Origin of the sequence: Lacrimispora sinapis, assembly GCF_043633585.1 — a bacterium.
GTDB classification, from domain to species: Bacteria; Bacillota; Clostridia; order Lachnospirales; family Lachnospiraceae; genus Lacrimispora; species Lacrimispora sinapis.
Window position 1 is genome coordinate 1,728,184 of sequence record NZ_CP141832.1, and the last position, 230,686, is coordinate 1,958,869.

Consider the following 230,686-nt stretch of genomic DNA (forward strand, 5'->3'; position numbering starts at 1 on the left):
GAAGAGATTGTATCTATAAGCGGATTGTCTGTCAGTGAATGTATGAGTGCACTTTTAGAATTGGAATTTAAAGGTCTCATTTTGCAGACATCCCATCAATATTATGGTAAGAAACTATAGGCGAGGAGTTTGGTATGGCGAACTGTTTAGTAATTGTAGAGTCACCGGCAAAGGTAAAGACGATAAAAAAGTTTTTGGGGACGAACTATGAAGTAGATGCCTCTAACGGTCATGTAAGGGATCTTCCTAAGAGCCAGATGGGGATCGATGTAGAGAATGATTTTGAACCTAAATATATAACGATCAGGGGAAAGGGGGATATTCTTGCCAAACTTAGAAAAGAAGTAAAAAAGGCAGACAAAATTTACCTTGCAACGGACCCTGACCGCGAAGGAGAAGCTATTTCCTGGCATCTTATGAAGGCTCTGAAGCTGGATGAATTAAAAGAAAAACAGGTATTTCGGATCAGTTTTAATGAGATTACAAAGAATGCTGTAAAAACTTCTTTAAAGACTCCAAGAGCGATTGATATGAATCTTGTGGATGCCCAGCAGGCAAGAAGAGTTCTGGACCGCATGGTTGGATATATGATCAGTCCTCTACTTTGGGCAAAAGTCAAGAGAGGTCTGAGTGCAGGCCGTGTTCAGTCTGTGGCACTGAGGCTTATTTGCGACAGGGAAGAAGAAATAAATGCTTTTATACCGGAAGAATACTGGAATCTGGAGGCTGATTTAAAGCAGGAAGGAAGCAAAAAGATTCTTAAGGCAAAATTTTATGGTGATAAGAACGGCAAGAGGGCGATTCATGCCAAAGAGGAACTGGATCAGATTCTCAGCGGACTTGAGAATCAAACCTATCAGGTAGAGGAGGTAAAAAATGGAGAAAGAGTAAAAAAAGCTCCCATCCCATTTACAACCAGTACTCTTCAGCAGGAAGCCTCCAAAGTACTTAACTATTCCACCCAGAAAACTATGCGTCTGGCCCAGCAGCTTTATGAAGGTGTGGAGATTACGGGACATGGAACAGTAGGTCTTATTACTTATCTGCGTACAGATTCTACCAGGATCGCAGAAGAAGCAGATACAGCAGCAAGAGAATATATTGAAAAACAATATGGCAGTCAATATGTGGCAAAGGGCGAGCAAAACAAAAAAAGCAATGTAAAGATTCAGGATGCCCACGAGGCAATCCGTCCTACTGATATTACCTTAACACCGGTAAAGGTAAAAGAATCTTTGCAGAGAGATTTATTCAGACTCTACCAGCTGATCTGGAAGCGGTTTACCGCCAGCCGTATGCAGCCGGCAGTCTATCAAACCACCTCTGTGAAAGTTAGGGCCGGTGAATATACATTTTCTCTTTCTGCATCAAAACTGTCATTTGATGGCTTTATGTCTGTTTATGTGCAGGATGATGAAAAGGAAGAAGCAAACGTTTTATTGGGAAATTTGGAAAAAGGAAGCGTATTGAAACTGGAGAAGCTTGAAAGCAGCCAGCATTTCACTCAGCCTCCGCCCCATTTTACGGAAGCATCCTTGGTAAAGGGAATGGAAGAACAGGGCATTGGACGCCCCAGTACTTACGCTCCTACGATTACCACCATCATTGCCAGGCGGTACGTAGCTAAGGAAAATAAAAATCTCTATGTAACAGAACTTGGAGAAGTTGTCAACCGCATGATGAAAAAAAGCTTTCCAAGCATAGTAGATATTACCTTTACCGCGAATTTGGAATATCTTCTCGATAAAGTAGGTGACGGCTCAGTCCAGTGGAAGACTGTGGTAAAGAACTTTTACCCGGATTTAAAAGATGCGGTCGATAAGGCGCTTGTGGAGTTGGAATCCGTAACCATCGCCGATGAAGTGACGGAAGAAATCTGTGAGCTTTGCGGCAGAAACATGGTTATAAAGTATGGCCCTCATGGCAAATTCCTGGCTTGCCCGGGATTTCCTGATTGTAAAAACACCAAACCATATTTGGAGAAGATCGGAGTGCCTTGTCCAAAGTGCGGAAAAGAAGTTGTCATAAAGAAAACCAAAAAAGGCAGAATTTATTACGGCTGTGAAGACAATCCGGAATGTGACTTTATGTCATGGCAAAAGCCATCTACCCAGAAGTGTCCGAAATGTGGTTCTTATATGATTGAAAAAGGAAACAAATTGCTTTGCTCAAATGAACAGTGCGGATACAGTGCAGATAAGTAGGAAAAAAGAATAATTATTAAGAAAATCGAAAATCTTCAAAAAACTATTGTTATTTGAAAATAATAATGTTAATATTTATATATTAAAGATTTATTTTGGATTTTCAAACAAATTCATAAGGAGGTTTTCGGCTATGAGCGTACAGTTGTTGGACAAAACTAGAAAAATTAATAAATTATTGCATAATAATAATTCGCATAAGGTAGTGTTTAACGATATCTGTGAAGTGCTGACCGAGATCCTGAATTCCAATATTCTTGTGATCAGCAAGAAGGGAAAGGTGCTTGGTGTAGGCCTGACACCTGATATTGACGAAATTCAGGAGTTGATCGCAGATCAGGTTGGTGGATATGTAGATATAATGCTGAATGAGCGGCTGCTTAGTATTTTATCAACTAAAGAAAATGTCAATCTGGAGACCCTGGGCTTTACCGGTGATGATATCAGAAGATACCAGGCAATTATTACGCCGATTGATATTGCAGGAGAAAGGCTTGGTACTTTGTTTATTTACAAGTCAGATTCCCAGTATGATATTGATGATATTATCTTAAGCGAGTATGGAACCACGGTTGTTGGACTTGAGATGATGCGTTCTGTGAATGAAGAGAATGCAGAAGAGACCAGAAAAGTGCAGATCGTTAAATCTGCCATCAGCACCCTGTCATTTTCTGAATTGGAAGCAATTACCCATATATTTGAAGAGCTGGACGGCAATGAAGGGATTCTGGTGGCAAGTAAGATTGCAGACCGTGTAGGGATTACCCGTTCTGTAATTGTCAATGCTCTCCGCAAATTTGAAAGTGCAGGAGTAATCGAATCCAGATCTTCCGGTATGAAGGGTACTTACATCAAAGTTTTAAATGATGTGGTATTTGATGAACTAAAAGCAATTAAGGCCGGAACAGTTAAGAGCATTCCGGAACGCAGGGATATTAAGGATATTTAAAATTTAAATTATAATTTTAAGGAGCAGGTAAACATCTGCTCCTTTTTCATCAAAATTCTGGAAAGTATGCGTTTTTCAAACGTTAAATACAAAAAAATACTTGCATCGTGTAGAAAATTATGCTATACTAGCTAGGCTTATTAAAAAACACGTTTGCGGATTTCTGAGGAAGGTGCCAATATCGGTCTCCCGGGAAGCATGAGAAGCAGACGGAAGTAAAAACCAATGGAGGTAATAACATGAGTGTTATTTCAATGAAGCAGCTTTTGGAAGCTGGCGTACATTTTGGTCACCAGACCAGAAGATGGAACCCTAAGATGGCTACCTATATTTACACAGAGAGAAATGGTATTTACATCATTGACTTACAGAAATCTGTTGTAAAGGTAGACGAAGCTTATAAAGCAATTTCTGACATTGCTGCAGACGGCGGAAAAATTCTTTTTGTAGGTACAAAGAAGCAGGCTCAGGATGCGATTAAATCGGAAGCAGAGCGCTGCGGTATGTATTTTGTAAATGAAAGATGGCTCGGCGGTATGCTGACAAACTTCAAGACAATTCAGTCCAGAGTTGCCAGATTAAAACAGATTGAAGCTATGTCTCAGGACGGTACATTTGATGTGCTTCCTAAGAAAGAAGTTATCGCTCTTAAGAAAGAGTGGGAGAAATTAGAGAAAAACTTAGGCGGAATTAAAGAAATGAAAAAGATTCCGGATGCAATTTTTGTTGTTGATCCTAAGAAGGAAAGAATCTGCGTTCAGGAAGCTCATACTCTGGGTATTCCGTTAATCGGTATTGCTGATACAAACTGTGATCCTGAGGAACTTGATTATGTGATCCCAGGTAACGATGATGCGATCAGAGCCGTTAAGTTGATTGTATCCAAGATGGCAGACGCAGTAATCGAAGCAAACCAGGGCGAAGCAGTAGCTGAGGAAGCAGAAGCAGCTCAGGAAACAGAAGAGACTGTAGAAGCTTAATAATTCAGGCGATTGAATGCTTCGACCTGCTTTGATAAGCGGGTTGAGGCATTCTTTTTTACTGGGAAAAAGTTCCTGTGATATGACAGAATATAAACCGTGAAATGATATAGATGGAGGGAAAATAAATGGCGGCAGTAACAGCTGGAATGGTAAAAGAATTAAGGGAAATGACCGGTGCAGGTATGATGGATTGCAAAAAAGCTCTTGCACAGACAGATGGTGATATGGACAAGGCAGTAGAGTTTTTAAGAGAAAAAGGACTTGCAGCCGCATCCAAAAAGGCAGGAAGAATTGCAGCAGAAGGAATCGTTGCTACAATTATTAGTGAAGATGGTAAAACCGGAGCAATTGTTGAAGTAAACAGTGAAACTGATTTCGTTGCAAAGAATGCTCAGTTCCAGGCATACGTGGCAGATGTAGCTTCCCAGGTACTTGCTTCTAAATCAGAAGATATGGATGCATTCCTTGCTGAAAAGTGGGCAAAGGATGACTCCTTAACAGTTGCACAGGTATTATCCAGCCAGATTTCTGTAATCGGTGAGAATATGAGCATCAGAAGATTTGAGAAAATTGCTGCAGATGGTGTTGTTGTTGATTATATCCATGGCGGCGGAAGAATTGGTGTTCTTATTGAAGCAAGTGCAGAAGTGGTAAACGATACTGTAAAAGAAGCGTTAAAAAATGTGGCAATGCAGATTGCGGCTTTAGCACCGAAGTATGTTAAGAGAGATGAGATCCCACAGGAGTTCATTGATCATGAAACTGAAATTTTAAAGACTCAGGCTAAGAATGAAAATCCAGATAAGCCAGACAACATTGTTGAAAAGATGATCGTTGGTCGTTTAAACAAAGAATTAAAAGAATTCTGTCTGGTGGATCAGGCATATGTAAAAGATGGCGATTTAACAGTTGGCAAATATTTGGAGCAGGTCTCCAAAGAAGTTGGCGGCAAGGTAGAAGTGAAGAAGTTTGTACGGTTTGAAACTGGTGAGGGTCTTGAAAAGAAGGAAGAGAACTTTGCAGACGAAGTAGCAAGACAGATGCAGTAGTCTTAACAGGATTCTGGGGGGAATCCCATGGGTATCCATGGGATTTTTCTATTAAAATAGTGTCCGTTCACCAGTAACAAATGTTTCCATATTGTACGGACATCACAATACCAAAGGAGTTGACGAAAGTGGCTAAGTATATAATTAAGCGAATCGCTATGGCGGTTATAACAATTTTCGCTGTTGCAACGGTTACGTTCTTTGTCATGAACATGGTGCCAGGAGGTCCTTTCATGTCAGAAAAAGCGATCAGCCCACAGGCACAGGCCGCATTGAATGAAAAGTACGGACTGGATAAACCGTTGGGAGAACAGTATGTAACTTACATGAAGGATTTGCTTCATGGAGATTTGGGATTAAGCGTAAAGCAGCGCGGACGTACAGTTAATATGATTATTGGAGCTAAGTTTCCGGTTTCTGCAAGAATTGGCGGAATTGCAATTTTGACAGCTGTCTGTATCGGTGTTCCTTTAGGAAGCATCGCAGCTTTTAAAAGAGGAACTGTTATTGATAATATTATTATCGTATTCAGCACATGTGGAATTGCGGTGCCAAGTTTTGTGGTTTGTACCATCCTGATGTATGTCTTGAGTTTAAAACTGGGACTGCTGCCTACGTATGGTCTGGCTTCATGGAAAAACTACATTATGCCTGTTATGGCACTTTCCCTATATCCTTCTTCCTATATTGCACGCTTGATGCGTTCATCCATGCTTGACGTTATGGGACAGGATTATATGAGGACTGCCCGTGCAAAAGGCCTTTCTCAGATGGTGAGTATTTTTAAACATGCACTTCGTAATGCGATTCTTCCGGTAGTTACATACTTGGGACCGCTTTTGGCCTACACTGTAACAGGAAGCTTTATCGTTGAAAAAATATTTACAATTCCTGGATTAGGGTCAGAATTTATTGGATCAATTACAGGCCGTGATTATCCTCTTATAATGGGTACCACTATTTTCCTTGCTACTTTGATGGTTATCATGAATGTGCTGGTCGACGTTGCGTACAAGTTTATTGACCCGCGTATTAATCTGAAATAAGAGAAAGGAGAAAGAGGATGCCAAAGAATAAATTATCATTACAGGTTAATGTGGAAGACTTTCTCCCGGCAAGTGATGCCGAAAAAGAAAGCTTAACTGTCATGCGGCAAAGCGTCGGATTCTGGAAGGATGGAATCAGACGTCTTAAAAGGAACAAGATTGCTATGGTCAGCATCGTTGTAATCCTTTTGGTTTTTGTTTTTTCGTTTATTGTACCTCAGGTATATCCATATAGCTATGAACAGCAGATCAGAGGAAGTGAAAATCTTGCTCCTATGCAGTATTCTGAAAAAGAGCTGCAGGCCATAGAGGCAGGAGAGAGCGTGTTTCCTCATGTGCTCGGAACCGATAACTTAGGCCGTGATTATGCAGTCCGGGTTATGATGGGAAGCCGTGTGTCACTTATCGTAGGTTTGGTTGCTTCGGCCATCATTCTTATCATTGGTTCCATTTACGGCTCTGTCGCCGGATTCTTCGGCGGGTGGCTCGATATGATCATGATGCGTATTGTTGATATGATCTATACGGTACCCGATATTCTGATTATCGTATTGCTGTCGGTTGCCTTTGATCAACCGTTGAAAGCATTGGCCCAAAAACCCGGGTTTGAGTGGATTCAGGTGATCGGTGTAAACTTAATCAGTATTTTCGTCGTTTTCGCACTGCTTTATTGGGTAGGTATGGCGCGTATCGTTCGAAGCCAGATCCTTATTTTAAAAGAGCAGGAATATGTTACTGCGGCAAGAGCTCTTGGAGCCTCCAGCGGACATATTATTAAGAAGCATCTGCTTACAAACTGTATCGGTACGTTGATCGTAACAACAACATTACAGATCCCTTCTTCTATTTTTACTGAAAGCTTTTTAAGCTTCCTTGGCCTTGGTGTTGCGGCACCTATGCCTTCCCTGGGAAGTCTTGCAAGTGCTGCGTTAAATGGTCTCCAGAGTTATCCTCACCGCCTGTTTGCACCTGCTCTTACGATTTCTGTAATTATTCTGAGCTTCAACCTGTTGGGCGATGGTCTTCGTGATGCATTTGACCCGAAACTGAAAGATTAAAGGAGGAGAGAATTAATGAGTGAATATTTAGTTGATATTGAGAATGAACGTCTTTCTTTCTTTACTCCGGCAGGGGAAGTTAAGGCTTTAAATAATGTGTCTCTTCATCTGAAAGAGGGAGAGGTTTTAGGAATTGTTGGTGAATCTGGCTCTGGTAAATCGGTAACAGCGTATAGTCTTATGGGGCTTACCGCTTATCCGGGCCGGTTAATCGGCGGATCTTTAAAGTTTAACGGACATCAGATTGATAAAATGACGGAAAAGGAAATGAGAAAAATCCGTGGAAATGAAGTTTCTATCATTTTCCAGGACCCGATGACCAGCTTAAATCCTGTTTATACCATAGGGAATCAGATATGTGAAGTTATCATGCTTCATACGAATAAAGATAAAAATCAAGCCAATGAGAGGGCAAAGGAACTTCTTACTCTGGTTGGAATCAATGAACCGGAAAAGCGCCTGAAGCAGTATCCTCATGAACTTTCCGGTGGTATGCGCCAGCGTGTGATGATTGCCATTGCTTTGGCTTGTGAGCCAAAACTTTTGATTGCAGATGAACCTACCACAGCTTTGGATGTTACCATTCAGGCACAGATCCTGGAATTGATGATGGAACTGAAAGATAAACTGGGCATGGCAATCATTATGATCACCCATGATTTAGGTGTGGTTGCTAATATGTGTGACCGGATTGCGGTTATGTATGCAGGCAAAGTTATTGAATACGGCGATACGGATGATATTTTCTATAATCCAAGCCACGAATATACCAAAGGCCTGCTTCGGAGCATCCCGAAACTTACGGAAAAAGAACACAGCAAACTGGTGCCTATCGAAGGCAGCCCTGTGGATATGTTAAATCCGCCGGCAGGTTGTCCTTTTGCACCCAGATGCAGAGCCTGTATGAAAATATGCCTGCGAGAAATGCCGCCGTATACTGATGTATCGGAGATTCATTACAGTGCTTGCTGGCTGCTTCAAAAGAAAGAGTTTGAAAAACAACAGGCACAGAAGGGAGATGCATGATGGACAATAAATATCTTGTAGAAGTGCAGAATTTACAGCAGTATTTCCCTGTTTCCGGCAGTAAATTATTTGAGAAAAAGGTTGTAAAAGCTGTAGATAACGTATCTTTTGGAATTAAAAAAGGGGAAACGCTGGGTCTGGTAGGAGAATCCGGTTGTGGAAAAACCACCACAGGCCGTACGCTGCTTCGCCTTTATGAACCTACTTCAGGAAAGATTTTTTTTGAAGGAAAAGACATTACAAAAGTAAATATGCTTCCTTATCGTCAGAAGATGCAGATCGTTTTCCAGGATCCTTATGCAAGTCTGGACCCCAGAATGACGGTTGGCGATATCATTGGGGAAGCTATTGATATTCACCGATTGGCTGCCAACAAAAAGGAACGTCAGGAGCAGATCATCTCAGTTCTTTCTACTGTAGGTCTGAACTCAGAGCATGCAAACCGTTATCCTCACGAATTCTCAGGCGGACAGCGCCAGCGTGTCGGCATTGCCCGCGCATTGGCAGTAGACCCTCAGTTTATTGTCTGCGACGAGCCGGTTTCTGCACTGGATGTTTCCATTCAGGCTCAGGTTGTCAATATGTTTGAGCAGCTTCAGGAAGAACGTGGCCTTACCTATTTATTTATTGCACATGATCTTTCTATTGTAAAACACATTTCAAAAAGGATCGGTGTTATGTATCTTGGTAAAATGGTGGAGCTTGCAGACAGCTATGAATTGGCTTTTCATAGTCTCCATCCATATACCAAGAGCCTGATTTCAGCAATTCCCATTGCAGACCCTAAGTTAAGCCGTGAATCCAAACGAATCGTTTTAGAGGGAGATGTGCCAAGCCCTGTAAATCCGCCTTCCGGATGCCGTTTCCGTACACGCTGTCCATATGCAGATGAGCTTTGCGCGGCTCAGGAACCGGAATGGAAAGAGGTTGCCAGCGGCCATTATGCAGCATGCCACCATCTGGATAAAGTGAACTAAAAACTCATTGCTATTTTTCCGTTTTTATGATATGCTAGAACACAAATCAGCGCAGTAGCCGAGTAAAGTGCTACTGCGCTGATAAAAATATATTTATAGGAGGAAAAATTATGAAAAAAGTATCACTTTTATTAGCGGCTGTAATGGCTTCCGGTATGATTCTTTCTGCCTGTGGTGGAAGTAAGACTGCCGATCCATCAACTGGTGCTACCACAGCTGCTGCAAATGGAGAAACAACAGCTCCTGCAGAAGGGGCAGCTAATGGACTTGATCTTGCAGTTAGGATTGGCCCTGATCCGGAGACAATCGACCCTGCTTTAAATAGTGCAGTTGACGGCGGTAATATGATCGTTCAGGCTTTTGAAACCTTATTGATCGTAGATTCTGAGAATAAAATTGTACCAGGACAAGCGGAATCCTTTGAAGTATCGGAAGATGGTTTGACCTATACCTTTAAACTCCGCAAGAATTTAAAGTGGAGTGATGGTACCCCTTTAACGGCTAATGATTTCGTGTATTCATGGAAGAGACTGGCTGATCCTAATACAGCAGCACCTTATGCAGCCGATATGCTTGGATATGTTAAGGGATATGAAGAGGCAGCAAAAGGGAATATAGACGCTCTCGGAGTTTCTGCACCAGATGACAATACATTTGTTGTTGAATTATCTGTTCCTTGTGTATATTTCTCTAAGCTGGTTACCCATGCATCCATGGTACCGGTTGAAAAGGCAACGATTGATGCGAATGGTGACCAGTGGACATTGAAACCGGAAACATATGTTTCCAACGGTCCGTTAAAGATGATTGAGTGGGTACCAGGCTCTCATATTACATTTGCTAAGAACGAAAACTACTGGAATGCAGATAAAGTTACATTGAATACATTGAAGTTTGTATTAATGGAAGATACCAATGCAGCTTACAGTGCTTACCAGACTGGTGAAGTTTCTATGATTAAAGAGCCTCCGACAGAAGAAGTTCCAAGTCTGAAAGGAACCGAAGATTTTCATGTAGAGCCAATCATGGGTACTTACTATTTAGACTTCCAGAATCAAAAAGAACCATTTAATAATCCTGATGTTCGTAAGGCATTAAGCCTTGTAATTGACCGTGATTATGTAGCGAATACAGTTATGCAGGGTACTTATACTCCAGCAACCAATTTTGTTGGACCTGGTGTCTCAGATGCTGAGCCAGGAACCTTTTTCCAGGATGTTACTAAGGAAAGAAACGGTAAGAATTACTTTGACCCTGACAATTATGAAGCAGATGTTGCAAAAGCAAAAGAGCTTCTTGCAAAAGCAGGATATCCCAACGGAGAAGGTTTCCCAACCATAGAATATATGATTAACGATGCAGGTTACCATAAACCGGTTGCTGAATATTTACAGAACTGCTGGAAAGAGAAACTTGGTATTAATGTTGACATAAAAGTTGTTGAGTGGGCTACCTTTACCCCAACCCGCCGTGCAGGAGATTATCAGGCTGCTCGTGATGGCTGGGTGTATGATTATGATGATCCCTCCAATATGTTAAATTTAATGATGTCAACAAGCGGTAATAACAACGCAAAATACAGCAATCCAGAACTTGATAAGCTGCTTAACGAGGCAAACTCAACTGCAGATGTAGCTGAGCATTATGAAAAACTTCATGAAGCAGAGAATATGATCCTTGAAGATGCTGCCATTGCGCCAATTGCATATTACAATGACTTCTGGCTGCAGGATCCAAAGTTAAAAGGAACATGGCATTCTCCATATGGATATTGGTTCTTCCAGTATGCTACGATGGAATAATAGATAAATCTTGATGGAAACACCCGGGATGTAGTTCCCGGGTGTTTTTGTGTCCCTCTATAAACTCCTCACTTCATTATTCCGGGATATAATTCTATAATCTTCCTCTATAACAAACGTAGGTTTACAAGGGATAATTAAAATAGTAAAGGTGACTGAAACATAAGAATCTTTTAGCACATACAGCTTTGAACTGTAATGGACATATAATATTTGCAGAAAATTTGTTACTAAAAATTATAAGAATATAGTGAAAGAAGTTTAAGGCAGTATAAATAATATTAAATCTATCGAATTAAGAGAGAAATGACATTTATTTTACATGTAAAACTATTTTCTTCAGAAACACAAGTTCAGTTTAAATAACGTTGATATTTATATTTACTTGTGATATGCTGAAAAAATCAATCAACGAAGTGGTTAAGTAACGTTTGACTTTGGTGATGAAATTATTTTAATGGAGGAGACAGTATGAAAAAGAAGTTGCTTGTATTAGCAGCCGTTATGGCATTTAGTTCTATTCTTGCTGCATGCGGCGGGAGCAAGAAGTCAGAGCCATCCACAGAGACGAAAACAACGGTTGCGGAAGACGGAAAAGCTCAATCTTCAAAAGGTGGAGCGGCAGGTCTCGATCTTGCGGTACAGGTGGGCCCAGATCCAGAAACCATTGATCCTGCTTTAAATAGTGCAGCCGATGCTGCGAACATTATAATGCATGCATTTGAAACCTTACTGATCGTTGACCAGAATAATAAGATCGTTCCTGGACAGGCAGAATCTTATAATGTATCTGAAGACGGGCTTACGTACACATTCCATTTGCGTGATGGGTTAAAGTGGAGTGACTCCTCTCCGTTGACAGCAAACGATTTTGTTTATTCATGGAAAAGGCTTGCAGATCCTAAGGTTGCTGCTCCATATGCAGGAGATATGCTGGCATATGTAAAGGGGTATGAGGAGGCTGCCGCAGGAAACATTGATGCTCTTGGTGTTTCGGCTCCCGACGATAAAACCTTCGTGGTGGAATTATCTTCCCCATGTGTCTATTTTTCCAAGCTTGTAACTCATGCAACCATGGTTCCTGTACAGAAGGCATCGGTAGAGGCCAATGGAGACCAGTGGAGTTTAAAGCCGGAAACCTATATTTCTAACGGTCCGTTAAAGATGATTGAGTGGGTTCCAGGTTCCCATGTAACATTCGCAAAGAATGAGAATTACTGGAATGCAGATAAAGTTACTTTAAATACTCTTAAATTTGTCCTGATGGAAGATTCTAATGCGGCCTATAGTGCTTATCAGACGGGAGAAGTGTCTATGATTAAGGACGTTCCAACCGAAGAGATTCCGGCTCTTAGAGACAAGGAAGAATTTCATGTAGAACCCAATATGGGAATTTCTTATATAGACTTCCAAAATCAGAAAGAACCGTTTACTAATCCGGATGTGCGCAAAGCATTAAGTCTTGCAATTGACCGGGATTATCTGGCAAATACAGTTATGCAGGGGATCGGTGCTCCTGCTGCCAATTTTGTACCGGCTGGTGTTTCAGATGTAGAAGGGGGAACTTATTTTGAGGATATCACCCGGAAGAATAACGGTGGGGATTTCTTTAATATAAAAGACCATGAAGCCGATGTTGCAAAGGCAAAAGAACTTCTTGCAAAGGCTGGATATCCGGAAGGAAAGGGATTCCCGGTAATTGAGTATATGACAAATGATGCAGGTTATAACAAACCAGTGGCAGAATATTTGCAGAGCTGCTGGAAGGAAACTCTTGGTATTAACATGGACATTAAGATCGTTGAATGGGCAACCTTTACACCAACCAGACGTGCGGGCGACTACCAGATTGCACGTGATGCATGGAGTTTGGATTATGATGACCCATCCAATCTTTTGAATCTGTTAAAGTCAACAAGCGGTAATAATAATGCTTTGTATAAAAATCCAAAACTTGATCAGCTGCTTGACGAGGCAAATTCCACAAATGATGTTGCAGAACATTATAAAAAGCTTCATGAGGCAGAAAATATGATTCTTGAAGATGCTGCCATTGCACCTCTTAATTACCGGAATGAATTCTGGCTGCAGGATCCAAAGCTGAAGGGAACATGGTATTCTCCATATGGTTACTGGTTCTTCCAGTATGCTACCATGGAATAAGAATGTTTAACAATAGATACCCGGGAAAAGGTTCCCGGGTATTTTTTCTGCGTTGCCCTCCGTGGACAAGCAGGCAAACTTCCTCTTTCCAACCATCCAAAAGTATGCTATAATCTTTTCAGACAATACAAGAATACAGGAGAGTTAAGGTTATGAATCCAAGACGTGTATTATTAAAGCTCAGTGGTGAGGCTCTTGCGGGCTGTGGGAAGACGGGCTATGAAGAGGCCACTGTTAAGGAAGTTGCACGGCAGGTTAAGATATCCGTTGATGCAGGTGTTGAAGTAGGCATAGTCATTGGCGGAGGAAACTTCTGGAGAGGAAGAACCAGTAACGCCATTGATCGCACAAAAGCAGATCAGATCGGTATGCTGGCTACCATTATGAACTGCATTTATGTTTCGGAAATTTTTCGGAATGCAGGAATGAAAACGGAGATTCTGACTCCTTTCCCGTGCGGTTCCATGACAGAGCTTTTTTCAAAGGACAAAGCCAATGGGTATTTTGCAGAAGGTAAGGTCGTATTTTTTGCCGGTGGTACAGGACATCCTTATTTTTCAACGGATACGGGTATTGCGCTGCGTGCCATTGAAATGAATGCAGACTGTATTCTTTTGGCAAAGGCCATTGATGGCGTATATGACAGCGATCCCAAGCTCAATCCTGACGCAGTGAAATACGATGAAATTTCCATTCAGGAAGTGATTGATAAGCAGTTGGGAGTGATTGATTTGACCGCTTCCATCATGTGCATGGAGAACAAGATGCCGCTTGCGGTATTCAGCTTGAACGAAGAGAATGGCATTGCCAATGCAATGCAGGGAAAAATAAACGGTACCATCGTTACCGCATAAAACCAGGAGGACGATATGCAGGAGAGTTTACAGGTTTACGAAGGCAAGATGAATAAGACATTAAAAGCACTGGAGAATGATTTGATGACCATTCGGGCTGGACGTGCCAACCCTCATGTATTGGACAAAATCAGAGTGGACTATTATGGAACACCCACACCGCTTCAGCAGGTAGGCAATGTTACAATTCCGGAAGCCCGCATGATAGTGATCCAGCCATGGGAAAAGAGCTTGTTAAAAGCAATTGAAAAGGCCATACTCACCTCTGATCTGGGAATTAATCCTACCAATGACGGGAATGTGATTCGTCTTGTTTTCCCTGAACTGACGGAGGAACGAAGAAAAGAATTGGTTAAGGATGTTAAGAAAAAGGGAGAAGTAGCAAAAGTAGCCATCCGTAATATCCGCCGTGATGCCAATGATACCTTTAAGAAACAGTTGAAAGCAGAGGAAATTTCTGAGGACGAGCAGGCAGCTGCAGAAGATAAGATCCAGAAATTGACAGACAAGATGATCGCCCAGGTAGACAAAGCGATTGAAGAGAAGTCTAAAGATCTTCTTACTGTATAAAATTTTGAACAGGGGGGCAGGCATTTTGCCTGTCCTGTTTTGTGTTTTTTAAGGAGCAGATGAATATGGACGATAAGATACAGAATATGGCCATACCGGAGCATGTTGCAATTATATTGGATGGCAATGGCAGATGGGCCAAAAAAAGAGGACTCCCCAGAAGTTTGGGTCATAAAGAAGGCTGCGTAACCGTTGAAAAGACCGTGGAAGATGCAGCAAGACTGGGGATTAAGTATTTAACGGTTTATGGTTTTTCTACGGAAAACTGGAAACGGTCTGCGGATGAAGTGGGAGCTCTTATGCAGCTGTTCCGCTATTATATGGTCCGGCTGTTGAAGGTGGCGAAAAACAACAACGTAAGAGTTAAGATGATCGGCGACCGGGAACGGTTTGATCAGGATATTATAGAAGGAATCAATAAACTGGAACGGGAGACAAAGGATAATACGGGTCTGACATTTGTGATTGCAGTCAATTATGGCGGACGAGATGAGATCGTACGTGCAGTCAGGCACATTATGAAGGACTCTAAAGAGGGGAAAGTTTCAGCTGAGGATATGAACCAGGAGGTATTCTCCTCCTATCTGGATACTGCAGAAATTCCTGATCCGGACCTTTTGATACGCACCAGCGGGGAACTGAGGCTTTCAAATTACCTGTTATGGCAGCTTGCCTATACAGAACTTTACGTTACCGATTGCTATTGGCCTGATTTTAATATGGATGAATTGAAAAAGGCGGTTGCGGCATACAATAACAGGGATCGCAGATTTGGGGGAGTGAAGTGATTCGGAGGGAGGTAGCTCGATGTTTACAATCAGACTGATAAGCGGAATTATTCTTTTGCTGATTGCGCTTTTGACGGTAGGAAAAGGAGGAACCCTTCTTTTTGTTACTACTATTACAATTTCCATAATCGGTTTGTTTGAGTTGTATCGTGTGATGAAGATACAGGGGAATTTATTGGGGTATTTGGGGTATTTCACTGTTTTTGTTTATTATGGATTATTATGGTTTCACAGAGAGAACTATATGCTTCTCCTGTTCATTGGATTTTTAATGGTTCTTATGAGTGTTTATGTGTTTACGTTTCCCAAGTATCAGCTGGAAGAGGTGTCGGTATCATTTTTTGGTGTGTTTTATGTAGCAGTCATGTTATCATATCTCTATCAGGTAAGGTCCATGACGGATGGAAACTATCTGGTATGGCTGGTATTTTTAAGTTCCTGGGGAAGTGATACCTGTGCGTATTGTGTCGGTATACTTTTTGGAAAACATAAATTGGCTCCGGTCCTAAGTCCCAAGAAGTCCATCGAAGGGGCGATCGGAGGAGTGATTGGAGCATCTTTGCTGGGATTAATATATGCCACGATTTTCGGTTCCTATTTAACGGAAATGCGCAATCCTCAGTTAGTCTGTTCCCTGTCATGTGCCATAGCAGCTATCATATCCCAGATCGGCGACCTGGCTGCTTCCGCCATCAAACGAAATCATCAGGTGAAAGATTATGGAAAACTGATTCCAGGCCACGGCGGGATATTGGATCGATTCGACAGTATGCTTTTTACTGCTCCGGCCATTTATCTGGCTGTGACATTTTTGCGGTAGAACGCAATTCCTGCCTGGGATTTTGGAAAAGAAAAGGAGTTGGCAGCATAAGATGAAGAAAATAGCAATTTTGGGTTCAACAGGCTCGATAGGAACTCAGACCCTGGAGGTGATTGAAAACCAAAGGGATATAGAGGTAACCGCTTTGGCGGCAGGCAGCAATATCCGCCTGCTGGAGGAGCAGATCAGAAAATTTAAACCGAAATTGGCTTGTGTGTGGAAGGCGGAAAAAGCCAGGGAACTGGCAGTATTGGTAAAAGATTTGCCGGTCCGCATCGTTTCCGGAATGGAAGGATTGATTGAAGCAGCGACAGAGGAGTCGGCAGATATCGTAGTAACTGCAGTTGTGGGTATGATAGGAATAAGACCCACCATTGCAGCCATGGAAGCCGGAAAGGATATTGCCTTGGCCAACAAGGAAACGCTGGTTACAGCCGGCCATATTATCATGCCGCTGGCCGAAGAGCGGGGAGTTAAAATTTTGCCGGTAGACAGTGAGCACAGTGCTATATTCCAGTGCTTGAACGGTGAAAATAAAGATACCATACATAAAATTCTTCTGACCGCATCTGGAGGCCCTTTCAGAGGGAAAACCAGAGCAGAGCTTCAGTCGGTACAGGTAGAAGATGCGTTGAAGCATCCCAATTGGTCCATGGGCAGAAAGATCACCATTGATTCTTCGACGATGGTCAATAAGGGGCTTGAAGTGATAGAAGCCAAATGGCTGTTCGGTGTTGAAATGGATCAGGTTGAAGTGGTGGTTCAGCCGAAAAGTGTCATTCATTCCATGGTAGAATTTGAAGATGGTGCAGTCATGGCTCAGTTGGGAACTCCGGATATGAAACTTCCGATTCAGTATGCACTCTATTATCCCGAAAGAAGATTTCTTCCGGGCGGACGTCTGGATTTCTGGACCATTGGGCAGATTGCTTTTGAAAAGCCGGATATGGTCAATTTTCCAGGGCTTTCCCTGGCTTATCGTGCGGGAAATACAGGCGGAACGCTTCCCGCGATCTTCAATGCTGCCAATGAACGGGCAGTTGCGAAATTTTTAAATAGAGAAATCTCATATCTTTCCATAACCGATATGATAGAGGGAGCAATGAACGGGCATACTGTAAAGGAGAATCCGACGGTACAAGAAATTCTTGATGCGGAAGCGGAAGCTTATGAATATATAGAAAGCAGGTGGTAGATTGTCTAGTATAATCGTAGCAATTCTGGTATTCGGACTGATTGTTTTAATTCATGAATTAGGTCACTTTTTATTTGCAAAGAAGAACGGAATCACAGTGGTGGAATTTTCCATAGGAATGGGACCAAGACTGCTCCATTTTAAAAAGGGCGGCACCATTTACTCCATTAAGGCGCTGCCTTTGGGTGGTTCCTGTATGATGTTGGGGGAAGATGAAGAAAATGCGGACCAGGGAGCATTTCAGAATAAATCCATCCCGGCCCGTATGTCTGTCATTGCGGCAGGTCCTGTCTTTAACTTTATATTAGCTTTTTTCCTTGCTGTTATCCTGGTAGGGATGAGCGGATATGATGTGACATATGTGAAAGAAGTAACAAAGGATTCTCCGGCATATGCTGCCGGAATGCAGGCCGGTGACAAGCTTCTAAAAATTAATGGTGAAAGCGTTTCCATGTACCGGGAATACATCCTTTACAAACTCTTAAAGCCAGAGGAAAAGATGAATCAAGTGGAATTTTTAAGAGTTGATCCTTCCACAGGGGCAAGCAGCGTTCGATCGGTGACCGTTACTCCACAGTATTCAAAGGAAAGCGGGAAGTATTTGATCGGTATTACCATTGCACCTGAGAATGCAAAGGTATCGTCTGTTGGGGAACTGATAAAATATGGTTATAAGGAAATGGAGTATGATGTAAAGCTGACCGTGAAAAGTCTTGGAATGCTCTTTTCCGGGAAAGCCAGTGTCAATGATTTGAGTGGTCCGGTGGGAATTGTAGTTATGATTGATGATTCTGTTAAGGCAGGACTTTCGGTTAGTTTCAAAGCGGCCCTTATGAACGTACTCAGTATGTGTATCCTGCTCAGTGCCAACCTGGGTGTTATGAATTTACTTCCAATTCCGGCTCTTGACGGCGGACGTCTCTTGTTCCTCATCATTGAAGCTATTAGAGGCAAGAAGATGGACCCCAATAAAGAAGGCCTGGTGAATATGATCGGCATGGCAGCCCTTATGGCTCTCATGATTTTTGTAGTATTTAATGATATTAACCGGTTTACGTAGGCGGATATGGAGCCGGAATGGAGGAACGTATGAACCGAGAACATACAAGAGTGATTCGGATCGGTGACCGGATGATCGGTGGTGGAAATCCGGTACTGATCCAATCCATGTGTAATACAAAGACTCAGGATATCTCTGCAACGGTCAGCCAGATTGATTCTCTGACAAAGGCTGGCTGTGATATTATCCGGGTTGCTGTTCCTGATATGGAGGCAGCAAAAGCATTAAAAGAGATTAAGAGACAGATCACCATTCCTTTGGTGGCAGACATTCATTTTGATTACCGTCTGGCCATAGCTGCCATTGAATCAGGAGCAGATAAGATCCGTATCAATCCGGGAAATATCGGATCTGCAGAGCGGGTGCGTGCCGTTGTGGAAAAAGCAAAGGAGTATGACGTTCCCATCCGTGTGGGAGTCAACAGTGGTTCACTGGAGAAAAATCTTATCGAAAAGTATGGAGGAGTTACGGCGGAGGGCATTGTAGAAAGTGCTCTGGATAAGGTTCGGATGATCGAAGAGCTGGGGTATGAGAATCTTGTCATCAGCATTAAATCCTCTGATGTACTTATGTGTATCAAGGCACATGAACGGATATCCATGCAGACGGATTACCCTCTGCATGTGGGGATTACGGAATCAGGAACTTTGGCGTCAGGAACCGTAAAATCTTCGGTAGGACTTGGCGTTATTCTGCATGAAGGCATCGGAGATACCATTCGCGTATCTTTGACTGGTGACCCGGTGGAGGAAGTGAAAACAGCAAGGCTGATTTTAAAAACTCTGGGCTTGAGAAGGGGCGGGGTAGAAGTAGTCTCCTGTCCAACCTGCGGAAGAACCCGGATTGATTTGATTTCACTGGCGAATCAGGTTGAAGAAATGGTTTCCAAATTTGATCATCTGGATGTCAAAGTGGCTGTTATGGGCTGTGTGGTAAATGGACCAGGGGAAGCAAAGGAAGCGGATCTGGGAATTGCCGGAGGAATCGGAGAGGGCCTTCTTATTAAAAAAGGAGAGATTATCCGAAAGGTTCCGGAAGACCAGCTGCTACAGGCACTGAAGGAAGAACTTATGAACATGTAATAGGTGATAGAATGACAAAAAAATTTTTGGAAGTATTTCCAAATTTACATATTACAGAAGAATTGCGAGAGCTTTTAAATCTGGTGGAGGTGGAGAAAGTCACTTCCACCAGGGATAGAAGCTCTATTCGTATTTATCTTTTAAGCCCAAGGCTGATACATAAACAGAATATCTATGGACTCGAAAAGGGGATTAAAGAACAGCTTTTTCCCTCTAAGCGGCTTACTGTAAAAATTATTGAACGGTTCCGGCTGTCCGAACAGTATACACCTCAGAAACTTTTAAAGGCATACAGGGACAGCCTGTTAATGGAGCTTAAAAATTACAGCATCATTGAATATAACATGTTCCGAAAAGCTGAGTACCAGTTCCCGGAACGGGATCTTCTTAAGATGACCGTGGAAGATACCATTGTCACCCACGAAAAGGCAGGTGAATTAAAGCGGGTTCTGGAAAAAATCTTTTTTGAACGGTGCGGCCTGCCTTTGGAAGTGCAGTACGAATATGTACCCCCCAAGGTCAATGGACTGGCAAAGCAGAAAGAACTGCAGATGCAGAGGGAGGTGGAGGAAATCGTAAGCCGTACCTCTCTTCGTGTGAGATCATCAAATGGTGAGGAAGTGGCTCCGCCCTCTATGGCAGACACCGGAAATCTGGAAGCCATGGCGGCGGACTACGCGGCGGACGTTCCCTTTGTACAGGATAATCAGTCATCAGGGCTGCGTATGGGAGGCAAAAAAGACAACGGGAAAACAGGTGAGTCTGATTCCGGTAAAAAAGAATTTGCCAAAAAGGAATGGAAGGATTACAAAAAGGGCGGAAACTTTTATACAAAACGTTCGGATAATCCGGATGTATTGTATGGCCGTGATTTTGATGGTGAGATTATTGAAATCGAAAATATTGATGGAGAAATCGGAGAAGTAACCATTCGGGGTAAGATTTTAACGGTTGACAGCCGGGAATTAAGAAGCGGAAAAACCATTATGATTTTTGACGTGACAGATTTTACCGATACCATCACCGTAAAGATATTTGCCAAAGAGGAGCAGCTGGATGATTTAAAGGCTGCGGTTGTACAGGGAAGTTTTATACGGATCAAGGGCGTTACCACCATTGATAAATTTGATGGAGAGCTGACTCTTGGGTCTGTGGTAGGAATTAAAAAATCAGAAGATTTTACTGGTAAAAGGATGGACAACAGTCTGGAGAAAAGAGTGGAGCTTCACTGTCATACGAAGATGAGCGATATGGATGGAGTCTCCGAGGTAAAAGATATTGTGAAGAGGGCAAAAAAGTGGGGAATGCCTGCCATTGCCATTACGGATCATGGATGCGTCCAGTCCTTTCCGGATGCCAACCATGCCCTGGATAAGGGAGATAATTTCAAACTCATTTATGGCGTGGAAGGATATCTGGTGGATGATTTAAAGCAATTGGTAGAAAATTCAAGAAACCAGAAACTATCGGATACCTATGTGGTCTTTGATATTGAGACCACCGGCTTTAGCTCTTCTAAAAACCGGATTATAGAAATAGGTGCAGTAAAAATACAGGACGGGGCAGTGATCGACCGGTACAGTACCTTTGTAAACCCGGATGTGCCCATTCCCTTTGAGATCGAGAAGCTGACCGGAATCAATGACAACATGGTTCTTTCCTATCCCGGAATCCGGGAAATCCTTCCTCAGTTTCTGGAGTTCTGTTCGGATGCGGTTTTAGTTGCCCACAATGCATCTTTTGATGTGAGCTTTATTGCCTATAATGCTTCCCAGCTTGGTTTGGAGTTTGATCCTACGGTGATAGATACGGTTGCACTTGCAAGACTTCTGCTTCCCAATTTAAACCGTTATAAGCTTGATACGGTAGCCAAAGCCTTAAATATTTCTTTGGAAAATCACCATAGAGCAGTTGATGATGCAGGCTGTACGGCACTTATCTTTGCTGCGTTTGTAAAGATGATCCGGGACAGGGGAGTGGAGACCTTAGATGAACTCAATCAGCTGAATACCATGTCGGCAAGTATCATTAAGAAGCTTCCCACCTATCATGTTATTATTTTGGCCGCCAATGATGTGGGAAGAGTAAATCTTTACCGGCTGGTGTCCTATTCTCATATTGATTATTACGCCAGAAGGCCGCGAATTCCCAAAAGTATTTTAAATCAGTACCGGGAAGGGCTTATCATTGGTTCCGCCTGTGAAGCCGGAGAACTGTACCAGGCTCTTCTGCGGGGAGTACCGGATGCGGAAATTGCGAAGCTGGTGAATTTCTATGATTATCTGGAAATACAGCCTCTAGGCAACAATGGGTTTATGCTGCGGGATGAAAAGAGTGTGGTCAAGTCGGAACAGGATTTGATTGACATAAATAAAAAAATCGTGTCATTGGGAGAACAGTTTGGAAAGCCGGTCTGTGCCACCTGTGATGTGCATTTCCTGGACCCGGAGGATGAGGTCTACCGGAGAATCATCATGGCTGGACAAGGCTTTAAGGATTCCGATGATCAGGCACCTTTGTATTTGAGAACCACGGAAGAGATGCTGAAGGAATTTGAATATTTAGGTCCCAATAAAGCGGAAGAGGTCGTTATTAAAAACACCAGAAAGATCGCAGATATGTGCGAGAAGATATCTCCTGTAAGGCCGGATAAATGTCCTCCGGTCATTGAAAATTCCGATGAAGACTTAAGACAGATCTGCTATGATAAGGCTCATGCCATATATGGAGAAAATCTTCCCACCATTGTAACAGAGCGTCTGGAAAGGGAGCTGAACTCCATTATATCCAATGGATTTGCGGTTATGTATATCATTGCCCAGAAGCTGGTTTGGAAATCCAATGAGGATGGCTATCTGGTGGGGTCCCGTGGTTCCGTCGGCTCTTCCTTTGTGGCTTACATGGCGGGTATTACAGAGGTTAATTCCTTAAGTCCTCATTATTATTGTAAGTCCTGCCATTATTACGATTTTGATTCGGAAGAGGTGAAAAAGTTTTCCGGTATGGCAGGGTGTGATATGCCGGATAAAATCTGTCCGGTGTGCGGACATCCCCTGGAAAAGGACGGTTTTGATATCCCGTTTGAGACGTTCCTGGGCTTTAAGGGAGATAAGGAACCGGATATTGACTTAAACTTCTCCGGAGAGTATCAGAGCAAGGCGCATGACTACACGGAGGTCATCTTCGGCAAAGGTCAGACGTTCCGCGCCGGAACAATCGGTACGCTGGCGGATAAGACGGCCTTCGGCTATGTGAAAAATTATTTTGAAGAGCATGGAGTGAGAAAACGGAACTGTGAGATCAACCGGATCGTACAGGGCTGTGTTGGCGTGAGACGGACAACCGGGCAGCATCCGGGTGGTATTATTGTCCTTCCTCATGGGGAGGAGATCTATTCCTTTACACCGGTCCAGCGTCCGGCCAATGATATGACGACCATGACCGTAACCACTCATTTTGATTACCACTCCATTGACCATAACCTGCTGAAGCTTGATATTCTGGGGCACGATGATCCGACCATGATCCGTATGCTTCAGGACTTGATTGGCTTTGATCCGGTTAAGGATATCCCTCTGGACAGCAAGGAGGTCATGTCCTTGTTCCAGGATACTTCTGCACTTGGAATCATGCCGGAGGATATTGGGGGATGCAAATTGGGTGCCCTTGGTGTACCGGAATTCGGTACGGATTTTGCGATGCAGATGTTAATTGATACCCAGCCTAAGTATTTTTCGGATCTGGTGCGCATCGCAGGTCTGGCCCATGGTACGGATGTATGGCTTGGAAATGCCCAGACGCTGATTCAGGAAGGTAAGGCAACCATTCAGACCGCAATCTGTACCCGGGATGATATTATGATATATCTTATTTCTATGGGAATGGAAGAGGGACTGTCCTTTTCCATCATGGAGAGCGTACGAAAAGGAAAAGGGCTAAAAGAAGAATGGGAAAAAGAAATGATCGCTCATGGAGTGCCTGACTGGTATATCTGGTCCTGTAAGAAAATCAAATACATGTTCCCCAAGGCTCATGCCGCAGCTTATGTTATGATGGCATGGCGTATTGCATATTGCAAAGTGTTTTATCCTCTTGCATATTATGCGGCCTTTTTCAGCATCCGGGCAAATGGATTCAGTTATGAATTGATGTGTCAGGGACGAGAAAAGCTGGAGCATTATCTGGCGGATTACCGGAAAAGAATGGATACCCTGTCCAAAAAGGAACTGGATACCCTTCGTGATATGAGGATCGTACAGGAGATGTATGCCAGAGGGTATGACTTTATTCCCATTGACATCTACCGGGCCAAGGCACGGCATTTTCAAATCATTGACGGAAAGCTGATGCCTTCTTTAAGCAGCATTGATGGTTTAGGAGAAAAGGCGGCCGATGCAGTGGTGGATGCGGTCAAAGACGGCCCCTTCTTATCCAGAGAAGATTTTAGAAACCGTACGAAAGTCAGCAAAACGGTATGCGATTTAATGGGAGATTTAGGGCTTCTTGGAGAATTGCCCGAATCCAACCAGCTTTCTCTTTTTGATCTTGGCTAAATTTATATATTTTTCCAGTTATTAATAAAAAATAAAATATTTTGAAAATAAGGTTGACATACGTTGGGATTTATATTATACTACCTAACGTAATCGAGGCGTGGCTCAGTTTGGTAGAGCGCTGCGTTCGGGACGCAGAGGTCGCAAGTTCGAATCTTGTCGCCTCGATTTTGTACGAATTATCATTTGTACTGGCCTATTGGTCAAGCGGTCAAGACGCCGCCCTCTCACGGCGGAAACCCGAGTTCGATTCTCGGATAGGTCATTATTGAAACCTTCAGGATATTGCCTGAAGGTTTTTTGTGCTATTAAATTTTTTGCAGGATTTGTAGATATACGGAAAATAAGTGATAGATATACGGAAAGTGAAATTTATAGTATTTATATAGGAAAATTTGTGCTAAAATAGAAAAGAGAGGCTAAAAAATGCCGAATAGTTGTTGGTTTAAGTGATGATCGTTGAAGCTTTAGGGGGAGAAATGAATAGGATTACTCTTGATGAAATAAATGATAAATTGGACTTTTTTCATAAAATGTATGATGCCGTTCGCCTGATCGATCCGCTCCATAAAAAAGTCATGGATTACCGGAATTCCACTATGGTTCCCTCGGATGAAAAATGTTACTGCTATTGGGGAAACAACAAAATCTGCGATAATTGTATCTCTATCAGGTCGTATAAGGAAGACAGAAGTTTGGTGAAGATGGAAACGAATTCCGATATCGTTCTGCTGGTAACTGCAATCCCGATTACAGCCGCTGGAGGGCCAGCCGTACTGGAGCTGTTTAAAAATGTTACAGATTCTATGTTTATAGGAGAGGGGGATTACAACAAAGGGGAAATGCTTACCCAGTATGTCAGAGAAATTACAGATGCGATCGTGAAAGACCCGCTGACTTCACTTTTTAACCGGAGATATATTGATGAACGCCTTCCGGCTGATATCGTGGAGTCTGTACTTTCTCATACCCCCTTATCTGTCTGCTTTATTGATCTTGATAATTTTAAAGCCATCAACGACTCCTATGGACATGAAGCAGGAGATCTGGCGATTCAGGCCATGGGTGGCATAATCCTTCGGAATATTGGGAATAAGAATGGGTGGGCGGCCAGATATGGGGGAGATGAATTTGTGGTTTGCCTGAATCGTATCAAAGAAGATGAGGCCCGGCTTATTATGGAACAAATTCAAAAAGATGCAGAAACGGTCCCTGTCGGTACGGAAAACCAAAGTATGAAGCTGTCTCTCTCCTTTGGCATCAAAACAATGGATCAGATGCCCATCACTGCAAAAGAGATGATAGGGGAGGCAGATAAAAACATGTACCGGGCAAAGAGACAAAAATTTTAATTTGAAATATGACAGAAGGAGAATAATATAAGAAATAGGCAAATTAGGTCCTGCTGTGAAATTGCTGTTGCTTTTTTAGCCATATCTTATATAATTAAAATATGAAAACATTACGTACTTTAAAAGAGGTTTTTTTATCTTCACTTCCGCTTGTATTTATCATAATTTTTGTTTGTGTCTTTTTGGCACCGATGGAAAAGTCAACAGACTATTTTAAATTGTTTGTAGGCTATGCAAGTGTTGTATTTGGTCAGGCTTTTTTTCTGGTCGGCCTGGATTCCAGTATCCTGCCCATAGGAAAACTTGTAGGAAGCTCCCTGATAAAATTTAATAAAAGCGTATTTATTATCTTGTTCGGAATACTGTTTGGGATACTTGCTACAGTTGCAGAGCCTGCACTTGCAGTGTTGGCCCGTCAGACCCATATGACGATGAATGAGGTCAATGAAACTGTATTTGTCTGGATATTAAGCACTGGGGTAGGTGTATTTGTTGGATTTGCTTTATACCGTGTCATTAAGGATATGAATATCAAGTTTGTTTTTGGGATTCTTTATGCCTTAACATTCTTAATTGTAATGTTTGTTCCGGAGGAGTTTGTAGCGCTTGCTTTTGATGGAAGCGGAGCGACTACCGGTGATATCTCAGTGCCTTTCATTCTTGCATTGGGAATGGGTATATCCGCAACCATGTCAAGGCGTAAGACAAATGATGATATGTTTGGTATTATAGGAATTGCTTCGGTAGGTCCTATCATTGCTGTATTTATCTATGGAATCATCCTGAAGATTATCTATGGGGGAAGCATACCTCCTGCCGGAGTCTATGACCCGGGTGGCTCGGAGCATTTCGTGAACATTGTTCTATCGAATATTACAGGTGTTGCCCTGGCGTTAATTCCGATCATTGCCGTATTTATACCTTTCCAATTTTTCATCATCAAACTGCCGAGAAAGCAGTTTATAAAGACTATGCTTGGTTCGGTAACGGTGTATCTGGGATTGCTTATTTTTTTATCCGGAATTGATTATGGATTTGCATTTGCAGGAAAGTATATCGGGGAGGTGTTTTTAAGCACTGCCCGACCCGTGTGGTTTAAGTGGCTTCTTCTTCCTCTGGGGTTTGTTTTGGGAGCAGCTATAACCTTGTCAGAGCCGGCTGTAACCGTATTAGGAGAGCAGCTGGAGGAGATAACCAATGGTCATATTCAAAAGATGACCATCCGAATCACTCTGGCTATTGGAATCGGTTTTGCATCTCTTTTTGCAATGCTGAAAATTTTGACGCAGATTAACATTCTCTGGTTTTTAGCACCCCTATATGCCTTATCCCTGATTATGATGATCAAAACATCTTCTCTGTTTGTTGGTCTGGCATTTGATTCAGGAGGAGTAACCGGCGGTGCGCTGACCTCCGCTTTTTTAACGCCTCTTACCCTTGGTGCCGCTCAGGCAGTAGCCCTGACAGCCGGAAGCAAAGCCCAATCGGTGCTTACCAATGGGTTTGGTATCATTGCCTTTATTTCGGTGACTCCGTTGATCGCAGTTCAGGCCCTGGGATTGCTCTATGACCGGAAGCTGAGAAAAGCCCGGGAATTAAATGAAAAATACGAAGAAGAAAAATATGAAGAGTTATCCTTCTATGCAGCACAAATGGCTGAGGAAGACGGCGATTCTCTGGAAGAGATGTCTGAAGAAACAGGAAATAAATTGGAACAGAATATTGACTTAGAGGAGGGTGCCAATGGATAGGATAGAATATTTGTTTATTATTACTGGCAGGAAGCAAAAGGAAGCGTTATTAAAACGCATGTGCAGCATTGATAACAGAATCGTCAACACGATCTACGGAAAGGGAACCGTAAATTCCAATTATCTGTTGGATATGCTGGGTTTGGTTCCTGAAGAAAATAAGGTTATTATGACTTCTGTATTACCAAAAGAGAAAACAGAAGTCATCTTTGAAGTGCTGTTAAATGAATTTGACTTTGGAAAGCCAAACACTGGAATCGCCTTTACGATGCCGATATCAGGAATGTCATTTTAATTATTTATATTTAGGAGGAAAACGAATCAAATGGAATGTTCCGACCAAATCAAGGCCCTTTTTATAGTGGTGAATGCCGGATATACAGATACAATCATGGATATTGTAAGGGCAGAGGGGGCAGGCGGTGCTACGGTAATAAACGCACGAGGAGAGGGTGTCAATCACGAATCCTTTATGGGTATAACGATTGATTCTGAAAAAGAAATTATTCTGACTCTTGTAGACTCAGGCACAGCAAAAAGAATCATGAGTCAAATCAAAGAAAAAGCGGGATGGAAATCCCCTCTTCATGGGGTATGTTTTGTAATGCCTGTTAATAAGGCCATTGGTATTAACACGGCCATCAAGGATTACGAAGAAGGCAAAGATACAGAGACTAAATAAGAATAGGTGAATAATTATAAATACAGGCGTCTTAAAACAATGGGAATGTTGTTTAGAGACGCCTTTTCTTGGTTTTCCTCATAATTTTCATAGTCTCTTGACAATAGTGGCTGCATTCTATATAATAGCCTTATTACAGGTGACAAGACAGTTGACATTACATTGGGTTTACTAGATGCTGTCTTAATGATTCAAGAGGGGAGATCAAATGAACAATAAAAATCCAATACAAAAAATGACGATTGCAGCAGCACTGTCGGCAATCGGCATACTGATACCGATGTTTGCACCCAAATTTATTCTGGAACCGGCTTCGTATACGCTGGCGAGTCATGTCCCCATTTTTATCGCTATGTTTTTATCGCCATATATTGCAATATCGGTGGCTCTTATATCGGCTCTGGGATTTTTATTGGCAGGCATATTTCCCATTGCGGTGGTACTCAGAGCCTTATCCCATATTGTGTTTGTTGTCATTGGTTCTTTTATGCTTAAAAAGAATCCCAAAATACTGAGTACGGGAAAGGGAACTGTGATGTTCAGTTTTTTGATGGCCATCATACATGCTGTCAGCGAGGTGACAGTCGTTACCCTGTTCTATTGGGGCAATCATATGTCCAGTGTATATTACGACAAGGGATATTTGTTTTCTGTTCTTCTTTTAGTAGGAGTGGGAACGGTTATTCACAGCATGATTGATTTTTCCATTGCATATGCAATATGGAAGCCCATTCAAAAAGTAGTTCATTTTCCGGTAAGTGTCAGCCGGAGATAAGCAAAGAAATGATGAAGCTGGAAATAAAAAACAAAGACATCTTTAGACAAACGGAATTGTTTAAAGATGTCTTTTTATCTCAATTTAAAGTTCCATTTACGTTCGTTCAAAGGACTGTCTGCGTTACTCCAGATTAAGGTGTTTAGACAGAATACGCTCTGTACCAAAGAAGAATACTGCCAGTTCAATGAAACTGTAGACAATTGATCCCAGAAAGGTCACATTCATGATAAACATAATTGCCTGTGAATTTGACATTGACTCAGTCATATTGCTGAATGAGTCGATACTAATACCGAACAGAATCATCATAAGTCCGCTTAAAAAGCTAAGAAGCATAGAGGTCACAATAAAAGCAACGACAGACATCATAATCCGGTGTTTGTTAGCCAGATGGCCGAGAGCCATAGAAAAGTATAAATGGTAAAGCTGTGAAAGGCCGCTGACAATTGCTAAAACAAGCAGTTCCAATGCCAGAAGAGGCCAGAAGGGAATTTCTGATAATCCACGGTTGACAGCCGCCCATAACTGGGGCGAAGTGATGGCATTGATAAATTCTCCTGGTCCTGCGGCGCCGAGTATTAATAACATAATGGAAATTGCGGCAGTCACACCGCTGGCCAGTGACATTACAAATGCGGTAATGCCTTTTGCGGTAATAAGCATCCATGGTTTTACCGGCAGAGTGAACATCAGATATCCTTCGTCAGAAAGAAGTCCTTTATAAAACCGCTGAATAATTACGATCAGGGTCAGTACGCTAAGTGCAACCATTACGCCGAAATAAGCAAAGAGGGAGACTGTCTCGACCAACTGCAGCAGATTCTTACCAAAGCTGAAGTTATTGAGAAACGTATCATAGTAATCGTTGGTCAGAGAACCTACTCCCACGAACATGTTGATAATGGATACGGCAATGACGGCCAGATAAATCGGACCCAGTGTCCGTACAATGGATTTAAATTCATATTTACAAAGTTTGCGAAACATATTATTTTCCCCCTTTTGTTAGCTGCTGTACGAAAAGATTTCTCGAAAGAGCTGATCTACGGATTTGCCTTCCTGCTCGCGTATGTTGTCTACGGTATCGTGGCGCACAACTTTGCCGTTCTGCAGGAAAATAGCTTCGTCCAACACCCGTTCAATATCGGAAATAAGATGTGTAGACAGCATAACAGTGCCATTTTCATTGTAATTGGTCAGGATCGTATTAAGGATGAAATCCCTGGCTGCCGGGTCCACACCGCCAATTGGTTCATCAAGCAGATAAAGCTGTGCTTTGCGGCTCATAATTAAAGCCAGCTGGACCTTTTCCTTGGTTCCTTTCGACATTGTTTTAAGCCGTTCGTTCTGTCTGATGCTTAAAGCGGAGAACATCTCAAGGGCCTTTTGCCGGTCGAAATCTGAATAAAAGTCAGCAAAAAAATCCGTTAGGTCAGAAGCCTTCATCCAATCTGCAAAATACATACGATCGGGGAGATAAGAAATAATGGCTTTCGTCTCTACCCCCGGTGAATGGCCATCAATCTGTAAGGTACCTGAGGTCGGGTGTAAGAGTCCGCAGAGAAGTTTGATAAAGGTAGTCTTACCGGAGCCATTGGGACCAAGGAGACCGACAATGCGGCCTCTGCCAACGCTTAAATCCATGTGGTCAAGTGCCGGCTTTGCTCCAAAGGTCTTGGTCAGACCCTGCACGTTAATTAGTTCCTGATTCATACTGTTACCTCCTTATTGTCCCAAGCCGCAAGCAGCTCGCGTGTTTGTTCATCTGTGTAGCCAAGTGCATGCATGGAAGCGAAAAATTCGCTCATGCGCTTGCAAGCTAAATCTTTACGAACACTTTGTATCAAGGACAGATCCTCTGTAACGATCCTGCCTGCGGTACGGCGCGTTTCAACCAGGCCTCTGTTCTCCAATTCGGCAAGTGCACGCTGCATGGTATTGGGGTTGACACCCGCTTCGCCGGCAAGTGTGCGAACTGCCGGTATCGCTGCGCCGGACGAATAAATACCGGACACAATAAGCATGGTGAGTTGGTCCACAAGCTGTATCCAGATTGGCCGGTCTTCAGTCAGTTTCCAGTTCATATTGCAGCCTCCTTTTATATTGTTGTATTAGTGATTTAATACAATAATACAGTCTCTTATGCTAAATGTCAATAGAAAATAAAAAATGAGGGGCGGGACAACCAGCAGTAACTAAAGGTTGACCGTCAATTGCATTTGTCATATTCTTGTAGTTTGAATATCATACTTTATGTACAGATGATGATGATTCCTAATTTATAAATATTACAAAATGAACTGGGATAATGGTGAGAAATACGGATTTGATGAATATTCCACCACAGGAGCCAGATATATCAGGCTTTTATAATGGAATTGCAAAGCGGTAAAGAAATGCGAAAAAATAATAATTCATGATACAATTGCTATGTATATGGAGGAAAAAGCCCTTATGACAAGAAATGATTTTGCAATTTTGTTCTGGTATGTTCATAAAAGATGGAGATGGAACTTGCAGCACTAGTACTTGTAAAGTAAAGTTGCTATAACAAAAAAAACCTCGCATACACGAGGTTTTTTATAAGCTCCCGGGGGGACTCGAACCCCCGACCCACGCATTACGAATGCGTTGCGCTACCAACTGCGCTACGGAAGCAATCCGGTTTTTTGGCACGACAGCCAAACCTTTGATATTATAACAACTAATTTATGAAAAATCAACCCTTTTAGAAAAAAAACTTAAATTATGTAGAGATTGCCAAATCTTCCATAAAAAGATATAATGAAACTAAACGATCTTAAAAAGGTATTATTTCTGAGGAGTATGGGTTTTATGCAAATGATGGAAGACGCGAAGATTAAAAAAAGAGATATGCTTATTCCGGTACTTCTCTGCCTGTTATTTATTACCAACTGTTTTGCATTTCTGATATACATGACACAGAAAAATGAACGGGAGAAAGTGACTTATTTTTATAGTGCGGCCCAACAGAATCAGTTGACGTTAAAAAGTCGAATGGAAGATGATTTGCGGATTCTGAAGGAACTTGCAAAGAGTTTCAGCACTGGGAACCTTCAGGATAAAGATTATATTAGAAGTGTTATTAATAAGATAAACAAGGAAAACCAGGGGCTGGAGATCGTTTATAGTGATAAGACTGACCAGAAAGTTCCGGATGACGTTGATACCTATTATAAAGTTGATGTTACAGATGAAGAGGACAAGTCCGTTGGTATGCTTTATGTAAAGAATTCCGGTGAAATCCTTCGTAATATAACTGATACCATGATACTGGCAGGAGAAGGCATTTTTGCCATTTTAGACCGGCAGGGAAAAGTGATTGCTGGTTCCAATAAGGCATTTTATGAAGTATCACGAGAAAACAGGGAACGAAGCCTGGTACTGGATGCAATAAAAAAGAATAAAAAGATTTTTTTTAATATGAAGTCCCGGGGCAGAAAAAGGCAGACCGTGGTCATGATACCATTGGGATTAAATGACTGGTATGTGCTTAATGTTTTTCCGGAGCCAAATCTTCATAGCAGATATATGGAAATGGCTGTAGGGATCGGGATCATGATTTTGTTGTCCTCCGGTCTGTTTCTTTCTTTTTTCCACCGGCAGGTGAAGATCATTAACAGGAACCAGGAAGCACTTCTGGAGCTGGCGTATCGGGATAGCCTTACCGGAAGCAGGAATTTCTTATCATTCAAACGTGAGATGGAACGTTTGCTGCAAACGGAGGAGATTACCACTTATGCGGTCTGGTATTGCGATATTAAAAAGTTCAAGTTTATCAACGATATTTTAGGATATGAGGAAGGGGACCGGGTGCTGAAATCCCTGTCCAGGCTATTTCGTGATTACGGAGGGTCCAATACCCTGTTCTGCCGGATAGCGGGAGACAATTTTGCTGGTCTTTATAAGTATCAGTCAAGAGAAGAGATGGAAGAATGGTTTTATAAACTGGTTGATCTGTTTCAAAACCGGTATTTGCCGCTGAATCAAAAGATACCCATGGAATTATGCATTGGTGTCCATTGTCTTGAAGAAGAGGATTGGAATTTATCCGTGGACCAGATCGTTGACAAAGCCAACATTGCCCAGATGGATGTAAAGAACCGCCCGGGCAATCAATTTGGGTTTTATAACAAAGAGATTCGTAACCGGGTATTGCTTGAATCTGAACTGGAATCAGAAATAGACTGTGCATTGCGAAACCGGGAATTTAAAATATTCCTTCAGCCTAAAATATCCATTCAGGATGGCAACAGAATTGTTGGCGGAGAGGTCCTGGTCAGATGGGAAAACCCAAGGAAAGGGACCATACCGCCAGGACAGTTCGTCCCTTTGATGGAGCGTGATGGCAAGATCATTTTGCTGGACCGGTATATGTTTGAGATGGCATGCCAATGGCTTCAGAACTATTTGAAATCAGGCGGGAAGCCGATCAATCTTGCGATCAATGTTTCAAAAATCGGTATGCTGAGGGAAGATTTTGTAGACTTTTATGCAAAAATCAAAGAAAAATACCAGATCCCCGATGGACTTTTGGAACTGGAATTTACGGAAACGGTTCTGTTAAACGATGATGTAATGTTTAACAGCCTGGTGACCAGTCTTAAAAGCAAAGGATTTATATGTGCCCTTGATGATTTTGGCTCCGGATATTCTTCTTTAAACCTGTTAAAGAACTTAAAAATTGATGTGTTGAAGCTGGATATTATGTTTTTTAGAAAAAGCAGGGATATTACCAGAGACCGAATCGTCATTTCCAATGTAATAAATATGGCAAAAGAGCTACAGATCAAGACCATTGCGGAAGGGGTTGAATACGTGGAAACGGTGGACTTTTTAAAGGCATCCGGCTGTGATATGATTCAGGGATATGTATTTGCAAGACCAATGTCCGCAGAGATGTTTGAGAAAACTCTGTCACGAAAGGATGGGGACCAACTGACCCCTGTCGATATAGGGGAAGAGGGGGTGGAAATATGAATTTGGAAAACGTTCGGAAACACATATTTGTCATCGGCCGGGTACAGGGTGTGGGATTCCGGTTTCGGGTCCAATGCCTTGCTTCGGGATATAAACTCACCGGTTGGGTAAGAAATTTAGACGATGGCCGGGTGGAGATGGAATTACAGGGATCAGAGGATCGGATGAGACAGTTGTTTGATGAATTGAATAACGACCGCTTTATTAGGATAAAAGAAATACAGGCAGAGATAATTCCGGTAGTAGAAGAGAAGGGGTTTCGGGTAAGATAAATGCAATCGTTTTAAAGACGGCACTGTTGTCAATGCCGTCCTACCCTCTCTATATCCACGGTCCTTCTTGGTTTCATTCATTCAAAGATTTAACGCTGCTATCATCTCTGCCGGAAGATTCAGCCATGACCGGTTCGTTCGGGCCAGAGTGCGAATTTTTATAAAATTTAGTTATCAAAATTGCAGCTACAGTGTAACGATACCTGAAGCCTTTATGATCCGAAACCTGTCTGCAAGCGAGTCGTAATTAACTTCCGTTATTTTTATATCGGAGTAGTCAACGAATCTAAAAAATGTATTCAGCAAAGTATTTCAATACGCTGTCTTGAGAAATTATATATTATGGCATGATTACTCCGCCATTTGGTGAAATAACCTGTCCAGTAAGATAAGGAGCATTAATAATATATTCCATACAACCAGAGATATCAGAGATATCACCAATATGGCCCATAGGAATTGTACTGGCAAGTGCTTTTAGTTCATCCTGATTTACGCCACGAAGCATGTCAGTCATAATCATACCTGGGGCAATGGCATTTACTCTGACTTTTCGAGAAGCAAATTCTAATGCAAGTGCTCGGGTTAGTCCAATAACACCTGCTTTTGCAGCACAATAGTCCCCTTGATTCGCAACTCCCATTAGCCCGCCAATAGAAGAGGTATTGATAATGCTAGAACCCTCTTCAAGATCAACCATATAAGGAAGGGCCAAATGACACATGTGCAAGAAACTCATAAGATTGGTATTGATGACATTTGTATAAGCTTCTTCTGTGATATCAAGAAAATTGCAGTTATTTGTGATACCAGCATTGTTAATAAGTACATTTATTTTATTTCCAAACTTGTCAATGGCTGCATTTACAAGCCTCTCGCAATCAGAATACTTGGAAACGTCGGCTCTTACGACAATTGATTCCACCCCATAATCCCTTGCCAATTTTTCCGATAAGTCGTCACTTAGTTTTTTACTTCGTTCACTTCGATAATTAATAACAACATTAAATCCCATTTCCCCAAGTTTAAGAGTCATTGCCTCCCCAATTCCTCTTGACCCACCAGTGATAATCGCTACTTTACTCATAATGAAATTCCTCCTTTAATTAAGATTTTATAACTCTGGTATCATGCTATCATTTCGTAAATGCTATGTCAATAATATATAGAATGCTGTGAAAACAAAGTGATAAAGATAGAAAATTAAATAAGAATGGATATAAGCTGACATATAAAAGGGAACGGCTTTAAAACCTTTGACTCATTTGCCATTGTGACATGATTGCCATTTGATGAGCGTTTGAAACCCTTACGTGCCGGAAGTTTAAGCGGCTAGCTTGCTGGAGTGGGAAGGAATGAATCACTTAAATGTTTGCAGATCCAGTTTTGATTGATATCATCAAAGAGGCAAGAAAAAGCCATATGCGTCCTATTCGTTACGATATTAAGAATTGACTATAACCTTTTTGCACTATTCTTTTAAAAATTGAATAATACAGCATAAGTAGAAATAGTAGGAGACGGTATGTCAATATAAAATGGTTCTTCTGAAAAAGAAAATAATGTAATGCTGGGCCTTATATAACTCTCTAAATCGTGTTGCATGGCATGTTGCATTAGCATACAAAAAACAGTAAAATTAGCCAATACGTTGTAAAAACGTGCGATAGCAAAAATACAAAAACCCTAGTGTTTACAAGGAATTCTCGTAAATGCCAGGGTTCTTCAGACAGCAGATAACGGGAATCGAACCCGCCTCCTCAGCTTGGGAAGCTGATATTCTACCAATGAACTATATCTGCTTAATCATATAAATTACGTGTTTCATTATAACATAGTTCATCCGGAAATTTCAATAGTTATTTATAAAAAATGGAAAAAGTTACTAGTAACTTGCCAAAAATGGAAAAATCATTGTATAATGGAAGTTGACTATACAAGATGTGGAGGAGTATCATGGCGAAAACGCAGTATAATGCGGAGAGTATTACCGTATTGGAAGGCCTTGAGGCTGTACGAAAACGTCCTGGAATGTACATAGGCAGTGTAGGGACAAAGGGATTAAATCATTTAATTTACGAAATAGTAGATAATGCGGTGGACGAGCATCTTGCTGGATACTGTAATCAGATATGGGTGACGCTTGAGGCCGATGGTTCCTGTACCGTAAAGGATTCAGGCCGTGGAATACCGGTAGAGATGCATAAAAAAGGCGTTTCGGCAGAGCGTGTGGTTTTATCGACGCTTCACGCAGGTGGTAAATTTGACAACGATGCCTACAAGACCAGCGGCGGACTTCACGGAGTTGGTTCCTCTGTTGTAAATGCGCTGTCTGCCCACATGAAAATCAAAGTACATAAGAACGGTCTGATTCATTATGACGCATATGAGCGGGGCATACCAACGGTGGAACTGGTGGATGGCCTGCTTCCTACGTTGGGAAAGACGAAAGAGACCGGTACGGAAATAAATTTTCTTCCCGATGTGGAGATATTTGAGAAAATACGTTTTAAAGCGGAATGGCTTAAAAGCCGTCTTCATGAAACGGCATATTTAAATCCGGAGCTGCAGATCACCTATGTAAATAAAAGGCAGGGAGAGCAGGAGACCGTGGTTTATCATGAACCGGACGGAATTGTTGCTTATGTCAGAGAGTTAAACATTGGGAAAGAAGCGGTTCACGATCCGATTTATTTTAAAGGGACAGTGGATAAGGTGGAGGTTGAAGCGGCGCTCCAGTTTGTGGATACCTTTGAGGAGAATATTCTGGGATTTTGCAATAATATATTCACTCAGGAAGGCGGGACCCATCTGGCCGGCTTTAAGACCCGCTTCACTCAAATGATCAACAGCTACGCAAGAGAGCTTGGAATCTTAAAGGAAAAGGACAGTAATTTTACCGGTGCAGATACGAGAAATGGTCTGACAGCGGTTGTGGCAGTTAAGCATCCTGACCCTATTTTTGAAGGTCAGACGAAAACCAAACTGGCAAGTGCGGATGCAACAAAAGCTGTATTTACTGTGGCAGGAGAGGAACTTCAGCGGTATTTTGACCGGAATCTGGAAGTTTTAAAAGCCGTAATCAACTGTGCGGAAAAATCAGCAAAGATCCGGAAAGCCGAAGAAAAAGCAAAGACCAATATGCTGTCTAAATCCAAGTTTTCCTTTGACAGCAACGGGAAGCTGGCCAACTGTGAAAGCCGGGATCCAGAAAAATGTGAGATCTTTATCGTAGAGGGAGATTCTGCGGGAGGTTCGGCAAAAACCGCCCGTAACAGGCAGTTTCAGGCCATTTTACCCATTCGGGGCAAGATTTTAAATGTAGAAAAGGCGTCTATGGATAAAGTATTGGCAAATGCGGAGATCAAGACCATGATCAATACGTTTGGCTGCGGATTTTCCGAAGGATACGGCAATGATTTTGATATTACGAAACTGCGCTATAACAAAATCATATTGATGACGGATGCCGATGTGGATGGAAGTCATATTGACACCTTGCTTCTGACCTTTTTATACCGGTTTATGCCGGAGCTGATATACGATGGACATGTATATATTGCCATGCCGCCGCTGTTTAAGGTCATCCCAAAGCGGGGGGAGGAACAGTATCTTTACGATGAAAAAGAACTGGAACGTTACCGCCGCACCCATAAGGGAGATTTCACGTTACAGCGGTACAAAGGTCTGGGTGAAATGGATGCGGAGCAGCTATGGGAAACAACTCTTGACCCGGAGCGGCGCGTGCTTAAACTGGTGGAGATCGAGGATGCGAGAATGGCTTCCGAGATCACAGAGATGCTTATGGGAAGTGATGTACTGCCCAGGCGGCAGTTTATCTATGAGCATGCGGATGAAGCTGAGATTGATGCATAAGGAGAGGGAGTATGGCAGAGAGAATCATTAGAACAGAGTATTCCGAGGAAATGCAAAAGAGCTACATGAATTATTCCATGAGTGTTATTACAGCCAGAGCAATCCCGGATGCGAGAGACGGATTAAAGCCGGTGCAGCGGCGTGTATTATACGATATGAGTGAGCTTCATTTAAACCACGATAAGCCTCACAGGAAGTCGGCGCGTATCGTGGGTGATACCATGGGTAAATACCACCCCCACGGTGACAGCTCCATTTATGAAACCTTGGTAGTCATGTCCCAGATTTTTAAAAAAGGCATGCCTCTGGTTAATGGTCACGGAAACTTCGGTTCCATTGAAGGTGACGGTGCGGCTGCCATGCGTTATACGGAAGCGAGACTGGAAAAATTTGCGGAAGAAGTCTATTTAAAAGACTTAGACAAGACGGTGGACTTTATTCCAAACTATGATGAGACGGAAAAAGAGCCGGAGGTTCTTCCGGTCAGAGTTCCCAATCTTTTGATTAACGGAGCGGAAGGAATCGCAGTCGGTATGAGCACCAGTATTCCTTCTCATAACTTGGGGGAAGTCATTGATGCGGTCATGGCTTACATTGACAATCCTGACATTACCATTGCGGAACTGATGGAATATTTGCCCGGCCCGGATTTCCCCACCGGAGGGATTATCGCAAATAAAAGCGATTTACCTTCCATATACGAAACAGGCATGGGGAAAATCAAGCTTCGTGGAAAAATCGAGGTAGAGCTTGGAAAGAGGAAGTCTGATAAGGATAAACTGGTGGTTACAGAGATTCCTTATACCATGATCGGAGCCGGAATCAACAAATTTTTGGTGGATGTTGCAAACCTGGTGGAAAGCAAAAAGCTTTCTGATGTGGTAGATATTTCCAACCAGTCCAACAAAGACGGGATCAGGATCGTGCTGGAACTGCGCAAGGATGCGGATGTGGAAAAGATCCGCAACATCCTTTATAAGAAAACAAAGCTGGAAGACACCTACGGAGTCAATATGCTTGCCATCGCAAACGGGCGTCCGGAGACTTTGAATTTAAAAGGAATCCTTAAAAATTACCTGGATTTTCAATATAAAAATGCAACCAGAAAATATCAGGCCCTGTTAGATAAAGAACTGGAAAAGAAGGAAATCAAGGAAGGTCTGATCAAAGCCTGTGATATCATTGATTTGATCATTGCCGTTTTAAGGGGTTCCAAGAATTTAAAGGATGCAAAAAACTGCCTGATGACCGGAGATGTTACAAATATCAAGTTTCGGGTCAGCGGGTTTGAAGAGGAAGCAAAAAAGCTGAACTTTACGGAAAAACAGGCAAGTGCGATTCTGGAAATGAGGCTTTATAAGCTGATTGGATTAGAAATCCTCCAGCTGCAGAAGGAATTCAAGGAGACTCTGGAAAAAATCGCTTTATACGAAAAAATACTTTCCAGCAGAAAAAATATGGATGATGTGATCAAAGAGGATCTGGAATACATAAAGAAAGAATATGCCACGCCCAGAAGAACTTTGATTGAAGACGGTAAGGAAGCCGTTTATGATGAATCTGCGGTAAGCGTCTCAGAAGTGACTTTTGTCATGGACCGGTTTGGATACTGTAAAGTTCTGGACAAGAATACCTATGAGAGGAACAAAGAAACCATTGAAACGGAGAACTTATATGTGGTAAACTGTTTCAATACGGATAAGATCTGCATTTTTACCGATACAGGAAACCTGCATCAGGTAAAAGTACTTGATATACCAGGGGGAAAACTCCGGGACAAAGGAACTCCTGTCGATAATTTAAGCAAGTTTGATGGGACAAAAGAAAAAATCATTTACTTAGGCCATGCAGAAGGATTGAAGGGCCGTAAATTCCTGTTTGCAACAAAGCAGGCATTGGTTAAGCTGGTGCCGGGGGAAGAATTTGAAACCAACAACCGGACAGTGGCCGCCACCAAGCTTCAGGAGGGAGATTCCATTATCAGTATACAGCTTTTAGAAGAACAAACGGATGTTGTGCTTCAGACGTCGGCAGGGGTTTTCCTGCGGTTCCATGTAGAAGAGATTTCTGAAATGAAGAAGAATGCAAGGGGCGTGCGCGGAATGAAATTATCCCAGGGCGAAGAACTGGAAGCGGTTTACTTATTAGGAGATGAGCCTGTGATCCGGTATAAGGAAAAAGAGGTCCATTTGAATCGGCTGAAGGTTGGAAAACGGGATGGAAAAGGCAGTAAGGTTCGCCTTTAGTACGTTACCACAAAATACATTCCAGAGAAATGTCTTTGCAGGACGTACAAATGTATTTTTATGGCGAATAAATATTGATTTTTTCCTCACTTTGTTATAGGATAGTTAAGAATTCAGCGTATGATAGTATTACAGAATAAGAAGAAGTGAGGAGAAAGCGATGGAAAAGAAATTGCAAGTTGGCATCTTGGGAGCAACCGGTATGGTAGGTCAGAGGTTCATTTCTCTGCTGGAACATCATCCCTGGTTTGAGGTAGTAACAGTAGCAGCAAGTCCTCGCTCTGCCGGAAAATCATATGAAGAAGCGGTTGGAAGCCGCTGGAAAATGACAACACCTATGCCGGAGTCGGTTAAAAACTTAACGGTGATGAATGTAAATGAAGTGGAAAAAGTGGCTGCAGGTGTTGATTTTGTTTTCAGTGCGGTGGACATGACAAAAGAGGAAATTAAGGCGATTGAAGAAGCATATGCAAAAGCGGAGATCCCTGTTGTCTCGAATAACAGTGCACATAGATGGACCCCGGATGTACCTATGGTGGTTCCGGAGATTAATCCGGAGCATTTTGAGGTGATCAAGGATCAGAGGAAGCGCCTTGGCACAAAACGGGGATTTATTGCCGTAAAGCCAAACTGTTCCATTCAGAGCTATGCACCGGTGCTTACGGCATGGAGAGAATTTGAACCCTACGAAGTGGTGGCCACTACTTATCAGGCAATTTCCGGAGCAGGAAAGACCTTTAAGGACTGGCCGGAGATGGAAGGAAATGTGATTCCATATATCGGAGGGGAAGAAGAAAAAAGTGAGCAGGAGCCATTGCGTCTCTGGGGGTCCGTTGAGAATGGCAGGATCGTAAAGGCAAGTGAGCCTGTCATTACCTGCCAGTGTATCAGGATTCCCGTTTTAAACGGTCATACTGCGGCTGTATTTGTTAAATTCCGCAAAAAGCCGACCAAAGAGGAGCTGATCCAGCGGATCCGCAGCTTTAAAGGAATTCCCCAGGAGTTAGATCTTCCAAGTGCACCAAAGCAGTTCATTCAGTATATGGAGGAAGACAACCGTCCTCAGATAGCGTTTGATGTGGATTATGAAAATGGAATGGGTATTTCCGTAGGACGTTTGCGGAAAGATACGGTTTATGATTATAAATTTGTGGGAATGTCCCATAATACGGTAAGGGGAGCGGCAGGCGGTGCGGTTCTCTGTGCCGAACTTTTAACGGCAAAGGGGTATATATCTGCCGAAAAATAAAAAGACCATAAGACTCCCTCTTCAATAGGGGGAGTTTTTAGGAAAAGGTATATGGAGGAGGCAATATGGCTTACAAAAAAGAGCTTTGGGGAAACATGCCTGATGGCAGTGAAGTGTATTTGTATACACTGGAAAACGAAAATGGAGTTTCCGCTTCATTTACAGATTTAGGAGCCGTCTGGGTCACTATGGAGGTGCCGGATAAGACTGGGCAAAAGACAGACGTGGTCCTGGGCTATGACAGTGTGTCCGGGTATCTGGACAATCCGCCTCATTTTGGTGCGCCCATCGGACGGAATGCGAACCGCATAGCCAATGCAAGATTTTCAATTAACGGCAGGGAATATACCCTGGAAGCCAATGATGGCGTCAATAATCTTCACAGCGGTCCTGATCTTTACCACAGACGTTTATGGGATGCCCAAATCGAAGAAACCGAACAGGGGACCAGCCTTCATTTTTCCCTTTTCTCTCCGGATGGAGATCAGGGATTTCCTGGTAATGCGGACATCACCGTCACATATACCCTGACGCCGGATGACAGTCTTATGCTTTCTTACCACATGATTTGCGACCAGGATACGGTGGCCAACTTCACGAATCACAGTTATTTCAATCTGGATGGACATGATGGCGGATATGCAATGAAACAGCGGGTATGGATTGACGGGGATACATATACAAGAGCAGATGAAGGCTCCATTCCCACCGGAGAGTTTACTCCTGTTAAAGGAACGCCTATGGATTTTACCGTTATGAAGACCATTGAGCAGGATTTAAGTGAGGACTATGAGGCATTGCTGCTTGGCAAAGGCTATGATCATAACTGGGTACTCAACCACCCGGATGGGGAGATTTCCTTATGTGCGGCGGCCGAATCGGATAAGACAGGCATTCGCATGGAGGTGTATACGGATCTGCCGGGAATGCAGTTTTATACTGCGAATTTCTTGAAGGAAGGCATGAGAGGAAAGAAAAATGCAGTTTATGGGAAACGCTGCTGTTACTGTTTTGAGACTCAGTATTATCCCAATGCAGTGAATATTCCTGAATTTCCTTCTCCGGTTTTAAAAGCGGGAGAAGAATATAATACGGTAACTATTTATAAATTTTCCGTTACAGAATAAATGAAACAGGGATGAAAAAAACAGGGACGCAGCCATATTGCGCCCCTGAACTTATGTGAAAGGAATCAGTTCGTGTACATATGAAAATACAAGAGGGAAACGGAATCAAGGCACTGTCTGTCATAGGACTGATTGTGACGACAATTATTTGGGGCAGCGCTTTTGTGGTGATGAAAAATTCGGTAGATGTGATTTCTCCTACCTATCTGCTGGCATTGCGTTTTACCATTGCTTCCATCGCTTTGGTGGCTATATTCTGGAAACGGGTTCGATCGGTCAGGAAGACGGATCTTATGTGCGGCGGACTTTTGGGCGTGTTTCTGTTCGTGAGCTATCTGCTGCAGACCTATGGCCTAAAATACACCACGGCCAGTAAAAATGCTTTTATCACAACCTTATATGTCATTCTGGTGCCCTTTTTGCACTGGTTTTTCAACGGAAAGAAACCATCGGGAAATAATTTGGCAGCAGCAGTCATTGCCGTTGCCGGCCTTGCCCTTATCTCCCTGGAAGGGGATCTGACTGTTAATATAGGCGATTTGCTGACATTGTTATGCGGCCTTTTCTTTGCGTTCCATATCGTGTTTATTGGACGGTATACAAAGAATCACGATCCCATAGTATTAACGGTGGTTCAGATGGTTGTGGCAGCGGCATTGAGCTGGATGCTGGCTCCGCTGCTGGAAGGAAGTCTGGATTTTAGAGTCATTGACGGCTCCATGGTTACTGGCTTGCTGTATCTGGGTATTTTCAGCACCATGCTCTGTTTTTTGCTGCAGAATGTAGGACAGAAGCATTTAAGCCCCAATACGTCTTCGATTATATTGTCATTCGAGGCAGTCTATGGTCTGGTGTTTTCCGTCCTGTTTCTTGGAGAGACAGTTACGGCAAGACTGATGGCAGGCTGTGTTCTCATGTTTGCGTCCATAATTCTATCCGAATACAGAAAGAAGAGTACCGGCTGATTCTGTGAAATAAAGAATATTATTCTTGTTTTTTACCACTCCTTCTCGTAAAATTGTTTCCTGATGTATCATTGATAATCTATTTTTACAATGCTATAATAAGCTAAAACCATGTTTAAGCAGGTAAATATTTGCTATTCATAAGTTTTAATGGTATAATAGTCGGGTTACTATTATGAAAGCAGTGGGGAGATATATGTCGAAATCGTTATACATTGCAGAAAAACCTAGTGTAGCTCAGGAATTTGCCAATGCTTTGAAAGTGAAAGGAAGACGCAGTGACGGATACATTGAATCGGACCAGGCGATTATAACCTGGTGCGTGGGTCATCTGGTAACTATGAGCTATCCCGAAAGCTACGATCCCAAATTTAAACGATGGAGTTTATCCACCCTTCCGTTTCTTCCCAAAGAATTTAAGTATGAGGTAATACCTGGTGTTGAAAAGCAATTTAAAATTGTAAGCAGTCTGCTGAACCGGCCGGATGTGGATGTCATATATGTCTGCACTGACTCCGGACGGGAAGGAGAATACATATACCGTCTGGTCGCCCAGATGGCAGGAGTGAAGGACAAGCATCAAAAACGTGTATGGATCGACTCCCAGACGGAAGAGGAGATATTAAGAGGAATCCGGGAAGCAAAGGATGAATCCGAATATGACAATCTTTCCGCATCTGCCTATTTACGGGCAAAAGAGGATTATCTTATGGGAATTAATTTTTCCCGATTGCTTACACTAAGATATGGACAGCACATTTCCAATTATTTAAGGACGGGAAAAAATACGGTCATATCCGTAGGGCGGGTCATGACCTGCGTTTTGGGTATGGTGGTCCGCAGAGAGCGGGAGGTACGAGATTTTGTAAAAACTCCTTTCTACCGGGTGATAGGCACATTTATAAAGGATGAGATGGATTTTGAGGGCGAATGGAGAAGTGCGCCCGGCTCTAAGTATTTTGAATCCCCATTTCTTTATAAAGAAAATGGCTTTAAAGAGAGAAAATATGCCGAAGAATTGATCGGGTCCCTGTCAGCTATGGAACCTATGGAAGGAACGGTTGTTTCCATAGAAAAGAAAAAGGAAACGAAAAACCCGCCTCTTCTTTACAATCTGGCAGAGTTACAAAATGATTGCTCCAAGATGTTTAAGATCAGCCCCGATGAAACTCTTAAAGTGGTGCAGGAGCTTTACGAAAAGAAGATGGTCACTTATCCGCGAACCGATGCCAGAGTATTATCTACAGCAGTTGCAAAGGATATCCATAAAAACATCAGCGGATTAAAAGGATTTGAACCGTTATCGGCAGCAGCGGCAGAGGTTTTGGAGAACGGCTCTTACCGTACCATTGAAAAGACCAGATATGTCAATGACAAGCAGATCACGGATCACTATGCCATCATACCCACCGGTCAGGGGCTTGGAGCCGCAAGAGGACTGTCTTCCCTGTCGGCAAAAATTTATGAAGTGATCACAAGAAGGTTTTTAAGCATTTTTTATCCTCCGGCTGTTTATCAGAAATATTCCCTGGAGCTGGCTGCGGAGAAAGAACATTTTTATTCCAGTTTCCGTGTGATGCTGGAGGTCGGCTATTTAAAAATTGCAGACGTCTCCGGTGTTAAGAAAAAAGCTCAGGAAGAAAAGAACAACGCTTCTTCTGAAAGTAATCCGGATGATAATAATGGGGAAGCTCCCCAGAAAAATATGGATAATCCAGCCTTTATAGCCATGCTTGCAACTCTGAAAAAGGGAATGCAGATTCCCATAAAAGGACTTGCAATCAAAGAAGGAGAGACTTCACCTCCCAAACGGTATACGTCCGGTTCCATAATTTTGGCCATGGAAAATGCAGGTCAGCTGATTGAGGATGAGGAATTACGTGCTCAGATTAAAGGAAGCGGGATTGGAACCAGTGCAACCAGGGCTGAGATATTAAAAAAGCTGTTTCATATCAAATACCTTTCACTAAACACTAAAACTCAGGTGATTATTCCCACCTTGCTTGGAGAGATGATTTATGATGTGGTCAATGCCTCCATTAAACAGCTGTTAAACCCGGAGCTTACGGCAAGCTGGGAAAAAGGACTGACTTATGTATCCGAAGGGTCCATTACCGAAGAAGAGTATATGCAGAAATTGGCGAATTTTGTTGCCGGACGCACCGCAGGAGTGTTAAGGCTCAATAATCACTACGATCTTCGTAGCGTATTTGATGCCGCGGCAGCTAATTATAAAAAACAAAAATAGGAGATTATTAACATGAAAAAAGAAGATATGACAAACCAAGATTTATTTGATACGAACCATACGATTGCAAAATTATTATTTGAACAGAACACCTATCCATGGGAGATCCTTCCGAAAATCAGCGAGTTCATTGTTTCCCTGGGACAGCGTCTTCCAAAAGATGAATACGTTCATGTGGGAAAGGCCGTATGGATTCACAAATCAATAAATCTTCCGCCCACAGCATGTATGGGTGAGAATGTAATCATCTGTAAAGGTGCTCAGATCCGCCATTGTGCATTTGTCAGAGGCAATGCAATCATTGGAGAAGGGGCTGTCGTAGGAAACTCTTCTGAAATCAAGAATTCCATCCTTTTTGACGGTGTTCAGGTTCCTCATTTTAATTATGTCGGAGATTCTATTTTAGGATACAAGTCTCATATGGGTGCTTCCTCCATCGCTTCCAACGTAAAAACAGACAAGTCTTTGGTTAAGGTGCATGCAGAAGACGGTGACATCGAAACCGGACTTAAAAAGTTTGGCGCTATCATCGGAGATTTTGCAGAGATCGGCTGCGGTGCGATCTTAAATCCGGGAACCGTTATCGGACCAAAATCCAATATCTATCCTCTCTCTTGCGTGAGAGTCTGTGTTGATGCAAACTCCATCTACAAGAACCAGGGGGAAGTTGTTGAAAAAGCAGTAACAGAGGAATAAGCATCATTCATATCCTTGAATGTATGAAAAGAGCCGCTTCATGATGAAGCAGCTCTTTTTTGATAATTGCCATTGATTTATTTTGTTCCGAAAATACGGTCTCCGGCGTCTCCCAGACCAGGACAGATATAGGCATTTTCATTTAACTCACGGTCTAAATGTCCAACATAGATTTGGATGTCAGGGTGGGCTTCATGAAGTCTCTTTAAGCCTTCCGGAGCAGCAATGATTGCCATAAATTTGATATTCTTGCCGCCATACTGCTTGATGAAATCAACCGCTGCCACAGCAGAACCACCGGTTGCTAACATAGGATCGGTGACAACGATAGTTCTCTGCTCAATAGGGCTTGGCAGCTTGCAGTAGTATTCATGAGGTTCATGAGTTACTTCATCCCGGTACAAGCCAATGTGTCCCACCTTTGCGGAAGGAACCAGAGCCAGAATACCATTTACCATACCCAATCCTGCACGGAGGATCGGTACGACTGCCATCTTCTTGCCGGCGATCATCGGTGTCATACAGGTCTCAATCGGAGTTTCCACTTCAACATCCTGTAATGGAAGATCTCTTAATGCTTCAAAGCCCATCAGCATGGCAATCTCTTCGATCAAAGCCCGGAATTCGTTGGTTCCCGTCTTCTTATCTCTTAAGATAGAAATTTTATGCTGAATCAGCGGGTGGGTAAAAACGGTTACATTGTCCATTGAAAAATCCATAGTGTTATTTGTCCTTTCTTGAATCTCTTGTTGTATCAGGAACCTCCGGCAGAATCAGGTTCATTAAGACCCCGACTACGACTGCAATGAAAAGGCCTGAAATGTTTAATGTAATTGATCCGATCACGACGTTAAGACCGCCGAGCTGTCCGAATCCCAGTCCAAACACCAGAATCAGTCCAACGATGGATAAATTTCTGCTGTGCGTAAAATCTAAATTGGATTCAGCCAGAGAACGGATACCAACAGCTGCGATCATTCCGAAGAGCATGATTTCAACTCCGCCCTTTACAGGACCAGGAATGGTCTGAAGGATTGCCCCCATCTTTCCGAATAAGCCGAGGATAATTGCAAATACAGCGGTAATCCGTAACAGCTTTGGATTATAGTTTTTGGTGGTTGCAAGCACTCCTGTGTTTTCCGCATAAGTCGTATTGGCGGGACCACCTGTAAAACCGGCAAAAAGTGTCGCAATGCCGTCACCCATGAGCGTACGGTGAAGGCCTGGGTCCTTTAAAAAGTCTTTGCCTACAACCGTTCCATTGGTGGTAATGTCACCGATGTGTTCCATAAATGTTACACATGCAATAGGAGCAATGGAAAGAATGGCTCCAAGGCTAAACTTGGGAATGGTCATAAAACCTACTCCGTTAGAATCCTTTGTCACATATGGAATGTTAATCCAGGAAGCGGAGGTAATTGCCGAATAATCCATGTGGAAGATACCAGCAGCTCCTAAAATTACGCACAACAAATAGCCTGCTGCAATTCCGATGAGAATAGGAACAAGCTTAAAGAAACCGCGGGCGAAAATGGAGCAGAGAATCACGATGAGTAAGGTAAAGAGGGCAATTCCCAGATTTAACGCAATGGCCGGAGTCAGTCCGTCAGCAAGGCTTAAATTGCCGGTGGCATCATTAATTGCGGTGCTTGCCAGGTTAATGCCAATCACTACGATGACCGGACCAGTCACTACCGGAGGAAATATCCTCTTAATCTTGTCCGAACCTACGATAAATACGATCAGTGCGAAAAGAAGATAGACCAGACCGGCAAAAATAATTCCACCCTGTGCTAAAGGTACGTTTTCTGGAATCACGGTTCCTTCCGGGCGTGTGATTGAAGTAACCGCAGCCAGAAATGCGAAGGAAGAACCGAGAAACACAGGAACCTTAAATTTAGTACAGCAGTGGAATATTAAAGTACCAACGCCTGCAGAAAAAAGTGCCAGCGATGGGTTGAGACCTGTCAGTAAAGGAACCAGTACGGTTGCACCGAACATGGCGAACAAATGCTGAATACTGAGCAGATAATCTCGGGTTGTGAGTTTTGCATTTTGACTCATTTTTTGACTCCATTTCTATTTATTTTCCGTCCTATTCTATCAGAGAAAGAAGTAAATGGCAACTATTTTTACTATTTTGTCACAGGAGTATATGAAACCAGTGCATAATCTCCCAAAGCGTGAGGGACGGGAATGGAGAAAATGATGGCTCCCTTTTCCTCATAACTAAAGGAATCGGGGAATGCGGGAGTTCCGTCAGGCTGACTAAGCTTAAGCGGAAAATCAGCTTCCTGGAAGATTTTGGTATATGAGTCAAGATCTGTCTGTGTCCGCATTTCCAAAAGTGCTTCGGTGAGTTCGGCAGAAGCATTGTAAAATTTCACCTGATCGGAAAGAACATATTCAGCCAGAGTTTCGGGATTTGCGTAATCGGTAAGACCCAGATCCTTTCCCTGGGTTAAATCAACGGTATTTGTATAGAACATATTCAGAGGATGGGCAGCTCCTTCGGAATAATAGGTCCCGGTATATACTGCCGTAATCCGTTTGGAATCAGCCGAAACGATTCGGGCTTCTATAATAAGCGTATCTTTTAACGGATCTACGGAATTTGCCTGTAATACTTTAAGGGCATTATTTTTTAGGAGAGTATTGATCTCTTCTTCCTTTTTTTCATCATTTAAATGTGAGAGAACCGGGTACTGTATGGAAATATTTTTATCTTTGTGGGTTTTTATGGAAGCTGTGATACCGGACTGGGAAGTGGTTTTTTCGGAATAATCCCTGATTACGATGGTGCTTGCCTGGCTTTGAGTGGATACAGCATCAGCGGAACCAGCTTTTATATAATTTTTCTGGCCGCAGCTGCTTAAAACAAGTGCACAGCCCAGGGGAAAAAGGAGAAACCATTTACGTTCCATAATTACGTTACCGCCTTTCCGGATAAGTATTTATAATCAGTATACCATATTTTGTGAAATTATGATAAAGAAATGGGGATTTAACACGTTTGTATTTTAATTCCTGAGAATAAGTAACATATAAAAAAGGTGGTATAAAGTCAAAACATTTCGCAAAATGTCTTGATTCTATACCACCTTTCCACACAATGCCGATGGCCGGATTCGAACCGGCACGGAGGTTATCCGCTGCATTTTGAGTGCAGTGCGTCTGCCAGTTCCGCCACATCGGCTCTCGTCTGCAACGATGATTATTCTATCACAGGATTTTCCATTTGGCAAGTGTTTTTTTGAGATTATTAAATTGAAAATAGGTTAAATATATTGTATGATAGATAAAAGAAATTGTTAAGGAGGTGTCTGAACGATGACATGCAAAGAAGCCGAGGGTCTCGTCATGCCATACATCAGGGATGAACTTACTGACGATGAATTAAAAGAATTTCTGGAACACATGGAATCCTGTCCCAGCTGCCGTGATGAACTGGAAATTTATTTTACGGTGGAAGTTGGTATCAGACAATTGGACTCCGAAACTGGGAACTATAATATAAAAGGAGCTTTGGAAGCAGCGGTGGAACAATCCAAACAAAGAATCCAGGCTGTAAAGCTTATAAAAATTGCCAGATATGCAGTATCTACGCTGAGTATCATGGCATTAATAATCTCAGTCCTTTTGCAATGCAGAATCTGGATGCAGCAGGGCTTATTATGATGGGAGAACAGATGAACAGGAAACGAATTGTGTTAATAGATGGAAACAGTATGATAGCCAATGCCTTTTATGGCATGCCCTCCAATGCGGCTGATGCCGTGATCCGTCTGATAAAAGGCATTTTGGAACGGAGAGAAGCCGATTATCTTGCCATAACTTTTTCGGCTGAAGACGGCGGCGGCACTCTGACGGAAAAAGCGCTGCTGCAGCAGAAGGAGCGGCTGAAAGAACTGTCGGATTCTCTTAGTATTTCTGTATTATCCGAAAAAGGATATGAGTCTGCGGAGCTTTTGGCATCGCTGGCAAAAAGCTGTGAAACAGAAGGCGGAGATATCCAGATCATATCGGAAGACAAAAGACTTTTACAGCTGGTGAGAGACCATGTAACGGTACACATTCCTTCCATGGGCGAGGAGGGACTCGTTTTAAAATCCTACTCGCCGGCGGATATTGAAGGAGAATTCGGTCTGGAGCCGGTAAAGCTAAAGGGAGTTTTTTCTCTTACAAAGGCAAACGGCATTGGTGAGAAAACAGCCTGTCAGCTGATAAAACAATATGAAAGTATTAAAAATCTTTTTGATCATCTGGAGGAAGTCGAATCTCTCAGAATCAAAGAAATCTTAAAAGCAACTGAGAAAGAAATCAAAGAAGAGGAAAAGCGGAACACTCTCAGGGATGACTGCAGTCTCCGTCTGGACGATTCAAACTCTATCTCAGAAGCGGAAATCCGCCAGATCATGGATATGGACTTTGTTCCGGCAGATTTTCCGGATGAAGAGAACCAGGAGTCTTTGGAAGATTTTCCGGTTCATTTGGTGACCGACTTTTCTGAAGCGGAAACCATATTTTCCAAATGTCTGCCGGATAGCCGTCTGGGACTGCACCTGGTCATTGAAGACAAAGCCATAACAGCCTTATCCTTGTGCCTTGGGCAAGCGCAATGTTACTGTATCATTCCCCAGGGATTTTTAACATCAGAGTATCTGGCCGGAAAAGCGGAGGAAATCTCTAAAAAAGCGGGACATGTAACCGTACTGGATTTAAAGAGCCAGCTTCCTTTCTTAAAGCTGGAAGCCGGAAGCCCGGTATTTGATGCAGGAGTCGCTGCATATCTGCTGAATCCGTTAAAGGATTCCTATGCTTATTACGATCTGGCGGCAGATTATCTGGATATGACCATTCCTTCAAGGGCTGACTTGATTGGAAAAAGTTCCATTGGCCGGGCATTGGAGGAAAAAAGGGACGCTGCAGTTTCCTGTATCGGCTATATGTCTTACGTTGCTTACCGTTGCGGGGAAGTACTTCCTGAGGAACTAAAGAAAAACGGTATGGACACTCTGTTTTATGAGATTGAACTGCCCCTGATCTACAGCCTCTATTCTATGGAATCAGCCGGAATCAAGGTAGAACGTGACCGGTTAAAGGAATACGGGGACAGGCTAAAGGTCCGTATTATGGAACTGGAACAAAAAATATACGAAGAAACAGGAGAAACCTTTAATATCAATTCTCCCAAGCAGCTGGGGGAGATTTTGTTTGACCATATGAAGATTCCCGGAGGAAAGAAGACAAAAACCGGATATTCTACGGCTGCAGATGTTTTGGAAAAACTGGCACCCGATTATCCGGTGGTAAACCTGATTTTGGATTACCGTCAGCTGACTAAATTAAAATCCACATATGCCGATGGCCTGGCAGCGTATATCGGACCGGATGAACGGATTCATGGAACGTTTAACCAGACCATCACTGCCACCGGAAGAATCAGCAGTACAGAACCGAATCTTCAAAACATTCCGGTGCGTATGGAACTGGGACGGGAGATCCGTAAGGTCTTTGTTCCGAAGGAAGGCTGTGTTTTTGTGGATGCCGACTATTCCCAGATCGAGCTGAGGGTTCTGGCTCATATGTCGGGCGACCAGCGGCTTATCAATGCGTATAAACAAGCGGAGGATATCCATGCCATTACTGCGTCGGAGGTGTTCCACGTTCCGCTTAATGAAGTGACCTCTTTGCAGAGAAGAAATGCAAAAGCTGTGAATTTTGGAATCGTATATGGAATCAGTTCCTTTGGTTTAAGCGAAGGATTAAGCATTACCCGGAAGGAAGCATCGGAATACATTGAAAAATATTTTGAGACCTATCCGGGAGTCAAGAAATTTTTAGACGGACTTGTTGCAGAGGCGAAGGAAAAAGGGTATGCGGTCAGCATGTTTGGCAGACGCCGTCCCGTTCCTGAGCTGAAATCTTCAAATTTTATGCAGCGTAATTTTGGTGAGCGTGTGGCCATGAACTCCCCCATCCAGGGAACCGCAGCAGATATTATGAAGATCGCCATGATTCGCGTGGACCAGGCATTGAAGAAGCAGGGATTAAAGTCCCGGATCGTTCTTCAGATACACGATGAACTATTGATAGAAACCTATCGGGATGAGCTGGAACAGGTAAAGGAACTTTTAACAGAAGAGATGAAACATGCGGCAGACCTTTTAGTATCCCTGGAAGTGGAAGCGAATGTGGGAGAATCCTGGTTTGATGCAAAATAAGGAACTGGTGGCAGAATAATGAGAGTAATTGCATTAACAGGAGGGGTAGGCGCAGGTAAGAGTCTGGTTCTTTCTATATTAGAGAATGAATATAAGGCAGAAGTTATCAAAGCAGATGAGGTCGCCCATGAACTTATGAAACCAGGGCGGGAAGGATATGTTAAAATAGTAGAAACTCTGGGAGACCATATTTTAAAGGCAGACGGTACCATTGACCGGAAGATCCTCTCCCAATGTATTTTCCGGGATGACCGCATCAGGAAAGCCGTGAATGAGATTATTCATCCGCTTGTATGGAAAAACATAAAGGGTAAAATTTCTTCTTCCCAAGCAGGCCTTATTGTGGTAGAATTTGCAATTATGGGTGAAAAAGCGGAAGTTGGTTATGACGAGATGTGGTATATTTATGCATCGGAGCCGGTACGAATCCGCAGACTCTTTGAAAACAGGGGTTATGAGAGAGAGCATTCAGAACGAATCATTGCGAGTCAGGCAAAAGAAGCAGATTACCTGGCCCGCTGTGACAGGGTCATCAGAAATGACGGTTCCATCGAAGAGATCAGGGACCAACTTGCGGAAATATTAAATAACAGGGGACAGAACGAAACATGAGACTGGTAAGCATTGCAAGCGGAAGCAGCGGAAACTGCATTTACGTGGGCTCGGATACGACTCACATTCTGGTAGATGCAGGAATAAGCAACAAACGAATCCAGCAGGGGTTAAACGACATTGGAGTAAAGGGAAGTGAACTGACAGGAATCGTGATTACCCATGAGCATTCGGATCATACCAAAGGCCTGGGAGTCTTAGCCAGAAAGTGCGGCGTTCCCATCTATGGGACAAAGGAAACACTGGAAGAGATATCCAAGCAAAAATATCTGGGGGAATATCCCAGGGAACTGTTTTGTCCCATTCGGCCCGATGTGGATTTTTGTATCGGGGATTTGGAAGTCAAGCCTTTTTCCATTGACCACGATGCAGCAAATCCTGTGGCATACCGGGTCCAGCATGGACATAAATCCGTTGCGGTGGCCACAGATATGGGGCATTTCAACCAGTATATCATTGATCATCTTCAGGGTCTTGATGCAGTGCTTCTGGAATCCAACCATGATGTGAATATGCTGCAGGCCGGACCATATCCCTATTATCTGAAACGGCGGATTCTGGGGGATCATGGACATCTTTCCAATGAAAATGCAGGAAGGCTGTTATGCAGCATTCTCCATGAAAACTTAAAGAAGATTCTTCTTGGGCATTTGAGCAAGGAAAATAATTACGAAGAACTTGCTTATGAAACAGTAAGGCTGGAAATCACAGAAGGAGATAATCCATATCTGGCATCCGATTTTTCCATTGAAGTTGCAAAAAGGGATCAGATGTCGGAAATTATAACTATATAACAAAGAGGAGAGCATTATGAATAAGACGATTATTACAGTAGTTGGAAAAGACACCGTAGGGATCATTGCAAAAATCTGTACATATCTGGCCGATAACCGGGTCAATATTCTGGATATTTCCCAGACCATCGTACAGGGATTCTTTAATATGATGATGATTGTTGACATGGATGATTCTGTGAAGCCATTTGGAGAACTGTCTGATGAACTGGAGCAAATTGGTGATGAAATCGGCGTAAAGGTTAAATGCCAGAGAGAAGAGATTTTTACAAAAATGCACCGAATCTGATGATAAAAGCAAGGCTTAAGAAAAGGATGGGTTCCCGATATGTTAAATATGTTTGAAGTAAATGAAACCAATAAGATGATTGAACAGGAACTGCTTGATGTGCGTACCATTACCATGGGCATCAGCCTCCTTGACTGCTGTGACAGTGATTTAAAGGCAGTAAACGAAAAAATCTATCAAAAGATCACGACGGTTGCCAAAGACCTTGTTTCAGTGGGGAAAGAGATTGAAAAGGATTTTGCAATTCCGATCGTAAATAAAAGAATTTCCGTAACGCCTATCGCCATGGTGGGCGGCTCTGCCTGCAAAACTCCGGAAGATTTTGTGACCATCGCTCAAACCCTGGACCGTGCCGCAAAGGAAGTGGGTGTGAATTTTATCGGCGGTTACTCTGCTCTGGTCAGCAAAGGGATGACCACTGCCGATGAGAATCTGATCCGTTCCATACCAAAGGCTCTGGCATGTACAGAACGGGTATGCAGTTCCATCAATGTAGGCTCAACCAAAACCGGAATCAACATGGATGCCGTAGCACTTATGGGTAAAATCGTTCTTGAAACAGCGGAAGAAACCAAGGACAATGATTCTCTTGGCTGTGCAAAGCTGGTTGTATTCTGCAACGCGCCGGATGATAATCCTTTTATGGCCGGAGCGTTCCATGGGGTAACGGAAGCGGATACTATTATTAACGTAGGAGTCAGCGGACCCGGAGTTGTAAAAACTGCAATCGAATCCGCCAGAGGACAGGACTTTGAGGTTCTTTGCGAAACCATCAAAAAGACAGCATTTAAAATCACCCGCGTGGGACAGCTGGTGGCTCAGGAAGCCTCTAAAAGATTGAATGTTCCGTTTGGAATCATTGATTTATCTCTTGCCCCGACTCCTGCAGTGGGTGACAGTGTGGCTGAGATTTTAGAAGAGATTGGTCTTGAAAGAGTCGGTGCACCTGGAACAACAGCGGCTCTTGCCCTTTTAAATGACCAGGTGAAAAAAGGCGGAGTTATGGCTTCCTCTTATGTAGGAGGTTTAAGCGGAGCATTCATTCCGGTCAGTGAAGATCAGGGAATGATCGACGCAGTTGCCATGGGAGCACTTAATTTAGAGAAGCTGGAGGCCATGACCTGTGTGTGTTCGGTCGGTCTTGATATGATTGCAATTCCCGGAGACACTCCCCCTTCAACCATCGCAGGAATCATTGCAGATGAATCCGCTATCGGCATGATCAATCAGAAGACAACGGCGGTCCGCATTATACCGGTCATCGGAAAATCGGTCGGTGATACCGTAGAATTCGGCGGCCTTTTGGGATATGCTCCTGTTATGCCCGTAAGCAAATACTCCTGCGAGAAATTTGTGTCCAGAGGCGGTAGAATTCCAGCTCCGATCCACAGCTTTAAGAACTAACAGATTTCCGGAGGAAAAGAAATGAATCTTTATTTAATCCGTCATGGACGTCAATCCAGCCGGCTTTGCAACGTTAATGTGAGTTTATCGGAAGCAGGTTTTCACCAGGCCAGGCTTGCAGGGGAAAGATTGGCTCATAAAAAAATTGATGCGGTCTATTCCAGCGATCTGATACGTGCAGTAGAAACGGCGAAGGAAGCCAATAAGCTTTGGAAGGTCCCGCATATGATCAGAACGGAATTGCGTGAAATCTCATTCGGAGACATGGAAGGTATGGCGGATGAAGACATTGCGGTGACCTTTCGGGAGTTTAAAAAAGAACAAGCCAGGATGGAGCAGGATTTACCTTATCCTGGTGGAGAATGTGCCGCAGATGTTATAAAAAGGGCAATGCCTGTCTTTGAAGAGATTGCCTCAGGCGGCTTTCAGAATGTTGCAGTAGTGACTCATGGGGGTGTGATCCGCTCCATAGTCGCTGCTTTTCTTCATATGGAACCCAAGGATTACCGTCTGCTGGGAAATTCCCTGGAAAATTGCAGCATTACAGAAGTGCGGTGGCTGGAGACAGATAATCGGTTTACGGTGGAGCGCTTTAATGATTATGCCCATCTGGAGTCTTACCCGGAACTTTTAAGGGCAGGCTGGACGGCTGTGGAAAACTGAAAGCAGAAAGGAATTGCTTGATTCAATGGAACAAAAAGAAAAGGAACAACTGATGCGGATTGCTGAAACATACCTGGATGAGAATCTGCTTCGGATCATAATCAGTAACCCGGTGCCAAAGCAGGAACTTTCAAAGGTCAAAATACGCCCCCTTTTGATGAAAGGAAATCTGATTTTTCAGGCGGAGGAATTGGCAGGAGCCCAGGCTTTCCATAGGAATTTATCGGCGGAAGAATGTGCCGCATATGTGACAGATTTAATGGATGGCAGACTTCGCCAGCTGGAACTGGATTCCAGAAAGGGCCAGGTAAGGGTTTTGGTAAGCAAAAAGGGAACCCTTAGCATCAAGGAAAAACGGCAGCAGCCAAAGATGGAGGCTGCCCCGCTGATATCAGAGCATAACAGGCAGAAAAGCTATATTTTAAAAGAAGGAACTCCCATTCCGTTCCTTGTGGATTTAGGGGTGATGACAGAAGAAGGCAAAATCGTCAAATCCCGGTACGATAAGTTCCGGCAGATCAACCGGTTTTTAGAATTTATGGAAGACATTCTTCCCAGGCTATATACGGACAGGGAAAATGTGATCATTGATTTCGGCTGCGGAAAATCCTATCTGACCTTTGCCATGTATTATTATCTCCATGAGTTAAAAGGCTATGCCATTCGGGTCATCGGACTTGACTTAAAGCAGAAGGTCATTGACGACTGCAACCGTTTAAAGGACAAATACGGATATCATAAGCTGGACTTTTATCATGGAGATATTGCCTCTTTTGAGGGAGTGGATCATGTAGATATGGTGGTGACGCTCCATGCCTGTGATACGGCTACGGATTATGCCCTTGCAAAGGCAGTCCGATGGGGTGCTTCTGTCATTTTATCCGTACCCTGCTGTCAGCATGAGCTGAATAAACAGATGAAAAATGAAGTAATGGCACCGGTATTTCAGTATGGTCTTATTAAGGAACGTCTTGCAGCTCTTTATACCGATGCCCTGAGAGCGGAAATATTGGAGAACAACGGATACCGGACCCAAATTCTGGAATTTATCGATATGGAGCATACTCCAAAAAACATCCTGATCCGGGCGGTGAAACAGGGCGGCAAAAAGGATAACCGAAAAGAAATAGAAGAAATCATGGAATTTCTCCATGGAAAGCTGACCCTTTTTGATTTACTGTCTGATTAGGAAATGTAGTGTATTGAAAGAAGGAAAGTTTCTTAAAGATATGTTTGAAAGAAAAAATGGATAAAATAAATAAATGAGGGAGGAAAATATCATGCCTTTTATTAATTCAAAAGTCAATGTACCGCTGTCCGAAGAAGTAAAAGAGGTTTTAAAGTCAAAGCTGGGCCAGGCAATAAGCCTGATTCCGGGAAAATCAGAAACCTGGCTGATGCTCGGTTTTGAAGACGACTGTTCTCTTTATTTCAAAGGGAAAAATAACACAAAGATTGCCTTTATTGAAGTCAAGATTTTTGGGCATGCTTCAAACCGGGACTATGACCGTTTAACCGCCGAGATCAGCCGTATTTACAGGGAAGTAGTGGGGATTTCACAGGATAAAATTTATATTAAATATGAAGAAGCAGAACACTGGGGCTGGAATGGAACAAATTTTTAACCAGACGTATATAAAATAACGAATCCGCCGTTAGGATATGACGACGGATTGCGTGAATTCATTTTTTATGTTTATACGGTATTTGTCCTGCAGCACGGTCTGATAGATATGGGAACAGTAGAAATCCTGCCGGAGCATAAAACGAACATTTTCGGGAAGAGCCAGTTCAGCACCGGCAGTTTTTGTAATGAGAGGGATGCTCCCTCTCTTTTTTATTTGGCCCATCAGGTCAGCAGAAGCCTTTTTAAAGCCCAATACCCTTGCATAAGGAGCATAACCTGCATTTCTTGCCGATAGGATCTGTTCCGAAGTGATCCCCAAGATAATATGGAGCAGCGCCCGGCTTACACGGGTATAGGTGTATTGCCTGGTTTTCAGACTGTCTATTTTTTCTTCAAAAGGAAGATAGTCAGGAAGCTGGTTAGAAAGTCTTGCAGCAAGTTCTTCAGAAACATCGGCAAACGTATCAAAGGAAGTTCCGCTGTGGGAAAGGCGAAGCAGCGCAGCATTCAAAAGAACGCTGTAATCATCTGGAAATATGGGATAACCGTTTTCTATCATCAGCTTTACCGGTTCCGGGACCTGAAGCAGAGAAAAATCCTTTGGAAGAGCGCTTCTTTCCCTTTCTTTTAGTATATTCCTGATTCCGGTTGCAGAGCTGAATTGATTTTCCGTCACGGCTGGATCGTGATAGCCGCTGCCTTTTCTGGAAATTGTAAGAGGCAAAAGGCTGCTTTTCTGTCTGATCATTGCCTTGCAGTATTCGATCCCCAAAATATTATTGGGAGAAGTCAGGATAGAAGCCTGCTCATCTGTCAGGATTTGGCAGGAAACCAGAGCCTGATATCTTGCCTGAGGAAAGGTTAATCCTTTTTTTAATCCTGCCCGGAGAGCTTGGGTATATGCCTCAGGCTCCTTAGCCAGCACAGAAGCGATGGCGATAAGCGTTTCAATGTCTCCGCATTCGCTTCCAAAACAGATGGAACCCACGACCCCAAGACGGTCAAGCAGGGCCACGCTGCCGGCGGCAAAATCCTCTGCGCTGCTGGTTGCAAAAACAGAGGGCAGCTCCAGCACAAGGTCAGCACCGCAGGAAAGTGCCATAGCGGTCCTGGTATATTTGTCATAGACGGCAGGGGCACCCCTTTGTACGAAGTCGCCGCTCATGACCACAATACAGAAATCTGCCTGCGACAGTTCTTTGGCTTTTTTTATATGATACGCATGTCCATTGTGGAATGGATTATATTCTGCAATAATACCGACTGTACGGAAATGTTTATTGTTTGCCATGTAATAAGTCCTTTTTCGTTAATATATCTCTTATTATGCTATTGTTTCGTAAAAAATGCAAATTATTTTGATGGAATACTTGAAAATTTTGAGGAATCCTCATAGAATAGAGTGAGGGTTAATAAAAAATCTTTGAGGATAAGAACAGGAGATTAGGGAAACATGAATTTTATTGTCGAAACATCAGCTCGTCATGTACATTTATCTCAAGAGCATCTTGAGATTTTATTTGGAAAGGGATATGAACTGACAAAGAAAAAAGAACTTTCACAGCCAGGACAGTTTGCCTGTGAGGAGAGAGTAACCGTTATCGGTTCCAAAAGTGAGTTCAAAGGCGTTTCTATTTTAGGACCAGTGAGAAAATCAACTCAGGTAGAGATTTCCCTGACGGATGCCCGTTCCATTGGCATCGCTGCACCAGTAAGAGAATCTGGAGATATTGCAGGGAGCGGTGCGTGCAAGATTGTTGGACCAGCAGGTGAGATCGATATTACAGAAGGAGTTATCGCTGCAAAGCGTCATATCCATGCAACACCTGCGGATGCAGAAAAGCTTGGCGTTAAAAACGGTGAGATCGTTTCTGTTAAAATTGACACAAACGGCAGAAGCCTTGTTTTCGGAGATGTGGTTGTTCGTGTAAGCGACTCCTACGCTCTTGCTATGCACATTGATACCGATGAATCTAACGCAGCTGGCTGCGGAAGAGAACAGTACGGCGAAATCGTTAAATAATCGAAGGAGATACAAATTTATATGAAAATTTTAGTTATCAACTGCGGAAGTTCTTCTTTAAAATATCAGCTGATCAATATGGAAAATGAAGAAGTTTTAGCAAAAGGTTTATGCGAGAGAATTGGTATTCCAGGGTCAAAATTAATTCATAAGGCAGAAGGAAAAGGTGAAAAGACCATCGAAGAAGATATGCCTAACCACACCTTAGCCATTGAACACGTTATGAAGGCATTGGTTGATCCGGAATTTGGTGTAATTAAAGATACAAGTGAGATCTCCGCAGTAGGCCACAGAGTTCTTCATGCAGGAACCGTTTACAGCGATTCCATCGTAGTCACTGAGGACGTAAAGAAGGTAGTACGTGACTGCTTCGATTTAGGACCTCTTCATAACCCTGCAAACTTGATGGGAATTGAAGCTTGTGAAGCTGCTATGCCAGGGACTCCAAACGTAGCTGTATTTGATACGGCATTTGGTATGGGTATGCCAGAGAAAGCTGCTTTATATGCGATCCCAACAGAATATTATGAGAAATACAGCATCCGCCGTTACGGCTTCCACGGTACAAGCCATAGCTTTGTATCCAAGGAAACTTTAAAGTTCTGTGGTCTTGACGAGAAAAAGGGCAAAGTAATTGTATGCCATTTAGGAAACGGTGCCAGCATCTCTGCCTCCATCGGCGGTAAGTGTGTGGATACCAGTATGGGTCTTACTCCGTTGGAAGGACTTATCATGGGTACCAGAAGTGGTGATATTGATCCTGCTTTTATTCAGTTCATCTGTGACAAAGAAGGAAAAACTGTGAATGAGGTTATTGATATCTTAAACAAAAAGTCTGGTATTCTTGGCATGTCCGGCGGCATCTCCAGTGATTTCCGTGATGTCCAGAAGGCTCAGGCAGAAGGAAACCACCTTGCAGATACAGCCATCAAAGCATATGTTTACCGCGTAGCAAAATACATCGGTGCTTATACTGCATCAATGAACGGTGTTGATGCCATTGCCTTTACTGCTGGCGTTGGTGAAAACGATATGCCGATCAGAGAAGAGATATGTTCCTATTTAGGATACCTTGGTGTTGTTATTGATGCAGAAGCTAACAGCAAGAGAGGTTTTAACAACATGATTTCCGCACCGGAATCCAAGGTTAAGGTATGTGTAATTCCTACCAATGAAGAGTTGGCAATTGCAAGAGAGACCAAAGCCCTGGTATAATCCGGAAGATGATGGTGCATCATAGTATTGCAACATCAAATATGGAAATATTTTGTTGACAAATAGTGCGCGCCTATGTATAATAGCATAGGTGCGTATTAGGAGACTAATATGCTTATTAATTTAACCGAGTTGTTTACCCTGGAGGGGAAAGAGAAAACCTATACACCAGATATTGAGATGAAAGTCTATCATGGGCCATACGGAGATTATGAGGTAGCTGCTGCGAAACCAGTTGTGCTGCGGATTATGAATCTGGGAGGCAAAAAGCTGGAAGTGGAAGGGAAAGCTGGTCTTACCCTTATTGTTCCATGTGACCGGTGTTTAGAGCCGGTGCCTGTGGATTTGGAATTCGATATGATCCGAGCGATTGACTTGAGTGAATCCGAAGGAGAGCGTGTAGAGGAACTCGATGAACAACCATACGTTAATGGTTATAATCTGGATGTAGACCAGTTGGTTTGTGATGAACTCATACTGAACCTGCCTATGAAGGTTCTCTGCAGTGAAAACTGCAAGGGGATTTGTAATAGATGTGGAACAAATCTCAATCATGAGACTTGTGACTGCGATATTAGGCCTACAGACCCTAGAATGGCAGTCATCCAGGATATTTTTAAACAGTTTAAGGAGGTGTAACCATGTCTATCTGTCCAAAGAACAAATCTTCTAAAGCAAGAAGAGACAAACGTAGAGCAAACTGGAAGATGAGTGCTCCAAATTTAGTAAAATGCAGCAAGTGCGGTGAGCTTATGATGCCTCACAGAGTTTGCAAGGCTTGCGGTTCTTACAACAAGAAAGAAATCATCAGCGTTGAAGCTTAATATTTCTTTGAATTCTGTTTTTTCTTTGATTAGAAGAAACTACTTATAAAAAGCTGTTACTCAATTGTTGGGTAGCAGCTTTTTTTGCGCGCGCGGCGGATGTTCCTGCATCTGATTTTAATTTTGCAATAGGTATTTGGAGGTGGATTTTCCGGGGAGAGATGGTATAAAGCGAATGTATTCATTATTAACAGAACAAGTGTTATGTTTTGGGGAGAATATTATATGCTATAATAAGTGCAGTATGCAGGGTGATGAATGGGGGTACATACATGGGTTTGATAATCAAAGGAGATGCCATTAAACGTCTGGCTGTAACACAAGATGGTAACATACTGGAAATAATTTATGGTTGATACAAAAGTTATTGTGGAACAAAAGAATTAAATTTGCGGTCGTCAGAATGAATGAGAGGGAAAGGTGTGGCTGGAATATGATAACAATTACAAATCCCATACAAAAAGGTTTTTACCCGGACCCTTCCATATGCAGGGTAGGTAAAGATTATTATATGGTTCATTCTACATTTGCATATGCACCGGGAATTCCTGTTTTTACCAGCACCAATTTGAGAGACTGGGTACAGATCGGGCATGTTTTGGAGCGGGAGGAACAACTAGGTTTAAAAGGGGCAAAGGTATCCCAGGGAATCTACGCCCCCACCATCCGGTATTTCGATGAAAAATTCTATGTGATTACAACAAATGTATCCGGTGGAGGAAACTTTTATGTGACCTCAGAAAAAGCGGAGGGACCGTGGTCGGACCCTGTTTATTTAAAAGATGCTCCAGGCATGGACCCAAGCCTGTTTTTTGAAAATGAAACCTGTTATTATGTGGGACAGCGGACAAAAGAACCTGCGGCTTATTATGGCGATTGTGAGATATGGATTCAGATGCTTGATCTGAGGGAAGGGAAATTAGTTGGGGAGCCAAAAAGCATATTTGACGGAAGTATGAAACGCACCATCTGGGCAGAAGGTCCTCATATCTATCATAAAGGAGACTATTATTATCTCCTTCTTGCAGAGGGAGGCACAGGTTATAATCACAGCATTGCTGTTGCCAGAAGCCGTTTGCTGGAGGGACCATACGAGTCTTGTCCCCATAATCCTGTTTTGACCCATCGTCATCTGGGCCATCGCTATCCCATCCAAAATATCGGTCACGGAGATTTGATAGAGACTCCTGGCGGGAAGTGGTTTCTTGTGATGCTGGGAACCAGACCGGTAAATGGATGTGCCGAACTGGGCCGGGAAACATTTTTGGCGGAAGTGGAATGGGAAGAGGAATGGCCGGTGGTGAATCCTCAGGTTGGAAAGGTAGCGGGGAAGAAGGAGTCGAAGGTTTTTGAGAAAAAACATGATATTTTCTGGACCCTACCACTGGACATGAGATGCATTGGATTAAGAGAGAATCCATCGAATATCCCATTAAAAGCGGAGGAGGGAAAGCTTTTTCTGCCTTTTCGGCCTGAGACAATGGAGGATTTGGGCACACCCTCCTTTATTGGTACAAGACTTTTGTCCCGGACCTTTGATGCGAAAGTAGAATTAGAAGCGGTATTTTCGGGAGCGGAAGAAGCCGGACTGGTATATTTTTACGATGAGCATCACTATATCAAAGCGGTATTCAGAAATACTGGGGGAAGATGTGAGGCTGTGGTTATAAAAAGAACGGGAGCCGGGGAAACAGAAATGGGAAGAAGTCCAGTGGCCGGAGAAGTACACACCCTGCAGCTGCAAGGAGAAAATCAGATTCTTTGTGTTATGGCGGATGATAGAAAGGTCGCCGATGGAGTGGAGGTCAAAGACCTTTGTTCGGAAAGAGCGGGGGGATTTACCGGATGTACCATAGGGGTATATGCTTCCTCAGTACATACAGACTCAGGGAGATATGCTATTTTTGATACACTATTATTGAAATTCATAGATTAGCGTTGGAGGTACAGGACTTTACAGTTTTCATATACGAATAAAAGCGGATAGGCTTGAAAAGCCGGAACAACGAGCAGCTTCAGGGATAGATATCTGAGGAGGATTTAGAAAAGTTCCGGCATTAGCTATCCGCTTTTTGTTTGCTAATGGTTGGAAGATCAATTATTCCCTGGGGGTATAGTTGATTAGGAGTTTAAGTCAAAATTACAAAAACATTAGAGATATATGCAGTTAAAACAAAAATAATATTGTAAAAATAGTATAAAAACAAGTCTAAAAAACAATAGTTTATGTATATATTATAAAATACAAGACCACGCAGCAATCATATAATAGTAACAATTGGAAACCTGGTGGCACTTATTTAAATGCAGTTGTATCTGGTCTCTATGAAAGGGACAATGTCAAAGGAGAATGAAAAATAATTTATGTATCATAAGGAGGAAGGGTATGATCAGAAGATATATCTCAGGGTTGTTAGCTGCCGGACTGGTAATGGGTTCACTTTCCGGATGTGGGATTTCAACAGATACCGGAGTTACCCAGGCAGAAGGAAGCGGTTCACCGGGAAGTAAGGAAGAAACCGTTAAGGCGTCAGGGACGGAGGAACAAATTACATGGATGTATTGGGATAATTTAGATGCGACGGACGATCTTATAAGCAAAGGATATAAACAGGTCATTGACCGATTCAATCAAACGTACAAGGGAAAGTATTATTGCAACGTCATTACCACCAATTTAGAGGAATATGACACCAAATTAAATGCATTGATTGCGGCAGGCAATACGCCGGATGTTTTTATCTGCAATCCCGGTCCTAATTTGACTCAGTACGTAGATGCAGGGATAGCAGCTGATTTGACGGATCTTTTAAAAAATAAGGAATCTAAATGGTACAAAACATTTACGGATGGAATCTTTGAGCGTATTACCTATGACGGAAAAATCATGGCTGTACCAACAAACTTTGCGGCAGCCTGCGTATTTTACAATACGGAAATATTTAAAAACGTGGGGGCGGAGGTGCCAGAAACCTATGACGAATTGCTTGAAGTATGCAAAAAGATTAAGGAGGCAGGTTATACACCGATTTCCTGTTCCGCAGGGACCTCCTGGTGTTTGTCAATGATTGCAGGATATCTTTGTGACAGAGAGGGCGGTCCTGATCATTTAAAAGGAGTGAATGAGGGTACCCTTGACTGGACGAGTCAGAGTTTTCTGGATGCCGGCTATAAACTGAAAGAATTATCCCAGTATTTCCAGGACACAGCTGCGGGAGATTCCAACGACCAGTCAACGGCAAACTTTTATAATGGAGATGCGGCCATGCTCGTTCAAGGATCCTGGGCAATTGCGCAGATCAATGGCAACAACCCGGAATTTGAAGATAAATGCGGGGTTTTCCAGTTCCCTGGAATTGAAGGTGGAGCAGATCCTAACCGTATGATCGTGAAAACTGACAATCTGGTTATGAGTGCCACTACAAAACACCAGGAAGCAGCCCTTGCACTGATGAAAATATTTACGGATGAAACCGCTCAGAAATATACGGCTGAGGTAGCAGGCAAGATTCCGGTAATCAATGTGGACGTGGATTATGAGAAAGCTCCCAAACAGTTTGCCTACATCGGAGATATTATGAAAAATGTAACCGGTACCCTTGGCTTTTATAATGAATCTCTGGCCAGTGTGGAGGCAGGAGATGTGTTTGATAATGCCATGGTGGATATTTATTTAGGCAATGCCACTCCGGAAGAAGCTTTCCAAAAGCTGCAGGATTTCTATGTCCAAAATGTCTGGAAGAAATAAATCCATAGAAGGGGAGACAAAATGAATAAGCTATTGGAAGATAAAAAAGCGGCTGTGATTTTTGTGGCGCCCGCATTCCTTTTGTTTACACTGATTTTATTTGTTCCGATTATCCAGGTTATCTATTATTCCTTATGCAATTATTCAGGGCTTACCAAACCGGAATTTATTGGAATAAAGAATTACATCAATTTATTTACAAACGATGAGACAATGAAAATTGCTTTGAAAAATTCCGTTTTTTTTATGGTATTTTCTGCAGTGACCCAGCAGCTGATCGGATTATTACTGGCCGTTTTGCTGACCAACATCAGTTGGGGAAGAAATTTATTTAAAAATATTTATTATTTGCCTTGTGTACTGTCTTCAGCGGCACTTGGACTGTTGTGGGCATTTTTATTTAATCCTAAAATTGGTATCAACCAGCTGCTCGGTTATTTTGGGATACAGGGACCGAACTGGCTGTTTTCCACCAAAGGGCTGATTCCGCTTCCCATGTGGGTCATCGGATTCGTAGCACTTTGGCAGTATGCAGGGCAGACCATGATGCTCTATATGGCACAGATCAGCGGAATATCAAGGGATATCTATGAGGCCTCCTATATTGACGGCGCTTCTAAAGCACAATCCTTCCGTTACATAACTTTGCCTTTGATCCGTCCGATGTTAGTTACGACACTTTCCTTAAATTGTATCGGTTCCCTGAAATTTTTTGATTTAATTTATAATATGACTCAGGGAGGGCCGAATCATACCACAGAGGTGCTGGCCTCCCATTTATATATGCAGGGCTTCCAGTATTTTAAATACGGATACGCCAGCGCAATTTCCATTGTTTTGCTGGTTTTATGTCTGATTGTAACAATTTTTATTAACCGGTTTATCAAAATTGAAACGTATGAGGCATAGGAGGTGATCGGATGAAGACAAAACAAATCAAAAATCAAAAAACCATTTCGTTTGCAAGCATACTTCTTTATATGGCACTTGCCGTTCTGGCATTGATTTACCTATTTCCTCTGGTTTGGATGTTAAGTGTTTCCTTTAAGACCAACCGGGAAGTGCTGACTTCTCCGTTTTCCCCTCCTTCCATATTGCAGCTGGGGAATTACATTTTTGCGTGGACCAATGGCAAGCTGGGAGTAGCGACCTTCAATTCGGTGATCGTCTGCGGCAGTGCACTGATCATCAGTCTGCTGATCGGTTCTATGGCGGCCTTTGCCATTGCCAGAATGAGATGGAAGGTGCTCCCGTACCTCATGCAGTACTTTCTGATCGGAATGATGGTGCCGGTCCATTGTGTACTGATTCCTCTCTTTGTCCGTTTTTCCAAGTGGCAGCTGACCAACCAGCTGGCAGGGCTTATTATTCCTTATATTACGTTTTCCCTTCCGATGACGATTTTTCTGATGGTGGGATTTTTCAAAAGTATGCCCAATGAAATGTTTGAAGCGGCCTGTATGGATGGCTGTTCCATCTATGGGTGTTTTGTAAAAATAGCCCTTCCTCTGGCCAGAGTTGGGTTGTTTGTGGCGGGAATCATGACCTTTGTCGGGAATTGGAACGAACTTCTTCTGGCCATGGTATTTATATCAGATTCCTTAAAAAAGACCTTGCCGGTTACGCTGACGTATTTTGCAGGGCCTTATGCAACCAATTATGTTCAAATGTTTGCCGCTATTATCATTGCCATTGCACCTACCATTGCAGTATACAGTATTTTCAGCAATCAGATTGTGGATGGGCTTACAACCGGAGCGGTAAAAGGATAAGATTCCCTCGTTGACAAATGAAAAAGATTCGGGTATGATTGATCTAAACAAATACATGGTATCCGGTTGGACAGATGTTTATTTTATTCTTGATATCTGTTTTCAAGAATTGTAGCTTTTAGGGTGGAGGCTTCGTAAGAAATCCCCACTCTTTTTTTGTTCCTGAAAATACGGACTTGTACCATTGAATAGGAGAGAAAACGAATGTTTTTATTGGAAAGTGTTTCTGTTTCATTATTTTTAATCGCAGTGGTATTTTTTGTTTTACTTTGTCTATATTTATCCATTAAGCTATTTTCTTTTTTATTGGGAAAATTCGGGGAAAAAGAATCTATAAAATGAGAATGAGGAGATAAATTATGTTTGTTCATGCACTACAGGAATTATGGGCATCATCAGGGTTTGCAGCTTTGACGTGGCAGCATGTAATCATGCTTTTGCTGTCTTTTTTCTTGATTTACCTGGCGATCGTCCGTAAATTTGAACCTCTTTTGCTGCTGCCCATTGCTTTTGGCATGCTGCTGGTGAATCTGCCTCTCACAGGTTTAATGTCACCAGCAACTGCTTCAGAAACCGGAGGGCTGCTTTATTATCTGTATCAGGGAGTGAAATTAGGAATCTATCCATCCCTTATTTTTCTGGGGATCGGAGCCATGACAGATTTCGGACCGCTGATCGCTCGTCCCAGCAGCCTGTTTTTGGGAGCAGGCGCTCAGTTTGGAATTTGTGTTGCATTTGTCATTGCCAATGCCCTGGGGTTTTTGCCGGAGGAAGCCGCTTCCATTGCAATCATTGGAGGGGCTGACGGACCTACCGCAATTTTCCTGGCATCTAAGCTGGCACCTTCATTGCTGCCGGCCATTGCTGTTGCGGCTTATTCATATATGGCACTTATTCCAATGATCCAGCCGCCTCTCATGCGCCTTCTGACAACGAAGAAAGAACGGGAGACCGTTATGGAACAGCTTCGCACCGTATCAAAACTGGAGAAAATATGTTTTCCGGTGATCGTTACGATCTTATGTGTCCTGTTACTGCCTTCGGTAGCGCCTCTGATCGGAATGCTGATGCTTGGGAATTTATTTAAGGAATCGGGAGTTGTGGAGCGTTTGTCGGATACCGCACAAAATACACTGATTAATATTGTAACTATCTTTTTAGGTGTTACAGTAGGAGCGACTGCCAATGCGGAAACATTTTTACGCCCTCAGACACTGATGATCGTTGGCCTTGGGTTAATGGCTTTTGTATTCAGCACCATCGGAGGATTGCTTCTTGGAAAATTAATGTATTGGATTACAAAAGGAAAAGTCAATCCTTTGATCGGTTCTGCCGGAGTCTCCGCTGTTCCTATGGCGGCAAGAGTCTCTCATCTGGAGGGGCAGAAAGCCAATCCGGCTAATTTTCTGCTGATGCATGCAATTGGCCCCAATGTGGCTGGAGTAATTGGATCAGCAGTTGCAGCCGGAATCTTACTGTCTTTATTCGGTTAAAACAATATGAAGTCTTTATTCAGAGCTTGCGGAAGAATCACTTTTTTCGTTCAGAGCTTCTTCCAGGGTATGCCAGGCAAGTACGGCACACTTTACCCTTCCAGGCATATGGGAGATTCCCTGAAGGGCAACGATGTCGTCTAAGACCTCCAGCTGTTCTTCCTCTTTTATATCACCTTTGATCATGCCGTAGAAGGTTTGAAGCAGTTGGTTTGCTTCCTCCACAGTCTTTCCCTTGACTAAATCAATCATCATAGAAGCAGAAGCCTGGGAGATGGCACATCCATTTCCGGTAAATCCCGCATCCTGAATGATTCCGCCGCTCACAGAAAGCTCAAGTGTAATGTCATCTCCGCAGCTTGGATTTACACCTTCCAAAACTGCAGTTGCATGATCCACCTTATGGCGGTTGTGGGAAGCGCGGCTGTTTTCCACAATGATTTGATTATAGAGTGCTTTCAGATCCAAAGCCCATCCACCTCCTTACCTGTCGTAAACTGTTTAAGAATGCCTCCACCTCTTCCGCCGTGTTATATACGGCGAAGCTGACACGGACGCAAGCGTTGATTTTTAAATATTCCATCAAAGGCTGGGCACAGTGGTGTCCGGCCCGGACAGTGATGCCATCGGCATCCAGTAACGTGGCAGTATCATGAGGATGAACATCCTCTACATTAAAGGAGATCACGCCATGCCGTTTATCGGGAGAGAGATCTCCATACACGGTTACATGGGGAATTTTTGCAAGTCCTTCTAAGGCACGTGTCATCAGTTCCCGCTCATGGGCCTTGATGTTCTCCCAGCCAATCGACTGGAGATAATCAATCGCAGCAGCCAGACCGACTTCTCCGCCTACATTTCTTGTTCCGGCTTCAAAGCGCCGGGGGACTTCTGCATAGGTGGAGTTTTGTTCATGAACACTTCCAATCATATCTCCACCGGTCAAAAAGGGCGGCATTTTTTCGAGCAGTTCTTTCCTACCGTACAAAACCCCGATGCCCATAGGCCCATAGAGCTTGTGTCCGGAAAATGCGGCAAAGTCCACATCAAGTCTTTTTACATCCACCTGCATATGAGGAGCGCTTTGGGCGCAATCCAAAACCACAACCGCACCGTTTTGGTGGGCCAGACGGACAATGGAGGAAACAGGGATTTCGATTCCAAGAACATTGGACACATGGCCGACTGCAACCAGCCTGGTGCGGGAGGTGATTTTTTGATTTAGTTCTTCCTCTGTCAAATGACCTTTTGAATCGGGATAAAGGTATACCAGTTTGGCTCCGGTTCTCTTGGCGACCCGCTGCCAGGGAACCAGATTGCTGTGGTGCTCTGCCACGGAGAGGACGATTTCATCCCCTTCCCCTAAAAATTCCATGCCATAGCTATAAGCAATCAGATTTAAGCTTTCGGTTGTATTTTGTGTGAAAATGATCTCATCCGGAGAGGCATTTAAAAATTCAGCCACTTTTGTCCGGGAATCTTCGTGGGCCTTTGTTGCCCGGGCGGCAAGTTCATAAACACCCCTGTGAGGATTGGCATTGTCATGGCGGTAATAGGCCTCCACGGCACGAAGCACCTGCAGCGGTTTGGAAGTAGTAGCTGCGTTATCCAGATAAATCAGGGGTTTATCATTTTCAGTAACCGTAAGGATCGGAAAATCATCCCGGATCATTTTCATGGCTGTCCAGCCTCCTTTCGATGCATTCAAGTATTTCTTTTCGTAAGTATTCATCCGGGAGCATATCAAGCACCGGCGCAAAACGTGCTTCCACCATCAGGCGTTTTGCCTGGGTGGGAGTCATACCTCTGGAGCAGAGGTAGTAAAGCTGTTTTTCATCAAACCGGCCAAGGGTGGCAGCGTGCTGGCCCTCCACCTGCTCTTCTCCGCAGAGTATGAGGGGAACCGTACGGTTGCGGGCTTCAGAGCTGAGAAGCAGTACGGTTTCATTTTCGTGGCCCACGGAATGGACCGCTCCGCTGCGAAAATCAATGGTTCCGCGAAGAATCTTGTTGCTTTGGTCAGCCAAAACACCGGAGGTATCCATTTCACAGACCGTCTCTTTGCCGGTGTGCCGGGAAACGTCGTTAAAGTCCAGGTATTGGTCCTTGTGTCCGAAATAAGCGGTATTTAAGTCAAATTCACTCTTTGCTCCCTCCAGACAAGCCAGAGAACCGCAGGCAGCCACATTTCCCCCCAGGACGGCCCGGATAAGCTCCACCCGGGCACCGTCTCCAAGCACAGCGCCCACACCATCCCAGCTTCGGCTCTGACCGCCTAAAAGCTGAATCTGTATCAGACGCACTTTGGAACCGGCTTTTGCATCAATCTGTGTTAGGTTCATTGAAACGCCGTCTTTTGCATCTCCGCGGTTTATCTGTACGACCGTAAGCTCGCTGTTTTCTTTGGCAATGATTCCCCAATGGGTCCTGCTCACCGGACGGGAGGAGTCCAAAAACTCTGTAACAACAAGTGGTTCCTCCGCTTTGCCGTCTGCTGTAATAAAGCAGATCTGATCGGCTCCATTTTTAATATATTCATCAAGGGCTTCCCCCATCCCGCTTTCTATGGCAGCGGTCTCATGAGGCAGTTCTTTCAACGGGGTGATGCCATTTGGGAGACCCCCCGAAAATACTTCTTTTTTTCCTGGGGAAAGTGAGTCCTCAGGCAGATTAGCTTTTGCATCCGCCCAGTTGACTCCTGTGCGGTTCCAGGTGGGAACCGGCAGTATGTTTATTTTTTCGTTCATCATCCAGTTCCTCCTTTCAGCCAATGCTTCCTATCATTTCCAGATGAATCAAATTGTTCATTTCAACCGCATATTCCAAAGGAAGTTCCTTGGCAATTGGCTCGGCAAAGCCCCCCACGATCATGGCGCGGGCATCTTCTTCGGATAAGCCCCGGCTCATTAAGTAAAAGATGGCCGACTCGCTGATACGGCCGATTTTGGCTTCATGACCGATATCCACCTCATCGCACTGGATATCCATAACAGGAATCGTATCCGAACGGGAGATGCTGTCCAGCATCAGGGATTCGCAGGAAACCGCAGATTTGCTGCCTGCCGCCTGAGGCGTTACGGTAATGGAACTGCGGAAGGTAGAAGTTCCCCCGTCTCTGGAAATGGATTTTGTAGTGATATGTGAGGTGGTATTGGGTGCGGAGTGAAGTACCTTGGCTCCGGTATCCAAATTCTGGCCTTTTCCGGCAAAGGTAATTCCGGTAAACTCCATACGGGAATTCTTCCCCTTTAGTATACTCATTGGGTATAGGTAGGAGGTATGGGAACCAAAAGAACCGGATACCCATTCAATGGTGCCGCCTTCTTCCACAGACGCACGCTTGGTGTTCAGGTTATACATATTTTTGGACCAGTTTTCGATGGTGGAATAGCGGAGCCGGGCATTTTTCCCAACATATAGCTCCACACATCCGGCATGAAGGTTCGCCACATTATACTTGGGGGCGGAACAGCCTTCGATAAAGTGCAGATAAGCACCCTCGTCAACGATAATGAGCGTATGCTCAAACTGTCCGGCTCCCGGAGCATTGAGCCGGAAATATGACTGGAGAGGAATCTCTACCGATACTCCCGGGGGAACATAGACAAAAGAACCGCCGGACCAGACGGCTCCGTGAAGAGCAGCAAATTTGTGGTCCGAGGGAGGAACCAGGCGCATGAAGTGTTTGCGTACCATTTCTGCATAAGGCCCCGTCAGAGCACTTTCCATATCCGTATAAACCACACCAAGGGCGGCTACTTCGGCCCTGACGCTGTGGTAAACCACTTCAGAATCGTATTGGGCACCCACCCCGGCAAGAGATTCCCGCTCTGCCTTTGGGATTCCCAGCCGTTCAAAGGTGTTTTTGATATCGTCAGGGACGTCAGACCACTTGGTGCGCATGTCCGTTTTGGGGCGGACATAGGTCACAATATTGGCGATGTCTAATCCATCTAGTGGAGGACCCCAGGAAGGCAGCGGAGTCCTATGATAGGTTTCCAAAGCCTTCAGACGGAAGATGCGCATCCATTCGGGGTCATTCTTTTCTTCCGAGATCTTCTGCACGATAGCAGGAGTCAGGCCGGAATCCACCTCAAAGGAGGCATCAACTTTGTCCCGGATATCATAGATGCTCCGGTCCATCTCGTCAACGTTAGTTTTTTGCTGATGAAAGTCTTTCATGGAACCAACCCTCCTTTTCCAGCACACCAAAGCCGTCATTCGTGATTTTTGAAATCAGTTCCTTTCCTCCGGACCGGATGATCCGTCCGCCCTCCAGAATATGGACCACATCCACATCAAGTCCTTCCAGAATTTTGGCATTATGCGTAATAATAAAAAGACCGTTGCGGCGGTTCAAATAGGAATGGATGCCTTTGGTTACGGTGCGTACCGCATCCACATCCAGACCGGAATCGGTCTCGTCCAGCAAGGCCAGCTTGGGATGGAGCATCAGCATCTGTAAAATCTCCGCTTTTTTCTTTTCCCCACCGGAAAAGCCTACATTTAAATACCGTTCCGAATAAGAGGGGTCCATATCCAATGCCTTCATCTGTTGCAGCAGTTCTTTGCGGAAGGAGAGAATCTTCGGCTGTTTGCCGTCAACGGCTCCCCGCGCAGTACGTAAAAAGTTCTCTAATGTGATGCCGGGGATTTCTTCCGGTGTCTGGAAGGAGAGGAAAATTCCGGCGCGGGCCCGTACATCTGCTTTTTCTTCTGTGATATCCTGGCCTTCAAAGAGGATCTTGCCTCTCCTTATGGTATAGCGGGGATCCCCCATGATTGCAGAGACAAGCGTGGATTTTCCAGTTCCGTTTGGACCCATGAGTACATGAAGTTCTCCGGGATGAACGGTTAAATTTACTCCATCTAAAATCACTTTATCTTCTACAGAAACACTCAAATCTAATATTTCAAGCAATGGACTGCTCATATATATCGACCTCCTTATGCCTGTAACAGGCAATTCTTTCGTTAGAAAATCCTAACTACTCTTACATGTTTTATACTATACCTTTTTAGTAGGAATTACAAGCCTGATTTTTGATTTTATAAAATTTATTTACAAAAAAATTACCGTTTCAATATGCCATTTTAAATTTACCGCAAGGAAACAGAATGTGGTAAACTCAAAATATCTTAAAGAGAAGGAGGTATTGTTATGAAAATCCTGGCGATCACAGCATGTACCGCTGGCATAGCGCATACTTACATTGCGAAGGAAAAGCTGGAAAATGCCGCGAAAGAAATGGGGGATTATATTAAGGTAGAAACTCAGGGTTCCATTGGGGTGGAAAATGAGCTGACACCGGAAGAGATCAAAGACGCAGATGTTATTCTCATCGCAGCAGATATCCGGGTGGGAAAGGAGCGGTTTGCCGGAAAAGCGGTGGTCGATGTACCGATCAGCATGATTATGAAATCGCCCAAAGGGGTGATCTCAAAGATTCACGAAAAATTGGGGAAATAATAAAGGAGAGGAAATTATATAGATAGGGGGTAATACAATGGCAAGGCAAAAGTTTGAAATCAAAAAGCATGTCATGACAGGAATTTCTTATATGATTCCCATCATCGTGTGCGGTGGAATCTTATCCGCATTGGCAAAAGGATTTGGAGGATATGATATTGGAAGCGCTGTGGAGGCGGGGGCGACACCATTTACCAACTTAAATCCTTTTACCTGGATTGGTTTTTGGTGGGGCGTAAATAAACTTGGTTCCATCGCAATGGATTTTGCGGTCGCCGTTATGACGGCTGGCGTGGCTTATTCCATTGCAGGCAGGCCTGGAATCGTTCCTGGCGTTGTTATCGGGTATTGTTCGTCCCAGTCAAAGGCCGGGTTCCTGGGCGGCCTTCTGATGGCATTTATAATCGGATACTTTGTCAACTGGATAAAAACGTGGAAACTGCCTAAGTGGTGTGAAGGTCTAAAGCCGGTTATGTTTATACCGGTCTTATCGACCCTGGTCTGCGGAATGATATTCCTATGTGTCTTTTCCATCCCGCTGGCTTATATTATGAACGTGTTCCAGCAGTGGATCATTTCTTTAAACGGCGGAGCCAAAGCAGTCATCGGAGGGGTCATCGGGGCCTGCATGGGATTTGACCTTGGGGGACCGGTAAATAAAACCGCTTCCATGGCCGCCAATGCACTTGGCGCAGACGGAATCTATGGTCCTATGGCGGCCAAGATCATCGGCGGTATGACACCGCCCATCGGAATCTTTCTTGCAGCATTAATTAAGAAGAAAAAATTTTCCAAAGTGGAACTGGAAACTGCCAAAACAGCATTTCCTATGGGCTTATGCTTTATTACGGAAGGTGTGCTTCCATTTGCAGCTGCAGACCCGGTAAGAGTAATACCAAGCTGTATGATAGGTTCAGCCATTGCCGGAGCCATTGCTGTTGGTATGGGCTGCGAATCCGCAGCCGGACACGGAGGTATCTTCGTAGTGCCGATGATGACACAGCCGATTTGGTTTTTGGTGGCCCTTGCCGTTGGCTCTGCAGTAACCGGCATTATTTATGCAGCCATCAAGAAACCGCCGCAGGAGGAAACAGACGAAAAAGAAGAAGAATTAGACATTGACCTGGATATTCAGATTCAGTAATGGATACCATTGATGAGAGGAAGGGAAATTTATGCTGGTATCAATGAAAGCAATTCTTGATGATGCGAACAGAAGGTATTATGGTGTTATGGCCATGAACAGCATCAATATTGAAATGGCCCGGGCAGGGATTATGGCGGCGGAGGAAGAACATTCCCCCATCATTGTCCAGTTCGGACCCGGTCAGATGAAAAATCATGCACATGCGGAGGAAATGCTTCCGGTCATAAAAGAGCTTGCCAAAAGAGTGCACGTTCCGGTGGCATTAAACCTGGATCACGGAACAGATTTCCATATCATTGCGGATTGCATTAACCGTGGTTTTACCAATGTTATGTTTGACGGTTCTTCTCTTCCTTACGAAGATAATGTGAGCCGGACGTCAATGATCAGCGCACTGGCACATGGAATGGGATGCTCCGTGGAAGGAGAGCTTGGTCATGTAGGACAGGCCGCAAATTCCGATGACATGGACCAGGATCTGTACACAGATCCCGATCAGGCGCTGGACTTTGTACAAAGAACCGGAGTGGATGCGCTGGCAGTTGCGGTAGGTACCGCCCATGGCGCATATCCCAAAGGGAAAATTCCAAAACTGGATTTTGACCGCCTTTGCCAGCTAAAGGAAACGCTTCAAATGCCTCTGGTTCTTCACGGAGGTTCCGGCTCCGGAGAAGAGAATTTAAGAAAGGCAGTTGCGAGCGGAATAAATAAAATTAATGTATGTACCGATGCATTCGCAGCAGGTAAAAAATCCATGCTGAAGGCACTGGAACAGGAACCTGATCTGGATTATATGCATCTTTGTATGGCTGCCGAGGCTGGAATCAAGCAATTTGTGAAAGATTTTATGAAAGTAATCGGTTCCAGCGGACGCTATATTTACGGAGAGACCAGACAGGTTGGATATGAATGATTCAATAAAAACCAAAGGGGCGGCAGGAATGCACTTTAAATGCTGCCCTTATCTTTTCCGAATGGAGTGATTTTTTGAAGCAGGATAAGAACTCATTATATTACAACCGGATCATAACCTGTCTTCTTTCCGGCAGTACTTTTACCATAGGGCAGCTGGCAGAACAAGCGGGGCTATCTGAAAAAACCACACGTACTAAAATCAACCAGCTAAATGACTGGCTGGAAATCAATGCTCTTGGAAGCATAAAGAAGAAACAGGGAACAGGAGTCTGGCTTGACTGTAACGAAAATCAGCAGGAACGAATAAAAGAAACTTTTGGAAATAAGGCAAAAACCGATCTTTCCGCTGATCTGGAGAACCGGAACCGGCAGCTTACAGGGAAACTGCTGAAATTAAAACCGGGAGAAATCATTACGCTGCAGCAGCTGGCAGACAGCCTGTATTTAAGTCCCCCAACAGTTGCCTCTATGATAAAGAAAATCACCCCTTGGTTTGAGACCCACCATCTCCAGATCGCATCAGTCAGAAACAGAGGCCTTTGCATCGCAGGAGATGAATATAATTACAGAATTGCCATTAAAGATTATATCCTCTATATGATGCCGGACATCATGGAGGCCTTGCTTGGTACTTATGCGCCCGGCGTTGATGTGTCCCGTATCAGAAAAATCATCGTAGACGCAGAAAATGCATGGAGAATTGAACTGGCAGACGTATCCTTTAACATGGTCTGGATCATGATCTGCTTATCCCTATCCAGGGGCCGTACCGGTGGGATTAACCAGTTTCAGCAGAGAGAAGAAGATGAAGTACAGCATTACAACGAATATTCCTTTGCCCAATCCATTTATCAGAGAATAGGGGCAGAATACCATGTCACCATCCTGCCTGAAGATATAAGGCTGCTGGCAGTGCTTTTGTTGTCTGCAAGAAAGATGGAAGGATTTTCCATAACAGAACAAGGGGAAACTGCCATTCGATATGACGAAGAACTGGGCTGTTTTGTAAAACTCGTGATAGAAACCATTGATTCTGTTTTGGGGGTAGACCTGTCTTCCGACAAAATACTGTATGAGAGCCTGTTGAGTCATATGCGTTCTGCCATCTTCCGAATGAAATATTCCACCACAGCCTCGGAAGGAATCAGTAAATATGTGAAAAGTGAATACAAACAGACCTTTTTGGCCACTTGGTCGACCAGCCATTTATTTGAAGAGCATTACCGGGTCCAGGTGACAGAAGACGAGCTGGCAGGCATTGCCCTTTACATCCAGGCATCTTTGATCCGGATGAAAAAGGAACGGCCGTTTCGTGCCCTTTTGGTCACCCGGCAGGGACTTGCTTCCGGCCAGCTTATGATGGAAATGATCAAATACAGCATTCCCGAAATCGCCCAAATCCGTGTCGTAAGCAACCATGATTTTAAGCTTTCCCAGTATCAGGATATGGATCTTATCATAACCTCTGTTCCCATAAACAGCAGTGATCCAAGAATCGTTGCCACAGGGGACCGGATGCTGCAGGAAGACATTGAAAAGGTGAGAAAAAAAGTAAAAGAGATGCGTAAAAACAACACCTCTGCCAAATTCCATTTTAATAACTTGTGCCATCTGCTTTTTGACGTGGATCTGATTTTTCTGCATCCTGCGGTATCTGATAAGGATGAGCTGATTCGTCTCATGGCAAACCGTCTGGAGGAAAAAGGAGATGTTACCTCCCGGTATTTGGAAAGCATTTATGACAGGGAAAAGGCAACGACCACAAGCATTGGTCATGGAATCGCCATTCCCCACGGAAATATGATGGAGGTCAATGAATCAAAAATAGCGGTTGCCATTTTAAAAGAACCTTTGGAATGGGCGGGAGATCTGGTGGATATCGTATTTTTGCTGGCGGTGAAAATGACCTCCCAATATGAAATACGAAGGACCAAGCAGTTTTATAAAGACTTTTTGACATTTACGGAACAGGAAGAAAATATGGAAATCATAAAAAGACTCGGTTCCGAATTGGAAATCTATCAATTTTTTATTCGATAAGGGGTGAGCCTATGGCGGTAAGAGAGATTCTGGATCAGAGAGTGATTGATCTGGATATGGAAGCAAAGAGTAAAGCGGAAGTGTTGGAACATTTGGCGCAATTGCTTAAAAATGCCGGGTACATTGATGATTTGTCCGGTTATTTAAAGGATGTTTATATAAGAGAGCAGGAGGGGATCACCGGCATTGGAAATCACGTTGCAATTCCTCATGGAAAATCGGATTCTGTGGAACGGGTGGGAATTGCCATCGGAAGAACCAAAGAGATGATTGAGTGGGAATCCTATGACGGGGAGCCTTCCGACTTATTTTTCCTGTTTGCAGTTCCATCAGACAGTGAGGGTGCCAGGGATCATTTAAAGCTGATATCAGAGCTTGCGGCAAAGCTTGGAAACAACAAAACCATGGAAAAGCTGCAGACAGCCAAAAGCTATGAAGAGCTTTTAGAAGCATTTGCATAATCTTATAAAAAATACAGTCTCACGGCTTAGAATTTCTAGGCCATGAGACTTTTTTTAAAATATTTAAAAATATCGGTGACAAGTAATAGGGAACGTGGTAGAATACGTTTGCACTGCTGTAAAACAGCCTGATATTTAATAAAAAAGGATGAAAAACTATGGAAACAGATATGACGAAAGGCAACCCTCTTCCGATCATTTTAAGATTTACTCTGCCCCTCCTTTTGGGAAATATTTTTCAACAGCTGTACAATATGGTAGATACCATAGTTGTAGGGCGTTTCGTAGGTCCGGGGGCACTGGCAGCGGTTGGCTCCACTGGAACCATTATGTTTTTGGTGATCGGCTTTTCTCAGGGGATGAGCACCGGATTTACCGTACTTACCAGTCAGCGGTTTGGTGCCGGTGACGGAGAGGGAACAAAACGTTCAGTGGCGAACGGCACCATTTTATCCATGTTTGTCATTGTATTTATTACAGCGGTAAGCCTGATGTTTATGAAACCGCTTTTAAGGCTTATGAACACACCGGAAGATATTTTCCAAGATGCATTTACCTATATCTCAGTTATTTGTATAGGGATAGTCGCAAATGTATATTACAATCTGTTTTCCTCCTTTTTGCGCTCGGTAGGAAACAGCAGGGTTCCTCTTTTATTTCTGGTGTTTTCGTCAGGATTAAATCTTGTTTTGGACCTGCTTTTTGTTATCTTGTTCCGGTGGGGAGTTGCAGGGGCTGCCTGGGCAACCAATGTGTCTCAGGGAATATCTGCCATTCTCTGTCTTTATTATATCTATAAAAAAGTTCCGACCCTTGCCCCGGAGCATCATCACTGGAAGTTAAACGGATCCGCTACGAAACATCAGTTATCCGTGGGGATTCCCATGGCGCTGCAGTTCGCAATTACTGCGTCTGGAACGATGATCATGCAGTCTGCCATCAATTTATTTGGTTCTACGGCAGTGGCGGCCTTCACTGCTGCCAGTAAAATCCAGAGTATTGCCATGCAGGGAATGATGGCGATGGGACAAACCATGGCTACATATGCCGGGCAGAATTACGGAAAAGGGGATATAAAAAGAATTCATCAGGGAGTTCGTATGGCTTTGGGGACAGAATTTGTCTATTCGCTTGTTTGCTCTGCCGCAGTAATTTTTGCTTTGCCCCATGCTCTTGGAATATTTTTTTCCGGCGGTGTAGATGTTTCGGCCATGCTTCCTTGGGCGAAAACGTATATCTATTTGTGCGCGGTATTTTATATTCCTCTCAGCACCATCTACATATTCAGAAATACCATGCAGGGCTGCGGGTTTGGTTTGCTTCCCATGCTGGGAGGCGTAGTGGAGCTTATTGCAAGGCTGTGCATGGCAGTAGTTGCTATCCGGCTGGTAAGCTATCCCTTATCCTGTGCCTGTGATCCGGCAGCCTGGGTCAGCGCTGCCATATTTACGGGTCTCTCTTATATCTTTGTAATGAAAAAGGTGGAGAAACGTATCGCAATATAAACAGAGAAAAAAACCGGTTTTAATTTTCTCAATTTATTATTGATTTATAGAATAATATTTAGTATATTATGTAATAGATTATCTTAGGAAGTACTTGAAAGGGGAATCGCGATGATAAAAGTAGCTGTAGATGCCATGGGCGGTGATTATGCACCAACCGAGATGGTTGCCGGTGCCGTGGCGGCTGTGAATGCGAATAAAGAGATCCGGATTCTCTTAGTAGGGCAAGAGTCTGTTGTATCTGAGGAACTGTCCAGACACACGTATCCAAACGATCAGATTCAGGTTGTAAATGCAACAGAGATAATCGAGACTGGGGAATCTCCGGTTCATGCAATACGAAAGAAAAAAGATTCTTCTATTGTTGTGGGAATGAATCTGGTAAAGCAAAAGGAAGCGGATGCATTTGTATCGGCAGGCAGTTCAGGCGCCATACTGGTTGGCGGACAGGTGATTGTCGGCCGGATCAAAGGTGTGGAAAGACCACCGTTAGCCCCGCTTATTCCTACGGAAAAAGGTGTTTCCCTGCTGATTGACTGTGGGGCCAATGTAGATGCAAGACCGTCCCATCTGGTGCAGTTTGCAAGAATGGGCTCTCTTTATATGGAACATGTAATGGGAATTAAGAACCCCAGAGTGGCTATTGTCAATATCGGCGCAGAGGAAGAAAAGGGAAACGCGTTGGTGAAAGAAACCTTTCCACTGTTGAAAGAATGCGAAGACCTCAATTTTACCGGAAGCATTGAAGCAAGGGAAATTCCACATGGCGGAGCAGATGTCATTGTTTGCGAGGCATTTGTGGGGAATGTGATCCTGAAGCTTTATGAAGGGGTGGGAGCCACCTTGATAAGTAAAGTAAAAAGCGGTATGATGGGAAGTTTGAGGAGCAAAATAGGAGCTTTGCTTGTAAAGCCTGCTTTGAAGGAAACATTAAAATCATTTGATGCATCCCAGTACGGCGGAGCGCCGCTTCTGGGGCTTAACGGTCTGGTTGTAAAGACTCATGGGAATTCAAAGGCAGTAGAAGTAAAGAACTCCATACTTCAGTGTGTAACCTTCAAAGAACAGGGAATTAATGATAAGATAAGAGAAAGTCTTAAATCGAAAAATGAAGGAACGCCCTCCGGACATACTACTATGCCAATAAAGAATGGGCAAGAATAAGGAAATCAAGAATAGGAGAGAGGAAGGAAAAGAAATGGAATTTGAAAAGTTACAGAATATTATTGCAGAGGTGTTAAATATCGAGCCGGATGAGGTTACTATGAACTCCACATTTGTGGATGATCTTGGAGCTGACTCCCTTGATGTGTTCCAGATCATCATGGGCATTGAAGAGGAATTTGATATTGAAATTCCAACTGAAGTGGCAGAAAACATTGTAAGTGTCAGCGATGCAGTAGAACAGATCAAGAACGCTTTAAATTAATAGATGTGGGTGCTGCGGGGGCGTTAAGTCTGTCCGCAGCACCTTCTTTCATAATAGGGAAAGAGGGATCATATGAGTAGAAATTTAAGAGAACTGGAGGAACGGATCGGCTATCGTTTTTCGGACAAGCATCTGATGACGCAGGCAATGACCCATAGTTCCTATGCCAATGAACACCGTTTAAACAAGCTGGAATGCAACGAACGGCTGGAGTTTTTAGGAGATTCCGTACTGGAGATATTTTCCAGTGAATGTCTGTATCATAAATATCCCGATAAACCGGAGGGGGATCTGACAAAGATACGTGCCAGCATTGTGTGTGAACCGACACTGGCTTATTGTGCAGAGGAGTTAAAGCTTGGGGAATATCTTCTTTTGGGTAAGGGAGAAGAAGCGACCGGCGGCAGGGGACGTGCCTCCATCGTATCCGACGCAATGGAAGCACTTATTGGAGCCATTTATCTGGACGGTGGTTTTGCTAATGCAAAAGAGTTTATCCTTCGTTTTATTATGAATGATCTGGAACACAAGCAGCTCTTTTATGATAGCAAGACTATCTTGCAGGAGATCGTACAGAGCCAGACAGAAGAACCATTGACCTACAAACTTTTGCGTGAAGAGGGACCGGATCATAATAAGGTGTTTGAAGCACAGGTCCTCATTGGCAGCCGGGCCATCGGAGAGGGAATTGGCAGAACCAAAAAGGCAGCCGAGCAGGTAGCTGCCTATCATGGGATTCTGGCACTAAAGAATAAGTAATGCCCTGCGGGCATCCCTTTATGTCCAAAAAAACGTGGACAAGAATAAGGAACGCCCTGCGGGCATCCCTTTATGTCCAAAAAGCGTGGACAAGAATAAGGAAAAGAAAGGGCATTTATGTATTTAAAAAGTATTGAAGTTCAGGGGTTTAAATCATTTGCCAATAAAATTGTGTTTGATTTTCATAATGGAATCACTGGAATCGTTGGACCCAACGGAAGCGGTAAGAGCAATGTTGCTGATGCCGTCCGCTGGGTTCTTGGCGAACAGAAGGTAAAGCAGCTTAGAAGTTCCAGCATGCAGGATGTGATTTTTTCCGGAACGGAGCAGAGAAAGCCTCAGGGCTTTGCATATGTTGCGATTACTCTTGATAATTCGGATCAGCATCTGGCCATTGATTATGATCAGGTTACGGTTTCCCGAAGAGTATACCGTTCCGGTGAAAGTGAATATATGATCAACGGCAGTGCCTGCCGGTTAAAGGATATTTATGAATTATTCTATGATACGGGAATCGGTAAGGAAGGGTATTCTATTATCGGACAGGGGCAGATTGACAAGATCTTAAGCGGAAAACCGGAGGAGCGCAGGGAGCTGTTTGATGAAGCGGCAGGTATCGTAAAATTCAAACGCCGAAAGGCGATCGCGCAGAAAAAACTTGAGGATGAGAAGCAGAATCTGGTCCGTGTCAATGACATTTTATCCGAACTGGAGAAACAGGTAGGTCCTCTTGCCAGACAATCCGAGACCGCGAAAGAATACCTCCGTCTGAAAGAAGAACTGAAACAATACGATGTGAACCAGTTTTTAATGGAGACAGAGGGGCTGCGTCTCCAGATCAGGGAAAATCAGGATAAGGAAAACATTGTTGCAAAGGATTTGGAGGACGCAAGGCAGACTTCCGAGGGAATCCGTGAAGAATATGACGCGTTAGATACATACTTATCCCAACTGGATGAGATCATCACTGCTCTGCGGAATGAAAAAAATGTTTCCAACATGGAAACAGGTAAACTGGAAGGACGCATCAACGTATTAAAGGAGCAGATCAATACGGAACGCATGAATGCGGAGCATATTGCAGGACGTGTGAAATCCATTCATTCTGAAATCGAATTAAAGCAGGCACAAAAAGTTTCCTATGAAGAAGCGCGGGCAGAAATTGCCAGTCAGGTAACGTCCGCCATGGAAAGACAAAAGAAAGCCGAGGAAATCCTTTTCTCGGAAGATGAAAAGATCCGTCTCTTTGAACAGCAGATCGAAGAAAGAAAAGGACGCATCATTGATCTTCTTAATGAAAAAGCGTCCTTTACTGCAAAACAGCAGCGTTATGAGGCTATGCTGGAACAGGTTCATGTCCGCCGATCGGAAGTATGTCAAAAGCTTTTAAAATTTAAAAGTGATGAGTCTGAACAGGATGAACAGATCATAAAACTTCAAAAAGAAGCAGCTGAAATCGAGGAAGAGATTGCTAAGAGAGAGGAAGCCCAGGCGTTCTGTGAAAACAGGACCGAGGAACTGGAGGACCAGGTCAAACGTCTCCATAAGAATCTGACGAACAGGCAGCAGGACTACCATACCAGCAATACAAAGCTTGAATCCTTAAAAAATATCGCCGAGCGGTATGACGGATATGGGGGCAGTATCAGAAAGGTAATGGAAGTCCGGGACCGGGTACATGGCATTCATGGTGTTGTGGCGGATTTGATTGCTGTTCCAAAAAAATATGAGATCGCAATTGAGACTGCTCTTGGCGGAAGCATCCAAAACATTGTTACGGATTCCGACCAGACGGCCAAGCAGCTGATTGAATATTTAAAAAAGAACCGGTTTGGGCGTGCAACCTTCCTTCCCCTTACCAGCATCGGCAATAGAAACCCGTTCCATCAGGAAAAAGCACTAAAAGAGCCTGGTGTTTTGGGGCTTGCCAATTCACTGGTGGAAGCAGAGAAGCAGTACGAAGGTCTTATGAACTATCTTCTGGGCCGCGTAGTCGTGGTGGATACCATTGACCATGCCATTGCACTGGCTAAAAAATTCCAGTATTCTCTGCGGATTGTCACGTTGGAAGGAGAACTTTTAAGCGCCGGCGGTTCCATGACCGGCGGTGCCTTCAAAAATACCAGCAACCTTTTGGCACGCAAGCGGGAAATCGAAGAGCTGGAAGAACTCTGTAACAAAGCGCTTACAGACGTGGAACGTCTGGAAAAAGAGCTGGTCATGAATGAAGGACTTCTCTCAGAAAGCAGGGAAGAACTGGAAAAGATCCGGGCAGAAAAACAGCATCTTTATTTAAGACAGAATACGGTTAAAATAAACTTGCGCCGGATGGAAGATAAAAAAACGGAAATCCGGGAATCCTACGGAGATCTGGAGAGGGAAAATATTCAGCTGGAAGCCCAAATCCGGGAAATAACCAACAGCCAGCAGGACCTTTTAAATGCGGTAAACAGTCTGGAAAAACAAAACCTGGATACAGGCGGCGACCTGGAATCGTTAAATTCAGAATTGGAAAAAGCCAGAGCAGACAGGGAACAGTTTTTTAAGAACTTATCAGCGATCCAGATGGAAGCTTCCGGTTTAAAGCAAAAGGATGATTTTGAACAGGAAAATCTCCGTCGGATCAAAGAAGAGATTCTACGCCTGGAAGACGAACTTTCCGGACTGTCAGACGGCTCCGATGGCTCTTTGCACATGATTGAGGAGAAGCAAAAAGAAATCGAAGAAATAAAGGAACAGATCGAGAAAGAGAAAGCTCACGCAGAAGAACTGGAGCAGCTCATTCAGGAAAAAGCCGCAAAAAAAGAAGCGAAGACCAGAGAACAAAAGGAATTGTTCCAAAAGAGAGAAGAACTGACCGGCAGGATCAGTCTTCTGGATAAGGAACTGTTCCGCCTCCAAAGTCAGAAGGAAAAGCTGAATGAGAGGTTAGAGGCTCATGTAAATTACATGTGGAATGAGTATGAACTGACTTTTTCCACCGCCGAAGCTTTACGGAATGACGAATGGACTTCCCTTCCCGATATCAAGCGCATGATCGCTTCAATAAAGGAGGAAATCAGGAAACTGGGGAATGTCAATGTCAATGCCATTGAAGACTATAAGGAAGTTTCTGAACGCTATGAATTTATGAAGACCCAGCACGATGACCTGGTAACTGCAGAAGAAACTTTGTTAAAAATCATAGAGGAACTGGATACCGGAATGCGAAAGCAGTTTGAAGAAAAATTCCGGGAAATCCGGGCAGAATTTGATAAGGTATTCAAGGAACTGTTCGGAGGCGGAAGAGGGGCTTTGGAGTTGGTGGAGGATGAGGATATACTGGAGGCAGGAATCCAGATCATTTCCCAGCCGCCGGGAAAAAAACTTCAGAATATGATGCAGCTTTCCGGTGGTGAAAAGGCACTGACTGCCATTGCGCTGTTGTTTGCCATACAAAATTTAAAGCCATCACCATTCTGTCTTCTGGATGAGATCGAGGCGGCACTTGACGATTCCAACGTAGACCGCTTTGCAAAATATCTGCATAAGCTGACAAAGAATACGCAGTTCATTGTAATCACACACAGACGTGGTACTATGGTATCTGCGGACCGCCTGTATGGGATCACCATGCAGGAAAAAGGCGTTTCAACGCTTGTATCTGTAAACCTGATTGAAGAAGATTTAGATCGTTAAGGAGACCGAATATGGGTGAGAAAAAGGGATTTTTTGGGAAGCTGGTAGCTGGACTGCAAAAGACAAGGGACAATATTATTGCCGGCGTAGATTCCATTTTCAGCGGCTTCTCAGCCATTGATGAAGAGTTTTATGAAGAAATTGAAGAAACTCTAATTATGGGGGATCTGGGAATCCAGACCACCATGTCCATTGTAGAGGATTTAAGGAAAAAGGTAAAAGAAAAGGGCATTAAAGATCCTGCGGAATGTAAGCAGCTTCTCATGGACAGTATTATGGAACAGATGGATCTTGGGGAAAATGCCTACGAATTTGAAAACCGCAAGTCTGTCCTGCTTGTAATCGGTGTAAACGGCGTTGGTAAAACAACCTCTGTCGGAAAGCTGGCCGGGCAGATGAAGGATGACGGAAAAAAAGTGATCGTAGCGGCGGCAGATACCTTCCGGGCGGCAGCCATTGAACAGCTGTCGGAATGGGCCAGAAGAGCCGGTGTGGATATCATTGCCCAGCAGGAAGGCTCTGATCCGGCGGCGGTAGTTTACGATGCAGTAGCGGCTGCTAAGTCAAGACATGCCGATATACTGATTTGTGATACGGCAGGACGGCTCCATAACAAAAAGAATCTGATGGAAGAGCTTAAAAAGATCAACCGGATTATTGACAAGGAATATCCCGATGCATACCGTGAGACTCTGGTCGTATTAGACGGAACCACCGGACAGAACGCACTTGTACAGGCTAAACAGTTTATGGAAGTTGCGGATATTACCGGTATCATATTAACGAAGCTGGACGGTACGGCAAAAGGTGGAATTGCGGTTGCCATCCAGTCAGAGCTTTCAATTCCGGTAAAATATATTGGAGTTGGTGAGAAAATTGATGACTTACAGAAATTCAATGCAAATGAATTTGTAAATGCATTGTTCCACGTAGAGGAGAAAGTAGAGGCGTAAAACATGTTGACATTGGAAAAGTTTGAAGAAGCATCAGAAGTCGTAAGTAAAGTCACCCTGGAAACAAAGCTTGTATACAGCGAATATTTCTCAGCCCAGACTGGAAATAAAGTGTATTTTAAGCCGGAAAACATGCAGTATACCGGTGCTTATAAAGTAAGAGGCGCTTATTATAAGATCAGCACTCTTTCAGAAGAGGAAAAGTCCAAGGGACTGATTACCGCTTCTGCCGGTAATCACGCCCAGGGAGTTGCTTATGCAGCCAAGCTTGCCGGAATACCTGCCACGATTGTCATGCCTACTACAACCCCTCTTATGAAGGTAAACCGAACCAAGGGATATGGGGCGGAAGTTATTCTGGAGGGAGATGTCTTTGATGAGGCCTGCAATTATGCCTATAAGCTGGCCGATGAGCGCGGCCTGACATTTGTCCATCCGTTTAATGATCTCGATGTAGCTGCCGGACAGGGAAGCATAGCCATGGAAATCATCAAGGAACTTCCTACCGTGGATTACATTTTGGTACCCATCGGAGGAGGCGGTCTCTGTACAGGAGTCTCCACCCTCGCCAAGATGTTGAATCCCAAGATCAAAGTAATTGGTGTGGAACCGGCCGGTGCAAACTGTATGCAGGAATCCCTTCGCCAGGGAAAGGTAGTTTCGCTTCCAAGTGTCAATACCATTGCAGATGGTACCGCGGTAAAATGTCCGGGAGATAAGCTTTTCTCTTATATTCAGGAAAATGTGGATGAGATCATTTCCATTGAAGACTCCGAGCTGATCGTATCCTTCCTTGATATGGTAGAAAATCATAAAATGATCGTGGAAAACTCGGGACTTTTAACGGTTGCAGCATTAAAACACATGAATGTGGATAACAAGAAGATTGTCTCGATCTTGAGCGGGGGCAATATGGATGTGATCACCATGGCCTCCATTGTCCAGTTGGGTCTGATGCAGAGAGACCGTATCTTTACCGTCTCCATCCTTTTGCCGGACAAGCCAGGGGAACTTGCAAAAGTTTCCTCCCTTCTTGCCAAAGAGCAGGGAAATGTAATCCGGCTGGAGCATAACCAGTTTATCAGCATCAACCGAAATTCCGCTGTGGAGCTGCGCATCACCTTAGAGGCATTTGGAACGGAACATAAAAACTCCATCATGGCAGCACTGACAGCCCAGGGCTATCGTCCGAAACTGGTCAAGTCTAAGGGAACTTATAGCGATGGATGTTAAACGTTTGATATAGAACTTATTAGCAATACAATTGTAAAAGGGATAAACGCTCTGTCTCAGGCGTTTATCCCTTTTGCTGTTTAAATCTGCTTCAGTGCTCTTTGCACTTTCCCCATCATCCGTATGGAAACAGAATAAGTTTCTTTGTTATCCATGGTCAAAAGCGCTTCATCCCTGGAATACTTTAATACATGTTTTAAATTTACAATGGAGGAACGGCTGCACTGACAAAATGTAGAATTTAATGTTGCCTTGAACTCTTTCAATGAACCTGCCATCTGACGGGTGCCGTTTTTTGTGTGAATGATTATTTTGTGATAATCTTCACTTGTCGTAATCGCAATAATGTCATCCTGATCAAGGACCAGATTGGCCTTGTCGATTTTGACAGATAGCAGGCGTTTGGAGGAATCAAGCTGTGCCCGGTAGTTGTTCTCAGCGTTCTTGATGCAGGCACATATCTGTTCCGGCAGAGTTTTGACGTTGTCTTTTATAATAAAATCCATGGCCTCCACTTTGTAACGGAAAGTGAGAACTGCCATTTCGCTGTGGGTCGTGATAAAAACGATATATCCCCGGGGATCGTATTTCCGTATTTCCTGAGCCAGTTCAATTCCGTTTTTCTCAGCCTGCAAGTCGATATCTAAAAAATACAGTCCGGTAATCTCGGACTTCTTTCTCATGGCAAGCAATTCTTCCGGTTTAGAGACGGTACAATAAAGCTGCGATTCGGTAGAATTCATCAATAAGTACTTTTCTATAACCGTTTTCCAACGTGTTAATTGTCTGTTGTCATCCTCGCATAGGTAAATGTGAATCATGGTATGCTCCTCAAGAACCAGGTTTCATCAGGATCAGTTCCTGTGTAAAATATGGCTCTTCATATGTAGTATTCCAAATGGCATTGTCGTAATTTTTTAAGATCATTTCTACGTTATATAAACCGACTCCCCGGTTTTCCCCTTTTGAGGAGACTCCATGGCTCCGAAGCTCGGAGATGGCATGATCCGGCGGGAGCGCGGTGTTCCGTATAATTACAAAAAGCCGGTCATCTTTATAAAACATGCAGAAAATCAGTTCTTTTTCTTTGGTTTCCGCTGCAGCCTCCACCGCATTGTCAAAAAAGATACCGATGATCCGTGACAGCTCCAGGATGTCCATATGGAACGTGTCAATAGGTTCTGTTAATTCGATTTCCGCTTTGATACCAATTTCCATAGAATAAATAAATTTAGAAGAGAGAAGGCTTTTTAAAGCCGTGTTCTTTATATTGGACAGTGCCCCAAGCTTGGTATCCGATTCTGAAAACGCATGACTGATCGGAAGAACCTGGCTGCCGTAATACTCCATCAGACCTGCCATATCATTTTCTTCCATATATCCTGACATGGTACTTAAAATATTCATATAATCATGTTTGAATTTACGCATGGTCCCATAAGAAGTTTCCAGGCGTTCCGTGTACAGCTGAAGGTTTTCAAACTGCGCCATACGGTGCTTATGGGTTTGTTCTCTGATGGTAGCCTTATAAATTGAATACATAAGAAATACCGTGATTGCAAACAGCAAAAGAAATATGATTCCGTTGAGTGCAATCACACCATAGCTGTATCCCAAGTATTCCCCATAAGAAAAATTGAAGATAAAAAAGAACACCAAAACAAACAGGTCAATAAAAATAGCCTTCAACAGGTGCTGATTGGTTAAATATTTGGAAATATCCAGTTTTTTATGAATATACCACCCAATGATTTTTGTAGAGATACCGCAATAAAAGCTGTAGATCGTGGAAAACAGGATACTAAGCACATTATGGGTCAATAAGGCCTGCATGTCCATGTTGAGCATCATACCGGCAATCCACATAAAAAGGTAGTTAAAAGAAACGGTATAAAGGTAACCAAATAGATAGCAGGACATATTTAAAAGAGGATCCTTTGCAAACAGAAAATTCAAAAACAGCAATCCTATGAATGTAATATAGGTGCTGGCCTGTCCGTAAATTCTGTTAAACAAAAACAGACTTCCAAATGCATATAGGAAAAGGATGAGTTTCCGGAGCTTTGTAAGTTGAACGGGAAGCAGATTGACACAAGAAAAATAAGTACAGATTCCTCCGGTCAATGTATAAATAAAATAAGTCATGATATATCACCTCATTAGTAAGTAAATATATTTTACCTTGTTGATAAAGGAAAGTAAAGGAAATTGTTTGTATAGATTACACATCTAACGTTTAAGAAGAAAAATTCAACGAAAATTGCAAAAACATTCATTTGATTGAAGATATGGTAATATAGGTGCAAATGGTGGTGATACTTATGGATATTTCCAGAATTGCTGTCAGATTTTGCAATTGGATGAATAAAATCAATCCAAAAAGCCAAGACGAAAACAAAGTGATTCAATATGGAATGGAATTGTTGCTTGATAATAGCATTAAGCTTGCAATAATTCTGATAATCGGTCTTTTCATTGGAAAAGGGTTTGAAACGTTTATAATCTTATTATCCTTTTGCGGTTTTCGGCTTCAGGCCGGAGGGATTCATGCGAAAACGGGAATGGGCTGTGGATTCAGCATGCTGCTTTTATGGGCAGTGTCACTTTTGGGTGATATTTTTATTCACATGCATATTTCAGTGTTGCCGTTAATCTTTGCAGTATCAATCGTAGTCGTCTGGCTCTGTGCTCCCCGCACTATAAATATAGAATATTTCAGTCCAAAGGATATATTAAATAAGAAGATTGCATCTTCTGTTGTATTATCCATTTTGATGGCGGTTGCTTCCATATTCCCATCATTAAGAGAACTGATTATGATTCCAGTTATTTTGGAAGTAATGACATTGCTTCCCCAAAATAAAAATAATTAAAAGGAGAGAACAAGGGATGAAGAAAACATTTATTGAAAAAGTACAAAAGACATTAGTAAAAATTTCCTTGAATTCCGTAGGAAGAAGTATTCCTGCTGGAATTTATGAAAGAAAAATCCCGGAGGAAGTTTTAAAAGCGAACAATGCAAAATAATCGTAGACCTGTTACTTATGAAAGACAGTTAAAGAAATCTTTAACAAACAAGTCCGGTATGAGTTTGAAAATGATCAAAAGTCATTTGAATTGAAAAAGCGCAATGATATCAGATTCGTTTACATACTGATCCTGATATGAAAATTGATTTACACGGAACAACCAAGGGGGAAATTTTGATTCGTTTGGCAAATAATTTGCATCAAATCTTATCATTATTTTATGAGTTGTTCCGTGCAATTTCAATTAAGAACAGGAGAAAACACGAATGAGAAAAAAATTATTTCAAAAGTTTATCAAATGGGAGGACAAGCTGTTTGCCGGTTCTGCGGAAAAAAGAATGTTATCTACACGCAGAAAACCAAGGATCATTCCAGAAGAGTATTTCATTGAGGTGATAACAACCGTTCCGGAGAGGAAAGCTGTGGTCGAGTATCTCGATAATGAATCAGAGATTTCCCAGATCGGAACGATATAAAGGCAGGTGCAGAGAGAGGATTTTATATTCTTTCCCTGCACCTGTTTCGGTTATACAGGAAAAATTATTACTATATAAAAAGGGAATAATCTTTTCTCCTCCGCATATAGTGTAACAGCACAGAAGGGGGAATCTTTATGGACAATTATAACGTATACAATGATATCAAAGCCCGAACCAACGGTGAAATCTACATCGGAGTGGTGGGACCGGTAAGGACTGGTAAATCAACCTTCATTAAACGTTTCATGGAATTAATGGTTTTACCGGGAATGGAAGATGAACACCAGAAAACTCAGACAAGGGACGAACTGCCCCAAAGTGCGGCAGGCAAAACCATTATGACCACAGAGCCCAAATTTATCCCCAAGGAAGCAGCGACCATTCGCCTGGGAGATGAAATTGAAGCAAAGGTCCGTTTGATTGACTGCGTAGGCTTTATGGTAGACGGAGCCGCCGGTCATATTGAAAATGACGAAGAACGTCTTGTAAAAACTCCCTGGTTTGATTATGAGATCCCATTTACCAAAGCAGCAGAAATAGGAACCAGAAAAGTTATCAATGACCATTCTACCATTGGGGTCGTCATTACTACAGATGGCTCCATCGGTGAACTGAAACGTGCCAACTACATAGCAGCAGAGGAACGCACCGTCCAGGAGTTAAAAAATCTTGGGAAACCGTTTATCATTCTTCTTAATTCTGCAAAACCATTTTCTGATGAAACTTCGGCACTCTCAACGGAAATGAACCAGAAATACGGTGTAACGGTTCTTCCGATTAACTGTGAGCAATTAAAGAAAGAGGATGTCAATAACATTATGGAACGGGTCTTGAAAGAATTTCCTGTGACAGAAATGGATTTCTTCATTCCGAAATGGCTTGAAATTCTTCCTCCCACTCACTGGCTGAAGGCCCAGGTGATTGATGCCGCAAAGAATATGGTGAAGAAAGTGACCCATATGAAGGATGTTGCTTCTGATCTATACGACGGAGCCGTTGAAAGCATTCGTTCCATCAAAGTCCAGAATATGAATATGGCAGACGGCAGTGTGGCAGTAGGAATGGATGTGGATGACAGTTATTATTATCAGATTTTAAGCGATTATGTTGGTCTTCCCATTGAGGGCGAATACCAGCTCATGCAGACATTGAGTGAACTTGCCAAGATGAAAGCGGAGTATGAAAAGGTGAATCAGGCCATGAGCCAGGTACGATTAAAGGGGTATGGTGTTGTGACACCGGAACGGTCTGAGATCATGTTAGACGAACCGGAAGTTATTAAGCATGGAAACAAATACGGTGTAAAAATGCGTGCGGAAGCACCTTCAATCAATTTAATCAAGGCTCATATCCAGACAGAAATCGCTCCGATCGTAGGAAGTGAACAGCAGGCAGAGGATTTGATCGCTTATATTAAAGAAAATGCAAGAGACAGTGAAGAAGGCATCTGGAATACCAATATTTTCGGAAAATCCATTGAGCAGATCGTAGAAGACGGCATACAGGCCAAAGTCTCCCAGCTGACGGAAGACTGTCAGCTAAAGCTCCAGGACACCCTCCAAAAAATTATTAATGATAGTAATGGCGGTATGATTTGCATTATTATCTAAATTAATGGTATAATATGAAAAAATAGATACAAAAGGAGGGCTCATATGAAATTGATGTTCATTGGCGCAGCCCACGAGGTTACCGGAAGCTGTCATTATCTGGACGCAGCAGGTTTAAAAATCCTTGTGGACTGCGGTATGGAGCAGGGGATTGACCGGTTTCAGAATGCGAATCTGCCGGTGAGCTATGCAGAGATTGATTATGTCCTTTTAACCCATGCTCATATCGACCATGCAGGTATGCTCCCCTTTATCTATGCCAGAGGCTTCCGGGGACAGGTGATTTCCACTGTGGCCACCGCGGACTTGTGCGGAATTATGTTAAAAGACAGTGCTCATATCCAGGAGGCTGAAACAGAGTGGAAAAACCGCAAGGCAAGACGGGCAGGGCTGCCGGAAGAAGAGCCCTTATATGGAATCAATGATGTGACAGGAGTGCTTAAACTGTTTCGTTCCTATGCTTACGACGAAAAAGCAGAGCTGGACGATGGTTTGACCATTCGATTTATTGATGTAGGTCACCTCCTTGGTTCCGCTTCTATTGAAATCTGGATTACCGAAGAGGAGTTCACCAGAAAAATCGTTTTTTCCGGTGATATCGGCAATCGGAACAAACCGCTTATCCGGGACCCTCAGTATATAAAAGAAGCTGATTATGTAGTTATGGAGTGTACTTATGGGGACCGCCTGCACGGGGCAATTCCCGATCATGTTTCTGCGCTTTCCAGCATTGTCCAGAAAACGCTGGACAGAGGCGGCAATGTGGTAATTCCTGCATTTGCAGTAGGAAGAACCCAGGAACTGCTCTATATATTCCGCCGCATGAAGACAGAAAACCGGGTCACAGGACATGACGGATTTGAAGTTTACGTAGACAGCCCTCTTGCGGTAGAAGCTACCCAGGTGTTTAAGGATAATCTGGTAGATTGCTACGATCGTGAGACAAAGGAGCTGGTTTTAAGCGGCATAAACCCCATTTCATTTCCGGGGCTTAAGCTTTCTGTTACCAGCGAAGATTCCAGGAACATCAATTTTAACCCAAAGCCGAAGGTAATTATATCCGCGGCCGGGATGTGCGATGCCGGCCGGATCCGGCATCATTTGAAACATAATTTATGGAGGCCTGAGTGTACCGTTGTCTTTACCGGCTACCAATCCGTTGGGACTTTTGGAAGAAGTCTGATAGACGGAGCAGGTGAAGTCAGATTATTTGGTGAAACCATTCAGGTCGAGGCTCACATAGAATCAATGGACGGGATGAGTTCCCACGCAGATATGGAAGGACTGATTGGCTGGTTGAATGCATTTGAAGAAAAGCCGCGGGAAGTATTTTTGGTTCACGGTGACAATCTGGTCTGTGATTCTTTTGAACAGCTTCTTGAAAAAGAATATGGATTTAAAGTTTCGGCTCCATTTTCCGGGTCTATCTATGACCTTTCCAGAGGCAAATGGCTGGAAAAAACGGAAGGGATCGAAGCGGCCAGAGCATTGGAACCCCAAAAGAAACCGGCAGGTGTATATGGACGGCTTTTTGCCGCCGGAGAAAGGCTTTTGCAGGTGATCCGCCACAATGAGGGCGGTGCCAACAAAGATCTTGCCAAATTTGCGGATCAAATAAATTCATTATGTGATAAATGGGATAGATAAGGAGAACAAGAGATCGTGACAAGAGTACAATTATTTACTGACGGAGCTGCAAGAGGAAACCCTGATGGACCGGGTGGATACGGTGCGGTTTTGCAATTTACGGATTCCAAAGGGCAGCTCCATGAAAAAACACTTTCCGCAGGGTATGTAAAGACTACCAACAACCGTATGGAACTCATGGCAGCCATTGCAGGGCTGGAGGCTTTAACAAGGCCATGCCAGGTGGATCTGTATTCTGATTCCAAGTATGTGGTTGATGCGTTTAACCAGCACTGGATTGATAACTGGATCAAAAACAACTGGAAACGGGGAAAAAGCGGTCCGGTGAAGAACATTGATCTATGGGAAAGGCTTTTAAAGGCCAAAAAGCCCCATCAGGTAACTTTCCACTGGGTAAAAGGACATGCTGGTCATCCCCAGAATGAGCGGTGTGATTTGCTGGCAACCACTGCGGCGGATGGAGATAATCTTCTGGTCGATGAGGGACTGTAACATCATTGGCATCGGATGCCAAATACTTACATATCTCTTACGATGTCTTACTAAATGCGAATTTCTATTTTCTTTCTTTTTTATTTGTGATATGGTAACTTCATCAAAACAGATTAGGATGATCGTTCATGAATAGAAACAGAGGAATATGGATTGTCATAGGAATGATACTGGTGATTGGAGTTCTTGTGACTTTAACGACCACCAGTTTTATAAACAGTAAACAGCACACTGCGGATTCTCAAGAGAATCGGACTCTTTCCGGTTCCCAACCGCCTTCTGACCTGGAAGAGAGACATTACAGCAAAGAACAGGAATTGTTTTCAGCAGAAAATAACACATTGGATAAACCGGCCCGGCTACAGGAAGAACCGGTGACGCCAAAGAAAGCGGCAAGAAGTATGCCGGAAGCCGGGAACGCTCTTACACAGCAGCAGACCCCTTCTGCGGCAGACACCCAGATGCCGGAAAAGACTGATGAAAGCCCGGAGCAGACGCAGGCAGCTCCTCAAATCGCTCAGGCGGCTTCTGAAGTTCCGGCAAAAGAATCTGTGCAGGAAACCGTAATGTCTCCCAAAGCACCTGACACCAAATATAAGTTTTCCAATGGTTCTGCTCATTCGGAAGGAACTGTCGACTATGAAAAACATCTGGAGAATCTGGATGAGCAAATCAGAAAGATCCGGGATGAATCAGGAGATTCCAATACCTACTCCATGAAGGCTCTTGCGGATAAAGAGTTAAAACTATGGAATTTGGAACAAAATACGATTTATGAAACCATAGCCCGGAAGCTTTCCGACGAAGAAAGAAAGTCCCTGGAAGCATCCCAGCAGGCCTGGATTAAAAGCAGGGATGCCAAAGCAGAGGAAGCGGCTAAAAAGTACAGCGGAGGAACTCTGGAAGGCCTGGAATATACGGCTTCCCTTGCGGAATCAACGAGAGCGAGAGCGTATGAACTGGTAAAGGAATATACGGATGTTCTTTCTGAGGAGGAGTCCCCATAAAGGGCTAAAAAACCATTTTTTAAAGTCTGAGGCTGATTCCTGTGAATCAGTCTTTTTTGCCGCTTTGTCGGGTTGTCTGCCTGTTTGATTGTGGCTTTTACCCTGCTTTTTTATTTGAATGTAAAAATTTCCATTGGAACATCTTGATAAATAAAATCCCTTATGATAGGATAGTAAGATAATTGCAAGAATGCCGCCAGTGCCGGCACTTTGTCAGAATAGACAATATAACAAACGGAGGACAGTAACGTGAAGAACTATGGTGTGAATGAACTGAGGAGAATGTTCCTTGAATTTTTTGAGAGTAAGGGACATCTGGCGATGAAAAGCTTCTCCCTGGTTCCTCATAATGATAATAGCTTGTTGTTGATTAACTCAGGTATGGCTCCGCTCAAGCCTTATTTTACCGGACAGGAGATCCCTCCCAGAAAAAGAGTGACCACCTGCCAGAAATGCATCCGGACAGGAGATATCGAGAATGTCGGAAAAACAGCACGCCACGGCACATTCTTCGAGATGCTCGGTAATTTTTCTTTTGGTGATTATTTTAAAGATGAAGCGATTCACTGGTCCTGGGAATTTTTAACGGAAGTGGTTGGGCTGGAAGCAGACAGACTGTATCCATCGGTATATTTAGAAGACGATGAAGCATTTGAAATCTGGAATAAGAAGATCGGAATTGCACCGGAACGCATTTTCCGTATGGGCAAGGAGGACAACTTCTGGGAGCATGGTGCAGGCCCATGCGGACCTTGTTCTGAAATATATTATGACCGCGGAGAAAAATACGGCTGCGGCAAGCCTGACTGTACCGTAGGCTGTGAATGTGACCGTTACATGGAAGTATGGAATAACGTCTTCACTCAGTTTGAGAATGACGGTCATGGCAACTATGAGGAATTAAAGCAGAAAAATATTGATACCGGCATGGGTCTGGAACGTCTCGCAGTCGTTGTTCAGGATGTGGATTCCATCTTTGATGTGGACACCATAAAAGCCCTTTTAAACCGTGTGGCAGATCTGGCTCATACTGAATATAAAAAGGATTCTGACGTGGATGTATCTCTTCGTCTGATCACAGACCATGTCCGTTCCTGCACCTTTATGATTTCCGACGGAATTATGCCGTCGAATGAAGGAAGAGGCTATGTGCTCCGCCGTCTGCTCCGCAGAGCAGCACGTCATGGCAGACTCATAGGAATAGAAGGAAAGTTTCTTGCAGACCTGTCCCAGACGGTGATTGACTTATCAAAAGATGGATATCCGGAGCTGGAAGAAAAGAAGGCCATGATTTTAAAGGTCCTCACCCAGGAGGAAGACAAGTTTAATAAGACAATTGATCAGGGACTTGCTATCTTAAATGAATTAGAAGAAGAGATGAGAAAGAAGAAGGAGACCGTTCTTTCCGGAGAAGAAGCATTTAAGCTATATGATACTTATGGTTTCCCTCTTGATTTAACCCTGGAGATCCTTGCGGAAAAGAACTTCAAAGTCGATGAAGAAGGCTTTAAGACTGCCATGCAGGTTCAGCGGGAAACTGCAAGGAATGCCAGAAAGACCACCAATTATATGGGGGCGGATGTTACGGTGTACCAGTCCATAGATCCGGCTATTTCTTCAGAATTCATCGGTTACGATCAATTCGTCTGTGATTCTGTGATTACAGTGCTTACCACTGATACAGAGATCGTGGAGGCCCTTACAGATGGTGAGGTCGGCACCATTATAACCGATCAGACCGTATTTTACGGAACCATGGGCGGTCAGCAGGGAGATGTCGGCACCATATTCAGTGAGAATGGGGAATTCAGAGTAGAGGATACCATTCATTTACAGGGCGGAAAGATTGGTCATGTAGGGAAAATGGTAAAAGGAATGCTTCAGACCGGCGATACAGTTACTTTAAAAGTCTGTGAAGAAAACCGCCAGAACACAGGCAAAAACCACAGCGCCACCCATCTGCTTCAAAAAGCGTTAAGGACCGTTCTGGGCAGCCATGTGGAACAGGCAGGATCTTTCGTCGACGGAGACCGGCTGCGTTTTGACTTTACTCATTTTTCTGCGCTGACACCGGAAGAGATCCGTCAGGTAGAAACACTTGTAAACGATAAAATCAAAGAATCCCTTCCGGTAAACACGGAAGTCATGTCTTTGGAAGAGGCAAAGAAATCCGGTGCTATGGCATTGTTTGGCGAAAAGTACGGAGATACGGTACGCGTTGTAAAGATGGGTGATTTTTCTACGGAGCTTTGCGGAGGAACCCATGTTTCCAATACTGGCGTGATCGGTTTCTTTAAAATCCTTTCCGAGACTGGAATTGCTGCAGGAGTACGCAGAATTGAAGCATTGACCGGTGACGGACTCATGCATTATTATGAAGAGCTGGAAAGAGAATTCCATGAAGCAGCAAAAGCGGCAAAGACAACCCCTTCTTCCTTGACAGCGAAGATTGAGTCCCTTTTAGAAGAAATCAAGGCTCTTCACTCTGAAAATGAGAAATTAAAGAGCAAACTTGCAAAAGATTCTCTTGGCGATGTTATGGATCAGGTGCAGGAGATTAAGGGAGTAAAGGTTCTCGCCACAAAGGTAATGGATGTGGATATGAATGGACTTCGTAATCTTGGCGATCAGTTAAAGGATAAAATCGGAGAAGGTGTTATTGTAATTGCCTCCATTCAGGGTGAAAAAGTCAATCTGATGGCTGCTGTAACAGAGGAAGCCCAGAAAAAAGGTGCTCATGCAGGAAATCTGCTCAAAGCCATTGCATCCCTTGTGGGCGGCGGCGGCGGCGGACGTCCCAATATGGCTCAGGCAGGCGGAAAGAATCCGGCCGGCGTTGATGCATGCCTTTCAAAAGTTGCAGAAGTGGTTGCAGAACAGGTGAAATAATTGCTGTTGAAATACGAAAAATTATGAAAGTTTTTCTTGACGAATGGCAGAATTATGCTATAATCATATCAGTGCTATAAAATACCCAAACAGTTGTATTATGCACAAGTACACAACTGGAGGGAGGTTAGGTGTGAGCTATGTCAAATGTAATCGTTAAAGACAACGAGACCTTAGATAGCGCTTTACGCAGATTCAAAAGAAACTGTGCTAAAGCAGGTATCCAGCAGGAAATTCGTAAGAGAGAACATTACGAAAAGCCAAGCGTAAGACGTAAGAAAAAGTCTGAAGCTGCAAGAAAACGTAAATATAACTAATTGTTAAAAGATAAACCTCTGGTTTGGCTTAGGCATAACCAGGGGTTTTTTCTAGTTTTTGAGTGCTGTAGAATTTTCCATATCCTCTTTGCATATAGTATAAAGTAATAACAGAGAGAAAGGCAGAGAAGATATGTTGGAGGAATCAAAGGAAAAAGCGGCTTCTGCCTTAAAACTTCCCAAAGATGTTGTTTTGGGAGAGGTGCTTGTGTCTTTTCTTGGACGCCACAGTGTTGTGATCGAAAATTACCGGAGTATTATTTTATACACCGATTGCTCCATTAAAATTCAAGCGAAAAATTGCCGGGTTATTATCAGCGGAAGCAGGCTGATGATTGAATATTATACCAATGAGGAGATGAAAATCAACGGATATATCAAATCCCTGGAGTTTGAATAAATAGGGGAGCTGGAGGTGTAAGGAAGTGCTTGAATGGCTGAATCGCCGTTTCTTCGGTTATCTTTTTATAGAAATGTCCGGATTTTCTCCGGAACGGTTTTTAAATATGTGTACGGTTCATGAAATTGAATTATGGAACGTGGTAAATTCGGGCCAGACGTATCAGTTTTTCATGACTGTTTCCGGTTTTCGCAAGATAAAACCCATTGTCCGTAAATCGAAGGTCAGACTTAGGATTTTAAAAAAGTTTGGACTTCCTTTTTTTTTATACCGCAATAAAAACCGAAAGTTTTATGCTGCCGGATTTTTGGGTTTTTTTATGATTCTCTACTCCCTGTCTCTTTTTATATGGGATATCGAGTTTGATGGGAACCAGATGTATACATACGACACTTTGCTGAAGTATTGTGAATCAGAAAAAATCCACTACGGGATGCAGAAGTCGAAAATTGACTGTGACGGACTGGAAGAATCGCTCCGTACTGCATTTCCTGAAATAACCTGGGTATCCGCAAGGGTATCAGGAACCAGGCTTTTGGTTAAAATAAAGGAAAATGAAGTGCTGTCTCAGATTCCTGTAAAAGATGAGACTCCATGTGATCTTGTAGCGGAAAAAGACGGGGTCATCACCTCCATGATCGTGCGGACCGGAGTTCCTATGGTGGCGGTCGGAGATACCGTCACAAAAGGCCAGGTTTTAGTCAGCGGGACGCTTCCTGTCATTGGTGACAGCGAAGAAATCATAAATACCCATTATGTTCATTCCGATGCGGATATTCGTGCCCGTACGGAGCATCATTACACCAAACAGATTCCCATGTACCGTAAAATTGATGTGGAAACGGGAAGGGTGCGGAAGGGCTATTATATTAAGGCGTTTCGGTATTCCTTTTTGCTTATGCGCCCCAGACCCGACGGAACATCCTGGAAGAGGACCATGGAGGAAGAACAGCTTCATTTATTCGAGAATTTTTACCTGCCTATTTATACGGGAAAGATTACGGGAAAAGAGTATATATCCTATGAACGTCCCTATAAGGAGGAAGAGAAAAAGGAACTTGCCCATAAGTTTAACAAAGATTATGAAAAAAAATTATTGGAAAAAGGGGTACAAATTCTAGAAAATCATGTTAAAATACTAGATAATGAATCTTTATGCCAAATTGCCATAGACTTTGTGACCGATGAACCATTGGGAAGGCAGGAAGCGCTGGAGATACAAAGAACAGAGGAACCGGAGGAGACAAATCATTCAGATGAGCGTAATTGAGACAATCATAGATATTCCAGCAGAACACGAGAAAAATGTATGCGGACAGTTTGACAGCTACTTGAAGAAAATTGAACGGACCCTTCATGTCACAATGATCGGAAGAGATGGCGCTCTTAAAATCATTGGACCGGAACCGATGGTCCAGAAGGCAAGAAGCGTATTCAATAACCTGATCGAGCTGTCCAAACGGGGGAATACCATTACCGAACAAAACGTGGATTATGCCCTTTCTCTGTCATTTTCTGAAAACGACAGCCAGATCCTTGAAATTGATAAAGATATAATCTGCCGGACCGTTTCAGGAAAACCGGTAAAGCCTAAGACTCTTGGGCAGAAGCAGTATGTGGACCAGATCCGGAAAAAGATGATTGTCTTTGGAATCGGACCGGCCGGAACAGGAAAAACCTATCTTGCCATGGCTATGGCCATTCAGGCATTTAAAAATGGAGAGGTCAACCGGATCATTCTCACAAGACCAGCCATTGAAGCCGGAGAGAAGCTGGGATTTCTTCCAGGCGATCTCCAAAGCAAGATTGACCCTTATTTAAGACCTTTATACGATGCCTTGTACCAGATTATGGGGGCGGAAAGTTTTCTCCACAATTCAGAAAAAGGTCTGATCGAAGTTGCTCCCCTGGCGTATATGAGAGGACGAACCCTGGACAATGCTTATATCATTCTTGATGAGGCCCAGAATACAACGCCTGCCCAGATGAAGATGTTTTTGACAAGAATCGGTTTTGGTTCCAAAGTGATCGTTACCGGCGACCAGACCCAGAAGGATCTTCCGTCGGGTACGGTATCCGGGCTTGATACGGCAATGAGGATTTTAAAAAAGATCGACGACATCAGTTTCTGTCAGTTGACGAGCAGCGATGTGGTCCGTCATCCTCTTGTGCAAAAAATTGTACAGGCTTATGATGAATTTGAGTCAAAGAAAAAGACCGAAGATCGGAAGACAAAGACCGTCCGAGGCAGAAAGGCGCATTATGACAATTAATATTGAATACGAGGCAGAAAAAAAGCTGGATATTCCATATAAGGAGATTATTAACCATGTGGTGGAGGAATCCATGGACTATGAAAACTGCCCTTATGAAGCAGAGGTCAATGTTCTGATCACCGACAATGAGGATATCCGTCAGATCAATAAAGAGTACCGGAAGATCGACAGCCCTACGGATGTTCTTTCTTTTCCAATGGTGGACTATGAGACTCCTTCCGACTTTGACCGTCTGGAGGAGATGGCAAATGATTATTTTAATCCGGAAACCGGGGAGCTTTTACTTGGAGACATTGTAATATCCGTTGATAAGGTGGAAGAACAGGCAGAAAAATACGGGCACTCTCAGACGAGAGAGATGGCGTTTCTGGTGGCTCACAGTATGCTCCACTTATTTGGCTATGACCATATGGAAGAAGAGGAACGTCTGCTTATGGAAAAGAAGCAGGAGGAAATTTTAAGTCGGAGGGGATATGTGAGATGATGAAAAAGGTATGGTTTGGTCTTGCCGGTGTGATGCTGTCTGGCGCTTTTTTGTTTGGATGCGGGAAACGATATGAATCAGTATCGGTAACGGAACAGGCAACTGAGGATGTGAATGCAGATGATATTAAAATAAACAGCAGTACAGAGGCCGATCATACATCGGATGAGAGTCCGGGAGATTACTATACCTTTTCAGAACGCCAGGAAAAAGACGGAATGATACGCAGTTATCTAACCGGAGAGATGGTGGATGCAGCCATTGGAAACCGGAGACCGGTGGCCGTAATGATGAGCAATGATAAAGCCGCGCTCCCCCAATACGGGATTAACCGGGCAGGCGTTGTTTATGAAGCACCTGCAGAAGGGGGCATAAACCGGTATATGGCCATACTGGAAGACTATGACAGTCTGGAACGTATCGGTTCCGTAAGAAGCTGCCGCACATACTATACATACTTCGCCCGTGAATTTGATGCGATCTATGCCCATTACGGACAAAGTACCTTCGCAAAGCCTTACTTAGCCAATGTGGATAATATCAATGGCGTGGAAGCCATCGGCAATGTGGCATTTTTCCGGTCCAGAGACCGCAAGCCTCCCCACAATGCCTACACCAGCGGCAAGCGCTTGAATAAAGCCATACACCAGCTGGGATATTCCCAGGAATATGATCCATCCTACCAGGGGCATTACCGGTTTGCCAAAACAGGAAAAGAAGTTACTCTTCAAGAGGCTCCCGGTGTTAAGGAGGCGTATAAAGTTTATCCTGGTTATAAGTTGAATAAGCCGTGGTTTGAATACCACGAAGAGGATGGGCTTTATTACCGTTTCCAATTCGGAGCCGCCCATAAAGGAGATGAAGGACAGATTAAAGTGAAAAACATTATTCTGCAGTATTGTCCTGCCGCTCATTATGCAACTACGGATTATCTGAACATAAATGTACAGAGCGATTCTTACGGCATGTTCATTACCGAAGGACGTGCCATCCCCATCAAGTGGTCGAAGGATAATGAATTCGGTCCAACACATTATTACGACATGGAGAATAACGAGATTATCCTGAACCAGGGCAAAACCTGGGTTTGCATTATATCCGCACAGGATTCTCCCAATGTAGAATTATATGGAAAACAATAGGACAAAGAGAACATCAACAAAAAGGGGGGCCACGAATTTCCTGATTCAGGGTACAATTCTTGCGGCTGCCGGAATTATCGTCCGTATCATCGGAATGTTTTACCGTATCCCCCTTGCCAGTATTTTAGGAGATGAAGGAAACGGGTATTATAGTTCGGCTTTTTCGATCTATTCCATTCTATTAATCGTTTCCTCATACAGTCTGCCTACTGCAGTTTCTAAGATGGTTGCCATGAGAGTCGCACGGAAGGAATATGTGAATTCCTTTCGTGTTTTAAAGGTATCCATGCTTTATGGAACGGTGGTTGGCGGAATCGGGGCAGCGGTATTATGGTTTGGAGCAGATGTTTTTGCAAACCAGTTTTTAAAAATGCCTTATACCAGCTACGCTTTGAAGACGCTGGCACCGACCATCTGGATCATTGCGTACCTTGGCGTATTGCGTGGATACTTCCAGGGATTGGGAACTATGCTTCCCACAGCCATATCCCAGGTGTTTGAACAAATAGTCAATGCAGTCATCAGTATTTTTGCAGCGGCAAAGCTTTTTGAAGCAGGACTTAAGTCCAATGCAATTTATGGTGCCAGGGATTATTCTTATGCTTTTGGTGCGGCCGGAGGCACCATTGGTACCGGTGCGGGCGCTTTAGCCGCCCTAATATTCCTTGGCTTCATTTTGTTCAACTACCGGCCGGTGATGAGAAAGCAGGCCAGAAGGGACCGGACAAGACATTGGGAATCGTATCAGGAACTGTCGAAAGTTCTGGTATTAACGGTTTTACCGATCGTACTGAGCAGTGTTGCCTATAACATCAGTACGGTAATAGATAACAGTATTTATGGAAATGGTATGGCTTCCCTTGGAATGGGCGCTTCAGAAATCGCAGCCAACTGGGGCGTTTATTCTGGAAAATACCGCCTGCTGTTTAACATTCCCGTTGCAATTGCAAATTCTTTGGCTTCCGCCCTTATCCCTTCCCTGTCTCAGGCTGTTGCGGAACGAAACAGAGGGCAGATCCTCAGTAAAATTTCCATGGTCATCCGCTTCTCCATGGTCATTTCCATTCCGGCTACAGTGGGACTGACTGTACTGGCAGGCCCCATTTGCAATCTTTTATTCAGAGGCACCGACAATGCATCCCTGATTAACATGATGTTATATGGATCAGTGGCAGTCGTGCTTTTCTCCCTTTCGACAGTTACCAATGCGGTACTGCAGGGAATCAACCATATGCGGACTCCGTTAAAGAATGCGATTATATCCCTGATCCTTCATGTTGGAATTCTCTGCATCCTGTTATTTGTGTTTAAAATGGGAATCTATGGGGTGCTTTATTCCAATATTCTGTTTGCTCTGACCATGTGTATCCTCAACGGCCTGGCAATTGGACGGTTTTTAAATTACAGGCAGGAGGTGAAAAAGACCTTCATCCTGCCGTCACTGGCCTCAGGAGTCATGGGTGCAGCCGCTTACGGAACTTATTTTTTCATTTATGTTATTTTTAAAAGCAATGTTTTGGGTGTATTGGCCGCCATCGTAGTGGCAGCAGGGGTATATGGAGTTCTCCTGCTCAAACTTCATTGTGTGGATGAAAAAGAATTAGTTCGTCTGCCTGGAGGCTCGAAATTAGTATATATTGCAAGAAAATTCCATCTATTATGATTAAGAATGCAAAAAAAGCAGATACTATACTTGATTAAGGAGGTATCATCTCATGAAGAAGTATATGTTCTGCTTTCTTTTGTTTGTTGCGGCGTCTGCGATCTGTCTGGGGGTCGGTTTTATCATTACGAAAGACAGTGTGAGACCGGAGGAAGCTGTTCCGGGGGCGACCCTGGAAACCGAAACGGTGACAGAAGCGCAGATTGTCATAAATCAGGAGGAAGTGCAGCCTGCTAACGCAAAGGGCAAAGAAAAATATTATCTTGTCTCAGAGGACGGATATTTACTCGTCCTCTATCAGGATAAGACCACCATCTGCCTTTATACCCATATGCCGGTCACAGATTTTCCAGAGGAAGAACGCGGAAAGTTAATGGAGGGCATATGGTTTACTTCCATGATAGAGGTATTTAATTATCTGGAATCCTATACGAGTTAAGAACTACTTGAAACAAAAAGACAGGCAGGGTACAATCAGCTTGTCTGAAGATACAGGAGGATTATATGAAACAACAGGTAATAGTTGTAGGAGGAGGCGCTTCCGGTCTTACAGCGGCAATTATGGCTGCCAGATCGGGAGCTTCTGTTACAATTATGGAACATACGTCAAAGCCAGGAAAAAAGCTCCTTTCTACTGGAAACGGCAAATGCAATCTGACCAACTTATCAAGGCCTGACGGCGCTTACCGCAGCAATCACCCTGGATTTGCCGAGCAAGTACTGAACCGTTTTACCGTGGAGCAGACTTTGGAATTCTTTCGGGACCTTGGTATCGTGCTTACGGATAGAAACGGTTATGTTTATCCCAATTCCGGGCAGGCATCTACTGTTTTAGAGGCCCTTCTTTTTGAACTGAAGCATCTGGGAGTTCCCATACTTACTGATTGCAAGGTGGAGAAGATAAAGCCCGGCTTAACCGTGATAACTTCTCAAGGAAAGAAAAAAGCAGATGCTGTGGTTCTGGCAGCCGGTTCCATGGCAGCTCCAAAAACCGGCTCCGATGGAAGCGGTTATGAACTGGCAAAAGCACTGGGGCATCATGTGATCCAGCCCCTGCCGGCCCTGGTGCAGCTTAGGTGCAGGGAAAAATGGTATAAACAGGCAGCCGGTGTCCGGACAGATGCGCTTGTCACCTTGAAAATTGACGGAAAAACAATAGCCAGTGACCAGGGAGAGCTGCAGTTTACGGATTATGGGATTTCAGGTATTCCGGTTTTTCAGATAAGCCGTTTTGCTGTCAAAGGAATTCATGAAAAAAAACAGGTGACGGCAGAACTTGATTTGTTTCCATCCATGGATTTTACGGAAACACAGCAGATGCTGACAGAAAGAAGAAACCGTTTTAATTACAGACCGGCAGCAGAGTTTTTAAATGGTGTTATCAATCAAAAATTGATCCCCATACTTTTGCAGGAGGCCGGGATTCAATCAGGAAATGCAGACAAAATCACTTCGGCCCAGATTAAAAAACTAACGGCCGCCTTAAAAAGATTAAAAACCGTAATCACTGCCTCCAATCCCTATGAACAGGCTCAGGTATGCAGCGGCGGAATTGATACCAGAGAAATAAATGCAAATACCATGGAATCAAAGATCATAAACGGTCTGTATCTGGCCGGTGAAATTCTTGATGTGGACGCAATCTGCGGCGGATATAACTTACAATGGGCATGGACCAGCGGTGTGCTGGCAGGAAAACATGCAGGAAGAGGAAAGAGATGATCAGAATTAATCAGTTAAAGCTTCCGGTGGACCACACGGAAGAAGCACTTTGGGCAAAAGCGGCAAAGACATTAAAGGTACCGGTTAAACAGATTGAACGTCTTCAAATTATAAAACAGTCCGTTGATGCCAGAAAAAAAGACGAAATTCATTTCACTTACTCCATTGATGTGAAGCTTCCAAATGAAGAATCGGTTATACATAGAGCAAAAAATGTAAATGTAGTGTTGGCCGAAAAAAAAGAATATGGTTTTCCCGCCTCCGGGTCTTTAAAGTTGTCCAGCCGTCCCGTTATTATCGGAACCGGACCGGCCGGTCTTTTTTGCGGTGTTATGCTTGCAAGAAACGGATATCGTCCCATTCTTCTGGAACGCGGAGAGTCAGTAGAAATGCGCAGACAGTCGGTGGATGAATTCTGGAAGAACGGAATTTTAAAACCGGACAGCAATGTTCAGTTCGGGGAAGGCGGAGCAGGAACCTTTTCGGATGGGAAGTTAAATACTCTGGTAAAAGATCCTTTTATGAGAAACAGAAAGGTGCTTGAACTTTTTGTGGAATTCGGAGCAGATCCCTCCATTCTTTATATCAATAAACCACATATTGGAACCGATGTATTAAGTAATATCGTGAAACGGATGAGACAAGAGATCAACCGGCTTGGAGGAGACGTGCGTTTTAACAGCCGTGTGACGGACTTTATCATAAAGGATGGCCGGCTTTCTCATGTGGTGGTGGAAGAGAAGGAAGAAATTCCGGCTGAGATTCTCGTTTTAGCCATAGGGCACAGTTCCAGAGACACCTTTGAGATTCTGGAAAAACGAGGAGTTCCTATGGAAGCCAAGCCATTTGCAGTCGGACTTAGAATCCAGCACCCTCAGGAAAGTATAAATTATTCCCAGTACGGTACGGCACACCATGATGTATTAGGTGCCGCTGACTATAAACTGACGCATAAAAGTTCAGGCGGCAGAGGGGTGTATACCTTCTGTATGTGTCCGGGCGGATATGTGGTCAACGCTTCTTCGGAAGCAGATATGCTGGCCGTTAATGGGATGAGCTATCACGACCGGGCAGGAACCAATGCCAACAGCGCCTTAATCGTTACGGTTTCCCCCAATGATTTTGACGGAACAGGACCTCTCTCCGGGGTTTCCTATCAACGAAAGCTGGAGCAGGCTGCTTATATAAGCGGTGCAGGAAAAATACCGGTGCAGTTATATGGGGATTTCAAAAACAACCAGTTATCCAAATCCTTTGGAGACGTAGAACCGGCATTCAAAGGGCAGTATGGATTTTCTTCTATCCGGGATTTCCTTCCTTCTTATTTATCAGAGGCTTTCATCGAAGGGGTGGAGGCTTTTGACCGGAAGATCCGCGGATTTGCAAGAAAGGATGCTATTCTGGCCGGTGTGGAAAGCCGGACCTCATCTCCCGTACGAATCCCAAGAGACGAGCTGTTTGAATCCGGCATCAAAGGAATCTATCCCTGCGGGGAAGGTGCCGGGTATGCAGGCGGGATTACGTCCGCCGCTATGGATGGAATAAAAGTTGCGGAAGCCATTGCCGCCAAATTTGAAAGGTTCCCCATCTAATTGACGAATGTTAAAAAATGATGTAAGATATTTAGCAAAAGGACTGGAGAAAGTGGATGGAACGATGAACATCAGGGAACGGGATATACTAAAAGATAAACAAAGAATTGTAATTAAGATTGGGTCCTCATCCTTAACTCATACCTGTACCGGCGATTTAAATCTGATGAAAATTGAAAAGCTGGTCCGGGTAATCAGTGATTTAAAAGGAGAGGGCAAGGAAGTCGTATTGGTTTCCTCGGGAGCGATCGCTGCCGGACGTCAGGCGTTGGGGCATCATTCCCGGCCCGATACCATTGCTGAAAAACAGGCATTTGCGGCAGTGGGCCAGGCCAGGCTTATGATGGTGTATCAAAAACTTTTTGCAGAGTACAATCAAATTGCAGCACAAGTTCTCCTGACGAAGAATACCATGACTCATGACACAAACCGTTACAACGCTCAGAACACATTTGATGAGCTTTTAAAGCTTGGAACCATTCCGATTGTGAATGAGAATGACACAGTATCTACTTCCGAAATCCCTCTTGTGGATAATTTCGGAGATAATGACCGGCTTTCCGCCATTGTAGCAGCACTGATCGGAGCGGATCTATTAATTCTCTTATCCGATATTGACGGATTGTATTCGGATGATCCAAGGCAGAATCCGGATGCAAAATTCATCGGTCTTGTTAGGGAAATCACTCCGGAGCTTCTCCGTATGGGCAAATCCACTTCCGGCAGTGATGTAGGTACCGGAGGCATGGCGGCAAAGCTGGCCGCTGCCCGGATTGCTACGGATGCCGGGTCCGATATGGTGATTGCCAATGGAGATCATGTGGAAGTCATACAGCAGATCATGGCAGGCGAAGAAAAAGGGACTTTATTTATGGCCCACCCAAACCATGATTTTGATTTAATGAATTATATTAATTACGAGTATTAAGGAGAAACAGATGAACCAGGAGAAAATAGACCGCATTAATGTTCTTTACCATAAATCCAAGTCTGTGGGACTTAGCGAAGCAGAGCAGTTGGAACAGGCGGCTTTAAGAAAAGAATACATTGAATCTATCCGCAACAGCTTAAGAGGAAATTTAAATAATATTTCTGTTCAGGAAAAAGACGGTACCATTACCGATCTGGGTAAAAAATATGGAAATGTTGGAAAAGAGTAAAATAAGAAAATACATTAAAGAACAACGGCAGACGCTGGATTCAGCCACGGAGCATCAATGGGATGAATCCATCTGCCGGGAGCTGCTTGATTTGCTGGAAATACGTCAGGCATTCTGTGTTTATTGCTATGCTTCCTTCCGCGGAGAAGCAGGTACATGGAAGTTTATGGAGACGTTGCTTCGGCAGGGCAAATACATAGCGGTTCCAAAAGTGAAAGGAAAAGAACTGGAGTTTTATGCCATAAGCGGAAAGAAAGATCTGGAAGAAGGGGTAATGGGGATCATGGAACCCAAATCCACCTGTTTAAAGATATGCGACCCGGATGCTCCTGTTATTGTACCTGGGGTTGCTTTTGATAAAGAAGGGAACCGCCTGGGATACGGCGGCGGATATTATGACCGTTTTTTTGAACGGGAACCATCTCATTTCCGTTTGGCGATTGCCTATAATTTTCAGCTGTTTGACCGAATTCCGGCAGAACCTCACGACAAGAAGGTTGACCGGATAATCACTCCGAAAGGATTGGATGGGGGACTCTAATATGACTATTACAGAAATTGGAAAGAAAGCAAAAGAAATAACCGGTATTATCGGAATTCTTGGATCTGAAAAAAAGGACGAGGGCTTAAAGTCCGCGGCAGCGTGCTTATTAGAAGGAAAAGGTGAAATTCTTGCTGCCAATGAACGGGATGTGGAAAAAGCATTAAAATCAGGCATGAAAGCAGGATTGATCGACCGTCTGAAACTGACTTCTGAGAGAATTGGAGCCATGGCAGATGGTCTTTTGTCTGTGGCAGCTCTGGAAGATCCGGTAGGAGAAGTCCTTTCTATGAAACAGCGTCCCAATGGCCTTATAATCGGTCAGAAGCGTGTTCCTATGGGCGTTGTGGGAATTATTTACGAAGCCAGACCTAATGTAACGGCTGATGCATTCGGCCTTTGCTTTAAATCCGGCAATGCGGTGATCCTAAAAGGAGGGAGCGATGCTCTGGAATCTAATATTGCCATTGTAAAATGGCTGAGAGCCGGTCTTTTAAGAGCCGGTCTTCCTGAAGATTCCATTCAACTCATAACGGATACGGACCGGGAAGTGACGAGACAGTTCATGTGTCTGCGGGAGTATGTGGATGTGTTGATCCCCAGAGGCGGGGCAGGACTGATCAAGGCCGTTGTGGACAACAGCACCATTCCTGTCATTGAGACAGGAACCGGCAACTGCCACATTTTTGTGGATGAGTCTGCTGATTTTAACATGGCATTGGATATTATCTTTAACGCGAAAACTCAGCGAATCGGCGTATGCAACGCATGTGAATCTCTGGTGGTTCACAAAAGCATCGCTCCTGAATTTCTTCCTCTGTTAAAAGAAAGGCTGTCCTTAAAGTCAGTGGAAATCCGGGCAGATGAAGAAGCATGTTCTTTGGTTCCCGGTTTTGTTTTGGCCACAGAAGAGGATTGGGGACAGGAATATTTGGATTATATCGTGTCTTTAAAGCTGGCAGGCTCTGTTGATGAGGCAATCAGCCATATTAACCGATACAGCACCGGACATTCGGAAGCCATCATCACATCGGATTATGCCAATTCCCAGAAGTTTTTAAATGAAATTGATGCTGCAGCCGTTTACGTCAATGCTTCTACAAGATTTACCGATGGATATGAATTTGGATTTGGGGCTGAAATCGGCATCAGCACCCAGAAGCTCCATGCAAGAGGCCCCATGGGATTAAAGGAGCTGACAACAACGAAATATATTATTTTTGGCAATGGACAAATCCGTCCATAATCCGCTGCATTCTGAATATTGTTACAGAATAATGACCTGTTTAATCGTTTGAAATAAGGATGAAACTAAAATTAGCAATATTTTAGCGTTTCATCTCCCGCATAGTATGATAAAATTAAAGCTGTAAAAATATATTACTGGTAACAAAGGAGATTATTATGGATTTTTCACTGATTATTGGTATTATTATTGGTGTAGCAGCGCTTTTAACGGGCTATGTGCTGGAACACGGTGTAATATCGTCTTTGTTTTTGATTAGCCCTTTTGTTATAGTTTTTGGCGGAACTGTGGGATGCGTAATTGCTTCCTTTTCCTTCAATGATATTACCATGGCCATGAAGGCGATGTTTAAGAGCTTTAAGCATCCCCATTCAGGCAGCATGGAACGTATGATATCCAAGATTTCCATGATATCAACCCGTTACAGAACCGAGGGAGTGACCTGTCTCGATGATATCAGCCGTGATCCTGAGCTCAACCAGGAGGAATATCTGCTTTTAAAAGAAGGTCTGGTATTGATACAGGAATTAAAATCGCCGGAGGACATCCAGTATACCCTGGAGTCCGACATCAGAGCTTATGTGCAGCAGAGAAGCATTGAAGTCAGTGTGTTTGAGGCCGCAGGAGGTTTTTCCCCGACCATGGGAGTGATCGGAACCGTTATGGGGCTTATCATGGTGCTTGCTTCAGGATTTGATGATCCTTCCAAGCTGGCCGGCTCCATTGGTACTGCATTTATCGCAACTCTGTACGGTGTGTTTTTGGCCAATATCGTTTATCTGCCGATTGCAACCAAGTTAAAGACACAGCTGAAGAGAAAGCAAATCCAGAAAGAAATGGTTGTTGACGGTGTTTGTATGATTGCAAGAGGCAGTACTTCCCGGAATATAGAAAATGAGCTTGCCCTCTATTTCCAGGCGTTTTCAGATGGTGGTAAGAAATATAAGCAGGGAATTGAAAACTAAGGGAAGGGGGAAGCAAGATGGGCAGAAGAAGACTGGAACCAGAGACAGGTAAAGAAAATTCAGACCGTTGGATGCTTACCTATGCAGATATGATCACTCTGCTCCTGGCCTTGTTTATTATCATGTACGGCATGAGTTCTGTGGATTCACAGAAAGTAAAAGAAATGTCACAGGGATTGGAACAGGCATTAAATCACGGAACATCCAAAACCCAGGTGGGCGGAGCCGGTTCTGTTTCTTCTGATAATCTGGAGAAAGTATATAAAAGTCTGCAGGCTTACATAAAGGAACGTGATTTGGAACAGACGATTGATGTAACTTCCAGCGGTGCCACAATCACCATTCGTATGAAAGATAAGATGTTGTTCAAACCGGATACAGCCGAATTGCTGCCGGGAAGTAAACCGGTCATTGAGGAGATTGCCAGGACTCTGGAAGCCATTTATCCGGATATCAATCATATCACAATCACGGGCAATACGGCAGATTTGGGAAACCGGGATGCTTATAATGAGGCAGATTCCTGGCAGCTATCGGTAAACCGTGCGGTTACGGTATTGAATCACATGACCTCCATCGGCCTGGAGGCGGATAAGATGTCGATTGAAGGAAACTCTCACTACAATCCCATTGCCTCCAATGATACGGAAGAAGGCAGAGCCAAAAACCGCAGAGTAGAAATTACGATTACAGGAAGTGCAAACTAGGACCAAAGAATTGACATTCCCAAGTCTTTATGATAAGCTGATACTATATTAAACGGAAAGAGGTGAAAGAATGGAGTTATAATTCTTGCTGAAGTTACTGCATGAGGAAAAGATAAGAGAAACTATATCTTTTTTTTGTGCCTGTTTTGCAAGAATATCAATTCCATTCCAAGGCTCTTTTTTTGTTGTTAAATCGGTTGAAAGCGTATATCGCCCATGCTGGAAAAAGATGACAGGCGGCTGTGAGAATTGATCTCTTGCAGTCTTTTTTTGTGCAGAAATAGTATTCTGCAAGAGTGGAGGTATGCCGATGTCGTTAATACAAGTTACGGATTTGTCATTCACTTACGAGGGTGGGTACGATCCGGTATTTGAGCATGTATCGTTTCAGATTGATACCGATTGGAAGCTGGGATTTACAGGGAGAAATGGAAGAGGGAAAACGACCTTTTTAAATCTGTTAATGAAACGCTATGAATACTCGGGAAGGATTATTTCCAGCGTGGAATTTGAATATTTTCCATTTCCGGTACCAGACCAGGAGAGAGACACTTTGGAAATTATAGATTCTATTCTGGGGGATTATGAGCAATGGCAGCTTAAGAGGGAACTTTCCAGATTACAGGTTGCAGAAGAGGTGCTGTACCGCCCCTTTTTTACGTTGTCAAATGGGGAGCGTACCAAAATACTGCTGGCTGCTCTTTTTTTAAAGGAAGACCGTTTCCTTTTGATTGATGAGCCTACCAATCATTTGGACAGGGATGCAAGGAAATTGGTCAGCCGGTATTTAAGCAGCAAAAAGGGATTTATACTGGTGTCCCATGACAGAAAGTTTATTGATGACTCGGTAGATCATATACTTTCCATCAATAAAACCAATATAGAAGTGCAAAAAGGTAACTTTACTTCCTGGTATGAAAATAAACAGAAACAGGATCAGTTTGAGCAATCAGAAAATGAACGTCTGAAAAAAGGAATCCGCCGTTTGGAATCTGCGGCAAGGCAGTCAAAAGAATGGGCGGATCATGCGGAATCGACAAAATTAGGAAAAAAATCTATGCTGCATGAAAAGTCTGTTGATTCCAGGGCTTATATAGGAGAGAAATCCAGACGGATGCAGATGCGCAGAAAGAATCTGGAACAGAGACAGGAACGGGCCATTGACGAAAAAAATGGACTGCTGAAGAATATGGAAGAAGCAGAACCATTAAAACTTTTTCCCCAAACCCATCATAGCAACCGGATCCTGTCCCTGAATAAAGTAGTTCCCTGTTTTGACAGACCGGTATGCAAACCAGTGAGCTTTCAGCTGGAACAGGGGCAGCGCATTTCCCTTCAGGGGAAAAACGGAAGCGGAAAATCCAGTATCATAAAACTGATTCTGGGAAAAGAAGCATCCGGCATCCAGGTATCCTATGAGGGTACCATAGAAACGGCCGGCGGTATAAAAATTTCCTATGTGTCCCAGGATTCTTCCTTTTTAAAAGGCAGTCTGACGGAATTTGCAAAAGAATCCGGGATAGAAGATACTCTGTTTAAAGCGGTTCTTAGAAAATTGGATTTTTCCAGGGAACAGTTTGAAAAGCAGATGGAAACATACAGCGAGGGACAAAAGAAAAAGGTTCTCATTGCCCGCAGTCTTTGCGAACAGGCCCATCTGTATCTGTGGGACGAACCGTTGAATTTTATTGATGTATATTCCAGAATACAGATTGAAGATTTGATTCTGGAATTTCAGCCTACCATGGTTTTTGTGGAGCATGATGAAGCATTTACCAGCCATGTCTCCACCCATAGGGTGCAGCTGGAACAAGTGGATTTTGGACTTTGCAATCAATAGTATTTATGTTATAATGGGAAAATCGAATAAAAGTAAGAGGTTAAGTAGATGAATTATATAAATATGACTTATGATGAAGCTTGTCATTACGCACCGACGGAAGAACCTGCAAGGCAATACTTTTTTATGGAATACTGCAAGGCATTGATCGGCAAACAGAAGGAGATGTCGGGAAAAGACTCCTTTACCTTCCACATTGCAACCTTCGGATGCCAGATGAATTCCAGAGATTCAGAGAAGCTGCAGGGAATATTGGAAGCAATCGGTTTTGTGGAGACAGATTCGGAAGAAGCTGATTTTGTACTTTATAATACCTGTACGGTCAGAGAGAACGCAAATCAAAGAGTTTATGGCCGTCTGGGCTTTTTAAACAGTTTGAAGAAGAAGAACCCGAATATGATGATCTCCCTTTGCGGCTGCATGATGCAGGAAGAAGAAGTGGTGGCAAAGATCAGAAAGAGTTATCGGTTTGTAGATATTATTTTTGGTACTCATAACATCTTTAAACTGGCCGAGCTGATGGCAGAACGTCTGGATAAGAAAAAGATGGTGGTAGACATCTGGAACGGAACGGACCGCATTGTGGAGGATCTTCCCACGGACCGGAAGTATTCGTTTAAATCAGGCGTTAATATTATGTTTGGCTGTAACAATTTTTGCAGCTACTGCATCGTTCCTTATGTGCGGGGAAGAGAGCGGAGCCGAAGCCCTAAAGATATTGTGGAAGAAATCAAAAAACTTTCTCAAGACGGTGTCATTGAAATCATGCTTCTGGGGCAGAATGTCAATTCCTATGGTAAAAATTTGGATGAGCCAGTATCCTTTGCCGATCTTCTCACTCAGGTGGACCAGATTGAGGGTCTGGAACGGATTCGTTTTATGACGTCTCATCCCAAGGATTTATCCGATGAGCTGATTGAAGCTATGAAAAATTCAAAAAAAGTATGCCGTCATCTTCATTTGCCGCTCCAATCCGGAAGCAGCCGGATTTTAAAGGCGATGAACCGGAGCTATACAAAAGAACAGTATTTGGAGCTTGTGGAAAAAATCAGAACAGCCATGCCGGATATTTCCCTGACAACCGATATTATTGTAGGTTTTCCTGGAGAGACGGAAGAAGATTTTTTAGAGACCATGGACGTGGTGAAAAAAGTCCGTTTTGACAGTGCCTTTACCTTTATTTATTCCAAACGTACCGGAACACCGGCTGCCAAGATGGAAAGTCAGATTCCGGAGGAAGTGATAAAGGATCGTTTCGACCGTTTATTAACGGAGGTACAGAAGATTTCCTCAGAGGTATGCGGAAGAGATGAGCATACGGAACAAAAAGTTTTGGTGGAGGAAGTGAATGACCATGGGGAAGGCCTTTTGACCGGACGCTTGAGCAATAATACGACTGTGCATTTTAAAGGAGATCCTTCTCTTATCGGAAAAATCGTGAATGTGTATTTGGAGGAATCCAAAGGCTTTTATTACATGGGAACATTAAGACCATAAACATAAGAAAAGAGGATACAAAATAGCATGGCTGGTTTATCACCAATGATGACCCATTATCTGGAGACAAAAAAGGAATATCCGGACTGCATTCTGTTTTACAGACTGGGAGATTTTTATGAGATGTTCTTTGATGATGCGGTAACCGTTTCCAGAGAATTGGAAATAACATTAACAGGAAAAGAATGCGGATTAGAGGAACGTGCGCCTATGTGCGGCGTTCCTCATCATGCCGTTGAGACATATTTAAACCGTCTTGTTCAAAAAGGTTTTAAAGTGGCGATTGCGGAACAGATGGAAGATCCGAAGCTTACGAAGGGGCTGGTAAAAAGAGAGGTTATCCGTGTGGTGACTCCTGGTACCATTACAAGTGCCCAGGCCCTTGATGAGACAAAGAATAACTATTTGATGGGAATCGTCTACATAGGAGAGACATTTGGAATTGCTGTTGCTGATATCAGTACCGGCGATTTTCTTGTCACTGAGGTTGAGTCCGAACGGGAGCTGACGGATGAAATCAACAAATTTTCGCCCTCTGAGATCATCTGCAACGAGGCGTTTTTTGTGTCAGGCGTGGATATCGAGGAATTAAAAAACCGTTATCACACGGTAGTTTCATCTCTGGATCATCATTTCTTTTCGGATGAAGTCTGCCGGAAAATTCTAAAAGAGCATTATAAGGTAGGCGCACTTTCCGGGTTGGGGCTTGATGATTATGACAACGGAGTGATTGCGGCTGGTGCAGTGATGCAGTACATGTATGAGACGCAGAAGAACAGCTTATCCCACATCACAACCATAACTCCTTATTCCACCGGTCAGTTCATGATCATTGACACCTCTACCAGAAGAAACCTGGAACTTTTGGAAACCCTGAGGGAAAAACAAAAGCGAGGCAGCCTTTTATGGGTGCTGGACCGTACAAAGACCGCTATGGGTGCCAGAATGCTTCGTACATACATCGAACAGCCGCTGATCCACAAGGCAGATATCATCAAGCGTCAGAATGCCATTGAAGAGCTGAACATGAACTACATATCCAGAGAGGAAATCTGTGAGTATTTAAATCCGATTTACGATCTGGAACGTCTGATTGGGCGGATCAGTTATAAAACAGCCAATCCCAGGGATTTGGTTGCGTTTAAAAATTCTCTTGAAATGCTGCCCTTTATTAAACATATTCTGGGAGAATTCAGCAGCGAGAGATTGAAGGAGCTTTATGAGGAGCTTGACCCGTTAGAGGATGTTAAGGAGCTGATTGACAAAGCCATTATTGACGATCCGCCTGTTACGGTAAGAGAAGGCGGTATGATAAAAGAAGGGTTTGACGAGGAAGCTGATAAGCTGCGCCATGCCAAAACCGAGGGGAAAAATTGGCTGGCAGAACTGGAAGCAAGGGAAAAAGAAAAGACCGGGATCAAAAACTTAAAGGTAAAATTCAATAAAGTGTTTGGTTATTATTTTGAAGTTACCAATTCCTTTAAAGATCTTGTTCCGGATTATTTCATCCGCAAGCAAACCCTGGCCAATGCAGAACGTTATACTACCGATGAATTAAAAGAACTGGAAGATGTGATTCTTGGAGCGGAAGACAAGCTGTTTTCCCTGGAATACCGCTTATTTGGTGAAGTCCGGGATGCAGTTGCCAATCAGGTGCTCCGGATTCAGAAGACGGCCAGAGCGGTTGCAGGGATCGATGTTCTTGCTTCTTTATCCTCTGTAGCGACAAAGAATAACTATGTAAAACCGCATATTAATGAAAAAGGGTTGATTGATATTAAAAACGGCCGCCATCCGGTGGTCGAGAAAATGATGCGGGATGATTTATTTGTTGCCAATGACACGTATCTGGACAACGGCAAAAACCGTCTTTCCATTATTACAGGCCCGAATATGGCCGGTAAATCCACTTATATGAGACAGACTGCCTTGATCGTCCTCATGGCTCAGATTGGAAGCTTTGTTCCGGCAGAGGAAGCCAATGTAGGGATCTGTGACCGCATATTTACCAGAGTGGGAGCGTCGGATGATTTAGCTTCCGGCCAGAGTACGTTCATGGTAGAGATGACGGAGGTTGCCAACATCCTCCGTAATGCAACCAAAAACAGCCTCATTGTTTTAGATGAGATCGGAAGGGGAACAAGTACCTTTGATGGCTTGAGCATTGCATGGGCAGTGGTGGAGCATATCAGCAATCCCAAAATTCTGGGGGCAAAAACTTTGTTTGCGACCCATTACCATGAATTGACGGAATTAGAAGGTACCATGAGCGGAGTCAACAACTACTGTATCGCGGTAAAAGAGCAGGGGGATGATATCGTCTTTTTGAGAAAGATCATAAAAGGCGGAGCGGATAAGAGCTATGGAATCCAGGTTGCCAAACTTGCCGGTGTTCCGGATTCAGTCATTTTGAGGGCAAAAGAACTGCTGGCAGAGTTAAGCGATGCAGATATTACTGTAAAAGCAAGGGAAATAGCTGAGATTAATTCCAATATTACCCAGAGAAAGGCTGTTCCAAAACCAGACGAAGTGGACCTGCAGCAGATGTCTCTGTTTGATACGGTAAAAGACGATGACATTATTAAGGAACTGGGAGATTTGGAACTTGGCAATATGACACCGATTGATGCGCTCAATACCTTATACCGTTTGCAGACAAAGCTGAAAAACCGTTGGCAGTAAAAAAAAGGAGCTGATGTCATGCCGAATATAACTGTACTGGATCAAAACACCATTAATAAAATTGCTGCCGGAGAAGTGATTGAGCGGCCGGCGTCGGTTGTAAAGGAGCTGTTAGAAAACGCAATTGATGCCAAAGCCACTGCAGTGACTGTAGAAATCAAGGAAGGCGGCACAACCTTTATCCGTGTAACCGATAATGGCTGCGGGATTCCCAAGGAGGAAGTGCCGCTGGCCTTTCTGCGCCACTCCACCAGTAAAATCAAATCCGTAGAAGACTTATTTACCGTTTCTTCCTTAGGCTTCCGCGGAGAGGCTCTTGCCAGCATCGCGGCAGTATCCCAGGTGGAGCTTATTACAAAAACGAGCATAGGATTGACCGGGACCCGTTATCAAATCGACGGAGGAGAGGAACGGTCATTAGAGGAGATCGGTGCTCCGGAAGGAACTACCTTCATTGCCAGAAATCTCTTCTATAACACACCGGCCAGAAAAAAGTTTTTAAAAACTCCCATGACCGAAGGAGCACATGTATCTGATCTGGTGGAAAAGCTGGCCCTGTCCCATCCCGAAATCTCCATCCGCTTTATTCAGAATAATCAGAACAAGCTGCATACATCCGGGAATCACAATTTAAAGGATATTGTATACACGGTATTTGGAAGGGAAATAGCTTCCAATCTTTTGGAAGTCTCGGTGAAAAAACCGGAGGTCTCCATTGACGGTTATATTGGAAAACCGGTGATTGCCAGAGGAAACCGGAATTATGAAAACTATTTTATCAATGGAAGGTATATCAAAAGCAGTATCATCTGCCGCGCCATTGAAGAGGCATATAAGCCGTTTATGATGCAGCATAAATATCCTTTTACCATGCTTCATTTCACGATCGAACCGGAGATGCTTGACGTTAATGTCCATCCGACAAAGATGGAACTGCGTTTCCGGGACGGAGATATGGTGTATCATATGGTCTATCAGGCAGTTGCAAGCGCCCTTGCCCATAAGGAATTGATTCCGGAAGTGGAACTTGAGAAAAATAAGGAAGATAATCTCCAAAACCTAATAGGAAAAAGGCATGATCCAGCTCCGGAACCATTTGAAAAAAGGCGTCTTATGGCGATGCAGCAACAGGCTGCCGCAGAAGAACAGAAAGAGCTTCCCCCTGTATTTACGGAAGGGTTTCAAAAACGATTAAGTCCACAGCCGTCTTCTGCCACTATGGATGCGGTAAAAGAACCAGATGATCTGTTGGAAAACTGGCTGAAGCCATCGGCACCGGCTCTGCCGCAGACGTCCGTAGCGAGTCAGCCATCGGAGTCCTTAGAGCCTTTACAAAACCCGGAAAGTTCTTCCGCAACAGGAGAAAAGCCAAAGCAGTTGGATCTGTTTGACGGAAAGCTTTTGGAACCCAAAGCCCGGTCTTTGCATAAGCTGATCGGACAGCTGTTTGATACGTACTGGCTGGTGGAATTTAACGAACAGCTCTATATTATTGATCAGCATGCGGCTCATGAAAAGGTTTTATATGAGAAAACAATGGCAACACTTAAAACCAGGGAATATACTTCCCAATTGGTCAATCCCCCCATTATTCTTACGTTGAACCGGAATGAGGAAGTCCTGCTGAACCAGCATTTAAAGTATTTTACGGAAATGGGCTTTGAAATAGAGCCTTTTGGCGGCAGAGAATATGCGGTCCGGGGAGTTCCTGCCAATTTATTTTCCATTGCCAAGAAAGAACTGCTGATTGAAATGATTGATGGTTTATCGGAAGAAGGTTCTGTCAGCAGCCCGGATATTATTTATGAGCGTGTGGCATCCATGTCCTGTAAAGCGGCAGTAAAGGGCGGGAACCACCTGTCCTTTGCGGAAGCCAATGAATTAATAGACCAGCTACTTGGCCTTGAGAACCCTTATGCCTGCCCTCATGGAAGACCTACCATCATTTCCATGAGCAAGTATGAGTTAGAAAAGAAATTTAAGAGGATCGTGTAATGAAACCATTGATTATATTGACCGGACCCACCGCAGTAGGAAAAACCGCATTGTCCCTCCGTCTTGCCAAGGCAATCGGAGGAGAGATCATAAGTGCGGATTCCATGCAGGTCTACCGGGGCATGGACATTGGTTCTGCAAAAATCACAAAGGAAGAGATGATGGGTATTCCACATCATCTGATTGATGTCCTTGACCCCAGAGAAGAATTTAATGTTACCGTTTTTCAGGCAATGGCAAAGGCGGCGGTGGAAGAAATATACTCCCGCGGCCGCATTCCCATTGTGGCTGGCGGAACCGGTTTTTATATCCAGGCGCTTCTTAATGATATTGATTTTACCGAAACAGGAGAAGACTCTTCTATAAGGACGGAACTGGAGAAGATCGCAGAAGAAAAGGGGGCCGCTCATCTCCATGAGATGCTTCTTATGATTGATCCGGAATCCGCAGAACAGATCCATGCCAATAATGTAAAACGGGTCATACGGGCAATTGAATTTTACCGGCAGACAGGAGAACGGATTTCTAAACACAACAAACGGGAACGGCAAAAGGAATCTCCATATGATTTCCTTTACTTTGTGGTAAATACAGACCGTGACACGCTGTATCAGAGAATTGACCAGCGGGTGGACCAAATGGTGGAACAGGGGCTGGTGGAAGAGGTAAAACGGCTGAAGGCTTCCGGATGCACAAGAGATATGGTGTCCATGCAGGGGCTCGGATACAAGGAAATCCTTGATTACCTGCAGGGAGAGTATTCACTGGAAGAAGCTCTTTATTTAATAAAAAGAGATACCCGGCATTTTGCCAAACGCCAGATTACATGGTTTAAGCGGGAAAAAGACGTAAGATGGCTCAATCTGCCGGATTATGGTTATGACTTAGATAAGGTGCTTGAAAAGATGATAATAGACATCAGCGAAAGGTACGGATTGGAGAATAAGGCAACATGGAAATAGATGCAATGTATAACAATCTTGGAATCAGCCAGAACGTACTGGAATTTGGGGAAAAGATTGAAAAAGAGCTAAAAAAGCGGTTTGAAGAAATTGACGGGAATGCAGAATATAACCAGATGAAGGTTATCAAAGCCATGCAGGACAATCGTGTCAGTGACATTCATTTTGCAGCGACGACCGGCTATGGATACAATGATCTTGGCAGGGATACTCTGGAAGCGGTTTATGCCGGGGTGTTTCACACGGAAAGTGCTTTGGTAAGACCCAATCTGATCAGCGGAACACACGCGCTTTCCATTGCGCTTTCCGGAAATCTCCGCCCCGGGGATGAACTGCTCTCGCCGGCAGGAAAACCTTATGATACTCTGGAGGAAGTTATAGGAATCCGGGAAAGTACCGGTTCCTTGAAAGAATATGGAATTTGCTACCGTCAGGTAGATTTACTGCCAAATGGGACCTTTGATTATGAATCCATTGGAAAAGCAGTAAATGAAAAGACACGTCTGGTTACCATCCAGAGATCAAAAGGCTATGACACCCGCCCTACATTTTCTGTTGCCCAGATCGGAGAGCTTATTGCATTTGTAAAAAACATAAAACCTGATGTGATCTGCATGGTGGATAACTGTTATGGAGAATTTGTTGAGAGAATAGAGCCTTCCGATGTAGGAGCGGATATGATCGTTGGTTCTCTGATTAAGAATCCCGGCGGTGGACTGGCTCCTATTGGAGGCTACATTGCCGGAAAAACAGAGTGCATTGACAGAGCGTCCTACCGCCTGACAGCGCCAGGGCTTGGAAAAGAGGTGGGAGCCAGTCTTGGACTCAACCAGTCTTTCTATCAGGGTCTGTTTTTGTCCCCTACTGTGGTGGCCGGAGCTTTAAAAGGAGCAATCTTTGCAGCCAATGTTTATGAAAGACTGGGATACGCTGTCGTGCCGAACGGAAGTGAATCACGTCACGATATCATTCAGGCAGTTACCTTTGGAAAACCGGAGGGTGTGGTTGCATTTTGCCAGGGAATCCAGGCAGCGGCTCCCGTAGACAGCTTTGTAACTCCGGAACCCTGGGATATGCCGGGATATGATGCACCTGTCATTATGGCAGCCGGAGCTTTTGTCCAGGGGTCTTCCATTGAATTAAGTGCAGATGGTCCCATCAAACCACCCTATACGGTTTATTTCCAGGGAGGACTGACATGGTATCATGCAAAGCTGGGGATTTTAATGTCCCTGCAAAAGCTTTTGGATGCCGGATTGGTCCAATTATAAAAAAACGGTATACACAGCTGGAAATCTATGTTAAAATATTTTGACAGGTATGGACATTCCTGCCATAAAACCAAAAGGGGTAGCAGAGCAGATGAAGTACAAAAACTGCTGGGTACTGCTTCTTCTTATGCTTGCGGGTGTTGTTTTAGGAGGTTTTGTTGGAAATCTAACCCAGGGAATATCCGGGTTGTCGTGGCTGAATTCAGGACAATCCTTTGGATTTGATACTCCGCTTGTGGTAAATTTCGGAATATTAGTCATCACCTTTGGGATCAATATCAAGATCACCATGGCCGGCATCATAGGAGTAGTGGCAGCCCTCATTACGTATCGGTTCATTTGATTCTTACATATGTCTTTTTTAACGTGCCTGGAGAGTAACGGTCAGGAGGCATATGAAACGCATAACTATGAAAGACATCCCAACGGATGAGAGACCCTATGAAAAGTGTTTGAAAGAAGGGGCTCAGGGCTTAAGCGATGCGGAGCTTTTATCCATCATTATCCGCACAGGTACCAGGGAAGAGAATTCTTTGATACTGGCACAAAAGATACTGGCCTTAAACTATCCAAAGAAGGGTATTTTAGGGCTTTTACACCTTTCCATGCAGGAACTTATGCAGATCAAGGGAATCGGAAGGGTCAAAGGAGCACAGCTTCTGTGCATCGGTGAGCTTTCCAGGCGGATATGGAAAAAAACTGCCAGGCTGGATACGGCAGCTTTCCATAATCCCCTCGACATTGTCAACTACTTTGTAGAAGATATGAGGCACAGAGAACAGGAGCTGGTTTATATAATGCTCTTAAATACAAAAGGAGTCCTGATCAAGGACGTAATGATCTCTCAGGGAACGGTGAATGCTTCCGTAGTTTCTCCCAGGGAGATTTTCATTGAAGCTGTTAAGTATCATGCCGTAAGTGTGGTACTGGTCCACAACCATCCAAGCGGGGACCCGTCTCCCAGCAGAGAGGACATCAACCTTACAAAACGGGTAAAGGAAGCTGGAGAGTTACTGGGAATCCGGCTGTTGGACCATATCATTATAGGAGATAATTCCTATATCAGTTTGAAAGAACGGGGAATCTTATAGATGGAATCAAAACGCAGTAAATATGTTCTTATATCTTTAACCGTATTTTGTGTACTGCTGATCGGTTTGACCTCCATTCATGACGAATGGCTGGCACCGCTTCGGACCGGTGTGGGGTATCTTCTCATTCCGGTACAGTCCGGTGTGAATTCTGTTGGATCGTCAATCTATGATGAACTCACAGATCTTGCAAAGTTACGTAATGCACAAAAAGAAAACGAAGAGATGAAGGACCTTATCACACAATTAACCGAGGAAAATACCAGGCTTCAGGCAAATGAGCTTGAGTTAAACCGTCTTCGTAAGCTTTATGCCCTGGACCAGCAATACGGACAGTACGAAAAAGTAGGAGCAAGGGTAATCGCCAATGACTCCGGCAACTGGTTCCAGGTATTCCGTATTGACAAAGGGTCAAAAGACGGCATTGCTGTGGACATGAATGTGGTTGCCGGAGGCGGACTGGTTGGTATTGTTACAGATGTAGGCGCCAATTATGCTACAGTCCGTTCCATTATCGACGATTCCAGCCGGGTAAGCAGCATGGCCATGCAGTCTGGAGACAGCTGTATCGTTGCCGGTGATTTGACTCTGTTTAAAGAAGGAAGACTTCGGATTACCAATGTTTTAAAGGAAAGTGACTTGAAAGACGGAGATAAGATTGTAACGTCCAATATCAGTTCTGTGTTCCTTCCGGGCCTTTTGGTTGGATATGCAGCCGATATAACCAATGACACCAACAATGTTACCAAATCCGGATATTTGATTCCTGCGGCGGAGTTTGACAGCCTTCAGGAAGTTTTGGTCATTACAAAGCTGAAGGCGGATATGATGAAAGAAGAAAGTTCATCTGCACCGCAGCCGGAGCCTGCTTCTGCGGAGAGCGCTGCCCAATAGCGAAAAGGAGTAACATGAGACGTATTTTTTTCAATGTACTGCTGATTATTCTGGCATTTACCATCCAAAACTGCATATTCCCGCTGCTGCCATTTTTATCAGCTTCCCCCAATCTGCTTCTGATTCTTACATTTTCTTTTGGCTTTATGCACGGAAAAGAAGCCGGAATGTATTATGGACTGCTGTCGGGGCTTTTGATGGATCTGTTTTACACAGGGCCATTTGGTTTCTATACACTGATTTTCGTGTATGTTGGATATATGAATGGCATCTGTACCAAATACTACTATGAAGAATATATTACCCTTCCATTAATTCTCAGCGTATTAAACGAACTGGCTTACAACTTCTACATCTATGTTTTCCGGTTCCTGATTCGTCAAAAAGTCCGGATCGGGTATTATTTTATCAACATAGTGCTTCCGGAAATCATCTTTACGGTTGTGACTACCCTGCTTCTTTACCGGGTATTGATGATTATAAACCGCCATTTGGAAGAGACAGGAAAAAAAGGGGATTCAAACATTGTTTAAGGATTTATTGGATTTTATAACAGAGCTTTTAAAAAAGGCGGTAACGTCAAGACTGTTTGTTCTGGGGATTATCTGCTTTGCCATGTATGCAGGATTAATAAACAAGCTGTTCAACATGCAGATCATCAATGGGGAAAAGGCCCTCAATGAGTACTTGCAGCTGACGGAACAGACCATAACCACTGCAGGGACAAGAGGCAATATTTATGACCGGAACGGAAAAGTGCTTGCTTATAATAAACTTGCTTATTCCGTAACGGTGCAGGATACGGGAGCATATAAGAATTCCGCAGCCAGAAATAATATGTACTTAAAGCTGGTCCGGATTCTTCAAAGACATGGAGAAACCGTACAGGGGAAATTTGAAGTAGCCATCGACCCCAATGGCGATATGGTGTATACCTCATCCTCCGAGTCAGCCAGAAAGCGCTTTTTGCGGGATTATTATGGCATTAAAAGGGTGGAGGACTTAGATGATGAAAAAGGAGAGTACCCTTCCAATTTGAGTGCAAGAGAACTGTTTGACCGTGCCTGTAAGGATAATGGCTTTGCAGAGTTGAAAGATGAGAAAGGAAATCCGGTAACCCTAACGGACCAGGAGGCCCTTGATATCATTAATATCAAATATGCACTTCGCCTTATGTCATACCGGAAGTATGAATCCACAATGGTGGCTTCCCAGGTATCCGATGAAACGGTAGCTGATATTCTGGAGCATCTCAGTGATATGCAGGGGGTAAACGTGGAAGAAACCACCATTCGTGCCTACAATGACAGCATTCCTTTTGCTCCTGTGATCGGTTATACCGGAAAGGTCCCGGAGGATCAGCTGGAAGGGCTTCAGCAGAAAAAAGGCGATTATGATATTAACGACATTGTTGGGCGGACAGGCATTGAATACACTATGGAACATGATCTGCAGGGAACCAAAGGAAAAAAGACGATCTACAAGGACAGCGTAGGCCGTATCCGGGAAACAAAAGATGAAACCGATGCTTTTGCAGGAAATGATGTATATCTGACCCTGGATGCCCAACTGCAACGGGGAATCTATCATCTGATCGAGCAGTCTCTTGCGGGTGTTCTGATTAAGACCATTGTAAATGGAGACTTTCAGGCAGGCAGCACCACTGATGGCTCCAATATGAAGATTCCGGTGAAAGATGCTTATTACCAGCTTGTGAACAACAATGTGCTTTCTTTAAAAGAACTGGAGGAAGCCGATGCTTCTGATACGGAGAAGAATATTTACCAGAAATATATTTCTTCCCGAAAGCAGATTTTCACCAGTTTGAAAAATGAGTTGATGAGCGGTCATTCCACCTCCATGAAAGATCTTCCGGAAGATATGAAGGCATATATGTTTTATATTTACAGCTATTTGTCCGGCCCTACGGTGGGAATCATAAAAGAGGATTCGATTGATACTTCCAGTGAAGAGTATCAGGCATGGAAGTCCGATGAAATTAGTTTAAGGGATTATTTATATTTTGGAATTGCAAATGGCTGGGTCGACACAACCAAATTAGAAACCGGCTCCAAATATTCCAGTGCGGATGATACCTTTGAAAAGCTTGTGGATTATGTACTGGATCATCTGGAGGATGACCGTAATTTTACCAAAAAAATATACCGTTATCTGATCAATGATGATATTATAACGGGTCAGGAATTATGTCTGGCCTTATATGACCAGGGCGTGTTAATGGATGACGGACAAGATGCAGCGGAGCTTCGGGCAACCGGAGATGCTTATACATTTCTGTTGAAGAAACTGTCCAAACTGGAAATCACACCGGCCCAGCTGGCGTTAGCTCCCTGCAATGCAGGTGTTGTTGTGACCAATGATAAAACCGGAGAGGTACTGGCGCTTGTATCCTATCCGGGTTACGATAACAACCGGATCGGTGACGGTACCTATTTCAGCCAGCTTCAGTCAGATTTATCACTGCCGCTTTATAACAATGCCACACAGACCAGAAAAGCACCGGGGTCTACCTTTAAGCCTATTACGGCGGTGGCGGCTCTGGAAGAACATGCAATTACCATTGATGAGACCATTAACTGTACCGGTATTTATACTGACGTAGAACCGCCGATCAAATGTTGGATCTATCCTGGTCATCACGGACCATTAAATATGGTAGGAGGTATTATGAATTCCTGTAACATATTCTTTGCGGATTTAGGCCATCGCCTGTCCATGGATGCCAACGGTGTTTATAAGCCGGAGGCAGGTCTTGATATGTTACGAAAATACGCAACCATGTTTGGGCTTGACCATAAGTCCGGCGTGGAGATTGCAGAGCTTGATCCTCAGATTTCCAAAGAAGCTCCGGAGCGTTCCGCCATGGGTCAGGGAAGCCATGCATACACCAATGTTCAGCTTTCCAGATATGTGGCAGCCATTGCAAACCGAGGAACTGTTTTTGAACTCAGTCTGCTGGATAAAACAACGGATTCTGAAGGTAATCTGATCAAAGATTATACCCCTGAGATTTCTTCTCATATTGACGCAGCGGCTACAACGTGGGATACTGTACAACAGGGAATGAGAGAAGTGATTGCAAATGGTACATCAAAGAGGTTATTTGCTGACCTTGAAGTGGAGATTGCAGGTAAGACAGGTACAGCCCAGGAAGCCCGCAACAAACCGAACCATGCTTTCTTCATTTCTTATGCGCCATATGACAATCCCGAAATCTGCGTTACCGTGAATATTCCTTATGGCTATTCATCATCCAACGCGGCCAATATAGCGAAGAATGTCTATAAGTATTATTATGGCTATACAGACTTGGAATCCATTGTCAATGCGGGTGCCCTGGATGCAGCGAAAGTCAACATTCGCGATTAACTAGGATAAGAGGTGATATGATGCATAATACCGTAGTGATTAAAAGCAACAGAGCAGGTATGATTGTCATCCTGGACCCGGACATCCCTTTCCCTCAGCTTCTTTCTGATGTGGGGAAAAAATTCGGGGACAATGCAAAATTCTGGGGATCTGTACAAATGACCCTGACCTTAGAGGGCAGGCAGCTGACTTCAGAAGAAGAGTTCGCAATCATCAACCAGATCACAGAGAATTCCAATGTGGAAATCATCTGTCTGGTCGATACGGATGCGAACCGATTGGAACGATGTGAAAAAGCACTAAACGAGAAACTGATGGAATTGTCCTGTCAGACGGGACAATTTTTTAAGGGCAATCTGCAAAACGGAGAGACTTTGGAATCAGAAGCCAGTATCGTTATTATCGGAGATGTGTGCAAAGGAGCAAAGGTAATTGCCAAGGGGAATGTGGTTGTCCTAGGCAAGATCAGCGGAACGGTATGCGCAGGTGTAGCCGGCAACAAGGAAGCATTGATCACCGCTCTTGAGATGGCTCCGGTACAGCTTAGAATAGCGGACTGCACCTCCGGTCTTGACGGACGGGGCAGGCGTTTGGGAAGAGGTCCAATGAAGGCTTACCTGGAAAATAACAAAGTCATTATAAAACCAATGAAAAAAAGTATGGAAATATTCCGAAAATTAAGGTAAAATAGAACAAGGTATATAAAACAGGAGGATATGATATGTGTGAAATCATCGTAATCACTTCTGGAAAAGGCGGGGTAGGCAAGACGACAACTTCTGCCAACGTCGGTACCGGACTTGCGATTCTTGGTAAAAAAGTAGTTCTGATTGATACAGATATCGGACTGCGTAACCTGGATGTTGTAATGGGTCTGGAAAACCGGATCGTCTACAATTTAGTAGATGTGGTAGAGGGAAACTGCCGTATGAAGCAGGCCCTGATTAAAGACAAAAGATACCCGAATTTATTTTTACTGCCCTCTGCACAGACGAGGGACAAGACTGCAGTCACTCCCGGCCAGATGGTAAAGCTGGTTGACGATTTAAGAGAGGATTTTGATTTTATTATCCTTGATTGTCCTGCCGGGATTGAACAGGGCTTTCAAAACGCCATTGCAGGCGCAGACAGAGCAATTGTAGTCACAACACCGGAGGTTTCTGCAATCCGGGATGCGGACCGGATCATCGGACTTTTAGAAGCCGCTGATATGGGAAGCATTGAACTGATTGTCAACCGGATACGGGCAGACATGGTGAAACGGGGAGACATGATGTCTTTGGATGATGTCATGGACATCCTTGCTGTTGATATCATTGGAGCCATTCCGGATGACGAGGACATCGTCATTTCCACAAACCAGGGAGAACCGCTTGTAGGTATGGGGACTCCGGCAGGACAGGCTTATATGGATGTCTGCAGGAGGATTATCGGGGAAACCATTCCGATTCAGAATCCTGTTTTGCGTGAAGGCCTGTTTTTCAAACTCTCAAATCTCTTAAAGAGAGCATAGGAGGGTTTGACATGAGCCTGTTTCCTGTGTTCCGTAAGAAGAATTCAGGAGAAATTGCAAGAAATCGTCTAAAACTTTTGCTGGTTGCGGACAAGGCTGACTGTTCTCCTGAAATCATGCAGATGATAAAAGACGATATGGTCCGTGTAGTTTCAAGATACATGGATATTGATTCCGACAGAATAGAGATACAGATGAAAAAGTTAAAGCAGCCGGATTGTGAACGATTTACGCCGGTGCTTTATGCTAACATCCCTATTCGCGATGTACCTGAAAAGGGGATATATTAATATGTTTTCAGAAATTAATTTTAGACATTACAATTACCGTTTGATTTTGTACATGCTGTCGTTGTCTGTGATTGGAATCCTGGTAGTAGCCAGTGCCTCCAACCAGGATTCCTCTACCGTTACAAAACAGATTATCGGTGTAGTGGTGGGATTTGCTTTGGCAATTGGAATTTCCATCATTGATTATCATAATATCACAAAGCTGTATGTTTTGGTTTATGCAGGCTGTATTGTTTTATTAGGTGCAGTTCTTGTTATGGGACATACGGCAGGAGGAGCCACAAGGTGGATCAATCTGCCTGGCATTGGACGAATCCAGCCCTCTGAATTTGTGAAAATCGGGCTTATCATATTCTTCTCCTGGTACTGGAATAAGTACCAGGAGAAGATGAATATGCCGGTCATGATAGGAATGGCTGCCGGACTAGCCGCCATTCCTATCGGCCTTATTTTTGCAGAACCAAACCTGTCCACCAGCCTGGTGACCACCATCATCATCCTTTGTATGGTATATTCCGCAGGAATCAGTTACCGCTGGATCGGCGGCGTACTTGCGGTGGCAGTACCGGCAGGTGCACTTTTTATTTTCCTGCTGACAAAAGGACTAATTCCTTTTATTCATGACTATCAGGCACGGCGTATCCTTGCATGGATCTATCCTCATGCGGAGCAATATGCAGAGAATCTGTACCAGCAAAAAAATTCAATTATGGCAATCAGTTCCGGCCAGCTTCAGGGGAAGGGACTTTTTAATACGACCATCGCATCAGTCAAAGATGGGAACTTCTTATCAGCCGGGGAAACCGACTTCATATTCGCCATTATCGGCGAAGAAATGGGGTTTCGAGGCAGCGTTATCGTCATTCTTCTTATTGGTCTCGTTGTTTTTGAATGCCTCTATATGGCCTCCCGCGCCAGGGATATGTCAGGCAAACTGATTTGTACCGGCATGGCTGCTCTAATTGGTTTCCAGGCGTTTGCCAATATTGCTGTGGCTACACAGATTTTCCCAAATACAGGCCTTCCACTCCCGTTTATCAGCTCGGGAGTCAGTTCTCTTATCAGTATATTTATGGGCATGGGACTGGTGCTGAATGTTGGATTGCAACGCAAAATCGGTAATTAAAAGGAGGTATATCGTTATGAATATAGGATTAGTTGCACATAATTCAAAGAAAAAACTTATGCAGAATTTCTGCATTGCCTACCGTGGCATTTTAAGCAAACACATGTTATACGCGACCGGTACCACCGGACGTTTGATTGAAGAGGTTACAAATTTAAATGTTCATAAATATCTGGCCGGACATTTGGGAGGAGAACAGCAGTTAGGGTCCCAGATTGAACATAATGAGATTGATCTGGTGGTTTTTTTAAGAGATCCCCTCACTCAGAAGTCTCATGAACCGGATATTGTAAATATTATGACGACCTGCGATATGCATAACATTCCTCTGGCTACCAATCTGGCTACTGCAGAGCTTTTAATTAAATCTCTGGAGCGGGGCGATCTGGAATGGCGTGAGATGTATAAATAGCGGGGGAATCGTCTGTGAAGAAAAAAGCTTTTGTAACATCCTGCGGCTTATTTTTGACCGCTGCACTGTTATCAGGCTGTTCCGGTCTGAGTAAGCTTGAAAATCCTTATGTATTTTCTGAAAGATCCGCTTTGTATGCAGCTGGCAGTACAGCAGATAAATCAGCAACTTTTGCACAGGATCTGTGTATTGTTACCGAGGATACTCCAGGTCAAGATGATAAAGTGACTGCTGAAGCGGCTGCTGTTTTTGATCTTACGGATAAGACGGTGCTTTTTGCGAAGAATCCATTTGAACGTCTCTATCCCGCAAGCATTACCAAAACCATGACAGCACTTGTTGCATTGAAATACGGCAATTTATCCGATGAGATCACCGTTACCAAAGATGCCGTCATTACGGAATCCGGAGCCAGCCTGTGCGGAATTAAGCCAGGGGACAAACTGACCCTGGAGCAGCTTTTATATGGACTGATGCTTCCTTCCGGAAATGATGCGGGAGCAGCAATCGCAGTTCATATTGCCGGGGGAGTGGAACCCTTTGCCAGGATGATGAATGATGAGGCTTTAAGAATCGGAGCCACTGGTACCCATTTCATGAATCCTCATGGACTGAACAATGAAAATCACTATACCACAGCTTATGATCTGTATTTGATTTTTAACGAAGCGATGAAATATCCTGAATTTCGTAAAATCGTCGGTACAGAAAAATACAGCACGACCTACCACAATGAAGCAGGAAAACCGATAAGCGTGACCTGGAAAGATACGAACTGGTATCTAACGGGTGAACGGAAGATGCCAGAAGGCCTTACAGCTCTTGGCGGAAAGACCGGCACCACTCAGGCGGCGGGAAGCTGTCTGATTATGGGAAGTTCTGATTCCTCTAAGCGTGAATATATTACTGTAGTCTTAAAAGCACCCAACCACGTTGGCCTTTACGATAACATGACAAATATATTGAGTAAAATTGTAGAATAATCATTGCCTTTATTATGGATTTGTACTATAATTACATTAATCCGAATAGACTTTTTATACAAATTATATAACGCAAGGAGGAGATTGCTATGGTTCAGATAATAGCGGGAAAAAAGGGTAAGGGAAAGACAAAGCATCTGTTAGACAGAGCGAATTTCGCTGTAAAAGACTCAAACGGCTCCATCGTATACTTGGATAAAAGTTCGAAGCACATGTATGAATTAAGCAACAAAATCCGCCTCATTAATGTGAATGAATACCCCATAACGTCAAGCGAAGGTTTGATAGGTTTTATCTGCGGTATTATATCTCAAGATCATGATTTGGAAATGATGTTTTTTGACAGTTTTTTAAAACTGGCCTCTCTGGAAGGGGAGGACATATCTGAGACCATTGCAACTTTGGAAAAAATCGGTGAAAAGTATCACGTAACTTTCGTTCTCAGCATTTCGTTGGATGTAGATCATCTGCCAGAGAATGCCAAGGCCGATGTGATTGTTTCATTATAATCATAGATATTAAACTGGGGGCTGCATGTCGGTCCCCTTTATTTTTCTTGAATTTTTATGAATTTCCTTTTATAATGTGTAAAGGGAAGGGAGGCGTCAGGTTGGCAAGACATAAGGCACAGCGGCCGCAAAAAAAAGCGGTTCACCCCAAAAAAAGCAAAAAAATCATCCGTTACCGACGGCCTCTGAATATCAATGTTGGCATGATCATTTTTGCGCTGATTTTTGTTTATATGGTGTTCAGTGTAACCGCGTACTTCAGAAGAGATAAAATACAGTTTTACGAAGTACAGGAAGGAAGTATCGTTAATAATAAAAATCACACAGGCATTATCCTTCGGCAGGAAGTGGTAAAGAATACAGACCGTTCCGGATACGTGAATTACTACGTCAGGGAAGGCAAACGGGCTTCCAATGGGACCCGGGTATATTCCATTGATGAAACCGGAAGTATTGCCTCTTTTCTTGCGGAGAATTCCCAGGAGAAGGTGACTCTAAAACAGGAAAATCTTTCAGAACTGAAAAAGCAGCTGACCGGATTCAGTCTGGCATACAACAGCGACCAGTTCCGTTCTGTCTATGATACCAAATTATCGTTAGATGCGGAAGTTATGGAATACATGAATTTTAATGCTCTTGATAACCTTGGAGACAAGATGGAGAAGGCAGGTCTTAATTTCCAGCAGATAAAATCCGACCAGGCGGGGATCGTATCCTATGGTGTGGATTCTTATGAAACTCTGGACCCAGCCTCCATTTCTGCTGACGTTTTTGACCGCAGTAAGTATACAAAATCCATAACCAAATCCGGAAGTCTGATCGAAAAGGGAGCGCCGGTGTATAAACTCATTACTTCTGATTTGTGGTCGGTCGTTTTTCCTTTGACGGAAGAGGATGCAAAGGTATATGGGGACAAGACAAGCCTGACGGTACAATTTGCCGGGCAGAATCTAAAGGCATCGGGAAACTTTTCTGTGTTTACAGGGAAAGATGGAAAGACGTATGGAAAATTGGATTTTGACAAATATATGGTCCAATTTGCTTCTGAACGTTATGTGGATTTTGAAATCACATCGGACCGGGTAGATGGCCTTAAAATTCCGGTAACTTCTGTAACAAAAAAAGATTTTTATCTGGTTCCGGTCGATTACCTGACACAAGGGGGAGACAGTACGGAAACAGGCTTTAATAAAGAGGTCTATTCTGATTCCGGGACTTCCGTTGTTTTTGTACCTACAGAAATATATTATTCCGAAGGAAATAACTATTATATTGAAACCGGAGGAAAAGGCGGGTTTCAAGCAGGGGATTATATCGTCAAACCCAATTCCACGGACCGATATCAATTAGGCCCAACTGCTTCCTTACAGGGAGTATATAACATCAATAAAGGATATGCAGTATTCAAACAGATTGAAATTTTGGCATCCAATGATGAGTATTATACAATCAAAAAGAATATGACCTACGGACTGGCAGTGTATGACCATATCGTTCTCAATGCAGAGACTGTCAATGAAGGGGAATTAATTTATCAATAAGAGGTGATTATTTTGGTTCTGGAAAATCTTGAAGAAGTAAACCAGAGGATTTTGTCTGCCTGCAAAAGGGCTGGAAGAGATCCTGGAGAAGTAACCTTGGTAGCCGTCAGCAAAACCAAACCAGCTTCCATGATAGAAGAAGCATATTCTGCAGGAATCCGGGATTTCGGGGAAAATAAAGTGCAGGAGCTTTGCGAAAAATACGAAGAACTTTCAAAAGATATAAGGTGGCATATGATTGGTCATCTTCAGCGTAATAAGGTAAAGCAGGTGATTGATAAAGCGGTGCTCATCCACAGCGTGGATTCCCTGCGTTTGGCAGAGCAGATTGAAGAAGAAGCAGCCAAAAAAGCGCTGACGGTTGACATTCTTTTGGAAGTGAATGTAGCAGAAGAAGAAAGCAAATTTGGTTTTCGTTTGGACGATACAGAATGTGCCATTCGTAAAATCGCCTTGTTTCCCCACGTAAGGATAAAAGGTCTTATGACTATTGCACCTTTTGTAGAAAATTCTGAGGAAAATCGCTTCGTTTTTAAAAAATTAAGACAATTTTATGTTGACATGCAAAGCAAAAACATTGATAATGTTAATATGAATATGCTCTCAATGGGTATGACCGGAGACTATGAAGTTGCAATAGAAGAAGGCGCTACTCTTGTTAGAGTTGGTACCGGAATTTTTGGTACAAGATATAAGATTGGAGAGAATGAAGTATGAGCATTTTAGGCAAACTGATGGATAGCATGCGCTTAAATGATACAGATGATGACGATGATTACTACTTAGACGAAGATTACGAGGATGAAAAAGAAAAACCTGCAAAGAAAACACTCTTTTCAAAGAAGGCAGAGGCTGATTACTACGATGAAGAAGAGGAATATGAGCAGAAGCCTCGCTTCCTGTCACGTTCTCCCAAGGTAGTGCCGATGAAGCAGTCCCGGACAATGGAAGTGTCGATGGTGAAACCAACCTCCATTGAAGATGCGAAGGAAATCTGTGATCATATGCTTTCAGGAAAGGCGGTCGTCCTTAACATGGAAGGAATTCATACGGAAGTTGCCCAAAGAATCATTGATTTCACTTCTGGTGCCACATATTCCATGAATGGCAATTTGCAGAAGATATCAAACTACATATTCATTGCAACTCCCGAATCCGTTGAGCTGTCTGGTGATTTTCAGGACTTATTAAATAGCGGAAGCTTGGATATGGGCGGTATGAATCTTCGTCTTTAACAAGTTTTTCGAGAAAGAAATAACGAATTTGATGAAATGGTACAAGCAGACAATTTTCCGTTTTACACACTTGTTATCCGCGCTGCCAGGCTGCAGAGCAAAAGTGGAGAGGAAAATTGTTTGCTTTCTTCCGTAATAGAGGGAGAGAAAATATACATTGGAGGAATGAGGTCATGGGAAATAGAATTCCGGTACACTTGGACGGAGCCTTTTTGTATGATATTGTCATGGAAATGACATTTGAAGGACTTAGACAGGAGCTGAAGCAATTAAACTTAAAGGAGCGCAGGATCTGCATTGTTACAGACTCTAATGTTGCACCTCTATATTTGGAGGAAGTGGAAGGCATTGCAGCCTCCTGTTCCAGGGAAACGGCTCATTTCATTTTTCCTGCAGGAGAAGAAAGCAAGAATCTGGATACGGTCCGCAGCTTATATGAAACCTTGATCCTAAAAAAGTTTGACCGCCATGATTATCTGCTGGCCTTAGGCGGAGGTGTAGTCGGTGATCTCTGCGGATTTGCCGCCGCTACCTATTTAAGGGGCATTTCCTTTGTTCAGGTGCCTACCACGCTGCTGTCCCAGGTGGATTCCAGCATTGGAGGTAAGACCGGAGTGGATTTTGATGCTTATAAAAATATGGTGGGCGCTTTCCATATGCCAAAGCTTGTGTATACCAATATTTCTGCATTAAAAACTCTTTCAGATGAACAGTTTTCTTCCGGAATGGGGGAGGTCATAAAGCATGGTCTGATTCGGGATGCGGCCTATTATAAATGGCTCATGAAGCATGCTCCTGCTATTCAGAAAAGAGAGCTTGCCGCTCTTGAGGAGATGGTACGTGTCAGCAACCAGATCAAGCGGGAAATTGTGGAAAAGGACCCTACGGAGCAGGGGGACAGAGCACTTTTAAATTTGGGCCATACGCTTGGACATGCCATTGAAAAACTTTCCGATTTCAAGCTGCTGCATGGCCATTGTGTAGGGCTTGGCTGTATTTCAGCGATGGCCATATCCATAAAACGGGGGCTGATAGAAGCGTATGAGCTTCCAAGGCTTTGTGAGGTTATGAAGCAGTTTTCCATGCCTCTTACTGTCACCGGCCTATCCGCCGATGAAATCGTTGCTCTCACCAAAAATGATAAAAAGATGGATTCCGGAACCATCCGGTTTATCCTGTTAGAAAAGATCGGAAAAGCATATGTGGATAAAACTGTCACTGAGGCGGAGATGTCACAAGGGCTTTTGCCGATTTTAGAATAAGGAGATTTTCATGAATCAGAAGACAAAACTAATTTTGGGACTAATCATTGGATTTTTTGCGGCAATTGGTCTGGACCAATGGACCAAATTCCTGGCAGTAAAGCATCTTATGGATCAAAGTGCCTACAACATTTGGAATGGAGTATTTGAGCTTTTATATTCTGAAAACCGGGGAGCAGCGTTTGGAATGCTTCAGGGGAAAAAATTGTTTTTCCTGCTGGTAGCAGTTGTTGTACTTTCAGCCGCCATCTTTGCAATTATCCGTATGCCGGCGACGAAAAAATATATTCCTCTTCATCTGATCGCCATGTTTTTGTCTGCAGGTGCCGTTGGAAATATGATCGACCGTTTTGCAAGAGGATATGTTGTGGACTTTCTGTACTTTAAACTGATTGATTTTCCGATCTTTAATGTGGCGGATTGTTACGTTACCATTTCCATGTTCTTTTTTATGGTGCTGTTCTTTTTTTATTATAAGGAAGAAGACTTATCCTGTCTGTCCATAGGCAAGAAAGGGGCAGGCAATTGAAACAGGAGTTCACCGTAACAGGGGAGGAAGCAGGAATCCGCATTGACCGGTATTTATCTGAAAAATGCAGGGACATTTCCCGCTCCTATTTACAAAAATTGCTAAAAGAAGAGTCCGTACTGGTCAATCAGAAATCGGTTAAAAGCAATTATAAAGTCAGCTCCGGAGACCAGATCGAATTGTCCGTTCCGGAAGCCATAGAACCGGAAATCGTGGCAGAAGAGATGGATCTTGATATTATTTATGAGGACAAGGATATTATACTGATCAATAAACCAAAAGGAATGGTGGTCCATCCCGCCGCAGGCCATTACAGCGGAACCCTGGTCAACGGCTTAATGGCTCATTGCCGTGATGATTTATCCGGCATCAATGGGGTTATGCGTCCTGGAATCGTTCACCGGATTGATATGGATACTACGGGAGTTCTTATTGTATGCAAAAATGACATGGCTCATAATTCCATTGCAAAGCAGCTGAAGGAACATTCTATTACAAGAAAATATTATGCCATCGTTCATGGGAATCTAAAAGAAGAGGAAGGAACGATAAACGCTCCCATCGGCCGTCATCCCGTGGACCGTAAAAAGATGAGTGTCAATGAAAAAAACGGAAGAGATGCCGTCACTCATTACCGGGTACTGGAGCGGTTTCACCAGTTTACCTTTGTGGAATGCCAGCTTGAGACAGGGCGAACTCATCAGATCCGCGTACACATGGCAAGCATTGGTCATCCTCTGTTAGGGGATTCTGTTTATGGACCGACAAAGTCTCCGTTCCGGTTAAGGGGACAAACCTTACATGCGGGAGTATTGGGAATCATTCACCCCAGAAGTGGAAAATACATGGAATTTACCGCTCCGCTGCCGGAGTATTTTGAAGATTTGTTAAGAAAACTGAGGACCACTTAGATGATTGTCTAAGTGGTTTTTTTGTATTTATAGATTTTTCAGTTAGTTTCATATATAATGATATTATGAGAGAACTGGAAGGAGTGATTCATATGAGGAAACATCCGGTCATTACAATTGGAAGACAATGCGGAAGTGATGGCAAGGCCATTGGTCAAAAATTGGCGGAAGAATTAGGGATCAAGTGCTATGATAAAGAGCTGCTCTCTCTTGCGGCGAAAAACAGCGGTTTTAGTGAAGAGGTATTTCAGTCTTATGATGAGAAACCTACCAACAGTTTACTATATTCTTTGGTAATGGATCCCCGTTCGCTGAGTTTTACGAACTCCGGTTATATGGATGTGCCCATGGACCATAAGTTGTTTTTTAGTCAGTTTGAAACGATCAAACAGCTGGCGGAAGAAGAATCCTGCGTAATTATAGGGAGATGTGCCGATTATGCCTTGTCTGAATATGAAAATCATATTTCTGTATTTATCACTGCTGATGACGATGACAGAATAGAAACATTAAAAGAGCTGCACCATATCGATGATGGAAAAGCAAAGGATCTCATGGTCAGGACAGACAAAAAGCGCTCCAGCTATTATAAGTACTATACCGAAAAAAAATGGGGCGATGCAAAAAATTATGATCTATGCATCAACCGCAGTGCTGTAGGCGTGGAAGGGGCTGTTAAAATCATACTGGATTTTGTTCATGCGAAAACAGCGTATATAAAGGGAAAAAATCAGGAATGATTATAATTCAGCAGAGCTGTTTCCTTTTCAAATGGATATTACCAGAATAAAAAAGATACCAAAACGGACATTTCCAGCATCCACTGAAAATGTCCGTTTTGTTGGTTCTTATTATATTTGGCTAAACTTTATCAAGCAAATTACTCCACGGTTACGGATTTCGCCAGGTTTCGTGGCTGGTCCACGTCAAGGTTCTTACCAACAGAGGCATAGTAAGCGATGAGCTGAAGAATTACTGCAATGGGGAAAACGGTAAAACGGTCCCCGATGTCCGGAATATTGATCTGGATATCAGCAACCCCGTGTTCCACCTTGGCATTCTCTTTTGTCAGCAGAATAACAAAGGCACCACGCGCTTTTACTTCCCTGATGTTGGATATGGTCTTCAAAAATACTTTTTCCTGTGTGGCGATGGCAATGACCGGAACCTGATCGGCTATAAGCGCAATGGTTCCGTGTTTTAATTCTCCGGCAGCGTAGGCTTCTGCATGGATATAGGAGATTTCCTTTAATTTCAGGGCACCCTCCAGGGAGAATGCATAATCAAGGCCCCGGCCGATGAAGAAAGCATCCGGCTTTTGGATCAGGTGAGATACCAGGTCTTTGACCAATTCCTTCTTTTCTATCATGGCCTCCATGGCAGGAATGGCATCTAAAAGCTTTTTCATAAAGTCTTCGGCTTCTTCTTTGGTGTAGCAGTCACGTACATAGGCCATACGGCAGCAAATCATATAGAGGGCAGCCAGCTGTACGGAATAAGCTTTTGTACTGGCTACTGCGATTTCGGGGCCGGCATGGGTATAGAGAACGTAGTCGCTTTCTCTTGCGATGGTAGAACCTTTTACGTTCACTACGGATAATGTAGCAGCACCATAGTTTTTTGCCAGACGCATGGCGGCGAGAGTATCAATGGTCTCACCGGACTGGGAAATGATAATCACCAATGTTTTATCATCAACCAGAGGTTCCTCATAGCGGAATTCAGAGGCGATGGATACTGTTACCGGGATTCTTAACAGAGGTTCCATAAGTGCCCTTGCCGCCATTCCTGCATGCATGGCGGTTCCGCATGCCACGATATGGATCTGATTACACTGTTTTAATACGCAGTCAGGGATCTGATCATCGGTGAAATCAGGAAGCCCCTTGACCAGACGGGGAAGAATGGTATTCTTCAGCGCTTCGGGCTGTTCATGGATTTCTTTGAGCATGAAATGAGGAAATCCGTTTTTCATAGCTGATTCCATATTCCAGTTGACTTCTAAAAGTTCCGGAAGCTGCTCCTGAAGTTTTAAGTCAAATAGTTGCACCTGGTAAGAGGTCAGCTTTACAATATGATCCTCAGGAACGACAAAATACTGTCTGGTATAAGGAATAAGAGCAGTCAGGTCAGATGCCAGGAATGATCCTGAAGGGGTATAAGCGGCCACCAGAGGGCTTACATTGCGGATGGCATAGACTTCCCCCGGATGATCTTCAAACATCATACAGAAGCTATAGGAGCCTTTTAAATAACCCACCAGCTTTGCAATGGCTTCCACCGGATTTCCCTGATAGATGGAATCCAGCACCCAGGCAGCTACTTCACTGTCTGTTTCAGAACGAAGCTTTCCTTCCAATTGAAAATCGGTAGTAAGCTGGTGATAATTTTCTATGATACCATTATGAACTAAAATAACCCTACCGGCCTGATGTGGATGGGTATTTTCCATGGTGACCCCTCCGTGAGTGGCCCATCTGGTATGTCCAAGTCCGCAATGGGATACTTCCTTCACATCTTTGCAGCCTTCTTTTAAATTCGATACCTTTCCGGTATGCCGGATCATACGGATATGAGAGTTCTCCATACAAAGAGCGATTCCCGCACTGTCATAGCCGCGGTATTCCAACTGAGAGAGTCCCTCAAGCAATATTTTTTTTGAGTCCAAAGGTCCGGTATATCCAATAATTCCACACATAATTTACGATCTCCTTTTAATTTTCTTATAAAACTGAATGAAAAACGACAAACAAAAACAAGCTGTCTGCTTTGTCATAAAAGACAGCTTTCTCCGGTTCCAGCATGTTTGTTTTGCAGTTACCCGCATATTTCACGTTGGATACACGCCCGGAGGGCATGGAAAGGCATCCGCCGAATATTCGATCACCTTTCACCTCGTTAACCTTTGATACCGTTTTAAAAAACGTTCACGTTCGTACCGTCAGGTGCATGGCGCTTAGCTTTGCTATTAATAATTTATGCCTCCTTCATAAATACAGTTTATTATAGCCTTTGTTGGTTTGTGAGTCAATACCAGGATTTACATCCTTTTTACGCAAAGGTTCTTTTTCATTTTACATCCTTCCAATACAATGGATTTAAGATGCGCGGAAAGGAATGAAAAAACATGTCAGGTTTGTCTTTGGTAAATGTTTGCAAAACCTATAAGAACGGACAAAATGCCGTAAAGGATTTTAACCTTGAAATCAAAGACCGGGAGTTTCTTATCCTGGTGGGCCCCTCCGGATGCGGAAAATCCACCACGCTGCGTATGATCGCAGGGTTGGAGGAGATATCTTCCGGAGAACTGTGGATTGACGGGTGTCTCATGAATATGACCAGCCCTCAGAGCAGAGACTTATCCATGGTATTCCAGTCTTATGCGCTGTATCCTCATTTTACGGTTTACCAGAATATGGCCTTTGGATTGAAAGTACATAAAGTACCCAGAGAAGAAATTGACCGAAGAGTAAGAGAAGCGGCGGAAATCCTTCATATCAGCCACTTATTGGACCGGAAACCCTACGCATTGTCCGGGGGGCAGAAGCAGAGGGTTGCCATTGGAAGCGTAATCGTCCGTCAGCCGAAAGCCTATCTGATGGATGAGCCTTTATCGAATCTGGATGCCAAGCTTAGGACACAGATGAGGGTGGAACTTTCAAAGCTGCATAAGGAACTGGGAGCGACCATCATCTACGTGACACACGATCAGGTAGAAGCCATGACTCTTGGCACCAGGATCGTTGTTATGAACCAGGGGGAGATCCAGCAGGCAGCATCTCCGGCCGATATTTACCAGAATCCGGTCAATAAGTTTGTGGCTGGTTTTATCGGTTCTCCTTCTATGAATTTCATACCGGTATGGGTGGAACGGAAAGAAGAACGGATTTGTCTGGAATTTAACAATCAAAGACTGTTTGTGAACCATATCTGTGCCAGCAAGCTATTGGAGGGCGGATATTTAGGAAAACGGGTATGCCTTGGAATCAGGCCGGAGGATTTCCACGAGGCTGGAAAAAAAGAGCAGACACTCATTTTACAGGTGGATATTAAAGAAGTACTGGGATCTGAGATCCTTCTTCATGGCCTGATCGGAAGAGCAGAAGTGTGTGCCAGATTAATGCCGGGCATTAAAACGGAAGCCGGGGAAAGCCTTCCGGTATCCGTGGATATGGATCGGATCAAATTGTTTGATATGGATACGGATCGGAATATATTATATATCTAAGGAGTTTTCTTATGAAATTAAAAGCCATTTGGAAGAAAGCAGGGCCTTATGCCTATCTTGTTCCGGCATTGACGGTGTTTGCCTTATTCTTGTTTTATCCTTTTTTTAAAACGATTATCTTAAGCCTTTATAAAACCAATAAAATGGGACAGGCCAAGCTTTTTGTAGGGCTTGGCAACTACGCAGAGCTTTTAAAATCCTCGTCCTTTTTCAACAGTTTGTTTGTGACTGCCGTTTTTGTGATGATTGTGGTATCCGTAAGTATGATGTTAGGATTGCTGGGAGCGGTTCTCTGCAACAAAACATTTCCGGGTATCCGGATATTCAGTACGGCTTATGCGCTTCCGATGGCCATTGCCTCCAGCTCGGCAGCCATGATATTTAAAATCATGCTTCATCCTTCCATCGGAATCGTCAATAAGGTCCTGGGACTCAATATTAACTGGATCAGTGATCCCAGGTATGCACTGGTCTGTGTAGCTCTTTTAACGGCATGGCTGAACAGCGGTATTAATTTTCTTTATTTCAGTGCAGGACTCAGCAACATTGATGAGACCATTTATGAAAGGGCTTCTGTGGATGGCGCAAATTCCTTTCAGAAATTTTTTCACCTGACACTTCCAGGGTTAAGTCCCATTATGTTTTACACTCTGGTCGTCAACATCATCCAGGCCTTCCAATCCTTTGGACAGGTAAAAGTTCTGACTCAGGGAGGGCCGGGAGAATCCACCAATTTGATCGTATATTCCATATACCGGGATGCCTTTTTTAATTACCGGTTCGGAAGTGCCGCCGCTCAGTCGGTCATCCTGTTTATCATCATAATGATTCTTACGTTGTGTATGTTTCGTATAGAAAAGAAGGGGGTAAACTACTGATGGAATCTGTACTTACAAATGCCACCAAGGATATGAATCAGGATGAGCTTGAAAAGTTTAAACAGACGGCCGTCCAGAAAGCGGTTTTACGCAGAAGAGCAGGGAAACTGGCCCTTGTTATGGCAAATCTGGCCATGTCTGTTTTTATACTGCTTCCTCTTTTGTATGCAGTCAGCATTGCCTTCATGCCTTCCAGCGAACTGTTTACAACCAGCATGAACCTGATCCCTTCAAGTCCCACCCTTGAGAATTTCCGTCAAGCCATGGTTAAAATACCTTTGAGCCGTTTTATTCTTAACTCATTTTTGGTTGCAGGATGTATTACCTTTGGTCAGATGATATCCTGTTCCCTTGCAGCATTTTCCTTTTCATTTCTGGACTTCAAGGGAAAAAATCTGCTTTTTATGGTAGTGATGGCGACCATGATGATTCCAGGAGAAGCGACTATTATTTCAAATTACTTGACCGTAAGCGGGTTTAAGTGGCTTGACAGTTATCAGGTGTTAATTATTCCTTACTTAACCTCAGCCATGGGAATCTTCCTTTTCCGGCAGTTTTATAAATCCTTTCCTATTTCATTATATGAATCTGCCAAAATAGATGGTTGTTCCAACTTAAGATTTATTTACAGCATCTTGCTGCCACTTACAAAATCCGCCATCGGGGCCATGGCTGTCTATACCTTTATCAATGCCTGGAACATGTATATGTGGCCTTTGTTAGTTACCGGTTCAGACCGGATGAGAACGGTTCAGATCGGAATCGGAATGTTAGACAGCGTGGATTCACAATCAATCTCAATGATGGTTGCAGGAGTCGTCATGATCATTGTACCGTCAATTTCTGTGTTCATTGCAGGACAGCGGCAGCTGATACGGGGAATGTTCTCAGGGGCTGTTAAAGGCTGACCTGGTTCATTATATAAAACCATTAAAATTTGGAGGAAAGAAAATGAGAAAGAGAGCACTTGCCTTAAGCATGGCTGTCATGATGGCAGCAGGCTTGCTGTCCGGATGTGCAAGCAAAACAGGAACGAACGATTCTGGTTCCGGCGAAGCAGCTGCAACAACGGCTAAGACCGCAGAAGCTGAGAATACCCAAGCGGAGACTGCCAAAAGCCTGGAAGGAACTACCATAACCTTTTGGCATTCCATGGGAGGTGTAAACGGAGAGGCCATTAATACACTTGTGGATAAATTCAACAAAGAAAATACGTCCGGCATTCAAGTAGAGGCCCAGTATCAGGGAAGCTATGACGATGCCATCAATAAGCTTAAAAGTGCTCAGATCGGAAGCATGGGTGCTGACCTGGTGCAGATTTATGACATTGGGACACGCTTTATGATTGATTCCGGCTGGGTGATCCCAATGCAGGATTTAATTGATAAGGATCAATGGGATTTGACTCAGGTAGAACCAAACATTGCCGCTTACTATACCGTAGATAACAAACTTTATTCCATGCCTTTTAATTCATCCACCCCCATTCTTTATTATAACAAAGATATGTTTGAGAAGGCAGGAATTACAGAGATTCCTGACAGTCTTCCGGGCATTGCAAAAATTGGAGATGATTTAACAACCAAAGGCGGAGCAGGAGAAGTCATTTCTCTTGGGATCTACGGTTGGTTCTTTGAACAGTTTACCTGCAAGCAGCAAGCCAATTATGCAGACAACGGCAATGGAAGAGAAGCAGCAGCAACCGCCGTGGACTTTGACAAAAATGGCGCAGGAGTAAAAACTCTGACGGCTTGGAAGGAATTATCAGATAAAGGTTATGCTCCCAATGTAGGAAGAGGCGGTGATGCAGGTCTTGCAGACTTCAGCGCCGGCAAGTCTGCTATGACGCTGGGCTCTACTGCATCCTTAAAACAGATTTTAAATGATGTAAATGGAAAATTTGAAGTGGGAACTGCATATTTTCCTAAGGTAAGCGAAAATGACAAAGGCGGCGTTTCCATTGGCGGCGGTTCTTTATGGGCATTAAATAACGAAGACCCGGCAAAACAGCAGGCTGTCTGGGAATTTGTAAAATTCCTGGTTTCACCGGAAAGCCAGGCATACTGGAATTCCCAGACCGGTTATTTCCCTGTTACGGTAGCCGCTCATGACGAACCTGTTTTTAAAGATAACATTGCAAAATATCCTCAGTTCCAGACTGCCATTGATCAGCTTCATGATTCCACTCCCCAGTCGGCCGGTGCACTTTTAAGTGTATTCCCGGAGGCAAGACAGATCGTGGAAACAGAAATCGAAAATATGATCAACAATAACGGCACACCGGAAGACGCTGTTTCAAAAATGGCGGAAAGCATTAACAAATCCATAAAAGATTACAACCTGTTAAACAATTAAGCAATCCTTAGAAAGGATATTGGCAAATGAAAACAAAGGTTTGGGCACACAGAGGTGCCTCCGCTTACGCACCGGAGAATACACTGGAAGCATTTGAACTGGCAATCAAACAAAAGGCAGATGGAATTGAACTGGATGTTCAGCTGACAAAAGATAAAAAACTGGTGGTGATTCACGATGAAACCATAGACCGAGTCTGCGATGGAAGCGGATATGTAAAGGAATTTACCCTGGAGGAACTGAAGCAATTCCATTGCAATAAACTGCATCCGCAATTTAAAGATGCGGTGATCCCGGAACTTGGGGAGGTACTGATGCTGTTAAAGCCCACATCTCTTACTGTCAATATCGAACTGAAAACCGGCATTTTCCGCTACAAAGGCATTGAAGAGAAGGTTTTAACTGAAGTAAAAATGGCTGGAATGGAAGATAGAGTGATCTATTCTTCCTTCCACCATAAAAGTATTGTTAAAATAAAGAAATTAGATCCCGATGCGGTCACCGGGCTTCTTTTTTCTGACGGGTGGATCAATGTAACAGGCTATGCCAGACTGATTGGTGCTGACGCACTGCACCCGCCGGTATATCAGTTTCCCAATCGCCAGCTGATTAAGAACTCCAGAAAAAGAAAGCTTCCGCTTCATATATGGACCGTAAACGATGAACCCATGATGGAGTACCTTGCAGCGCAGGAGGTTGCTGCCATCATCACCAATACCCCCGATATCGCCAGAAAAATAGTAGATAAGAAAGGAACTATTCTATGATTCGATTAGTCGCCTCCGATATGGATGGAACTTTATTAAACCGCTATGGGAAGGTGTCCCCATACAATGTCACTGTCATTCAGGCACTTGCACAAAAAAACATTCAATTTGTTGTCTGCACAGGCAGAAACTATGGGGATGCCTGTGCTCCCCTGGCAGAAGCCGGAATTTCCTGCGATATCATTTGCATGAACGGTGCTTCTGTATTTGACAGGAATGGTAAAAAACTCAGGAAACAGCCTTTGCTGAAAAGTCAGGTAACCCGTATTCTTGATATCTGCCGCCCTTATTCTGTTATTTTTGATTTTATGACCGAAGGCGGAAGCTATACTACGGCCAGCCGGAAGGAACTAAAGAAGAGTTTTGAAAATAAAATATTTCTCTCAATGGTATCGGATGAACATACTTACGAAACCATTGAAAGCCGTTTTAAGTTTACAACCGAGGAGTCACTGTTAAGTTCCTGTACCGATATTTACAAAATGTCCGTGGTTCACGAAAGTCAGGAAGTCCTGGAACAGATCCGGGTTTTGCTGGGAAAGGAAAATGGGATTTCCATCGCTTCTTCCGCACCTAACAACTTAGAACTGACTCATGAGAAGGCGCAAAAAGGTTCTGCTCTCATGGAATACGCTATAAAATCCAAAATACATCCGAGAGAGATTCTGGCCATTGGTGACAGTGAAAATGATTTGTCCATGTTAAGTCTTCCCATTGGATATACCATTGCGATGGGAAATGCTTCCGATCTTATTAAACGTAGCACACGGCTTACAACAAGAACCAATGAGGAAGATGGGGTAGCGTTTGCCATAGAAGCCCTTATTCTTTCAGAAGCAGCAGTCTGCTGAACTTATCAATCTTAATAAACTATTAAATCTTTTGATCTGTATTTTACCGCTGTGTTGTGCTATAGTTCTATCGTTAGAAGAAAAATTACAGGAACGATAAGATGAAACGAAAAAAAACAGCAAACATACAGATCTCCGCCGCCATAATAATGGCTCTTTTGGGAAGCAGTCTTTGCAGATTCTCCCAATCTTATATTTCCATTTATGACAGACCTTTGGTTGCGCTTGCCAATGAATCTTCACGGGAAACGGCAAGTGGAATCCAAAAACTTCCCACCCAGGCAGAAAAAAGTCAGGAGACACCTGCCCCTTATGTCCCTTCCCTTACCGCACTGAATCTGGCATTCCTTTATGGGGAAGGAGACAGTCAGGAAAAAAGCCTGGGAACAGAGGCAGCAGAAGCGTTGTCTCTGAAAGATTCTGCCTGGCTGGCCTCCCTATACCAACTGGCCAATAAAAGCCCCCAAAAGGTGGCTGCAAGCCTTGGAATGCCGTCTGCTTCTTTGAAAGATCTTTCTTTTGAAAAAGTAGACATTACCTTCTATGACGAAAAGGGAAAACAGATTTCTCCCCGATCCAACATTCAGGAAATCATGTCCATGGCCAATACATATTTTTATTATACAGCACCGGAAGATTACGATGCTTTTTTAAATTACGCCAATCAGCTATGGGAAAACTCCCACAGCTTTCAGTATTCCATCAGTGATATTTATTATTGCGATGGTTCCCTTGAAGGAAACTTGGCTGAGTCTTCTTCGGCTAAAGAGGCTACTCCCTCACAGGCAGAGAAGGCAGAGCCGCCGGAGACCTCCGAAGCCATGGAATCTCCGTCAGAAGATTCTTCACAGGTGATCTACAGTAATAAAACGGATTCGGCAAAGGAAATCGGTCCTGGTATTGCTTTAAAGGAATCCGAGACGGTGAAAGAGGACCCCCAGCCAACGGAGCCGGCGGAGACTTCTGCAGAAAATTTATGTCCAGGGCATGTGGATCTCCATGTAAAGGCCGTCATTGCAGGCTTATCAGATACGAAAAAAGGACTTTTCTCCTTAGATACCATAGGCAATGCTCCAAATGATGCCGTACATTGGCCCGGATGGACAGAAGAGACCAAAAACAGTGCCATAAACCTGGCCAATCAGGATTGGACGGAAGCTTACGGTCTGACTCTGACCCCTTCTTTTATTACAAATCCGCTTTCCTATGAAGAAATTGATCACTATATGGACCGTCTCCCCGAACATCTTTCTGAGAACAGGCGAAAGGTGATTCATTATGCATTGTCCTCCGTAGGAAGAGTTCCTTATTATTGGGGCGGAAAACCTGCTTCTGCCGATTATGAAAAGAATCATTTCGGGGCACTCGTAACACCGGATGAAAAGGGCAGGGCCATGAAGGGTCTGGATTGTTCCGGTTGGATCAGCTGGGTATACTGGTCTGCCATAAATAAACGTCTTTCGTCTGAAAGCACATCTGGACTGGCATCTGTGGGAACGGCGATTCATAGAAATGATCTGCAGCCAGGAGATATCATTTTAAAAACAGGAGAGGAAGGCCATGTAGTAATGTTTCTTTGCTGGGAAAGCGATGGATCTATGACTGTAATCCATGAATCCAGTGCATTGGTAAACAATGTCACTGTGACTACCATGAGTGCCAACTGGCCCTATTACAGAAAATTGATCGATTGATAAAAAAATTAAGAGAAAAGCAAGAACTCACAATTGCATTTCTGGTAAAATAAAACAGAGTCTGCCTAAGACAATATGGGAAAGGATAGATGATTCAATCATGGACTATGAGGATGAATTAGACCGGATGCGTGCCCGGAAAAAACGGAGAAACAGCAAAAGCGGGAGGAGCAGCGGATCTGAACGGTCAACACAAAGAAAGCACCCGCAGCAGGCGGCAAGAGGGGACAGGACTTATTACAGCGAAGGGGATGGCAGAAACCCCAGGGCGCGTCGTACAGGCCCGCAAAGCGTGCAGAGTCGAAATGCACAAAAGAAGCGGAAGCGAAGGAATAAAAGGCGTGTCATATTCATGGAACTTGCGATCCTTGTTTTGGTAATTTTTGCCGGTTTCTTTTTGCTGAAGCAGCGTACCCACCAGAAGGGATTTTGGACCATTGCCGTTTTCGGTGTGGATTCCAGAGACGGGAATCTGGAAAAGGGCGCTTTATCCGATGTTATAATGCTCTGTAACATCAATAAAGCTAACGGAGAGATAAAGCTGGTATCTGTTTACCGGGATACATATTTAAAAATCAACAGCAAAGGGACTTATCATAAAATCAATGAAGCCTATTTTAAAGGCGGCCACAAGCAGGCGATGGAAGCATTAAATGAAAATCTGGATCTTAACATTGATGACTATGCCACATTTAACTGGAAGTCTGTTGCCAACGCCATCAATATTCTGGGTGGAATTGACTTAGAGATCACAGATCCGGAGTTTAAATACATTAATGGATTTATTACTGAGACAGTAAATTCAACCGGAATCGGTTCGTATCAGTTAAAGCATGCCGGCATGAATCATTTAGATGGAGTACAAGCAGTGGCATATGCCAGATTACGTCTTATGGATACGGATTTTAACCGGACAGAGCGTCAGCGAAAAGTGGTGAATCTGGCGATGGAAAAAGCTAAAAATGCTGATTTTGCAACACGAAGCGCATTGGTATCTTCGGTATTTCCTCAGATATCCACCAGCATTGGGATCAATGATGTGCTGTCAATCGCCAAAGGGATCAGCAAATACCACATTGGTGAAACGGTTGGCTTTCCATTTTCCCGTACTTCTATGAAGATCGGGCGTATGGATTGTGTCATACCCACAACGCTGGAGAGCAACGTGATCCAGCTTCAGCAATTCCTTTACGGCATAACCGATTATACTCCCTCATCAACGGTTAAAAATATCAGCAGCAAAATTGCCAAAGAAAGTGGAATTTCTGAGCCAGGGAAAAATGCCCCCTCCGGAGGAAGCTCCAAAAACAGCAAAAAGAAAAAAACTTCCGGTTCAGGGGCTACAGCCGCGCCGCAAACGGAAGCTCCTACAGAGACAACCGCGGAAACAATACCTGAAACAACTGCGGAAAGTACAAGAGAAACCGTGCAAGAGACCAAAGAACCGGAGACGACCGAGGCTCCAACCAACGGAGACGGCAGTTTCGTGGGTCCAGGTGCCGATATACAGGAACCCAAAGAAACTAAGGAAAATAAGAAAGAAAAGCAAGAAGAGTCAAAGGAAAATCCTGCAGGGGAGACCGAGCCGCAAGATCAAGAGAACGAAGAAGCCGGTCCGGGAGTAATGTAATAAAAATAGAATAATAAAGCGAGATATTCGTCTGGGATGCATGCCCGCAAATGGCTCATATGGATTTAGCTGTTAATGATTTAAAAAAAAGTAGTTCAATATGCAATGCAATGTGGAGTGAGCATTTTGTGTTGTTGTAGAAATTAAGTTATCGAACGGTATAATAGCAGTATTGGGGAATGATTTTTCCGGGGATTATTAAGTAGGTGTGAAGTAGATGTTTTATATAAAATTTATTTTAGCGGTTTTATGTGTTTAATAATACAGGCATCCCCAACTATTCGCGAAAGTCTAGTTTAACGAATAGTTGGGGGAGTAAGCAAACGTAACTATATATTTCGTTTATTAATTATTTTATTATGGTGCTAAGTAATCTTTTCTCTCTCGGCACAGATTATCTGGTTGATTTAGGTGCTATAATCTCTTTGCCTAACCATTACTACACATACACATTTACTGATATTTATATTATAATGAAATCGAACTGCCTTTAAATCAATAACTTAAATAATTAAATGTATCTGAGTTATTGATCTTAATATATCTAATTATATTTTTTATATTATTTATATTATTTATACAAATACACATACAGGCAACCCCCTATTATCCTAGAATCGCACCCAATATTCTTATAATTTGGGGCTATATCTATTTTTTTACTGACAATCCGTTTTACTATTATAAAAGAAATGAGGTGAATTAATGAGTGCCCCTCTATCCTATCATCAGCAAAAAGATATTGAAAATGTAAAGCACCTTAGAGAATTAATCAAAGAACTCCCCCGTTTCTGTGGAGATTTTTTTCGTGGTATTGAGCCGCGTACGTCATCGCGTACAAGAATCGCTTACGCCTATGATTTAAAAGTCTTTTTTGATTTCTTACAGAAAGAAAATCCTTCTCTTTTCAAGACTGATATGCAGAATATACCCCTTGATACTTTGGATAATCTCAAGGTTGTGGATATTGAAGAATATATGGAGTATTTGAAATATCGTTTTAATGATAAAAACCAACAGGTAACCAATAAAGAACGGGGAATTATGAGAAAAATCTCTTCGTTGAAAAGCTTCTATAATTATTATTATCGAAATGAACGGCTCCAAAACAATCCCGCCGCGCTTGTTCAGCTGCCAAAGCTTCATGAAAAAGATATTATCCGATTGGATGTGGATGAAGTTGCTCTTCTGCTTGATGAAGTAGAAAGCGGTGATGCTCTGACTGATAAGCAAAAATCTTATCATGCAAAAACAAAGGTACGTGATCTGGCACTCCTGACGCTGCTGCTTGGTACAGGAATCCGTGTATCGGAATGTGTTGGGCTGGATTTGGAAGATATTGATTTTAAAAACGGAGGAATTCGTATTGTCAGAAAAGGCGGCAAAGAAGTCATGGTTTATTTTGGTTCAGAGGTCGAAGATGCTTTGCTTGATTATCTGGAAGAACGTAATATGGTGATCCCCCAGGAGGGCCATGAAAATGCACTCTTCCTCTCGCTTCAGAAAAAACGCATTGCAGTCCGGAGTGTAGAAAACCTGGTAAAAAAATATTCCAGACTTGTTACTCCGTTAAAAAAAATCACTCCGCACAAACTGCGCAGCACCTATGGAACCAGCTTATACAAAGAAACCGGTGATATTTATTTAGTTGCAGATGTTCTTGGCCACTCAGATGTTAATACGACAAAGAAGCATTATGCAGCCATAGAGGATGAACGGCGCCGAAGCGCAAGAAACAAGGTCAAATTACGTGAAAGTTAATGAACCTGTTAAATAAGTAAATATAAGGAGTCGTATCACTCTTAATGCCGTTTGCAGATCGTTTCCTGATGCAATACCCAGCATCGCCATACATTACTTTTTAAAAGGTGATAATCCCAGCTTCTATTGTCAAATAAAAGATGAACCAATGAAGCGAATTGTTGTTATAGAAAACATGGGTATTTGACGATGGGGAACGCTTTTTAATAACTATGATCCCCAAAATACTGGGCGGACTTTGAACACTAAAATACAAATACCATTGTAAGATCTATTCTAAATCACTCCGTACATCAGTTTTTTCGGTGTTGATAGACGTTGCAGCTATTTATTAAGTTATAGTTAAGATATAATATAGTAAACTTTAATGAACAGGTATTGAAAAATACTTTTTTATCCAATATAATAACAATAATTAAATTAAGCATTAGCGTACTAACTTAGTAGGTTTCGCGCTGATGCTTATTCAATGTCTGCAGATTTTTTCTCTCAGATATTAAATGCACAGCAAAAAGGATACATCAGGAAAGGATTTTAAAATGCAGGAATGGATAATTAATACAATGGATCAATTTGGGTACTTAGGAATTGCATTACTTATAGCAATCGAAAACATATTCCCCCCTATCCCATCAGAGTTGATTCTGACTTTTGGCGGCTTTATGACCACATATACCGATATGAATAAATGGCTAGTCGTTCTGTTTGCAACCATCGGTTCAGTTGTCGGTGCTTGCGTTCTTTACAGCATTGGTTTATTGCTGCCAGTGGAGAAGCTGGAGCTGCTGATTAATAAATGGGGGCATATTCTTAGATTAAAAAGAGCTGATATCAAACGTGCGGAAGGCTGGTTTGAAAAGAGAGGGACATCAACCATATTCTTTTGCCGCTTTATCCCGCTCATACGCAGTTTAATATCCATACCAGCAGGTATGGCTAAAATGCATATGGGTAAATTCTTTGTTTATACAACCCTGGGGACCTTTATATGGAATATCGTTCTTGTATTTCTTGGTGCTTTTGCGGGTTCCCGTTGGGAGCTCATTGTTAAGTATATGGATGTTTACTCCCACGTAACGGTTAGAGTCTTGGCTGTCATCGGCGTTGGTGTTATTGTATGGTTTGTTAAAAAACGCAAATAAATCTTTTTATGAAGCAGGCAGAGACGGATAAGTTTCTGCCTGCTTCATTAGAAAAAGCCATGAAAGACCATATTTATTTAAATAAATGGATACTACCCTCTTTATTAAGTTTAACAAGAATGGTTGCAATAATTGGAAGCATAAACAATCCTAAAATCCCCATTAATTGAACACCTACAAACATTAGTATCAAGGTTACTATTGGATGAAGACCAATTTGCTGTCCAATGATTTTAGGCTCAAGAATCTGCCTTACTACCGTAATAAAGACATATAGAATCAACATGCCGATTCCAACCCGTGTATCTCCCATGGAAAAGCCAATAATGGACCACGGTAAAAGAACTGCTCCGGTACCGAGGATCGGTAATATATCGATAACAGCAACAATCAAACCTATGAGAAACGGTGTAGGTATTCCCATAATTGTAAAGCCGATGGATAACTCTATAAATGTGATGGAAATGATCAATGCATATGCCCGAATGAACTTGCTCAAGGAACCAACCACATTATCTTTTAAATGGATTATAATCTCTCTGCGTTCATTTCCAAACTGACGCAAAATAAATTTACTTAATTTATAGTAATCAATGGTAAAAAAGAAGGAGGAAACAATGGTGAAAATCACTTTTATCAGCAAAGACGGAACTTGGCCTGCTAATCCGGTTACTGTTGATACTACTTTTGTGGAGATATTGGAGATATAAGTAAATATGGACTGTCCAATATTATTAATAAAATTATCCAGATAATCTTTAATACTAGGAAATCTGGCAGACAAATTATCCGTAAATGATAATAGCGCCGGCTGAAGAGTTCCTTTGTATAAAGAAGGCAGGTTATTAAATAAAGTACTAATAAACTGATAAAATCTGACACCGATCAGGCTGATAATTAATACAACAATACTGTAAAATATCAGCAGAACTAAAATAGAGACAAACGTCCTTTTAATTTTAAATTTCTCAGATAATAAATCAATGGGTTTACGAAATACCATGGCGATGATTAATCCAATTACAAATGGCATTAAGAGGGGAAAAACATATTTAACTCCTGCATATACGATCATTAATAATATAAACGCAAATATACAATGAATAATAAATGCCTTCTGCTTTTCTAAACTCATGTATCACTATACCTTTCTGTTATTAACATTCGTAAGTCCAATACCCGATAATGATTTTTACAACCACTAAAACCCATTATAGACAATACTTTAACTTAAAATGCAATTAAATAACTAGCTGCAAGAAATATTACCTTCTCTCTTCGGAATCCCTGGTTGTATTATAACGCTTATTCCACCGATGTCAAGAAGTACCTCTTTCCCGTCTGTTTACTTTAAGTGAAACTATTTTTGGAATACAAAATGTTTGCTTCAATTCTATCTTTTAGTTATACCCTTTATTTGTAAATTAATAACCAATAATGCATTAATAAAACCATCTAAAAAATCTTCACAAATAAGAAAAGATATGTAAAATGGATATGTGGAATGGTTTGAACTTAACATCTAATCTGAACTCAGGCTATGGTTATATTCTTAATTTAAATGAATTATAAGATCAAACAACACACTCCTATCCTATTGAATTTCTCAACCATAAGAATTATTCTGACCCCGACCAATCATACTGCCTTTATTCTAAATTATTATCGTTATAAAATCAACGAATTTCGGTATGTTCCTTAAAAATATTGCAGAACGAATATTAAGGAGCCTGTTCAGGGGTAAAATACATTACGGTCAAATAATGTCCGCTGTGAATCGTATCTTCCTTTAATCCATTGATGTTCTTTAATTCCTTTACATATTGTTCAACCGTAAGCCCGCTGTTTCCTTTATATTTGCCAGCAATGCTCCATAAACTGTCTCCTTGCCGGATTTGAATACTGGTGTAATATCTTTCGATTGCTTCAGCATCAAAAGCAGCGGCAGAGTTTTTTACCGGGAAACTGCCAAATGCACGGGACCCCAGTAACGTAATTAATAACAGTACAATTAAATGCCTTATCATACAGATACCTCCTTATAACATATAGCAGGAACATATGTTCTGGTTCGTATAAAAATAATATCATCCAAACATATGTTTGTCAATTCGTTTTGTATTTTTTCGAACAAAGGTTTGCATTTTCTTCGAACATATGTTACTATAGATTTAATGATAAAGGATTGAGGAGGCTGTGCTATGGCACAAGAAAAGATAACACCCAAGCAACAGGAGATTTTAGAATATATAAAACAGACGATTTTAAAGAAGGGTTATCCCCCCGCAGTCAGGGAAATTTGTGAAGCGGTCCATTTGAAATCAACATCTTCCGTGCACTCCCATTTGGAGACACTGGAGGAAAAAGGATACATAAGAAGAGATCCGACCAAACCAAGAACCATTGAAATTATTGATGATTGTTTTAATCTGACCCGCAGGGAGCTGGTGAATGTTCCTGTTTTAGGAACCGTAGCAGCTGGTCAGCCCCTTTATGCGGAGGAAAATATTGAAAATTATTATCCTATTCCTTCGGAACTTTTACCTAACGGAGAAACCTTCATGCTGAAGGTAAGGGGAAACAGTATGATTAATGCAGGTATATTGGAAGGCGATCAGATAATTGTGGAACACTGTCCTACCGCAGCCAATGGAGAGATCGTTGTTGCATTGGTGGAGGATTCCGCTACAGTAAAGCGCTTTTTTAAAGAAAATGGCCATTACCGTCTTCAGCCGGAGAATGATTCTATGGAACCTATTATTGTAGATCATGTGGAAATCCTTGGTAAGGTGATCGGTTTATTCCGTTTAGGAATTCATTAGTTAAGGATGAATGAAAGATCAGTGCTAATAGTTTACATAAATACTTTATGTAAACTATAAATTCAAATTTTTTATTATTATCTTTTTTATTATTATTGAACAAAAATAATAAAAGCGGCTTACATACGTTGAGCCGCTTTTTTATCCAATAGATATATTTATTTTAAAGAATCCAATTCCTTAATATCAATGGTCTTTCCATCTCTCCAGATTCTTTCCAAATCGTAGAACAAGCGATTGTCACGGTCGAAAACATGAACAATAATATCGCCATAATCCATTAAGATCCAGTTAGCAGACCGATACCCTTCTACCTGCTTACAGATATATCCCTTTTTCCCAAGCTCCTCTTCCACATTGTCAACCATAGCCTGAACCTGGTTTGCATTTGTACCGCTTGCGATAATAAAGTAATCTGCTACTACCGATACATTATGGATATCAATGACATTAATATCCTCCCCTTTTTTATCTGATAACGCATGATATGCGGTTTTTACCATTTCAACTGACTGATTCATCATTGTTCTCCCTTCTTTTCCCTGTGAATCCGCTCATAATAAGCATATGCCTTCATAGACATAGAATCCACAAAACATTTTTTACCCCTCAAATATTCCAGGGTACTTTTTAGAATCAGATAAACACATTCATCTAAATCTATAAAAGCCATAGAGCGTACCACAGGCAGGTCCCCGGCTTTGTCACGTCTCGGCTCAATATAATCGGCTATAAACACAATTTTCTCCAGCAAGGACATATCTGGCCTTCCGGTAGTATGCCATCTTATGGCATCAAGAATTTCTGAATCTTCAATTCCATATTTATATTGTGCCATCCATGCTCCATATTTGGCATGAAGCACTGCCGGTGCTTTTCGTTCATCGTCTGTTAATTCTATACCATGTTTTTGGCATTTTTTTATAATTTCTCCGTCTCCTAAATACTTTGCACAGTCATGAAGCAATCCAGCTAATTCAGCTTGATCCAAATCACTGTCGTATTTCATTGCCAGAGCCATACAGATAAATGAGACACTTATGGTATGTTCATATCTTTGCGGGCTTAATTTCCCCCTCAATTCATTTCTCAGATTTAAAATAATTTCTTTCACTTCTTCATCTCCTGATATAAATTGTGGGCACGGATATATGCCAAAACTTTCTCCGGTACATAGTCGGCAATAGACTCTCCTTTAGAAACCTTCTCACGTAGTTCCGCAGACGAAACATTCATTTCCCTGCAATGGAGCATTCGGATATCCGCATGATATTTATTGTTTAAATAATCAATCTGAAGTTCCATAGAACGGTTCTTCGCGTCGTATTCCCGCTTTGCAGCCAATAAAACTGCCTGAGTCAGTACCTGATCGGGTTCATACCATTTCTCAATCTCATAAAGAGAATCAGCTCCTACGATAAAATAATAGGTATGTTCCGGATATGCCTTGCGAAGCAGCCTTAATGTCTGTGCGGTATAGGTGTTCCCATTCCGTCTTAACTCAAAATCCGAGCTGACAAACCCCGGACGCCCCTCTACAGCGGCCACCGTCATGGCCAGACGCTGATCCGGCGCAGTCACATGATGATTTTTCTTATGAGGCGGATTCCCGGAGGGCATAAACCATATTTCATCAAGATTATATTCAAGATATGCCTGCTCTCCAAGCATCAGATGCCCATTGTGAATCGGATCAAATGTTCCGCCCATAATCCCTATATTCCCCATAATCTTCGACTCCTTGACCGGATAATGAAGCAGGATTATTTAGGAAGTGCGATTTTTCTCTTTGCTTCCTCTTTTGCCTGCTTATAAAGGACAATACGCCTTCCAATCACCTGAACGACTTCTGAACGGGTACGCTCTGACAGAACCGCAGCAATGGTACTGCCATCATCCAGACAATTTTTCAATACAGTTATTTTTATTAATTCCCTGGCTTCCAGTGCCTCAGCAATTGCATTGGTTATCTCCGGAGTCAGGCTTGATTTTCCAATTTGGAAAATCGGATCTATATTCATCGCCAATCCTTTTAAATAGGATCTCTGCTTACTTGTCATAATATTCTCCTTGTTTACTTGTAATAGTCAAATTCCAGACCATACATTCGGACAGTATCGCCCTCTTTGATTCCTGCCCGTTCCAGTTCATCTAATATTCCGTTTTCTTTTAAGAAGTTCTGGAAGAAACGGAAGCCTTTTTCTGATTCCAAGTTGGTATATCCCAGCATTTTATCAATTCTTGGCCCTTCCACCACGTAGACGCCATCTTCTGTTACTTCTACGGTATAAGGCAGCAAGACGTTTCTCAGCCCCTTCAAATCAAATTCCTTTTCAAAAATAACAGGACTTAGGTTTACCGTCTGAAGCAGCTCATAAATGGCAAATAACAGCTCTTTTACCCCTTGTCCGCTTACTGCAGATATAGGATATACATTTACTCCCTTAGGTTCAAATTCTGCTTTTAACTTCAAAACGGGATTCTCATCTTCATCAAAAATCGCATCGGTCTTATTGGCAGCAATGATCTGAGGACGTTCTAAAAGCTCTGGGTTATAGGCTTCTAATTCCTTGTTAATGGCATGGATATCCGCAATGGGGTCTCTGCCCTCTGTGGAGGCAGCATCCACCACGTGAACCAATACTCTGGTACGTTCAATATGGCGGAGAAAATCATGTCCTAATCCAACCCCTTCAGAAGCACCTTCAATAAGTCCTGGAATGTCGGCCATAACAAAGCCTTTGCCTTCGGCCAGATCAACCACACCCAGATGGGGATTCAAAGTCGTAAAATGATAGTTGGCAATCTTAGGTTTGGCATTGCTGACTCTGGATAAGAGCGTCGACTTTCCTACGTTCGGAAAACCAACCAGCCCCACATCGGCAATTACTTTTAATTCCAGCTGAACCCAAAGCTCCTGAGCCGCTTGTCCTGGCTGGGCATATTTGGGAGCCTGCATGGTGGGCGTCGCAAAGTTCATATTGCCCTGGCCGCCTCTGCCGCCCTTTAATATCACTTCCCGGCGGTTTTCTCCGGACATATCCGCAATGACTTTCCCGGATTCAAAATCCTTGATAACAGTGCCTTCCGGAACTTTTATCACCAGGTCTTCCCCGTCTTTTCCATGACACCGGCGTTTTCCGCCGGGTTCTCCGTCTTTTGCTAAATATTTGTGGATGTGGCGAAAATCCGTTAAGGTATTGAGTCCGTCCTCCACTTCAAATATGATGTCACCGCCCCGGCCGCCATCGCCGCCATCAGGGCCTCCGCACGGAACGTAAAGTTCTCTCCGGAAGCTGACATGGCCATCGCCGCCTTTTCCGGATCTAATATATATTTTTGCTCTATCGGCAAACATTCATTCACCTGTTCCCTTTCTACTTTATCTGAAATTTAGGTTCCACCTCGTTCTTAAGAGGATAAAAACTAAATTGAACATGAGCATCGAAAATAGGAAGATACAGATAAATTTATTATCTGTATCGTAAAAAACGGCTCCATACGTAAGGTATGAAGCCGGTCCAATTATTCGTTAATTACTTTTGGATAAACAGAAACCTGCTTTTTGTCTCTGCCTTTTCTCTCAAATCTAACAACGCCATCCACTAAAGCGAATAATGTATCATCACCGCCGCGGCCTACGTTGATGCCTGGATGGATATGAGTTCCACGCTGTCTGTAAAGAATATTGCCTGCTAATACAAACTGACCATCAGCTCTTTTGGCACCTAATCTTTTGGACTCGGAATCTCTACCGTTTTTGGTAGAACCAACACCCTTTTTATGAGCGAAAAATTGAAGGTTCATTTTTAACATAACTTACACCTCCTTAAATCGGATTTTAATATATGGTTCTCCATATTCCTCCTCAATATCCTGTAAACCAAATATGAGAGAATTCATAAGGAGTCGTGACTCGGAACTAATCGATGAAGTGAAACGGAAATGAAAAGCACCTGTCTTTTCTTCCTGATCTACTTCAAAGGAATCTTCTGTAAATTGCTCTACGCTGTTGGACATGTTGAATGTAAGAGCTGATACTGCAGCACAGACAAGTTCCTGTCCATCCTGAGGATCATCTGCAAGACCTGCATGTCCTACCATTTGAATTCCTGTATAATTCTGTTCTGAATCAACAAATACGGTTACTCTAATCATAATTAAGCATTGATCTTTTCGATCTTAACCTGTGTATAAGACTGTCTGTGACCGTTTTTCTTATGGTATCCGGACTTTCTCTTATACTTGTAAACAATAATCTTCTTAGCTTTGCCTTCCTTCACAACTGTACCGGTTACGGTAGCACCTGCTACGGTTGGGCAACCAACTGCTAATTCACCATTGTTTACAACAAGAACCTGATCAAATGTGACAGCTTCGCCAGCGTCAACACCAAGCTTCTCTACTTTAATGATATCGCCTTCCGCTACTTTGTACTGCTTTCCACCTGTTGCAATAATCGCGTACATATGGCACCTCCTATTATCATTACTCGCCAACTTCGGTGTTTCATAAATTATGAAAACTTTTAGACCTCATTGTGCGGCATACTTAATTAATATAGCATTCTATGGCAGTTATGTCAATATTTTTTTATGCAAAATTAAATCAGGTTTTTAAGCAAATGCAGTTAAATGAATTTAATTTGCATTCTTTTTATGGCATTTGGGAAATCTGCTCGTATAGAGGTTTTCGTATTTTTTTTCTGGTGACTTCCACAAGATTCAGCTTCGTTATCTCCACAACCGTTGTTTTGACCGGATCTTTTGACAGAATATCCGTAAGCCGTGTGACCAGTCTGTTCCTGTCTTCCTCCGTATCCATGTCAATGAAATCAATGATTATGATTCCGGATAAATTTCTCAGCCGGAGCTGATGTCCGATTTCTTCTGCAGATTCCAGATTAATCTTCATGATCGTATCCCGCATCTCTTTCTTTCCGGAATACTTTCCGGTATTTACATCAATAACGGTCAGCGCTTCTGTTGGTTCAATCACCAGATAACCGCCTGATTTTAACCAGACTCTTTTCCCCAATGCCTCTTCCAGAGTTTTATCAATCCGGTAAAGCTTTGAAAGGGGAAGCAGCGGATCTTCATAATAAACCAGAAGGTTCAAATCCTCCGGCTGGTTCTGAACCAGATAATCTTTCACAGCTTCATAAATATCAGGTTCATCTGTGACCACAGCCTCAAGCGTGGATTTAAAACTGTCTCTTAAGCCGGTCAAATACGAAGGTGCGGCACTGTACAGCAAGCTGTAGCAGGTTCTGTATCTGGCATCTTTTAATAATTTCTCAAGGGTATCCATAAGGTCTTTCAGTTCGTTCTGAAGTTCCTCCTCCGAAGCACCGTGGGCATTGGTCCTTACAATAATTCCGAAGTCCTCCCCTTTTACAGGTTCCAGTTGAGACTTCAACTTCTGCTTCCATGCCTGATCCGTGATCTTAGAGGAAAAACCGATCTGCTTTTTTCCTGAAGTCAAAACAAAATAACGGCCTGTGATATTTAAGTTTCCGGTGAGGACCGGTGCTTTGGATTTCACAGCATCACGTTCAACCTGAACGATGATCTCATCTCCCTGCCGCAGTTTTGTGCCGCAAGGGCGGCCGTCTGCAAAATGGACCATATTATCGCCGAGTTTTAGATACCCCATCTGCCCCTGTCCCATATCTACGAAGGCAGCGTTAATATTTTTTACAATTTTATTCACTTTTCCAATATAGATATTGCCAAGAACAGATTGGTTCTCTTCTGATTCGATTTGAATCTGTATCGCTTCTTTTCCAGAATGAAGGAGGGTGAGAACAGAGCCGTTCCATCTTGTTATAATCAGCTTACTCACAGGACTCACCTAATTGGCCCAGAGGCACAAGGATACGGTTCTCTTCGTCTCCGGTATTGGCATAAACTTCCTCTCTCTGAACATGAAATGCAAATTCAGGCAAAGGAAGCCCCAGGAAGTTATAATAAGCCTCCATCACCAGATCCGGTTTTAAGTTATCCGCACTACCGGCAGATACTTTCATGAAGATGGTTTCGTCATTGACAGAAAGCTGGTAAATTCCTGGCTTAATGTCAACCTCCTTCTCCCCTTTTTTGGTTTTCTTCATTATAACGATCTGAGGCTGATTGATAAATGCTTCCAGCCCCTTAAAAAATCCGTCCTTATCCTCCGGCTGTTTTCCCTCTCGAAACGTCAGGGTATAGTCAGCGGCAGCTACCAGAGACATGGCATTTTTCGCACGTTCCTCTAAGATGCGGCATTCCAAAATATGGATTCCGTCAACCATGGCAGCATTTAACTGGTCCATCAGGGTTTTGGTATCCGTCATGGAATTCACTTCAATGTCCATGTATTCTCCATTGCTTGTAAGTCCTACGCCCAAAGGTGCCGCAAAGGACATGATTTGATGAGGGCTGAACCCTTCGCTGTATTTAATATCAATGCCTGCTCTTCTTATGGCCTTTTGGAAGTAACGCATCACATCCAGATGTCCGATAAACTTTACAGGTCCATGTTTGGAAAATTTAATTCTTAGCTTCATAGCAGATCCCTCCTTTGAAACTCATGGCTCCACACCCGGTACAATGCTGCCGGCAGTTGGGAGTTACTTTTTCGCCGATGGCGTTCTGCCATTCTCTTTTTAAAAATTCTTTGGTCACTCCGGAATCAATGAAATCCCAGGGGAATACTTCCTCTAAGTCCCTTTCTCTTGTGGTATAGAAATCCGGATCAAGTCCGCAGCTTTCAAAGGCTTTCATCCAGATATCATTTTTAAAGTGCTCTCCCCAGGAATCATAAATGGCACCGTTTTTATAGGCTTCTTCGATCAAAGCAGAGGTTTTTCTGTCGCCTCGTGCCAGTACACCTTCCAAAACGGTCAAATCCGCTTCATGATAATTGTATTTCAGGCTCTTTTTATTCAGCATTGTCCGGAACTTGTCCTTGACAATGTAGGCTCTTTCTAAAAATTCCTCTTTTGTACACATTCTTGCCCACTGGAAAGGAGTAAACGGCTTTGGTACAAAGAAGGAGGAGCTTGCGACTACCTGAACCTTTCCGTTTCTCTGTTCCTTTGGAATTTCATAATAAGTTTCTGCAACTTTTTCAGATAACTCGGCAATGCCTTCCATATCTTCTACGGTTTCAGTTGGCAGACCTAACATAAAATAAAGCTTGACCCGGTTCCAACCGCCCTGAAATGCTTCACTGGCACCTTTTAATATGACTTCTTCGGTCAACCCTTTGTTGATAACATCTCGAAGCCGCTGCGACCCCGCTTCCGGCGCAAATGTCAGACTGCTTTTGCGGATATCCTGGACCTTGCTCATAACCTCCAGGGAAAAAGCATCAATTCGAAGAGATGGAAGAGAAATATTCACCCCTTTGTCCTTAAATTCATCAATAAGGAAATTCACAATTCCCTCTAATTGAGAATAATCACTGGAACTTAAAGAGCTTAAGGAAATTTCCTCGTGTCCGGTGCTTTTTAATAATTTATAGGCGTAATCCTTTAAATACTCCAGGCTGTGTTCTCTTAACGGGCGGTATACGTTACCGGCCTGGCAGAAACGGCAGCCGCGGATACAGCCTCTCTGGATCTCCAGCACCACACGGTCCTGGGTAACTTTTATAAAAGGAACAATGGGTTTTTCAATATAGAAAGCATCGTCCATATTCGTTACCAGCTGTTTTCTGACTTTTTCTTTTGCATGAGGATTGTTCGGCTTCATGCTTTTAATGGTACCGTCTTCGTTGTATGATACATCGTAAAAAGCAGGAACATAGATGCCCTCTATTTCAGCGGCCATCTCAAGAAATTCTTTGCGGCTTCCGCCGTTTTTCTTATTTTCCTTGTAGCGGTCGATCAGGTCAAAATAGACGGTTTCTCCTTCGCCAATATAAAACAGATCAAAAAACTCGGCCAAAGGTTCGGGATTATAAGCGCATGGCCCGCCGCCGATAATGATTGGATCTTCCTCTCTGCGGTCTGCGGTATGAAGCGGAATCTGGCCTAAGTCAAGGACCTGCAGGATGTTGGTATAACTCATCTCATACTGAAGCGTGATTCCGATAAAATCAAATTCCTTTATTGGGTCCTGTGATTCCAGGGCAAAAAGAGGGATGTTCTGTTCCCGCATAATCTTATCCAGATCGGTCCACGGGGAAAAAATACGTTCGCAGTAAATATCATCTCTGCGGTTGAACATATCATATAAAATCTGCATTCCCAGATGAGACATTCCAATTTCATATACATCAGGGAAACACATGGCAAAACGAACCTCCACCGCAGCCGGATCCTTTTTGGCCATGTTGAACTCATTGCCGATATAGCGTGCAGGTTTCTCGATTTTCATTAAGATTTCATCACTTAAAGCTAATTTTTTCATGGTAATTCCTTTTTTTACATGTGAATGGTTCACATTTTATGATTGGTGCATTGTGGCAGGGATACAAAATACAACAGGAGATTTACCTGTTATTTCATAATATACTGCATAATTATAAAGTACTTTGGGGGATTAAGCAACACTATTTGGTAAAATGCACTCAATAAAAAGCTGGAAAACCGCCAACTACGAGCCCTCGCAATTGGCGGTTTCAGCTAATTCATCTGCAAATCAAAATCCAGGGTTCCATCTTCTTTTTCAAAGGCAAACCCGTCCACACCAAATACCCGGCGGACCGTTTCTTTCTTTAATACTTCTTTTGGTTTTCCATGACACACATTTTTTCCCTGGTCCATCAGATAAAGGCAGTCGCAATAATGGGCGGCAAGCCGCAAATCATGTAGTACAATTATAATGGTTTTTTTACTGCGTTTCAACGTATCCAAAATAAATAGCTGGTGCCTGATATCCAGGTGATTGGTAGGTTCATCAAGAATAATGGTATCCACGTTCTGGGCAAAGGCTCTGGCTATAAAAACCATTTTTCTTTCTCCGCCTGAGAGATTTTGAATGTTCCGGTCCTTCATAGAAGCGATTCCCAGCCGTTTTAAAGAATCCATTACAATATCCGTTTCTGTTCTTTTTCTCTTTTTACCTTTTGTAGAAACGGCCATAGAAACGATTTCATAGACGGTAAAGTCAAAGATACAGCTGCTCTCCTGACCCACATATCCATAGAGTGATGCAAGCTGTTTGTTGCTGTAACCGTTAAGTGAAGACCCATCGAGAAAAATATCCCCGGAATCCTTTGGATATATGCCAAGGGTCGTCTTCAATAACGTAGATTTCCCACAGCCATTGGGTCCGATGATCCCTGTTATTTTACCGCTTTCAGCCTCTAAGTTCACACGATGCAGGATTTTTTTTCCTCCCAGACGGACGCAGATGTCACGATATTCTATTTTCATATCTCTCCTTTAATAACCGATTCATTTAATCCTGTGCTCCGTAATTTTTCCGGATCATCAAATATAGAAAAAAGGGCGCACCTACAAAGGCTGTGATAATTCCGATGGGAAGTTCTGCGGACCCGAAAGCGCTTCGGGCCATACTGTCCGCCCAGATCAGATAAATGGAGCCGACCAGTGCGCTGAGAGGAACTACAAACCGGTTGTTGCTGGAGCGGACCAGCATCCGTACGACGTGGGGAACTACCAGCCCTACAAACCCTATGATTCCTGTAACGGAAACAAGAGAAGCTACAATGACCGAGCATACCAAAAACATCCCAATCCGGAAATGCTTTACCGACAGACCGAGTGCGGCTGCATCCTCGTCTCCCATCATCATGATGTTTAAGTTGCCTGCCTGCCAGATACAGAGGACCAGTCCGGTCAATACTCCAAAGGCCGGTCCCCCAAGCGTGGTCCACTGGGACGCAGCCAGGCTTCCCATCTGCCAGTTATAAACGGCAGCAATGCTCTCGGAACTTTTCGCAATAAAGATAAGGAAGCCTGTCACCGCACTCATGACCGCATTTATGGCTGTACCAGAAAGCAATAATGTAACAGGACGAAGCCTTCCTCCTCCTGCAACCTTTGCCATGGTATAGACCAGTACCGTGGAAACGACCGCCCCCATCATAGCCATAAATGTGGTTTGGTACTGGCCGTTAAAAAACGGAATAGGGAGAAGGAGGGCACATGCCGCCCCAGATGATGCTCCTGATGAAATTCCAAGAACATAGGGATCAGCGATGGGATTAAGGACGAGAGCCTGCATCACAGCACCGCATAATGCAAGACCCGCCCCGCACAGGGCACCAAACAAAACCCTGGGAAGCCGTATGTTCCAGATGATCTGATACTCCGGTCTGGTCCACCGTCCGGCTTCCAGTTCCTTACCGCCATGAAAAATCTGATCCGCGAGAACTCCATAAACGGTAGTCAGGGGGATGTCTGCAGAGCCTTTGGCAATGACCAGTAATACTGAAATGAAAAGCAATAAAATCAGGATGGGAAATAAAAGAATTCCTCTTGTATTTTTCCTTGTTTCCTGTCTCATTTTTCAAACTGCTCCGGGTAGAAATATTCCGCTAAGGTTTTGCAGGCATGGGAAGCACGAATGTCCTGCATCACAGCGACCAGAGGTATGGTCAGGTACGCCTGTTTTTTTACGGCAGTCACATCAGCAAGGGCTGGATTATCATTGACAAATGCCATTTTCTCTTCGATGGTCTGCTGTCCGTAATCATTAAAGATGATAATATCAGGATTTGTCTGAACAATGGTTTCCACACTGGTATGAAACCAGCGGGAATCGGCCATATTTCTGGTCACATTGATTCCTCCTGCCAGCTCAATGAGATTGCTCTGCAGTCCCGCTGATGTGGTATAGAGCTGATTCCCTTTAAAACTATCCATAACGAATACTTTTACTTTGTCTTTTTCCCCGATTCCGGATACGGCCTTCTGGACACCGGCAATTTCCTGCTTCATCTGTGCGACCAACGCCTGTGCCCGGTCTTCCACCTTAAATATTTTGCCAAGATTTTCAATGTCTGTGTAAACATCTTCTATGGTTTCATTTTCCACAATGGTGCCGGTTATGGTATAGCAGTTAATTCCCTTGCTCTCAAACATCTCATAGCTGCCCCACTTGCTTTCCTGGAAAGAACTGATCTGTCCGATGATCAGATCCGTATCCAATGCCACCGCATTCTCATGGGAAGTATCTATCTCCTTAATGGAACGGAATTTTTCTTCCAGTTCCGGGAGAGGCGCTTCCGCTTTGTTTGCCGGAACATTCTTTCCGGCTATATAATCCTCCAGTCCAAGCATAACCATATTTTCCGCACTGTAAAGATTACAGCAGAGCACGTTTTGGGGCATGGAGGTAAAGGTAATGGTCCTGTCCCCATTTTTTATAACCACCTCCCCATATTCCTCTGTGCTCCCTGCTTCCGGCGAAGAGGACTCTGTACCATTTACTGAGGCCGTAACGGAAGAGGCTGGTTTTTCCCCGCAGCCTGTGAGGGACAGTGCCAGGACAGCTGCCAGGGCAATCATTTTCTTTTTCATCTTTGGTCTCCTTTTTCTTGCTTCATGATTGATATAGGATATATCCTATGATCCATAGTCAGGATTTCAACCGGAAAACACAAAATAAAAACCCTTAGCATTTGCCTGAACCGCAAATACTAAGGGTATTAACCTATTCGAACAACGAATCCATCATCAGGCGTACAAAAACAATACCTTGTCCGTTCCTGACATGATCCATAATCGCTGTTCCCATCGTCATCCGCGAGGAAATCACTGGAAACTACGGCAGTTCTTCTGACTTAAGCGTTCTGATTTGTTCCTCAGCAGTTTTTTTACCTTCCCAAGATCTCTCTCAGTGGCTGGAATCATCCACAAAAAAACCAACGCTATCACAGCAGCGGGACTATGCAGGAATCTCACCTGGCTTCTCTATTAATCGGCACATGGCCGAACCGTAATTCTTTCTATGAAATTCATAGGTATGATAACTTATAAAAATTATAATGTCAAGTCAATCTAGTACTTTCCTAATGAATTCTCTGAACGGTATGAAATATCTTCTGCCGGTACAGAGTCCCTCACTGGAACCGATCTATTGGTAGAAAGTTTAAACTTAGCGAGTTCATCCCGCAGGACTTCGGCCTGTGCGGTCAGTTCCTCACTGGAGGCAGAGCTTTCCTCTGCAGTAGCCGCATTGGTCTGCACCACTGCAGACACCTGTGATAATCCCTGGTTGATCTGTACGATTGCCTCCGTCTGATCTAAGGAATCTGATTCAATTTCCTTTATGGATGTACTAACCATAGAAGCCTTCTTTGAAACTTCATCCAAAAGCAACAGGGTTTCGTTGGCTATCTTTTCTCCTTCCAATACCTTGCTGTTGGATTTCAAAATCAAGTCTGCGGTCTGTTTCGCTGCTTCTGCAGATTTTGCGGCCAGATTTCTGACTTCATCCGCAACCACTGCGAAGCCTTTTCCTGCTTCTCCTGCTCTGGCTGCTTCCACAGCTGCGTTTAGAGCCAGTATGTTTGTCTGGAATGCAATATCTTCTACAAGCTTTGTAACCTTGGATATTTCTTCCGAAGACTGGCTGATCTCCCTCATTGCCGCATTGAGGTTTTTCATGTAGTCATTGCTTTGGAATACACCGTCTCCAGCCTGTTTTACATACTCAGTGGCTTTACGCACAGAGACAGTATTCTTCTCCGCTTTCTCTGTTACGCTTTGAATGGCAGAGGACAATTCCTCTATGGTGGCGGCCTGCTCTGTGGCGCCTGAAGCAAGTGCCTGGGATGCGTCTGCAACCTGTCCGGCACCGGAATTAACCTGGTCCGCAGATGATTGAATGACCAACATGGTTGAATTCAGTGCCGCTGTAGTCTTGATCAGGGACTGTTTAATTGCAGCAAAATCTCCTACATAATCCAAATCAACGGAAATGCACATATCCCCGTGGGAAAGCGATGTCAGCTTTGCAATGATATCTTCGATATATGTCGTAAGTCTTTCGTTGGTATCCCGAATGCTTGCAGCCATACGGCCGAGTTCGTCTTCACTCTCATAATGGATTTTTTTATGAAGATTTCCTTTTGCCATTTCTCCGTATACTTCTTCAATTTCTCTGACTGGAGTAAGAATGGCACGTACCAGTACAAAAATCACACCCCCAGTGGCTAAAATGGCAGAAATCAGAACAACAATCAAAGTTATCCAGGACTGTGAAAGAATATTGCTGGTTGTTTTTGCTTGTATTGCTTCTTTCTGCGCACCTGCCGCATTCATGTCATCCATGAGTTTGGCAATCTGGTTGAATGCCGGTACAAACTCATCATAGAACAGAGCGTAAGCTGTTTTTGTGTCTTTTTTCGTTGGATCTTTAATCAGATCAACAATCTTTTTGCGGGCTGCTTCCGCCTTCGTTACATATTCCATTACCTGGGCAATGTTTTCATCATTGGCTGAACTGCGCTGTCCGGAAGAAAATGCTTCCATGTTCTTCTTAAAGCCTTCCACGCTCTTGTCCGATAAGTCAAGAGATTCCTGATAATCTTTACCGACTTCTTTATCTATGATTGCCATCACCAGATACCGCTGTACGGAAACCATGTTGACCTGTGCAGTTAAATTATAGGTGGTAAGCGGGTAAGTGAATTTTGAGTACATTCTGACCTGCTCTCCAATACGGGATATGCTTATGGCTGAAGTAGCCATAGACACAACTAATATGATAAATACAATTCCAAATCCTACCGTAAGCTTCCATTTGACCGGCAGCTTCTTTAGAAAAACTTTTGGTTCTTTTTTCTCTTTCATAATATACCTCCCATTGCGTTTTGGTAACCCGTCACTTACTCTTAATGCGTTTCGTTTTCATTCACAGGCTTTGCTTGATTTCATGTTTCTATTGAATTTTTTTATTTAAATATTTTTGTAAAAATGCAGTTACCGCAGCATCTGCATTCATACAGATAAGCTCTATGTCTTTTGCTTCTGCCTGCTCCACATGGATTCCAAGGCTGACGGATACCGGCTCCCCGGAAGCTTTGCAGATTTTTTTTGCGATCTTCTGTGCCAGTTCTGCATCTTTATGACCAGGCACCGTAATTGTCCATAAATCACAGCTGGACAGCTTTTGGCCATGGGCCTTTCCCCCGGGTGATGCCAGTGCCACACCCCCAAGATGGGGTTTTTCGCCTCCTCTTACGAAGACAACAAGCCCCCATCCATCTGTATCGTGAACCGTTACCTCCACAACATGTTTCCCTTTTCCACAGGTTTCACTTATCATAATCATACAGCCTTTCTTAAAAACGTTTTCCCCCGTCTCTCTCATGCTCTGTTTTGGTCAGTTTACACCATTCCACGGAACAAAGCTTTTATGTTCAATCCCAAACTGCATCAGTACTTTCCCCACGACATGATTAATCTGGTCATCAAGAGATTGAGGATTATTATAAAACGTCAACATGGGAGGAATAATTGTGCAGTCCAAATCAGCGGCCGCCGCCATATTGCGAAGATGTATTTTGCTGAGTGGCATTTCTCTTGTACATAGGACAACTTTTCTGTTTTCTTTGATACAGACATCTGCCGCACGTATCAGTAAATTATCGGTATATCCACTTACGATGCCCGCCAGTGTTTTCATGCTGCAAGGCATGACGATCATACCGTCAGTCTTATAGGAACCACTGGAAATGGCCGCCGCAAGATTATGCACATCATAAAATTCATCTGCATAATCAAGCAGCCGCTGAAACGGTAAATCTGTTTCCAGTTCCCAGCTTAGTTTTGCAGAATCAGATACCACCAGATGCGTCTCACAGCCTTCCACTTCTTTTAACGCGCGAAGTAAATAATAGCTCATGATCACCCCGGTAGCACCGGAAACTCCAATAATTATTCGCATTGATTCACATCCTCTTTTTGTAGATTTGCCTCTATATCAGTCCAAGAAAAGAAAACCATGAAACCGCAAAAATAACGGTCAGAAATACAGGCACAAGCAGAGGAATTCCCATCTTCATGGTTTCTTTCTGGGTATACATTCCGTTTTCTTCTCCCAATCCCACCAATACATTCAGATGATGGAACGGCATCACATAATGGGAATAAATCACCAGGTAAATAATGGCTGCAACGACAAATGGATCGATTCCCAGCGCATTGGTACAAACAAGAACCGCAGGGACTACGACTCCCATTGCGGCAATGACCGAACCGATAAACATGTGAATCACAACTGCGATGACACCAATAAAAATCGCAAGCATAAAGATATTTTCCGGCATTTTTTCAGGTAAAAGTGTAACGGCCAGCCAATCATTCAGCCCGGTTTCTGCTCCCACCTTTCCGATGGCAATGGCTGCGGTAAGAAATACCAGCACATGGACGGGCACCTCTCCCCATTCTTTTGCCGTCAAAACATTCCCAATTACAGGAAGGGACAAACACATGGCCACGGCAAACGTCACCCAGCCCACATCCAAACCGGTAACCCCACTGGTAACCCATAGGATGATAGCAATCACGATCCAGATCAGTGTCCGTATCTCTGTTTTACTGATCTTGCCCAGATCTGACTGTGCCTTTTTCACCTCTTCAAAATCCATATGAACTTCCTTTGTTGGTTTGAATAAAATAAAAATCAAAAGGATGTTCAGCAGACTTAAAAAGATGGCCGGAGGACCCATGATCACAAACCAGCGCACAAAGTTAATGCTTTCTGTGGAATAGCTTATAACCAAAGGATTGATAATGGATTCACCGGTCATAAATATAAGCGATACCGGAACCGAAGCAGCAAATACGGTGAAGCCTACTTTAACGGCATCCTCTTTTGGCAGCCCGGCCGCCTTTATGATCACGGACATCACGGACATGATGAGAAAGGCCCTGGACCATGGATTCGGGATCAGCAATGATAAAATAAGCGTCAGCACAAAAATCCCTATAATAATGCTTTTCCATGATTTTACAAATTTCAGTATGTACATATAAGAAATCCGTTCTCCCAGTCCTGACCGTTTCACCGCGGTCGCAATCATGTAAGCACCGATAACCAGCCAGAGTGTGGACCCCGTCCAGCTTGCAAATATTACCTTCGTATCAGCCAGTTTAAGAAGGCACAGAGAAACAATATAAAAACCGCCAACGTATCCCGACTGGGCCACTTGCGTGGCCCACCAGACTACCGTCATCAAAGTCAATCCAAGAAATACCTGTCCTTCCCATGCCAGCCCGTTCAGTGGAAGGAGCAAGGCAGCGATCAAAACAATAATGCCGCTGAAAAAACCTATAACCTGCTTATTGTATTTCATCGTAAAAGCTCCTTTCTTTTGAGGTATACTGCCGCCGGGGTTATTTATCAAGCGGAGGAATGGGAGGGATCACGGGCAGTTGATCAATCTGTTCCCTGGTCAGTTTGAACTTATCATGCACATTGGGAGTTTCTGTGGAGCGCCAGGAATAAAAGCAATCCATACATTCGTAAACTTCCCAGACATTGCCAACCGGTGAAGTTGCAATTACTTCAATTTTATTGCCGTCACAACGTGGACATTTCATATTTCATTACCCCTTTTCTCATTTGTTATTTCATGTTAGACATCAGATCCCGGATCAGTGCCTCATACTTCTCATAGCCAACAGGTGGTTCCAGCAGTTCCACTTCCCGCGGATTCGGTTCCGGGTCTTTCGGTGTGGTCGCATCAATGATGAGCTTAGAATGGATTCCGGCCGGGTAGGAAGAAGGATCCAACGGCATTCCCGGACAATTGGGGATCACCACCACGTCCTTATCCGGACGAACTCTGGTTGTCAACGCCCACATTACCTGGGGCAGGTTGAATGGATCGACAAATTCATCTACGATAATAATGATTTTGCTGTAAGAACCTCCATGAGGGGTGGAAAGCAGACGGAAAGCGACTTCCTTTCCGAATCCTCCGAAACGTACCTTGGTCGATATGATACATCCGATTCCATGGGTATACATGGCATTGACTGCCTGTACCTCTGGGAAATCCCGTTTGATCTGCTGATAAAGAGGTACGGATGTATTGAGCGCCATCAAATAATCAATCTCTGTCCAGGGAATTCCAAGATAAAGATTTTCAAAAATCGGATTGGTGCGGTGTGTCACATGGGTAATGGTGATAACACACTGGCGCCGGGAACCGGAGTAGGATCCGGGGAATTCTCCAAAAGGTCCTTCTACTTCACGAACACGAGGTTCAATATATCCTTCCAAAACCACTTCAGACCCTGCAGGAACATATAAATTATCATAAAGATCTGATTTTACAATCTGTGTCGGTACGCCATCCTGCAATGCTCCCACAAATTCATATTCATTCTCCGTATACATTACAGGGGTGGATGCCATGTAAGTGACCAAAGGACTGTTGCCCACAGTGATACAGATCGGAACCTTTTCATTTTTCCGTTCCGCCGCTTCCAGCTGTACGGCAATGTCATGAAATGCAAGTGCCTGAATTCCCACCCGGTTTTTCCCTTTGACCTGAATGCGGTATGTTCCTACGTTCAGTTTATCAAAATTATCCGGTTCATTGGGATCAGCTGTGATTATGGATGCCTTAGAGAGAAAGAATCCGCTGTCCTGCTCATTGATCCTGTAAAGGGGGAGAATTTCAAAAAGATTGATCTCATCCGGATTATCAATGGTATTCTCCTTACAGGGAGCATTCTCTCTGGAAAGAATCTCCGGTTTGACGGGGAACCTGTCCCAGCGGCGGTTGATTTCAAGAAACTGTTCCTTGGTAGAAGCTGTTTTGTTCATACCAAGCATCAGTGCATGATTCGCCCATGACCCATGCACATTCGTCACAACGCGGTAGGGATACCCCTTAACCTTTTCAAAAAGTACAGCGGGACCATTTTCGATATTTGCCGCTGCCCTTCCTGCTGCTGCAATATCGGGTTCTGGATTTACTTCATCCTTAATCCGCACCAACTGTCCGTTTTCCTCCAGTGTGGAAAGGAAACTGCGCAAATCATGATATACTTTTGCCATAAATCTTCCTCCTAATCTTATGTAACTGCTTGTGATTTCCGGTTGGTTTAACCAACTTCCCACATTATAAACATACATAATTTTTATGGCAATTCAAAAAAATGCAAAGGCATATTCCAAAATAGAAACGCATATAATTGTTAGTATTATTATATTTGGAGAAACAAACGAAAAAACATACTATATTGACAAAATAAATGGTTGAAATAAACATAAAGTCTTGTCATTGTATGTCGAATTGTGTCGAATTATGTCTTTTGAGTGTATTCGAAAATGTCAAAGGAAAATAGCAAAATCATATTCTCCTTCTGCCCATTCTGTATTATAATATCTTTGATGACAAATTATCTTAAAAAAGATGGTTTTTTATTATTTTATAACTAGAGTGACTGCTTCATATTGCATATGTAGCAGGAAGGGGGCAACACTTATGATCAAATGGATCGATGATTTTTTGGCATTAGCGGAGCATAAGAACTTTTCTACCGCAGCCGACAGTATTTACATATCACAATCAGCTTTATCTAAGCACATAAAGGCGATTGAGAATGAACTTGGTGTTGTATTGTTTACAAGAAGCAACGCAAAAGCAGAACTTACGGAAGCAGGAAATATATACCTGGAGTATGCGCTCAATATCCGCAAATGCTCTCATGAACTCCGTTTTAAATTAAATAAATTCGGAATCTCTCCCTGTGTCTACCGGTTGGCCGTTGGTACGATACCTTGCCTGGCTGAAAGCGGGATCATGGAGCCGCTGCTCCAATTTCAGGAAAAGAACTGCAATTATTCCATTGATATTATGGAATCAGATCAAAATAATTTATTAAAGCAGCTTTCTCAAAAGGAGATTGATGTCGCAATCTGCCGTCTTGATTTTCTTCCCGATAAGGGCTATGAAGCTTTGCCCCTGGTAACCGATGAAATGGTACTTGTATGTAATAAGGATACCTATCCATTTGAACAGGGCAGCGAAATTGATCTGGCTGGTTTTAAGTTGGAAAGTATCTACACGATCTCTAAAGATTCCGATATTTACAAATTGGCTAAGAATCAGTTAAATCATATTGGATTCAAAGGTGAGCTTGCAGGAACTTTTCCCAGGCATATGATGATTTATCCACTTTTGGTTCAAAAAGGAGGTTGCGCCATTCTTCCCAAGCAGCTGGCGAATCTTCAGCTTTTCCCCCAATTGACGTATTACCGCATCAGAAATGCAGTAACAACTCAAATTGGTCTTGTTAAACTTTTGCCCACTGATGAGAATCCTCAGCTATATGAAAAAGCCAATGCACTGATGGACTTTTTTAAAAGTTTATAATGCTTCTGACATTAAAAAAACCCTGAATTTCTTTTATACAAAAAAGAAACCAGGGGTTTTGAAGTTTTATGTGTTTTTTACAATGACGCATTCAATAACGTCTGCTGCATGTTCACAGGTATCACAGCATTTCTCCAGCTGCTTATATACCTCTGACCATGCGATCGTCTCCAGCGGATCACCGCTTTTCGTATATAATTTACGGAATGCCTGGATATATAAGTTGTCCCCAAGCTCTTCCAAGCGATTGATTTCTACAATATCCTTTAGGATGGTGCTGGATTTACGGAAATTAGAAAATTCAGTTACAACGCTGCTCACTTTTTCACAGCACTGTCCAACCACTTTAAGCATTTCCATGGCCTCCGGGGTGATGGCTTTGATATTATACATGTAAATTTTAATTAAAACATCTTCAATATTATCGGTTATATCATCAAGCTCTCTTCCCAGTGCAATGATATCGTCTCTCTCTATGGGAGTCACAAAATCCTTTGCAACTCTCTTCATAAGTTCATGGGTATGTCTGTCACCCTCAGATTCCAATCCATGGAGCTTATCCAGCTGTTCTCTTAGCTTTTCCGGATCAAAATCCGCCAGAATCTCCGTCAGTAACTTTTGGGTCTGCAGAGCAACGTCTGCCATCTTGACAAACAGTGTGAAATAATCGTTGTCACTTCTTCTTGCCATGTTTCTTTCTCCTTTCAGAACCGCCTCACACTAAAAAATTCGCAAAAACAGATGTGTCATCAAAAAGCCAACCAAACCGCAGCCTGGAAACGTCAAAATCCATGCAAGCGCCATCTCTCTGGCAACGCCCCAATTCACTGCGCTGATTCTTTTTGATGCTCCTACGCCCATCATTGCCGTGGTCTTCGTATGGGTCGTACTGACCGGCATACCAGTCAAAGTGGAAAGCAGCAAACAGGCAGCCGCCGCAATGTCAGCAGAAAATCCCTGATATTTTTCCAGTTTTACCATACTCATGCCAACAGTTTTAATGATTCGCATACCACCAATGGAAGTTCCCAGTCCCATAACAAGGGCGCATAAAATCATGAGCCAAAGGGGTACCGCAAAGGAACTTTCATTGCCATTGCCTCTGGCAAGAAATGTACCGAGTAAAAATACACTCATAAACTTCTGGCCATCCTGGGCTCCATGCATGAATGCCATAGCAGCAGCACCTGCAATCTGTGCACCCCGGAAAAATGGCTGTGCTGCTCCCCTGTCGACACGTGCACATAACCGTTCGGTCAGTTTTGTCATGATCCAGCCCAGACTAAATCCCAAAATCGCAGAAGCAAAAAGTCCGTATATTACTTTTACCCATTCACTTCCATTGACTCCTGCCAGACTTCCGTGAAGCGCAATTGCAGAGCCGCTGAGACCTGCGATCAGTGCATGGCTCTCGCTTGTGGGAATTCCAAATTTCCAGGCAAGAACTGCCCAAAGCACGATGGCTGACAAGGCCGCACAAAGTGCAGTCAGTGCATCACCGGTCTGATTTGCTCCCTGTCCGAAGTCGACCATATTATAGATGGTCATGGCAACCGTAGCATTTACCGAGGTCATAATTAAAATTCCGACAAAGTTCATCACTGCCGCCATTAAAATCGCTGTTCTGGGTTTTAAGGAGCGGGTGGATACACAAGTTGCAATTGCGTTCGGTGCATCTGTCCAGCCATTCACAAGAATCACACCCAATGTCAGAACAGAAACAATCGCAAGCGGAAGATTTTTTGTCAGTTCCTGCAAAAACTCACTTAAGGTAATACCCAAGAAATCACCTCCAAAATTCGCGCTGCAGCTCCCATTATCTCACTGCAGTCACCGTATTTCTTTCATGGATTGTATCATTTGCAACTATCTTTCATCCAAATAAGAGGTTTTGTCTGCTATATTGCAAAACCATATAATTCAGAGCTTAAATAAGGTATATTTAATCGCAAAAAATGACAAACCTTAGTAAGTATAGCATAAAGAATAAAACAACACAATCTTGATTGTAAAATTTAATTCAAAAAAATTTTAACATAATTTTACATTCTATGGTATGATGCTTTTGAATGTGGTATTTTCATGATGTGAGAATTTGTATCATGAAGCATTTCTCACTTTGTTGTATTTACAACAAACAAAACAAAACGATTATGATATGATAGTACTCACAATAAGCAGTGTATAAATAACCATTTAATAAAGGAAAGGATAAGACTATGAAAAACGATGTAAAAGCTACAGATACTATATATGATATCACTGAAAAATATCCGGATACTATTAATTTCTTCGTTGCAAATGGTTTTGAAAACCTCAGCAATCCCGTTATGCGCCGCACACTTGGTAAAACCGTCACTCTGGAAATGGCACTTTCTATGAAAAAGCTCAATCAGGAAGCCTTTATGCAAAAACTGTCCGAAGCCATCGAACAGGCAACTCCGGATCCATCTGCCGGACTCGCACCTATGAAAAAGGAAAATGGAGGCGATATCCGCATTGAAGGAGTACTGCCCTGCCCCATACGCCTTCCGTTGATGGAAAAATTTGAATCCTGGCTGGAAGCACACAAGGAAACCCTTGGTTATACGGTAGACTATGACTTAAAATCTGCGAACCTGGGTCTTGACGATGTGAAAGAGCGTGTGATTGCCGCAAATGGCAATGCCGATCTGCTTTCTGATCTTTATATGTCCGCAGGATTTGATCTGTTTTTTGATAAAGGGCTGATGGGACGTTATGGGGAAGCCGGTGAATTTGAGGATATTTCAGGTTTGGATCAAATCAATCCTGATTTTGATAATGATCGCATTTCCTTAAAAGATCCCAAAGGCCAGTATGCCATCATCGGTGTGGTCCCTGCCATTTTCATGGTTAATATAAACGCTCTTGGTGACCGTCCCATGCCGGAAAGCTGGGCGGACTTAATGAAGCCTGAATTTGAAAATAGTATCAGCCTTCCAATGAAGGACTTGGATATGTTCAATGCATTTATCCTTCATATCTACCGTTATTATGGAGAGGAAGGAGTGGAAAAAATGGGAAAATCCCTTCTCCGCAGCATGCATCCGGCTCAGATGGTTAAATCCCATATTTCAAAAGGCGATGCCAAAGTACCGGTAATTTCGGTTACACCTTACTTTTTTGCAAGCATGGCAGATGAAAAAGGCCCGATGCGTCCTGTTTGGCCGAAAGAAGGTGCCATTATCAGCCCTATATTTCTTCTTGCCAGAAAAAAGAACCGGGACAAGGTAAAGCCTTTTGTAGACTTCCTCTATTCCAAAGAAGTGGGCGAGATACTTTCCTCCAACGGAAAATTCCCTTCCACCAATCCACTGGTAGACAATCATTTAAAGGAAGGCCAGAATTTCATGTGGCTTGGCTGGGACTTTATCCACAATCACGATATCGGCGAACTGATAAAGACTGTTGAGCAAACGTTTTATCATGCCGCAGAAAAGGAGATCTTATGAATCTGATCATTTTTTCGGGGCCTCCTTCCTCCGGGAAGACCTCAATCATATTAAAAGTCATTGCCTCTTATAATAGAAGAAACATAAAAGTGGGAGTTGTAAAATTTGACTGTTTGTATACCGATGATGATCTGGCCTATGAAAAAGCCGGGATTCCCGTAAAAAAAGGCTTGTCAGGAGCTTTATGTCCGGATCATTTCTTCGCCTCTAATATAGAAGAAGTGGTCAATTGGGGAAATCAGGAGAAGCTGGATCTGCTCATTACGGAATCCGCCGGTTTATGCAACCGCTGTTCTCCTTATTTAAAGGACATTAAGGGAGTTTGTGTGATCGATAATTTATCCGGCATCAACACACCAAAAAAAATCGGTCCCATGTTAAAATCCGCAGACTTTGTTGTAATCACCAAAGGCGACATCGTATCCCAGGCAGAACGTGAAGTTTTTGCCTCCTGCGTAAGTTCTGTCAATCCTCGCGCAGTTACCATGCATGTCAATGGATTAACGGGACAGGGAGCCTATGAACTTGGCACTCTTTTATACGATGAAAACCAGGATATTCAAACGGTTCAGGGCATGAAGCTGCGCTTCCCCATGCCTTCTGCCCTTTGCTCCTATTGTCTTGGAGAAACCAGGATCGGGGAGGCCTATCAGATGGGGAATATTAAAAAGATGAATTTGGGGGCTGATCAATCATGATAAACCAGACACTGGAGCAAATATTAAAAGAATATCCCTTTGCCCTGTCATACTTTGAACAGAACAAACTGGACATCACCGGCTATGAAGGACAAACATTTGAAGAATTCCTGGATCATTTTTCAATAGAAGAACTGGAAGACCAGGCCATTGACAAAGAAAAACTATTATCGGATTTTCCTGTGTATATCGAACAGATGCAGGCTTTTCTTGGAATGGAAAAGAAAAACCAGGTCCTTTCCATGACGATTTTAGCCGGTCATGACAAATCTGGCAATCCGGAAGGGTTTGCAGAACTTACGGTGCTTACATCACAGATCATTTCCATCGTCGGCCCAACAGGTTCAGGAAAAAGCCGTCTGCTTGCCGATATTGAATGGGCAGCCCAGAATGATACACCAACCGGGAGAAGCATTTTGATCAACGGAGAGACACCGGACAATAAATGGCGTTTTTCCTCCAATAACCGTCTGGTGGCACAGCTTTCTCAGAATATGAATTTTGTGATGGATCTTACCGTGTATGATTTTTTGAACATGCACGCAGTCAGCCGTATGGTGGAGGACCCGCAGTCCGTCATCGAAAAGATCATTAAAGCAGCCAACCATCTGGCCGGAGAAAAGTTTGATTTGACCACTCCTGTTACCAGCTTAAGCGGCGGTCAGTCAAGAGCCCTTATGATTGCGGATACTGCGATCTTAAGTTCCTCTCCCATCGTGTTGATTGATGAGATTGAAAATGCAGGGATCGACCGGAAAAAGGCACTGGATCTTTTGGTATCTTCCGATAAAATCGTACTCATGGCGACCCATGATCCCCTCCTGGCCCTTATGGCGGATAAACGGATCGTCATCAAAAACGGCGGGATCAGCAAAGTAATTGAAACAACAAAGGAAGAAAAAGAACTGCTCGATAAGCTTGAAAAAATGGATTCTCTCATACAGAATGCAAGACAGGAACTGCGTAAAGGCAGTACATTATCCTCCCAGATCTTAGAATAAATCAAATAAACAAAATTGCTGCATTACATCTGGAGGTTCTTGTCCATTTGTATTGCAGCAATTTTGCTTTGTACTTTTTATCTTACTGTAAATTTCTCTACGATTTTAAGAAGCAGCTCTACGACTTTTTCCATTGACTGAACCGGAATAAATTCAAATTTACCGTGGAAATTATAACCTCCGGTACACAGGTTCGGACAGGGCAGCCCCATATAAGACAAGCGGGCGCCGTCTGTTCCTCCGCGGATCGGTGTGACCTGAGGCTCGATTCCCAGTTCTTCCATGGCGGATTTTGCAATGTCGATCAGGTACATATGCGGCTCAATTTTTTCTTTCATGTTATAGTAGCTGTCTTTTAACGAAAGCTCTACGGTGCCGGCACCATAACGGCTATTCAAATATTCCTCCACCCGTTTAATGAGTGCTTTCTTTTCTTCAAATTTCACCTTACTGTGGTCACGGATGATATAATCCATGCGGGCCTGTTCCACGGTTCCAGCCATGGAATCCAAATGGAAAAAGCCTTCATACCCTTCTGTATACATAGGATTTTCAAATACAGGCAGCATATTGTGAAATTCCATGGCGATCAGCAGAGCATTCTTCATCTTCCCTTTGGAAGACCCCGGATGGATGCTTGTTCCGTTGATCCGGACTTTTGCAGAAGCGGCATTGAAATTCTCATATTCCAACTCACCCAAGCCGCCGCCGTCAACCGTATAAGCCACATCCGCATTGAATCCCTTTACATCAAAGAAATCAGCACCTCTTCCCACTTCTTCATCCGGAGTAAAGCCGATACGGATGGTTCCGTGAGGTATCTCCGGATGAGATAAAAGATACTCTGCCATAGTCATAATCTCAGCAACACCTGCTTTATCATCCGCACCCAGGAGAGTGGTTCCGTCGGTGGTAATGATATCCTGGCCTTTGTATTTTAATAAGTCCGGAAAATCACTGACCTTCATGGTCAGACCTGTTTCCTGATTCATGAGGATATCGCTTCCGTCATAATTCTTTACAATCTGAGGCTTCACTCCCGCGCCGGAATAGGCAGGAGATGTATCCATATGGGAAATAAATCCAAGGACTGGAATGGATTTTTCAACGGTAGCAGGGATGGTGGCATAAACATAGCTGTGTTCGTCAACCACCACATCCTCTGCTTTCATGGCACGAAGCTCTGCTGCCAGTTCCTGGGCCAATAACCGCTGCTTTTCCGTACTTGGAACTGCTTCCACTTCATCTTTTGACTGTGTATCAAAGGATATATACTTAAAAAAATGATTCAATACTTCTGACATAATGATCGCCTCTTTTTCTTCAATGATTTTGTGATTGCTTTATTATACCATAGAGGCTTTACACTGTCTACGCTCCTGCATCGGTCTTTTCCCTTCCATACCATCAAAAAAGCCGGAACGTACTTCGTCCTCCGGCTTTTTATGTCTGTTTAACGGTTTGCCAGTTCTCTGGTAATATCCTCCCAGGTCACTCCTTTTTGTGCCATCAAAACCATCATGTGATAAAGAAAATCTGAGATTTCGTATTTGACTTCTTCCGGGTTTGGATTTTTGGCAGCGATGATGATTTCAGTAGCTTCTTCTCCCAGTTTTTTGAGAATCTTATCCATTCCCTTATCAAACAGGTAGTTGGTATAGGAACCTTCTTTGGGATTTACCTTACGGTCAAGAATTACCTGTAACACTTCTTCAAAAACTTTGAGAGGGTTAGAATCCTGGTATTCCTTTTGCACAAGATTCTGATAAAAACAGCTTCTTTTTCCTGTATGGCAGGCTGCACCAATTTGATTGACCTTTGCAAGCAGGGTATCATTATCACAGTCCAGGGATAATGATTTTACATACTGGTAGTGGCCGGAGGTTTCTCCCTTTTTCCAAAGACTTTGGCGGCTTCGGCTGTAATAGGTCATGCAGCCGGTCCTCAAGGTTTCATGAAATGCCTCTCTATTCATATAGGCCAGCATCAGCACTTCTCTGGTCTGGTAATCCTGGGTGATTACCGGAATCAATCCATCGGAATTTAATTTGAACTGATCAAATGCTATGGAGCTCTCAAAGGTATCCACCTGAATTCCCTGAGATTTTAACTCCTGTTTTACATCCATGCAGACACACCCCGGTTCAAATGCAGTCACAAAGCCCTCCACTTGATTGATGTTAAGAGAAGCAGCCATAATCGTCCGATCTTCGCTGGAGCCGGTGAGAAGAAAATGTTCCTCACAGTCAGAGACTGCACGAAGAGTGTCCCCGGTGATCTTAGGGTCGCCCAATATCATAACGGAAGCACCTAACTGGGCATATTCTGCGGCCCGGTTAAGATAAGAAGCATCCGGCAGATACGCATAAATCTTATCGTCTCCAAACCGGTCTGCCGCTTCCTTCAGCAAATCTACATTTTCTTCGATCCCTGCATTTAAAAAGGCGGCCTTTGATCCTGCATACAAATATTTTTTCACATCCTCCAGCCGCTTCACTCTGCCTCCTGCGATGACCGGAATATCGGAGAGCCTTGCAACCTCCTTCATGAGGCCGATGGTTTTTTCATGATCTTCTTCTGTTTCTGATAAATCATAAAGAAAAAGCTCATCGGCTCCGCTGTCTCCGAAATAGCGGGCAAGGGTCAGCAAATCCTCCTCATAACAGGTCTGTATATGATTCAGTTTGACTGCCCGGCCATTTTTTATGCCGAAACCTGCAATCAGTTTTTTGCACTCCATCCACTTTTCCTCCCCTGATGGTCTTCTCTTTCAAAAGCATCAATGGCTTCTTTTAAATCAATCCGGTTCTCATACAATGCTTTTCCGATAATTGCACCATGTATGCCTGCATTGTAAAGTTCTCTTAAATCTTCCATGGAAGACATCCCCCCGGAAGCGATGATATCCAGTCCCGTTTCTTCCGTCAGTTTTTTTGTATATTCCACATTTGGCCCGGACAGCATGCCGTCTCTGGCAATATCCGTATATACCACGTGTCTGATTCCGTATTCTTTCATTTGGTTTACAAGCTCAGAGGCCGAAACATCACTGAACTTTTCCCATCCTTCGACTGCCACCATTCCGTTCTTCGCATCAATCCCGGCGACCAAGCGTTCCTGTCCAAACTTATTCACCATATCCCGGATAAATTCCGGATGCTCAGCCGCTTTTGTTCCAATAATGACGCGGGCAATCCCCAGTGCAAGCATGGCTTCTATGGCTTCTTCACTTCGGAGGCCGCCGCCGATTTCTATGGGGATCGAAACAGTATCCACGATCTTTTTAATCACGGCTTCATTGACGGAATGTCCGGCCAAGGCACCGTCTAAATCTACCAGATGGAGGTAGGAAGCACCCTTGGACTGCCACTTTACTGCAATCTCTTCCGGTTTATCCGAATAAACTGTAATTTCTTTAAAGGCTCCCTGTTTTAAACGGACGCACTGCCCGTTTTTTAAATCAATGGCTGGATATAGCTGCATATGGATTCTCCTTTATAGTGTACCTTTTGTAGATAAAACGCCGTTAATTCTTCCGTCCAGCATGGTGGCTTCATCAAGTGCCTTTGCAAAGGCCTTAAAAATCCCCTCTATGATATGATGGTTATTCTCTCCATCCAGCTTTCTTATATGCAGATTCATCTCACTTGCACAGGAAACGGCATAAAAAAACTCTTTTACCATCTCAGTCTCAAAATCCCCTACCCGTTCTGCGGTAAACGGTGCATCAAAACGGAAATAAGGTCGTCCGGACAGATCAACGGCGCAAAGAACCAATGTCTCATCCATTGGAAGTATCATGCTTCCGTACCGTTTGATGGAGGTTTTATCCCCAAGCGCTTTTTTAATGGCAGACCCAAGAACGATTCCTGTATCCTCTATGGTATGATGGGTATCCACTTCCAAATCTCCCTTTACAACCACATCCAGATCAAAAAAGCCATGGCGCGCAAAGCTGTTTAACATATGGTCAAAAAAACCGATGCCGGTTTTAATTTCCGCTTTCCCGCTGCCATCAAGGTCAAAATTCATCTTAATATCGGTTTCCCGGGTCACTCTTGAAATATTACAGCTCCGTCCCATATTCCACTCTTCTCCCTTTCTCCTAAGATTCTTCCTTCTCAAACCGGACCTTGACCGAATTTGCATGTGCTGTCAGATATTCTGCATTTGCAAAGGCTTCAATGTCTTTGTGAACCTCTTTCAGTGCTTCCTTAGAATAGAATACGATACTTGACTTTTTGATAAAATCATCCACGCTTAATGGGGAGAAGAACCGGGCGGTCCCGTTGGTCGGAAGCACATGGTTTGGTCCTGCAAAATAGTCTCCCAAAGGCTCTGAGCTGTACTCTCCAATAAAAATGGCTCCGGCATGACGGATTTTTGTCATGTCTTCAAACGGATTCTTTGTAACGATCTCTAAATGCTCCGGTGCGATCTCATTGACTGCGGCAATGGCTTCCTCCATGGAATCTGCTACCAGAATATAGCCATAATGATCCAGAGATTTTTTAATGATTTCAGAGCGGGACAGTTCATTGGCAAAGGCTTCTGCTTCCAGTGAAACCTTTTCAGCCAGTTCCCTGCTGGCCGTTACTAATATAGCGGAAGCCAGCTCATCATGCTCCGCCTGGGAAAGAAGATCTGCAGCAACAAAGCGGGGATTGGCACTTTCATCTGCAAGCACCAGAATCTCACTGGGTCCCGCAATGCTGTCAATGCTCACATGTCCGTAAACAGCTTTTTTGGCAAGGGCTACAAAGATGTTTCCCGGCCCCACGATTTTATCCACTCTGGGGATGGATTCCGTTCCAAAAGCCAGGGCAGCGATGGCCTGTGCTCCGCCAACCTTATACACTTCTGTAACGCCGGCTAAATATGCCGCCGTCAGCGTTACCGGATTGACTTTTCCATCCCTTCCAGGCGGGGTTACCATAACAATACGGTTTACACCAGCCACTTCTGCCGGAATGATATTCATGAGAACAGATGAGGGATAAGCGGCCTTGCCGCCTGGAACATAGACTCCTGCGCGTTCCAACGCAGTAACTTTCTGTCCAAGAATCGTACCATTGGGCTTACTGTCAAACCAGCTGTACTGCCTTTGCTTTTCATGAAATTCCCGGATGTTTTTCATGGATTTTTTCATAACTGCCAAAAGTTCAGGATTTACTTCCTTACGTGCTTCCTCGATCTCCTGTTCCGTCACCCGGATATTCGCTGCATCAATATCCGCTTTGTCAAATTGTTTTGTATACTGAAATACGGCTTTATCACGGTCCTTTTTTACCGTATCTACTATTTCCTGAACGGTATCCGCGTAAGCGGAGTATTGATTGGGGTCCCGCTTTAATAGATCAGCAAGAATATTTTGTTTGGAAGCTTCGTCTAAGGGAACAATTCTCATTGGTTTTCCTCCTGCAGTAAATTTCTCAGCTCATGGATCAGCTTGGTGATTCTGGCATTCTCCCGTTTCATACTCACCTGGTTTACGACCATACGGGCGGAAAGAGGACAAATTTCCTCTAAAACCGTAAGACCATTTTCTTTTAAGGTGGTTCCGGTTTCCACGATATCCACAATTACCTCAGACAGTCCCACAATAGGAGCCAGCTCTATGGATCCGTTTAACTTGATGATTTCTACCGTCTGGTGTTTTTTATTATAAAAATAGTCTTTTGCGATGGCCGGATATTTGGTAGCGACCCGAATCCGTTCATGATGCTTTAACAGTTCCTCTGCTGACTGGGGACCACAGACGCACATGCGGCAGTTTCCCAAGCCTAAATCCATCACTTCGTAAAGCTTCCGTCCTTCTTCTAATATGGTATCCTTGCCTGCCACTCCTATGTCAGCGGCACCATATTCTACATAAGTAGGCACATCACTGGCCTTTGCAAGGAAGAAACGGATACCCAGTTCTTCATTGACAAAGATCAGCTTTCTGGAATCCTTATCCTTCATCTCATCGCATGTGATGCCGATTTTTTCAAACATGGAGAGCGACTGTTCCGCCAGACGCCCTTTTGCAAGAGCAAATGTCAAATATTTCATAAGTCCCCTCCCATTATTTCAAATATTCTGAAAGCGGTATCTCGTCCATACGCCCCAGAGTAAGATTACGGATGGCAACCGATATCCCACGCTCATCCAGATACAGCAGATTGGTCAGATCTCTTCGCCGCGCATAGGCTTCATAGTCCTCCATGGAGCGGGAAGGATCTCTGGGCTGAAGCTGGACCGCCATACCGGAGCTTCGGAAATAACCGGCCAGGCCAATGGCTTTTTCCCTGGAATCCAGTTCGTAAAGAATCATGGTATTGGTCATAGGAATTTCCGTCTTTATGTTCTGGCGGGACAATGCCAGGAGCAGATGATCCACGGAAATCCCAAACCCTACAGCCGGAGAACCTTTTCCAAACTGTTCTAAGAGTTTGTCATATCTGCCTCCATTGACGATGTAGTCGCCGGACCCGGACGTATAAGCTTTAAAAATAATCCCGGTATAGTATTGATACTGACTCAGCATCCCAAGGTCATAGGAAACATAATCGGACAGCCCATACATTGAAAGGATTCGGTTGACTTCTTCCAAACGTTCAATGGCTCGAAGTGCTCTTCGATTCCTGGTCAGACTTTCTGCTGCCTTTATCTGATCAAGGGACCCAAAAAGCTCGGGGAGCTTTAAAAATACCTGTTTCAGTTCTTCAGAAATGGGCTGTGCCATGACCAGTTCTTCTACACCTGTATAGTTTTTATTCTCAATCAGCTCCCGCAAAGCTTCTTCCTGTCCCTCATCCATGCCGGCTTCTTCCAACAGCCCTTTGAAAAAATCCACTTCCCCCAGCTCTATTTTGATATCTGTGAGACCTGCATTCATCAGCGCTCCTATGACCATAGACAGGATTTCACCGTCAGCATCTGCTGAATCATCGCCAATCAGCTCCACACCTGTCTGGCTGGCTTCCTTCAGCCGTCCCTGATAACTGGAGTGATTGATAAAGGTCCGTTCCTTATAGCAGAGGCGGATGGGCATATCTTCATTGAGAAAATACTTTGCCGCACATCTTGCGATGGCAGGCGTCTCATCCGGCCGAAGCACCAGAGTATGGTTATCCCGGTCAAAAAACTTAAACATTTCCCTTGCCTTCACACTTCCCCGGGCTTCGCTGAAAATATCAAAAAATTCAAAGGTCGGAGTCTCTATGTCCTGGTAGCCGCATAGATGGAAGACATTTAGCATCTTCTCCTGTACGACTGCCTTTCTCGTACATTCCACTCCGTAAATATCCCGGACACCCTCCGGTGTATGTAACAGTTTATTTGCCATAACAACCTCCTGGCCCCCAAAAGCCAACAAAGAAATTTTATTTCATGATTAATCACTCGACAATACTTTCTTGTAGTAAAGTGCTAATTCAATGATGTGTTGTTTATTATAGGTTAGAATTCCAGTCTTGTCAATCTCTTCCGATCAAATCTTTTTGAATCATTTCCAGATAGTGGACAAATATATCCCGGTGGCTTTCGATCTTCCAGGACTTATCCACTTCCTCGTAAGTGAAGCTTTTTCTTCCTCCGTCCTCCATCCTCTTCCAGAATTGTTTTAAATGTCCAAGGGGCAGGTAATAGATTTCATTCTTATGGGTATAAGACAATATAATAAAAGAGATTCCGCCCTGCTTTTCAAACTCTTCCATAAAGGCAATCTGATGAGGATGGATATTTTGCAATGGAAACGTATTGGACGAGCATTCTTTTGCATCAAAACATACGGGGATTCCCTGTACGGAACCAATATAGTCTACCGTACTCTTCTGGTCAAAATAAGCAAGCGTAATGTGACGGCTTTCTTTATCAATAGAAACAGGTGTAATGGGGGTCGGTATTTTCTGGATCAGAGCCAATCCTTTTTCCCGGTAGCTATCGTTGCTGCGGTTGATCAGGTCCTCCAGGCTTGACCCTCTTAAGCCTCTTGTTTTCCAGGTTCCCATGTGTTTCCTATCTCCAGTCTTTGCATATTTTTGAAAAGGTCTTTGGCAGAGGTGCAAGAAAGGATTTCCCTGATAAATATGCCAGAGGCTCCTTGAGCTGCGGGAAAACCACCTGATAAGAATGGAGCATCTGGGAATTGATATGGTATAACCTTTTTGCCTCCTCATTGACCTGGCTGCTGCCATACTTATGATCTCCTACGATCGGATGTCCGATGGAGGATAAATGTGCTCTGATCTGATGAGTGCGTCCGGTGATCAAGGTGACTTTTAAAAGAGTGTAGCCGCCATAATACTGGAGCGGCTCATATTCCGTGGTAATCGGAACGCTGTCCGGCACCTGGGATTTGTGCACAGCCACCTGATTGGCTACTTCATCTTTGATTAAGAATCCGCTGATTTTCTGTCTGTCGGAAATGTGCCCTTTGACCACACACTGATAATATTTGTGGATGGTCCGGTCTTTAAAAACTTCTGACATGATCTGAAGCCCTGCCAAAGATTTTCCGCCGACCACAAGGCCGCTGGTATTCCGGTCCAGCCGGTTGCAAATGGAAGGGCGGAAGCTCTTTAGCTGGTCTGTGGATAACTGGCCGCTGGAGATCAAATAGTCGATCATGTATTCCACCAATGACTCATCGGATTTTTTTGCTTTCTGGGAAAGCATGCCGGAAGGCTTATTGACCAGCAGGATATGGTCATCTTCATAGATAATATTTAAATTAATCTTTTTCACAACCGGAATCTTTACCTCGGAAAATTTCAAAATAGTCTCATCCGATAAAAAAAGCTTAATTTCATCTCCTGGCATAAGCTTTTCCGAGCCATCACATTTCTTGCCGTTAAGAGTGATATTCTTTTTTCTCATCATTTTATAAAGGAATCCTTTTCCGGCAAGATTTAAATACTTTGCAAGCAGTTTATCCAGACGCTGGCCTGCTTCATTTTTCGATACAATCAAAGACTGCATGATTTATCCTTTCTGTCAGCGGCTTATGCATTTTTAGTGTACCTTTAAAAAGCCTTTCATAAGCCGGATAATTACGATATGAGGCAATGCTTTGCACAGAACCCGGAAGGCCTTCATCAAACTGCCGTATACGGAAACAGGACGCCCCATCATACTGTCACGCAAGGCCAGTTTTACAACCTTCTTTGGGTCCGCCATTACCATCTTTTTGTAAAGGGGCATTTCACCTGTGGTCTCTGCAATGCTGAAAAATTCCGTGCGTACCGGTCCGGGGCAGACTGCTGTTACGAATATCCCCTTTTCATTCAGTTCTTCATTCAATGCTTTGCTGTAGCTCAAAACAAAGGCCTTTGTAGCCGCATAAATAGCAAATCCCGGCTGCGGCATAAAGGCGGCGGCAGAAGAAAACTGGACGATCCGGCTGTTGGCAGATAGGTAAGGAAGTGCCAAATGGGTGACTGCGACCAGTGCTCTGCAGTTTAAATCCACCATTCCCATCTCATCGCTTAAGCTCACGTTTCCTACGGTACCGATTTTTCCAAAGCCGGCGGCATTAATGAGCCATTTTACCTCCGGCTTTTCTTTCCTCAAAAGCTCTTCCAGCTGTTTTAAATGACGCTCATCCGTTAAATCAAGGGAAAAGGTCCGAAGCTTTACCGGCACCATGGAGGACAGCTCTTCCATAGGTTCCTTACGTCTGGCAATGGCCCAAATCTCTCCGATTCCGTTAAAGCGGTCCGCTATCTGCATGACAAACTCTCTTCCCATACCGGAAGAAGCACCCGTTACAATCGCAATCTTCATTTTGATCCCTTCTTTTCCTAATCATTTTGAATTTATTTTTTTACAGACTTTTTATGAACATTTCGTATGGTCTTTTTCTTGCGGTTTTTCTGGGTTTCACCGGAAGAAGCGTCTGACCTTCTCATACTTCCATTATTTTTCCCACTTTTTCCATCGGTAAAACCGTTAAAGGCTCCAGTTCTTGGACGTATTAAACATTTTTTTTCAAATCCGATCAAGTCTGTGCGGCCAGCCAGTTTTAAGGCTTCTGCAACAAGCTCATAATTCTTTGGATTTCGATACTGTATCAAGGCTCTCTGCATGGCTTTTTCATGGGGATTGGTGGGAACATATACCCGTTCCATGGTTCTGGGATCATAGCCCGTATAATACATGCAGGTAGAGATGGTGGAAGGGGTAGGATAGAAATCCTGTACCTGTTCCGGCATATATCCTAAATCCCTCAGGTATTCCGCAAGTTCTATGGCTTCAGCCAGGCCGGAACCGGGATGGGAGGACATCAGGTACGGCACCAGATACTGTTTTTTCCCAAGCCTGCCGTTCATCTCATTGTATTCTTTTACAAACTCACGGTAAACTTTATTCTTCGGTTTCCCCATCTTTGAAAGCACCTTATCCGCCACATGCTCCGGAGCAACCTTTAACTGTCCGCTGACATGGTATTCGCACAGTTCCTTTAAGAATTTCTTACCCGGATCGGCCAGCACATAATCAAAACGGATTCCGGAACGGATAAATACTTTTTTTACTTTCGGCAGATTTCTGAGTTTTCTGAGAAGTTCAATGTAATCCGTATGGTCCGCTCTTAAATTTTTGCAGGGTTCCGGAAAAAGACACTGCCTGTTGGGACAGGCTCCTTTTGTGGTCTGTTTTTCACAGGCCGGAAAACGGAAATCCGCCGTAGGGCCGCCCACATCATGGATGTATCCCTTAAAATCCGGTTCTACCGTCAGCATCTTTGCCTCTTCCACCAGTGATTCATGGCTTCTTGCCTGTATGATTCTTCCCTGATGAAAGGTGAGGGCGCAAAAGCTGCAGGCACCAAAGCAGCCACGGTTATTGATGAGGCTGAATTTGATTTCCCTTACGGCAGGAATTCCGCCTTGTTCCTCATAGGAAGGGTGATAATTACGCATGTAAGGAAGTCCGTAAGTATAATCCATCTCATCTTTTGAAAGAGGCTTGGAAGGAGGATTCTGGACCACGTATAAATTTTCTTTGTACGGCTCTACCAGACGTTTCCCGAGAAACGGGTCTGTATTGCAGTATTGGACGTAATAGCTTTTTGCATACTCCAGCTTATCTTCCTTCATGCGGTCAAAGGAAGGAAGCACTTGGGCATTATAAACGGATTCCAGGCTGTTTGTCTTGTAAACCGTACCGTCGATAAACGTAACGTCTTTAATATCAAGCCCGCTGTTTAACGCATCCGCAATTTCTACGATGGATTTTTCTCCCATACCGTAGGAAATCAAATCTGCCTGGGAATCAATGAGAATGGAATGCTTCAGCCGGTCCGACCAATAATCATAATGAGCCAGACGTCTTAAACTGGCTTCTATTCCTCCGATAATAATGGGAGCATTTTTATAAACGGAACGGATCAGGTTGCAGTAAACGGTGGTCGCATAATCGGGACGTTTGCCCATGACTCCGCCGGGAGTATAAGAATCCTGCTGCCTCCGTTTTTTTGAAACCGAATAATGGTTTACCATGGAATCCATGTTGCCGGCGGAAACCAGGAATCCAAGCCTGGGTTCTCCAAGAATCTGAACGCTTTTTTTATCCTTCCAGTCGGGCTGGGAAATAATTCCCACTTTGTATCCATGAGCCTCCAACAGGCGGCTGATAATTGCATGTCCAAAGGAAGGATGATCCACATAAGCATCACCGATCACATAGACAAAGTCACATTGTTTCCAGCCTCTGATATTCATATCAGCCCGGCTGACAGGAAGATAATCGTGTATCATTCGTTTGCTCCATTTCTATTCAATATCTGGTAATAGTCACTGATAAAATAATCAGCCAGCTGTCTCTTTTCTACTTCCATTTCCCTGGAGAATTCATCGTCAATGGCACAGACCGTCATCCCTGCTCTTTTTCCCGCAAGGATTCCAGCAGGGACATCTTCAAACACCAGGCAATCGGAAGGGGACACCGACAGTTCCTTTGCCACCTTTAAATAAATATCAGGTGCTGGTTTTCCTGCCGCTACCTCACAGGAAGTAGCCACTACCTGAAAATATTGCCCGATGTGAAGGGACTCAATCACCGCGTCTACCATTTGTCTTCCATTGCTGGTGGCAATGCCGGCTTTCAGACCATTCTTTGCTATGTAGTCTAAAAACTCTTTGGCTCCTGGTTTGAGCGTGACCTCCTTCCTGTATTTTTCAATGGACATACCCACCCATATTTCTTTGATTTCCTCCAGAGACTCTTTGAGTTTAAACCGCTCTTTAAAATAAAATGCAGTTTCAGAAAAACTCATTCCTTCAATCTCCTTTTGCAGATCATCAGGGCATTCCATGCCTCTGCTTTCTAAAAATTCTATGTCTATGGCTTTCCACATCCACATGGAATCTACCAGAGTTCCATCCAGATCAAAAATCACAGCCTTTTTCTCGTTCAACATGTACGCGTTTACTTTCCTTTCTTCAATTCCTCGATTTCCTCTTCACGGAGCGTGCGGTATTCGCCGGGCTTTAATGCTTCATCCAATAACAGAGAGCCCATTGAAATCCTTTTTAAGTATACCACATGGCACCCAAGAGTTTCAAACATACGTTTTACCTGATGAAATTTTCCTTCCCGGATGGTCAGGTACACCTCTGTAACCTCTCCGGTTTCAAGGACCTCCAGCAAGGCCGGAAGGGTCGGCGTCCCGTCCGAGAGAATAAGTCCTTCCCCGATGCGCTCCTTTGCATCCGAAGGCAGCGTTCCTTCAATCCGGGCGTAATAAACCTTATCCACATGCTTTTTGGGAGACAGAAGCTTGTGAGCAAGCGCTCCGTCATTGGTGATAAGAAGAAGTCCCTCCGTATCAATGTCAAGTCTTCCTACGGGAAATAAATCGTCCCGCTTTCTCTCAGTAATTAAGCTGATCACGGTTTCATACCGTTTGTCCTCTGTAGCCGAAACCACTCCCTGAGGCTTGTTCAGCATATAATATTCAAAATCAACGTAGGACACCTGCCGTCCGTCTACGGTTACCTGATTTCGCTCCGGGTCGATCTTTCTCTCTGTCCTTTTCTCCGGGATGCCGTCGACCCATATTCTGCCTTTTTTTGCCATTTCCTTGATCTGGCTCCGGGTTCCTTCTCCCATTTCACCAAGGTATTTATCCAATCTGATTTCTTTCATCACTGCCACCGCCATCCAGGGTAATATTTATTTTTTAAGGTACTTCCCGTCCCTTTAGCAAATCCAAGAGGAAAACCATCGAAACAAACCAGGCACCAGCCTTTTATCTTTCCCTCTTCTTCCTTTAACGAAATGGTTTCTCCCTTTAAATACCGGATCACCCTCTCATCTGACTTCTCCCAGCTGACTACCTGTCTAAATTCTTCTGCTTTTAAGGCCATGGCAAATGCCTGTGCCGGTTCAAACCGTCCTTTTTTCATTTCCCCAAGTAACAAGCCGGTTCTTAAAAAGCGAAGACTTCTGGCCTGCTCCGGAAAGCCTTCCGGAAGATAATATACCATTTCATTTTTGATTCGGATGCGGCTCCGGTCAAGAGGCTTCGTTGTCATAGAAAGAAATTCCGTTAGTTCTTCCGGCAGGGCTGCCTCTTTCTCTTTACGGCTTTCCTTCCTGTCAGAAACAATATCAGCTTGTCTTTTCTTTAACAAAGCCATAAAATGACCTTCCCCTTTTATCCGGTGGGGGAACAGCCGGAGACAGCCGGAAAGCCCGATCCCCTCCGATGCTCCCTCAAATAGAGGAAGAGGAATCAGTTCCATATCCGGATGCTCTTCCAGAAGAAATCGGATGATATCTTCATCTTCACAAATGGAAAACGTACAGGTGGAATATAAAAGAAGGCCGCCCGGAACCAGCATGTCCGCCGCCTGATTCACGATTTCTTTCTGTATCTGAGCATAATACTCCGGACCATGCTCCTCATAGCTTTTAACCATATCCACGTCTTTGCGGAACATTCCTTCTCCCGAACAGGGGGCATCAATTAAGATCTTATCAAAAAATGCCCCAAAGGTTTCTTTTAATTTCCTTGGTTCTTCACTGGTAACACAACTATTTTCAATGCCCCAAAGTTCCAGATTTTTTAAGAGTGCCTTTGCTCTGGAGTTGCTGATGTCATTGGACACAAGCATTCCCTTCCCACTGAGCTTTGCTCCCAGTTCCGTACTCTTTCCTCCGGGAGCAGCACAAAGATCGAGGACCTTATCTCCGGGCTGGACCGGAAGAAGGCTGGCCGGAGTCATGGCACTTGGTTCCTGCAAATAGTATAGTCCGGCATAATAGCAAGGGTCCTTGGCCGGCCTCTCATCTCCTTCATAATAAAATCCGTTTTTGATCCACGGAACGGGTTTTAAAGAGAGAGATGTCATTTCTTTAAAAGTTTCCGGGGTTATTTTTAAGGTGTTGACACGCAGACCGTAAAGGCGATCTTCCTCAAAGCTCCTTATATATGCCTCATACTCCTCTTCTCCCAGCAAATCTTTCATTCTATTTAAAAATGCTTCCGAAAGCTTTATTTCCTTCAACGTTTCGCTCCTTTTCTGTATTAATAGGAATATTTCAACCGGTATTTCTCCAGATATTTTAAAATCCAATAGGGATTTACACTCATCTCTTCCTTATGGTCTGTTTTCAAATAAATGCCCACATGAAGGTGTACGTCAAAATTCCCGGTTGTTCCTTCAATTTGGCTGTAGCCGGTATCTCCCATAAAGCCAAGAAGTTCACCGGCTCTTACGGTGTCTCCCTCGTTCCATTCCTTACTGTAACCATAAAGATGTGCATAATAAAGGTACGCACCTTTAGGAGACCGGATACCGATGCGCCAGCCGCCTTTGTTCAGCCAGCCGACTTTCTCCACCACACCATCGCTCATGCTGACCACGGGATAGTAGCCTCTGGGCCGCTTGTTCCCCATAAGATCACAGCCTTCGTGTCCCCGTTCTCCGCCATAGGTGCGGGGCTGCATCCACCCGTCTTCATATGTAATATCAGGAGCATCGGCGTTCATATTGAGCGGAACCGGAAAAAACTTCAAATCTCCCAGCAGGCTTATGTAGGCATTTTTCAGCTTCTTATATTCCTGAGGCTTTACTTTTCTCAGCCTGGCTCCCCGGTTATTCTTATCTTTTACCTTCGTCAAATCGTACTGGTGTTCCACCATCAGGGATGTAAGCGTATCGTAATCAATGGAATCCCAATCTGCAACCATTTTACCAAGTTTCAAACTTCTGAAATCATCACTTTCCCATGTGTAGGCATTCAGCTGGTAAAAGGTAGGATTATTATATAAATAATCAATCATGGTCACATGGAACACCGACAGGATCAAAATGAAAAAAAGAATCAGCATCATATCGGTCACGCCTTTTCATATAAATATATAAAACAATCTATTCAGGTGCCTATGAAAAAATCCTTTTTCCGCCTGCTTTCCGTTGCCGCACTGTTTTTATTGCTGCTTCGTCCTTCCATTGCTTATGAAGGCGCCAGAAACGGACTGCTCCTGTGGGGAGCTGTGGTGGTGCCTACTTTACTGCCCTTTATGATCTGCTCCAATGTCATTGTGGCCTTAAATGCCATCCATATTCTGATTTTTCCGGTAAAAAGACTTTTACACCGGTTTTTCTGCCTGTCCGATGCAGGCAGCTATGCCCTGGTCTCCGGTCTTTTATGCGGTTATCCCATGGGGGCCCGTACCTGCAGTGACTTTATGGATCAAGGGCGTATTTCTGAAAAAGAAGGAAAATACCTGCTGGCAATCTGCAATCATCCAAGCCCTATGTTCCTTCTGGGATATGCGGCTTCCGGCCTTCCGCAAATGGTTCCGGTCTGGCTGCTGCTTGCCTGTATCTATCTCCCTATTTTGCCTGTATCCATTGCGGCAAGGTCCTGTTACCGGATCACAGGTCCAGTGCCTTCTCTTCCTGTCAATACAAAAGCCGCCCAGTCCTTTGATGACAGTCTTATGGATTCCTGCGAGGTCATGGTAAAGATCGGAGGATATATCATGCTTTTTTCCATTCTCGCCCTGTACATAACAAAGCTCCCGGTCCATATTCCGGAATACAAGGCAATCTTACTGGGCCTTGTAGAAATCACCACCGGAATCAAAGCCATATCCGAAACCTTCTCCGGAATGTCCGGCGGTCTCTGGATCGCTGCCGCCACCGCATTCGGCGGCTTATCCGGAATCTTTCAGACAAAGAGTGTTATAAAAAATGCCGGATTATCCATCCGGCACTATGTAGCATGGAAAGCCTTTCACGGCCTTCTAACCATTATCCTGTTTATTCTGCTGAATCAGGTTCCTGCGCTTGTGGCGTCCCCATAACAGCTCCCGTCAGTTCCTGGCGATTGGATGAGACAATATCATAGCTTGACTGCATGGAAGTCATAAATGCATCAAAACGGCCCTGTGCTCCTTCCATGGAGTGACTGATAATGGTCTGGAGACTCTTTAACATGTCATCCGTATACTGTACAGAGCTTTGTCTGATGCCATTGGCATCGGCAACTGCTTTTTCCACAATCTGCTGAGCCTGCAGGCTGGCCTGCTCGATGATGTCATTGGCCTGGGCATAAGCCTTCTGCATGATCTCATGTTCATTGACCAGTTCATTGGTCTGAGCATTGGCCTGGGCCAGTATGGAATCCGCCTGCTGACGAGCTTCATTGATGATTGCATCACGATTGCTGATAATCTTCTGGTATTGTTTGATTTCATCGGGAATGCGGAGACGAAGCTCCACCAAAAGTTCCTCCAGTTCATCCCGGTTTACCACGATCTTACTGTTAGAAAGGGGCTGATACTTACAGCTGTCAATATATTCTTCAATTTCACCGATTAACTGCTCAATTCTGCTCATCATAAATTAGAACACTCCTTACTTTTATTTCCTTCTATCTTTTATTTTCATCATCACACGTTCTGCAACAGCTTCTGGTACAAACGCGTTTATCTCTCCGCCAAAAGCGGCAATCTCCTTCACAATGCTGGAACTCAAGTAAGAATATTTTAGATTCGTCGTCAAAAACACAGTATCCACTTCCGGTGCAATCACCCGGTTGGTCTGTGCAATCTGCAATTCATATTCAAAATCTGTTACAGCGCGAAGCCCGCGGATAACCGCATCCGCCTGTTTGGCTCGTACAAAATCAACCAAAAGTCCTCCAAACGATGAAACTTCCACATTTGGTAAATCTTTGGTTAGGCTCTTTAACATATTAACACGTTCTTCTACAGAAAACAACGGAGTTTTTGAATTATTATTTAAAACTCCGATAATCAGATGGTCAGACATTTTAGCGGAACGCTCGATAATATCCAAGTGTCCAAAAGTTACCGGATCAAAGCTGCCCGGATATACTGCTTTTCTCATAGTTTTTTCCCTATTCCTTTTTTTCGATAAAAATATGTTTATTGGTCTTATAGCTTTTATCCTTTGTCATCCGATATCCGAAGGTTTCCAGATAATCAAAAGAAGTTTCCAGAGAAGCCTCCACAATGATTACGGTACTTGCATCAATGAGGGAAGAAGATGAGAGATACTGCAATACTTTCTTTTCCCATTCAAAGTGATAGGGCGGGTCCATAAAAACGAAATCAAAAACATGTCCCTTTCCTTCTAATCTTGAAAGACCGGTCAGCACATCACAATTCATGACGATGGCATCGTCTTCCAGCCGGGTCGTTTTTAGATTCTCACGGATGCATTCAGCCGCTTTGGGATTTTGTTCCACCATCACCGCCATTCTTGCTCCCCGGCTCAATGCTTCGATTCCAATGGCACCGCTTCCCGAAAACAGATCCAAAAAACAGCAGTCCGGCATTTTTGCATTGATCATATTAAAAAGAGTTTCTTTAATTCTATCGGTAGTAGGCCGGGTATCCTGGCCTTCTATTGTCTTTAACAAAAGCCTTCTGGCTTTTCCTGCGATTACTCTCATGACATATCCTCACTTTATTTTTCCAAATAATTATAGTATGAAATTCACAGATATACAACCAGATTTTGTCCTCTCATGCACCGGCAAAGAAAAAAGGAGCCGCAGCCCCTGTAAATGATAAATCAATTACCAGACTGCAGCTCCTCTTTTCTTTTTTACAGATTATTTACCTGCAAGATTTCTTTCATAGGATTCGATCATTTTCTTAACCATATAGCCACCTACGGAACCATTCTGTGCGGAAGTTAAGTTACCGTTGTAACCATTGGTTAACGGAACACCTAATTCATTAGCTACTTCCATTTTGAAACGGTCCATTGCTTCCCTTGCTTCTGGTACATTTGTAGTGTTAGATTTTCCTGACATAGTAAAATGCCTCCTTTTCATCTATTTCACCATGTTATTGTTTTGTTTTTACATGGTGTGTTTTGTGCTACACTCCTATTATGGCTGAAACAGAATGAAATACACTAGAAGGTTTTTCGTAAAATGTCATTTTTAGGAAAAAGATTTTGAACCCTTAAAACGATTCTGATACCGCTTGGGAAACGGTCAGTCGGAGCCAAGCATTTTTTCAATATTGGTCTTCATCAGCTGGAACGCAACTTCATTCATACCGCTGTTAATGATCACATCCGCAAGGGGCTTCGTCGGCTCGACATATAAATAATGCATTGGCTTTACCGTGGTAAGATACTGTTCTACCACACCTTCGATGTCTCTTCCTCTGTCCTTTACATCCCGGATCACCCGGCGCAGGATTCTCTCATCTGCATCAGCCTCTACAAAGATCTTGATATCAAACATGTTCCTTAACCGCTCATCTGCAAAGACCAGGATTCCTTCAACTAAAATCACCTTTTTCGGCTCAACAGTTACCACCTTATCGGAACGGTTATGCATGGAATAATCATAGATGGGACACTCCACCGTTTTCCCGGAACGGAGCATGGACAGCTGGTCCAGCAACAGCTCCGTTTCAAATGCCTCAGGATGATCGTAATTCATCTTTTTTCTTTCATCAAAAGGGATGCCATCCTGCTTTTTGTAATAATTGTCGTGATACAAGACAGCGATATTATCACAAAATGCTTCTTTTAACCGGTTGGTAAAGGTTGACTTTCCTGAACCGGTTCCTCCGGCAATACCAATTAATATACACTTCATCTTCCGCACTCCTTTAATCCTTATTCAATTCTAATTGTACATTTTATTTAATTATGATTACGTTTTCCTTCAGCACTCTGTCATTCTCGATGGGATTATCGGTACAGATTATAGTTTTAAGTTCGCTTAGATTCTGAAGTGGTTTTAAATCCGTCACATAATTTCCACTGATATCCAATTCTTCCAGCAACGGAAGTGAAGATGCAAAACCGATTCCTGTTAATGTATTATCTGCCAAACTCAACTTCTTAAGCCCTGGAAATTTAGCAAAGAAATCCAAATGTTCATCCAACACTACTTTGTCGTAATCCACGGAATAAATTCCGCTGCCTCCGCTTATTTTTACATTTTTATAAAGCTTCACGCCATCCATTTCCAATATCTTCAACCCTTCAGAAGGCCGGACTTTTTCAAAATCAAGTTCACATTCCACGCCGTTCAAATAGATTTCCTGCAAAGCAGGTGCTTGAAAAATTCCGGATATGTCTTCATAGGTGGACATCCCATCCACATTTAAATATTCCAGAGAAGGAATAGTGCTCACAAAACCCAAATCAGAAAAATCGCCACGCAGCCGGCTGCAGGTTAATTTTTTTAATCGGGTAAGCCCGGAAAACGCATCTTTGCTGTTTACCCTGCAGCCTTCCAGCTTCAGTTCTTCCAGTGCATTCATCCCATGCAAAAATCCAACATCACCGGCACGGGAAACTGAAAGCTTTGTCAGGCCGGTCAGTCCGCTTAAATCCGGCTGAGGACAGCTTCCCGGAATTTCCAGAGTGAGTTCTTTTAGTCCGGTCAGTCCCTGTATCCCGCTTAAATCCTTTAATTCATCGCACTGATCTATGGTCAGCGAAGTCAGTCCAGTGAGAGCCTTTAAATCATTCACACTTAAAATTTTTGCATCAATAAGGGAAAGTGATTTTAAATTCCCAAGACCGGCAATAAATCCAGTATCGCGGATTCCTTCAGATTCTACTGATAAGGATTCCAAGCCCTGCATAACCGCAAGAACAGAAAAATCACTGACATTGTCGCAGTCTGTAAGAGTTAAACGCTTCAAATTCTTTCGGCTGGCAAGTTTTTTTAGATCAGATATGTAAAGTCCGTCAAACGTTAAGCTTTCCAGCTTTTGATACTGTTCCAGCCCATCCAGATTTTTTATCCCCGAAAGGAAACGGACCTCTTTTAACCCGGTCACTCCAGGATAGATTTCTGCAAGTTCTAAAGGAGATTCTGCGTTACAGCTGATTCCTTCCAAAGTAAGGCCTTTTAATGAATCTGAATTTAAATATCCTGCCATATCAAGTCTTTTAAGACCGGTAAAACGGGAAATCAGTTCATAATCAATTCCACCGTTCTCCCTTGGAAACGTTACCCATGTCAGTTCTGCATCAGGAGCTTCATATGGATTTTCAAGGCTGTATCCTATACGGACATGATCGGCATCATATGTAATATCAAGCCATTTAAAACGTGACAAATCTTCCTGGGTCAAATCTTTTGCCGGACGGCCTGCCACGGATTCCGCCATCGCGCCAAGAGGACCTGATAATACTTTTTCTTCCTTTTCCATCCCTTGGGACTTTAAAGCTCTCTCATTTTCTGAAACCGTATCTTTCCCTGCCTTTTTTTCATTGTGGGAAATAACTCCCCTTGCCCCTAAATAAAAGACCGTTAAAAGAACCAGGAAAAAAAAGATCCTGACTTTAGCCTTAGCTTCCGGTTCTTCTTTCTTATCAGAAACAGCTGACTTGCCATTCTGCACAGAGTGGGTAAAATATACATTTTCGTGATTATCTGATTCAATTGCATAGGTACTTTGACAATATTCGCAAACCGCAATGTGCGGGTTATTCTCGTCGATCTTTAAAGTTCCATTGCATGCCGTACATTTCAGTTCTGTTATTTTCATCTTAAGCTCCCTAATACCCACCTTCCAATATTTACCATTCATATTCTAGCAGAATCATGGCTTTTATTCAATTCTTTTCCCTTACTTAATCTTCGTAAAAACCGTTTCCGGCTTTATTGCATTATAATCGTTAGCCGCGCCGGAAGATAGAGTCACATCCCTGTTTGTACTTCATTACAGATTTAACTTATCGTAGCTTTTTTCCAAATATTCCTGTAATTTATTTTTTAGTTCCTGATGTTCCTCTTTTTCCAATTCCGGATCTTCTTTCAATAGCAGATTTACCTCCTCAGATACTGTTTTCAGCAAATTTGCATCCGTAAAAATATCCCCCAGCTTAAATTCAAGATCTCCGCTCTGGCGGATTCCAAAAATATCGCCCGGGCCCCGGAGCTTTAAATCTTCAGAAGCAATATAAAAACCGTCATTGGATTTATTTAAAATATCCAGACGTTTTTTTGTTTCATCCTGGTCGGAACCATTTACCATAATACAATAGGACTGGTATTTTCCACGGCCTACCCTTCCTCTCAGCTGATGAAGCTGGGCCAGACCAAAACGTTCCGCATTTTCAATCATCATGACCGTTGCATTAGGCACATTCACCCCCACTTCAATTACCGTGGTTGATACCAGGACCTGAATTTCCCCGTTTGAAAATCGTTCCATAATCTTATTCTTTTCCCTGGGTTTCATCTTTCCGTGAAGATATTCCACCGCAACGCCTGGAAGTGCTTCCTTTAGTACCTTTGTATAATCCACCACGTTTTCGGCTTCGATCATCTCACTGGCTTCCACCATGGGACAGATGACGTAAGCCTGTCTCCCCTGTGCCACTTCATTCCGGATGAATTCATATGCTTTTTTCCGGTATCCGGTATCCACTACACAGTTTCTAATAGGAAGGCGGTTGGCCGGAAGTTCATCAATAACAGAAATGTCCAAATCCCCATAAATGATAATGGCAAGGGTTCGTGGGATCGGTGTAGCACTCATAACAAGGACATGAGGCTCTTCTCCCTTTTGTCCAAGCATCTCTCTCTGCCCCACCCCAAACCGGTGCTGTTCATCGGTAATGACTAACGCCAGGTTATCATAAACCACTTTCTCCTGGATGAGTGCATGCGTACCTATGATAATATCAACTTCATGAGACGCAATCTTTTCATAGGCGATCCTTTTTTCCTTCGCTGTCATGGAACCGGTAACAAGCAAAGGAGTTTTATCAATTCCAAACGCTGCAAACAGCTCTGTCATGGACTCATAGTGCTGCTTTGCCAGGACTTCCGTAGGAACCATCAGCGCCCCCTGACAGCCATTATAAGCCGCCTGAAGAAGAGCCAGGATCGCGATAATGGTCTTACCTGAACCCACGTCTCCCTGAACCAGACGGTTCATCACCCGCCCGCCTGTCAAATCATCATACACTTCCTTCAAAACCTTTTCCTGTGCCTTAGTCAGGGAATAGGGAAGATGATTCTTTAAGTCCTCCACTTTCTGAGACAATTTCATCGAATAGGGACTTGGCTTGTCTCCCCTTTTTTCTTTCAGCTTTCTGACAGCCATTAAAAACAGGAAAAATTCATCAAAAACCAACCGTTTTCTGGCGAACAGCAGTTCTTTCCGATCTGACGGAAAATGGATATGTTCAATGGCAAAATTATATTCCGCAAGTTCATGCTTCTTTCTTAGCTCTGCAGGCATATAATCCCGTACCATCTTGCGTATTTCAAGTGCCTGTTTTTCTGCTCTTACTATGGTTTTATTGCTGAGGCCCTTGGTTTGTCCATAGATCGGCTGCATGGAATGAATGATCTGTCCATAGGCTTCTGCCGTAAATATTTCGGGTTGTTCCATGGTGAGCCGTCCGTTTTTCTTTACCACCCTTCCCCTAAAAACCGCACGCATGCCCGCTTTCAGGGTTGAGTGGAGATAGGGCATATTAAACCAGGTCAGGGTCAGCGTTCCCGTAGGATCTTTTAACGTCGTGGTGATTACCTGTATGTGGCTGTACCGTTTTACGTCCGGAGTTTTATAAAGCATTCCAGCCACCGCCATAACACGTTCGGGTTTCAGCTCCCCAATGGCTGCCGGCTCCTCGTAGGCATCGTAAGCTCTTGGATAATAGCCCAGAAGATCCTCTACCGTCACCACCCCTACCTTTTGAAACAGTTTTCCTGTTTTTTCACCAATTCCTTTCAACGTATCAATGGATTCACGGTTCACAGATTTCTTCACCTCCAGGTTCTTTTTATAGCAAAAACCCGGACAGACGATACCCCGTCTGTCCGGGAGTTATGTGCATTATTCTACGGAAAGTAAATAATAGTAGATCGGCTGACCGCCTGCATGAAGTTCAACTTCACAGGCTGAGAATGTCTCTTCTGCCTTTTCCTTCAGCGCCTTCGCCGCTGACTCGGTGACATCCTTTCCATAATAAATAGTAACTAATTCTGATTCCTCCTCGATCAAAGCCTGGAGGGAATCCAGCACGGTGGATTCAATATCTTTTCCAACCGCGAGTATTCCGTTGTCTCCTAAAGCCATGATATCGCCTTCCCGGATCTCAATGTCATCAATTACAGTATTGCGGACCGCATAAGTAATCTGTCCTGTCTTAACTTTGGACATCTCTTCTGTCATATTTTTTTCATTATCTTCCGGTGATAAATCCGCGGAAAAGTTAATGATGGCAGTAATTCCCTGAGGAATGGTCTTTGAAGGGATCACAATGACATTCTTGTCCTCCACCAGACTTTTTGCCTGCTGGGCAGCCAGGATAATATTCTTATTATTCGGTAAGATGTAAACGGTATCCGCATTCACCTGCTCTATGGCATTCAGCATATCTTCTGTGCTGGGGTTCATGGTCTGCCCGCCCTCAATCAAATAATCCGCACCAATGCCCCGGAATATCTCATCAAGACCAGCACCTGCTGAAACGGAGATAAAGCCATAAGGTTTTCTTGGCTGTACCCGTTTTTCTCTTTCCGCTTTTTGCTGTTCTGCCAGCTTTTCTGATTCCTTGATCAACTTCTCCTGATGCTCTTCCCTCATATTATCAATCTTCATACGGGACAAAGAGCCATAGGTGAGTGCTCTTTGGATGGCAAGTCCAGGGTCATTGGTATGGACGTGGACCTTCACGATGTCATCATCGGAAACAACGACCAGAGAATCTCCGATGGATTCCAGATAATTCTTAAAATCAATCTCTGTTTTATCATCATATGGTTTCTCCAAATTGATGATAAATTCGGTGCAATATCCAAATTTGATATCAATATCAGCGGTCCTTGGAGCATCGGCTCCTGCAGATATTCCTGGACGGGCACTGACCTCTAAGGATACATCAACCTCTTTTCCCATCAGGCAGTCAAACGCACCCTTCATGACCTGCATCAGTCCCTGGCCGCCGGAATCCACCACACCAGCCTGCTTTAAAACAGGCAGCATCTCCGGCGTCTGGCTCAACACATGATCTCCGTGTTCAATCACCTTCTGACAGAACTCAATCACATCTTCTGTCTCTGTAACAAGCTCTGCCGCTTTATCTGCCATTCCCTTGGCTACCGTGAGAATCGTTCCTTCCTTCGGCTTCATAACAGCCTTATAAGCCGTCTCCGCAGCCCTTACAAAGGAATTGGCCAAAATAGTTGTGGTCACCTTGTCTGCGCCGGCGATCTCTTTGGTGAAGCCACGGAACAACTGGGATAAGATTACACCAGAGTTTCCTCTGGCGCCTCGTAAAGAACCGGAGGAAATGGCTTTTGCCAATGACTCCATGGTAGGATCTTCAATGACCGCCACCTCTTTGGCCGCCGACATAATTGTCATGGTCATATTGGTCCCGGTATCACCATCCGGTACTGGAAACACATTTAATTCATTAATCCATTCTTTTTTTGCTTCCAGTCCCTTTGCACCTGCCAGAAATGCTTTCTGCAGCATTTTGGCGTCTATATACTTCAAACCCACAGGTAGTTTCCTCCTTAATCAATCACTCTTACGCCTTCGACGTAGATGTTTATTTTATCTACCGTCATTCCGGTGAATTCTTCCACTTTGTATTTTACATTCTCAATCAGATTATCCGCAACTGCAGAAATGCTGATTCCATAAGCAACGATCACATGAAAATCAATGGTGATATGGTTGTCCTGAATATCCACACTGATTCCGTGAGTCAGGCCTTCCCGTTTTAACAACTTAACGAGCCCATCCTTCATACTGACAGCCGCCATACCGACAATACCAAAACATTCTACTGCAGTAGTACCGGCATACATAGCGATAACATCAGGGCTTACCTGGATTTCGCCCAGTTTATTATTGATATAACCCTTCATAGTCTCTACCTCCGTTCTTTCTGTCTGTTTTGATTATACATGATTTTTCCAAAAAAAGAAACAAATTTTTATTTTTCACTTGCAAATAACGGTGTTTTCTGTTATCATACACTTGTTGTGGATTTTTCAATCATAAAAAATCCAAGTAGCTTTTAAGGAGGTGCAATCATGGCTAAATGTTCAATTTGTGAAAAAGCTGCTCACTTTGGTAATGCAGTGAGCCATTCCCATAGAAGATCCAATAAGATGTGGAAAGCAAATGTTAAGTCCGTTAAAGTAAAAGTTACAGGCGGCGCTAAGAAGATGTACGTATGTACTTCTTGCTTAAGATCCGGATTAGTAGAAAGAGCTTAATCGAAGGAAACTCCTGGCTGATATCAGTCAGGGGTATTTTTTTAATTATAATGGGGCCCGGTTTCTCACAAAGAAACCAGTCCCCATTTCTACTTCTTCTATGCCAATGCTCTGTCAACAGCAGAACAAATTATATCCCACTACCAAACATCCAATGATAAACAAAATTGTAACGATTGTCGCCGGGATAAAAAGCAGGGTTGCCATTCCTGCTCCGAAACAGAACAGCATAAGTCCGCATACTCTTCTCATATCATCCCTCGATTCATTCAGGCTATATGACATCCTATGCGGCTTATCCCCTTCTTATTCCTCTCCTTTTTCCTTCTCTTGTGCAGCGGCCATCTCTTCTGCTACCTTTATCGCATCAGAGGATACTTCTTTGGAACCTCCCGCAAATTTATTCACAAAATCAGGTACCATGTCCAAAATTTTTGTAACCGCATCCTGCTGTTTGATATTCACCAGCTTTGTGACCCCATTCTGTATAATGAGGACCGCACTGGGACTCATCTTTGCATGCATTCCGCCGGCCCCTCTTTGCTTGTCATTCTCAGCAAAAGAACCAGCCGCCATTCCGCAGGTCACATCCACCAAAGGAAGAATGATCGCATCATCAACCTTTACGGCATCTCCTACCACTGTTTTTGTTGCTACGAAAGCATCCATTCCTTTAAACAGAGCCTCCACTGTAGATGTAAAATTATTGTCTGCCATCGAAAGCTATTCCTCCTTTATCGAAGCCATTTCTTCAACAGAATCCTGAAATTCTTATCCATTAGCATACGTAACCCGATGAATAACACGGTTCCCAACCGGATTCTGCCGCGAAAAGTACCCTCCGCAGTAAATACTGTTTCATCAAAAACCGGATAAAGATCCAAATGCTTATGGCAAAGGGGATATACCACACTTGCATACATAAGTACCTGACCTGTCAGGTAAGGATCGTCAAAGCCAAAGGTAACCGTTCCTTTTCCTTTTAGAGGAAGAACATGGCGCATCAGTTTTTTGCTTTGCTTTATAACCAGCTTTACGGTTCTCTGGTTGTCCTCGTTGGAAAACCACGCATAAATTAAATCTTTTTTTTCTTTTACTGTCCTCAGTGTATCATAAACTCTATGGAAAAAAAACTTAATTTTTAATAAAAACCAAAGCACAGCATTCTTTATTTTTTCCCACAGCGTCATGAAAAAAGAGTCTTTCTCCTTTACAGGGGGACGTTTTTCTGATGTCCGTGCGGCATGATCCGGGTGCTTTTTGATTTCCTCCTGAACATCATCTTTCATTTCAGCTGCTTCTTTAACGGCATCCGGTTCCACCCGCTCCATGGCATGAACCACCATATCTTCGGCTTCCTTCAGTTCTTCGTCAATCTTCTTCGGCTTTAGGATGCGGAAACCAAATAAGCGGACTGCAGCCGTTACATCCCCCTCGTACTCCACCTTTACGGTAAGGATATGTAGCAGCCAGGAGAAAATAACACTCCCTTTTCCCTTTCCGTAATAAGACCCGGTTCCCCGGTACCGTATCGGGACCAGAAGCACCAACAGCAGCACGGTAAGAATAAGCCCCAGAATGACCAGTAAAAGCAGTCCAATTATTTTTAATATCAATAAAATTATATGAAGCATGAACACCTCACACCTTACCGGCTCTCTTCCTTCATAAAGGAAGATAAATCAAAGCCTCCTGTTATCCGGTACATATCATGAATCACACGCCCGGCCACTTCCAGCGCTTCCCAATAATCGGCTGCAATACCTAAAATGAGAATCTCCTCTTTTCGGAAAAAAGGGGCAAACACTTCCGCAGTCGGATAGATATCAAGTATATTATTCCCATTTGAAGCGGGTATAATCACATAAATATCCGGCCTTGGTATTGATTTCCGAATTCCCTGAATGATCCGGTAACGCTTTTTCTTCGCTTTTTCTCCAACATACAGACGGTCAAACCAGCTTATTCTCATCATCCATCAGCTCTTCCAATAATTCCTTGCACGTTTCCTTTTCCGCTTGATCCAGGCAGCTTTCAAGACTTCCACTGATGTATGCCTGTATTTCATCAATGGAGTTAAAATAAACGGGAAGGTCTGATAAAACCTTGGCCATAATGGCTCGTACCACCTGCTTTGACGAACCGGAAAAAACGTCTTCCAGTTCCTTTAAATAAGCACCCGCCTCTGTTTCCAAATAAGCCCGGTCTACCAATGATCCGTCTTCCTGTTTCTGTTCTGAATCAAAACCAGGGCCGATCAGCTCTGCAAAGCTGCTTCCGGATAACAGTCTGTCTACATTTAACGCCTTTACATAGTCCGGGTCCTTGTTCCATTCTTCCCTCTCCTGAGGAAGTTCAATCTTTAAATACCGTTCATAATAAGTTTCCTGCCGTCCTTCCAGCTGAGTCAGCTTCTCAAAGAAGAAGTCTTCTCCAAAGGAGCAATCTTCCTTGCGGAACTTTTCCAGAATATCCGTAAGGATTGACCGGTAAAGTTCTTCCTCCTTTACATCAATGACTGCATCCTCTCCTGCAAACAGCAAAACGCAGAAATCATTGATAATTTCCTGAATCATAACATAAAGGCCGGATTCAGTGGTAAGCCTCTCACTGGCGGAGATCAGCTTTGCCATTGCTTCCTCAAAGCCTTCCCCAGTCATATTCCGATAGTCTGTATGCCGGAACTGTTCCAGAAGTTCATAAAGCTCCTTATGGCCAATTTCCATATTTTTTGGAAGTGTTGTCATGGATTCTGTCCGTAGGATATAAAGCATATCCCTAAGATTCTCCCGGGAGGACCCGATATAAACAGACAATCCCTCCATCACAAGGCTGAAAAACTTCTGTTTTGTCAAACGGATGGGAAGTTGACCGATGATCTGTTTGATTCTCCCATTCATCACCAGGGATTCGCTGGTTTCTGTAACAAATTCCAAAAGACGCCTGACAAATGCCTCATCCTCAGTCCCTGTATCTGGCTTTGTCTTAAATTTCCGTTCCAGACGGTTTAAGACATATTCATATATCTGGAAGCAGTCCGCATAGGAAGTCATCACCTCTGCTTCATGTGTCATGTCTTCTCTAAGTTTTAACAGTCCCTCCAATGGATCCTGTCCGGAAAAATAACCGGAAAGAAGCTCATTCAACCGATTGACAGAATCAACAATTCGTTCCGGAATGTGTACTTCCTCTGCAATCGTCTCAAAAAAAGTATAATAGTTAAGTGCCAGCCTTACATAAGAATACTGGTAAGCAGCGGTCATCTGTTTTTTCAGCAAACGGGTTTCCACGATCTATCTCCTTTCGGCTCCTCTTAAGTATTGTAATTGGCAAGGATACTCCGTCTCAGCAGATCCAGCGCTTTTACCACAGACTGTTCTCTGATTTTTTCACGGTTCCCTTTAAAGTGATATTCCTCTACTTTTACCTTATCCTTCAGATAGCAGGCAATATACACAAGGCCTACCGGCTTTTCTCCCTCTGAATCAGGTCCGGCAATTCCTGTCACAGCAATACACACATCCGCATCTGTGGCAAAAACTCCGCCGGTGGCCATCTCTTTGGCAGTCTGTTTGCTGACGGCCCCATATTTTTTCAATGTACTTTTGTTTACATTGAGAAGCTTCCTTTTTGCCTTGTTGGAATAGGTGACAAAGCCTTCCCTAAAGACCTCAGAGGCACCTGGTACATTGACCAGACGTCCCGAGATCAGTCCTCCGGTACAGGATTCTGCCGTAGTTACCGTTAATTCGTGCTTTTTAAGAAGGCGGACCACTGCCATTTCAAGAGTTTCTTCTTCTTTTGTCGTATATACATCATTGCCAAAACGGCTTTTGATTTCTTTCACCACAGGTTTTAAGAGCTCGCTGGCTTCTTCTTCGCTGGAAGCCTTTGCAGTAATTCTTAAATGCACCTCCGCGGTTTTTGCATAGGTAGCGATTGTTGGATTGGACTGACCGTTGATTAAATCAAGAATACGGTCCTCTACCTGGCTTTCTCCCTGTCCGCAGATCTTTACCATCTGAGACCGGATTATCTCCGGCTGACGTTTCTGAAGATAAGGAAATACTTTTTCAAGAAAAAGAGGTTTTAATTCATTCGGAGGTCCAGGCAGCAAAATCGCTGTTTTTCCGTCTTTCTCCATAATCAGTCCGGGGGCAGTTCCGTTGTTGTTGTCAAGAACAATGGCTCCTTGTGGAACCAGAGCCTGCTTCCAGTTGTTATCCGGAATTTCTTTATAAATACTGTTCTTAAAATACTGGGTAATCCGTTCCTTGGTATGGGCATCTTCTACCAACTCAAATCCCATGACTTCTGCACAAACTTCCTTTGTCAAGTCATCTTCCGTAGGCCCCAGGCCTCCGGTCAAAATAATCACATCGGAACGGTCCAGGGCAACTAAAATCACTTGAGACAAACGTTCTCTGTTATCCCCCACAGTCACCTGATGATACATAGACAACCCCAAAAGAGCACATTGTTCTGCAAGATACTGGGTATTGGTATTCACAATGTTACCAAGCAAAAGCTCTGTTCCGACGGAAACCAGTTCAACAACCATAATGTTTACATACTCCCTTCTGTAAGAACCTTATAATTTTTCGCAATATAGTCAATCAGAGATACCACCGTCAATATGGCAGCAATCCAGATAAACACGACAGTAACCGGAAATAACAGCGGAATATTTAATATAAGAAGGACCGACATAACCATCTGGGATACGGTCTTAAATTTCCCCCATTTGCTGGCCGCAATGACAACACCGTTATCCGATGCCACCAGACGAAACCCGCTGATGATAAACTCTCTGCTGATAATGATAATTACGATCCATGCGGCAAGCTGCCCAAGGGCGGTGAAACAAATGAGTCCGGAACAGACCAACAGCTTATCTGCAAGGGGGTCCATAAATTTACCGAAATTAGTAACAAGACCATATTTTCTGGCAATCATGCCATCTAACATGTCCGTAAAGCTTGCAATGATAAATATGGCAGCTGCAATAAAACGGTATGTTGCATTGGTCCCTCCGTCCAGCAGAAGGAAAAAAACAAAAAACGGAATCATGAGAACCCTTAAAATCGTCAATTTATTCGGTAAATTCATCTTCCAACTCTCCCATCAAATCATATTCCATAGCTCCGGTTACCCGAACCCTGGCAAAATCACCTGACATCAATTCCTCCCCGGTCTGAACGAATATCATTCCATCCACACCCGGTCCATCCATATAAGTACGGCCTACATACGCATTTTCGTCCGCTACCTTGCCTTCGATCATCACCTCTACGGTTTTTCCAATCATGGAATTGGAGTGTTCAAGGGAAATTTCCTGCTGGAGTTCCATGATGGCATCCCGGCGTTCCTCCTTCACTTCCTGTAACACCTGATCCGGGAACTCAGCGGCGGGAGTATCTTCCTCTGCAGAATATGCGAATACGCCAAGACGTTCAAATTCCATCTCATCCACAAATTCCATAAGTTCCTCATGGTCGGCCTCTGTTTCCCCTGGGAAACCGGAAATCAGTGTGGTACGCAGTGCGATATCCGGAATTTCTTTCCGAAGCTTTCCTACAATGCTGCGAAGCTGGTCCTTGGTGGTCCTGCGTCCCATGCGCTTTAAAATCTTGTCACTGGCGTGCTGAATCGGCAGATCCAGATAACGGCAGATCTTTTCTTCTTCCTTTATGGTCTGAATCAGTTCGTCCGTAATCTCCTCAGGATAGCAGTACTGGATTCTAATCCACTGAATGCCCGAAATGCGGCAAAGCTTTTTCAATAATTCAGGAAGGGATTTTTTGCCATATAAGTCCACACCGTAAAGAGTGGTCTCCTGAGCCACAAGAATCAGCTCCTTTACCCCCTTCTGTGCCAGGTCTTCCGCTTCTTTTAAAAGCCGTTCCATGGGAACGCTGCGGTAGTTTCCGCGAAGTGTGGGAATGATACAGTAAGTACAATGTTTGTCACAGCCTTCTGCAATCTTTAAGAATGCGTAATGGCCTCCGGTCGTAAGTACACGTCCTGCCTCCACTTCCGGAATGCCTTCCAGTTCATGAAAGCGCTGTACATGTTCTTTGCCGCCCAAAGCTTCCTGTAGAACATTGGAGATCTCATCATAGGTGGAGGTTCCAAGAATCCCATCCACTTCCGGAATCTCGTCAATAATCTCCTGCTTATACCGCTGGGCAAGACAGCCCGTTACAATAAGCGCCTTGCAGTTGCCGTCTATCTTTCTCTGAGCCATATCCAGTATGGTATTGATGCTTTCTTCTTTTGCATCTCCGATAAAACAGCAGGTATTGATGACAATCACGTCTGCCTCATATTCATCGTCGGTAAAGGTATATCCGTCTTTATTCAGAAGGCCCAACATCATCTCCGTATCAACAAGATTCTTGTCACAACCCAGTGAAATACATAATAATTTCATTATAAAACTCCTGTCGTTTATATTTCGCATAAGAGAAAAGCCATCTACCAAAGGGAGACGGCCTTTTTCTTCATTAATCGTCTTCTTCTGTTGCGTCCGCTTCGCTCAAAATCTTCACTTGGCCCTCATACAGTTCCTCTACGGCAACAGAAAGCGGTTTTTTACCGTATCCCGGTACTTCAGGTTCTGAGCCTGCAATGATCTGTCTTGCTCTTTTAGCAGCAGCGATTACGATGGAATAACGGCTCTGGACAACCGGAGTGTCTCCAGGCTCTACCTCACTGTTTACTACATTAATTAAATCTGAATAAGATGGATGTAACATCTTTTATTCCCCTTTCTCAATCGACTATATATTCTTTAATTCTTCCCGGATCTGGGATAAAAACGCTTTATTATTGGAAGCACGGTTATGCTGCACCTGAATCATCCGGTGTAAGTCTTCCACACAGGTATCAATCTTGTCATTGATAAGGATATAATCATAAGACTCCATGCCCTCGGCTTCTTCCAAAGCCCTGCGCAGCCTGGCATTGATGATTTCCATGCTTTCTGTGCCCCGTCCAATCAAGCGGCGCTTTAATTCTTCCGCATTGGGAGGCATGACGAAAATCAAGATGGTTTCCGGAAAGCGTTCTTTGATTTTCAGCGCTCCCTGTATTTCAATTTCCAGTATTACATCCTTGCCTTTTTTCATCTGGTTTAAAACATATTCTTTGGGTGTTCCGTAAAAATGTTTTACATACTGGGCGTATTCAATCAAAGCGTCATGCTCGATCATTTCCCGAAAGGATTCATCTGTTACAAAAAAGTACTCTCTCCCATCCACTTCCCCGTCTCTGGGAGATCTGGTCGTGGCGGAAATGGACAGCGCATAATTATCATACCGTTTCAGAAGCTCCTTCATAATGGTTCCTTTGCCTGCTCCTGAAAAACCGGATACAACTGCCAAAATGCCTTGTTCATTCATGGGTTTGTTACACTCCCTACTCAATATTCTGGATCTGTTCCCTGACCTTTTCTATCTCAGTTTTTAAGGTGATCGCCTTATCTGAAATCTCCAAGTCATTGGCTTTTGATAATATGGTATTGGCTTCCCGGTTCATCTCCTGAGCGATAAAATCCAGTTTCCTTCCCACACTTCCGCCAGCCTCCAGCTCTGTCTTGGTATTTTCAATGTGGCTTCTTAAACGTACCGTTTCTTCATCCACACATATTTTATCAGCAAATATGGTAACCTCTGTAGCAATCCTTCCTTCATCAATGGAGGCGCTTGCCAGCAGTTCCTTTACCTTGTCCTCAAGCTTTGTACGGTATTCCTGAAGAATCTTCGGAGATCTCTCTTCAATAAAATCCAGAAGTTCTGTCATATAACCAAGCTTTTTCATCAGATCGTTCTTAAGTGTCTCCCCTTCGGTCATTCTGGTTTCCACAAACCGCTTTGCAGCTTCTTCCACCGTCTCTGAAAGGAACTTCCACATCTGATCTTCGTCCTCAGGCACCTCATCCATTGTAAGGACCTCCGGAAATCTTGCCAAAGACGATACTTTGATATCGTTCTCTATCCCGAACTGTGCCTCCATCTTTGCGAAATAATCCATATATTCAGCAGCCAGAGCGCTGTTATACTTTAAACATAATTTATTCTCGGTATAATCTTCATAGCTGATGAAAACATCAACTTTTCCTCTCTGAATATAATTCTTTAACAGATTTCTGATCCCTGCTTCAAAGAAATTAAACTTTTTCGGCATCTTTATGCTTAAATCCAAATATCTGTGATTTACAGCCTTCATCTCGACGGAAATCTTATATTCATCCGTGACGGTTTCGTACCTGCCGAAACCTGTCATGCTCTTAATCATTGCAAATGCCTCTCTTTCGCCATAGATATCATTCATTATAAGTCATATTAAAAAACAAGTCAATTGGTTTTAAATTTTACACAACAGCGTTTTTGTGCTATACTGTTTCTATCATATAGACCATTTACCGGAGGAATCAGACGATGGCATTAGACGGAATTGTTATGGCTAATCTCGCAGCAGAAATGAATTACCGGCTGGAAGGCGGAAAAATCGCTAAAATTGCCCAGCCGGAAAAAGACGAACTGCTGTTTACCATTAAAAATCAAAAAAATACCTGGAGACTTTTAATCTCCGCCAGTGCCAGCCTTCCGCTGGTTTATTTTACGGAATCCAATAAGCAAAGTCCCTTAACCGCCCCTAATTTCTGTATGCTTTTGAGAAAGCATATTGGAAACGGGCGCATTATCAAGATAAGCCAGCCCGGACTGGAGCGCATACTTTGTATGGAGATCGAGCACCTGGATGAGCTGGGAGATAAGCGGACCAAAAAACTAATCATTGAAATTATGGGAAAACACAGCAATATTATTTTCTGCAATGAGGAGGATGTTATTTTAGACAGCATCAAGCACATTTCCGCTCAGGTCAGCTCTGTCAGGGAGGTTTTACCGGGAAGAACCTATTTCATCCCGCAGACCACAGAAAAGAAAAATCCCCTGACCATCTCTCAGGAGGAATTCGCAAAAGTGATCGGCAGCACTGCCGCGCCCATACAAAAAGCACTATATTTAAAACTGACCGGCTTCAGCCCTGTTATGGGACATGAGCTTTGTCATCTTGCATCCATTGACGGGGATCATTCCGCCAATGAACTGACTGACGTGGAGATGATTCATTTATACCGGATGTTTTCCCTGATGACAGAAGATATAAAACAGGGCAATTTCACTCCCAATATCATATACCGGAACGAAGAACCGGTGGAGTTTTCTGCGCTTCCACTGACCTGCTATGAAGGAGACGGCTATCATGCCGTAGGTTTTGAATCCATCAGTTCTCTTCTGGAAACCTACTACGCTGCCAAGAACACTCTTACAAGGATTCGTCAAAAATCTGTAGATTTAAGAAAAATCGTTCAGACGGCTTTGGAGCGAAATTATAAAAAATATGATTTGCAGTCCAAACAGCTGAAAGATACGGAAAAGCGGGACAAGTTTAAGGTCTACGGGGAACTGCTGAATACCTACGGATACGAATTGACCGGCGGCGAAAAAAAACTCACCTGTCTCAATTACTATACCAATGAAGAAATCACGATTCCTTTGGATGACCAGTTATCCGCAAAAGAAAATGCACAGAAATATTTTGACAAATACAACAAACTGAAACGTACCTTTGAAGCCGTAACCAATCAGCTTAATGAAACCAGACGGGAGATTGATCATCTGGAATCAGTGAGTGCCTCCCTGGATATTGCATTAAAAGAAGAAGATCTGGTTCAGATCAAGGAAGAACTGATGGAGTACGGTTACATCAAGCACCGCCGCACCGGAGATAAAAAACCAAAAGTCACAAGCAAGCCTTTCCATTTTATTTCAACGGACGGGTTTCATATTTATGTAGGAAAGAATAATTACCAAAACGAAGAACTGACCTTTAAAGTTGCAAACGGCAATGACTGGTGGTTTCACGCCAAAGGGATTCCCGGTTCCCATGTTATTGTAAAATCGGAGGGAAAGGAACTCCCGGACAGAGTCTTTGAAGAAGCCGGGGCTTTGGCCGCATACTATTCCAAAGGCAGGGACAGCGATAAGGTTGAAGTGGATTATATTCAGAAGAAAAACATAAAAAAAGTGACCGGGGCTGCTCCTGGTTTCGTCATTTACCACACCAATTATTCCATGGTTGCAGAGCCAAAATTAACGTTAAGGGAATGTCAGTAAATTTAAATTATTCTATATAAACTCTTTATTCCATAAATAAATAAGCATGAATAAGGGATTAATATAACATAATTTTATCGAATAAACACAGCTAAAGGGGAAATGGTCAAATAATGTACATTATTTGACCATTCGTATTGATTGAAAACATATAATTTTTTATCAGCCTTCTCTAAGACTGTGGTCTTGCCGTAACCGGGAATGACCGATAGGTTGGCCGCCCGTCTACAACCGCAGCCACCTTATACTGATATTCCACATCTGCATTCAAGCCTTTGTCCTGATAGGTCAGCACATTTCCCTCTACGGTTGCCACCGCTTCATACTCTCTTCCGGATTCTGCCCGGTAGATCTCATAGCCGGATACTTTATGACCATACTTACCGTCACTTGCTGCACTCCATTTCAGCCGGATGGTGTGATTTTTTTGACCTTTGGCCGTAATTTCCGGTACTTTTATACCAGAAGATAACAAATAGCTCAAATTTGCAGGCTGATTATAAGCGGTATTCTGCCATGCCACGCCTTCCGCATAAGACCGGTCTGTCAAAAGACATGGAATCCGGTAAGCGGTCTCAATGGGTGTGCTGTAAATTCTTATTTTATTTTTATTTTTGGCATCCCGGACAATTATCTCTTCCCTCCAGTCGCCGATTAAATCAGCCACCAGTCCGGCATTTGCTTTTGACCCATTGTTGAGCTTCGTTCCGTTCATCTGAAGAAGAATATCTGTTTTCTGATTTTCATAATCCCATTTCTGGACCTGGGGAACCAACTGAGAGGAATCATTGGAATCAAACAGTTCCATCAAAAGATCGCCATCCCAGAAGATGGAAAAATTCTGGCTTGGCCTGACTCCTTCTCTGTATATCTGCTCTCCTCTTGCATTGTAGGTAATTGCCTTTACGGCTGCCCACATTTCTGCTCCAGGATATCTTGGGTCGATATCCGCGGCGATACCACGGCCGGTATCCTTTCCGTAATTATATCCCCAAAGAATCCGCCCGGTTTCCGCATCGTGAAGTTCTATATGGTATTGCGCCTTTTTGTCCTCATGCACCTGAAATACTTCCAGCTTTCCGTCATCATTCCAGTCGCTGACATGCATGGCGTCTCCGTGCCCCAGTCCAGTGGTATATTTAGGCGTACCGTTATCATCCAGTGTCAGGGAACCGTAAATGATTTCATCCCTCCCATCTCCGTCTACATCGTTGACAGACAGATTATGGTTTCCCTGACCTGCAAACCGGTCTCCCGTCGGTACATCAAAAACCCACTTTTGAGTCAGTTTTCCATGCTTCAAGTCCCAGGCGGCAATGGCTGTTCGTCCGTAGTACCCGCGGCAAAATACAGCGCTTGGCGTTGTTCCGTCAAGATATGCGGTTGCAGCAAGAAAACGGTCCGCACGGTTTGCATAACCCGCAGGCTCCGGGTTTCCTTTGCTGTCCAGTCCCCACATGGAGGTATCCCAGGTTCCGGTTTTTTCGTTATAGATTCCACGGGAAGGAACATAGGCAGTAGTATCTATGATTTTGCCGGTTTTTCCATCAAATGCGGTCAGATATTCATCCCCGTTTACAATGCGTCCGATTCTTCCTTTGGAACTGCGGAAATCATATTTTTTACTGATTTTATGGGTAGGAAGTGCTGCAGCATTCACCGCTCCAACATGTCCCGTTTCCCTTAAAACACCATTTACATTCTGATAAGCCGTAGAACCGTCAGCCGTTTTGCAGATCAGTTCTGCACAGCCATCCCCATCGTAGTCCCAAACCTGGAACTGGGTGTAATGGGCACCGGAACGTATATTGACCCCTAAATCGATTCTCCACAGCAGCTTGGCTGCTCCGGTGCTTGTATCAAGATCATATCCATCGATAATAGTCGTTCCTGTATAACCGTCTTTTGAGTTATCCTGTGCATTATCGGGATACCATTTTACGACCAATTCCAACTGTCCGTCTCCATCCAAATCCCCAACAGACATATCATTTGCCGTATAATCCGTGACCGTACCATCCGGCATTACCTGCTTATCCGGTGCCTGAAGATTCACCTCCAAATACTCTTTATTCCATGCAAGTGCCGTTTGACCTATTTTATGGCTGCCCCTGTTGTCTGCCACATCATACCGGTCTCCCCCGTTTCCGTCCTTGTCTAAGAAATTAGTATTGGTTCCCCGGTAAATTTCCCGGCCATTCCGTTTCAGGATAAAAAATGCTGATGGTCCGTCTTCCTGGTAAAACCGCCAGCTTACGAAGACTCCCTGATCTGTTTCCAAAGCGGTCAATGCCCGGTCTGAAGGATTGACTCCTTCGTACTTCTGTCCAGTCAAAGAACTTTTTGCTTCTGCCGTTTGCACCCATGATACTCCAGCCATAAGAAAAACACTGGCAAATACAAACAGCCCCCGTTTTAACTTTGTTCTTAGAAACATGTGTTTCCCCCTCCATTTTTTTATTTTAACCCCTTCCCCAGTATCTCCTTTCTGTTATTGGGAAATGGGAATTCCCATAAAGATTTTAGCATTAGCACAAATTAGTTGTAAACAATCATTTTATAACATAATAAACCTGCCTGAATCACTGGGATTTAAGTGGCCTGTTATCATAATATTATATAAATATGATATTTGTTAATGTTCCTTTATTGTGTATTTTCATGAATTCTGAGGGAGAAACAAAAAATCCCTGTAGCTTGCAGTAAGGTTTTCACCAACTTGCAAGCTGCAGGGAACTGATTCTTTCATTCCGTATCCAAACACTTTTTATTCACTTAAATAAGCCTTCTTTACAGAGTCATTATTCATAAGCTCCTTGGCATCACCGCTTAATACGATTTCTCCTGTTTCCAGAACATAGGCACGGTTAGCGATGGACAAAGCCTTTTTCGCATTCTGTTCCACCAGAAGTACGGTGGTTCCTGACTTATTGATTTCCTGAATGATATCAAAAATTTCACTGACATAAATCGGAGAAAGCCCCATAGACGGCTCATCAAGTACGATTACTTTTGGATGGCTCATCAATGCCCGTCCCATGGCTAACATCTGCTGTTCCCCTCCGCTCAAGGTTCCTGCCGGCTGGTTTTTCCGTTCCAGAAGCCTTGGAAAGCGCTTGTATATCATCTGCAGCGTTTCTTCAATTTCATTTTTATCCCGTCTTGTATAAGCACCGAGTTTTAGATTCTCATAAACACTCAGGGACGCAAATACACGGCGCCCCTCTGGGACATGGGCCATTCCCATTCCTACGATTTTATCTCCACGTATCTTCGTAATATCGTGTCCGTCAAACTGAATGGTACCGGAAGCCGCTTTTAAAAGACCGGTTATAGTATGAAGAGTCGTTGTCTTTCCTGCACCGTTGGCACCGATCAAAGCAACGATCTCCCCTTCGTTCACTTCAAAGGAAATATCTTTAAGCGCCTTAATGACGCCATAATATACTTCCAGATTCTTCACTTCAAGTATTGCCATGTCTTAAGCCTCCTTATTCTCCCAAATATGCCTTGATGACTTCCGGGTCATTTAACACATCTGCCGTCTTTCCCTGGATAAGAACCTGGCCGAAATTCAAAACAGTCAGCCGCTCACAGATGCCGGAGACAAGTTTCATATCGTGTTCAATCAGCAAAATAGTCATATCGAAATTATCCCGGACAAAGCGGATGGTATCCATAAGCTCTGTTGTCTCATTGGGATTCATTCCTGCCGCAGGCTCATCAAGAAGCAAAAGCTTGGGACCGGTTGCAAGGGCACGGGCAATCTCCAGCTTTCTCTGCTTTCCATAAGGAAGATTGGAGGCAAGGATGTCCTTTTCCTTATCCAGGTCAAACACCTTCAGAAGCTCAATGGCTTTTTCGTCCATCTCCCTTTCTACTTTATAATACTTGGGCAAGCGGAGAATTCCGGCGATTGTGGAATAAGTATTCTGGTTATGAAGTCCGGTTTTTACATTATCCAGCACCGTCAATTCCTTAAACAACCGGATATTCTGAAACGTTCTGGCAATTCCGGACCGGTTGATATCCACCGTTTTTTTGCCTGTTATATTCTCCCCGTCAAGCAGAATGGTTCCTGCATTGGGTTTGTATACTCCGGTCAAAAGGTTAAAGATGGTAGTCTTACCGGCTCCATTGGGACCAATGAGACCATATAACTGTCCTTTTTCAATGGTAATACTGAAATTATCTACGGCACGCAATCCACCGAAGGAGATTCCAAGATTTTTAATTTCCAGCAAAGCCATGGTTACACCCTCTCTCTTTCTGTCCTGTTCTTATGAAAATAACGTTTTCTGAAGTCAATCAGCTTAGGACTCCAGTTAAATATCATCATGACAATGAGAACGATGGCGTAAATCAGCATTCGGTAGGTATTTAATCCTCTTAACAATTCCGGAAGCAGAGTCAGAATTACTGCAGCAATCATAGATCCCCGGATATTACCGATACCGCCAAGAACTACAAACACCAGGATCATAATGGACTGGTTATACCCAAAGTTCTTCTGGGTTGCAGTAAGTGACGACAAGTTATGGGAATACAATACTCCGGCAACTCCAGCCAGCGAAGCCGATATGGTAAATGCCATCAGTTTATATTTCGTAATGTTAATGCCAATGGACTCTGCCGCAATACGGTTATCGCGAACGGACATGATTGCACGTCCGGATCTGGAATGAATCAAGTTCAGCACAATAAATAAAGTGACCAGAATAAGAATCACCCCCACCAGGAAGGTGGAATTCTTTGGAGTTCCGGTAATTCCCTGGGCTCCGTTTAAAATCACGATTCCATCCTTATCCAGGTTCAGTGCCATGGCATTTTTCATGGAAAAATGCAGACCGCTAGAATCTTTGCCGATATAAACAACATTCACCACATTTTTAATAATTTCCCCAAAAGCCAGCGTAACGATGGCCAAATAGTCGCCACGCAGCCTTAATACCGGGATTCCTACGATAATTCCGGCAGCCGCAGCCGCAGCTGCACCAATAAGGATCGCAAGGAAAAAACGAAAGCCGTCATTCGGTATGGTCTCAAGCATGGAGATGGAAAACAGGGCACTGGAAAATGCACCCACACACATAAAGCCGGCATGTCCCAGACTCAGCTCTCCAAGAATTCCTACGGTTAAATTTAATGAAATTGCCATGATGGTATAAATACAGAGCGGTACCAGGAGCCCTTTCATCAGACTGCTGACCTGACCTGCATTGATAAGAATCTGCACAAGAATGAACGCTGCGATCACGATTCCATAAGTGATGATATTACTTTTTAAAGTTTTACTCAGACGAAAACTTGCTTTATTACTCTTTTCCATATGCTCCACCTATACTTTCTCGCTAATCTTCTTGCCCAAAATTCCCGTCGGTTTTACAAGAAGAACAACAATAAGAACTCCAAATACGATGGCATCAGACAACTGGGAGGAAATATAAGCTTTGCTTAGATTTTCAATAACCCCCAGCAGAATTCCTCCGATTAAAGCTCCAGGTATTGAACCGATTCCACCGAATACAGCGGCTACGAATGCCTTAATGCCTGGCATGGATCCGGTATAGGGGGTTAAAGTCGGATATGCAGAACATAAAAGGGCACCTGCAACGGCAGCCAGAGCAGAACCGATTGCAAACGTAAGTGCAATGGTACCGTCCACATTGATTCCCATTAACTGGGCAGCTCCTTTATCTTCTGATACCGCTAACATGGCCTGTCCGGCTCTTGTTTTTTTAATAAATGTGGTCAAACCGATCATAATAACAACACAGCTGATGATCGTAACAATTGTCTCTCCGGAAATAGTCAGTTTTCCTTCTGCCAGCTTCAGTGCCGGAATTGTTACGACTGATGTAAAGGACTTGGGATTGGAACCGAAAACAAGCAGTGCGATGTTTTGAAGTAAGTAGCTCACACCGATTGCCGTAATCAGAACTGCAAGAGGACTTGCCATACGCAAAGGACGATAAGCGACGCCCTCAATGACCACGCCCAGTACAGTACATAAAATAACCGCAAGGAGACCGCCGGCAACCGGACCTAAGCCCATCGTGCTGACGACTGTGAACACCACGTATCCTCCAATCATAATTACATCACCATGAGCAAAGTTCAGCATCTTGGCAATGCCATATACCATGGTATATCCTAAAGCAATGATTGCATAAACGCTGCCCAGGCTTATACCATTAATAAAATAGGATATGAAACTCATCATACCAACGCACCTCATTCGTCGTTTATTTTAAAAAAGAGAGTCGTCCCTTGGACGACCCTCCATTGGGTCATTTACCAAATGATATTCATTTCGTAATTACATTGCAGTATAAACACCGTTTACAATCTTAACTGCTTTTGGAGCCTTCTCCGGTTCCCCGTCGGCAGTCCATGTCATATTTTCACCGGTCAAACCGTTGATGGTGATTTCTGTCATGGATTTTTTCAGTGCATCACAGATTGCAGATGCATCCATATCCGGTGTTATAGCAGCTTTTTCAGAAGCAGCTTTGATTGCATAGATTGCATCATAAGCATCTGCCGCAAACTGGTTTGGTGTTTCTTTATATTTTTCTTTGTAGGAAGCTACAAACTTCTGAGTCAGCTCGTCTTTTGCATCCGCAGCAAAGGGAGTCAGAAGCATCACGTTCTCAGCCAAAGCTGTGTCAAAATTTTCAACATTCAAAAGTCCGTCAAGTCCGTCGCAGCCAAAGAATTCTGTCTCAAAGCCCATTTGTTTTGCCTGAGCAAGAATGAGAGCTGCCTGTGAATAATAAATCGGGAGAAATACCAATTCAGCACCGGAATCCTGTGCTTTCTGAAGCTGTACGGAGAAGTTGGTGTTGTTATCAGCTGTAAAAGCTTCATCCGCTACCACTTCAATCCCCTGGCCTTCTGCTTCAGAAACAAACTTATCATGGATGCCGGTAGAATAAACATCAGAGCTGTCATAAATCACAGCAACTTTGGTTGCCAGTTTATTTTCTCCAATATACTGTGCGGATGCAGCACCCTGATTGGGATCAGAGAAGCATACACGAAACTGATTTTCAAATTTAGTACAGTCTACAGCGGAACCGGAGGGAGTGAGCTGAAACAGATTGTCTTTGTTGGACTCTGCACCTACTGCGATACATGGTGCGGATGTAACCGTACCAACTAATATCTGCATTCCCCAGTCTTTTAAGGTATTATAAGCATTGACCGCCTTTTCTGTATCACCTTCATCATCCTGGAAGTCATATTCAATCTTAACACCGTTAATTCCGCCGCCTTCATTGATTTCGCTGATTGCCAGTTCCGCACCATTCTTTACTGCCTGTCCGTAAATTGCTGTACTTCCGGTAATCGGGCCGATACCGCCAATTTTAAAAACAGCTTCTCCAGTTGCGTTTGACGCAGCAGCAGATGAAGATGACTCTGGAGCTTTTCCACCGCAAGCAGTCAAAGATGCTGCCATAGCAACCGCCAAGGTAACACTTAATAACTTCTTCATAGATTTTTTCATAATCCATTCCTCCTCATGAAATGTTTTGATATATACAGTCCCTCTGACCATATATACATAGTCTTTATAATAGAATGGCTTTAAAAAAATGTCAACTGCTTTTGTTTTAAATATAAAAAATTCAGTTTTCTTTTAATTATCCCAAGGAAGATCAGAACTTTCAATTGTTTTATCCCGTAACATCAAATCTTTTACCGCTTCAGAAGCAGGCTTTCCGTTGAACAAAACTTCATTTACCTGTTCTACAATCGGCATGGAAACCTGGTATTTTCTTGATAATGCCAGTGCTGCTTTTGCAGAATACACACCTTCAACTACCATTTTTACTTCCTCAGTGGCCTCTTCCATGGTTTTCCCCTGGCCGATGAGAATGCCTGCTCTCCGGTTTCTGCTGTGCATGCTTGCACAGGTGACAATCAAATCACCGATTCCGGAAAGGCCGCAGAAGGTCTGGAACTTCCCGCCCATGGCAGTACCAAGCCTGGATATCTCCGTGATTCCTCTTGTAATCAAAGCTGCTTTCGTGTTATCTCCGTAACCCAGTCCATCTGCAATTCCGGCTGCAAGCGCAATAACATTTTTAAGAGAACCGCCGATTTCTATGCCCTGAATATCCGGGCTTGTGTAAACGCGGAAAACTTCATGCATAAATAACCCCTGAATATATTCGGCTGTCTTTCTGGTACGGGCACCTGCAACGCAGGTGGTAGGCAGACCTCTGCTCACCTCTTCCGCATGACTGGGACCGGATAAAACAGCCACATCTGCCATAGGAAGTTCTTCCTCTAAAATCTCAGAAAGTGTCATAAGCGTAGACTCTTCAATTCCCTTTGCAACATTGACCACCACCTGCCCATACCGGCAGAATGGTTTCATCTTCTGAGCGGTGGAGCGAACGTAAATGGAAGGGACCGCTGTTACCAGAATATCCCGCCCAGTCATAGCTTCCTCAAGACTTTCTGTAAAGATCATGTCATCTGGAAGAACCAGTTCCGGAAGCGTATGATGCCTTCTGGTGGTTTTCATCTCGGCGATCTCATCCGGAAGTGCCGACCATACTGTCACCTCATGCTTATTATTATATAGAAGAGATGCCAAAGCAATACCCCAACTCCCTGATCCAATAACTCCAATTTTTGCCATTTTCTTCACCTCATTTTATTTTTTTTCACTGTTCAAAGAGATCTTATTCTCTGTACCACGGACAAGACGGCCGATATTGGCACGATGGCGCCAGAATGCCAACCCGCTTATGACCGCCGCCATTATGTAAAATTCCGGCAGCAATTTTCTATCCAGTCCGTACGCTCCCATTCCAGCAAAAAGGAGCAGCCAGACAAATAGTATGACTGCAACCACCAAAGATCCCAGCGAAACGTATCTGGTAACCGCAACGATCAGTATAAAAGCAACGATACACAAAAGCGTCATCCTTAAATCTAAGGCCACAATCAGTCCGGCAGTCGCCGCAATTCCCTTGCCACCTTTGAAGTTTAAGTAAAAAGGGTAATTATGGCCTAAAATAACCCCTAAGCCTGTATACAAAATCATCAAATACACCAGCTCCGGTCTGTTCTGGAATATGACACGGATCAGAAGACAGGGAACCAAAGATTTTAAGAAATCTCCAAAAAAGACAATTGCTCCTGCCTTTGCCCCCATCACCCGTAAGGCATTGGTCGTGCCGGTATTTCCGCTTCCATAATTGCGAATATCAATCTCATGGGTTTTTCCGTAAAAATAGCCGGACTGTATCAAACCGAGCAGATAACCTGCCAAAAGACAGATAATTCTTTCCATACTATTGTTCCTTTCCGCTTCTTTCTCTATAAATAAATTTCAGGGAAGTACCCTTAAAACCAAATGCATCTCGTATCCTGTTTTCAAGATATCTGGTATAAGAAAAATGGGTCAGTTCTTTATCATTGATAAAGATTACAAAAGTCGGGGGTTTTACGGCGACCTGAGTAATATAGTAGAGTCTCAGACGTTTGCCTTTATCAGACGGCGGCTGCTGAAGAGCCACGGCCTCTGTCATGATCTCATTTAATACTCCGGTAGCAACTCTGAGCGTCTGGTTTTCACGTACCATATCAATCAGTTCAAACAGCTTATTCATTCTCTGTCCGGTTTTAGCAGAGATAAATGCAAATTCCGCATATGGCATAAAGGACAGAGTATTCTTGATTTTGTTGGTATATTCATAAATGGTCTTGTCATTCTTTTCAATGGCATCCCATTTATTCACTGCTACGATAATGCCTTTTCCGCGTTCATGGGCAATGCCTGCGATCTTTGCATCCTGTTCTGTGACGCCTTCTTCTGCATCAATCACCACGATCACCACATCGGCACGTTCCACTGCTGTAACCGTTCGGATGATGCTGTAACGCTCCAGTTCTTCCTTGATCTTACTTTTGCGCCTTAAACCGGCTGTATCAATAAATACATACTCTGTGCCGTTATGGATGATCTCCGTATCCACCGCATCCCTGGTGGTTCCTGCAATATTGGATACGATGACCCGGTTTTCACCTAAAAGCTGGTTTATAATAGAAGATTTTCCTACATTTGGTTTGCCTACAACGGCAATTCTCGGACGGTCGTCCTCTTCTTCATTTTCTTCTGCTGCGTCAAAATGCTTGATCACTTCATCCAGCAGTTCTCCAAGTCCAAGTCTGGAAGCAGCGGATACCGGAACCGGATCACCAATTCCCAGATTGTAAAACTCATATACATCGTTGCCGAACTTTTGGAAGCTGTCCACTTTATTCACGGCAAGAACCACGGGTTTCTTGGACTTTCTTAACATATCTGCAACTTTGGAATCAGAATCCACCAGTCCCTGACGCACATCCACAATGAAAACAATCACATCTGCGGTGGCAATGGCGATTTCTGCCTGTTCTCTCATCTGAGACAAAATGATATCATTGCTGTCGGGTTCAATACCGCCCGTATCAATCAGGGTAAAATTCCGGTCAAGCCAGTTACAATCGGCATAAATACGGTCTCTGGTAACCCCAGGCGTATCTTTAACAATCGAAATGGTATCGCCGGCTAACACATTAAACAACGTAGACTTTCCTACATTCGGACGGCCTACGATGGCAACTATTGGTTTACTCATATATTATCTCCTTTAATTCATATCCATCATAAGAAGCATCATTTTCTTTTACCGGCCCTAAAATTGCCTGCACAAAATCCTGACCGCTTGATTTTACAATATCTACCTGTACTTGTAAAGCATTTTGTACATCTGTTTTTGTTACATCATCAAGAAAAACCTCTTCCCCGCTGCGGAACATACATTCGGGAAGCAGCAGTCTGCTGCCCAGCTTCTTCCCTTTCAGCTGGCAAATCAGATCCTGGCCGGTGATCAACCCCGCAACCGTAATCTGCTCTCCAAAAAATTCATTGGTGATTGTATAAACATGAACGGTCCTGCCCGGAAACTTTTTCATAACCCTCTTTGCATGTTCCTCAATATAAGGAGCGGCCAGCTTACCTGTCGCAATGGATATCTCTTCCGACTGGTTGTCCCCTTTCAGCTTTGCAAGAGCGGCAACCACTTCCTCCTCCAGAAGACGGATCATCCCAACTCCGTTCTCCAACTGGATATAACCGTCATACTCCTCTTCCTCTGGCAGCGGCAAACCCGCCAGTATATAAAACTCGTCACTTGCATGGATAAAATGACTGCCATGGGTCTTATATAGTTTTTTCTGCCACCGTTTTACAATGTCCAAAACGTTTCTGGCATCTTCCTTATTCAAGGCTTCCAGGGGATATAACCCATTGCGGTACTTTGAAATGCCTACGGGTACAATGGAAACACTTTTCATATATGGAAGATACTCTGATAAATCTCTTATGGTTCGTTCCAGCTCCTTCCCGTCATTGACGCCCTTGCAAAGCACGATCTGGCCGTTCATGGGTATCTCAGCTTCATAGAGCTGACGGATCTTTTGAAGCGCTTCTCCGGCAAAACGGTTATGAAGCATCTTGCATCTTAATTCCGGATTGGTGGTATGCACGGAAATATTAATGGGAGCCAGCTTAAATTCAATAATTCGTTTAATATCGTGGTCGCTCATATTTGTAAGGGTCACATAATTCCCCTGCAAAAAGGAGAGACGGGAATCATCATCCTTAAAATAGAGGGTTTCCCTCATTCCGGAAGGCATCTGGTCAATAAAGCAGAAAATGCAGTTGTTCCGGCAGGAACGGTAATCGCTCATCAGCCCGTTTTCAAAGGTTATCCCCAGATCCTGGTATTCATTCTCTATTTCAAGTTCCCATTCTTCGCCGTTCTTCTTTCTGACGACCATTAATATGGATTCACTGTTTATATAATATTCATAATCAAAAATGTCTTCCAGTACCTTGCCGTCTATGGATAAAACGGCATCTCCCGGCTCCAGTTCCAGCTGTTCTGCAATGGAATCCGGATCGACCGTTTTTATGATATGTCCTTTTATGCTCATATTATTTTACCTTTCTGTAACTATCTAATATATCATAACAAGATTGTTTCTCTTTGTAAAGGAAGCGTTCTTTGTTTTTTTCACGAAAATATAACAAAGACTATTGACGCATTCTGTCATTCAATGGTATAAAAGGGATAAGATTAGAGAACAGGCAGTTTTACCGCTGGCTGTTCATTCATTATGGAGGAATCTTTGTCATGG

215 protein-coding genes, 5 tRNA genes, 1 pseudogene, 1 riboswitch and 1 other annotated feature (2 of these 223 running past the window's edge) are annotated in these 230,686 nt (G+C 43.4%); of the genes and pseudogenes, 133 read left to right on the forward strand and 88 right to left on the reverse strand.

What is annotated here, in order from left to right; genetic code table 11:
• From dprA to VIG27_RS08100, 26 genes are all read left to right on the forward strand, one after another.
• Positions 1–120, forward strand: the final stretch of a protein-coding gene (dprA, locus tag VIG27_RS07975; protein ID WP_394527008.1) for a DNA-processing protein DprA. Its footprint begins 981 nt before the window's first position; the window shows 120 of its 1,101 coding nt (coding positions 982–1,101); its start codon lies off the left edge, out of view; the stop codon is at positions 118–120.
• Between the two features lie 14 nt (positions 121–134).
• Entirely contained in the window at positions 135–2,204 is a 2,070-nt protein-coding gene (gene topA, locus VIG27_RS07980) for a type I DNA topoisomerase (RefSeq protein WP_394527011.1), read from the forward strand.
• Positions 2,205–2,337: 133 nt separating this feature from the next.
• A complete protein-coding gene (gene codY / locus VIG27_RS07985) occupies positions 2,338–3,153 on the forward strand; it encodes a GTP-sensing pleiotropic transcriptional regulator CodY (RefSeq protein WP_394527013.1) in 816 nt (271 codons plus the stop codon).
• A 239-nt stretch (positions 3,154–3,392) separates the two neighbouring features.
• Positions 3,393–4,133: a 30S ribosomal protein S2 gene (gene rpsB, locus VIG27_RS07990; RefSeq protein WP_394527016.1), complete on the forward strand. Its 741-nt coding sequence runs from the start codon at positions 3,393–3,395 to the stop codon at positions 4,131–4,133.
• A 128-nt stretch (positions 4,134–4,261) separates the two neighbouring features.
• Positions 4,262–5,185 (forward strand): translation elongation factor Ts, encoded by a 924-nt coding sequence (gene tsf / locus VIG27_RS07995; protein ID WP_394527018.1) that lies wholly within the window; start codon positions 4,262–4,264, stop codon positions 5,183–5,185.
• Positions 5,186–5,313: 128 nt separating this feature from the next.
• On the forward strand, positions 5,314–6,231 hold the full coding sequence (locus VIG27_RS08000; protein ID WP_394527021.1) for an ABC transporter permease: 918 nt from the start codon (positions 5,314–5,316) through the stop codon (positions 6,229–6,231).
• Between the two features lie 17 nt (positions 6,232–6,248).
• Positions 6,249–7,289 (forward strand): ABC transporter permease, encoded by a 1,041-nt coding sequence (locus VIG27_RS08005; protein ID WP_394527023.1) that lies wholly within the window; start codon positions 6,249–6,251, stop codon positions 7,287–7,289.
• Positions 7,290–7,304: 15 nt separating this feature from the next.
• Positions 7,305–8,315: an ABC transporter ATP-binding protein gene (locus VIG27_RS08010; protein WP_394527026.1), complete on the forward strand. Its 1,011-nt coding sequence runs from the start codon at positions 7,305–7,307 to the stop codon at positions 8,313–8,315.
• Complete coding sequence (locus tag VIG27_RS08015) at positions 8,315–9,292, forward strand: ABC transporter ATP-binding protein (protein WP_394527452.1); 978 nt, start codon at positions 8,315–8,317, stop codon at positions 9,290–9,292. The genes VIG27_RS08010 and VIG27_RS08015 overlap by 1 nt, the downstream gene beginning before the upstream one ends.
• A gap of 110 nt (positions 9,293–9,402) precedes the next feature.
• Positions 9,403–11,094, forward strand: coding sequence for a peptide ABC transporter substrate-binding protein (locus tag VIG27_RS08020; protein ID WP_394527030.1), 1,692 nt, complete (start codon positions 9,403–9,405; stop codon positions 11,092–11,094).
• 471 nt (positions 11,095–11,565) lie between these two features.
• Positions 11,566–13,257 carry a peptide ABC transporter substrate-binding protein gene (locus VIG27_RS08025; protein WP_394527033.1) on the forward strand — a complete coding sequence of 564 codons (1,692 nt, stop codon included), beginning with the start codon at positions 11,566–11,568 and terminating at the stop codon, positions 13,255–13,257.
• Between the two features lie 152 nt (positions 13,258–13,409).
• Positions 13,410–14,111, forward strand: coding sequence for a UMP kinase (gene pyrH / locus VIG27_RS08030; protein ID WP_394527037.1), 702 nt, complete (start codon positions 13,410–13,412; stop codon positions 14,109–14,111).
• A 15-nt stretch (positions 14,112–14,126) separates the two neighbouring features.
• The gene (frr, locus tag VIG27_RS08035) at positions 14,127–14,681 is read left to right on the forward strand and encodes a ribosome recycling factor (protein ID WP_394527041.1); all 555 of its coding nucleotides are present in this window, start codon (positions 14,127–14,129) and stop codon (positions 14,679–14,681) included.
• Between the two features lie 59 nt (positions 14,682–14,740).
• Positions 14,741–15,469, forward strand: a complete 729-nt coding sequence (locus VIG27_RS08040; protein WP_394527044.1) for an isoprenyl transferase — start codon at positions 14,741–14,743, stop codon at positions 15,467–15,469.
• Positions 15,470–15,488: 19 nt separating this feature from the next.
• Entirely contained in the window at positions 15,489–16,289 is an 801-nt protein-coding gene (locus tag VIG27_RS08045; protein WP_394527046.1) for a phosphatidate cytidylyltransferase, read from the forward strand.
• A gap of 52 nt (positions 16,290–16,341) precedes the next feature.
• Positions 16,342–17,484 (forward strand): 1-deoxy-D-xylulose-5-phosphate reductoisomerase, encoded by a 1,143-nt coding sequence (locus tag VIG27_RS08050; RefSeq protein WP_394527048.1) that lies wholly within the window; start codon positions 16,342–16,344, stop codon positions 17,482–17,484.
• A 1-nt stretch (position 17,485) separates the two neighbouring features.
• Entirely contained in the window at positions 17,486–18,544 is a 1,059-nt protein-coding gene (gene rseP / locus VIG27_RS08055) for an RIP metalloprotease RseP (RefSeq protein WP_394527051.1), read from the forward strand.
• 29 nt (positions 18,545–18,573) lie between these two features.
• Positions 18,574–19,626 (forward strand): flavodoxin-dependent (E)-4-hydroxy-3-methylbut-2-enyl-diphosphate synthase, encoded by a 1,053-nt coding sequence (gene ispG / locus VIG27_RS08060; protein WP_394527054.1) that lies wholly within the window; start codon positions 18,574–18,576, stop codon positions 19,624–19,626.
• A gap of 11 nt (positions 19,627–19,637) precedes the next feature.
• The gene (locus VIG27_RS08065; protein WP_394527056.1) at positions 19,638–24,179 is read left to right on the forward strand and encodes a PolC-type DNA polymerase III; all 4,542 of its coding nucleotides are present in this window, start codon (positions 19,638–19,640) and stop codon (positions 24,177–24,179) included.
• 94 nt (positions 24,180–24,273) lie between these two features.
• A tRNA-Pro gene (locus VIG27_RS08070) sits at positions 24,274–24,347 on the forward strand.
• Between the two features lie 25 nt (positions 24,348–24,372).
• Positions 24,373–24,444, forward strand: a tRNA-Glu gene (locus VIG27_RS08075).
• Between the two features lie 214 nt (positions 24,445–24,658).
• Positions 24,659–25,531: a GGDEF domain-containing protein gene (locus tag VIG27_RS08080; protein ID WP_394527058.1), complete on the forward strand. Its 873-nt coding sequence runs from the start codon at positions 24,659–24,661 to the stop codon at positions 25,529–25,531.
• A 101-nt stretch (positions 25,532–25,632) separates the two neighbouring features.
• On the forward strand, positions 25,633–27,282 hold the full coding sequence (locus VIG27_RS08085; RefSeq protein WP_394527061.1) for a DUF1538 domain-containing protein: 1,650 nt from the start codon (positions 25,633–25,635) through the stop codon (positions 27,280–27,282).
• Entirely contained in the window at positions 27,275–27,577 is a 303-nt protein-coding gene (locus VIG27_RS08090) for a hypothetical protein (protein WP_394527063.1), read from the forward strand. The genes VIG27_RS08085 and VIG27_RS08090 overlap by 8 nt, the downstream gene beginning before the upstream one ends.
• A gap of 30 nt (positions 27,578–27,607) precedes the next feature.
• Complete coding sequence (locus tag VIG27_RS08095) at positions 27,608–27,964, forward strand: P-II family nitrogen regulator (RefSeq protein ID WP_394527066.1); 357 nt, start codon at positions 27,608–27,610, stop codon at positions 27,962–27,964.
• A gap of 208 nt (positions 27,965–28,172) precedes the next feature.
• On the forward strand, positions 28,173–28,739 hold the full coding sequence (locus VIG27_RS08100; RefSeq protein ID WP_394527068.1) for a hypothetical protein: 567 nt from the start codon (positions 28,173–28,175) through the stop codon (positions 28,737–28,739).
• Positions 28,740–28,862: 123 nt separating this feature from the next.
• Here VIG27_RS08100 and VIG27_RS08105 read toward each other — a convergent pair whose 3' ends face one another.
• The 4 genes from VIG27_RS08105 to VIG27_RS08120 form a co-directional block, all read right to left on the reverse strand.
• The gene (locus VIG27_RS08105; protein WP_394527070.1) at positions 28,863–29,729 is read right to left on the reverse strand and encodes a hypothetical protein; all 867 of its coding nucleotides are present in this window, start codon (positions 29,727–29,729) and stop codon (positions 28,863–28,865) included.
• 18 nt (positions 29,730–29,747) lie between these two features.
• Entirely contained in the window at positions 29,748–30,455 is a 708-nt protein-coding gene (locus VIG27_RS08110; protein ID WP_394527073.1) for an ABC transporter ATP-binding protein, read from the reverse strand.
• Positions 30,452–30,826 carry a GntR family transcriptional regulator gene (locus VIG27_RS08115; protein WP_394527075.1) on the reverse strand — a complete coding sequence of 125 codons (375 nt, stop codon included), beginning with the start codon at positions 30,824–30,826 and terminating at the stop codon, positions 30,452–30,454. The genes VIG27_RS08110 and VIG27_RS08115 overlap by 4 nt, the downstream gene beginning before the upstream one ends.
• A 501-nt stretch (positions 30,827–31,327) precedes the next feature.
• Positions 31,328–31,400: transfer RNA gene (locus VIG27_RS08120), tRNA-Thr, on the reverse strand.
• A 177-nt stretch (positions 31,401–31,577) separates the two neighbouring features.
• Between VIG27_RS08120 and VIG27_RS08125 the strand changes: the two genes are divergently transcribed.
• A complete protein-coding gene (locus VIG27_RS08125; RefSeq protein WP_394527078.1) occupies positions 31,578–33,743 on the forward strand; it encodes an EAL domain-containing protein in 2,166 nt (721 codons plus the stop codon).
• Entirely contained in the window at positions 33,740–34,015 is a 276-nt protein-coding gene (locus VIG27_RS08130) for an acylphosphatase (RefSeq protein ID WP_394527082.1), read from the forward strand. Before VIG27_RS08125 ends, VIG27_RS08130 begins: the two co-directional genes overlap by 4 nt.
• Before the next feature lie 340 nt (positions 34,016–34,355).
• Here the strand turns inward: VIG27_RS08130 and VIG27_RS08135 are convergent, their stop codons facing one another.
• Positions 34,356–35,102, reverse strand: a complete 747-nt coding sequence (locus tag VIG27_RS08135) for an SDR family NAD(P)-dependent oxidoreductase (RefSeq protein WP_394527084.1) — start codon at positions 35,100–35,102, stop codon at positions 34,356–34,358.
• A 644-nt stretch (positions 35,103–35,746) separates the two neighbouring features.
• Positions 35,747–35,817 (reverse strand) — tRNA-Gly (locus VIG27_RS08140).
• A gap of 154 nt (positions 35,818–35,971) precedes the next feature.
• Here VIG27_RS08140 and VIG27_RS08145 point away from each other — a divergent pair.
• From VIG27_RS08145 to VIG27_RS08175, 7 genes are all read left to right on the forward strand, one after another.
• Positions 35,972–37,891: a DNA gyrase/topoisomerase IV subunit B gene (locus tag VIG27_RS08145; protein WP_394527088.1), complete on the forward strand. Its 1,920-nt coding sequence runs from the start codon at positions 35,972–35,974 to the stop codon at positions 37,889–37,891.
• 11 nt (positions 37,892–37,902) lie between these two features.
• Positions 37,903–40,137, forward strand: coding sequence for a DNA gyrase/topoisomerase IV subunit A (locus VIG27_RS08150; protein WP_394527090.1), 2,235 nt, complete (start codon positions 37,903–37,905; stop codon positions 40,135–40,137).
• 160 nt (positions 40,138–40,297) lie between these two features.
• On the forward strand, positions 40,298–41,386 hold the full coding sequence (gene asd, locus VIG27_RS08155) for an aspartate-semialdehyde dehydrogenase (RefSeq protein ID WP_394527092.1): 1,089 nt from the start codon (positions 40,298–40,300) through the stop codon (positions 41,384–41,386).
• Between the two features lie 65 nt (positions 41,387–41,451).
• Positions 41,452–42,513, forward strand: coding sequence for an aldose epimerase family protein (locus VIG27_RS08160; protein ID WP_394527094.1), 1,062 nt, complete (start codon positions 41,452–41,454; stop codon positions 42,511–42,513).
• Between the two features lie 80 nt (positions 42,514–42,593).
• The gene (locus VIG27_RS08165) at positions 42,594–43,478 is read left to right on the forward strand and encodes a DMT family transporter (protein ID WP_394527096.1); all 885 of its coding nucleotides are present in this window, start codon (positions 42,594–42,596) and stop codon (positions 43,476–43,478) included.
• Positions 43,479–43,674: 196 nt separating this feature from the next.
• Positions 43,675–45,726: a DNA topoisomerase gene (locus tag VIG27_RS08170; protein ID WP_394527099.1), complete on the forward strand. Its 2,052-nt coding sequence runs from the start codon at positions 43,675–43,677 to the stop codon at positions 45,724–45,726.
• Positions 45,727–45,738: 12 nt separating this feature from the next.
• Entirely contained in the window at positions 45,739–46,422 is a 684-nt protein-coding gene (locus VIG27_RS08175; protein ID WP_394527101.1) for a UDP-N-acetylglucosamine pyrophosphorylase, read from the forward strand.
• Between the two features lie 77 nt (positions 46,423–46,499).
• Here VIG27_RS08175 and upp read toward each other — a convergent pair whose 3' ends face one another.
• The 4 genes from upp to VIG27_RS08195 form a co-directional block, all read right to left on the reverse strand.
• Positions 46,500–47,129 (reverse strand): uracil phosphoribosyltransferase, encoded by a 630-nt coding sequence (upp, locus tag VIG27_RS08180; RefSeq protein ID WP_394527456.1) that lies wholly within the window; start codon positions 47,127–47,129, stop codon positions 46,500–46,502.
• 16 nt (positions 47,130–47,145) lie between these two features.
• Positions 47,146–48,486 (reverse strand): uracil-xanthine permease family protein, encoded by a 1,341-nt coding sequence (locus tag VIG27_RS08185; protein ID WP_394527103.1) that lies wholly within the window; start codon positions 48,484–48,486, stop codon positions 47,146–47,148.
• A gap of 71 nt (positions 48,487–48,557) precedes the next feature.
• Complete coding sequence (locus VIG27_RS08190; protein WP_394527105.1) at positions 48,558–49,346, reverse strand: hypothetical protein; 789 nt, start codon at positions 49,344–49,346, stop codon at positions 48,558–48,560.
• Positions 49,347–49,535: 189 nt separating this feature from the next.
• Positions 49,536–49,618, reverse strand: a tRNA-Leu gene (locus VIG27_RS08195).
• A gap of 134 nt (positions 49,619–49,752) precedes the next feature.
• Here VIG27_RS08195 and VIG27_RS08200 point away from each other — a divergent pair.
• From VIG27_RS08200 to VIG27_RS08240, 9 genes are all read left to right on the forward strand, one after another.
• A complete protein-coding gene (locus VIG27_RS08200; RefSeq protein WP_394527108.1) occupies positions 49,753–50,100 on the forward strand; it encodes an anti-sigma factor family protein in 348 nt (115 codons plus the stop codon).
• Positions 50,097–52,646, forward strand: coding sequence for a DNA polymerase I (polA, locus tag VIG27_RS08205; protein ID WP_394527110.1), 2,550 nt, complete (start codon positions 50,097–50,099; stop codon positions 52,644–52,646). The genes VIG27_RS08200 and polA overlap by 4 nt, the downstream gene beginning before the upstream one ends.
• 18 nt (positions 52,647–52,664) lie before the next feature.
• Positions 52,665–53,258 carry a dephospho-CoA kinase gene (coaE, locus tag VIG27_RS08210; protein ID WP_394527113.1) on the forward strand — a complete coding sequence of 198 codons (594 nt, stop codon included), beginning with the start codon at positions 52,665–52,667 and terminating at the stop codon, positions 53,256–53,258.
• Positions 53,255–54,052 (forward strand): MBL fold metallo-hydrolase, encoded by a 798-nt coding sequence (locus tag VIG27_RS08215; protein WP_394527115.1) that lies wholly within the window; start codon positions 53,255–53,257, stop codon positions 54,050–54,052. The genes coaE and VIG27_RS08215 overlap by 4 nt, the downstream gene beginning before the upstream one ends.
• 16 nt (positions 54,053–54,068) lie before the next feature.
• Positions 54,069–54,341 carry an ACT domain-containing protein gene (locus tag VIG27_RS08220; protein WP_394527117.1) on the forward strand — a complete coding sequence of 91 codons (273 nt, stop codon included), beginning with the start codon at positions 54,069–54,071 and terminating at the stop codon, positions 54,339–54,341.
• Positions 54,342–54,380: 39 nt separating this feature from the next.
• A complete protein-coding gene (locus VIG27_RS08225) occupies positions 54,381–55,745 on the forward strand; it encodes a PFL family protein (RefSeq protein WP_394527120.1) in 1,365 nt (454 codons plus the stop codon).
• Positions 55,746–55,766: 21 nt separating this feature from the next.
• Complete coding sequence (locus VIG27_RS08230) at positions 55,767–56,408, forward strand: histidine phosphatase family protein (RefSeq protein WP_394527122.1); 642 nt, start codon at positions 55,767–55,769, stop codon at positions 56,406–56,408.
• Positions 56,409–56,433: 25 nt separating this feature from the next.
• Positions 56,434–57,597 (forward strand): class I SAM-dependent methyltransferase, encoded by a 1,164-nt coding sequence (locus VIG27_RS08235; RefSeq protein ID WP_394527124.1) that lies wholly within the window; start codon positions 56,434–56,436, stop codon positions 57,595–57,597.
• A 91-nt stretch (positions 57,598–57,688) separates the two neighbouring features.
• The gene (locus VIG27_RS08240) at positions 57,689–58,033 is read left to right on the forward strand and encodes a phenylpyruvate tautomerase MIF-related protein (protein ID WP_394527127.1); all 345 of its coding nucleotides are present in this window, start codon (positions 57,689–57,691) and stop codon (positions 58,031–58,033) included.
• 30 nt (positions 58,034–58,063) lie between these two features.
• Here the strand turns inward: VIG27_RS08240 and VIG27_RS08245 are convergent, their stop codons facing one another.
• The gene (locus tag VIG27_RS08245) at positions 58,064–59,326 is read right to left on the reverse strand and encodes a nucleotidyltransferase (RefSeq protein ID WP_394527130.1); all 1,263 of its coding nucleotides are present in this window, start codon (positions 59,324–59,326) and stop codon (positions 58,064–58,066) included.
• 162 nt (positions 59,327–59,488) lie between these two features.
• Here VIG27_RS08245 and pduL point away from each other — a divergent pair, with 162 nt between their 5' ends.
• The 8 genes from pduL (at position 59,489) to VIG27_RS08285 (ending at position 67,617) form a co-directional block, all read left to right on the forward strand.
• Positions 59,489–60,058, forward strand: a complete 570-nt coding sequence (gene pduL / locus VIG27_RS08250; RefSeq protein ID WP_394527132.1) for a phosphate propanoyltransferase — start codon at positions 59,489–59,491, stop codon at positions 60,056–60,058.
• 21 nt (positions 60,059–60,079) lie between these two features.
• Positions 60,080–61,273, forward strand: coding sequence for an acetate/propionate family kinase (locus VIG27_RS08255; protein WP_394527135.1), 1,194 nt, complete (start codon positions 60,080–60,082; stop codon positions 61,271–61,273).
• Between the two features lie 111 nt (positions 61,274–61,384).
• The gene (locus tag VIG27_RS08260; protein WP_394527137.1) at positions 61,385–61,912 is read left to right on the forward strand and encodes a YceD family protein; all 528 of its coding nucleotides are present in this window, start codon (positions 61,385–61,387) and stop codon (positions 61,910–61,912) included.
• 2 nt (positions 61,913–61,914) lie between these two features.
• On the forward strand, positions 61,915–62,097 hold the full coding sequence (gene rpmF / locus VIG27_RS08265) for a 50S ribosomal protein L32 (RefSeq protein ID WP_143318967.1): 183 nt from the start codon (positions 61,915–61,917) through the stop codon (positions 62,095–62,097).
• Between the two features lie 433 nt (positions 62,098–62,530).
• Entirely contained in the window at positions 62,531–64,033 is a 1,503-nt protein-coding gene (locus tag VIG27_RS08270; protein WP_394527140.1) for a glycoside hydrolase family 43 protein, read from the forward strand.
• A gap of 450 nt (positions 64,034–64,483) precedes the next feature.
• Positions 64,484–65,845, forward strand: a complete 1,362-nt coding sequence (locus VIG27_RS08275; protein ID WP_394527144.1) for an ABC transporter substrate-binding protein — start codon at positions 64,484–64,486, stop codon at positions 65,843–65,845.
• A 21-nt stretch (positions 65,846–65,866) separates the two neighbouring features.
• Positions 65,867–66,754, forward strand: coding sequence for a carbohydrate ABC transporter permease (locus tag VIG27_RS08280; protein ID WP_394527148.1), 888 nt, complete (start codon positions 65,867–65,869; stop codon positions 66,752–66,754).
• A gap of 11 nt (positions 66,755–66,765) precedes the next feature.
• The gene (locus VIG27_RS08285) at positions 66,766–67,617 is read left to right on the forward strand and encodes a carbohydrate ABC transporter permease (RefSeq protein WP_394527150.1); all 852 of its coding nucleotides are present in this window, start codon (positions 66,766–66,768) and stop codon (positions 67,615–67,617) included.
• A gap of 64 nt (positions 67,618–67,681) precedes the next feature.
• Positions 67,682–67,749 (forward strand) — a sequence feature (sodium ion sensor (DUF1646 type); this cis-regulatory element may regulate processes involved in with the transportation of sodium ions).
• Here the strand turns inward: VIG27_RS08285 and VIG27_RS08290 are convergent.
• Positions 67,701–67,904: a hypothetical protein gene (locus tag VIG27_RS08290; RefSeq protein ID WP_394527153.1), complete on the reverse strand. Its 204-nt coding sequence runs from the start codon at positions 67,902–67,904 to the stop codon at positions 67,701–67,703. (Overlaps the previous feature by 49 nt.)
• Positions 67,905–67,976: 72 nt before the next feature.
• Here VIG27_RS08290 and VIG27_RS08295 point away from each other — a divergent pair, with 72 nt between their 5' ends.
• Positions 67,977–69,110: a sodium ion-translocating decarboxylase subunit beta gene (locus tag VIG27_RS08295; protein ID WP_394527155.1), complete on the forward strand. Its 1,134-nt coding sequence runs from the start codon at positions 67,977–67,979 to the stop codon at positions 69,108–69,110.
• A 15-nt stretch (positions 69,111–69,125) separates the two neighbouring features.
• Here VIG27_RS08295 and sufU read toward each other — a convergent pair whose 3' ends face one another.
• The 5 genes from sufU to sufC are packed head-to-tail and all read right to left on the reverse strand — an operon-like array spanning position 69,126 to position 74,043.
• Positions 69,126–69,578 carry a Fe-S cluster assembly sulfur transfer protein SufU gene (gene sufU / locus VIG27_RS08300; protein WP_394527158.1) on the reverse strand — a complete coding sequence of 151 codons (453 nt, stop codon included), beginning with the start codon at positions 69,576–69,578 and terminating at the stop codon, positions 69,126–69,128.
• A complete protein-coding gene (locus VIG27_RS08305; protein ID WP_394527161.1) occupies positions 69,556–70,788 on the reverse strand; it encodes an aminotransferase class V-fold PLP-dependent enzyme in 1,233 nt (410 codons plus the stop codon). The genes sufU and VIG27_RS08305 overlap by 23 nt, the downstream gene beginning before the upstream one ends.
• Complete coding sequence (locus tag VIG27_RS08310) at positions 70,769–71,860, reverse strand: SufB/SufD family protein (RefSeq protein ID WP_394527163.1); 1,092 nt, start codon at positions 71,858–71,860, stop codon at positions 70,769–70,771. Before VIG27_RS08310 ends, VIG27_RS08305 begins: the two co-directional genes overlap by 20 nt.
• A 13-nt stretch (positions 71,861–71,873) precedes the next feature.
• The gene (gene sufB, locus VIG27_RS08315) at positions 71,874–73,292 is read right to left on the reverse strand and encodes a Fe-S cluster assembly protein SufB (RefSeq protein WP_394527165.1); all 1,419 of its coding nucleotides are present in this window, start codon (positions 73,290–73,292) and stop codon (positions 71,874–71,876) included.
• Positions 73,264–74,043, reverse strand: coding sequence for a Fe-S cluster assembly ATPase SufC (gene sufC / locus VIG27_RS08320; protein ID WP_394527167.1), 780 nt, complete (start codon positions 74,041–74,043; stop codon positions 73,264–73,266). Before sufC ends, sufB begins: the two co-directional genes overlap by 29 nt.
• A gap of 228 nt (positions 74,044–74,271) precedes the next feature.
• Here sufC and VIG27_RS08325 point away from each other — a divergent pair, with 228 nt between their 5' ends.
• The 12 genes from VIG27_RS08325 to ilvA all read left to right on the forward strand — a co-directional run bounded on the left by VIG27_RS08325 (position 74,272) and on the right by ilvA (position 88,700).
• The gene (locus VIG27_RS08325) at positions 74,272–74,580 is read left to right on the forward strand and encodes a PTS fructose transporter subunit IIB (protein WP_394527170.1); all 309 of its coding nucleotides are present in this window, start codon (positions 74,272–74,274) and stop codon (positions 74,578–74,580) included.
• Positions 74,581–74,617: 37 nt separating this feature from the next.
• Positions 74,618–75,724, forward strand: coding sequence for a PTS fructose transporter subunit IIC (locus VIG27_RS08330; protein ID WP_394527172.1), 1,107 nt, complete (start codon positions 74,618–74,620; stop codon positions 75,722–75,724).
• 31 nt (positions 75,725–75,755) lie between these two features.
• Positions 75,756–76,640, forward strand: coding sequence for a class II fructose-bisphosphate aldolase (locus VIG27_RS08335; RefSeq protein ID WP_394527175.1), 885 nt, complete (start codon positions 75,756–75,758; stop codon positions 76,638–76,640).
• A gap of 74 nt (positions 76,641–76,714) precedes the next feature.
• Complete coding sequence (locus tag VIG27_RS08340; RefSeq protein ID WP_394527177.1) at positions 76,715–78,682, forward strand: BglG family transcription antiterminator; 1,968 nt, start codon at positions 76,715–76,717, stop codon at positions 78,680–78,682.
• A gap of 11 nt (positions 78,683–78,693) precedes the next feature.
• Positions 78,694–79,143 carry a PTS sugar transporter subunit IIA gene (locus tag VIG27_RS08345; RefSeq protein ID WP_394527179.1) on the forward strand — a complete coding sequence of 150 codons (450 nt, stop codon included), beginning with the start codon at positions 78,694–78,696 and terminating at the stop codon, positions 79,141–79,143.
• Between the two features lie 158 nt (positions 79,144–79,301).
• The gene (locus VIG27_RS08350; protein ID WP_394527182.1) at positions 79,302–80,648 is read left to right on the forward strand and encodes an MATE family efflux transporter; all 1,347 of its coding nucleotides are present in this window, start codon (positions 79,302–79,304) and stop codon (positions 80,646–80,648) included.
• 111 nt (positions 80,649–80,759) lie between these two features.
• Complete coding sequence (plsX, locus tag VIG27_RS08355) at positions 80,760–81,812, forward strand: phosphate acyltransferase PlsX (RefSeq protein ID WP_394527185.1); 1,053 nt, start codon at positions 80,760–80,762, stop codon at positions 81,810–81,812.
• Positions 81,813–81,846: 34 nt separating this feature from the next.
• Complete coding sequence (gene acpP / locus VIG27_RS08360) at positions 81,847–82,077, forward strand: acyl carrier protein (protein WP_013272586.1); 231 nt, start codon at positions 81,847–81,849, stop codon at positions 82,075–82,077.
• A gap of 72 nt (positions 82,078–82,149) precedes the next feature.
• Positions 82,150–82,836 carry a ribonuclease III gene (gene rnc / locus VIG27_RS08365; protein ID WP_394527189.1) on the forward strand — a complete coding sequence of 229 codons (687 nt, stop codon included), beginning with the start codon at positions 82,150–82,152 and terminating at the stop codon, positions 82,834–82,836.
• A gap of 117 nt (positions 82,837–82,953) precedes the next feature.
• On the forward strand, positions 82,954–86,514 hold the full coding sequence (gene smc / locus VIG27_RS08370) for a chromosome segregation protein SMC (RefSeq protein WP_394527194.1): 3,561 nt from the start codon (positions 82,954–82,956) through the stop codon (positions 86,512–86,514).
• An 11-nt stretch (positions 86,515–86,525) separates the two neighbouring features.
• A complete protein-coding gene (gene ftsY, locus VIG27_RS08375) occupies positions 86,526–87,467 on the forward strand; it encodes a signal recognition particle-docking protein FtsY (RefSeq protein WP_394527199.1) in 942 nt (313 codons plus the stop codon).
• A gap of 3 nt (positions 87,468–87,470) precedes the next feature.
• The gene (gene ilvA / locus VIG27_RS08380) at positions 87,471–88,700 is read left to right on the forward strand and encodes a threonine ammonia-lyase (RefSeq protein WP_394527202.1); all 1,230 of its coding nucleotides are present in this window, start codon (positions 87,471–87,473) and stop codon (positions 88,698–88,700) included.
• 80 nt (positions 88,701–88,780) lie between these two features.
• On the opposite strand, the gene VIG27_RS08385 is transcribed toward ilvA, so the two are convergent.
• Both VIG27_RS08385 and VIG27_RS08390 read right to left on the reverse strand, forming a co-directional pair.
• Positions 88,781–89,521: a LytR/AlgR family response regulator transcription factor gene (locus VIG27_RS08385; protein WP_394527204.1), complete on the reverse strand. Its 741-nt coding sequence runs from the start codon at positions 89,519–89,521 to the stop codon at positions 88,781–88,783.
• Between the two features lie 10 nt (positions 89,522–89,531).
• On the reverse strand, positions 89,532–90,845 hold the full coding sequence (locus tag VIG27_RS08390; protein ID WP_394527207.1) for a sensor histidine kinase: 1,314 nt from the start codon (positions 90,843–90,845) through the stop codon (positions 89,532–89,534).
• 176 nt (positions 90,846–91,021) lie between these two features.
• Here VIG27_RS08390 and VIG27_RS08395 point away from each other — a divergent pair, with 176 nt between their 5' ends.
• The 49 genes and pseudogenes from VIG27_RS08395 to VIG27_RS08635 all read left to right on the forward strand — a co-directional run bounded on the left by VIG27_RS08395 (position 91,022) and on the right by VIG27_RS08635 (position 140,741).
• Complete coding sequence (locus VIG27_RS08395) at positions 91,022–91,573, forward strand: accessory gene regulator B family protein (RefSeq protein ID WP_394527209.1); 552 nt, start codon at positions 91,022–91,024, stop codon at positions 91,571–91,573.
• A 16-nt stretch (positions 91,574–91,589) separates the two neighbouring features.
• Positions 91,590–91,727, forward strand: coding sequence for an exodeoxyribonuclease V subunit alpha (locus VIG27_RS08400; protein WP_394527212.1), 138 nt, complete (start codon positions 91,590–91,592; stop codon positions 91,725–91,727).
• A gap of 268 nt (positions 91,728–91,995) precedes the next feature.
• Positions 91,996–92,205, forward strand: coding sequence for a hypothetical protein (locus VIG27_RS08405; protein ID WP_394527214.1), 210 nt, complete (start codon positions 91,996–91,998; stop codon positions 92,203–92,205).
• A gap of 137 nt (positions 92,206–92,342) precedes the next feature.
• Positions 92,343–93,818 (forward strand): stage IV sporulation protein A, encoded by a 1,476-nt coding sequence (spoIVA, locus tag VIG27_RS08410; RefSeq protein WP_394527217.1) that lies wholly within the window; start codon positions 92,343–92,345, stop codon positions 93,816–93,818.
• Positions 93,819–93,863: 45 nt separating this feature from the next.
• Positions 93,864–95,465 (forward strand): MBL fold metallo-hydrolase RNA specificity domain-containing protein, encoded by a 1,602-nt coding sequence (locus tag VIG27_RS08415; protein WP_394527220.1) that lies wholly within the window; start codon positions 93,864–93,866, stop codon positions 95,463–95,465.
• Between the two features lie 15 nt (positions 95,466–95,480).
• The gene (rnhA, locus tag VIG27_RS08420) at positions 95,481–95,957 is read left to right on the forward strand and encodes a ribonuclease HI (protein ID WP_394527225.1); all 477 of its coding nucleotides are present in this window, start codon (positions 95,481–95,483) and stop codon (positions 95,955–95,957) included.
• Positions 95,958–96,085: 128 nt separating this feature from the next.
• Positions 96,086–96,964 (forward strand): lysozyme inhibitor LprI family protein, encoded by an 879-nt coding sequence (locus VIG27_RS08425; RefSeq protein ID WP_394527228.1) that lies wholly within the window; start codon positions 96,086–96,088, stop codon positions 96,962–96,964.
• A gap of 282 nt (positions 96,965–97,246) precedes the next feature.
• On the forward strand, positions 97,247–99,853 hold the full coding sequence (alaS, locus tag VIG27_RS08430) for an alanine--tRNA ligase (protein ID WP_394527458.1): 2,607 nt from the start codon (positions 97,247–97,249) through the stop codon (positions 99,851–99,853).
• A gap of 140 nt (positions 99,854–99,993) precedes the next feature.
• Positions 99,994–100,170, forward strand: coding sequence for a 30S ribosomal protein S21 (gene rpsU, locus VIG27_RS08435; RefSeq protein WP_008975787.1), 177 nt, complete (start codon positions 99,994–99,996; stop codon positions 100,168–100,170).
• A 133-nt stretch (positions 100,171–100,303) separates the two neighbouring features.
• Positions 100,304–100,570 (forward strand): YabP/YqfC family sporulation protein, encoded by a 267-nt coding sequence (locus VIG27_RS08440; RefSeq protein ID WP_394527233.1) that lies wholly within the window; start codon positions 100,304–100,306, stop codon positions 100,568–100,570.
• A 25-nt stretch (positions 100,571–100,595) separates the two neighbouring features.
• Positions 100,596–101,840 (forward strand): sporulation protein YqfD, encoded by a 1,245-nt coding sequence (gene yqfD / locus VIG27_RS08445; RefSeq protein ID WP_394527236.1) that lies wholly within the window; start codon positions 100,596–100,598, stop codon positions 101,838–101,840.
• Entirely contained in the window at positions 101,827–102,843 is a 1,017-nt protein-coding gene (locus VIG27_RS08450) for a PhoH family protein (protein ID WP_394527238.1), read from the forward strand. Before yqfD ends, VIG27_RS08450 begins: the two co-directional genes overlap by 14 nt.
• Positions 102,833–103,330: an rRNA maturation RNase YbeY gene (ybeY, locus tag VIG27_RS08455; protein ID WP_394527242.1), complete on the forward strand. Its 498-nt coding sequence runs from the start codon at positions 102,833–102,835 to the stop codon at positions 103,328–103,330. The genes VIG27_RS08450 and ybeY overlap by 11 nt, the downstream gene beginning before the upstream one ends.
• The gene (locus VIG27_RS08460; protein ID WP_394527247.1) at positions 103,327–104,472 is read left to right on the forward strand and encodes a DUF3048 domain-containing protein; all 1,146 of its coding nucleotides are present in this window, start codon (positions 103,327–103,329) and stop codon (positions 104,470–104,472) included. Before ybeY ends, VIG27_RS08460 begins: the two co-directional genes overlap by 4 nt.
• Positions 104,459–106,135: a putative polysaccharide biosynthesis protein gene (locus VIG27_RS08465; RefSeq protein WP_394527249.1), complete on the forward strand. Its 1,677-nt coding sequence runs from the start codon at positions 104,459–104,461 to the stop codon at positions 106,133–106,135. The genes VIG27_RS08460 and VIG27_RS08465 overlap by 14 nt, the downstream gene beginning before the upstream one ends.
• Before the next feature lie 52 nt (positions 106,136–106,187).
• Complete coding sequence (locus VIG27_RS08470) at positions 106,188–106,574, forward strand: hypothetical protein (RefSeq protein ID WP_394527251.1); 387 nt, start codon at positions 106,188–106,190, stop codon at positions 106,572–106,574.
• A 38-nt stretch (positions 106,575–106,612) separates the two neighbouring features.
• Positions 106,613–107,857, forward strand: a pseudogene (locus VIG27_RS08475) (NAD(P)/FAD-dependent oxidoreductase); the annotation flags it as partial.
• Positions 107,854–109,449, forward strand: a complete 1,596-nt coding sequence (locus VIG27_RS08480) for an NAD(P)/FAD-dependent oxidoreductase (protein WP_394527254.1) — start codon at positions 107,854–107,856, stop codon at positions 109,447–109,449. The pseudogene VIG27_RS08475 and the gene VIG27_RS08480, both read left to right, overlap by 4 nt.
• 64 nt (positions 109,450–109,513) lie before the next feature.
• Positions 109,514–110,377 (forward strand): glutamate 5-kinase, encoded by an 864-nt coding sequence (proB, locus tag VIG27_RS08485; protein ID WP_394527258.1) that lies wholly within the window; start codon positions 109,514–109,516, stop codon positions 110,375–110,377.
• Positions 110,378–110,387: 10 nt separating this feature from the next.
• The gene (locus VIG27_RS08490; protein ID WP_394527260.1) at positions 110,388–110,609 is read left to right on the forward strand and encodes a DUF896 domain-containing protein; all 222 of its coding nucleotides are present in this window, start codon (positions 110,388–110,390) and stop codon (positions 110,607–110,609) included.
• Positions 110,587–111,150: a 5-formyltetrahydrofolate cyclo-ligase gene (locus VIG27_RS08495; RefSeq protein WP_394527263.1), complete on the forward strand. Its 564-nt coding sequence runs from the start codon at positions 110,587–110,589 to the stop codon at positions 111,148–111,150. The genes VIG27_RS08490 and VIG27_RS08495 overlap by 23 nt, the downstream gene beginning before the upstream one ends.
• A gap of 1 nt (position 111,151) precedes the next feature.
• Positions 111,152–112,396, forward strand: a complete 1,245-nt coding sequence (locus VIG27_RS08500) for a glutamate-5-semialdehyde dehydrogenase (RefSeq protein WP_394527266.1) — start codon at positions 111,152–111,154, stop codon at positions 112,394–112,396.
• 158 nt (positions 112,397–112,554) lie between these two features.
• A complete protein-coding gene (locus tag VIG27_RS08505) occupies positions 112,555–113,361 on the forward strand; it encodes a motility protein A (RefSeq protein ID WP_394527268.1) in 807 nt (268 codons plus the stop codon).
• Between the two features lie 17 nt (positions 113,362–113,378).
• Positions 113,379–114,068 carry an OmpA/MotB family protein gene (locus VIG27_RS08510; RefSeq protein WP_394527271.1) on the forward strand — a complete coding sequence of 230 codons (690 nt, stop codon included), beginning with the start codon at positions 113,379–113,381 and terminating at the stop codon, positions 114,066–114,068.
• A 310-nt stretch (positions 114,069–114,378) separates the two neighbouring features.
• Positions 114,379–115,908, forward strand: a complete 1,530-nt coding sequence (abc-f, locus tag VIG27_RS08515; protein ID WP_394527273.1) for a ribosomal protection-like ABC-F family protein — start codon at positions 114,379–114,381, stop codon at positions 115,906–115,908.
• Positions 115,909–115,956: 48 nt separating this feature from the next.
• Positions 115,957–117,405, forward strand: a complete 1,449-nt coding sequence (gene miaB / locus VIG27_RS08520; RefSeq protein ID WP_394527276.1) for a tRNA (N6-isopentenyl adenosine(37)-C2)-methylthiotransferase MiaB — start codon at positions 115,957–115,959, stop codon at positions 117,403–117,405.
• 27 nt (positions 117,406–117,432) lie between these two features.
• Positions 117,433–120,087, forward strand: a complete 2,655-nt coding sequence (mutS, locus tag VIG27_RS08525) for a DNA mismatch repair protein MutS (protein ID WP_394527280.1) — start codon at positions 117,433–117,435, stop codon at positions 120,085–120,087.
• An 18-nt stretch (positions 120,088–120,105) separates the two neighbouring features.
• Positions 120,106–122,082, forward strand: a complete 1,977-nt coding sequence (gene mutL / locus VIG27_RS08530) for a DNA mismatch repair endonuclease MutL (protein WP_394527282.1) — start codon at positions 120,106–120,108, stop codon at positions 122,080–122,082.
• Entirely contained in the window at positions 122,082–123,044 is a 963-nt protein-coding gene (gene miaA, locus VIG27_RS08535) for a tRNA (adenosine(37)-N6)-dimethylallyltransferase MiaA (protein WP_394527285.1), read from the forward strand. The genes mutL and miaA overlap by 1 nt, the downstream gene beginning before the upstream one ends.
• Positions 123,035–124,315: an aminotransferase class I/II-fold pyridoxal phosphate-dependent enzyme gene (locus VIG27_RS08540; protein WP_394527287.1), complete on the forward strand. Its 1,281-nt coding sequence runs from the start codon at positions 123,035–123,037 to the stop codon at positions 124,313–124,315. Before miaA ends, VIG27_RS08540 begins: the two co-directional genes overlap by 10 nt.
• A 91-nt stretch (positions 124,316–124,406) precedes the next feature.
• Positions 124,407–124,658 carry a DUF4321 domain-containing protein gene (locus VIG27_RS08545; RefSeq protein ID WP_394527289.1) on the forward strand — a complete coding sequence of 84 codons (252 nt, stop codon included), beginning with the start codon at positions 124,407–124,409 and terminating at the stop codon, positions 124,656–124,658.
• A gap of 52 nt (positions 124,659–124,710) precedes the next feature.
• Positions 124,711–125,406 carry a RadC family protein gene (radC, locus tag VIG27_RS08550; RefSeq protein ID WP_394527292.1) on the forward strand — a complete coding sequence of 232 codons (696 nt, stop codon included), beginning with the start codon at positions 124,711–124,713 and terminating at the stop codon, positions 125,404–125,406.
• Positions 125,407–126,300: a rod shape-determining protein MreC gene (gene mreC / locus VIG27_RS08555; protein WP_394527294.1), complete on the forward strand. Its 894-nt coding sequence runs from the start codon at positions 125,407–125,409 to the stop codon at positions 126,298–126,300. It abuts the gene before it with no gap.
• A gap of 14 nt (positions 126,301–126,314) precedes the next feature.
• Complete coding sequence (gene mreD, locus VIG27_RS08560; protein WP_394527296.1) at positions 126,315–126,833, forward strand: rod shape-determining protein MreD; 519 nt, start codon at positions 126,315–126,317, stop codon at positions 126,831–126,833.
• On the forward strand, positions 126,826–129,690 hold the full coding sequence (locus VIG27_RS08565; RefSeq protein ID WP_394527299.1) for a penicillin-binding transpeptidase domain-containing protein: 2,865 nt from the start codon (positions 126,826–126,828) through the stop codon (positions 129,688–129,690). Before mreD ends, VIG27_RS08565 begins: the two co-directional genes overlap by 8 nt.
• A gap of 20 nt (positions 129,691–129,710) precedes the next feature.
• A complete protein-coding gene (gene minC, locus VIG27_RS08570; protein ID WP_394527461.1) occupies positions 129,711–130,376 on the forward strand; it encodes a septum site-determining protein MinC in 666 nt (221 codons plus the stop codon).
• A 35-nt stretch (positions 130,377–130,411) separates the two neighbouring features.
• The gene (gene minD, locus VIG27_RS08575) at positions 130,412–131,203 is read left to right on the forward strand and encodes a septum site-determining protein MinD (protein WP_394527301.1); all 792 of its coding nucleotides are present in this window, start codon (positions 130,412–130,414) and stop codon (positions 131,201–131,203) included.
• An 11-nt stretch (positions 131,204–131,214) separates the two neighbouring features.
• Entirely contained in the window at positions 131,215–131,493 is a 279-nt protein-coding gene (minE, locus tag VIG27_RS08580; RefSeq protein WP_394527304.1) for a cell division topological specificity factor MinE, read from the forward strand.
• Between the two features lies 1 nt (position 131,494).
• A complete protein-coding gene (locus VIG27_RS08585; RefSeq protein ID WP_394527308.1) occupies positions 131,495–132,619 on the forward strand; it encodes an FtsW/RodA/SpoVE family cell cycle protein in 1,125 nt (374 codons plus the stop codon).
• A 16-nt stretch (positions 132,620–132,635) separates the two neighbouring features.
• The gene (mgsA, locus tag VIG27_RS08590) at positions 132,636–133,031 is read left to right on the forward strand and encodes a methylglyoxal synthase (protein WP_394527311.1); all 396 of its coding nucleotides are present in this window, start codon (positions 132,636–132,638) and stop codon (positions 133,029–133,031) included.
• Between the two features lie 14 nt (positions 133,032–133,045).
• A complete protein-coding gene (locus VIG27_RS08595) occupies positions 133,046–134,014 on the forward strand; it encodes a D-alanyl-D-alanine carboxypeptidase family protein (protein WP_394527313.1) in 969 nt (322 codons plus the stop codon).
• Between the two features lie 89 nt (positions 134,015–134,103).
• Positions 134,104–134,523 (forward strand): twitching motility protein PilT, encoded by a 420-nt coding sequence (locus VIG27_RS08600; RefSeq protein WP_394527316.1) that lies wholly within the window; start codon positions 134,104–134,106, stop codon positions 134,521–134,523.
• A 101-nt stretch (positions 134,524–134,624) separates the two neighbouring features.
• Entirely contained in the window at positions 134,625–136,064 is a 1,440-nt protein-coding gene (locus VIG27_RS08605; RefSeq protein ID WP_394527318.1) for an HlyD family efflux transporter periplasmic adaptor subunit, read from the forward strand.
• 12 nt (positions 136,065–136,076) lie between these two features.
• Positions 136,077–136,781, forward strand: a complete 705-nt coding sequence (locus tag VIG27_RS08610; protein WP_394527320.1) for a YggS family pyridoxal phosphate-dependent enzyme — start codon at positions 136,077–136,079, stop codon at positions 136,779–136,781.
• Positions 136,778–137,299, forward strand: a complete 522-nt coding sequence (locus tag VIG27_RS08615; RefSeq protein ID WP_394527322.1) for a cell division protein SepF — start codon at positions 136,778–136,780, stop codon at positions 137,297–137,299. Before VIG27_RS08610 ends, VIG27_RS08615 begins: the two co-directional genes overlap by 4 nt.
• A 173-nt stretch (positions 137,300–137,472) precedes the next feature.
• Positions 137,473–138,561, forward strand: a complete 1,089-nt coding sequence (aroB, locus tag VIG27_RS08620) for a 3-dehydroquinate synthase (RefSeq protein WP_394527324.1) — start codon at positions 137,473–137,475, stop codon at positions 138,559–138,561.
• 10 nt (positions 138,562–138,571) lie between these two features.
• Positions 138,572–139,090, forward strand: a complete 519-nt coding sequence (lspA, locus tag VIG27_RS08625; RefSeq protein ID WP_394527326.1) for a signal peptidase II — start codon at positions 138,572–138,574, stop codon at positions 139,088–139,090.
• Positions 139,087–140,001, forward strand: coding sequence for an RluA family pseudouridine synthase (locus VIG27_RS08630; RefSeq protein WP_394527328.1), 915 nt, complete (start codon positions 139,087–139,089; stop codon positions 139,999–140,001). The genes lspA and VIG27_RS08630 overlap by 4 nt, the downstream gene beginning before the upstream one ends.
• Positions 140,002–140,093: 92 nt before the next feature.
• On the forward strand, positions 140,094–140,741 hold the full coding sequence (locus VIG27_RS08635; RefSeq protein WP_394527331.1) for an AAA family ATPase: 648 nt from the start codon (positions 140,094–140,096) through the stop codon (positions 140,739–140,741).
• 140 nt (positions 140,742–140,881) lie between these two features.
• Here the strand turns inward: VIG27_RS08635 and glmS are convergent, their stop codons facing one another.
• Positions 140,882–142,699 carry a glutamine--fructose-6-phosphate transaminase (isomerizing) gene (glmS, locus tag VIG27_RS08640; RefSeq protein ID WP_394527333.1) on the reverse strand — a complete coding sequence of 606 codons (1,818 nt, stop codon included), beginning with the start codon at positions 142,697–142,699 and terminating at the stop codon, positions 140,882–140,884.
• A gap of 429 nt (positions 142,700–143,128) precedes the next feature.
• Between glmS and VIG27_RS08645 the strand changes: the two genes are divergently transcribed.
• The 10 genes from VIG27_RS08645 to VIG27_RS08690 all read left to right on the forward strand — a co-directional run bounded on the left by VIG27_RS08645 (position 143,129) and on the right by VIG27_RS08690 (position 155,307).
• Positions 143,129–144,229 (forward strand): ABC transporter ATP-binding protein, encoded by a 1,101-nt coding sequence (locus tag VIG27_RS08645; RefSeq protein WP_394527335.1) that lies wholly within the window; start codon positions 143,129–143,131, stop codon positions 144,227–144,229.
• Between the two features lie 11 nt (positions 144,230–144,240).
• Positions 144,241–145,107 (forward strand): carbohydrate ABC transporter permease, encoded by an 867-nt coding sequence (locus tag VIG27_RS08650; RefSeq protein WP_394527338.1) that lies wholly within the window; start codon positions 144,241–144,243, stop codon positions 145,105–145,107.
• Positions 145,107–146,015, forward strand: a complete 909-nt coding sequence (locus tag VIG27_RS08655; RefSeq protein ID WP_394527341.1) for a carbohydrate ABC transporter permease — start codon at positions 145,107–145,109, stop codon at positions 146,013–146,015. Before VIG27_RS08650 ends, VIG27_RS08655 begins: the two co-directional genes overlap by 1 nt.
• Positions 146,016–146,058: 43 nt before the next feature.
• On the forward strand, positions 146,059–147,462 hold the full coding sequence (locus VIG27_RS08660) for an ABC transporter substrate-binding protein (RefSeq protein WP_394527344.1): 1,404 nt from the start codon (positions 146,059–146,061) through the stop codon (positions 147,460–147,462).
• 26 nt (positions 147,463–147,488) lie between these two features.
• On the forward strand, positions 147,489–148,229 hold the full coding sequence (locus VIG27_RS08665) for a glycerophosphodiester phosphodiesterase (RefSeq protein ID WP_394527346.1): 741 nt from the start codon (positions 147,489–147,491) through the stop codon (positions 148,227–148,229).
• A complete protein-coding gene (locus VIG27_RS08670) occupies positions 148,226–149,080 on the forward strand; it encodes a Cof-type HAD-IIB family hydrolase (RefSeq protein ID WP_394527349.1) in 855 nt (284 codons plus the stop codon). Before VIG27_RS08665 ends, VIG27_RS08670 begins: the two co-directional genes overlap by 4 nt.
• Positions 149,081–149,181: 101 nt before the next feature.
• A complete protein-coding gene (locus VIG27_RS08675) occupies positions 149,182–150,774 on the forward strand; it encodes a C40 family peptidase (protein WP_394522095.1) in 1,593 nt (530 codons plus the stop codon).
• Between the two features lie 100 nt (positions 150,775–150,874).
• A complete protein-coding gene (locus VIG27_RS08680; RefSeq protein ID WP_394522096.1) occupies positions 150,875–152,404 on the forward strand; it encodes an LCP family protein in 1,530 nt (509 codons plus the stop codon).
• A 705-nt stretch (positions 152,405–153,109) separates the two neighbouring features.
• Entirely contained in the window at positions 153,110–154,165 is a 1,056-nt protein-coding gene (locus VIG27_RS08685; protein WP_394522097.1) for a tyrosine-type recombinase/integrase, read from the forward strand.
• Positions 154,166–154,704: 539 nt separating this feature from the next.
• Positions 154,705–155,307: a DedA family protein gene (locus VIG27_RS08690; protein WP_394522098.1), complete on the forward strand. Its 603-nt coding sequence runs from the start codon at positions 154,705–154,707 to the stop codon at positions 155,305–155,307.
• Positions 155,308–155,380: 73 nt separating this feature from the next.
• Here VIG27_RS08690 and ytvI read toward each other — a convergent pair whose 3' ends face one another.
• Together ytvI and VIG27_RS08700 are read right to left on the reverse strand one after the other, a co-directional pair.
• The gene (gene ytvI, locus VIG27_RS08695) at positions 155,381–156,442 is read right to left on the reverse strand and encodes a sporulation integral membrane protein YtvI (RefSeq protein WP_394522099.1); all 1,062 of its coding nucleotides are present in this window, start codon (positions 156,440–156,442) and stop codon (positions 155,381–155,383) included.
• 586 nt (positions 156,443–157,028) lie between these two features.
• Positions 157,029–157,334: a LysM peptidoglycan-binding domain-containing protein gene (locus VIG27_RS08700; RefSeq protein WP_394522100.1), complete on the reverse strand. Its 306-nt coding sequence runs from the start codon at positions 157,332–157,334 to the stop codon at positions 157,029–157,031.
• Between the two features lie 174 nt (positions 157,335–157,508).
• Here VIG27_RS08700 and lexA point away from each other — a divergent pair, with 174 nt between their 5' ends.
• Complete coding sequence (gene lexA, locus VIG27_RS08705) at positions 157,509–158,129, forward strand: transcriptional repressor LexA (RefSeq protein WP_394522101.1); 621 nt, start codon at positions 157,509–157,511, stop codon at positions 158,127–158,129.
• Between the two features lie 158 nt (positions 158,130–158,287).
• Here the strand turns inward: lexA and rsfS are convergent, their stop codons facing one another.
• The 20 genes from rsfS to VIG27_RS08805 form a co-directional block, all read right to left on the reverse strand.
• Positions 158,288–158,650, reverse strand: a complete 363-nt coding sequence (rsfS, locus tag VIG27_RS08710) for a ribosome silencing factor (protein ID WP_394527465.1) — start codon at positions 158,648–158,650, stop codon at positions 158,288–158,290.
• A complete protein-coding gene (yqeK, locus tag VIG27_RS08715; protein WP_394522102.1) occupies positions 158,650–159,243 on the reverse strand; it encodes a bis(5'-nucleosyl)-tetraphosphatase (symmetrical) YqeK in 594 nt (197 codons plus the stop codon). Before yqeK ends, rsfS begins: the two co-directional genes overlap by 1 nt.
• Positions 159,240–159,857, reverse strand: a complete 618-nt coding sequence (gene nadD, locus VIG27_RS08720; protein WP_394522103.1) for a nicotinate-nucleotide adenylyltransferase — start codon at positions 159,855–159,857, stop codon at positions 159,240–159,242. Before nadD ends, yqeK begins: the two co-directional genes overlap by 4 nt.
• 35 nt (positions 159,858–159,892) lie before the next feature.
• Positions 159,893–160,189, reverse strand: coding sequence for a ribosome assembly RNA-binding protein YhbY (yhbY, locus tag VIG27_RS08725; protein ID WP_394522104.1), 297 nt, complete (start codon positions 160,187–160,189; stop codon positions 159,893–159,895).
• A 14-nt stretch (positions 160,190–160,203) separates the two neighbouring features.
• Positions 160,204–161,487 carry a GTPase ObgE gene (gene obgE, locus VIG27_RS08730; RefSeq protein ID WP_394522105.1) on the reverse strand — a complete coding sequence of 428 codons (1,284 nt, stop codon included), beginning with the start codon at positions 161,485–161,487 and terminating at the stop codon, positions 160,204–160,206.
• A 167-nt stretch (positions 161,488–161,654) separates the two neighbouring features.
• A complete protein-coding gene (gene rpmA, locus VIG27_RS08735; protein ID WP_394522106.1) occupies positions 161,655–161,945 on the reverse strand; it encodes a 50S ribosomal protein L27 in 291 nt (96 codons plus the stop codon).
• A 3-nt stretch (positions 161,946–161,948) separates the two neighbouring features.
• On the reverse strand, positions 161,949–162,287 hold the full coding sequence (locus VIG27_RS08740) for a ribosomal-processing cysteine protease Prp (RefSeq protein WP_394522107.1): 339 nt from the start codon (positions 162,285–162,287) through the stop codon (positions 161,949–161,951).
• A 2-nt stretch (positions 162,288–162,289) separates the two neighbouring features.
• Positions 162,290–162,598 carry a 50S ribosomal protein L21 gene (rplU, locus tag VIG27_RS08745; RefSeq protein WP_394522108.1) on the reverse strand — a complete coding sequence of 103 codons (309 nt, stop codon included), beginning with the start codon at positions 162,596–162,598 and terminating at the stop codon, positions 162,290–162,292.
• A gap of 187 nt (positions 162,599–162,785) precedes the next feature.
• Positions 162,786–163,973 carry a ribonuclease E/G gene (locus VIG27_RS08750; RefSeq protein ID WP_394522109.1) on the reverse strand — a complete coding sequence of 396 codons (1,188 nt, stop codon included), beginning with the start codon at positions 163,971–163,973 and terminating at the stop codon, positions 162,786–162,788.
• Positions 163,966–164,676: a TIGR03936 family radical SAM-associated protein gene (locus VIG27_RS08755; RefSeq protein ID WP_394522110.1), complete on the reverse strand. Its 711-nt coding sequence runs from the start codon at positions 164,674–164,676 to the stop codon at positions 163,966–163,968. The genes VIG27_RS08750 and VIG27_RS08755 overlap by 8 nt, the downstream gene beginning before the upstream one ends.
• The gene (locus VIG27_RS08760) at positions 164,660–166,525 is read right to left on the reverse strand and encodes a TIGR03960 family B12-binding radical SAM protein (RefSeq protein WP_394522111.1); all 1,866 of its coding nucleotides are present in this window, start codon (positions 166,523–166,525) and stop codon (positions 164,660–164,662) included. The genes VIG27_RS08755 and VIG27_RS08760 overlap by 17 nt, the downstream gene beginning before the upstream one ends.
• 215 nt (positions 166,526–166,740) lie before the next feature.
• Complete coding sequence (locus VIG27_RS08765; RefSeq protein WP_394522112.1) at positions 166,741–167,493, reverse strand: ABC transporter ATP-binding protein; 753 nt, start codon at positions 167,491–167,493, stop codon at positions 166,741–166,743.
• Between the two features lie 25 nt (positions 167,494–167,518).
• Positions 167,519–168,589, reverse strand: a complete 1,071-nt coding sequence (locus VIG27_RS08770) for a FecCD family ABC transporter permease (protein ID WP_394522113.1) — start codon at positions 168,587–168,589, stop codon at positions 167,519–167,521.
• Positions 168,586–169,605 (reverse strand): ABC transporter substrate-binding protein, encoded by a 1,020-nt coding sequence (locus VIG27_RS08775; RefSeq protein WP_394522114.1) that lies wholly within the window; start codon positions 169,603–169,605, stop codon positions 168,586–168,588. Before VIG27_RS08775 ends, VIG27_RS08770 begins: the two co-directional genes overlap by 4 nt.
• 230 nt (positions 169,606–169,835) lie before the next feature.
• Positions 169,836–170,041, reverse strand: a riboswitch (cobalamin riboswitch).
• A gap of 44 nt (positions 170,042–170,085) precedes the next feature.
• The gene (locus VIG27_RS08780) at positions 170,086–171,882 is read right to left on the reverse strand and encodes a methyl-accepting chemotaxis protein (protein ID WP_394522115.1); all 1,797 of its coding nucleotides are present in this window, start codon (positions 171,880–171,882) and stop codon (positions 170,086–170,088) included.
• An 88-nt stretch (positions 171,883–171,970) separates the two neighbouring features.
• Positions 171,971–172,363, reverse strand: coding sequence for a hypothetical protein (locus tag VIG27_RS08785; RefSeq protein ID WP_394522116.1), 393 nt, complete (start codon positions 172,361–172,363; stop codon positions 171,971–171,973).
• A 51-nt stretch (positions 172,364–172,414) separates the two neighbouring features.
• Positions 172,415–172,978 (reverse strand): UbiX family flavin prenyltransferase, encoded by a 564-nt coding sequence (locus VIG27_RS08790; RefSeq protein ID WP_394522117.1) that lies wholly within the window; start codon positions 172,976–172,978, stop codon positions 172,415–172,417.
• Between the two features lie 31 nt (positions 172,979–173,009).
• On the reverse strand, positions 173,010–174,389 hold the full coding sequence (locus VIG27_RS08795; protein ID WP_394522118.1) for an SLC13 family permease: 1,380 nt from the start codon (positions 174,387–174,389) through the stop codon (positions 173,010–173,012).
• Between the two features lie 40 nt (positions 174,390–174,429).
• Positions 174,430–174,636 carry a non-oxidative hydroxyarylic acid decarboxylases subunit D gene (locus VIG27_RS08800; protein ID WP_394522119.1) on the reverse strand — a complete coding sequence of 69 codons (207 nt, stop codon included), beginning with the start codon at positions 174,634–174,636 and terminating at the stop codon, positions 174,430–174,432.
• A 25-nt stretch (positions 174,637–174,661) separates the two neighbouring features.
• Positions 174,662–176,104, reverse strand: a complete 1,443-nt coding sequence (locus VIG27_RS08805) for a non-oxidative hydroxyarylic acid decarboxylases subunit C (RefSeq protein WP_394522120.1) — start codon at positions 176,102–176,104, stop codon at positions 174,662–174,664.
• Positions 176,105–176,534: 430 nt separating this feature from the next.
• On the opposite strand from VIG27_RS08805, the gene VIG27_RS08810 reads away from it, so the two are divergent.
• A complete protein-coding gene (locus VIG27_RS08810; protein WP_394522121.1) occupies positions 176,535–177,425 on the forward strand; it encodes a LysR substrate-binding domain-containing protein in 891 nt (296 codons plus the stop codon).
• A gap of 66 nt (positions 177,426–177,491) precedes the next feature.
• Here the strand turns inward: VIG27_RS08810 and VIG27_RS08815 are convergent, their stop codons facing one another.
• Both VIG27_RS08815 and VIG27_RS08820 read right to left on the reverse strand, forming a co-directional pair.
• Positions 177,492–178,115, reverse strand: coding sequence for a DUF47 domain-containing protein (locus tag VIG27_RS08815; RefSeq protein WP_394522122.1), 624 nt, complete (start codon positions 178,113–178,115; stop codon positions 177,492–177,494).
• Between the two features lie 30 nt (positions 178,116–178,145).
• A complete protein-coding gene (locus VIG27_RS08820; RefSeq protein WP_394522123.1) occupies positions 178,146–179,207 on the reverse strand; it encodes an inorganic phosphate transporter in 1,062 nt (353 codons plus the stop codon).
• Between the two features lie 437 nt (positions 179,208–179,644).
• On the opposite strand from VIG27_RS08820, the gene VIG27_RS08825 reads away from it, so the two are divergent.
• The 3 genes from VIG27_RS08825 to VIG27_RS08835 are packed head-to-tail and all read left to right on the forward strand — an operon-like array spanning position 179,645 to position 182,597.
• Positions 179,645–180,898: an ABC transporter substrate-binding protein gene (locus VIG27_RS08825; RefSeq protein WP_394522124.1), complete on the forward strand. Its 1,254-nt coding sequence runs from the start codon at positions 179,645–179,647 to the stop codon at positions 180,896–180,898.
• Positions 180,895–181,596: a GTP-binding protein gene (locus VIG27_RS08830; protein ID WP_394522125.1), complete on the forward strand. Its 702-nt coding sequence runs from the start codon at positions 180,895–180,897 to the stop codon at positions 181,594–181,596. Before VIG27_RS08825 ends, VIG27_RS08830 begins: the two co-directional genes overlap by 4 nt.
• A complete protein-coding gene (locus tag VIG27_RS08835; protein WP_394522126.1) occupies positions 181,593–182,597 on the forward strand; it encodes an ATP-binding cassette domain-containing protein in 1,005 nt (334 codons plus the stop codon). Before VIG27_RS08830 ends, VIG27_RS08835 begins: the two co-directional genes overlap by 4 nt.
• Before the next feature lie 77 nt (positions 182,598–182,674).
• Here VIG27_RS08835 and pepT read toward each other — a convergent pair whose 3' ends face one another.
• From pepT to VIG27_RS08910, 15 genes are all read right to left on the reverse strand, one after another.
• Complete coding sequence (gene pepT, locus VIG27_RS08840) at positions 182,675–183,901, reverse strand: peptidase T (protein ID WP_394522127.1); 1,227 nt, start codon at positions 183,899–183,901, stop codon at positions 182,675–182,677.
• 149 nt (positions 183,902–184,050) lie between these two features.
• Entirely contained in the window at positions 184,051–185,337 is a 1,287-nt protein-coding gene (hisIE, locus tag VIG27_RS08845; protein ID WP_394522128.1) for a bifunctional phosphoribosyl-AMP cyclohydrolase/phosphoribosyl-ATP diphosphatase HisIE, read from the reverse strand.
• Positions 185,319–186,080, reverse strand: a complete 762-nt coding sequence (gene hisA / locus VIG27_RS08850; protein WP_394522129.1) for a 1-(5-phosphoribosyl)-5-[(5-phosphoribosylamino)methylideneamino]imidazole-4-carboxamide isomerase — start codon at positions 186,078–186,080, stop codon at positions 185,319–185,321. The genes hisIE and hisA overlap by 19 nt, the downstream gene beginning before the upstream one ends.
• Before the next feature lie 12 nt (positions 186,081–186,092).
• Positions 186,093–186,680: an imidazoleglycerol-phosphate dehydratase HisB gene (gene hisB, locus VIG27_RS08855; protein WP_394522130.1), complete on the reverse strand. Its 588-nt coding sequence runs from the start codon at positions 186,678–186,680 to the stop codon at positions 186,093–186,095.
• 22 nt (positions 186,681–186,702) lie between these two features.
• Complete coding sequence (hisD, locus tag VIG27_RS08860; RefSeq protein WP_394522131.1) at positions 186,703–188,004, reverse strand: histidinol dehydrogenase; 1,302 nt, start codon at positions 188,002–188,004, stop codon at positions 186,703–186,705.
• Positions 188,001–188,651, reverse strand: a complete 651-nt coding sequence (gene hisG, locus VIG27_RS08865) for an ATP phosphoribosyltransferase (protein ID WP_394522132.1) — start codon at positions 188,649–188,651, stop codon at positions 188,001–188,003. Before hisG ends, hisD begins: the two co-directional genes overlap by 4 nt.
• Positions 188,652–188,664: 13 nt before the next feature.
• On the reverse strand, positions 188,665–189,927 hold the full coding sequence (gene hisZ / locus VIG27_RS08870; protein ID WP_394522133.1) for an ATP phosphoribosyltransferase regulatory subunit: 1,263 nt from the start codon (positions 189,925–189,927) through the stop codon (positions 188,665–188,667).
• A gap of 130 nt (positions 189,928–190,057) precedes the next feature.
• On the reverse strand, positions 190,058–190,591 hold the full coding sequence (locus VIG27_RS08875) for a Holliday junction resolvase RecU (RefSeq protein ID WP_394522134.1): 534 nt from the start codon (positions 190,589–190,591) through the stop codon (positions 190,058–190,060).
• Between the two features lie 7 nt (positions 190,592–190,598).
• Positions 190,599–191,561 carry an RluA family pseudouridine synthase gene (locus VIG27_RS08880; protein WP_394522135.1) on the reverse strand — a complete coding sequence of 321 codons (963 nt, stop codon included), beginning with the start codon at positions 191,559–191,561 and terminating at the stop codon, positions 190,599–190,601.
• A gap of 33 nt (positions 191,562–191,594) precedes the next feature.
• A complete protein-coding gene (locus VIG27_RS08885; RefSeq protein ID WP_394522136.1) occupies positions 191,595–192,365 on the reverse strand; it encodes an SDR family NAD(P)-dependent oxidoreductase in 771 nt (256 codons plus the stop codon).
• A 32-nt stretch (positions 192,366–192,397) separates the two neighbouring features.
• Complete coding sequence (locus tag VIG27_RS08890) at positions 192,398–194,338, reverse strand: YgiQ family radical SAM protein (protein ID WP_394522137.1); 1,941 nt, start codon at positions 194,336–194,338, stop codon at positions 192,398–192,400.
• A complete protein-coding gene (locus VIG27_RS08895) occupies positions 194,335–195,000 on the reverse strand; it encodes an HAD family hydrolase (protein WP_394522138.1) in 666 nt (221 codons plus the stop codon). The genes VIG27_RS08890 and VIG27_RS08895 overlap by 4 nt, the downstream gene beginning before the upstream one ends.
• Positions 195,001–195,008: 8 nt before the next feature.
• The gene (locus tag VIG27_RS08900) at positions 195,009–195,728 is read right to left on the reverse strand and encodes a pseudouridine synthase (RefSeq protein WP_394522139.1); all 720 of its coding nucleotides are present in this window, start codon (positions 195,726–195,728) and stop codon (positions 195,009–195,011) included.
• Positions 195,728–197,092: an RsmF rRNA methyltransferase first C-terminal domain-containing protein gene (locus tag VIG27_RS08905; RefSeq protein WP_394522140.1), complete on the reverse strand. Its 1,365-nt coding sequence runs from the start codon at positions 197,090–197,092 to the stop codon at positions 195,728–195,730. The genes VIG27_RS08900 and VIG27_RS08905 overlap by 1 nt, the downstream gene beginning before the upstream one ends.
• 20 nt (positions 197,093–197,112) lie before the next feature.
• Positions 197,113–197,922 (reverse strand): M23 family metallopeptidase, encoded by an 810-nt coding sequence (locus VIG27_RS08910; RefSeq protein ID WP_394522141.1) that lies wholly within the window; start codon positions 197,920–197,922, stop codon positions 197,113–197,115.
• 51 nt (positions 197,923–197,973) lie between these two features.
• Here VIG27_RS08910 and VIG27_RS08915 point away from each other — a divergent pair, with 51 nt between their 5' ends.
• On the forward strand, positions 197,974–198,900 hold the full coding sequence (locus tag VIG27_RS08915; RefSeq protein ID WP_394522142.1) for a nucleoside recognition protein: 927 nt from the start codon (positions 197,974–197,976) through the stop codon (positions 198,898–198,900).
• On the opposite strand, the gene VIG27_RS08920 is transcribed toward VIG27_RS08915, so the two are convergent.
• The 9 genes from VIG27_RS08920 to VIG27_RS08960 all read right to left on the reverse strand — a co-directional run bounded on the left by VIG27_RS08920 (position 198,857) and on the right by VIG27_RS08960 (position 207,944).
• The gene (locus VIG27_RS08920) at positions 198,857–199,438 is read right to left on the reverse strand and encodes a vacuolar family H+-ATPase subunit H (protein ID WP_394522143.1); all 582 of its coding nucleotides are present in this window, start codon (positions 199,436–199,438) and stop codon (positions 198,857–198,859) included. The genes VIG27_RS08915 and VIG27_RS08920 overlap by 44 nt on opposite strands.
• 21 nt (positions 199,439–199,459) lie before the next feature.
• Positions 199,460–199,948, reverse strand: a complete 489-nt coding sequence (gene coaD, locus VIG27_RS08925) for a pantetheine-phosphate adenylyltransferase (protein ID WP_394522144.1) — start codon at positions 199,946–199,948, stop codon at positions 199,460–199,462.
• A 10-nt stretch (positions 199,949–199,958) separates the two neighbouring features.
• The gene (rsmD, locus tag VIG27_RS08930) at positions 199,959–200,516 is read right to left on the reverse strand and encodes a 16S rRNA (guanine(966)-N(2))-methyltransferase RsmD (protein WP_394522145.1); all 558 of its coding nucleotides are present in this window, start codon (positions 200,514–200,516) and stop codon (positions 199,959–199,961) included.
• A 162-nt stretch (positions 200,517–200,678) separates the two neighbouring features.
• Positions 200,679–200,882, reverse strand: coding sequence for an alpha/beta-type small acid-soluble spore protein (locus tag VIG27_RS08935; protein ID WP_394522146.1), 204 nt, complete (start codon positions 200,880–200,882; stop codon positions 200,679–200,681).
• Between the two features lie 186 nt (positions 200,883–201,068).
• Positions 201,069–201,683 carry a uridine kinase gene (gene udk / locus VIG27_RS08940; protein ID WP_394522147.1) on the reverse strand — a complete coding sequence of 205 codons (615 nt, stop codon included), beginning with the start codon at positions 201,681–201,683 and terminating at the stop codon, positions 201,069–201,071.
• Positions 201,684–201,726: 43 nt separating this feature from the next.
• Positions 201,727–203,595 (reverse strand): leucine-rich repeat domain-containing protein, encoded by a 1,869-nt coding sequence (locus VIG27_RS08945; RefSeq protein ID WP_394522148.1) that lies wholly within the window; start codon positions 203,593–203,595, stop codon positions 201,727–201,729.
• A 174-nt stretch (positions 203,596–203,769) separates the two neighbouring features.
• Positions 203,770–205,821, reverse strand: a complete 2,052-nt coding sequence (recG, locus tag VIG27_RS08950) for an ATP-dependent DNA helicase RecG (protein ID WP_394522149.1) — start codon at positions 205,819–205,821, stop codon at positions 203,770–203,772.
• 78 nt (positions 205,822–205,899) lie between these two features.
• The gene (locus VIG27_RS08955; RefSeq protein ID WP_394522150.1) at positions 205,900–207,573 is read right to left on the reverse strand and encodes a DAK2 domain-containing protein; all 1,674 of its coding nucleotides are present in this window, start codon (positions 207,571–207,573) and stop codon (positions 205,900–205,902) included.
• A gap of 14 nt (positions 207,574–207,587) precedes the next feature.
• Entirely contained in the window at positions 207,588–207,944 is a 357-nt protein-coding gene (locus VIG27_RS08960; RefSeq protein WP_394522151.1) for an Asp23/Gls24 family envelope stress response protein, read from the reverse strand.
• Between the two features lie 168 nt (positions 207,945–208,112).
• On the opposite strand from VIG27_RS08960, the gene rpmB reads away from it, so the two are divergent.
• On the forward strand, positions 208,113–208,298 hold the full coding sequence (gene rpmB, locus VIG27_RS08965) for a 50S ribosomal protein L28 (protein ID WP_394522152.1): 186 nt from the start codon (positions 208,113–208,115) through the stop codon (positions 208,296–208,298).
• Positions 208,299–208,604: 306 nt separating this feature from the next.
• On the opposite strand, the gene VIG27_RS08970 is transcribed toward rpmB, so the two are convergent.
• From VIG27_RS08970 to VIG27_RS09015, 10 genes are all read right to left on the reverse strand, one after another.
• Entirely contained in the window at positions 208,605–209,015 is a 411-nt protein-coding gene (locus VIG27_RS08970; protein ID WP_394522153.1) for a GerW family sporulation protein, read from the reverse strand.
• Between the two features lie 17 nt (positions 209,016–209,032).
• Positions 209,033–209,932, reverse strand: coding sequence for a DUF2953 domain-containing protein (locus VIG27_RS08975; protein ID WP_394522154.1), 900 nt, complete (start codon positions 209,930–209,932; stop codon positions 209,033–209,035).
• A 14-nt stretch (positions 209,933–209,946) separates the two neighbouring features.
• Entirely contained in the window at positions 209,947–210,273 is a 327-nt protein-coding gene (locus tag VIG27_RS08980) for a hypothetical protein (RefSeq protein ID WP_394522155.1), read from the reverse strand.
• Positions 210,251–211,588 carry a hypothetical protein gene (locus tag VIG27_RS08985; protein ID WP_394522156.1) on the reverse strand — a complete coding sequence of 446 codons (1,338 nt, stop codon included), beginning with the start codon at positions 211,586–211,588 and terminating at the stop codon, positions 210,251–210,253. Before VIG27_RS08985 ends, VIG27_RS08980 begins: the two co-directional genes overlap by 23 nt.
• A gap of 23 nt (positions 211,589–211,611) precedes the next feature.
• A complete protein-coding gene (locus tag VIG27_RS08990) occupies positions 211,612–212,859 on the reverse strand; it encodes a competence/damage-inducible protein A (protein WP_394522157.1) in 1,248 nt (415 codons plus the stop codon).
• Between the two features lie 5 nt (positions 212,860–212,864).
• Entirely contained in the window at positions 212,865–213,407 is a 543-nt protein-coding gene (gene pgsA / locus VIG27_RS08995) for a CDP-diacylglycerol--glycerol-3-phosphate 3-phosphatidyltransferase (RefSeq protein ID WP_394522158.1), read from the reverse strand.
• Positions 213,391–214,731, reverse strand: coding sequence for a 30S ribosomal protein S12 methylthiotransferase RimO (gene rimO / locus VIG27_RS09000; RefSeq protein ID WP_394522159.1), 1,341 nt, complete (start codon positions 214,729–214,731; stop codon positions 213,391–213,393). The genes pgsA and rimO overlap by 17 nt, the downstream gene beginning before the upstream one ends.
• A gap of 73 nt (positions 214,732–214,804) precedes the next feature.
• Positions 214,805–215,056, reverse strand: a complete 252-nt coding sequence (gene rpoZ, locus VIG27_RS09005) for a DNA-directed RNA polymerase subunit omega (protein ID WP_394522160.1) — start codon at positions 215,054–215,056, stop codon at positions 214,805–214,807.
• Positions 215,057–215,080: 24 nt separating this feature from the next.
• Positions 215,081–215,701 (reverse strand): guanylate kinase, encoded by a 621-nt coding sequence (gene gmk / locus VIG27_RS09010; RefSeq protein WP_394522161.1) that lies wholly within the window; start codon positions 215,699–215,701, stop codon positions 215,081–215,083.
• 16 nt (positions 215,702–215,717) lie between these two features.
• Positions 215,718–216,596 carry a YicC/YloC family endoribonuclease gene (locus VIG27_RS09015; RefSeq protein ID WP_394522162.1) on the reverse strand — a complete coding sequence of 293 codons (879 nt, stop codon included), beginning with the start codon at positions 216,594–216,596 and terminating at the stop codon, positions 215,718–215,720.
• A 143-nt stretch (positions 216,597–216,739) separates the two neighbouring features.
• Between VIG27_RS09015 and VIG27_RS09020 the strand changes: the two genes are divergently transcribed.
• Positions 216,740–218,482, forward strand: a complete 1,743-nt coding sequence (locus VIG27_RS09020; RefSeq protein WP_394522163.1) for an Rqc2 family fibronectin-binding protein — start codon at positions 216,740–216,742, stop codon at positions 218,480–218,482.
• 172 nt (positions 218,483–218,654) lie between these two features.
• Here VIG27_RS09020 and VIG27_RS09025 read toward each other — a convergent pair whose 3' ends face one another.
• From VIG27_RS09025 to VIG27_RS09070, 10 genes are all read right to left on the reverse strand, one after another.
• Positions 218,655–220,919: a fibronectin type III domain-containing protein gene (locus tag VIG27_RS09025; protein WP_394522164.1), complete on the reverse strand. Its 2,265-nt coding sequence runs from the start codon at positions 220,917–220,919 to the stop codon at positions 218,655–218,657.
• A gap of 330 nt (positions 220,920–221,249) precedes the next feature.
• A complete protein-coding gene (locus VIG27_RS09030) occupies positions 221,250–221,960 on the reverse strand; it encodes an ABC transporter ATP-binding protein (protein ID WP_394522165.1) in 711 nt (236 codons plus the stop codon).
• A gap of 13 nt (positions 221,961–221,973) precedes the next feature.
• On the reverse strand, positions 221,974–222,732 hold the full coding sequence (locus VIG27_RS09035) for an ABC transporter ATP-binding protein (protein WP_394522166.1): 759 nt from the start codon (positions 222,730–222,732) through the stop codon (positions 221,974–221,976).
• Positions 222,733–222,734: 2 nt separating this feature from the next.
• Positions 222,735–223,811: a branched-chain amino acid ABC transporter permease gene (locus tag VIG27_RS09040; RefSeq protein WP_394522167.1), complete on the reverse strand. Its 1,077-nt coding sequence runs from the start codon at positions 223,809–223,811 to the stop codon at positions 222,735–222,737.
• A gap of 9 nt (positions 223,812–223,820) precedes the next feature.
• Positions 223,821–224,702, reverse strand: coding sequence for a branched-chain amino acid ABC transporter permease (locus tag VIG27_RS09045; protein WP_394527467.1), 882 nt, complete (start codon positions 224,700–224,702; stop codon positions 223,821–223,823).
• 99 nt (positions 224,703–224,801) lie between these two features.
• Positions 224,802–225,992, reverse strand: a complete 1,191-nt coding sequence (locus VIG27_RS09050; protein ID WP_394522168.1) for an ABC transporter substrate-binding protein — start codon at positions 225,990–225,992, stop codon at positions 224,802–224,804.
• A gap of 132 nt (positions 225,993–226,124) precedes the next feature.
• Positions 226,125–227,135, reverse strand: a complete 1,011-nt coding sequence (locus VIG27_RS09055) for an NAD(P)H-dependent glycerol-3-phosphate dehydrogenase (RefSeq protein ID WP_394522169.1) — start codon at positions 227,133–227,135, stop codon at positions 226,125–226,127.
• 15 nt (positions 227,136–227,150) lie between these two features.
• Positions 227,151–227,792: a glycerol-3-phosphate 1-O-acyltransferase PlsY gene (gene plsY, locus VIG27_RS09060; protein ID WP_394522170.1), complete on the reverse strand. Its 642-nt coding sequence runs from the start codon at positions 227,790–227,792 to the stop codon at positions 227,151–227,153.
• A 1-nt stretch (position 227,793) separates the two neighbouring features.
• Complete coding sequence (der, locus tag VIG27_RS09065; protein ID WP_394522171.1) at positions 227,794–229,122, reverse strand: ribosome biogenesis GTPase Der; 1,329 nt, start codon at positions 229,120–229,122, stop codon at positions 227,794–227,796.
• The gene (locus VIG27_RS09070; RefSeq protein ID WP_394522172.1) at positions 229,115–230,482 is read right to left on the reverse strand and encodes a DUF512 domain-containing protein; all 1,368 of its coding nucleotides are present in this window, start codon (positions 230,480–230,482) and stop codon (positions 229,115–229,117) included. The genes der and VIG27_RS09070 overlap by 8 nt, the downstream gene beginning before the upstream one ends.
• A 200-nt stretch (positions 230,483–230,682) precedes the next feature.
• On the opposite strand from VIG27_RS09070, the gene VIG27_RS09075 reads away from it, so the two are divergent.
• On the forward strand, positions 230,683–230,686 hold the start of the coding sequence (locus tag VIG27_RS09075) for a ribose-phosphate pyrophosphokinase (protein WP_394522173.1). 1,175 nt of this gene lie beyond the right edge of the window; 4 of the gene's 1,179 nt are visible here — the first part of the coding sequence; the start codon lies at positions 230,683–230,685; its stop codon lies off the right edge, out of view.

Coding starts and splice junctions, on each gene's coding strand:
- VIG27_RS08615 (WP_394527322.1), top strand. CDS start 136,778: ATGAGCATTTTAGGCAAACTGATGGATAGCATGCGCTTAAATGATACA.
- nadD (WP_394522103.1), bottom strand. CDS start 159,857: ATGGGGAATATAGGGATTATGGGCGGAACATTTGATCCGATTCACAAT.
- VIG27_RS08260 (WP_394527137.1), top strand. CDS start 61,385: ATGCTTATTAATTTAACCGAGTTGTTTACCCTGGAGGGGAAAGAGAAA.
- VIG27_RS08255 (WP_394527135.1), top strand. CDS start 60,080: ATGAAAATTTTAGTTATCAACTGCGGAAGTTCTTCTTTAAAATATCAG.
- VIG27_RS08225 (WP_394527120.1), top strand. CDS start 54,381: ATGTTAAATATGTTTGAAGTAAATGAAACCAATAAGATGATTGAACAG.
- miaB (WP_394527276.1), top strand. CDS start 115,957: ATGAATTATATAAATATGACTTATGATGAAGCTTGTCATTACGCACCG.
- VIG27_RS09040 (WP_394522167.1), bottom strand. CDS start 223,811: ATGGAAAAGAGTAATAAAGCAAGTTTTCGTCTGAGTAAAACTTTAAAA.
- mutL (WP_394527282.1), top strand. CDS start 120,106: ATGCCGAATATAACTGTACTGGATCAAAACACCATTAATAAAATTGCT.
- abc-f (WP_394527273.1), top strand. CDS start 114,379: ATGTCGTTAATACAAGTTACGGATTTGTCATTCACTTACGAGGGTGGG.
- VIG27_RS08700 (WP_394522100.1), bottom strand. CDS start 157,334: ATGATAAGGCATTTAATTGTACTGTTATTAATTACGTTACTGGGGTCC.
- VIG27_RS08755 (WP_394522110.1), bottom strand. CDS start 164,676: ATGAAGCTAAGAATTAAATTTTCCAAACATGGACCTGTAAAGTTTATC.
- rpsB (WP_394527016.1), top strand. CDS start 3,393: ATGAGTGTTATTTCAATGAAGCAGCTTTTGGAAGCTGGCGTACATTTT.
- VIG27_RS08740 (WP_394522107.1), bottom strand. CDS start 162,287: ATGATTAGAGTAACCGTATTTGTTGATTCAGAACAGAATTATACAGGA.
- VIG27_RS08335 (WP_394527175.1), top strand. CDS start 75,756: ATGCTGGTATCAATGAAAGCAATTCTTGATGATGCGAACAGAAGGTAT.
- alaS (WP_394527458.1), top strand. CDS start 97,247: ATGTTCCTTGAATTTTTTGAGAGTAAGGGACATCTGGCGATGAAAAGC.
- gmk (WP_394522161.1), bottom strand. CDS start 215,701: ATGAATGAACAAGGCATTTTGGCAGTTGTATCCGGTTTTTCAGGAGCA.
- lexA (WP_394522101.1), top strand. CDS start 157,509: ATGGCACAAGAAAAGATAACACCCAAGCAACAGGAGATTTTAGAATAT.
- VIG27_RS08990 (WP_394522157.1), bottom strand. CDS start 212,859: ATGGTTGTTGAACTGGTTTCCGTCGGAACAGAGCTTTTGCTTGGTAAC.
- VIG27_RS08235 (WP_394527124.1), top strand. CDS start 56,434: ATGGAACAAAAAGAAAAGGAACAACTGATGCGGATTGCTGAAACATAC.
- VIG27_RS08010 (WP_394527026.1), top strand. CDS start 7,305: ATGAGTGAATATTTAGTTGATATTGAGAATGAACGTCTTTCTTTCTTT.
- VIG27_RS08015 (WP_394527452.1), top strand. CDS start 8,315: ATGGACAATAAATATCTTGTAGAAGTGCAGAATTTACAGCAGTATTTC.
- pgsA (WP_394522158.1), bottom strand. CDS start 213,407: ATGAATTTACCGAATAAATTGACGATTTTAAGGGTTCTCATGATTCCG.
- VIG27_RS09070 (WP_394522172.1), bottom strand. CDS start 230,482: ATGAGCATAAAAGGACATATCATAAAAACGGTCGATCCGGATTCCATT.
- polA (WP_394527110.1), top strand. CDS start 50,097: ATGATGGGAGAACAGATGAACAGGAAACGAATTGTGTTAATAGATGGA.
- VIG27_RS08655 (WP_394527341.1), top strand. CDS start 145,107: ATGGAATCTGTACTTACAAATGCCACCAAGGATATGAATCAGGATGAG.
- VIG27_RS08460 (WP_394527247.1), top strand. CDS start 103,327: ATGATGAAAAAGGTATGGTTTGGTCTTGCCGGTGTGATGCTGTCTGGC.
- VIG27_RS08665 (WP_394527346.1), top strand. CDS start 147,489: ATGAAAACAAAGGTTTGGGCACACAGAGGTGCCTCCGCTTACGCACCG.
- VIG27_RS08770 (WP_394522113.1), bottom strand. CDS start 168,589: ATGAGACAGGAAACAAGGAAAAATACAAGAGGAATTCTTTTATTTCCC.
- VIG27_RS08240 (WP_394527127.1), top strand. CDS start 57,689: ATGCCTTTTATTAATTCAAAAGTCAATGTACCGCTGTCCGAAGAAGTA.
- VIG27_RS08980 (WP_394522155.1), bottom strand. CDS start 210,273: ATGATGAGAATAAGCTGGTTTGACCGTCTGTATGTTGGAGAAAAAGCG.
- VIG27_RS08600 (WP_394527316.1), top strand. CDS start 134,104: ATGGTTCAGATAATAGCGGGAAAAAAGGGTAAGGGAAAGACAAAGCAT.
- pyrH (WP_394527037.1), top strand. CDS start 13,410: ATGAATCCAAGACGTGTATTATTAAAGCTCAGTGGTGAGGCTCTTGCG.
- VIG27_RS08495 (WP_394527263.1), top strand. CDS start 110,587: ATGGAAATGTTGGAAAAGAGTAAAATAAGAAAATACATTAAAGAACAA.
- hisG (WP_394522132.1), bottom strand. CDS start 188,651: ATGAAATATTTGACATTTGCTCTTGCAAAAGGGCGTCTGGCGGAACAG.
- hisD (WP_394522131.1), bottom strand. CDS start 188,004: ATGAGAATTGTTCCCTTAGACGAAGCTTCCAAACAAAATATTCTTGCT.
- codY (WP_394527013.1), top strand. CDS start 2,338: ATGAGCGTACAGTTGTTGGACAAAACTAGAAAAATTAATAAATTATTG.
- VIG27_RS08975 (WP_394522154.1), bottom strand. CDS start 209,932: ATGCTTCATATAATTTTATTGATATTAAAAATAATTGGACTGCTTTTA.
- VIG27_RS08415 (WP_394527220.1), top strand. CDS start 93,864: ATGAAATTGATGTTCATTGGCGCAGCCCACGAGGTTACCGGAAGCTGT.
- VIG27_RS08645 (WP_394527335.1), top strand. CDS start 143,129: ATGTCAGGTTTGTCTTTGGTAAATGTTTGCAAAACCTATAAGAACGGA.
- VIG27_RS08105 (WP_394527070.1), bottom strand. CDS start 29,729: ATGTTTCGCAAACTTTGTAAATATGAATTTAAATCCATTGTACGGACA.
- VIG27_RS09020 (WP_394522163.1), top strand. CDS start 216,740: ATGGCATTAGACGGAATTGTTATGGCTAATCTCGCAGCAGAAATGAAT.
- rpmB (WP_394522152.1), top strand. CDS start 208,113: ATGGCTAAATGTTCAATTTGTGAAAAAGCTGCTCACTTTGGTAATGCA.
- VIG27_RS09025 (WP_394522164.1), bottom strand. CDS start 220,919: ATGTTTCTAAGAACAAAGTTAAAACGGGGGCTGTTTGTATTTGCCAGT.
- VIG27_RS08325 (WP_394527170.1), top strand. CDS start 74,272: ATGAAAATCCTGGCGATCACAGCATGTACCGCTGGCATAGCGCATACT.
- rpsU (WP_008975787.1), top strand. CDS start 99,994: ATGTCAAATGTAATCGTTAAAGACAACGAGACCTTAGATAGCGCTTTA.
- VIG27_RS08185 (WP_394527103.1), bottom strand. CDS start 48,486: ATGAGTCAAAATGCAAAACTCACAACCCGAGATTATCTGCTCAGTATT.
- ybeY (WP_394527242.1), top strand. CDS start 102,833: ATGACAATTAATATTGAATACGAGGCAGAAAAAAAGCTGGATATTCCA.
- VIG27_RS08885 (WP_394522136.1), bottom strand. CDS start 192,365: ATGAAGATTGCGATTGTAACGGGTGCTTCTTCCGGTATGGGAAGAGAG.
- VIG27_RS08670 (WP_394527349.1), top strand. CDS start 148,226: ATGATTCGATTAGTCGCCTCCGATATGGATGGAACTTTATTAAACCGC.
- VIG27_RS08115 (WP_394527075.1), bottom strand. CDS start 30,826: ATGAACTGGAAACTGACTGAAGACCGGCCAATCTGGATACAGCTTGTG.
- VIG27_RS08890 (WP_394522137.1), bottom strand. CDS start 194,338: ATGATACACGATTATCTTCCTGTCAGCCGGGCTGATATGAATATCAGA.
- smc (WP_394527194.1), top strand. CDS start 82,954: ATGTATTTAAAAAGTATTGAAGTTCAGGGGTTTAAATCATTTGCCAAT.
- VIG27_RS09045 (WP_394527467.1), bottom strand. CDS start 224,702: ATGAGTTTCATATCCTATTTTATTAATGGTATAAGCCTGGGCAGCGTT.
- hisA (WP_394522129.1), bottom strand. CDS start 186,080: ATGCAGCTATATCCAGCCATTGATTTAAAAAACGGGCAGTGCGTCCGT.
- VIG27_RS08050 (WP_394527048.1), top strand. CDS start 16,342: ATGAAGAAAATAGCAATTTTGGGTTCAACAGGCTCGATAGGAACTCAG.
- VIG27_RS08480 (WP_394527254.1), top strand. CDS start 107,854: ATGATCAGAATTAATCAGTTAAAGCTTCCGGTGGACCACACGGAAGAA.
- mutS (WP_394527280.1), top strand. CDS start 117,433: ATGGCTGGTTTATCACCAATGATGACCCATTATCTGGAGACAAAAAAG.
- VIG27_RS09035 (WP_394522166.1), bottom strand. CDS start 222,732: ATGGCTTTGCTGGAAATTAAAAATCTTGGAATCTCCTTCGGTGGATTG.
- ftsY (WP_394527199.1), top strand. CDS start 86,526: ATGGGTGAGAAAAAGGGATTTTTTGGGAAGCTGGTAGCTGGACTGCAA.
- VIG27_RS08675 (WP_394522095.1), top strand. CDS start 149,182: ATGAAACGAAAAAAAACAGCAAACATACAGATCTCCGCCGCCATAATA.
- VIG27_RS08270 (WP_394527140.1), top strand. CDS start 62,531: ATGATAACAATTACAAATCCCATACAAAAAGGTTTTTACCCGGACCCT.
- hisB (WP_394522130.1), bottom strand. CDS start 186,680: ATGGGACGGAGCTGTAATATTTCAAGAGTGACCCGGGAAACCGATATT.
- VIG27_RS08680 (WP_394522096.1), top strand. CDS start 150,875: ATGGACTATGAGGATGAATTAGACCGGATGCGTGCCCGGAAAAAACGG.
- VIG27_RS08395 (WP_394527209.1), top strand. CDS start 91,022: ATGGATATTTCCAGAATTGCTGTCAGATTTTGCAATTGGATGAATAAA.
- VIG27_RS08780 (WP_394522115.1), bottom strand. CDS start 171,882: ATGAAAGAGAAAAAAGAACCAAAAGTTTTTCTAAAGAAGCTGCCGGTC.
- VIG27_RS08290 (WP_394527153.1), bottom strand. CDS start 67,904: ATGGATAAATATAGACAAAGTAAAACAAAAAATACCACTGCGATTAAA.
- VIG27_RS08970 (WP_394522153.1), bottom strand. CDS start 209,015: ATGGCAGACAATAATTTTACATCTACAGTGGAGGCTCTGTTTAAAGGA.
- VIG27_RS08440 (WP_394527233.1), top strand. CDS start 100,304: ATGTTGGAGGAATCAAAGGAAAAAGCGGCTTCTGCCTTAAAACTTCCC.
- VIG27_RS08165 (WP_394527096.1), top strand. CDS start 42,594: ATGAAAATACAAGAGGGAAACGGAATCAAGGCACTGTCTGTCATAGGA.
- VIG27_RS08825 (WP_394522124.1), top strand. CDS start 179,645: ATGAAAAACGATGTAAAAGCTACAGATACTATATATGATATCACTGAA.
- VIG27_RS08160 (WP_394527094.1), top strand. CDS start 41,452: ATGGCTTACAAAAAAGAGCTTTGGGGAAACATGCCTGATGGCAGTGAA.
- rimO (WP_394522159.1), bottom strand. CDS start 214,731: ATGAAATTATTATGTATTTCACTGGGTTGTGACAAGAATCTTGTTGAT.
- rpmF (WP_143318967.1), top strand. CDS start 61,915: ATGTCTATCTGTCCAAAGAACAAATCTTCTAAAGCAAGAAGAGACAAA.
- acpP (WP_013272586.1), top strand. CDS start 81,847: ATGGAATTTGAAAAGTTACAGAATATTATTGCAGAGGTGTTAAATATC.
- VIG27_RS08150 (WP_394527090.1), top strand. CDS start 37,903: ATGGCAGAGAGAATCATTAGAACAGAGTATTCCGAGGAAATGCAAAAG.
- plsY (WP_394522170.1), bottom strand. CDS start 227,792: ATGGAAAGAATTATCTGTCTTTTGGCAGGTTATCTGCTCGGTTTGATA.
- VIG27_RS09055 (WP_394522169.1), bottom strand. CDS start 227,135: ATGGCAAAAATTGGAGTTATTGGATCAGGGAGTTGGGGTATTGCTTTG.
- VIG27_RS08800 (WP_394522119.1), bottom strand. CDS start 174,636: ATGAAATGTCCACGTTGTGACGGCAATAAAATTGAAGTAATTGCAACT.
- minD (WP_394527301.1), top strand. CDS start 130,412: ATGTGTGAAATCATCGTAATCACTTCTGGAAAAGGCGGGGTAGGCAAG.
- VIG27_RS09030 (WP_394522165.1), bottom strand. CDS start 221,960: ATGGCAATACTTGAAGTGAAGAATCTGGAAGTATATTATGGCGTCATT.
- upp (WP_394527456.1), bottom strand. CDS start 47,129: ATGGACAATGTAACCGTTTTTACCCACCCGCTGATTCAGCATAAAATT.
- VIG27_RS08540 (WP_394527287.1), top strand. CDS start 123,035: ATGGAAATAGATGCAATGTATAACAATCTTGGAATCAGCCAGAACGTA.
- VIG27_RS08045 (WP_394527046.1), top strand. CDS start 15,489: ATGTTTACAATCAGACTGATAAGCGGAATTATTCTTTTGCTGATTGCG.
- VIG27_RS08175 (WP_394527101.1), top strand. CDS start 45,739: ATGAAAAAAGAAGATATGACAAACCAAGATTTATTTGATACGAACCAT.
- VIG27_RS08345 (WP_394527179.1), top strand. CDS start 78,694: ATGGCGGTAAGAGAGATTCTGGATCAGAGAGTGATTGATCTGGATATG.
- minE (WP_394527304.1), top strand. CDS start 131,215: ATGAGCCTGTTTCCTGTGTTCCGTAAGAAGAATTCAGGAGAAATTGCA.
- VIG27_RS08275 (WP_394527144.1), top strand. CDS start 64,484: ATGATCAGAAGATATATCTCAGGGTTGTTAGCTGCCGGACTGGTAATG.
- rsfS (WP_394527465.1), bottom strand. CDS start 158,650: ATGAATCAGTCAGTTGAAATGGTAAAAACCGCATATCATGCGTTATCA.
- VIG27_RS08635 (WP_394527331.1), top strand. CDS start 140,094: ATGAGGAAACATCCGGTCATTACAATTGGAAGACAATGCGGAAGTGAT.
- VIG27_RS08130 (WP_394527082.1), top strand. CDS start 33,740: ATGAATTTGGAAAACGTTCGGAAACACATATTTGTCATCGGCCGGGTA.
- VIG27_RS08190 (WP_394527105.1), bottom strand. CDS start 49,346: ATGGAACGTAAATGGTTTCTCCTTTTTCCCCTGGGCTGTGCACTTGTT.
- VIG27_RS08470 (WP_394527251.1), top strand. CDS start 106,188: ATGAAGAAGTATATGTTCTGCTTTCTTTTGTTTGTTGCGGCGTCTGCG.
- udk (WP_394522147.1), bottom strand. CDS start 201,683: ATGAAGTGTATATTAATTGGTATTGCCGGAGGAACCGGTTCAGGAAAG.
- VIG27_RS08910 (WP_394522141.1), bottom strand. CDS start 197,922: ATGATGCTGATTCTTTTTTTCATTTTGATCCTGTCGGTGTTCCATGTG.
- VIG27_RS08815 (WP_394522122.1), bottom strand. CDS start 178,115: ATGGCAAGAAGAAGTGACAACGATTATTTCACACTGTTTGTCAAGATG.
- coaD (WP_394522144.1), bottom strand. CDS start 199,948: ATGAGAAAAGCAGTATATCCGGGCAGCTTTGATCCGGTAACTTTTGGA.
- VIG27_RS08960 (WP_394522151.1), bottom strand. CDS start 207,944: ATGAAGGGTTATATCAATAATAAACTGGGCGAAATCCAGGTAAGCCCT.
- VIG27_RS08650 (WP_394527338.1), top strand. CDS start 144,241: ATGAAATTAAAAGCCATTTGGAAGAAAGCAGGGCCTTATGCCTATCTT.
- pepT (WP_394522127.1), bottom strand. CDS start 183,901: ATGTCAGAAGTATTGAATCATTTTTTTAAGTATATATCCTTTGATACA.
- ispG (WP_394527054.1), top strand. CDS start 18,574: ATGAACCGAGAACATACAAGAGTGATTCGGATCGGTGACCGGATGATC.
- VIG27_RS08425 (WP_394527228.1), top strand. CDS start 96,086: ATGAATAGAAACAGAGGAATATGGATTGTCATAGGAATGATACTGGTG.
- VIG27_RS08805 (WP_394522120.1), bottom strand. CDS start 176,104: ATGGCAAAAGTATATCATGATTTGCGCAGTTTCCTTTCCACACTGGAG.
- rplU (WP_394522108.1), bottom strand. CDS start 162,598: ATGTACGCGATTATTGCAACAGGTGGAAAGCAGTACAAAGTAGCGGAA.
- VIG27_RS08775 (WP_394522114.1), bottom strand. CDS start 169,605: ATGAAAAAGAAAATGATTGCCCTGGCAGCTGTCCTGGCACTGTCCCTC.
- VIG27_RS08405 (WP_394527214.1), top strand. CDS start 91,996: ATGAGAAAAAAATTATTTCAAAAGTTTATCAAATGGGAGGACAAGCTG.
- VIG27_RS08005 (WP_394527023.1), top strand. CDS start 6,249: ATGCCAAAGAATAAATTATCATTACAGGTTAATGTGGAAGACTTTCTC.
- plsX (WP_394527185.1), top strand. CDS start 80,760: ATGATAAAAGTAGCTGTAGATGCCATGGGCGGTGATTATGCACCAACC.
- VIG27_RS08215 (WP_394527115.1), top strand. CDS start 53,255: ATGAGACTGGTAAGCATTGCAAGCGGAAGCAGCGGAAACTGCATTTAC.
- VIG27_RS08490 (WP_394527260.1), top strand. CDS start 110,388: ATGAACCAGGAGAAAATAGACCGCATTAATGTTCTTTACCATAAATCC.
- VIG27_RS08545 (WP_394527289.1), top strand. CDS start 124,407: ATGAAGTACAAAAACTGCTGGGTACTGCTTCTTCTTATGCTTGCGGGT.
- VIG27_RS08465 (WP_394527249.1), top strand. CDS start 104,459: ATGGAAAACAATAGGACAAAGAGAACATCAACAAAAAGGGGGGCCACG.
- sufB (WP_394527165.1), bottom strand. CDS start 73,292: ATGAAAGACTTTCATCAGCAAAAAACTAACGTTGACGAGATGGACCGG.
- VIG27_RS08585 (WP_394527308.1), top strand. CDS start 131,495: ATGTTTTCAGAAATTAATTTTAGACATTACAATTACCGTTTGATTTTG.
- VIG27_RS08125 (WP_394527078.1), top strand. CDS start 31,578: ATGCAAATGATGGAAGACGCGAAGATTAAAAAAAGAGATATGCTTATT.
- VIG27_RS08500 (WP_394527266.1), top strand. CDS start 111,152: ATGACTATTACAGAAATTGGAAAGAAAGCAAAAGAAATAACCGGTATT.
- VIG27_RS08390 (WP_394527207.1), bottom strand. CDS start 90,845: ATGACTTATTTTATTTATACATTGACCGGAGGAATCTGTACTTATTTT.
- asd (WP_394527092.1), top strand. CDS start 40,298: ATGGAAAAGAAATTGCAAGTTGGCATCTTGGGAGCAACCGGTATGGTA.
- VIG27_RS08505 (WP_394527268.1), top strand. CDS start 112,555: ATGGATTTTTCACTGATTATTGGTATTATTATTGGTGTAGCAGCGCTT.
- VIG27_RS08200 (WP_394527108.1), top strand. CDS start 49,753: ATGACATGCAAAGAAGCCGAGGGTCTCGTCATGCCATACATCAGGGAT.
- VIG27_RS08100 (WP_394527068.1), top strand. CDS start 28,173: ATGAACAATAAAAATCCAATACAAAAAATGACGATTGCAGCAGCACTG.
- VIG27_RS08935 (WP_394522146.1), bottom strand. CDS start 200,882: ATGTCAGGAAAATCTAACACTACAAATGTACCAGAAGCAAGGGAAGCA.
- frr (WP_394527041.1), top strand. CDS start 14,127: ATGCAGGAGAGTTTACAGGTTTACGAAGGCAAGATGAATAAGACATTA.
- topA (WP_394527011.1), top strand. CDS start 135: ATGGCGAACTGTTTAGTAATTGTAGAGTCACCGGCAAAGGTAAAGACG.
- VIG27_RS08110 (WP_394527073.1), bottom strand. CDS start 30,455: ATGAATCAGGAACTAATTAACGTGCAGGGTCTGACCAAGACCTTTGGA.
- spoIVA (WP_394527217.1), top strand. CDS start 92,343: ATGGACAATTATAACGTATACAATGATATCAAAGCCCGAACCAACGGT.
- VIG27_RS08400 (WP_394527212.1), top strand. CDS start 91,590: ATGAAGAAAACATTTATTGAAAAAGTACAAAAGACATTAGTAAAAATT.
- VIG27_RS08835 (WP_394522126.1), top strand. CDS start 181,593: ATGATAAACCAGACACTGGAGCAAATATTAAAAGAATATCCCTTTGCC.
- VIG27_RS08810 (WP_394522121.1), top strand. CDS start 176,535: ATGATCAAATGGATCGATGATTTTTTGGCATTAGCGGAGCATAAGAAC.
- VIG27_RS08080 (WP_394527058.1), top strand. CDS start 24,659: ATGAATAGGATTACTCTTGATGAAATAAATGATAAATTGGACTTTTTT.
- VIG27_RS08895 (WP_394522138.1), bottom strand. CDS start 195,000: ATGTTGAACGAGAAAAAGGCTGTGATTTTTGATCTGGATGGAACTCTG.
- tsf (WP_394527018.1), top strand. CDS start 4,262: ATGGCGGCAGTAACAGCTGGAATGGTAAAAGAATTAAGGGAAATGACC.
- minC (WP_394527461.1), top strand. CDS start 129,711: ATGCATAATACCGTAGTGATTAAAAGCAACAGAGCAGGTATGATTGTC.
- VIG27_RS09050 (WP_394522168.1), bottom strand. CDS start 225,992: ATGAAAAAATCTATGAAGAAGTTATTAAGTGTTACCTTGGCGGTTGCT.
- VIG27_RS08350 (WP_394527182.1), top strand. CDS start 79,302: ATGGAAACAGATATGACGAAAGGCAACCCTCTTCCGATCATTTTAAGA.
- VIG27_RS08385 (WP_394527204.1), bottom strand. CDS start 89,521: ATGATTCACATTTACCTATGCGAGGATGACAACAGACAATTAACACGT.
- yhbY (WP_394522104.1), bottom strand. CDS start 160,189: ATGACAAGTAAGCAGAGATCCTATTTAAAAGGATTGGCGATGAATATA.
- VIG27_RS08245 (WP_394527130.1), bottom strand. CDS start 59,326: ATGGCAAACAATAAACATTTCCGTACAGTCGGTATTATTGCAGAATAT.
- VIG27_RS08145 (WP_394527088.1), top strand. CDS start 35,972: ATGGCGAAAACGCAGTATAATGCGGAGAGTATTACCGTATTGGAAGGC.
- VIG27_RS08135 (WP_394527084.1), bottom strand. CDS start 35,102: ATGAGTAAAGTAGCGATTATCACTGGTGGGTCAAGAGGAATTGGGGAG.
- VIG27_RS08170 (WP_394527099.1), top strand. CDS start 43,675: ATGTCGAAATCGTTATACATTGCAGAAAAACCTAGTGTAGCTCAGGAA.
- VIG27_RS08220 (WP_394527117.1), top strand. CDS start 54,069: ATGAATAAGACGATTATTACAGTAGTTGGAAAAGACACCGTAGGGATC.
- rsmD (WP_394522145.1), bottom strand. CDS start 200,516: ATGAGAGTAATCGCAGGAAAAGCCAGAAGGCTTTTGTTAAAGACAATA.
- coaE (WP_394527113.1), top strand. CDS start 52,665: ATGAGAGTAATTGCATTAACAGGAGGGGTAGGCGCAGGTAAGAGTCTG.
- radC (WP_394527292.1), top strand. CDS start 124,711: ATGAAACGCATAACTATGAAAGACATCCCAACGGATGAGAGACCCTAT.
- VIG27_RS08945 (WP_394522148.1), bottom strand. CDS start 203,595: ATGAAAATAACAGAACTGAAATGTACGGCATGCAATGGAACTTTAAAG.
- VIG27_RS08660 (WP_394527344.1), top strand. CDS start 146,059: ATGAGAAAGAGAGCACTTGCCTTAAGCATGGCTGTCATGATGGCAGCA.
- VIG27_RS08900 (WP_394522139.1), bottom strand. CDS start 195,728: ATGAAAGAAATCAGATTGGATAAATACCTTGGTGAAATGGGAGAAGGA.
- VIG27_RS08280 (WP_394527148.1), top strand. CDS start 65,867: ATGAATAAGCTATTGGAAGATAAAAAAGCGGCTGTGATTTTTGTGGCG.
- VIG27_RS08450 (WP_394527238.1), top strand. CDS start 101,827: ATGAGCGTAATTGAGACAATCATAGATATTCCAGCAGAACACGAGAAA.
- VIG27_RS08040 (WP_394527044.1), top strand. CDS start 14,741: ATGAATATGGACGATAAGATACAGAATATGGCCATACCGGAGCATGTT.
- VIG27_RS08875 (WP_394522134.1), bottom strand. CDS start 190,591: ATGGGAACCTGGAAAACAAGAGGCTTAAGAGGGTCAAGCCTGGAGGAC.
- VIG27_RS08880 (WP_394522135.1), bottom strand. CDS start 191,561: ATGCAGTCTTTGATTGTATCGAAAAATGAAGCAGGCCAGCGTCTGGAT.
- VIG27_RS08790 (WP_394522117.1), bottom strand. CDS start 172,978: ATGCGAATAATTATTGGAGTTTCCGGTGCTACCGGGGTGATCATGAGC.
- VIG27_RS08760 (WP_394522111.1), bottom strand. CDS start 166,525: ATGAAAAAATTAGCTTTAAGTGATGAAATCTTAATGAAAATCGAGAAA.
- VIG27_RS08025 (WP_394527033.1), top strand. CDS start 11,566: ATGAAAAAGAAGTTGCTTGTATTAGCAGCCGTTATGGCATTTAGTTCT.
- VIG27_RS08685 (WP_394522097.1), top strand. CDS start 153,110: ATGAGTGCCCCTCTATCCTATCATCAGCAAAAAGATATTGAAAATGTA.
- pduL (WP_394527132.1), top strand. CDS start 59,489: ATGAATTTTATTGTCGAAACATCAGCTCGTCATGTACATTTATCTCAA.
- ytvI (WP_394522099.1), bottom strand. CDS start 156,442: ATGAGTTTAGAAAAGCAGAAGGCATTTATTATTCATTGTATATTTGCG.
- VIG27_RS08065 (WP_394527056.1), top strand. CDS start 19,638: ATGACAAAAAAATTTTTGGAAGTATTTCCAAATTTACATATTACAGAA.
- hisIE (WP_394522128.1), bottom strand. CDS start 185,337: ATGGAGTGCAAAAAACTGATTGCAGGTTTCGGCATAAAAAATGGCCGG.
- VIG27_RS08690 (WP_394522098.1), top strand. CDS start 154,705: ATGCAGGAATGGATAATTAATACAATGGATCAATTTGGGTACTTAGGA.
- VIG27_RS08330 (WP_394527172.1), top strand. CDS start 74,618: ATGGCAAGGCAAAAGTTTGAAATCAAAAAGCATGTCATGACAGGAATT.
- sufC (WP_394527167.1), bottom strand. CDS start 74,043: ATGAGCAGTCCATTGCTTGAAATATTAGATTTGAGTGTTTCTGTAGAA.
- rpmA (WP_394522106.1), bottom strand. CDS start 161,945: ATGTTAAAAATGAACCTTCAATTTTTCGCTCATAAAAAGGGTGTTGGT.
- VIG27_RS08510 (WP_394527271.1), top strand. CDS start 113,379: ATGGGCAGAAGAAGACTGGAACCAGAGACAGGTAAAGAAAATTCAGAC.
- VIG27_RS09015 (WP_394522162.1), bottom strand. CDS start 216,596: ATGATTAAGAGCATGACAGGTTTCGGCAGGTACGAAACCGTCACGGAT.
- hisZ (WP_394522133.1), bottom strand. CDS start 189,927: ATGGCAAATAAACTGTTACATACACCGGAGGGTGTCCGGGATATTTAC.
- lspA (WP_394527326.1), top strand. CDS start 138,572: ATGAATCAGAAGACAAAACTAATTTTGGGACTAATCATTGGATTTTTT.
- ilvA (WP_394527202.1), top strand. CDS start 87,471: ATGTTGACATTGGAAAAGTTTGAAGAAGCATCAGAAGTCGTAAGTAAA.
- VIG27_RS08915 (WP_394522142.1), top strand. CDS start 197,974: ATGAAAAAATCCTTTTTCCGCCTGCTTTCCGTTGCCGCACTGTTTTTA.
- mreC (WP_394527294.1), top strand. CDS start 125,407: ATGGAATCAAAACGCAGTAAATATGTTCTTATATCTTTAACCGTATTT.
- VIG27_RS08085 (WP_394527061.1), top strand. CDS start 25,633: ATGAAAACATTACGTACTTTAAAAGAGGTTTTTTTATCTTCACTTCCG.
- VIG27_RS08310 (WP_394527163.1), bottom strand. CDS start 71,860: ATGATGAACGAAAAAATAAACATACTGCCGGTTCCCACCTGGAACCGC.
- VIG27_RS08230 (WP_394527122.1), top strand. CDS start 55,767: ATGAATCTTTATTTAATCCGTCATGGACGTCAATCCAGCCGGCTTTGC.
- glmS (WP_394527333.1), bottom strand. CDS start 142,699: ATGTGTGGAATTATTGGATATACCGGACCTTTGGACTCAAAAAAAATA.
- VIG27_RS08305 (WP_394527161.1), bottom strand. CDS start 70,788: ATGAAAATGATCCGGGATGATTTTCCGATCCTTACGGTTACTGAAAAT.
- miaA (WP_394527285.1), top strand. CDS start 122,082: ATGAAACCATTGATTATATTGACCGGACCCACCGCAGTAGGAAAAACC.
- VIG27_RS08765 (WP_394522112.1), bottom strand. CDS start 167,493: ATGAAAATAGAATATCGTGACATCTGCGTCCGTCTGGGAGGAAAAAAA.
- mreD (WP_394527296.1), top strand. CDS start 126,315: ATGAGACGTATTTTTTTCAATGTACTGCTGATTATTCTGGCATTTACC.
- VIG27_RS08090 (WP_394527063.1), top strand. CDS start 27,275: ATGGATAGGATAGAATATTTGTTTATTATTACTGGCAGGAAGCAAAAG.
- VIG27_RS08295 (WP_394527155.1), top strand. CDS start 67,977: ATGTTTGTTCATGCACTACAGGAATTATGGGCATCATCAGGGTTTGCA.
- VIG27_RS08095 (WP_394527066.1), top strand. CDS start 27,608: ATGGAATGTTCCGACCAAATCAAGGCCCTTTTTATAGTGGTGAATGCC.
- VIG27_RS08020 (WP_394527030.1), top strand. CDS start 9,403: ATGAAAAAAGTATCACTTTTATTAGCGGCTGTAATGGCTTCCGGTATG.
- VIG27_RS08920 (WP_394522143.1), bottom strand. CDS start 199,438: ATGATGAGCAGAATTGAGCAGTTAATCGGTGAAATTGAAGAATATATT.
- VIG27_RS08285 (WP_394527150.1), top strand. CDS start 66,766: ATGAAGACAAAACAAATCAAAAATCAAAAAACCATTTCGTTTGCAAGC.
- obgE (WP_394522105.1), bottom strand. CDS start 161,487: ATGTTTGCCGATAGAGCAAAAATATATATTAGATCCGGAAAAGGCGGC.
- rpoZ (WP_394522160.1), bottom strand. CDS start 215,056: ATGTTACATCCATCTTATTCAGATTTAATTAATGTAGTAAACAGTGAG.
- VIG27_RS08830 (WP_394522125.1), top strand. CDS start 180,895: ATGAATCTGATCATTTTTTCGGGGCCTCCTTCCTCCGGGAAGACCTCA.
- proB (WP_394527258.1), top strand. CDS start 109,514: ATGAACATCAGGGAACGGGATATACTAAAAGATAAACAAAGAATTGTA.
- aroB (WP_394527324.1), top strand. CDS start 137,473: ATGGGAAATAGAATTCCGGTACACTTGGACGGAGCCTTTTTGTATGAT.
- rnc (WP_394527189.1), top strand. CDS start 82,150: ATGAGTAGAAATTTAAGAGAACTGGAGGAACGGATCGGCTATCGTTTT.
- VIG27_RS08795 (WP_394522118.1), bottom strand. CDS start 174,389: ATGAAATACAATAAGCAGGTTATAGGTTTTTTCAGCGGCATTATTGTT.
- der (WP_394522171.1), bottom strand. CDS start 229,122: ATGAGTAAACCAATAGTTGCCATCGTAGGCCGTCCGAATGTAGGAAAG.
- VIG27_RS08785 (WP_394522116.1), bottom strand. CDS start 172,363: ATGATTATGATAAGTGAAACCTGTGGAAAAGGGAAACATGTTGTGGAG.
- mgsA (WP_394527311.1), top strand. CDS start 132,636: ATGAATATAGGATTAGTTGCACATAATTCAAAGAAAAAACTTATGCAG.